This is a genomic window from Amycolatopsis albidoflavus, assembly GCF_039525725.1.
Classification (GTDB): Bacteria; Actinomycetota; Actinomycetes; order Mycobacteriales; family Pseudonocardiaceae; genus Amycolatopsis; species Amycolatopsis albidoflava.
In genome coordinates this window covers 211,855-433,204 of record NZ_BAAAHV010000023.1, presented here as the reverse complement: position 1 = coordinate 433,204, position 221,350 = coordinate 211,855, and the positions used below count along the sequence as shown (strand labels likewise).

Here is a 221,350-nt window from a genome sequence, read left to right as displayed (position 1 = left end):
TAAGCACTACCACACACCACAACCCAACCCCCACCAGCACAAACCACGATGAAACAACCCCATTGGGGCGCTAGCCCAACCACCGCGACCGCAGCCGTTGCACCCAACCATCGGCGCACCCAGCCCCTCCCACCCGCCAATCCGCACCCGGTGCACCCACGATCGAGGCACCCAGCCCCACCCCCGCACCGCTGCACCCGCGATCGAAGCACCCAACCCTCCCCCGCGCCGCTGCACCCAACGTTCGAGGCACCCAGCCCCCAAACCGCACCGATGCACCCGCTATCGAGGCACCCAGCCCCTCCCCCAACCCCGATACGAAGCGTCCCTGCGGTCTGGGGGTGCTTGTCAAGGCATCTTTCCCGCCTTGACAAGCACCCCCAGACCGTCAGCACAATCAACCTTCGGGGTGCCCCACGCAACCACCGCGGCAAGGTCGCCGCCAGGCGACGAGGTAGGGCCACCCCCCGCCCAACCACACGGGCCACCCCCGTACCCCTCACCCCCCAAACCCGGCAAACTCAACCACGTGACCACCCACCCAATACGAAGCCACACCCCAGGTCACCCGCCGGACCCCACCTTCCGCAGCCTCTGGCCCGCCACCCCGCGCCAAGCCCTCCGCGAAACCGCCTGGCTGGCCCTAACCGGCCCCCTCCCCCTCCTCTCAGTAGTCCCCCTCCTAGCCGGAACAGCCATCGGCCTAGCCCTAACCCCAGTACTCGCCGGACTCCTCATCCTCACCGGAGTCCTCCGCGGCGCAAGACTCTTCAGCGGCCTCCACCGCCGCCTTGCCACCAGGCTCCTGGGAATCCCCCTCCCACCCCCGCCAAGAACCGACCTGGCCCCAGGCCTCTGGAACTGGCTCACCGCCCGCCTAGGCGACCGAACAGCCTGGCGATCCGTCGCCTACCTCCTGGTCCGCCTCCCCTTCGGCCTCCTGGCCATGATCGGCGCAGGCGCGCTCGGCTTCTTCGGCCTGGCCTCCTTCACCTACCCGCTCACCTGGCTCCTCGAGACCAGGCCCGGCCACGGCCTGCCGGTCTTCAACATCCGGAGCTTCAGCTGGCTGGGTTCCCTCGGCTGGTGCCTCCTCGGCATCGCCGTCCTAGCCGTCTGGCCGGCCGTAGTGCACCTCCTCACCGGAGTAGACCGCCTCCTCCTCCGCACCCTGGTAGCCGACCCAGGCCTCCGCGAACGAGTCCGCTTCCTCGAAGAAACCCGAGCCACCGCCCTAGACGAAGCAGCGGAACAACTCCGCCGCATCGAACGAGACCTCCACGACGGTGCCCAAGCCCAACTAGTCGCCATGGCGATGAAACTCGGCCTGGCAAAAGAAGAACTAGCCGCCGACACCGTCAACCTCGACCAGATCCGCACCCTGGTCGACACCGCCCACAGCAACGCCAAACAAGCCCTCGTCGAACTCCGCGACCTAGCCCGCGGCATCCACCCCGCGGCACTCGACAAAGGCTTGAGCCTCGCACTGTCCACATTGGCCAGCTCGGCCGACTTCTCCGCGACAGTCTCAGTAGAACTAAGCCGCCGCCCACCCCCGTCACTGGAAACGATCGTCTACTTCGCCGCCGCCGAATTCATGACCAACGCGTCCAAACACGGTGCCGGAAGATGCACAGTCCTGGTCGAAGACCGCGAAGACGTTCTCCGGCTAACCGTCGTCGACCACGGCCCCGGCGGCGCCGCGATCATCCCCGGCGGCGGACTGTCCGGAATCGCCGAACGACTCCGCCCCGCCGACGGCGAGCTCACCGTGTCGAGCCCGAACGGCGGCCCGACCATAGTCACCGCGGCGCTCCCGCTCCACCGCTAAGCTCGGGGAAATGAGGGGGAAACAGTGCGGATCGTGATCGCGGAGGACTCGGCAATCCTGCGCCAGGGCCTGGTCGAACTCCTGGGCCTGCGCGGCCACGAGGTAGCGGCGGCAGTGAAGAACGCCGACGACCTCCGAACCGCCGTCCGCGAACACCAGCCCGACGTGTCCATTGTGGACATCAGAATGCCGCCGACGCACACCGACGAAGGCCTGCGCGCGGCAATAGACCTGCGCGCCGAACGGCCCGGCTGCGCGATCCTCGTCTTCTCGCAGTACGTCGAAACCAACTACGCCAAGCAACTCCTCGCCGGAGAAGCAGGCGCGGTCGGCTACCTGCTGAAGGACCGCGTCGCCGAGGTGTCGGACTTCCTCACCGCGCTGGAACGCGTCGCGGCCGGAGAGACGGTGCTCGATCCGGAAGTCGTCCGCCAGCTGTTCGCGACCACCGGCCAGGCCGGTCCGCTCGCCGAGCTGACGCCGCGCGAACGAGAGATCCTCGGGCTGATGGCGCAAGGCCGGTCGAACTCCGCGATCGCGGCGGAGGCGTTCCTGTCGGCGGGCTCGGTCGAGAAGTACGTGACGAGCATCTTCGGCAAACTGGGGCTGCCGCCGTCGGACGGGCACAACCGGCGCGTCCTCGCCGTGCTCCGCTATCTCGATTCCTGACGCCTACCCTGACGGCATGTACTCCACCGAGATCGAGGTGCACACCGGGAACACCGCCGTCGTGCACAACCTGACCCGGGAGGCCGAGAGGTTCCTGCGCGACGCCGACGCCACCGACGGCCTGCTGCACGTGTGGGTGCCGCACGCGACGGCCGGGCTCGCGGTACTGGAAACCGGCGCGGGCAGCGACGACGACCTCCTCGCCGCGCTCGACGACCTGCTCCCCCGCGACAACCGCTGGCGCCACCAGCACGGCACCGGCGGACACGGCCGCGACCACGTCCTCCCGGCGTTCCTCCCGCCGTACGCGACCGTGCCGGTGCTCGGCGGCGTGCTGCTGCTCGGCACCTGGCAGTCGGTGTGCCTGGTGGACACCAACGTCGACAACCCCGTCCGCCGGGTCCGCTTCAGCTACCTCACCGGCTGATCCCGCCGTAGCATCGCGGACGTGACAGCCATTCGCGCGCACCGGCTGGTGCTCTGGGACATCGACCACACGCTCGTCGACTACACCGGGCTCGGGGTCGGCTGGTACGGCTCGGCGCTGGCCGCGGCGACCGGCGCGGAGTTCCGCACGCACCCGGATTTCGGCGGCCGGACCGAACGCGCGATCACCGCCGACGTGCTGAGCCTGCACGGGATCGAACCGGACGAGGACACCATCCAGCGGATGTGGCGGGAGCTGATCGCGGCCGTCGAACGCGCCCGCGAAACGCTGCCCGAGGAAGGCCGGGCGCTCGACGGAGCGGCGGCCGTGCTCGCCGATCTCGCCAAGACCGACGGCGTGGTGCAGAGTCTCGTCACCGGAAACCTGCCGGAGATCTCGCTGCACAAACTCGCCGCGCTCGGTCTCGACGAGCATCTCGATCTGGAGATCGGCGGCTACGGCTCGCTTTCGCCGCACCGCGCGGATCTCGTCCCGCACGCCGTCAAAGCCGCGGAAACGAAGCACGGCAGGGAATTTCCCGCTGAATCCGTAGTGATTCTCGGAGATACTCCGAATGACATCGACGCGGCGCTCGACTACGGCGCGGTGGCGATCGGCGTTGCCACGGGCCGGTTTTCCGCCGGACAGCTGGCCGAAGCGGGCGCACACCACGTTTTGCCGGACCTCGCCGATCTGCCCGCGGTCCGCGCCGCGGTGCTCGGACTGCCCTGAGGCAAGCGACCGGGATCACCCGTTCGGGCGGCTTTGCCGTCAACCCCTGTTCCGGGTCGGTTACGCCTCTCATTGGCCGAATGTCGGCCTGTTTTCCCTGATCAGCGCGTTGCACTACGTCGAAGGTCAGTCTTGGGACCAGGGTCGGGTCCCCCTGGGGTAGCAGTCCCTTAGGGGGAGAAGTAGGTCCGACGGGCGATGACCGCTTAAGATCGCCGCGCCAAACTTTCCCCATGACGATCGCACAGGGGGGAACCGGCCTCGTGGCCGGAGAGGCACGCGGACGGCTAGCGGTGCTGTGGAACCGGATTCCGTTCACGACGACCGTCGTGCTCGCGATCATGATCGTGGGGGTCGCGACTGGCTCGCTCTGGCACGCCGCCGAGCACCAGCACGCTTTCCACTACTACGCCTACGGCCTCCCGTCGCTGGAGCACGGCCGCTGGTGGACGCTGTTCACCGGGCCGTTCTACGCCCTGCGCCCGTGGTTCTACCTGCCGATGGCGGGAAGTTTCGCGCTGATGGCCGGGTTCGCCGAATGGCACCTCGGCACCCGGCGCGCGATGGCGGTGACCATCGGCGGGCAGCTGGTGTCGACCGTCGTCGCGGTGCAATTCCTCGAACTTTCCCGCAATTCCGGCTGGGCCTGGGCCGACCGGATCTCCGGCACGCTCGACGTCGGTTTCTCCGGCGGCGCGCTCGCCGCGATCGCCATCACCAGCGCGACCCTGCGCACGCCGTGGCGGCTGCGGCTGCGAGCTGGGCTCTGCGTGTACGCCGGAGTCGCGATCGTCTATGTCGGCACGCTCGCCGATCTCGTGCACTTCTTCGCGCTGGTTCTCGCGCTGCCGCTGGGCCGGCGGCTCGCCGGACCTGCCGCACGCAACGCCAACAAGCCGTCGCTGCGCGAATGGCGGCTGCTCGCGTCGGCCGGATTGGTGCTGCTGGTCGTCGCCGAAGTGGTGATGTGGCTGGTCCCCGGCGACGGCCCGTTCGGCTCGTCGGACTCGATCTCGTTGTCCGGCAACGAACTTCTTCCGCTGTGCATCGTCGCGGTGCCGATCCTCAACGGGCTGCGCCGCGGTTCGCGGTTCGCCTGGCGGTGCGCGATCGCGCTGTGCGTGCTCGCCGCGTCGCAGATGGCGGTCCTCGCCGGGCTCGTCGCGATCACGCAGCTGATCCGCGAGGACTACGACCTCAGCAGCCCGCCGCTGTTCATCGTGGACAATCTCTTGTGGACAGTCGAACTGGTGTTGCTGATCTCGGCCAGGCGCGCCTTCCGGGTTCCCTCGCGGCGCAGGCGGCGCAAGATCTTCCGCGGCGGACCGGACCCCGCCTTCGCGCGGCTTCTGCTGGGCCGCAACGGCGGCAGCACCATCTCGTGGATGACGACCTGGCCGCAGAACACCTACTTCGTCGCCTCCGACGGCACGTCGTACCTGGCGTACCAGCGGCACGCCGGCGTCGCGGTGGCGCTCGGCGACCCGGTCGCGCCGGACGGGACGAGCGACCGCACGCTGCGGGAATTCTCCGCGATGTGCGAGAACACCGGGCTCGTGCCGTGCGTGTTCTCGGCGACCGCGGGGACCGTCGCGCAGACCACGAAACTGGGCTGGCAGCACGTCCAGGTCGCCGAGGACACGTTGGTGGACTTGGAAAACCTCGAATTCCGCGGCAAGGCCTGGCAAGACGTGCGGACCGCGCTGAACCGCGCGAAGAAGGACGGGATCGAGTTCCGGCTGGTGCGGCTGGCCGAACAGCCGTGGTCGATCCGGGAACAGGTGCGGGCGCTGTCCGAGGAATGGATCTGCGACAAGGGCCTGCCGGAAATGGGCTTCACGCTCGGCGGCGTGGACCAGGCGATGGACCCGGCGACGCGGGTCGGCCTCGCGGTCGACGCGGACGGCACGGTGCACGGCGTGACGTCGTGGCTGCCAGTGCACACCGGCGACGGCGAGGTCGGCGGCTGGACGCTCGACGTGATGCGCCGCCGCGCGGGCGGATTCCGGCCGGTGATGGAGTTCCTGATCGCCTCGACCTGCCTGGCGTTCCGCGAGGAGGGCGCGAAGTTCGTGTCGCTCTCGGGCGCGCCGCTGGTCCGCAGCAACGACAGCACGCCGCGGCAGATGGTCGACCGGATGCTGGACGCACTGGGCTCGATGATGGAGCCGTACTACGGATTCCGTTCCCTGCACGCGTTCAAGGCGAAGTTCCAGCCGCGGCACGAGCCGCTGTACCTCGCTTACCGCGACGAGGCCGACCTGCCGCGGATCGGGATCGCGCTGGGCCGCGCGTATCTGCCGAACGCCGGGCTGATGGACTTCGCGAAGCTGGCGCTGCGGCGTCAGCGCGTGGTCGGCGGCGGCGTGGTCGTGGACCGGTCCGCGGCCGGAACGCCGCGGTAACTGTGCAGAATCCGGACGAGGTCGTCCCGGGACGCGGAACCCGGGCGGCCTTGTTCGGAGTACGCGACCAGCACGGCCGACTTGTCACCGGCCCCGAGCGCGAGTGCTCCGACAAGCACGCTCTGCGGCTGACACGGCGCGTTGCTCGGGGCCACCTCGGCGACCACGAGCGTGCCCTCACGGCTTTCGTTCTCGATCTTGACTTCGGCCTTCTCCGGCGCACCAGGCGTCACCTTCGCGGCCGGAGCACTTTTGCCGGTGTAGCCGCTGATGCCCAGGTCAGTTACCGCTTTGCGGGCAGCCTCAGCGGCGTCGCCGGTCTTCTCGGTGGTGAACCCCGCGCCGCCGATCTGGCCGACCGCGTCTTCCTTGCAGCTGTGCTGGCCGAGGAACGCGCTGGTGGTCAGGTTGATTCCGGGCGATCCGGCGGCCGGGTCCCAGCCGTGCAGCGTGGTCGGCGCCGGTTCCCAGGACGGGGGCACGTCGTACGCGTAACTGCCGTCTTTGCCCGCCACTGACTGCCATCCCGCGACCACTGGCGGTACGACGACGCGTGGTTCCGGCTGGTAGGTGTACGGGGCGCGCGGAGTGTCGTCCGTGCTGGCGGAGTGGTGGCTCTTGGTGGTGAAGACGTTGTAGCCGAAGATCCCGATCATGATGAGGATCGGGACCGCTTTCACCAGCCGGAGGTTGGTTTTGCGGGGCGTGGACCTCCGGCGCTGTGCCGGGGTGAGGGTCTGCCGCATAGGGTCCCCGCCCTCTTCAGGCGGCGGAGCGCCCTGCGGCTGCGGGGCTGGTTCGGACGGCCGCGGCGCCGTTTTCTCGTACCCGGCGCTCGGGAACTTCGGCGCGTCAGACGGCTGGTACCCGCCGAAGCCGCTCAGCGCGGCGTTGTCCTGGTACCCGCCGTCGTCGCGGCGTTTGCGTCCGAACCAGCCCACGGGCTTCAGCCGCGGACGAGCTTCGCGAGGTGGTCGACGACCGAGTCGACGGCGATCTCCTCGCGTTCGCCGGTGCGCCGGTCCTTGACCTCGACCAGGCCGTTCGCGAGGCCGCGGCCGACGACGAGGATCGTCGGGACGCCGACCAGCTCCGCGTCGGCGAACTTCACGCCAGGGGTGGCCTTGCGGTCGTCGAGGATGATTTCGAGACCGGCGGCGTCGAGTTCGGCGGCGATCTTCTCCGCGCCCTCGCGCACCGTCTCGTCCTTGCCCGCGATGACCACGTGCACGTCGAACGGCGACACCTCGCGCGGCCACACCAGGCCCTGCTCGTCGTGGTTCTGCTCGGCGAGCACGGCGACCAGGCGCGAGACGCCGACGCCGTAGGAGCCCATGGTGATCCGGACCGGCTTGGAGTCCGGGCCGAGCGCGTCGACCTCGAAGGCGTCGGTGTACTTGCGGCCGAGCTGGAAGATGTGCCCGATCTCGATGCCGCGCGCGGCGACGAGCGTGCCCTGTCCGTCCGGCGACGCGTCGCCCTCGCGGACCTCGGCGGCCTCGATGGTGCCGTCCGGCGTGAAGTCGCGGCCGACGACCAGGTCGAGCACGTGGTGGTCGCGCTTGTCAGCGCCGGTCAGCCAGGCGGTGCCCTCGACCACGCGCGGGTCGACGAGGTAGCGGACGCCGTTCTCCTGCAGCCCCTTCGGGCCGATGTAACCCTTGACCAGGAACGGGTTCTTGGCGAAGTCGGCTTCCTCGAGCAGCTCCACCTCGGCGGGCTCGAGCCCCGCTTCGAGACGCTTGAAATCCACCTCGCGGTCGCCCGGGACGCCGATGCCGAGCAGCTCCCACTCCTTCGCGCCCGGCTGGCGCGTCTTGACCAGGACGTTCTTCAGCGTGTCCGCCGCGGTGAACTCGCGGCCGAGCCCGGCGGCGTTGAAGAACGCGACGAGGGTCTCGATGGTCGGCGTGTCCGGGGTGTGGTGGACCTGCGCCTCGGGCAGTCCTTCGAGCGGCCGGGCCGCGGGCGCGGGCGTGACCACGGCCTCGACGTTCGCCGCGTAGCCGGATTCGGTGCTGCGGACGAAGGTGTCCTCGCCGTTCTCCGCGACCGCGAGGAACTCCTCGGACGCCGAGCCGCCCATCGCGCCGGACGTGGCGGCCACGATGACGTACTCGAGGCCGAGGCGGTCGAACAGCTTGATGTAGGCGTCGCGGTGCTTCTGGTACGAGTTCTCCAGGCCCTCGTCGTCGAGGTCGAAGGAGTAGGAGTCCTTCATGACGAACTCGCGGCCGCGCAGGATGCCCGCGCGGGGGCGCGCCTCGTCGCGGTACTTGGTCTGGATTTGGTACAGCGTGACCGGGAAGTCCTTGTAGGAGCTGTACTCCCCCTTCACCGTGAGCGCGAACAGCTCCTCGTGGGTCGGGCCGAGGAGGTAGTCGGCTCCCTTGCGGTCCTTGAGGCGGAAGAGGTTGTCTCCGTACTCGGTCCAGCGGTTGGTGGCCTCGTACGGTTCGCGGGGCAGCAGCGCGGGGAACTGGATCTCCTGCGCGCCGATCGCGTTCATCTCCTCGCGCACGGTCTCCTCGACCCGGCGCAGCACCCGCAGGCCGAGCGGCAGCCACGAGTAACCACCCGGGGCGACCCGGCGGACGTAGCCGGCGCGCACCAGCAGCCGGTGGCTGGGCACTTCGGCGTCCGCCGGATCCTCGCGCAGCGTGCGGAGGAACAACGACGACATCCTGGTGATCACTGGGAACTCCCTGCACTGAGCGGGTCTTAGACGTTTCGCACAGAGTAGTCAACACCCTGGCCGCGACGCATGCGGGTTATCGGCGGGCGCCGTTTTTGTCGGTGGTCACGGTTAGCGTGCGGGCATGGGTTTGGAGATGGGCATGATCACCGTCGACTGCGCCGAGCCGCAGCGCCTGGCGGAGTTCTGGACGGCGGCGCTGGGCGTAGCGGTGGCGGCGGACTACGGCGAGTTCGTGATGCTGGAGGGCCCTGCGTCGGGCGGGCCTCGGCTGGGGTTGCAGCGGGTGCCGGAGCCGCGGAGCGGCAAGAACCGCGTGCACGTCGACTTCGGCGCGGACGACCGGGAGGCCGAGGTCCGGCGGCTGGTCGGGCTGGGCGCGGTGGAGCTGGCGCGGCATCAGGTGCCCGGGCTGGAGTGGACGGTGCTGGAGGATCCGGAGGGGAATGTGTTTTGCGTGTCCGCGAAGGGGGCGCATTGAGGATGAGGTGACGGCGGCTGAACCAGGCGCGCTCGGCTGGAGCGGGGTCGCCATCGGCGGGCGCGGGGGTCACCATCGGCTGGAGCGGGGGGCAGCGATCGGCTGGCTCGGCCGTCCGCGAACGCAGCTGCCAGCGGACGCGGTCAGTCGGCTCGCAGCCGACGCAGTCAGCTGGCTCGCGGCCGACGCGGGCGGCTTGCTCACAGCCGACGCGGTCAGTTGGCTCGGTCCCCGGCGCCCAGTCGCGGACAGGCTCCGCATCGCATGGTGAACGCGGGCCGCAACGGCGGTCGGCGAACGCCCGCGACCGTGCGGGTGCCCGGACGCACTAGCCGGCCGAAGCCACCCTGCGCGGCGACCCGCACCCGACGGTCAGCCGAGCGGCAAAACGTACCCGTAATTCCGCTCAGCCGTCCGATACCCGCACCGCTCGTAGACCGCGAGCGCGCGATGGGTGTTGTCCACGTCCACCGACAGCGACGATTTCTCGAAGCCTGCCGCGCGGCCGGCTTCGAGAGTGTGGGCCAGCAGCGCCGACGCCAGTCCTCGCCCGCGGGCCTCCGCCAGGGTGCCGACGTAGTTGACGTGCAGCTCCCGCACGCCGGTCGCCGCCGCGTCCGCCGCGTAGAACGACGACATCACGAACGCCACGGCCCGGTCGCGGTCCGGGGAAAGGAGGAGGAACGAGAGGTCAGGCTGAAAGTCCTTGTTGCCGCGGAACCGGTGTCGCCACTCGTCCGCGGAGAGCCACGTGCTGCCCCAGTGACCGGCGAATGCGGCGTTGCGCGCGTCGAGCGCCAGTGCGTCGTAGCGCTCCTCGCAGGCGACCAGCGGGAGATCGTCCGGGAGCGGCGGAGCAGGGGGCAGCGCGGTCAGGTCCGCGCGCATCTCGACGAAGGTCCTTTCCTGCTTGAACCCGCCGCGTTCGAGAAGCGAGAGGTACCAATGCTCGTTCTCGTGCGCGCCGGCGTGCAGTTCCAGCTTCGAGTCCGGGAAATGCCGCGCGTGGACACTCCGGGCCGTCCGCACAAGCCACTCCGTCAACGCTGAAGCGACCTCGTCGGTCCGGTACTCCGGGTCGGTCAGCGACGCGACGTGCGGCTGATGCACCGGCTCGGCCGCGTCGCGGGCAATGACCAGCGCGTAGCTCACCAGCCGCGCCCCGTCCCAAGCACCGGCGCTCGCCCCGGCCAGATCGACTGACGGGCCCGACAGTTCCTGGCGCACGTCGCCCTCGTCCCAATGCTCACCAGTGCGGTCGGCTTCCTCCGCGACCGTGCAGAGCCGGGTGACCGCGCCGACGTCGGCCAGCGTGAGCGGGCGCCAGGTGAGTTCCATGCGGGCCAGAGTAGGGAGCGGCACACGGCCGCCGCACCCGGATTACCCGGCGGTTACGCTCCGGGGGTGCTGGTGCTCCTCCCCCCTTCAGAAACCAAGGCCGACGGCGGCAAAGGCGCGCCGCTGGACCTGGACGCGCTGTCGTTCCCCGAACTGAACCCGGTGCGCGCCAAACTGGCCGACGCCCTGGTCGAACTGGCCGCCGACGTCCCCGCGAGCCTCGCCGCGCTGGGCATCTCCGCACGGCAAGCCGACGAGGTCACCCGCAACGCCCAGCTCTGGACCTCCCCGACGATGCCCGCGCTGAGCCGCTACACCGGCGTCCTCTACGACGCGCTGGACGTCAAGAGCTTCACCCGCGCTGGCCTGGCCAAAGCACAACAACGGCTGGCCGTCACGTCCTCCCTGTTCGGCGTCGTAGCAGCCACCGACCCCATCCCCGCCTACCGCCTCTCGGGCGGCAACACAGTGCCCGCACTGGGCACCGTCCGAGGCCTGTGGAAGCCGGTCCTGGAACCAGTGCTGCACGACGTCGAAGGCCTGATCGTGGACCTCCGCTCGGGCACATACGCCGCCTTCGCAAAACTGCGCGCAGACGCAGTAACCGTCCGAGTAGTCACCGAAGACGCCAACGGCAACCGCACCACGGTAAGCCACTTCAACAAGGCCTACAAAGGCAAACTGGCCGCAGTACTGGCCACCTCGCGAAGCGAACCGTCCACTGTGGACCACTTAGTACGCGTAATCACCAAAGCAGGCCTAACCGTAGAACGCACCGGCGACCACGCCCTAGAACTCCTCACCGACTAACCGTCCGCGAGCGCCCCCGCCCCACCCAACCGCCACCGCTGCACCCAACTATCGAGGCACCCAGCCCCCAAACCGCACCGGTGCACCCACGTTCGAGGCACCCAGCCCCTCCCCCGCACCCCGATACGAAGCGTCCCTGCGGTCTGGGGGTGCTTGTCAAGGCATCTTTCCCGCCTTGACAAGCACCCCCAGACCGTCAGCACAATCACGCTTTGGGGTGCCCCACGCAACCCAGGGACGCGATGTCGCCGCCAGGCGACGAGCAGTCACCCACCCCTCCGCCGCCCCAACACCGCCATAGCCGCATTACGCCCAGGAATCCCGCTAACCCCGCCACCCCGAACCGCCCCAGCCCCGCAAAGCAACACCCGCTCGTACCGAGTCTCAACCCCCCAAGACCCCACCGCTTCGCCATCCCCATACGGCCAAGCCAAATCCCGATGGAAAATATGCCCCCGAGGCAACCCCAGCTCCGCCTCCAAATCCACCGGAGTTTTAACCTCAATACAAGGCGCCCCCTCACCATCCACCAGCAAACAATCCACAACCGACTCCGCAAGAACACTGTCCAACGAAGCCAAAGTAGCCCGCAATGCCTCCCCCCGCGCCCCCTCATTATCCACCTCGAACAACCGCGCAGGCATATGCAACCCAAACAACGTCAACGTCTGCACCCCATCCGCCCGTTCCCTCGCCCCGAGAACAGACGGATCAGTCAACGAATGACAGTAAATCTCACAAGGCGGCACCGTCGGAATCCGCCCCGAAGCAGCCTCCCGATAAGCAGTCTCCAACTGAGAAAACGATTCATTAACATGAAACGTCCCCCCGAACGCATCCCGCGGATCAACACCTGAATCACGCAGCCGAGGCAACCGCCGCAACACCATATTCACCTTCAACTGCGCCCCCTCAGGCGACTCCCCGGCCTCCTCGCCAAGCAACCGAGCAAGCACCCGCGGCGCGACATTCGCCAGCACATGCCCCCCGCTCACCACACGCTCCACGTCGCCTTCGCGATAACGAACCTCGCCATCCGGCGCGACAGAGACCACCTCCGCACCAGTAACCAGCACCGCCCCAGCACGACGAGCCGCACCAGCGAGCGCGTCGGTAACCGCACCCATCCCGCCAACCGGAACGTCCCAATCACCAGTGCCATTACCAATCAGGTGATAAAGCAAGCAACGATTCTGCCGAAGCCCCTCATCCTCCGCGGAAGCGAAAGTACCGATCAACCCATCAGTCAGCACAACCCCGCGTACAACGTCATTCTCGAACACCTCACGCAACGTCTCCCCCACCGGACGCTCAAAAAACGTCGCCCAAGCCTCATCGTCACCAATCCGCCGCCGCAACTCATCCCGGGCAGGCAACGGCTCAGTCAATGAATCGAACGTCGCCCCCGCGACCCGCTCCGCCGCCGCGTAAAACCGCCGCCAAGCCGCGTAATCCTTCGCAGACCCGGTAACGGCGCGAAACGACGCTCCGGTCCGCTCGTCATCCCCAGTGTCGACAAGGAGACCCGTGTCGCCGACCGGCGTATACGACGACATCCGCCGCCTACGCAACTGGATGTCCAGCCCCAACTCGGCCACGATCCGCCTCGGCAACAAGCTGACCAGATACGAATACCGCGACAACCGGACATCCACGCCAGGGAAAGCGCGGAACGACACCGCCGCGCCGCCGATCTCCGCACGTCGTTCCAGCACCGCCACCGACCGTCCGGCCCGGGCCAGATAAGCAGCGGCGACGAGCCCGTTGTGCCCGCCGCCCACGATCACCGCGTCGTAGTCCACCGCGGCGAGCCTAATGCTTGACCCGGAGCGCACTCCAGGTCTTAGCGTCGCCGACGACAAGATCCGGCGCAGAAGGAGCGACCATGACCGACGTCCCGACCCGGAACCTCGGCGGACTGACGGTTTCCGCACAGGGCTTGGGCTGCATGGGAATGAGCCACGGCTACGGCGCGACCGACGACGCGCAGTCGATCGAAACGCTGCGCCACGCCCTCGACCTCGGCGCGACTTTCCTTGACACGTCTGACTTTTACGGCTCCGGCCACAACGAACGGCTGATCGGCCGCGCGATCGCCGGCCGCCGCGAAGAGGTAGTGCTGGCCACGAAATTCGGCATCGCGAACCGCCTCGGCGAACCGACCGAAGTCCGCGGCGACGCCGCCTACGTGCGCCAGGCCTGCGAAGCCTCGCTGCAGCGGCTCGGCGTCGACTACATCGACCTGTACTACCTCCACCGAGTCGATCCGGACGTCCCGATCGAGGAAACCGTCGGCGCGATGGCCGAGCTGGTGCAGGCCGGAAAAGTACGGCATCTGGGGCTTTCCGAGGCGGGCGCGCAGACCATCCGGCGCGCGCACGCGGTGCACCCGATCGCCGCGCTGGAGAGCGAATGGTCGCTGTGGACCCGCGACCTCGAAGCCGAGATCGTGCCAACCTGCCGCGAACTCGGCATCGGCCTCGTCCCGTTCTCCCCGCTCGGCCGCGGCTTCCTGACCGGCCGCTACCGCACCACCGAAACCATGGCGGACAACGACGTGCGGCGATACCAGCCCCGGTTCGCCGACGGCAACCTCGACCGGAACCTCGCGATCGTGGCGAAACTCGAAGAGCTGGCCAGCGCGAAGGAGGTCACGACCGGACAGCTGGCGCTGGCGTGGGTGCAGGCGCGTGGCGAGGACGTCGTGCCGATCCCGGGCACGCGGCGAAAGCAGTACCTGGAGGAAAACCTCGCGGCCCTGACGGTTGAGCTGACCGCGGACGACCTCGCCGCGATCGAGGCCGTCGCCGCACCGGAGAACTTCGCGGGCGCGCGCTACGACGCGGCGCACCTCGCGTTCGTCAACCGCTGAACCACCGAGGCGGCGCTGGACAACAGAAGATCCAGCGTCGCCTGGGCTGCGGCATTCCCCGAGGGACAGCTGTTTCTCGTTCGGGCCGGAGCAGATCGCCTTCAGAGATCGAGCCCCTTGACCTCAACCGGAGCCAGTCCGGTCTGCCGCGCTCCGCAGTCGCCCCAGCGAGACCTGGCCGGGCTTCACTCGCTGACCATGCGCTCCACCACGTCGAACGCCTGCGTCAACCGCTCCCGGTGCGACTCCGCCAGCTCGGCCAGGTCCTCCCCCTCCAGCCTGCGCCGGACCGTCGCCACCGCCACCGTCCGGTAGGCCGCCACCACTAACGCAGCCGCCAGCACCGCGTCCCCGGAAAACCGCGTGTCCGCGGCGAGTTCCGCGGCCAGTTCGGCTTCCATCTCGTACCCGAACGCCCGCAGCCGTGCGATCAGCGCGGGCGACTCCGCGACCGTCCGCATCAACGGCTCGACGTCGCCGCCCACGCCGGACAGCACGTGCCCCTCGTCCAGCAGCGTCAGCGCGAGCTGCCGGAGCGCGTCCACCACGCCGCCGGTCCGCGTCCGGACCGCCGACCGCACCAGTTCGATCGCCTCCGGCAAGCGGTCCAGCAGCAGGTCCTCCTTGCGCTCGAAGTGCGAGAACACCGTCACCTTGGACACCCCGGCCGCCGCGGCGACCTCGGCGATCGTGACCTCGTCGAACCCGCGTTCCAGGAACAGCGCGGTCGCGACCTCGGCGATCCGCGCCCGCGTCCTGGCTCCGCCCCGATCGCCGCGATTGGGCATGAGTCCACCCTTCCGTGTTACATTTACCTGGTAAGCTTACTCAGTAAGCACACTTGGTTAAGCCGTCGGGCAAGGATAGAGGGGAGTACGTCATGGAGCGGACCGAGGTGATCGTCGCCGGGGCCGGGCCCACCGGGTTGTTCCTCGCCGGGGAGCTCGCGCTGCGCGGGGTGGGAGTGACCGTGCTGGACCGGCTGGAGGAGCCGGACCAGAACATCAAGGCCGGGTCGGTCAACGTCGCCAGCGCCGAACTGCTCGACCGGCGCGGCCTGCTGCCCGCGGCGGAGGCGGCGCAGCGGCGGTTCCTCGAATCGGTCGGCCGATTCGGGCAGACAGTCGAGGCCGCCAGGCGGGGCGGCCGCCGGTTCCTGGCCGCCGGGCACTTCGCCGGTTTCCTGTTCGACAACGACCTGATCGATCAGAGCGACCCCGTGCTCGCCGCGCACCGGGCGGTGTCGAACGGGCTCGGCGTGCCGCAGCAGGAGGTCGAGCTGATGCTCGCCGAACACTGCGCTCAGCTCGGAGTCGAGGTCCGGCGCGGCGTCGAAGTCCAGGGGGTGCGGGCCGCCGACGACTCCGTGACTGTCGAAACGAGCGCGGGCGAGTTCGCCGCGGGCTGGCTCGTCGCGGCCGACGGCGGGCGGAGCGTCATCCGCAAGCAGCTCGGCGTCGAGTTCGCTGGCACAGACCCGGACATGACCGGCTACCAGGCGATCGCCGACTTCGAGGACGCGAGCGGCCTGCGCCCCGGCTGGACCTGGACGCCGCGCGGGGTCTACGCGTACGGACCGGTCCCCGGCCGGATTTTCCTCAGCCGCTTCCGGAAGCCGCCGCACGACCGCGACGTTCCGGTGTCGGTCGAGGAGCTGCAGGAAGCCGTCCGCGACGTCACCGGGGTCCCGGTCACCATCACCGGAATCCACGGCAGGGCAACGCGGTTCACCGACAACGCGCGTCAAGCGCGGCATTACCGCCAAGGCCGCGTGTTCCTGGCAGGCGACGCCGCGCACGTCCACTCCCCGCTCGGCGGACAGGGCCTGAACCTCGGCCTCGGCGACGCGGCGAACCTCGGCTGGAAGCTCGCCGCGACCATCCAGGGCTGGGCTCCGGCGGGGCTGCTCGACACCTACGAAACCGAACGCCACCCGATCGGCGCGGGGGTGCTCGACTGGACCCGTGCCCAGGTCGCGCTCCTGCGCGGTGACGAACGCACCGAGCAGCTGCGCAAGATCGTCGGCGGCGAACTGCTCAAGGTGCCGGCCGCGATGAACCGCATCGTCGCGCTGTCGTCCGGAATCCTGCAGCACTACGACGTCGCCGACGACGCCGCCGAACCGGTCGGGTCGATTGCCGGGGACGTCGAGCTGACGTCCGGAACCCGCCTCGCCGACCACGCGCACGACGGACGGTTCGTGCTCGTCGACCGCTCCCCCGACGGCCGGTTCGCGGTCTCCGGCTTGGCGGATCGGCTGGCCTGCGTCGCCGATCCGGCCGACGAACCGAGCCTGCTCGTGCGGCCGGACGGAGTGATCGTCTGGGCGAGTTCCGGGAGCGACGACCAGAAGCTTCTCGACGCCGCGCTCGCGCGATGGGCGGGTGCGAAATAAATAAGTTGCGGGAGTTCGAGGCGGACGGCACAGTGAGCGGCGTCCGGCGGGAAGCCGCCGGCTGCCGGAAGAAAGGGAGGTGCGTCGTGGAGATTGTCCGGGCGCTGTCCTGCCCTCTTCCGCCCGCCCGCCTCGGCTAGAGCACGCGCTCGCCCGGTGGGCACCCTGATCTAGGAGAACCCACCAGTGCGCGAGCACGATTTCGACGAATTTTCCGACGCCTCCGACTACACCGACCGCCGGATGCGCCGTCGCCCGAGCTATGACGACGGGCCCGCCCCGGCCCGTCGGGGACGGCTCACCGAAGCCGAGCGAGTCCGTCTCTCCCAGCTTCGGGAAGACGCCTACACCGAAACCGAACTGCCCGACGGCGCCGACCGATGGTCCAACTGGGACGACGCCGACCAAGGGCCGCATCCCCGGCCGGACTGGGTGGTCACGGAACTCGCCGCGGTCGACACCGACCTCGGCGTGCTCAAGACCGGCAAGGAAGCGGATGTCCACCTGCTGCGCCGCAATCTTCCCGGCGAAGACGGCGTTCTGCTTGCGGCCAAGCGATACCGCTCAGACGAGCACAAGCTGTTCCACCGCGACGCGGGCTATCTCGAGGGCAGGCGGATGCGCCGGTCCCGCGAGATGCGCGCGATGGCCGGGCGCACCTCGTTCGGCCGCAACCTGATCGCCGAACAGTGGGCGGTGGCGGAGTTCGCCGTCCTCAGTCGCTTGTGGACGATCGGCGCGCCGGTGCCGTATCCGGTGCAGCGGCACGGCACCGAGATCCTGCTGGAATTCCTCGGCGAATCTGACGGCACCGCAGCGCCCCGGCTGGCGCAACTGCGGCCCGAACCGGACGAGCTGGCCGACCTGTGGGAGCAGGCCGTGTCCGCGCTGGAACTCCTGGCGGGGCAAGGGCTCGCGCACGGCGACCTGTCCGCGTACAACCTCCTGGTGCACGAAGGACACCTGATGGTGATCGACCTTCCCCAGGCGGTCGACGTGATCGCGAACCCCCGCGGCCGGGAATTCCTGGCCCGGGACGTCGCGAACCTCGCCGGCTGGTTCCACGGCCGCGGACTGTCCGAACAGGTCACCGACACCGATGACCTGGTGCGGGAACTGGAAAGCGCGGCCGGTCTCGGCTGAGCGGGCGGGCGGGGCCGCGAGTGTGCGGCAGCGCACACCTGCGACCCCGCCCACAACCGCCCACCTGGGTGCGGGGCAACCGCGATCTCTCAGGTAGAGTGTGTCAAGACCGCAACGGCGGCGTGGATGAGTTGGTGTCCGTCGCCTCCACAGTCCGCAGAAGGACTCGCGGCCATCCGAAGCAATTTCCGTCGGTGTGCCACGCCATGGCTCGGCGCACCGGGTCCGTCCCTGTGAACGCCCATCGCCACACCATCTTGCCCTGCCTGCGCGCGGGCAGCCCGGGCCTCCCTTGCGACGTGCCACGTCCGAGAGGCATTTGTGACAGTCACGTACGAACCCGGCCAGTCTTCCCGCTCCCGCGGGGACCGCCCCGAGCGCAAGCCGCGGCACCGGCCGGCCGGTGGAGACGTTCTCCACAACGACACGGTGGAAACCCCCGCCGTGAAGACCTTCGCCCAGCTGGGCCTGCCCGAGCCGCTGCTGCGGGCGCTCGCCGAGGCGGGCATCGACTCCCCGTTCCCGATCCAGTCCGCGACCATCCCGGACGCGCTGGCCGGCCGCGACGTGCTGGGCCGCGCCCAGACCGGTTCCGGCAAGACGCTGGCCTTCGGCCTGGCCATCCTGGCCCGGCTCGACGGCGGCAAGGCCCGCCCGAAGCGCCCCCGCGCGCTCGTGCTGGTGCCGACCCGCGAACTGGCCATGCAGGTGGCCGACTCGCTGACCCCGCTCGCCAAGTCCCTCGGCCTGTGGTGCCGCACCGCGGTCGGCGGCATGTCCTTCGGCCGCCAGGCGGAGTCGCTCGCCCGCGGCGTCGACCTGCTGATCGCCACCCCGGGCCGGCTGTCGGACCACGTCCGCCAGGGCACCGCCTCGCTCGGCGACTGCAACTTCATCGCGCTCGACGAGGCCGACCAGATGGCCGACATGGGCTTCATGCCGCAGGTCCGCGAGATCATGGACCTCACCCCTCCCGGCGGGCAGCGGCTGCTGTTCTCCGCGACGCTCGACGGCGACGTCGACAAGCTGGTCCGGCAGTACCTGGCCGACCCGGTCACGCACTCGGTCGCGCCGTCGACCGCGAGCGTCACCACCATGGACCACCACCTGTTCCAGGTGTCGCACTCGGACAAGCAGGACATCATCACCCGGATCGGCGCCCGCGAGGGCCGCACGATCATGTTCGTGCGCACCAAGCACCACGTGGACCGGCTCACCGAGCGGCTGCGCGAGAGCGGCGTGCACGCGGTCGCCCTGCACGGCGGCAAGACCCAGGGCCAGCGCAACCGCGTCCTCGCCGACTTCAAGGAAGGCCACGCGGCGGTCCTGGTGGCCACCGACGTCGCCGCGCGCGGCATCCACGTCGACGACATCTCCCTGGTGCTGCACGTCGACCCGGCCGCGGACCACAAGGACTACCTGCACCGCGCGGGCCGCACCGCCCGCGCGGGCGCGTCCGGCATCGTCGTCACCCTGGTGACGCACGACCAGCGGCGCACCGTCCGCCGGATGACCGACCGGGCCGGCGTCCGCGCCGAGACCACGATGATCCGCGCCGAGGACGAGGACCTGTCGCGCATCACCGGCGCCCGCGAGCCGAGCGGCGAGCCGGTGGTGGAGCGTCGCCGGGAGTCCCCGCGCCGCTCCGGCGGCCGAGGTTTCGGCGGCGACCGCGGCGGCTTCCGAGGCCCGCGCGAAGGCGGCGGCTACCGCGGCTCCCGCGAAGGCGGCCGCGGTGGTTACGGCTCGCGTGACGATCGCGGCGGTTACGGCTCCCGCGACGACCGCGGTGGTTACGGTTCGCGTGACGACCGAGGCTCGCGCGACGGCGGCTACAACCGCGGCTCGTACGAAGGCCGCGGCTCCCGCGACGCCGGTTACGCCCGCGAGGGCGGTCGCGAGGGAGGCTACTCGCGCGAAGGCGGTCGCGAGGGAGGCTACGCCCGCGAAGGCGGCTACGGCTCCCGGGAAAACCACGGCGGCGGCGGTTACAGCCGCAGCCGAAAGCAGTCCCGCGCCGGCGGCGGCTTCGGCCGCCCGAGCCGTGGCCCGCGCCGCGGACACGACTCGTGATTGACGCTTGAACACTGAGAACGGCCCCGCTTCGGCGGGGCCGTTCTTCGTTTCCGGCAGGGTTCGGGTGCCGGGCCGGTCGGCCGGGGGGTCTTCGTTCCCGGGCCGGTTCGCGCACCGCGACAGCTGGGCACGGGCTCGCGGCCAGCCAGCGCCAGTCACCGCGCCCCGGCAGTCACGCCCGGCTCAATGGCCGTTGCCACACCGGGCTGCGCCGCCGCAGCGATCGTCGCCGAACTGCATCACGCACAGCGCGACCGTCGCCGCCCAAGAGCATCACGCCCGTCCCACCGGCCGTCGCCGAACAACGTGCCGCCAAGCAAACAGTCGTGGCCGAACAACGCCACGCCCGCCGCGACAGTCGCCGCCGAACAACGCCTCGTCCTGCGGACCACCCACCCGCCAGCCAGCCATGCCACACAGCCGCAGCGGCTACTGCCGAGCACGACCGCACCCAGCGCAACGGCGATCGCCAAACAACACCTCACCCTGCCCACCACGCACCGCCAGCCAGACCCCACAACCGCAGCAGCCACTGCCGAGCACGACCGCACCCAGCACAGCGACGATCGCCAAACAATGCCTCGCCCGTCGCAGCGATCACTACTGAGCACGACCTCGCCCAGCGCAGCCATCACCGCCAAACAGCACCTCGCCCGGCCAACCACACTCCACCAGCCACGCTCCACCGCCACAGCAGCCACTGCCAAACAAAACCTCGCCCAGCGCAGCAGCGGCCGCCAAACAACATCTCGCCGACCACACTCCACCAACCAGCCACGCCCCACCACCACAGCAGCCTGGTTTCCGTTGCCCCGCCCCGCTTCCCGGGCCTCCCAAGGCAGGGGCCGAAGCGGGGGTGGGAAACGCGCCACCCGGCCGGATGCGACACTGCCTCAGTGACTGACACTCCGCCGCTGCCGCCTGAGAACGTCTTCGACTGGCTTGAAACCGAAGGCCAGCGGCGCGCGGAAGCCGGGCTCTCCCGGCGGATGAATCCTCGTCCGGCGCAGCACACCGCGCTCGATCTCGCGGGCGGCGACTACCTCGGGCTCGCCCGGGACAAGCGCGTCGCCGGAGCCGCTGCCGCGGCTGCGTTGCGGTGGGGGGCTGGGGCGACTGGGTCGCGGCTGGTCACCGGGTCCACCGAACTCCACGCGGAGCTCGAACACGAACTCGCCCGGTTCTGCGGAGCCCAAGCGGCGCTGGTGTTCTCCTCCGGATTCACCGCCAACCTCGGCGCGGTCACGGCCCTGTCCGGGGCCGAATCGGCGATCGTCACCGACAAGTACGTCCACGCCTCGCTGGTCGAAGGCTGCCGGCTGTCCCGCGCGGACATCGCGGCTGTCGAGCATTCGGCCCCGTCGGCGATCAAGCACGCGTTGGCCACTCGACGCAAACCGCGCGCGGTCGTGGTTGCCGACTCGGTGTTCTCGGCCGACGGCGAGCTCGCGCCGCTGGGTGAACTCGCCGAAATCTGCCGTGCGCACAGTGCCGCGCTGGTGGTCAACGACGCACACGGCTTCGGCGTCCTCGGCGAAGGCGGCCGGGGCGCGGTGCACGCCGCGGGCCTGTCGTCCGCGCCGGACGTCGTCACCACCCTTACACTCTCGAACGCCCTCGGCTCACAAGGCGGCGCCGTCGTCGGTCCGCGCCGCGTGATCCGGCATCTCGTGGACACCGCGCGCAGCTTCATCTTCGACACCGCCCTCGCCCCGGCGAGCGCCGCCGCCGCGCTGACTGCGTTGCAGGTGCTCAAGTCCGAACCGGACCTGCCGGCGAAGGTCGTCGAGAACGCCGGAAACCTGGCGATGGGGCTGAAAAACGCCGGTCTGCCGGTCGAACTCCCGGAAACCGCCGTGGTCGCGGTGCCGACGCCGTCGCCGCAGGCGGCCACCGCGTGGGCGGAAGCCTGTGCGGAGCAAGGAATCCAGGTCGGCTGCTTCCGCCCGCCCGCCGTACCGGACGGCGTTTCCCGGCTGCGTCTCACCGCCCGCGCGGACCTCTCCGAAGCGGACGTCGACCGCGCGGTGAAGGTGATCGCGGCGACCGCGCCTCGCGGCTGATCCCGGCGGCCTCCCCAAAGAACTCCACGGACCCGCATGAGGCTGCCGCGCATCGAGTGCGAACTCCCGACAGCGCACCGCCATCCGTGCCGGGTGAGGCAGCCCGCCGAAAACCCCGCTATCCCCGGCGGCGCATGGTGATGTGCGGAATCCCGTCCTCGAGGTATTCCTCGCCCTCGGCCACAAACCCGAACCGCGCGTAAAGCTGCTGCGCATAGGTCTGCGCCTCCAGCACGAACTCGCCCGGCGCGCCCTCCACCGCGGCCGCCATCAACTGCGCCGCCAAACCCTGGCCGCGCGCCGATTTCGCCGTCACCACCCGGCCGATCCGCGCGCCGCCGCCGGGTTCGGCCAGCACGCGCAGGCACGCCACCACTTCCGAGCCGGAAGTCAGCCACAGGTGCTGCGTCTCCGGAAGCAGATCGCGCCCGTCGATGTCGGCGTATACGCAGTCTTGTTCCACCACGAACACGTCCGACCGCAGCCGGAGGATCTCGTACAGATCGGCGGCGGCGAGGTCGGGTCCGGCAGCGCGGTGCAGAGTCGTCACACCACCCTGCTTAACACAGCTCAGCCGAAGAGCCGCGCCTGGGATTGCGCCGCGATGTCGTCCGAGAACTGCGAAACCCGCGTGTACACCCCGGGCTTGCCCGGCTTCCCGCATCCGTCGCCGAAGGACACGATGCCGACCAGGGTGTCGCCTTCGACGAGCGGGCCGCCGGAATCTCCCTGGCACGCGTCCTGGCCGCCCTGCGGGTACCCGGCGCACACCATGCTCGCCGGGTCGTAGGTGTCGTAGGCCGTCTTGCAGGTGGAGTCGCTGACGACCGGCACCTGGGCGCTGCGCAGCACATCCGACCGCTCCCCGCCTTCGGAAAGCCGTCCCCAGCCCAGCACGGTCGCCTGCGTGCCTTCCGCGTACAACGACTGGTCGCTCTTGCCCGCGAGCTTCGCCGCGCGGTACGGCAGCCGTCCGCGCACAGTCAGCACCGCGATGTCGTCGCCCTTGGTCGGGTCGCTGTAGTCCGGGTTCACCCAGACCCGCGAGACGCCGAGTTCCACGCCGTCGTCGCCGCGTTTGTCCTGGCGGCCGGCGACCACGTGGACCGACGATTTCGGCAGGGCTTTCGCGCAGTGCGCGGCGGTCGCCACCGCGGACGGGCTCACGATCACCGCGCCGCAGAACTGCGAACCGCTCTGGTCGGTGAGGTACACCGCGTACGGGTGGTCGGCCAGCGAGGCTTCGCTGCCGCCGACGATCCGCGGCTGCGCGTGCGAGCCGGGATCGGAAGGCGTCGACGCCCAGGCCGAGCCGACCGGGACCGCGATCGCGGCGGCGAGCAGCGACCCCGCCGCGAGCAAGACCGGACGACGGAACTTCGCGGGCATGGGCTTTCCCTTCATCGGCACTACGACAGCACAGCCTGGACGCGCACGGGAATCAACCGACTCCGGCGCGTGCACACACGGCCGCGATTACCCTAAACGGGCCAAGCCCAAAACGGTGTCACTGGAACGGGTGGACTCTCTATACACCGAGCGCATTCGATTAAGTGGAGTCATGCGACGGAAAACAGCCGCGACGGCCGGCGCGCTGACAGTCTTCTTGCTGGCCGGATGTGCCACGAGCACTCCCACGGCTCCCCCGCCGAGCCCGTTGGCCGCGCCGTCGGCAGCGCCCAGCCCGACACTTCCGGCAACTCGGACAGCGACGAGCGCTCCCGCCGTCACCTGGCAGGTGGGTGCTCGCCCGCTTCCGCTGCGCCCGGACGGCTTCGGCGAGATCCAGCCGACTCCACCCGAACTGGTGAACCGCTCGCTGCCGACCCAGGATTTCCTCCCGCCGCCGTCGAGCACCACGTACGCCGCGAAGATCGCCGACGTCCCTGACACCGTGCTCAAGCGCAGCACCTGGCAGGCCGCGTGCCCGGTGTCGTCGGCCGACCTCCGCTACGTCACGCTTTCCTTCTGGGGTTTCGACCAGCGCGCGCACACCGGCGAGCTGCTGGTGAACAAGGACGGCGCTTCAGCGGTGGTGAAAGCGTTCAGCGAGCTGTACGCGCAGCAGTTCCCCATCGAGGAAATGCGCATCACCTCCCCCGCCGAGCTCAACGCACCGCCCACCGGCGACGGTAACGACACCAGCGCGTTCGTCTGCCGTCCGATGCGCGGACAGAAGAACTGGTCCGCGCACGCGTACGGGCTCGCGGTGGACGTCAATCCGTTCTGCAATCCCTACACCAAGGACGACCTCGTCGTGCCGGAGCTGGCATCCGCCTACGTCGACCGCGCGAACGTGCGGCCGGGGATGGTCACCGCGGACGGCCCGATCGTGCGCGCGTTCGCCGGAGCGGGCTGGCAGTGGGGCGGGGCGTGGAAGTCGCCGGTCGACCGGATGCATTTCACAGCCAACGGCGAGTGATCCGGGAACACCGGGGCGGGTCGCCGGGGTTGACTAGGCTGGCAGCAGACCGCTTTCGGGAAGGACCGCCGTGCCGCACTACGACCTGGTGATCATCGGGACCGGATCGGGAAACTCGATCCTCGGGCCGGAGTTCGCCGACCTCCGGACGGCCATCGTCGAGAAGGGCGTGTTCGGCGGGACCTGCCTGAACGTCGGCTGCATCCCGACGAAGATGTTCGTCTACGCCGCCGACGTCGCCGCGACGCCCGCTGGCAGCTCGCGCTTCGGCGTGGACGAGGAGCTCACCGCGGTGCGCTGGCCGGACATCCGGGACCGGATCTTCGGCCGGATCGACCCGATCGCCGAGGGCGGCGCGGAGTACCGCGAGAACCACGAGGACAACCGCAACGTCGACGTCTACCGCGGCGAGGGCCGGTTCACCGGGATGAAGGAGCTGCGCGTCAGCTTCCCCGACGGGCGTCCGGACGAGGTCGTCACCGCGGACCGGTTCGTGCTCGCCGCGGGCGGGCGGCCGGTGATCCCGGACGTGCCGGGGCTGGCCGAAACCGGGTACTACACCTCCGACACGATCATGCGCCTCGACGCCCTGCCGGAGCGGATCGTCATCCTCGGCGGCGGCTACATCGCGGCGGAATTCGCGCACGTCTTCGCGTCGTTCGGCGTCGCGGTCACGATGGTGAACCGCTCCGGCGCCCTGCTGCGGCAGGAGGACGCGGACGTCAGCGCCCGGTTCACCGAACTGGCTTCGCAGCGGTTCGACGTCCGGCTGGAGCGCAAGACGGTTCGCGCGCGCCGCACGGACAACGGGGTCGCGCTGGATCTCGAAGGCCCGCAGGGCGCGGAGACCGTCGAGGCCGATCTGATCCTGGTCGCCACCGGCCGCAAGCCGAACTCGGATCTGCTCGACGTGGCCGCCACCGGCGTCGCCACCACCGAGCGCGGGCACGTCGTGGTGGACGACTACCAGCAGACGTCCGTCGAAGGCATCTACGCGCTCGGGGACATCTCGTCGCCGCTGGAGCTGAAGCACGTCGCGAACCACGAAGCCCGCGTGGTGCAACACAATCTGGCGCACCCGGACGACCGCATCAAGGCCGACCACCGCTTCGTGCCGCACGCGGTGTTCACCTCGCCGCAGGTGGCGTCGGTCGGACTGACCGAGGCGCAGGCGACCGAACGCGGACTGTCCTTTGTGGTCTCGAAGCAGGACTACGCGGGCATCGCCTACGGCTGGGCGATGGAGGACACCACCGGTTTCGCGAAGCTGCTCGCCGACCCGGCGACCGGACAGCTGCTGGGCGCGCACATCATCGGCCCGCAGGCGTCGACGGTGATCCAGCCGCTGATCCAGGCGATGAGCTTCGGCCTCGACGCGCGGTCGATGGCGCGCGGGCAGTACTGGATCCACCCGGCGATGCCGGAACTGGTGGAAAACGCGCTGCTGAACCTGCCGCTCGACTGACCCCGGGGATACCCAGAGTTGATCTCGCGCCGAGGCGATTCCCGAATCGGGTAACAAGGATGTCGCGTTGTTACTGTTCCCCGCGGAGGTGCGGGGACTGACATGACCGACATGATCGCCGGGGGAATCGTTGTGGCCGCGAAAGATTTGGCCGCTCGCTGGAGCGAGGTCACGGATCTCGAGCTGATGTTCGCCGTGCGGCGCGCGGAGCTCGGGACGACGGCCGCGACGCAGGCATTGCTGGAAGAGCTTCGGGCGATGCCGTCCGAACAGGCTGTGCAATGTCTCGCGGTCGCGGTGGCCGCGCTCGACGACGTCCGGCGCACCGGCCAGCTTCCCGGGCCGGTGCTGGAAGACGCCGCGCTGGCGAGTTAGGCGGCTGTCCGGCGGCAGTGTCCACAGTGGGCAGACCTCGTCGGGACCAGTGACCAAACGAAGCGGGCGGCCGGTGATCCACCGGCCGCCCGTTTCCTGTCTGGTCAGACGAATCGACGCCGACCGGCGAGACCGCCGAAGATCATCTGCGTCACCATCACCACGAGCAGCACGATCAACGACACCGTCCAACTGCCCGTCGCATCGTGCAGCAGGCCGAACACGAACGGCCCCACCGCGGCCAGCAGGTACCCGAAGCCCTGCGCCATCCCCGACAACCGCGCTGTCTCGGCACCACTGCGGGCGCGCAACGCGATCACCGTCAGCGCCAGCGAGAACACGCTCATCCCGATGCCGAGCAGGACGCTCCACAGCAGCGGCGAGAATCCGGGCGCGATGACCAGACCCAGCATCCCAGCGGCACCGAAGACGCCCATTCCGACGATCCACGGGCTCTGGCTCTTCTGCCGCGCCGCGATCGGCGGGATCACCAGGCTGATCGGCACCGCGATCACCGAGATCAGGCCGAGCAGCAGACCGGCGTCGGCCTTGCTGACTCCCGCGTCGATGAAGACCTGCGGCAGCCAGCCCATCACGACGTAGGCGATGAACGACTGCAGCCCGAAGAAAATCGTGACGATCCACGCCAGCGGGCTGCGCATCAGCGACCGGGCGCGGGCGGCGCCGGCGGCCGGGCGCGGCGGGCGGCCGGCACCGCGCGAAGCGATCAGCCACGCCACCAAAGCGATCGCCGACAGCACGCCCCACGCGCCGAGCGCGGCACGCCAGCCGCCGAAGGCGGATTCCAGCGGCGGGCTCAGTGCGGAACCCGCCGCGCCGCCGCCCTGCAGCGCCGCGGTGTAGACGCCGGTCATGAGCCCGACACGAGCCGGGAACGAATCCTTGATGACCACCGGGATCAGCACGTTGACCAGCGCGATTCCGGCGGTGGCGATGAGCGTGCCGCCGAGCACGACGTACGGTCCGTCGAGCACCCGCACCGCCAGGCCCGCGGTCAGCACCGCCAGCGCGAGACCGATCGCCGGGCCGATGCCCAGGCGGCGCGACAGCACGGGCGCGGCCAGGCCGGCGCCCGCGAAGCACAGGCCGGGCAGGGTCGTGAGGACGCTCGCCCACACCGCGGACGCGCCGAGGCTTCCGCGCATTTCCGCGAGCAGCGGGCCGACGCTCGTGATCGCCGGCCGCAGGTTCATCGCCGTCAGCACCACCGCGACCGCCAGCAGCACGCCGCCGGCCACCACGCCCGGCCGGCGACCGGCGGGCACCTCTTCCTCGAGGCTGCCTTCCAGTTCGAGCTCGAGCCGGTCGGAATAGGTGGCGGTGGACACGGCTGCGGAGTCTCGGGAATCGGCGGACATGTGCGCTACTATCGCATACGTAGGATGATTGGATGAAGGGATCAGGCTGTGCCGTTGGCCACCACCCGCCGCGCCGGACTCGTCGACCAGGTCATCGACCAGCTGCGCGAGGCGGTCACCGCAGGAGAATGGCCGATCGGGCACCGGATCCCGACCGAGCCGGAGCTGTCCGCTCAGCTGGGCGTCGGGCGCAACACGGTCCGCGAGGCCGTGCGCGCGCTGGCGCACACCGGGATCTTGGAAGTCCGCCAGGGCGACGGCACCTACGTGCGCGCGACGAGCGAGGTGTCCGGCGCGATCCGCCGGCTGTGCGGCACGGAACTGCGCGAGGTGCTGCACGTGCGCCGGCTGCTGGAGGTCGAAGGCGCCCGGCTGGCCGCGACCGCGCGCACCGACGAAGACGTGGCCGAGCTGCGCGTCCTGCTCAACCGCCGCGACACCGACTGGGACGAAGGCCGCCTCGACGATTTCGCCCGCAGCGACGCGGAATTCCACCAGGTGGTGGTCCGGTGCGGGCACAACGGGCTGCTGCTGGAGCTCTACCGCGGCCTGATGGAGGCGATCACCGCGAGCGTGGCGTCCACTTCGGACAATCCGGAGCACGCGGAGATGATCCGGCACCGGGAGCTGGTGGACGCGATCGAAGCCCGCGACGCGGATCGGTCGGCCGCCGAAGCCGCGGGATTCTTGGACGTGCTGATCGCGCGGGCGGAAGACCTGTAGCTGTCCGTGAAGGGCTCCTTGAGGGAATCAGATTCCCTCAAGGAGCCCTTCACGGACAGCTCGTATTACGGGAGCGTCAGGATCTCCGCGCCGTCAGCGGTCACGACCAGGGTGTGCTCGAACTGGGCGGTCCACTTCTTGTCCTTCGTGGTGACCGTCCAGTCGTCGCTCCACACGTCGTAGTCGATGGTGCCGAGCGTGATCATCGGCTCGATCGTGAAGGTCATGCCCTCTTCGATCAGCGTCTGCACCGAGGGCTCCTCGTAGTGCAGCACCGTCGGCGCGGTGTGGAACGCCGGGCCGACGCCGTGGCCGGTGAAGTCGCGGACCACGCCGTAGCCGAAGCGCTTCGCGTACGCCTCGATCACGCGGCCGATCACATTCAACTGCCGACCGGGGCGGACTGCCTTGATCGCGCGCGCGGTCGCCTCGCGGGTGCGCTCGACCAGGAGCCGCACCTCCTCGGAGACGTCGCCGGCGAGGAACGTCGCGTTGGTGTCGCCGTGCACGCCGCCGATGAACGCCGTCACGTCGATGTTGCAGATGTCGCCGTCCTCGATCACGGTCGAGTCCGGGATGCCGTGGCAGATCACCTCGTTCAGCGAGGTGCAGCACGACTTCGGGAAGCCGCGGTAGCCGAGCGTCGACGGGTACGCGTGGTGGTCGAGCAGGAATTCGTGCACGACCTTGTCGACGTCGTCGGTGGTCGCGCCCGGCTTGACCGCCTTGCCGCCCTCCTCGAGAGCCTGCGCGGCGATCTTCGACGCGACCCGCATCGCCTCGATGACCTCGGGCGTGCGCACTCCGTTGCCGGTGTCCCGTTTCGGCGCCGGCCGGTCCACGTACTCGGGGCGGGCGATGTCGGCGGGGACGGCACGGCGCGGCGTCTGGACGCCGGGCTTCAACGGGGCGCGAACGGACATGTCCCCAGACTACGACGTCACCCGATCGCGGCGCAGCCAGCTCAGAACAGCACGGTCGCGTACTGCCCGACCTGCTGGAACCCGATCCGCCGATACGCCGCCAGCGCGGGCGCGTTGAATCCGTTCACGTACAGGCTCGCGGTCCGGCCGAGGCCGTGGACCAGGCGGTTCACCACCGCCGCGGTGCCCGCCGTGCCCAAACCGCCGCCGCGGCGGTCCGGATGCACCCAGACGCCCTGGATCTGGCCGACCCGCGCGGACATCGCGCCGATCTCGGCCTTGAACACGACCTCGCCGTCCTCGAACCGGGCGAACGCGCGGCCGGTGGAGATCAGCTCGCTCACCCGGGCGCGGTAGCTGGCCCCGCCGTCGCCGGCGCGCGGGTCGACGCCGACCTCCTCGATGAACATCGCCACCGCCGCGGGCAGGTAGCGGTCCAGTTCGTGCGGGCGGACGGTGCGGACCTGCGGATCGGCGGGCACCAGCGGGTCGCCTTCGAGCGCCATCAGCGGCTGGTCGCCGCGTACCTCGCGGGCCGGCCCCCATTCCGACGACAGCTCGTCCCAGAGCCCGAGCACCTGCGGCGCGGGCCCGACGAGCGAGGAGCAGGTGCGCTGGCGGCGCAGCGCCCGGTCGGCGAACGAACGCAGCGCCGAAGCGTTGCCGCGCAACGGGATCAGGTTCGGTCCGGCGAAGCACAAACCGGTGAGCCGCCCAGCGCGCACCGGACGGGCGTCGGCCGCCCACAGCTCGCCACCAAGACGCCACGGGTCGAGACCGGCCGCCTCGACCCGGGCGCTGACCATGCAGCTGCCCACCGGGTCGGCGGCGAGTGCAGCGCGCACCGCCGGATAGTCCCGATCATCGAGCAGCCGTGCACCTGCAAGCCGCAACACGGGGTCCAGAGTGCCAGATGAACCGGGTGAACGGAACGCGAGCCAGGCGACACGCTGAGATGAATGAACCTCGCACCCGAACGGCGGCGCCCCGGCGGGCTCCGCCACCGACAGTGCCCGAACCCGCCGCACAGCGCTCCGGAGGCACCCCGCCCTGGCGCCTCCGGAGCTGTCCCCCTGGAGTCCGTGAGGGGAACCCTGGGGGAATCAGAGTCCGTGAAGGTGGCCCTCACGGACGGCTCACTCGCAATAGCCCGCCGAGCCAGCCCCGCACCAGAGCGAGGTTGTTGTCCGTGAAGGGCTCCTTGAGGGAATCTGATTCCCTCAAGGAGCCCTTCACGGACGGCTCAGCGAGGCCGCGGAACCAGGTGCAGCAGCCGCGAAGCGTGCGGCGCGAGTGTCGCGGTGAAACTGTCCCGGCTCACCCCCAGGTTCCGATGCGTCCACAGATCCCGCACCGCGGCCGGGCCGCGCAGTCCCAGATCCGGCCAGGACGCGGTCACCGGGGCCTCCGTCGAGCCCAGGTTGAACAGTGCGACCGTCACTCCGCCGTGGCCGTCGGGGCTGAACCACACCTGCTGCTGCGTTGCCTGCGAAACCGGACGCGCCGGTCGGCCGGCCTGGTCGACGGCCAGCACTTCGCGGTTAGTGAGCAGTTTCAGGTCGTCCGGGTCGAGTTTGGTCAGGTCGGTGCCGAGCAGCAGCGGCGAGGATTCGATCGCCCACAGCGTCATCACGCTTTGCCGCTCGTCCGGGGTGATGCCGTTCGCTTCGCCGTTGCCGATCTCGATGGAGTCCAGGTCGTTCCAATGACCGGGGCCCGCGAAGCCAGTCCACTTGGGAGCGTCGGCGAAACGCAGCTTGACCCGCACGTCCCAGTTCGTGAGGCCGACGCAATGCGAGTAGCACTCGATGTCGCCTTCGATCCGCCAGCCGTTGCTGTAGCGCTGCCAGGTCGCAGCCTCGGCGATGCTGAGCGAATTGGACAGTTCCAAGTGGATCGGACGGCCGCTGGCCTGGATCGCCGAATGCCACTGCCGGATGTCCTCGCGGTTGTCCGCGGGGATCTTCCCGCCGCCGGGTCCGACGAAGTCCATTTTGATGTAGTCGACGCCCCACGACGCCAGCTGCCGCGCCTGGGAGCGGACGTACGCGGCCGCGCCGGGCTTGCTGAAGTCGAGCTTCGCGGATTTGTCGTCCGCGGTGTTGCCCGCGCCTGCCGTGACGATGTCGTGCACCCGGTACGGCGTGCCCTCGATCGGCGAGTCTGCCGCAACCGCTTGCGCGGGGACTCCGGGCACCAGGTAGATGCCGAATTTCAGGCCGCGCTGGTGCAGGTACCGGGCCAGCGAGGCAATGCCGTTCGGGAACTTCTTCGGGTCCGGCGCGACGCGGCCGAATTCGTCGACGTGGTCGTTCCAGCCCGCGTCGATGTTGATGTACCGGTAGCCGTAAGCGGCGAGCCGGTCGTGCATGACGTCGGCTTGCGCCTTGATCGTTTCCTCGGTGAACTTCCGGCGCAGCGCGCTCCAACTGCTCCAGCCCATCGGCGGCGTTCTCGCCACCGGCGTCCAGGACTCGATCGACTGACTGTCCGCCGCCGCTGTTCCCGCCAGCGCACCGGCCAGCACCGCCACCGCTGCGGCCAGCACACCGATCCTTCGCTTCATCGCGACCACCTCTCCCGGGGATCGCTTCGTTGTACGCGCGCCGAACCGGGGTCAGCAATGATTCATCGGATCACTGACCGCTAGCCGGGACGGAACCCGCCGACCGGATCAACCCTGTTCACCACCGTGAATGCTCGGAATATCCACCCGGATCCTCTCGACACGATCGCGAATAGATCCTATCTTTCTTGCGGCGCTGACTCGCGTCGTTCACTGGCGAACACGGAGGTCCCGGATGAAGCTCAGACCAGCGCGCGCCAGCGGGAGGCGCGCCCTCGGGCTCGCCGCCGCGGTGCTGACCGCGACCGCGCTGCTGCCCGCGGGTGCGGCGGCCGCGTGGCCGGGCAGCCAGGACGTGTACGTCTCGCCGTGGGGCAACGATTCCGGGTCCGGCGCCGTCTGGTCGCCGGTGCGCACGCTCCCCCGCGCCCAGCAGCTGGTCCGGCAACGCGCCGCGCACCTGAACTCCGACCTGACCGTGCACGTCTCCTCCGGCACCTACCGGCTCGACAAGCCGCTCGAACTCGACGCGGCCGATTCCGGCTCGAACGGCCACCGGATCGTCTGGCAGGGTTCGCCGGGCACCGTGGTCAGCGGCGGCAAGCAGGTCAACGGCTGGCGTCCGGTCGCCGGACGGCCGGGGCTCTACTCCGCGCCCGCGCCAGCCGGGCTGGACAACACCCGCCAGCTGTACGTCGACGGCGTCCGCGCGCAGCGAGCTTCCGGACGGCTTCCGGTGACCGTGAAGGCGACCGACACCGGGTACACCGCGTCCGCGGACACCATGGCGCACTGGCGAAACCCGAGCGACCTCGAGCTGGTTTACACCAGCGGCGAGGAGCTGTGGAACGTCGAGCGCAACGGCCTCGGCCAGTGGACCGAGCCGCGCTGCCCCGTCGCTTCGGCGTCCGGCACGACGATCACCATGGCCCAGCCGTGCTGGGACAACTCGACCCGGCGCGTGATGTTCGCCGACATCCCCGGCCGTTCGGTCAACATGGTCGGCCCGGGCGATCTCACCAACGGACGCCAACCGTCCTATGTGGAGAATGCGTTCGAGCTGCTGGACACTCCTGGCGAGTGGTACCTCGACCGCGCCGCGCACACCGTGTACTACCTGCCGCGCAAGGGCGAAAACCTGCACTGGGCCGACGTCGAGATGCCCGCGCTGGAGAAGCTCGTGGACGGCCGCGGCACCGCTGAGAAGCCGATCCACGACATCTCCTTCCGCGGCATCCAGTTCTCCTACGCGACGTGGCTCGAACCGTCGTCGCCGGAAGGCTTCTCCGAAATCCAGGCCGGCTACCGGATCACCGGCGAACGCGGCTGGGCCACGCAGGGCCTGTGCCAGTTCACGCCCGGCGGTTCCTGCCCGTACGCGGACTGGACGAAGGAACCCGGCAACGTCTCGCTGTCACACGGGCAGCGGATCGAGTTCCGGGACACCGTGTTCGCGCACCTCGGCGCGGCCGGGCTCGACCTCGGCGAGGGTGCGCAGGACAGCAGCGTGTCCGACAGCGTGTTCACCGACATCTCCGGCAACGGCGTCGAAATCGGCGGGGTCAGCAAGCCCACCGCCGCTGGTGCGGACCTGACCGCGCGGGTCAAGGTGACCAACAACCACCTGTACGGAATGCCGCGCGAGTTCACCGGCGGAGTGCCGATCGTCAACGGGTACTCGCAGGACAACGTCGTTTCGCACAATCAGATCGACCACGTCGCGTACTCCGGCATCTCGATGGGCTGGGGCGGCTGGCCGGACAAGATCAAGCAGGCCGCGACGCCGAATGTCTCGCGCAACAACGTGGTGTCCAACAACCTGATCCACGACTACATGCTGTCGCTGGACGACGGCGGCGGCATTTACACCCAGGGGATCACCGGGCCGTCGCAGGCCGAGGGCGAGAAGGTGACCGGGAACGTCATCTACGACCAGTGGGGTCTCGGCAAGTCTGTCTACACCGACAACGGCTGCACCTACGAAACCGTTTCCGGCAACGTGCTTTACCACGCGGCGTACGCCAACGTCGCCTCCACGCACGTGGACTACCGCGACTCGCTCGGCAACAACGACCCGACCGTCATCTCCGGAAACTACTGGGAGCAGGGCGATCCGGACGGCGACAAGAAGGGCGTCATCACGGCGGGCAACCACCTGCTGAACAACCCCGCCGCCGCGCCCAAGTCCATTGTGGACAACGCAGGGATCGAACCGGGCCACCGCTCGGTGCTGAACCGCCGGATCGACGGCGCGTCCGCTCCGCAGGCTCCGACGCGGATCGGCACGTTCTCGGTGTCCGGCCAGCTGTACGCGACCTGGAACCCGACGGTCGCGGAGAACGGCGCGCCGGTGCAGGACTACCTGCTCACCGCTTCCGACGGCAAGCGCAGTGTCACGGCTTCGGTGTCCGCCAAGGACTTCGCACGCACCGGGTACACGGTGATCCCGAAGCTGACTGATGGCCAGACGTACACGGTCACGGTCGCCGCGCAAAACCGGTTCGGGGTCGGCCTGCCGTCGCTGCCGTCGGCACCGGTCACCGCCGGGCAGCCGGGCACCCAGCTCGCGGCTGTTCCGACCGGGGCGAAGGCGCTGCCGAGCGCTGACGCGGCGAGCATCCACTGGACGCCGCCGAAGGAAACCGGGTCGACTCCGGTGATCGGCTACCGGATCACCGTGTCCGACGGCCGCACCATCGAGGTCACCGGACGCGACGCGATCGTCAGCCAGCCCACGCAGAAGGGCCTGACCCGCGTCGTGGACGGGCTGAAGTCCGGGACTGCCTACACCTTCACGATCGCGGCCGTCACCGGAACCGGCGTCGGCCCCGCGGTGACGGTGCAAACCACCACCGCGTAACCCCGGTGATCGGCGCGTACTGGACCTCCCTGCCGGTACGCGCCGATCACCCTATTCGGAAGGCTCTTCGATACGCCCCCGGCGTCGTCCCGACCTGCGCCCGGAACCGACGCCTGAGGTTCACCGCCGACACCAGGCCGACCCGCGCCGCGATCGCGTCCACCGGCAGATCCGTCTCCTCCAGCAACCGCCGCGCCTCCGCCACCCGCCGCGAAAGCAGCCACGCACCCGGGCTTGTGCCGAGCTGATCCGCGAACCGGCGGGCCAGCGTCCGCGGGGAGATCGTCAAGCGGGCAGCCAAATCCTCCACCGACAACGGCGTACCCAAGCGTTCTCCCGCCCAGTCGAGCAGCCCGTCCAACGACGCGTCCGCCGACACCTGCCGCGGCACGTACTGCACCTGCCCGCCCTCGCGATGCGTCGGCATCACCATGTGCCGCGAAATGAGCGCCGCGTGCGCCGCCCCGTGATCGCGCCGGACGAGGTGCAGGCACAGGTCGATGCCCGCTCCCGCGCCCGCGCTCGTGGCGACATCGCCGTGGTCGACGTAAAGCACGTCCGGTTCCACCCGCAGTTTCGGGAAATCCCGCTGCAGCTGGTCGAGCCGCGCCCAGTGCGTCGTCGCCGTTCTTCCGTCCAGCAGGCCGGTCTGGGCCAGCGCGAAAGAACCCGAGCAGATCGTGACCAGCCGCGCGCCGCGTTCGTGCGCGCGCAGCAACGCCCGGCGCACCTTCGGCGAGAGCGGCGTCTCGACGGGCGTCCAGCCAGGGATCAGCACCGTGTCGGCCCTGGAAAGCGCCGAAAGCCCGCTGGACACGTGTATTTCGTAGCCGGCCGTGGTCGGCACCGGCCCGGGATTCTCTGTGCACACCTCGAATTCGTAGTGCTGCGGCACCCCGCCCCGGGTCGTGCCGAACACTTCGACGCCGCAGCCGAGTTCGAACGTCGACTGCACCGGCTGGACGAGAGCCACCACGCGATGCATGGCAAGAAAGTACCCTATGACGTCTTTCCTGACACTGTCCCGCGTGCGCCGGGGAAGCCAAGCTGGGACTCATGCACCCCGAAATCCTTGCCCAGCCGGGCTACACCTCGGTCGCGGTCGACGAAGCCCCGGTGAAGGAGCTGTTCCCCGGCATCCGCCTCCGTCCGCTGTGGACCGGCGAAAACGGCGCGCACGCCAACGTCGTCGAATTCGACCCCGGCAGCACGTGGCCCGAACGTGACGTGCACGAACCCGGTTCCGAAGAAGTCTTCGTCGTCTCCGGCGTCTTCAACGACGGCGCCCGCGACTACCCGGCCGGCACGTTCATCCACGCCCCGGCGGGGTCGTGGCATGTACCCGCGACGGCGACCGGCTGCACGCTGTTCGTCTTCTACCCCGAGGGCTAAGCGCCCCGGTAACTCCCGACCGTCCAAGCATTCCCCTCGGGATCGCGGACGGTGAACGTATGCGAGCCGTAGTCGGTGTCGTGCAGCTCCAGACTGATTTCGGCACCGGCTTCGCGCACGCGGGCGTAGATTTCGTCCACTCGATCCGAGACCACGTACACCGCGCTGGCACCAGGTTTCATCTCGTCGTGCACGCCGTCGGCGGGCCCGCCGCAACTGCCCAACATCACGGCACCGCCTTCGGGCCAACGGAGTTCGGCATGCGCGACGCCGTTCTCGCCGGGGACCACGAGGGTTTCTTCGAAGCCCAGGACGTCGGCGAGGAAACGGATCGCGCCGCTGGCGTCGTTGTAACGGAAAGCTGGCCAGACTGTCGGTTGTGGTGTCATGCCAACAATTCTGCGGCGGCGGGCTTTGTCTCGTCTTGGAGAAACGGGAGCTCCTCCGCCATCCACGTCCGCGGCGAGCACCCCGCCAGCGAGCGCCACTCGTTCGTGAAGTGCGCCTGGTCGTAATACCCAGCCGCATAAGCAATCCCGGCCAGATCACGACGCCCGCTACGCAACAACCGCACCGCCCGCTCGAAACGCAGCACGCGCGCCGCCTGCTTCGGGGCCAGCCCCAGCTCCGCGCGGAACCGCTCCCCCAGATGCCGGCGGCTCCAGCCGACCTCGTCCGCCAGATCGCCGACCCGCAGCAACCCGCCGCTGCGGCGCAATTCGTGCCACGCGCGGTTCAGCTCCGGCGGCGGATCGGCGCGCTCGACCGCCCGAGCGGCCAGCACCTCGTCGAGAATCGCGAATCGGGCACGCCAATCCTCGGCCGAGGCCAGCCGGTCCGGCAGGCGGGCCAGGTCGCCGCCGAAGTCGGTCAGGTCGGTTACCCGGCCGGTCAATTCCGCGGCCGGGACGCCCAGCAGAGTCCGCGCTCCCAGTGGGTCCAGCTCCAGCTGCACGCCTCGCTGCACCTGGCCCTGCGTGATCAGCGCGGGTTCGGTGTGCAGGCCGCCGACGACGCTCTGCAGCGCTCCCGCTCCGGCGAGCCCGGCGTACCGGATCGGCTCTTCGAGGCTGATCACCAGCGTGAGGTGCCGCGAGGGCAGCCCGCGGTGCACCCCGAGGGTGCCGTTCTCTTGGGCGTAACCGACGTAGCGCGTGACCAGGCCCCGCAGCACCGGATGCGGCGGACGGGCGGCCCAGCTGTGACTCACGCGACCAGGCTAGCCCCGGACGCGGGCGAATTCTGCTACCACGGGAGAGCGGTCCCCACGATGAGGAGAAGCCCGATGACGATCCAGGAACAGGCGCAGCAGCTCGAACTGCTGGCCGACCAAGTGCCGACCGGAATCGCCCTCGCCACCAAAGAAGAACTGGAAGCCCTGCAGGCCCAGGTGCTCGGCCTGCTCGGCGAAACCGGCTCCGCGACGGCGATCCAGGGGTCGGTGCAGATCGCGATCCGGCAGATCGACGAGGTCGCGGCCTCGCTGGAGAACGTGCGGCTCCAGATCCGCGAAGCCGCCCGACATCACCTGCGCGGCTGACATGGCCGGGCTATCCGGCGCGCACGCCGGCGAGTTCGCGAAGATCGCGCTGGCCAACGTCGTGCGCGAGTATCCACACTACGAGAGCCACTGGCGCATCGACGACGCTCCCGTTCCGCCTGTCCGCGAGCTGCACCCGTGCTTCTACGGCAGCTTCGACTGGCATTCCTGCGTCGAAATGTTCTGGGTGCTGGCACATCTGCTGCGCCGCTACCCTGCCCTCGTCCCGGCCGACGAGATCCGAGACGTATTGAATGCGCACCTGACCGAGCCCGCGTTGGCCGCCGAAGCCGCCTGCTTCGCGCCGGAGCACCATCGCACGACCCAACGCCCGTACGGCTGGTCGATCCTGCTGGCTCTGACCAGGGAAACCGCGACCTGGGACGACCCTGACGCCGCGCGCTGGTCCGCTGCCCTCCAGCCGTTGAGCAGGCTTTTCGTCTCCCGCTTTCTCGACTGGCTGCCGAAGGTCACCTATCCGATCCGTTACGGCCTGCACGAGAACGGCGCCTTCGGACTCTCTCGCGCGCTGCCGTACGCCGACTACCTGGCATCCCAAGGCGAACCGCGACTGCGAGACGTGATCACCAAGACGGCCTGGCGTTGGTTCGGCTCGGACCGCGACTACCCCGGTGCCTGGGAGCCGTCCGGAGCCGACTTCCTCACTCCGGCGCTGGCCGAGGCTGAGCTGATGAGCCGCCTGATGCCGGCCGCCGATTTCGGGGCCTGGCTGGAAGGTTTCCTGCCCGGAATCGCCGACCGGAACCCGGTGGCGTTGTTCACCCCGGCTGTAGTGACCGATGCTTTCGACGGGTTGATCGCCCATCTCCACGGGCTCAACCTGCACCGCGCCTGGTGCTGGCGGCGGATCGCGGCGGCGTTGCCGAGCGGGGATGGCCGGGTTGCGGCGATCGGGGCGGCCTCGCGAGAGCATGCGGAGGCCTCCTTATCGCAGGTGACCGAGGGACCGTATGCGGTGGAACATTTCTTGGCCTACTACGCGCTTCTCCTCCTGAGCGACGCCGAATAATGTCAGACCCCTGGCTGATCATCGAAGTACTCGACGGAGAAGCCCCGGCGAGCACCTGGCGCCGCACCTACTTCGACGCGCTCCTCAAAGCCGCGATCATCGACCGCGCCGTGCGATGGTCGTGGCGGACGCACGAACGCGGCGTCGTCTTCGAGATCGCCTTCAGGACCGAGGCCATCCGCGACGAATTCTGCGACCAGCCCGCGGTGAAGGCAGCGCTCGAAGCCGTGCCGGATCCGCGCCACGGGCTCACCGTCACCCCCGGCGGAGGCGATTAGCTTTCCGGCAACGGCTCGCGGTGCTCAGCCCGCAGCCCGTCCAGCGAAATCAGCAGCAACCGGTTCCACATGTGCGGCCGGCACTCATCCGTGAACTGCGCCGCATACCCCAGAGAAATCAGCAACAGCACCAAATCTTCCGTGGTGACCCCCGGACGCAGCAACTCCGCCGCCCGCGCCCGCAGCTCCTCCAGCACCGCGCGCAGCTGCGGAATCCCCGTCGGATCGGGATCAGTCCACGTCAGCGCGAAGCTTTCCATGATCGCGCGGTGCCGGGCGCAGCCGGACAACGCCTGCCGGTAGAAGTCAGTGAGCGCCGCCCACGGGTCCTCCGCCTCGATCGCCGCCTGGCGCGCGGCCTCGGCCCATCGGGAGAAGTCCTGGTCCAAAACCGTCCGGACCAGGTCTTCCTTCTTCGGGAAGTGCCGGTACAGCGTGCCCATGCCGACCCCGCTGCGCCGCGCGATCTCGCGGACGTCGACCGCGGCTCCCTGCTCCGCCATGACCTCGGCGGCGGCCTCGACGATCGCCTCCCGGTTGCGGATCGCGTCCGCGCGCAGGGCGCGACGGCGGGCAGGAGTGTGCGGTTCAGCCACGGCCATGCGACGAGCATACTCGCTTACCCGGAGCACATGCTCCTCCTAGTGTGCTAGTTTGCGGAGCAAGTGCTCCGCCTAGCGAAGGAGATGCCGTGCCCACCCTTGACGACTGGAATGTCCGGATCCGAGCCGAATTCCGGGAGAACGCCGGATATGTCGCGTGGAGCAGTCCGGAGGAATCCGCCGCGGGCCGTCCGATACCGCCGCATATGCCGGGGTTTCCGGAAAAGGGAATGCCGCTGATTCTCGTGCACCACGTCGGCGCGAAAACCGGGAAAGCGCGGATCAGCCCGCTGTTCTACCAGCCGGTCGGGGACAACTGGGCCGTTTTCGGGACACACGGCGGCAGTCCGCACGACCCGGCGTGGTACCGCAATCTCATGGCGAATCCGCGGACTGTCATCGAGGCTGGCGCGGGAGAAATCCCGGTTGAGGCACGGCTGACCGCTGGGGAAGAACGCGCCAGAATCTGGGCGCAGCAGATCGCGCTGGTCCCGAAATTCGCCGAGTTCGAGGCCGCTTCCGGGAGACAGGTCCCGGTCGTCCTTCTCGAGCGCGTCTGACCCCGAAAAGCCGTGAAGGGCTCCTTGAGGGAATCAGATTCCCTCAAGGAGCCCTTCACGGACGGAAAACTCAGCCGACGGTGACGCTCGGCGCGCCCTCGCCGATGCTCTCGCCGGATTCCTCGGCGATCCGCATGGCCTCTTCGATCAGGGTCTCCACGATCGCGTGCTCCGGCACGGTCTTGATGACCTCGCCCTTCACGAAGATCTGGCCCTTGCCGTTGCCGGACGCGACGCCGAGGTCGGCCTCGCGCGCCTCGCCGGGGCCGTTCACGACGCAGCCCATCACCGCGACGCGCAGCGGGATCTCCATCCCCTCCAGCCCGGCGGTGACCTGGTCGGCGAGCGTGTACACGTCCACCTGCGCGCGCCCGCACGACGGGCACGACACGATCTCCAGCTTCCGCGGCCGCAGGTTCAGCGACTGCAGGATCTGCGTGCCGACCTTGACCTCTTCGACCGGCGGCGCGGACAGCGACACCCGGATGGTGTCGCCGATGCCCTGGCGCAGCAGCGCGCCGAACGCGACGGCGGACTTGATCGTGCCCTGGAACGCCGGCCCGGCCTCGGTGACGCCGAGGTGCAGCGGGTAGTCGCACTGCTCGGCGAGGATCTCGTAGGCGCGCACCATCACGACCGGGTCGTTGTGCTTGACCGAGATCTTGATGTCGTGGAAATCGTGCTCGGCGAACAGCGACGCCTCCCACATCGCCGATTCGGCGAGCGCTTCCGGGGTGGCCTTGCCGTACTTCTCGAGCAGCCGCTTGTCGAGCGACCCGGCGTTGACGCCGATCCGGATCGGCGTGCCGTGGTCCTTCGCGGCCTGCGCGATTTCCTTGACCTGGTCGTCGAACTTGCGGATGTTGCCCGGGTTCACCCGCACCGCGGCACACCCGGCCTCGATCGCGGCGAACACGTACTTGGGCTGGAAGTGGATGTCGGCGATCACCGGGATCTGCGATTTCTTCGCGATCGCGGGCAGCGCCTCGGCGTCGTCGGCCGACGGGCACGCCACGCGCACGATGTCGCAGCCGGCCGCGGTCAGCTCGGCGATCTGCTGCAGGGTGGCGTTGACGTCGGAGGTCAGCGTCGTGGTCATCGACTGCACCGAGATCGGGTGGTCGCTGCCGACGCCCACCGACCCCACCATCAGCTGGCGGGTCTTGCGACGCTCGGCGAGGACGGGCGGGGGCAGAGCGGGCATACCTAACGCGACGGTCACGCTTCCAGCGTACCCACCCCACCCGGGCGCGTTTCAACGAAGTCAGCCGACGCGGTGAGCAGCGTTACCCCTTCTCGGGCGGCCGGGCACGCACGCGTGACCCGGCCGGTGCGCGCGGTTACTGCAGGCGGATCGGATTGACGATGTCGGCGGTCACCGTGAGCAGCGTGACGCCGCCGCCGATCACCACTAAGACCATCGTGATCGCGGACAGCTTCGTGTAGTCGACCGGGCCGCCCGCGGGTTTGCCGCGCAGTCCGCGCAGCCAGTCGCGGACGCGTTCGTACCAGACGATCGCGATGTGCCCGCCGTCCATCGGCAGCAGCGGCAGCAGGTTGAACACGCCGATGAAGAAGTTCAGGCTGGCCAGCAGCAGCAGGAAGACCTGCCACAGCCCGGCCTCGACCGCCTCGCCGCCGAGCCTGCTCGCGCCGACGACGCTGACCGGGGTGTCCGGGTCGCGCTCGCCGCCGAAGATCGAGTTGAAGACCGCCGGGATGCGCTTCGGGAAGGCCATCAGCCCGTCCCACGTGCGGGCGAACATGTCGCCGGTGAACGACGCCGCGCCGCCGAACGCGCCGCCCACGCCGTACTGGATGCTCCGCGCGACGCCGACGCCGACCGCGCCCACCGATTCGGTGCCGCCGTTCGCGGCCGGGCGGGTCACCTTCGGCACGTCCACGACGAACGTCTCCTGCTTCCCGCCGCGCTCGACGACCACCGGGACCGGCCCGGAGACCGCCTTGACCTGGGTCACCATCGCGTCCCAGGTCGGCGTCGGCTTGCCCGCCACCGAGACCACGACGTCGCCGGGCAGCAGGCCCGCCTTCTTCGCCGGGGCCGGGTCGCCGGGCTGGCAGACCGGGTTGTTGACCTGGTCGACCGTGGTGCCGCCGCGCACGCAGTCGGAGATGGTCGAGACGATCGGCTTCTGGTCCACGTTCGGCAGGCCCATGGTCGCGGCCATGATGAACAGCACGATGAAGCCGAGCAGGAAGTGCGTGATGGAACCGGCCGACATCACGACGGTCCGCTTCCAGGCCTTGAACCGCCACATCGCGCGCGGAGCTTCTTCCGCGGTGACCTCGTCGAGCGCGGTCATGCCCGCGATGTCGCAGAAGCCGCCGAGCGGAATCGCCTTGAGGCCGTATTCGGTCTCGCCGCGCCGGAACGAGAACACCGTCGGCCCGAAGCCGACGAAGTAGCGGCGGACCCGCATCCCGAACATCCGGGCGGTGACCATGTGGCCCGCTTCGTGCAACGCGACCGAAACACAGATCGCGAGCGCGAAGAGCACCACGCCGATCACATAGGCAAGCACGGGCCCTGCACCTCACCCCTCAGCCGCGGCCCGCGATGCGGTGGCGGCAGGTTTCGTCTTCTTCCACGGCTTCAGGCGGTGAGACCACCCGAGAAAGTCACGGGTTCAAGTATCCGCCGCCAGCGTGAAACCAGTGTTGCATCAACCGGCCCGCCTTCGCGCACCGGTCGCGCTCATCCCAGCAGCTCGGCGGCCCGGGCGCGGGCCCACTGCTCGGCGGCGAGCACGTCCGCGACGTCGCGGGGTTCGCGCCGCCATTCGCCCGCGTCGGACACCACCCGCGACACGGTGTCCACAATCGACAGGAACGTGGCCTTGCCCGCCAGGAACGCGGCCACCGATTCCTCGTTCGCCGCGTTGAAAACCGCGGGCAGGCAGCCGCCCGCGGCACCGGCTTCGCGAGCCAGCTCGACGGCCGGGAACGCCTCGTTGTCGACCGGCTCGAACGTCCAGCTCGTCGCGGTGTCCCAGGAGCACGCGGCGGCCGCGCCGGGCACCCGGTGCGGCCAGTTCAGCGCCAGCGCGATCGGCAGCCGCATGTCCGGCGGGCTCGCCTGGGCGATGGTGGAGCCGTCGGCGAAGGTGACCATCGAGTGCACGATCGACTGCGGATGCACCGTCACGTCGATCCGCGCCGGTTCGATGCCGAACAGCAGCGACGCCTCGATCAGCTCCAGGCCCTTGTTGACGAGCGTCGCCGAGTTGATGGTGATCAGCCGGCCCATCGACCAGGTCGGATGCGCCATCGCCTGCTCGACGGTGACCTCGCCGAGGTCCGCGCGCTTTTTCCCGCGGAACGGGCCGCCGGACGCGGTGAGCACGAGCCGCGCGACCTCGTTGTCCTCGCCGGACCGCAGGGCCTGCGCCATCGCCGAATGCTCGGAGTCGACCGGCACCAGCTGTCCCGGCTTCGCCGCGGCGAGGACCAGCGGACCGCCCGCGATGAGGGATTCCTTGTTGGCCAGCGCGAGCGTCGCGCCGGTGGCCAGCGCGCGCAGCGTCGGGTCGAGGCCCTGCGAGCCCGGCACCGCGTTGAGCACGACGTCGACCGGCACCGAATCGATCAGTTCGCCGACCGCGTCAGCGCCCGCGAGAATGCGCGGAAGACGGAACTCGCCCTTCGAGTACCCCCTGCGCTGTGCCTCGGCGTACAGCGCGAGCTGCACGTCCTCGACCGCCGTGGGCTTCGTCACGGCGATGGCCGCTACTTCGTGCGCGATCGCTTGCTCGGCGAGCGCCGCCGGGTCGGAACCGCCGGCGGCGAGGCCGGCGATCGTGAACAAATGCGGATTACGTGCGGCGACGTCGAGCGCCTGGGTCCCGACAGACCCGGTGGAGCCCAGCACGAGGACGCTTCGCGAAGTAGTCATCAGCAAGCATTATGGCCCGGGTCGTGTCCGCGCGGCGGCCAGCGGTGTGGGATCATGCGGAGGCACAACGTCTGGCGGTTTGAAGGAGTGGTCGTGGCAGGCAAGGCGGTCGAGAAGCGCCCCGAGGTCGACCCGCGCGACGAGCCGTCGGCGGAGTGGGGCTGGCACGGCTCGTTCCCGAAGGCCACCCGCATCGCGGGCTGGCTGTCCGCGGTCATCCTGCTGCTGATGATCAAGGGCAACCACGAGAACAACACCGAGAACGTGTGGCTCGTCGGGCTCGCCGCGTTCATCGTCCTGCTCCTGCTGCTCGACCTGCGCAAGAGCCGCACCGCCTGGCGCAAGTAAGCCCTGGCGCCGGCGGCCCCTGATTCGCTAGTTTCCGGGCCCATGAAGCCACGCTGGGCCGCGCTCGCGGCCGCCGTCATCGCCGGTCTTTCCCTGTGCACCGCGGCCCCGGCCAGCGCTGCTCCCTCGGCGAAGCCGCCGGTGGTGAAATGCACCTTCACGCCGACGCCGGAGAACCCGGCGGCGCGTCCCGTGCTGCGCCCGCTGCCGTTCGCGCTCACCCGCGGGACGATCTACGTCACCTTCCACTACAACTACGGCCCGGTCACCGTCCGCCTCAACAGCGGCGGAGCGGCCCCGTGCGCGGTCGCGAACATGGCGAGCCTGGTGCTCCAGCACTTCTACGACCGCTCGCAGTGCTGGCGGCTGACGAACTCCGCACGCCTCGGGGTTCTGCAGTGCGGCGATATTTACGAGGTCGAAAAGGGCGGGCCTGGCTACAAGTTCCCGGACGAGGTGACCGGGGCGGAGACTTACGAGCGCGGCACTGTGGCGATGGGGAACCAGGGGCCGGGGACCAACGGGTCGGAGTTCTTCATCGTGCATTCGTTCGCGCACATTCCGGCGAATTACTCGGTGCTGGGTCGTGTGGTGCGCGGGATGGACGTACTGGACCGGATCGTGGCGGCTGGGATCATCCCCAGCGAACGCGGGCCGCTCGACGGTCTTCCTGCCAAGCCGGTGAAGATCGAACGAGTCAGCTTCGGCTTCTGAGATCCGACGAGATCGCGCGGTTCGGCGCCGGTCATCCGTTCGCACGCCTGGCCAGGACCCTCCGCGCGATCTCGCGGACACGCTCCCTGTCGTCGTCTCGCACCGACTCGATCACCCACCACGCCGCGTCGTCATCGATCGCCAGCAGCACGTCGAGCGCCTTGAACGCCAGGTCGTGGAACTCGTCCCAGTCCTGCCGCCAGTGCAACGCCCGCTCGACCGCGGGCACCGACGAAGGATCCTTGATGTCACGCCGGTGCTCGATGTCACGCAGGTACTCGAGCACGTCCCCCGGATTGACACCCCCGTCACGCAGATCCAACGCCTCGGCGAACACCGGCACATACTGGGCCGAAGGACGTTCTCCGGCCAGAGAAAGATAGGTCTGGAACCAGCGCCAGTCGGAGCGGGCCAGGTTTTCCCGCAGCCCGCGAGCGATCAACTCCTCGACGCGGGGAGTTTCCGCCAGGAAACGTAGGTCGCTCCGGCCACCGGGATCGGTCGCGCGCACGAATTCGTCGAACTTCCTGAAATCCTGGTTCATGGCAGCACGTCCCCATCAGCTTCGGCTGGTAGCCCCCGGCGCGTAAGCGCGCAAGAAAACCCCGACCCCCGACCGGATCACCGTTTCCCAGTCTTCCCCCGGTTCGGCCGCGGCGGCGCTGCCCGCGGTGAGTTGCACGAGGTGTACCGCGGCCAGCGACGGGTCTTCCAGTTCGAAGTGGCCTTCCGCGGCGAGCCTGCGCAGATGTCCGGCCAGTGCCTGCCTTACGCGGGTCGGGCCGCGTTCCTTCCAGGCTGCGACTGTCTCCGGGGCGATGTGGTCGAAGTCGGCTTGGATCTGGCGCACCAGCGCCCAGTGCGGTTCGGTTTCCGGGTCGCGTTTCGCCCACTGGAGGCCGAATTCGACGAGGTCGGCCTCCAGGTTCGCGATCCTGCCCAGCAGTTTGTCGGCGACCGCGATCTGGCGTTCGGCGACGCGGTCCGAGCTGTCCAGGATCACCGCGCGGAAGAGTCCGGCCTTGTCGCCGTAGTGGTTGTAGATCGTCCGCGACGAGACGCCGGCTTCCGCCGCGAGCACGTCGATGCTGGCGCGCGAGTAGCCGTCCCTGGCGAAAACTCGCAGGGCGCCGTCGAGCAGAGCACGTTGTTTGTCCGTCCGCACCGGCTCAGTATGCCGAAGTACAACGATCGTTGCAAAAACTACAACGAGCGTTGTACCTTCGGGGCATGACTTCTCCGCTTCGCATCGCCGTCGTCTCCGGAAGCACCCGCCCCGGCCGCCGGGCGACGCAGGTCGCCGAATGGACCCGCGACCGCGCCGCCGCCTTCCTCGGCGACCGGGCCGAGGTGCGGGTGCTCGACCTCGCCGACATCGATCTGCCGTTCCTGGACGAACCGCTTCCCGCCGCGATCGGCGGCTACCGCAACGACCACACCCAGCGCTGGGCCGAGCTGATCGACGGCTTCGACGGCTTCGTTTTCGTGACCCCCGAGTACAACCACTCCATGCCCGCGGCGCTCAAGAACGCCATCGACTTCCTGTTTTCCGAGTGGGCCGACAAAGCCGCGGGTTTCGTCAGCTACGGAACCAACGGCGGCACGCGCGCGGTGGAGCACCTGCGGCTCACGCTCGCCGAGGTCAAAGTCGCTTGCGTGCGCTCGCAGGTCGCGCTGGGACTGTTCACCGACTTCGTCATCCCGGACCTGGCCGAGCCTGGCACCTTCGCGCCCGCCGACCACCACGAAGGCATCCTGACGCGGATGCTGGGGGAACTTGTCGACTGGTCGACCGCGCTGCGCACCTTGCGAGTCTCGCCGTGACCACCGTCGCCGCCCCCATCGACCGCGCGACGTGGCGGATCTGCTGGATCATCGTGTTCGGCGCGTTCGCCAGCGGACTCGACGCTTCCGTAGTGACGATCGGCCTCGACTCGATCAGCAGCGATTTGGGCGCGGATCTCTCGGTGACGCAATGGATTGCGAGCGGCTACCTGCTCGCACTCGCCCTGTCGCTTCCCTTGACCGGCTGGCTGGCGCGACGCTTCGGCGCGGGCCGGGTGTGGCTTGTCGCCCTCGCCGCGTTCACCGTGGCGTCCGGCTTGTGCGCGGCCGCCCCGGATGTCGTGGCGCTCATCGCTTTCCGGTTCCTGCAAGGGTTGGCCGGGGGCGTTCTGATCCCGGCCGGGCAAACCGTTCTGGGACAACAGGTCGGCGCCGCGCGACTGGGCCGGGTCATGGCGACGCTCGGGATCGCGGTGAGCGTCGCGCCCGCGCTCGGCCCGCTTGCCGGAGGGCTGATCCTGCACGGTCTTTCGTGGCCGTGGCTGTTCCTGATCAATCTGCCGATCGGGGCGGTCGGCCTGGTTCTCGGACTCCGGTATGTGCCGCGCGGCTCTCGGGAGACCACAGGCGGGATCGATGTCGTCGGCCTGGCCCTGATCGCGGCTGGGCTGCCGCTGGTCCTCTACACCATCACCACGTGGGGAGACACCGGACAGCTTGAGTTGCCGATTCTGTTGCCTGGTCTCGCTTTGCTGACGTGGTTCGTGGTGCGGTGTCTTCGGCATCCGCATCCGCTGCTGGACTTTTCCTTGTACCGCAACCGGCTTTACCGGGCGGCGAGTCTGGCCGCTGCTTTCAACGGGGCGTTGATCTTCGGTAGCGGAATCGTGGTCACGCTGTATTTTCAGCTCGGTCGGCACCTGGATTTCGTTGACACCGGCCTGAGTTTGCTCGGCTTCGCCGGTGCCACTGCGGCGATCGCGCCAGTGACCGGGCGGGCGGTGGATCGGTATGGTGCCGCGCCGGTCGCGCTGGTGGGTGCGGTGCTGGCGGTGGTGAGCACGGTGCCGTTCGCGTTCCTGTCGGTGGATGCGCCTAGTGTGGTGGTGCAGGTTTTGCTGGCGGGGTATGGGGCTTCGGTGGCTTTGGTGAGCATGCCGATGGGGATCGCGGCGTACAAGACTGTCGAACCGTCACGACTTCCGGATGCGGCTGCGCAGGTGACGATCCTGCTGCGAGTCGGCGGATCGCTCGGCGGCGCGGTGTTCGCGGTGCTGATCGCCGGACGGCTGCCGGACGCCGATGCCGCGTTCCGCCTGGGATTCGGAGCGATCAGCGTGGGTGCGGCGGGGGCACTGGGGACGGCGTTGCTGGTGGCCCGTGCTTCCCGTGCGAAGCCACTACGCTGACGCGGCTATGGACGAGATCAAGCCGGGGCTTGAACCTTCGGCGAACTCGATCTTCGCCGGACCGACCGGCAAAGCCGAGGCAAGGAGAAGTCTCTCAAGTGGAAGGCTCTCGCGGACTGCGTTAGAGCGCTTGCACTGCCTTCCCGAGGCACCGACCTGCTTTCAGCCTGGCCTGGCAGCAACGATTCCACAGACAACTCGCCAGAGCCGCGAAAGTCCGTAGCGATCTTCGTAGCCACGACGGCGACCAACCTGAAATCATGACCCCATGAGCCAACCCCCGGACGGTCTCCCCGCCTACCGAGTCCTCACCGGACCCGACGACGTTGCCTTCTGCCGCCGGGTCAGCGAGGCCCTCGCGCTCGGCTACCGCCTGCACGAGGGCCCAGCGCTGACCTTCAACGGCGAAAACGTGATCGTCGCCCAGGCCGTGCTCTGGCCGGAAGACGGAAGCCGCTAGCGGTCGCTCCGAGGAGACACCAGCTCGCTAGGCCCGCCACCGGATTCCCCGGCCACCGCGGCCAGTTCCTCCCCCACCGACTCCGACGACTTCTTCGTGTCCTTCGTCAGCAGCGACGCCACCGCACCGATCAGGCACACGACGATCGCGAAGCCGAACGCCACCGCGAGGCCGTCTTGGAACGGGCCTGAGATCAGGTTCGGGAAGAAGCTGCGTCCGGTCAGGAAGTTCGCCTGGTCCGCGGGCAGACTGCCCAATTGGCCGCCCAGCAGCTGCTGGATCGGGTTGTAGCCGAGGAAAGCCGCGAACAGCACCGCGACCGCCGGCAGGTGGGCGACCTGTTGTGCGGCCGCTTCCGGAACCCCGTGCTGGGTCAGGCCCTGCGACATCGCGATCGGCAGGTGGTCCGACAGGCCGGCGATGATCAGGCTGAAGAAGAAGCCGATCGACAGCACCATCGCCGCGTTCTGGAAGGTCGTCATCATGCCCGCGCCGGAACCTCGCGCGTCGGCGGGAAGGCTGTTCATCACCTCGGCGCGGTTGGGCGAGGAGAACATGCCCATGCCGATGCCGTTGAGCAGCAGGATCCCGGCGAACGCCCAGTAGTCGAAGTTCACCGGCAGCAGCGTCAGCAACAAGAAGGTCGCCGCGGTGATGACCAGGCCGCCGGAGGCGAGCGCGCGGCTGCCGATCCGGTCGGACAGGATGCCGGACGTCGGCGCGGCCACCAGGAAGCCGATGGTCAGCGGGAGCATGTAGATCCCGGCCCACAGCGGCGTCTGCTCGAAGGTGAAACCGTGCTGCGGCAACCAGATTCCCTGCAGCCAGATGATCAGCACGAACTGCAGCCCGCCGCGGCCGAGCGACGCGGTCAGGTTCGCCAGGTTGCCCCAGCTGAACGAGCGGATCCGGAGCAGCGACAGCCGGAACAGCGGGTTGGGCACCTTCGTCTCGATCACCATGAAGGCGATCAGCACCGCGACGCCGCCGATCAGGCAGGACAGCACCATCGGGCTGCCCCACCCGGTCTGCGAAGTGCCGTACGGCTGGATTCCGTAGGTGATGCCCACCAGCACCGCGATTAGGCCGACAGCGAAGGTGATGTTGCCCCACCAGTCCATTTTCGCGTGCTGGCGAACGCCGGTGTCGTGCAGTTTGAGGTACGCCCACACCGTGCCGATGACGCCGAACGGCACCGACACCAGGAAGATCAGGTTCCAGTTCACCGGCGCGAGCACGCCGCCGACCACGAGGCCGAGGAACGAGCCCGCGATGGCCGCGACGCCGTTCATGCCGAGCGCGAGCCCGCGCTGGTTGGCCGGGAAGGCGTCGGTGAGGATGGCCGACGAGTTCGCCATCAGGAACGCGCCGCCGACGCCCTGCACGATCCGCCAGCCGATCAGCCACAGCGCGGCCGCGTCGCCGCCGAACCAGGTGATCGCCAGCATGATCGAGGAAACGGTGAACACGGCGAAGCCGAGGTTGTACATCCTCGCCCGGCCGTACATGTCGCCGAGCCTGCCGAACGCCACCACCAGCACCGCGGTGACCACGAGGAATCCCATGATCATCCACAGCAGGTAGCTCGTGTTCGACGGCTCCAGCGGGTTGATGCCGATGCCCTTGAAGATGTCGGGCAGCGCGATCAGCACGATCGACGAGTTGATCGTCGCGATCAGCATCCCGAGCGTCGTGTTGGACAGCGCGATCCACTTGTACCGCGGACCGAGTTCCGCGATCGAATACGTCCTGCGCTCCGCCACCGTCGAAAACCCCTCTCCCAGCCGTTCCCTTAGCTAGGCTAAGCAAGTTGCTTGCGGTAGGCAACCAACAAAAGAAAACGACTGGGAGACAAGGGTCACAAACGGATGACTATCCTTTGTGGACTGTTTACTTTCACTCGGTCGAGTTACCGCTGTGCGGGACCTCCGACGACCTTCCCGGGGTTGAGGATCCCGTGCGGGTCGAGGGCCTTCTTGACCGCGTGGTGCAGGTCGAGAACCGCTGGTCCCAGCTCTTTCGCCAGCCCGGGACGCTTCAGCAGGCCGACGCCGTGCTCGCCGGTCACCGTCCCGCCGAGTTCCAGCGCGTCGGCGACGATGTCGTCGAACGCGGCCTGTGCGCGGCGCTGCGCGTCGTCGTCGCCGGTCGGCGTGATCAGCAGCGGATGCAGATTCCCGTCGCCGATATGCGCGATATTAGCGATTTGCGTGTCATGTCGTTGTGCGGCCAAATCGATCCGGGCGAGCATTTCCGGCACCAAATGCGTCGGCACGCAGACGTCCTCGGTGAGCACCGGGCCGAGCCGTTCGAGTGCCGGGTACGCCAGCCGCCGGGCGGCGAACAGCGCGTCCGCCTCGGCCTCGTCGGTCGACTGCGCGGCCCAGGTCGCCCCTGCCTTTTCGAAGCACTCCACCATCACCGCGGCCTCGTGCCCGCCCGGCACGTCGCTGCGACCGAGCAGCACGACGTTCGCGTCCGCGGACAAGCCCATGTTCTTCCAAGCGTCCACCGCGGCCAGGCAATGCCGGTCCACCAGCTCCAGCGCCGAGGGCACGATCCCGGCCGCGCGGATCGCCGCTGCCGCCTCCCCGGCCGCGACGGTCGAGTCGAAATACCCGGCGACGGTCGCCTCCGGCGCGCGTTTCGCCCGCAGCCGCACGGTGATTTCGGTGATGACGCCGAGCGTCCCCTCCGACCCGACCATCAGCCCGGCGAGGTCGTACCCGGCCACGCCCTTCGCGGTACGGCGGCCCAGCCGGACGAGTTCGCCGGTGCCGGTGACGACCTGCAGGCCGAGCACGTAATCGCGCGTCACGCCGTACTTCACGCAGCACACGCCGCCCGCGTTGGTCGCGACGTTGCCGCCGATGGTCGACCACGGCGAGCTGGCCGGGTCCGGCGGATACCAAAGCCCGTGTTCGGCACAGGCCGCGCGAAGATCGTCGTTGACCACGCCGGGTTCGACCACGGCGAGCCGTTCCACCGGGTCGATCTCCTTGATCGCGGTCATCCGGTCGGTCGCCAGCACGACGCATCCGGCCAGCGCGTTCGCTCCCCCGGACAGCCCGGTTCCCGCGCCCCGCGGCACCACCGGCGTGCCGTGCTTGATGCATTGCCGCACCGTCGCCTGCACCTCGTCCGCGGTGCGCGGACGGACCAGGACCGCCGGTTCGCCGTACGGAGCCCACTCCGCCTCGTCGTGCGCGAAGCTGCGCAGCACGTCGGGGTCCCGCACGATCCGGTCGTCCGGCAGGACGGTGTGCAGGTCGTCGATCAGCATGGGGGCTCCCGCGTTCTTCCGGTCGGCTTTCCCTCGCCAGGTTAGGTCGAAATCCGGGCTGCCCGTTCGACGTATCGGTGAGAGCGCTTCGAGGAGGCCGCCATGACCAGCACCGTCACCACCGTCACCCGCCGCGGGATCTCGATGCTGCGTGCCGTCGCCGCCGGGCGCGGACGGCTGACCTGCAGCTGCGAACCGGATCTGTTCGTGGACGGCCTGCCGTGCAGCGACCAGTTCACCGCGCACGCGCTGGCGCACGCCGGTCTGCTGCGCGCGAGCGAACCGGGGCCGCTCGGGCAGCCGGTGCCCGCCGTGCTGACCCCGGCCGGGGAAGCGCTGCTCGCCGCCGCCTGACCCGGCTACGCTGACCAGCGGGAAAAGGGGAAGGCGGAGCAGATGGCTTCCGGAGCATCCGGAACGGACACGGCGCGGCGCAGGCGGCGCACCACGGTGGCTCTCAAGGAGTCGCTGCGGGAACTGCGCAATCAGCTGTCGCTGCTGAACCACCAGGTCGGCGGACAACTGAAGCTCAAAGACGTCGACCTCGACTGCCTTGAGCTGATCTCGTTCGCCGGACCGCTGAGCCCGAGCGCGCTCGCCCGCCGCGCGGGCCTGCATCCGGCGACCGTGACCGGCATCCTCGACCGGTTGCAGCGCGGCGGATGGATCGTGCGCGAACGGGATCCGGACGCGGCCGACCGGCGCGCGGTCACCGTGCGGGCGGTTCCGGGACGCACGCAGGAGCTGTTTCGGGTGTACGGCGGGATGAACTCGGCGATGGACGACCTGTGCGCCGGCTACACCGAAGACGAGCTCATGCTGATCGCCGGATTCCTGCGCCGCACCGCCGAAGCGGGCCGGGCCGCGACCGACGAGCTCGCCGGGGAATGACAGCAGGGGAATGACAAAGGGCCCCGCCGCTTCGCCCGAGCGCGAAACGACGAGGCCCCGGTATCAGTCGCTCAGCTGTCGAGCGTGCCGTACACGATGATGTTGTCGAGATAGCTCTTCTTTTCGGGGTCGAACGCGCCGCCGCAGGTGATCAGCCGGATCTGCGAGTCGGTGGTGTTGCCGTACACGGCTTCGGTGGGGAACGTCTTCTTCGCGATCTGGTCCACCTTGGTCACCGTGAACGAGGCCTTCGACCCGTCCTTGCGCCCGATCACGACCTTGTCGCCCTGCTTCATCTCGTGCAGCCGCCAGAAAATGCCCTTCTGGTGGTTGCCGTCGATGTGGCCGAGGACGACCGCCGGTCCGACCTGGCCCGGCTTGGGGCCGAAGTGGTACCAGCCTGCCTGCAGCGGCTGGTCGACCGGCGGCACCTGGACGGTCTTGTCGTCGTTGAGGCCGAGCGGCACCAGCGACGAATGCGCGTCGATGCTGGGAACGTCGAGCGAGACCGGGTCCGCGACCTGCTGCGCGGCCGCCGCGGAACTCGCCGGGGCCGCGGCAGGCGGAGTCTCCGCCGAACCGCAGCCCAGCAGGGCGAAGTTCGCGACGAAAGCCAGCAGGAGCGCGAAAAGCCCGAACCGGGAACGCGTCACCGGGCGGTCACCGAAGCCAGGGTGCCGTCGCCGGTCTCCGGCGCGCCGACCGGCACGACGGTCACCTGGCCGGGGCCTTCGGCGGGCGGGGTGCCCGGCTTGCCCGGCTCGGAGGGCTGGGTGGACGACGGCGGGGTGGTCGGGTTGCCCGCGACCTTGGCGCAGGTGGCCGAGGCGAGGACGATGTCGCCCTTGCCGAGCGCGCCGGTGACGTCGCCGCCGAGCAGCTTGATGTGCAGCGCGTTGACGGTGAGGCTGCCGTCGGAGTGCTTGATCTGCTCGTTCACGATCACCTGCAGCACGCCGTCGATGCCGAGCTTCTGGTTCGGCTTGGTCGACACCGGGAGCTTGCCGATCTTGCCGAGGTCGAGACCGGCCAGCTCGGACGAAGCGGTGATGCCGTCCGGAGTGGACTTGCACTCGGAGCTGATCACGCGGGCGGTCGGGGTGGAGCCGGCGAGCGGGGCGAGCACCGGGAGCGCGGCGTCGACGATCGAGGCCTTCGAGTCGACCGGGCCGCTGCTGCCGTCCTGCTTCGCGGAGCTGCTGATGACCTTCGCCGTGACCAGGCCCTTCAGCGGCACGTTCACCACCTGCGCGGACTCCGGGCCCTCCGTCGAGGACGGGGCGATCTTGCCGGTGTCGACCGTGATCCCCTTGTCGCCGAGCACGCCGGGCAGCAGCGAGACCGAAGCGGACGCGCCGTAAGCCGAGCCGGCGGGCGACCCGGCGGCGAGCGCCGGCGGGGCGACGGCGGCGGCGAGCAAAGCCAGCGCGGGAACAGCGACCGCGACGGTCCGTCCGCGCAGCAGGGCAGAACGCATGAATTGTCCTTCCGAACATCAAGAATGGAGCCGCCGCACGGATCCCCGAATCCACGCGTGACCGAGCACAACTGTCGGTCGCTGGCAGAGCGCGACATTATCAAGACGCCCCGGAAACGCAAAGCAAGATCCGTCGCGCAGCGCGCCCGCCCGGCGGTTCCGGTGACCACAATTATCGCAATTTCACCACTAAAGAGTGATGTAACGCGGCCTCGCTGACGGGCTTTTCTCACGCTGAGCTACCGGAACCGAGGCTCCGATGGCGGATTGCCCCTCGCCCCACCCGGAGGGGTGATCCTGCGAAGGGTTCGCTGCGGATACTCATTGTCATGTGACCGCTACCGCTTCCCGGCGGCCATTCCTGGTTCGCCAATTCGTCCCGCGACCGCGGCGGGCATCGGCGGAAAATGTCCACAATGGAATCTGCAAGACCGGAACGAGCGAACAGGGAAAAAGGTACGATTTTCTTGCCCAGGGCGGTGACCAGCGGCAACGCGCGATTGTGGACAGTCCGAAAAGGACTATCGGCGCGTTCTCCGGTTACTCCACAGTGACGGTGACCTGGTAGAAAATCCCGGTCCGATCAGGAAATACCAGCGCGCCCCGTTCGTCGACCATCTTCCACAGGACGTGGCAGACACCGGTGCCGGTCGGCGTCACCGGGACGCTCACTTCGACCAGCTGCCCCGGTTCGGCGTCCGGGACCGGCACGCGCGGCGGGGACGGGCACAGCACCGTGGTGCCGCCCGCGACCTGCAGATAGCGGCTGCGCCACGGTACTGAGCCAGTGTTCTTCAGCCGCCAGATTTTCGTGAATGTCTGGCCGTAGCGGGTTTTCGCGCCGTCGGGGAAGGTGACGTCTCCGGAGAGGCCGTCGCCGCCGAAGCCGGACGAGTCGCCCGGCAGCGGGTAACGCGGGGCGGCGGCTTCCTTGTCGCGGGAGGACGGGGTGGCCAGGACTACGACCGCGGCCACGAGTCCGAGGACGACCAGAACGGTTGCCGCGACGACGATCGAACCCCAGCGGCGGGTCTTCTCCGGTTTCGCGGCCGGAGCGACGGGGTGGCTCTCAACGAGAGAAGGGTCATCGGCTGCCGGTTCTCGGGAATCGGTACCCGCAGAGCCAGCCGGACTCTCCGGAGCAGCCCAAGCCGGGTCCGGCGACTGCCCTTCGACCGCCTCTTCCCAGCGCGCCAGCCACTCGCGCCGCACCGTCTCCTCGTCGCGGCCGAGGCCGGTCACCGCGAGGCTCCGGACGAACTCCCAGGTCGTCGGCCAGGACGGCGCGCTGCGTCCGCGCGTGGCGGCCGACAGCGCCGATTTCGACGCCGCAGCGCCGAGTTCCGTGCGCATCCGGTCGTAGGACGGGTCGCCCGCTTCGCGCTTCAAGTCCAGCAGCGCGCAGGCGAACCGAGAGACCGGACCCGCGCCCGCGTCGGGCACGAGGTGCTTGCGACCTCGGCGGGCCTGGGGCTGCCCGGCCGCGGGCTCGCTCATGCCACCTCCAATGATCGACATCGACCCTTGGAGGTTGCCAGGAGGCCCGGGGCGGCGCAGCCCCGGGCCCGCCCGGCTCGTCAGCGAACGGGGCTCAGAGCTTGCAGCCCTTCTGGATGCGCACGACCGAGTGGTCGAGGCCGATGTGGAACTTCTTCTTGCCCTTGGTGCCGCCGTTGGTGGTCATGCACTGGACGCTCATCGCGCCGTTCGTGTCCTTCAGCACGATGCCCGCGGACACCTTGTGCGAACAGTGGTTGTTGAAGTACACGGTGACGTTCGTGGCGCCGTCGCCCCACGAGTAGTTGGCCTTCTTCCCGGACGGCTTCGTGCACTTGATGCTCGCGGTGTGCTTGCTCTGCGCGCTCACCGGAGCCGCGGTGTCCGCCGACGCGGCGGGCGCGGCGATCCCGGCGAGTGCGATCCCCAGCGCGGAGGCGGCCATCAGCGTCTTGCCGATCTTCATGGGTGTCCCCTCGGACGAAACGGAATGGAGTTACAGCCGGGAAATCCCGGTGCACTCATCCCAGCGCGCCGTCCGTTTTGTCCTCAACCGCTGGCTGTCCACGGTCAATGGCAGGAGTTGTCCACGCAGGTCAGCGAATTGTCCACGGCTCAGTCAGCCGGGCCGCGCAGTGTCAGGACCACGCGTAAGACGTGTTCGACGGCCGACTCGAACATCGCGCCGCGCAGTTCGCCGCGTGTCTCGAGGTTGCGCGCGGCGAGGTCGAGCATCCGGTCCGGTCCGACCCGGCGGACGAGGAGCGCGGCGACCTCCTCGAGGTCGAGGCTCGGGTTGTCGAGCCGGGCGAGGGCGAACTCGATGATGAGCTCTTCGTCGGTCACTCTTTCAGGGTAGCCACGAAACGGGCTTCAGCCATGGCTCTGATAGCGCCCGTAGGGATAAGCCTCGACCAGGGTGACCCGCACGACCGCGCCGCTCGGCACCTCGTACTCCCGCTGTTCCCCCGGCTTGGCGCCGTCCAGCGCGCGCCCGAGCGGCGAGTCCGGCGAGTAGACCTCGAGGTCGGTGCCGCCCTCGTCGCGAGCGGCGAGCAGGAAAGTCTCGACCGCGCCGTCGTCGTAGCGGACGGTCAGGACCATGCCGGGCTCGGCGATTCCGTCGTCTGGCGGGTCTTCGCCGACGACGGCGTTCTGCAGCAGGTCTTGCAACTGCCGGATCCGCGCTTGCCGGTGCTGCCTGCGGTCGAGCCGGTCGTGTTCGCCCGCGCCCTCGCCGAGTTCGGGTTCGCGTTGCAGGTCAGCGAGTTCCGCGGCGAGGCGGGCGTGCGCGTCGGCGGTCAGCCAGGGACGCGAAGAGGTCGTCGACATGAGGGGTGCCTTTCGGATGTCGTCCGTGGGGGCCGGGCTAGCAGGAGGCGTCCAGCCCCCACGGACTTTCGAGGAGTCCCGCGGCGGTCAGCGGGGCTCGGGCTCGGTGCGGCGGTCGAGCACGCCGGCGTCGGCGGCGAACCAGCCTGCGGCTTTCACCAGGATGTCTCTTTCGGTGCGCAGCAAGGCGTTCTCCGCGCGCAGGAACATCAGCTCGGCGTGCTCGTCGCCGGTCAGCGGCGGACCGGCGGGTTCGGCGGACATGCCCAGGTCACCGCAGCGGGTCGAACGGCCGCAGCGCTTCCGGGCACCTGCCGGTGGCGATCTGCTCGGCGAGCAGCTTCCCGGTGACCGCGCCGTGCGAGAGGCCCCACATGCCGTGCCCGCCCGCGACGTACATTCCCGGCGCGCCGGTCTGGCCGATCACCGGCCGCCCGTCGACGCTGACCGGGCGCGAGCCGACCCAGACGTCGGTGCGCTGGTCCCACCGCAGGCCCTTGAGCAGCGGCCGGGCCGAGGCGATGATCGCGTCGACGCGCGCCGGGTACAGCGGGTCGTCCGGCTTGCGGAACTCCATCGTCCCGGCCACCCGCAGCCCGCCCTGGTACGGAGTGCACGCGACCCGGATGTCCGGCAGGTACATCGGGCTCGGCACCGGATCGTCGGTCGGCACGGTGAAGGAGTACCCGCGCCCGGCGCGCACCGGGACGCGCACGCCCCATTTGTGCGCCAGTTCGCCCAGCCACGCGCCGGTGGCGAGTACGACGGCGTTGGCGTTGACCGTCTGGCCGTTCGCCGACAGCACGGTGTAGGCGTACTCGTGCCTGCGGATCGCGGCGACCTCGAACCGGTGCCGGATCGTGCCGCCGCGGCTGACCACCGCGCGGGCGAGCGATTCGACGAACCGGCCGGGGTCGACATACCGCTGGCCGTCGATCCGGATGCCGGCCCCGATCCGGTCGGTGACCTGCGGGAAGTGCTCGCGCAGTTCCGGCCCGGCGAGCTGGGTCCAGGACACCTTCTGCCCGGCGTTGCCGAGCCGGTCCAGCTCCTTGACCAGCGTTTGGGCCTTTGCCGAGGTCTCGAACAGGGCGGTGATCGGCGCGTCGATGGTCGGCGCGTCCACGCCGCTGGCGGTCAGGAGGTCAAACGCTTCAAGGCATTCCTCGTTGAACGGCAGGTTCGCGCGCACTGCCCGGTTCCAGGAACGGTGGGTGCAGTTCGCCGCGAAGCGGGCGAGGAACTGCCACAACCGCGGGTCCGGAGTGGCCGGGACGTGCAGCGGCGCCTGCCGGTCGAGCAGGGTGCGCAGGCCGTAGCGGAGGACGGCGGGTTCGTTGAGCGGGATCGACAACCCCGGCGAGAGCCAGCCCGCGTTGCCCCAGGACGAGCCCGCCGCGATGCCCTCGCGGTCGACGACGGTCACCCGCACGCCGCGTTCCTGCAGGAACCAGGCGGTCGACAGCCCGACGATGCCCGCGCCGACCACGATCGCCGAACGCGGTCCGCCGTCCCTCCGGTCGAGATCGCCCATGTCTTCCTCCGCCACGCCGTGCCGCTGGTTGTGCTGGTGCGGCCAGGATGACCCGGATCCGGCGGGCGGTCTTTGTCGAGTTCGGCCAAACGGAGCAAGCCCGTTTGTCCTGATCGGTCAATCCTGCGGATCGGCGACGGCGAGCTCGATGATCATCGCCAGCCGTTTCGCGGGCAGGTCGAGCCGCAGCGGCGTCACGTCGGCCATCTTCCGCAGCCGGTAGCGGATGGTGTTGGGGTGCACGCCGAGCCGTTCGGCGGCTTCGGTGAGGTCGCCTTGGGTCTCGAGCCACGCGCGCAGGGTCGCGACGTAGCTGGTCGAGTTGGCCGCGTCGTGCCTGGCCAGATCCGCGATCGGACCGCGCGCCGGGGCTCGTCCCGCTGCCGCGGCGGCGCGCAGGCGGAGGACCAGGATGTCGTCCCAGGACTCGTCGTACGCGACGGCCGCGCCGGGTTCCGGGCGAACGTCGTGCAGCGCAAGGCATTCGTCGGATTCCCGCCGGCTGGCCGGAAGCTCCGCGGTGGACGCGGGCGCGCCGATCCCGGCTGCGACCGTGACCTGCGTCGGCAACGCGTCGCGGATCCCGTCGATCCACGCGCGGGCGGTCTCGACGTCTTCGCCGGGCAGAACGGTGTAGACGGTGTTGCTGAACAGCGTGCTCCGGCCCGGCCGCGACCAGCCAAATCCGGTGGTCGCGCGCTCGAAGGCGAGCAGCAGCGCGGCGTGCCGTTCGTCGGCGATGTGCGCCTGGAGCGCGACCACGCGGAACCGGCCGGGCGGCAAACCGAGCCTGCTCAGCACGGCCGCCGCGTCCGGGGTGCCTTCCAGCAGCCGGATCACCAGGTCCGATTCGACCTGCCGTTCGAGGTCGGCGCTCGCCCGCGAGCGCAGCAAATGCAGCCCGACCGTGCGGGAACTGTCGTGCAGGACAGTGCGCCGGACGTCCGACAGCGGCTCCTCGCACTCCACCCAGATCGACCCGAGCGTCTCGCGCCCGGCCCGGACCGCGACGACCATGCGTCCGGTCAGCCCGTGCTCCGGATCTGCCTCGACGAACAACGGCTCGTCCGACTGGACGAGATGCGCGAACACGCCGCGGTGCTCGAACAGCTCGCGCACCTGGTCCGGCACTCGCCGCCCGAGGATCGTCTCCAGCCGCACGCGGTCCGCGCCCTGCTGACGGCTGGAGTACGCGAGCACGCGCGACAGCTGATCCTCGATGGTGACCGCGCTGCCGAGCGCGTCGGCGAGGCTGTCGGCCAGCGCGAACAAGTCGGTCGGGCCGCGACCGGATTCCGTCTCGCGCCCTTCGAGCACCAGGCCGTAGACGACGCCCGCGAGCTGTCCCCACGACACCTCCGGGTCCACGAGCAGCACCGCGACCTGACCGTCCTCCGCTTTCGCGACCTCGTCCGGCCCCGGCGGCGTCGCTCCGCGCACCAACACGACCGACGCCCGCGCTTGAGCGGCCCGTTCGACGGCTTCGAGCACCGATTCGACGCCCACCGCGAGGTAAACGTCGCCGCGCAACCCGCGCGGGTCAGCGGGGTCGTCCATCACCACGTCCCGCAACGCGACCTCGCGCGCGACGGGACAGCAGCACAACCGCGCGCCGTACCCACCGAGGACGTTGACGAGCCGATCCAGCGTGACCATGCCCTGTTCATACCTGACGCGGTGCGCTGGGAGTCGTATCGTGCAGGTCATGCGGGCGCGGGTCGAGGACGTGCACGAGCTGGCGCTGGGGATGCCCCACGTCACGGTGGTGCGCGGCTCGCGGGAGAACCCCGTGTACCAGGTCGGCGGCAAGTCGTTCGTGTTCTTCCGGACCCCGCGGCCGGACGCCTTCGACGCGGAGACCGGCGAACGGTATCCGGACGTGATCGTGTTCTGGGTACCGTCCGAATCGGACAAGCAGGCGCTGGTCCAGGACCCGGACAGCCCGTTTTTCACCACTCCGCACTTCGACGGCCATCTGTCGGTGCTCGTCCGGGCCGCTCACCTCGGCTCGCTGACGCGGCAGGAGCTGACCGAGGTCGTCGAAGACGCTTGGTTGTCCCGAGCGTCACCGCGCCGGCGCGAAGCGTGGCTGGCCGGGCGTCCGGCTCGGTAAGCGATCAGGAATCAAGAAGCGTCGGGGCTGGTGCCGGATTTAGCGTTTACGGCATGACCTCATTCGACTTTGTCACCCTGGACGTTCCCGATGTCGCCGCCGCCGAGCGCTTCTACACCGCCGCGTTCGATCTGGGCGACCGTCTCCGCTTCCGCCAGGCCGCCGCGCCGAGCACCGGCTTCCGCGGATTTACCTTGTCGCTCACCGTTTCCCAGCCTGCCAACGCCGTCGCTTACCTGGACGCTGCGCTTGCGGCAGGTGCTACTTCGCTGAAGCCCGCCGCTAAGTCGCTGTGGGGTTTCGGCGGGGTTGTGCAGGCACCCGACGGCGCGATCTGGAAGGTCGCGACTTCCACGAAGAAGGATTCCGGCGCGGGGGTTCGCGAATACGACCAGATGGTGCTGCTGCTGGGCGCGTCGGATGTGGCGGCGACCAAGCAGTTTTACGTCTCGCACGGGCTCGCGGTGGGCAAGAGCTACGGGCGCAAGTACGTGGAATTCGAGACGAGCCCGATCAAGCTGGCCCTTTACGGCCGGAAGGCGTTGGCGAAGGACGCCGGGGTGCCGGAGGAGGGTTCGGGTTCGCATCTAGTGACCATCGGCGGGAACGCTGGGCGGATCACGGATCCGGACGGATTCGCTTGGGAGACTTCGGTTCTCGCCGGATGACGGACGGGCCTCGTGAGCGCTTATGCCGGTCAGCAGCGACGAAATGCCCGCTTCACGACCCTGCGACTGTGTGCTGACGACTGCGTGCTGACGTCCGTGAGGGGAACCCTGAGGGACTCTGATTCCCTCAGGGTTCCCCTCACGGACCACTGGCCCGCTCAGCGTGCCCCGTCCTCTGGGCAATAGCCCGAACACAGCAACACCATCCGCGAAAACCGCCCGTCCGCGTCATCGTCCACGTACGCCTGCTGTTCCACCGCGAACCACCCCTCCCCCAGCCGCTCCGCACGCACGCGCGCTCGCCAGCGCAAGTGCAACCGCGGGCCGACCCGATCCACCTCGCCCTCGGCGAGCTCGAAATCGGAGACCTCGCCGAACCAATGGGTGAACGCGGCGGTGATCTCGGCCGGACCGTGGAATTCGCGCAATCCCGGCGGCAGCAAGGCCGTCAACCGCACCTCGCTGTCCATTGCGGACGACATCCGCGCGAAGTCCTGTCTGCTCAATGCTTCGATGAAGGCGCCCGCCCTGGAGATGCGGGAGGCCTGGAGTTGTGTTGTCATGCCTCAGGTTTACGGCCCGACGCGCCTCGGGGGATCGGGTAACTGCCCGATCTTTCACCCCGTCAAACCACGGCGCATCGCGACCAGCGCGGCCTGCGTCCGAGTCGTCACGCCGAGTTTCGCGTAAATGTGCTCCAGATGCGTCGAGACCGTCTTGCGGGACACCGTCAGCGCGGCGGCGATCTCCGGGTTCGACAGCCCCCGGGCCAGGTGCAGCAGGACCTCGGTTTCCCGCGCGGTCAACCCGTCCGGAGTGCGGCGAACCCGTTGCCCCGCAGCGGTCAGGACCGCACTCACCGCGTCGGGGTCGAGGCGTCCGGCGCGGGCTTCGGCGGTGAGCGTTCGCGCGGCCGCGTCGGGAGCCAGCGGGGCGCGGTGCGGGCGCGGTTCGCCGAGTGCGTGGTAGACGTCGGCGGCGGAGAGGACTCGCGACGTCATCGGCAGCGCGTCGCCGGAAAGCCCGTGCGGGTAACCGGAACCGTCGAGTCGTTCGTGGTGCTGGGCCGCACAACGGGCGACCGCGGCGAGGCCGGGCATTCCGGCGAGCATCCGTTCGGTCAGGTACGGATGCGTGCGGGCGCGTTCGGCCTGCGCGAGCGACCACGGCCGGGTCTCGTTCCAGATCGCGCTCGGGACGCCGATCATCCCGATGTCGTGCACCCAGCCGGCTCGGCGGACCAATCGGACGTCCGGCGCGGGGAGGCCGAGCTTGGTCGCGCCGTCGGCGGCGAGCGCGGCGACTCCGCGGGAATGCCCTAGCCGCGGCGGTGATTTGAGGTCGGCGAAGTCGGCGAACGCTTGCAGTGCCCGGTCGAGTTCGTCGTCGGACAGCTGGACGCCGAGCCGTGGGTCGAGGGCGATCACCTCGTCCCACGCCTGGATCCGGTCCAGTCCGGCCAAGATGTCGCCGCAGTGGTTCAGGAAGCAGTCGACCAGGGCCGGGTCGAACTGCGTGCCCCGGCGTTCCCGCGCGACGGTGACCGCGCCGTCGACGCCCGCGGTGTCGTGGAAGGCCTCGACGTTGTCGGCGAGCTGGACCAGCCGGATCGCCGGGTCGAGGTCCGCACCGCCGGCGTCGCCGGGGACGCCGCGGCCGTCCCAGCGTTCAAAGGACTGCAGCAGCGGACGGCAGACGTCCTCGCCGAGGTCGAGCCGTCCGGCCAGCTCGCTCGCGCTTTGGCAATGCGCCTGCATGACCTGCTGCACCGACCGGCCCGCAGTGGCGAGGAACCGGCCGACGAGCGCGGCACGGCGGAGTCGCGGAGCGCCGCGACCGAGATGGCGCAGGACGAACATCGCCATCGCGACACCGGCGAGGTCGCCGTCGTGACTGTCGGCGTACAGCTCGGTCTCGTCCCCGAACAACGCGGCCAGCTCGCTGGTGTCGGCCGCGCAACCCACCCAGGTCAGCAGCGACGTGTAGTAAGCCGCCGCGCGCACGCTGTCGTCGGCGCCTGCCGCGTCGGCCAGGCGCAGGGCGATGACGGTCTGCCGCAGCACGCGCTCCATCGGGCGGCCCATGCCGAGATCGGCCACCAGCGACAGGGTGGCGACCAATTCGGACAACCGCACCGGCGCGGCTCTGTTCACCTCGAAAGGTCGCAGGTGAAACGCCGGTTGTTACGCCGGTTGTTACGCCGGACGGGGCAGTCCCGACTCCCAGGCAGAGACCGGAGGTGCGCGATGGCGACCGAAGTCCCGACGTTCTGCCCGCTGTGCGTGTCGAAGTGCGGAGCGACCGCGACGGTCGAGGACGGGCGGCTGCTCGCGCTCCGCCCGCTGCCCGGCCATCCGACCGGCGCCGCGATCTGTGTCAAAGGCAAGGCCGCGCCGGAGATCGTCGCGCATCCGGACCGGCTGCTGCATCCCCTCCGCCGGACCGCTCCGAAGGGCGCGGCCGACCCGGGCTGGGAGCGCGTCGGCTGGGACGAGGCGCTGGCGACGATCGCGTCCCGGCTGACGGCGATCGCCGAGGAATCGGGCCCGGAAGCGGTGGTGTTCGGCACCGCCTCGCCCTCGACGTCGGCGATGTCGGACTCCATCGAGTGGCTGACCCGGCTCCGGCGTGCCTTCGGCAGCCCCAACTTCGCCGTCTACATGGAGCTCTGCGGCTGGGGCCGCCACCTCGGCACGCTCTACACCTGGGGCGAGCCGGTCCCCGGCGCCTACCTGCCCGATCTCGAGAACACGCAGTGCGTCCTCTACTGGGGCTACAACCCGTCCGTCTCCCGGCTCGCGCACGCCACCGCGACCACCGCCGCGCTGCGTCGCGGGGCCAAGCTCGTCGTGGTCGATCCGCGGCGCGCCGGGCTGGCCAGCAAGGCCGACCAATGGCTGCGCGTGCGCCCCGGCACGGACGCCGCGCTGGCATTGTCGCTCACGCACGTGATGATCGAGAACGATTGGTACGACAAGGAATTCGTCGAGCGGTGGACCAATGCTTCGAAGCCGGTTGGCTCGTCCCGCCGGGTCTGGGACCTGATCGGCGAGGAATGCGCGAAGTACCCGCCCGAGGTCGCTGAGGAGATCACCGGCGTGCCCGCCAGCCAGATCGTCGCCACGGCTCGGCTGCTCTGGGAACAACGCCCGGTCGCGTTCTACACCTGGAGCGGTCTGGAGCAGCACAGCAACGCGACCCAGACCGTACGCGCCATCGGCCAGCTCTACGCGCTCACCGGCTGCATCGACGCACCCGGCGGGAACGTGCTGTTCACCCCCGTGCCGGCCAACCCGATCGACGGCCGGGAACTGCTGTCGCCCGAGCAGCGCGCCAAGACCATCGGTGTACAGGAGCGTCCGCTGGGCCCGGCGAGGTTCGAATTCGTCACCGGCGAGGATTTCTACCGCGCCGCGCTGGACGGCGTGCCCTACCGTGCCCGAGCGCTGGTCAACTTCGGCGGCAACCTGGTCATGGCGCACGGCGACAGCGCCCGGGGCCGGGACGCGCTCCGCGCGCTGGACTTCTTTGTCCACACGGATTTGTTCCTGAACCCGACGGCGGAGCAGGCGGACCTCTTACTGCCCGCGACGAGCGCGTGGGAAGCCGAAGCGCTGCGGATCGGTTTCGAGACAAGCCAGGCCGCGCAGTCGACTGTCCAATTGCGACAGCCGTTGGTCGCGGCGCGCGGCGAAGCCCGGTCAGACTTGCGGATCATCTTCGACCTGGCCATCGCCCTCGGGCTCGGCCCGCAGTTCTTCAACGGCGACATCGAAGCGGCCTGGCATCATCAGCTCGTGCCCAGCGGCCTCACCCTCGACCAGCTGCGCGCGGCCCCGGAAGGCATCCGGCTGCCGCTGAACACGATCTACCGCAAGTACGAACGAGGCGGCTTCCGGACACCGTCCGGCCTGGTCGAACTGTACTCGGAACCGTTGCTGGAACACGGATATCCGCCGCTGCCGACCTTCACCGAACCGTCGATCAGCCCGCTGTCCCGACCGGACCTGGCGACGCGTTACCCGCTGATCCTCACCTGCGCGAAATCGCTGTTCTTCTGCGAAACCCAGCATCGGGAAATCGCCAGCCTGCGCAAATCCGCCCCCGAACCCGCGGTCGAACTGCACCCCGAAACCGCCGCGGCCCGCGGGATCGGCGCCGGGGACTGGGTGCGGCTGGAGACACCGTTGGGAAGCATCCGCGCGAAGGCGAAGTTCAATGTCAACCTGCGCCCGAACGTCGTGTGCGGACAGCATGGCTGGTGGCAGCCCGCCGACGCGCTCGGCCAGCCCGGCTATCCGCCCTTCGGCGACGGCAGCGCGAACCTCAATCTCGTGCTGAGCCAAGGCCCGAGCGACCCGATCAGCGGCAGCTCGCCGTTGCGCGCTTCCCTGTGCGAGATCGCCAAAGACGGCTAGCGACTTTGCTCACACCCGTCCGTTCTGCTCGGCGGGCAAGGGATTCCGGGTGGCGAGGCCGACAGCCCGGCCGACTGTATTGCGCAGCGCCAGTCCGTACCGAGTTCGCGGCACGAGCAGCGTGGCGACGAGGCCGACGCGCCGGTGCCTCGGCTCCACGTGCCGCCGGTGCTTCGCCTCGTAGGCCTGAAAGGCTCGTGCATGATCACCGGGATGCGCGGCGAGCGCTTCGGCCAGAGTGTGCGCGCCGGCCATTGCCATGCTCGACCCATCGCCGAGCAGGGCGACTGCGGAGGCCGCGTCGCCGAGCAATGCCACGCGGCCGCGCGACCACTTGTCCATCCGCACGTTGGCGAGCGGGTCGAAGAAGGGCGCGGGGTGGTTCACGTATGCCTCGACCAGCTCCGGGCCTCGCCAGCCGATTCCCGCGTACGCCTCGGCAACCAGGCGCTTGTGGAGCGCGGTGTCGTGACGGTCGTAGCCGGGCACCCGCCCGCCGCGGAAGGTGAACATCGCGAGCGGCTTCCCCCGGGACGGGTGGATGGTGAGCATCCGGCCGGGCGCGGTCAGCATCACCGCCGCCTCCGGGTCATCGAGCGCATCGGGCTCCAGCGGCACCGTCGCGCTGTACATGCCCATGCCGGTCGTGAACTGCTCCGCCGGCCCGAAGACCATGCGGCGCACCGGGGAGTGGACGCCGTCCGCGCCGATGACCAGGTCGAATCGACGGGGCGGCGACCGGCGGAAGGTGGCCTCGACTCCTGATGGGTCCTGCCGGAGGCTGGTGACCGTCTCGTCGAAGAGGAACTCAGCGTCGTCGCGCGCTGCCCGGTGGAGCACCGCGGACAGATCGGAGCGGGTCACTTCGACCGACTGCGGGGACGTCGTCGGGACCCGGAGGAGCTGTCGCCCGTCCGGATCGAGGAGCGAGAGGACGCTCGCGCGCGTGGCGATGTCGCGCAACTGCGGGAGGATGCCCATCCTCTCAGCGACCGTGAGCGCCGGTTCCTTGACGACGACGGCGCTGCCGCCGGATCGCAGTTCTTTGGCCTGCTCGACGACCGTCGGCCGATGCCCGTGCCGGGCCAGCCAGTAAGCGAGCGCGGGACCGGCGATACCGGCACCGTGGATCAGGACACGCGAAGGCGTCATAGCCGCAACCTTTTCGTTGGAGGGAAGCGACGAGCGCGGTTTCAGGTACGAATCTCGTCGTACCTGCAGTCAAGCACGGCCGTAAGGTACGATGCAAGACGTACCTGAAAGAGGTGAGGCGATGTCAGCTCCGCCCGAAGACGATGCCGCCGATCTGGGCACGGTGTTCCGCGCGCTCGCCGACGAGCATCGCCGCACCGTGATCGCGGAACTGGCGGCCGACGGGAGCGATGGCGAGCGCACCTGCAACTCGTTCGACCTCCCAGTGTCCAAGCAGACGCAGACGCACCACTTCCGGGTTTTGCGCGAGGCCGGGCTGATCCACGAGATCAATTACGGGAACCGCAAGGGAATCCGGTTGCGCCGGGCGGAAATCAACCGGCGGCTCCCCGGCCTGCTCGACCTGCTGACCGCGGAGCGCCGCGGCACCTGACTCCAGTTCGGGCCCGCCCTAGTTCCGCGAAAGCGCGCCCAAACTGATGTCGACTATCGTGCGAAGCTGCTTCGGACTCGCTCCCGCCCGGCTCATCACAGCCAACGACTGGTTGACCGCCGCGAAGTGAACGGCGAAGTCATCGGCGTCGGCCAGCTTCGCGGCGCGCAAGGCTTTTCGCAGCCGTGCCTGTTGGAAGCCCAGAGCTTCGGTCGCGCGCGCGGCGATATCCGGGCTCAACACCGGTATCGCCATCGCGGTCTGAGCGACCAGGCATCCGTCCGGCACCTCGGGATCGGCGAGCCGGTTCAGGGTGACGTCGAAGAACTCCCGCACCGCCCGCAGCGGATCCTCGGCCGCCTTCGACAAGGCCTGGTCATACCGGTCACCGTAGCGTGCGGCGTAGCGATCCAGGCAGCGCAGATAGAGCGAATCCTTGTCTCCCCATGAGGAGTAGATGGAACTGCGGTTCAACCCGGTCGCCTTCGAGAGGTCGTCGAGAGAAGTGTCCGCGTACCCGGCCCGCCAGAACTGGACCATCGCCGCGTCGAGCGCGACGTCCACGTCGAACTGCTTCTTTCCGGCCATCCCGCACCCCGTTCTCTCACCGCTGCGCCCAGCCTAGCTCATCTTGAACTGTTCGGTTCAAGATGAGCTACGCTTGAGCCATGACTGCCGCCGCGATTCCCGAATTGCCGCTGTATGACCTGCCGGGCTTCACCCACCGCTGGGTCGACGGCCTCCACGCCGTGGAAGGCGGTCCGCAGACTGGTCCCGCTCTCGTCCTGCTCGCCGGATTCCCGCAGACCTGGTGGGCTTGGTGCAAAGCGATGCCGGGCCTCGCCGAACGCTTCCGCGTCATCGCGATCGATCTGCCCGGGCAAGGCCACTCCGACCGCCCGCACGACAGCTACGACACGCACACCGTCGCCTCGCGGATCCAAGCCGCGCTGACTGCGCTCGGCGTGCCGAAATACTGGCTAGCCGCCCACGACATCGGTGCGTGGGTCGCTTTCTCGCTGGCTTTGAAGCACGAAGACCGCCTGCACGGTCTCGCGCTGCTGGACGCCGGCATCCCCGGAATCACCCTCCCGGACTCCATCCCCACCGACCCCGACCGCGCCTGGAAAACCTGGCACTTCGCGTTCCACCTGGTGCCCGATCTCCCCGAAACCCTCCTCGCCGGTCGCGAGCGCGAATACGTCGACTGGTTCTTGAAGGCCAAAGCGCTGAGCACCTTCGACAGCACCGAGATCGACCACTACGCCGCCGCTCTCGCCGCCGAGGGCGGGCTCCGCGCGTCTCTCGCCTACTACCGCGATGCCGCGGAATCAGCGCGCAAGAATCACGCCGCTCTCGAACGACGGCACCTGACCGTCCCGGTCCTGGGAATCTCCAGCTCCCACGGCTCGATCCCCGACATGGCCGCTTCCCTCAGCCCCTGGGCGGACAACGCGACCGGCGTCGTCATCCCGAATTCCGGACACTTCATTCCGGACGAACAACCCGCCGCGGTCGTGGCGGCGCTGACCGCGTTCATCGAGCGCTAGCGCGACGTCGGATTTTCGCCAGCTGACGCGTCCTCGTGGCGAAAGACTGGCAGGCATGACTAATGTCCTCGGCCGATTTCTGGCTGCCAGCACCGAATTCGACCAGCGCCTGCGGTCCGTCCGCCCCGAACAGTGGACCGCTCCGACGCCCTGCGCGGAATGGAACGTGCGTCAGCTCGTCAACCACATGGTCCGAGGAAATCTCAACTACGTCGACCTGCTCGCCGGCGGCACCCGCGAGAATTTCCTGCGCCTGCGCGACGCCGACGCCTTGGGCAACGACCCACTCGGTGCGTACGCCGCGTCGGTGCGGCTAGTCGCCGACGCCTTCAGCCGCCCCGGCGCGCTCGACCAGGTGCTCGACTATCCGCTGGGCCAGGTGTCCGGGCGTCAAGCGCTGGCCGTGCGCGCCACGGATTCCGCCATCCACGCGTGGGATCTCGCCCGAGCCCTGGACGTCGACGACCGCCTCGACTCTGAGTTGGTCACGTGGATCAGCGACAACCTCGAGACGATCTACGCCGGGCTGGCGGAATCCCCCGTCGCCGCCGACACGACGCACCGGTTCTTCGCCGCTCCGGGGACGCTCGGCGAATCAGCGTCGCGGCAGGACCGGTTGCTGCAGCTGATGGGCCGCAACCCGCGGCAACTCAGCGAGCGGTGAGCCAGGGAGCAAGAAGCTTCTCCCACGTGTCAGCGGGGCAAGGCCGCTCTCGTGGTGCTTACCGAACCGTAAATCTATCCCCGGATCAGCCACCGGGGCGCGCGAGCTGACTACCCTGGGGGTTCGAATCGACCGTTGACGATGGGGCACACGTTGGACCGCGACCCGGAGTGGCCGCCAGAGCGTCCCGCCGAACGGGTCAAGCACCCGCCGTCTGAGCGCCCGCCGAGCCCTGACCAGCAGACCCTCCGCATCCCGCCGGGGGCGAACGGGTATCGCAGGCGGCTCCCGCCGCGCGGCCAGCAGCCGCCGCGCCAGCCGCCTCCCCCGCAGCGGCGGCCGCTGGTCCGGCCGTGGCAGCAGGAGCGCCAGCAGGACAGCATGCCGTTCGGCGCGCCGCCGCTGGCGCCGAACGATCCCGACGCGACGATCTTCATCCCGCGCGTCGGCGGGGTGCCCGCGAGTTCGAGGTGGCCGGTCGCCGACCCGGACGTGCTGCGGCCGTACGACTCGCTCGTCCCCCGGATGCTGCCGCGGCTGCCCCGCGGCGCGCCGGATCCGGATCTCGACGCCACCGTCTACGTGCCGCGCGTCGAGCCGAAGGCGGCGCCGCCCTCGATCGCGAAGTCCAGCGGGAAGATGGCGATCGCCTCGCTGGTCAGCCGTATCACCGGTTTCCTGTGGAAGCTCATGCTCGTGTGGGCGGTCGGCACCGGCGTCGAGAACGACTCGTTCAACATCGCCAACACGCTGCCGAACGTCGTTTTCGAACTGCTGCTCGGCGGTGTGCTCAGCAGTGTCGTGGTGCCGTTGATGGTGCGGTCGCAGGACGATCCCGACGGCGGCGCGGCGTACACGCAGCGAATGCTCACGGTCGGCCTGACGGTACTGGCCGTGGGCACCGTCATCGCGGTGGCGGCGGCACCAGCGCTGACCTCGCTGTACACGGAGCAGGGCGGACACGCCAACTCCGCGCTGACCAACGCGTTCGCCCGGCTGCTGCTGCCCGAGATCTTCTTCTACGGCGTGTTCGCGCTGCTGTCGGCGATCCTCAACGCCAAGCACATCTTCGGCCCGACGGCGTGGGCTCCGGTGATGAACAACGTCGTCGTCATCGCGACCCTGGGTTTGTTCATGCTGATGCCGGGCAAGATCTCGACCGATCCCGTGCGCATGAGCGACCCGAAGCTGCTCGTGCTCGGCATCGGCGTCACGCTGGGCATCGCCGTGCAGGCGGCGCTGCTGGTCCCGCCGTTGCTGCGGACGGGGTTCCGCTTCAAGTGGCGCTGGGGCGTCGACAAGCGGATGAAGGAGTTCGGCGGCCTCGCGCTGTGGATCCTCGGCTACGTCGCGGTCAGCCAAGTCGGCCTCACCGTCAACACCCGGGTGCTGACCAGCGGCGACGCGGGCGGGGTGACCATCTATTCCAACGCCTGGCTGCTGTTCCAGCTGCCCTACGGCGTGATCGGGGTGTCCCTGCTGACCGCGATCATGCCGCGGCTGTCCCGCAACGCCGCGGACGGCGATGTGCGCAAGGTCGTGGCCGATCTTTCCTACGGGTCGCGCATCTCCACCGTGATGCTGGTGCCGATCGCCGCCGTGCTGACGGTGGTGGGCGGGTCGATCGGGGTCGCCTTGTTCAGCGGCGGCGCGAACTCCGCGGCCGAGGCGGGCCGGCTCGGCGAGGCACTGGCGATCTCGTCGTTCGGGCTGCTGCCTTACGCGCTGGTCATGTTGCAGCTGCGGGTCTTCTACGCGATGAAGGACGCGCGCACCCCGACGCTGATCATGGTCGTGATGACCGCGGTGAAGATTCCGCTGCTGTATCTGTGCCCGGTGCTGCTGGACGCGCGCGACATCGTCCTGGGCGCCATGCTGGTGAACTCCCTGACGTTCGTCGTCGGCGCGATCATGGGCCAGGTCTGGTTGTGGGTGCGCCTCGGCAACCTGCGCAGCAAGCGAGTGCTCGGGGTCATCCTGTTCACGGTCGTCGCGAGCGGACTCGGCGTCGCCGCGGCCGTCGCCGCCGGCTGGCTCGTGCCGGACGGCGGGGGCAGGGCAACCGTGTGGGTCAAGCTGATCCTGCAGGGCCTCGTCGGACTCGCGGTGTCGTTCGGCGTGCTCGCGGCGCTGAAGGTCGAGGAACTCGCGCCCGCGACGAAGAGGTTCACCCGCTTGGTGAAAGGCAGGCGACGGCACGCCGAGTGATCGCGAAACCCGAGCCTGGGACGGCCGCTTACCGGATCCTGTTGATCCGGATGATCTGGTTCGGTTCCTCGCCGTGCTCGCGGTTCTGGGGATCGCGGTCGAGGCGATCAAGACCGCAGGCACTGTCGTGGTCGGGACTGGCGGGGCGGCCGCGTTGCTGCGCACCATCATCCGCGGGATCGTGGAGTAGTAAGCACCGGCGGAGGCAGCGATCTTGCTGGTCGATTACCGCCGTTGTTCTCTCGGCTATGTGGCGACGGAACACCTGCTCGGCTACGCCGTTGCCCGTGCGCAACTCACCGCCATGCTCGAAGACGTCCGGGAATCGATGGATCGGCGGTTTCATCCGGCGTCCGTCCACCAAACAAATGACCGTCTGATCAGCGGTTTCGACACGTGACACCACACCCGGCCTGAATAGCGGGGGATCTGCTCGAGAAACGTTCACCAGAGGCGTCGCGGGCAATCGCAGGTGTGCTTCGAGCCGACCGGTATGTGCTACGACCTGGCGGACGGGGAACATGTCTCAGCGTCGCTCGACGAGGATCAGATCCGCGCACTCGAGGTGATTTACTGGCCGGGCGGCGTGTCAGTATCGGTTAACGGTGACTTCGCCGTCTTCGATCAGCAGGGAAACAAGCTTCACGATTTGTGGGGCGGCTGACAGATCGAGCGCCGCGTCGGCCAGCCGAGGACGCACCAGCACACCCTCGACATGGACACGAAGCAGTTCCCGAGCGACCGGCTGAATGATCAGCGGGCGAGCCAGGGAGCGAGCAGCTTCTCCAGATCAGCATCCGACAGCGCTCGCGGACCGCCGTGGAACTCGTGCCACCGCGTGGCGTCGCGTGCGGAGGTGTACTCGACGTCGAAGGCGCGCATCAGGACGTACATGAAGCTTCCCGAATCGAACCGCTCGCCCAGCAGGGCGCGAGCCGCGCGGGCCACGTCCACCGCGGTCTGCGGACCGTTGACGTCAGCCAGCTTCAGTTCCTCAGCCGCCGGATCGAGCAGGCTCGGCGCACACAACAAGACAACTACTCCACTCTGAACTATTCGCTCAACCTTCGGCGGCGAGCTGTCCGCAGGCCGCCGCGATGTCCTGACCGCGCGTGTCCCGCACCGTGCACGCGACACCACCGGCATTCACCAGCCGCACGAATTCGCGCTCCACCGGCTTCGGCGACGCATCCCACTTCGAACCCGGCGTCGGGTTCAGCGGAATCACGTTCACATGCACCAACTGGCCCAAGTGTTTCCGCAGCCGCTTCGCGAGCAGCTCGGCCCGCCACGGCTGATCGTTGATATCGCGGATGAGCGCGTACTCGATCGAGACACGGCGGCCCGACGTGTCCGCGTAATACCGGGCAGCCGAAAGAACCTCGTCCACCGACCACCGGTTGTTCACCGGCACCAACGTGTCCCGCAGCTCATCGTCCGGAGTGTGCAGCGACACCGCCAGCCGCACCTGCATCTTTTCGTCCGCCAGCTTCCGGATCGCCGGGGCCAAACCCACCGTCGACACCGTCACCGAACGCTGACCGATACCGAGACCACCCGGTGCTGGATCAGTGATCCGGCGCACCGCGGCCACCACGCGCTTGTAGTTCGCCAGCGGTTCGCCCATGCCCATGAAGACGATGTTCGACAGCCGGCCCGGGCCGCCCGGCATTGAGCCGTCTCGCATGACTGCGGCGGCGTCTCGGACCTGGTCCACGATCTCCGCGGTCGAGAGGTTGCGGTCGAGGCCGCCCTGGCCGGTCGCGCAGAAGGGGCACGCCATGCCGCAGCCAGCCTGGCTCGAGATGCACAGCGTCGCGCGGTCCGGGTAGCGCATGAGCACGCTCTCCAGCAGCGTCCCGTCGTGCGCGCGCCACAGGGTCTTGCGGGTCGCGCCGCCGTCCGCGGCCAGTGCGCGCACCTCGGTGAGCAGCGGCGGCATCAGGTCGGCCACGAGCTTGTCGCGCGAGGCGGCCGGGATGTCGGTCATCTCCGCCGGGTCGACGGTGAGCCGCGAGAAGTAGTGGTTCGACAACTGCTTGGCGCGGAACGCCTTCTCCCCCAGTTCGACCACGGCCTCGGCTCGCTCGGCCACCGTGAGGTCGGCGAGATGGCGCGGCGGCAGGCCGCGCTTGGGCGCGTCGAAAACAAGAGGGAGGGCAGTCATGACCGATCAAGTGTCTCATACGCGCGAAACCCGCGCCGCTCCCCCTCCGCCGCGGCGGGCGAAGCGGGGCAGCGCGGGGCACTGGCGCGGTCCGGCCGGTCCGGCGGAATGACGTCCGACGAACGACGGCGCCGGATCAACGGAAAAACACCCTACGAAGGTCGGATTGCCGAATGCTTTCCGGGATGAATTCCCCTACAATCGACGCCGGGCCCGCTTTGGAGCGGCACAAACAAATCGACCGGCGTAGAAATATCCGCCGCCGCGAATCGGCGACGGAATACCGCCGTTAGTCGGTAGTGGCCGCGTTCCCGGCGCGCGTACCGTTCTGTGCGCCTCACCCTTCCCCACCGGTCCGGTAATTCCCCGGACCGGCCGGTCTTCCCCTTTGGAGGATCCCGTGAAAGTGCCCTCTTCCATTCTGCGCGGAATCGCGGTGGCCGCGGCGGTCGCCTCGGCCGCGATCGCCGTTCCCGCCGCGGCCGACGCAGGCGAAACGAACATCTCGATGCAGGCCCAGCAGAAAGACCAGTGGTGCTGGGACGCCAGCGGCAACACGATCGCCTCGTTCTGGGGCTATTCCCTGACCCAGACCCGGTTCTGCCAGATCGCGCACAACGAGTCCGGCAGCGACTGCGCCAACAACCAGGGCTACCTCAGCGACCAGCAGAGAGTTTTCAGCTACCTCGGGTTCCGCAACGTCGGCTCCTACAATTCCAACGGCTACCGGCTTTCCTTCTCCGGCATCAAGAACCAGATCGACGCCGGGCAGCCGATCGGCACCCGGATCGGCTGGACCTCCGGCGGCGGCCACATGCACGTCCTCTACGGCTACGACGACTCGAACGGCGGCAGCATCGTCGAATACGGCGATCCGTGGCCGTCGAACAACCGCTACAACTCGATGAACTACAGCTCCTACGTGTCCAACAACCAATTCGACTGGACCCACACCGTCTACGGAATGGTGGGCTGAGACGATGCTGCGAACCATCCTCCGCACCACAGTCCTTTCCGGAGCCGTCGCCGCCGCTGTCTTCGCCGCGAACCCCGCGTTCGCCGCGGAGCCGACCGGGCCGTCCCCTTCGGACACCGCCGCGATCTCCGGGTTGCTGGCCAGCCCTGGCACCTCCGCCCGGCTCGCGCACACGAAGTTCCCCGGCGCGGCACCGGCGGCAGCGCACGCCAGCCGCGCCGCCGCCGATGCCCAGACCCAGATCCCGGTCTACGAACCGACCGCGGCCTTCATCAACGGCGAGTCCGACGTCCCCGCCGCACTCGCCTACGTCGCGTCTCCGGCCCGCCTTGCCGACGGCCGGGAAGCGACCGTCTGGGCACAGCCGAGCAAAGCCGGCTGGCAGGTCATCAACGTCGCCTCCGGCAACGACGAGCAGGCCCACGCGGCGGCCGCGCACGGCGGCTATCTGCTGCACGAACCGCAGGTCAACGCCTGGTACTCGGTCAACGGCAACACCGTGACGGTCCTCGACGGCGCGGTCTCCGGCGTCCCGGCAGGCACCCGGGTCACCCTCGCCGCCTACCGCGCCGAACTGCAGAAGCGCTACGGCGACAAGCTGCCCGGCTCGACCTACGACAAGACCGGCGCGGGCGGCGGCTACGCCGTTCCCGCCCCGAACACCGGCTCGGACGGCAACCCTGCCACCGCACTCGCCATCGGCGGGGCGGCTGTGGCAGCCGCGGGCGGCGCGTTCTTCCTGCGCCGCCGTTCCCAGCACGGCAAGTGATCACCCCGGCAGGGGCGCGCCCGCCGCGCCCCTGCCGCGATCAGTCGTCTTCGAGAGCCTCGGCCCATCGATCCGCCCACGACACGAGCGGCCGCAGCGCCTCGAACGCCTCCCGGCCCAGCGTCGTCAGCACGTAGTGCGATTCGTCGGTCTGCCGCACCAAACCGGCGTCGGCGAGTTCGACCAGGCGTTGCCGCAGAACGCTCGAAGACATCCCGTCGCACCGCTGCTGCAGCGCACGAAAGCCCAGAGCGTCGACCTGCAGTTCCCACACGATCCGCAGGCACCACCGCCGCCCGAAGAGGTCGAGCGCGGCCATCAGCGGACGGCCGGTCGTGGAGCCCCGGACCGGCTGTCCCGGCTTCGGCGTCGCCATCCGAATCTCCTTGTGCTTCGATTTCCGAAACACTAACATCGGCCGCCATGATTCGATTTCCGAAGCAGGTCTGCGCCACGCTCGGCATCGACGTGCCGATCGCGCAGGCCCCGATCGGTTCGGCGGCGACGCCCGCGCTCGCCGCGGCGGTCTCGAACGCGGGCGGCCTCGGAACTCTCGCGCTCACCTGGACCGACCCTGACGAGGCCGTCCGCCGGATCCGCGAGGTGCGCCGCCGCACGGACCGGCCGTTCGCGGTCAACCTCGTGCTCGACGTCCCGATCGACGACGTCCTCGACGCCTGCCTCGCCGAGGACGTCCCGATCATCTCGACCTTCTGGGGCGACCCCGCCAAAATCGCCGCGCGGGTCAAGGACGCGCAGCTGATCCACACCGCGGGTTCCGTCGCCGAAGCCCGGCAAGCGGCTGAGGCAGGCGTCGATGTCGTTGTCGCCCAAGGCTGGGAAGCGGGCGGACACGTGCGCGGCCAAGCCTCGACGCTCGTGCTGGTGCCCGCTGTCGTGGACGCGGTCGCGCCGATTCCCGTACTCGCAGCGGGCGGAATCGCCGATCGCCGCGGGCTCGCCGCAGTGCTGGCCCTCGGCGCGCAAGGCGGCTGGCTGGGCACCCGCTTCCTGACCGCGACCGAAGCCGCGACCCACGATTCCTACCGCGAAGCCGTGCTCGCCGCGGAACTCGAGGACGCCGTCCACACCCGTTGCTTCGACGGCGGCTGGCCCGACGCGCCGCACCGCGTCTTGCGCAATTCGACGCTGACGCAATGGGAAGCGGCAGGCGAACCGCGCACGGAACGCCCCGGCGAGGGCGACGTCGTGGCAACGGATGCGACCGGAAACCCTTGGCGGCGCTACGACGACATGATTCCCGTGCCGGGCATGACCGGAGACCTCGAAGCGCTGGCGCACTACGCCGGGCAAGCCGCGGGATTAGTCCGAAACACAGCCCCGGCGGCGGAAATAATGGCGGACCTGGTCGGCTAGCGTTCCGCGAGCGTCAGGTCGACGTTCGCTCGGGTGGCCTAAGCCTGTTCCACCGCCGCCGGAAGCTCGATCGGCTGCCGCAGCGCGTCGAGCACCGCGTTCACTGCCGCCCGCCGTGGCGAACCGCGCCGGGTGACCGCGACGATCGTGCGCGTCACCGGCGTCGCCAGCGGTTTCGTCGCGACCCGGTACCGCGGATCCACCGCCAGCCCGGGCAGCAACGCGATCGACAGCCCGGCCTCGACGTGCTGCAGCGTCATCAGGTAGTTGCTGAACCGGCACACCGCGCGCGGCTCGAACCCCGATTCGCGACAGAGCCGCAGCGTCAGATTCGCCATGTAGGACGGGGGAATGTCGAGCGCCCACGGTTCGCCGGCGTAGTCCGCGAGCACCGCGGGCCCAGGCGGCTCCGGCCGGTCGAGCGCGGTGACCAGCACGATCGGGTCGGTCGCCAGCCGGATGATCTCGAGGTCGGGGCCGAGCGGCAGGTCGGCGAAATCGGTGGTGGTGATGACGACGTCGCTGTCGCCCGCCCGGAGCGCGGGGACGCTTTCGTGCGGTTCCCGTTCCGCCACCTCGGTTTCCAGCCGCGGATAGGTCTGCGCGAGCCGGGTCGCGGCGGGCACGGCGAAGGTGTGGATCGCGCTCTGGAACGCACCGATCCGCACCAGCCCGGCCGGTTCGTCGCCGCGCAGTTCGGCCTCGACCGCGTCGAGATGGTCGAGGATCGCGCGTGCCTGCCGGGCCAGTTTCTCCCCGGCGGGCGTCAGCCGGACGCGACGGCCGGTGCGTTCCAGCAGCCGGGTGCGGGTTTCGGTCTCCAGCACCGCGAGCTGATGCGACACCGTGGAGGCGCTGAGATTCACGTCCTGCGCGACCGCGCGAACAGTGCCGAGCACGGCAAGGCGGCTCAGGAGACGCAGCCGCCACGGGTTCAACATGACCCCATCGTTGTTCGATGCCATCGCACAGGCAAGCGGAAACTGTGAGATGGACGCGGCGCTCGGCACGGCTCTACCGTCGAAGCCATGGGCACCGACACCTTCTGGTCCGACGTCGACCGGCATCTCGTCCGCTACGCCGGCCCCGGCTCGTTCACCGGCGAGATCATCGACCGCGCCGAGGGCAGCTTCGTCTTCACCGAGGGCGGGCGGAAGATCCTCGACTTCACGTCCGGGCAGATGAGCGCGATCCTCGGGCACGCGCATCCGGAGATCGTCGAGACCGTCCGGAAGCAGGCCGCCAAGCTCGACCACCTGTTCAGCGGGATGCTGAGCCGCCCGGTCGTCGACCTCGCGCGGCGGCTCGCCGAGACGCTGCCGGACCCGCTGGAGAAGGCGCTGCTGCTCACCACCGGAGCCGAGTCCAACGAGGCCGCGCTGCGGATGGCCAAGCTGGTGACCGGCAAGCACGAGGTCGTCTCGTTCGCCCGGTCCTGGCACGGCATGACGCAGGCCGCGGCGAGCGCCACCTACAGCGCGGGCCGCAAGGGCTACGGCCCCGGAGCGCCCGGCAACTTCGCCATCCCGGTTCCCGGCGCGGACTGGGAGCGCCAGCTGGACCTCGCGTTCGACCTGATCGACGCGCAGTCGGTCGGCAGTCTCGCCGCGTGCCTGGTGGAGCCGATCCTCAGCTCCGGCGGGATCCTGGTGCCGCCGCCGGGGTATTTCCAGGCGCTGCACCGGAAATGCCGGGAACGCGGCATGCTGCTGATCCTCGACGAAGCACAGACCGGGTTGTGCCGCACCGGAACCTGGTACGCCTTCGAGCACGACGGCGTCGTCCCGGACATCCTCACGGTGTCCAAAACGCTCGGTGCCGGTCTGCCGCTCGCCGCCGTGCTGACGAGCGCGGAAATCGAGCAGGAAGCCCACGAACGCGGGTACCTGTTCTTCACCACGCACGTCTCGGACCCGCTTCCCGCCGCAGTCGGGAACACCGTGCTGGACGTGCTGATCCGCGACCGCCTCGACGAACGCGCCCGCCGGCTCGGCGACCGGCTGCGCGCCGGCCTGGACGAAATCGCGGCGCGGCACGAGTCGGTCGACGAGGTCCGCGGCCGGGGACTGCTCGCCGGACTGGAGCTGAGCGGCGGCGGCCCGGACGCGGACAAACTCGGCGCCCGCGTGACGCAGCGATGCCTCGAACTCGGGCTGCACATGAACATCGTGCAGCTGCCCGGGATGGGCGGGGTGTTCCGGATCGCGCCCCCGCTGACCGCCTCCGACAACGAAATCGACCTCGGACTGTCCATCCTGGACGAAGCGATCGGAGACGTCTCGTAGCTCAGCGCGGAATGCGGCCCGCGATGGCCGTCGCCGCCTTCTTGGCAACGTCGCAGGTGTCCCCCGAGCCTTTGTCCTGCACGGCGGCAAAGACCAGCTCGTTGGTCGTCACGGCGAGAATGACGGCGCAGCTGTTCTGCCAAGAGCCGCGGGTGTCCATAGTGCCCGCCTTGTACCCGGCGATGTCGGAGATCGGCTTGACCATCGAGCCCTCGAACTGGACGGCATAGCCGTCGGCATCGACCTCCGAGATGGTGACGCTGTAGCCGGGGCCCTCGCACCGGCGGCCGTCGGCCTTGGGCGCGGCACTGCTGTCCTGGCTGCTGAGCTCGGGCACGTCAGCGGGCTTGAGCAGGCTGCACGGATCAGTGTTCGCGAGCGGGGTGCCAGTCTTGGCGTCCGGTAAGGCGCTGCTTTCAGCGGTCACGACATTCTTGTCGCCGCCCTCGGTGCTGCTGCCGCAGGCCGCCAGCCCCAGCCCACCGGCCAGAACCGCAGCAGTCGTCGCCACCACACGTCGCATCGCATCCCCCACGGGTTCGGTCTGAGCCGGGACAGTACTGAAGAAGCTCCCTAGCGGCACCTTGGACGACCGCTCACGGCGTCCGGTTCCCCCTACTCGTCCCGGTTCAGGGGTGGGTCCCCGCGACCGCCGCGATTAGCGTGCGCGGGGTCAATGCTGCTGCCGGGGGTGGGGAAATGCGGTCCAAAGCTACCGTCCTGATACTCGTTCTGACGTTGCTCGGCACCACCCCAGCCTCCGCGAGCCCCGCCATCGCTCTCGACGGCCTCTCCCGCCCGGTCGACCTGCTCGTCGACAAATGGGGCGTCCCGCACATCTACGCCGCCAACACCTCGGACCTGTTCTACGCGCAGGGATTCACCGTCGCCCGCGACCGGCTCTTCCAGCTCGACACCTGGCGCCGCCGGGGGCTCGGGTTGCTCAGCGAGGTCCTCGGCGAGTCCTATGTGGACCAGGACCGCGCGGCCCGGCTCTTCCTCTACCGCGGCGACATGAAAAAGGAATGGGCCGCCTACGGTCCCGAAGCCAAGCTCGCCGCCACCCGGTTCGCCGAGGGGATCAATTCCTACGTCGACTGGCTCGCCAAGCATCCGGAAGCGGCCCCGCCGGAGTTCGGCAAGCTCGGCTACCAGCCGTCGCGTTGGCAGCCCGAGGACGTCGTCCGGATCCGGACACACGCGATCGGCGAGAACCTGATGTGGGAGGTCGCCCGCGCGCAGATGGTGTGCCAGGCCGGGCCGAACGCGAGCAAGTACCTCCGCGGCCTGCACCCCGATCACGAGGCCGCGGTGCCGGAAGGTCTCGATCCCTGTTCAGTCCCCGGCGACGTGCTTTCCGTGTACAACAAGGCAACCGCGGCCGTCACGTTCCCGAAGGGCGTCGCCGGGCCGAAGGACATCGCCGACGCCACCAGCGGCAGCAACTCGTGGGCGATCGGCCCGGACCGCACCGCCACCGGACGGCCGATCCTCGCCAACGACCCGCACCGAGGCGCCGACGCGTTGCCGTCCGGTCGTTATGTCGCCCAGCTTTCCGCCCCCGGCCTGAATCTCACCGGAGCCGGCGAGCCGTGGAACCCGGGCATCGCCATCGGGCACAACGATTCCGTCGCGTTCGGACTGACGAACCTGCCGGTCGACCAGACCGACCTCTACGTCTACGAACTCGACCCCGCCGACCACAGCCGGTACCGCTACCGCGACGGCTGGGAGCCGATCACCAAGGTCACCGAAACCATTCCGGTGCTGGGCGGCCGGCCGGTCACCCGCGAGCTGTCGTTCACCCGGCACGGCCCGATCGTGAAGGTCGACGAAGCGGCGAACCGGGCGTTCGCCGTCCGCACCGCGTGGACTGAGCCGGGCAGTGCGGCCTACCTCGGCAGCCTGAACTACCAGCGGGCTCGCGACTTCACCGAGTTCACCGCCGGGATGCGCAACTGGGGCGCGCCCGGATCCAACCTCGTCTACGCCGACGTCCACGGCGACATCGGCTACGTCCCCGGCGCGCTGACCCCGCGCCGCACCGGGGCCGGATACGACGGCCTCCTGCCCGTCCCCGGAGACGGCCGCTACGAATGGAACGGCTTCCACGCCAACTCCGAACTCCCGTGGCAGCACAACCCGCCGGCCGGATTCTTCGCCTCCGCCAACGATTACAACCTTCCGCCCGGCTTCCCGGTGGTGTCCAACTACGAGTGGCAGCTGCCGTACCGCAAGGAGCGGATCGACGAGCTGATCAAGTCCACGCCGCGCGCCCGCGTCGCCGATTCGCTCGCCATCCAACGCGACGAAAAGTCCTTGCTGGCCACGCGGCTCGCCCCGTTCCTGCGCAACCTGTCGTCCACCGATCCGGACACCGCGAAGGCACTCGAACTCCTGCGCGGTTTCGACGGCGTCGCCTCGGTGGATTCCGCCCCGGCCGCGCTGTACGAAACGTGGCTGCTGAAGTACCTCCACGGCGGCTGGGCGCACACGATGCTCCCGCAAGCCGCCGCGGACGTCCTGTCCCGCACCATCAATCCGGACTTCAGCCTCGTGCTCGCGTCCTTCGCCGACCCCGACGCGTGGTTCGGCCCGGGCGGCGCGGCCAAGCGTGACAAGCTGATCCTCGACACGCTCCCGCTCGCTTTCCGCGACGTCGCCGGAAAACTCGGCGGCGACCCGGCGAAATGGCGCTGGGGCTCGCTGCAGTACCAGGAGTTCGCGCATCCGGCGGGCGGCCCGAACGTCGGCCCGACCCCGGTCGGCGGCGACTACCAGACCGTCCACCCGTCGTTCTTCCATCCGCTCACCTACCAGCAGATCATCGGCGCGACCTTCAAGATGGCGCTCGACGTCGGCGACTGGGACGCGTCGCGGGCGATCAACGCGCCCGGCCAGTCCGGCGATCCGCGCAGCCCGCACTACCGCGACCTGAACGACCTGTGGGCGTCCGGCGGCTCGTTCCCCCTGCTGTCGAGCCGCGCGGCGGTCGAACGGAACCTCGACACCCGGATCCGGCTGGTCCCGAGGTTCACTTCGGGAAGCTAGCGCGCAGCCGGACAAGCGGGACCGCCGCGCAGGCGAGCAGCACGGCGCAGGCTGTCTGCAGCAGCAGGAACCAGAACGGGCACGCGCCCGGGATCAGGTCGACGCCGACGAGAGCGACCGGAGCGACGATCGAGACGAGCCGCGCCCGCTGATAAGCCCGGTTCGACCCCTTCGCCGCGAGCGAGACCAGCCAGTACACGATCACGGCGCTGACCGGCACCAGGGCGGACCGCGTCCACATGAAGCTGGTCGCCGTGCCGGTGGAGGCCGCCAGGGCGACGATCGTCCCGAAGACGGCGGCGCCCGCCACTCCGTAAGCCACGACGAACCCCTTCACGAGGCCGAACGGACGCTGGGCGGCGGCGGGGCGTTCGATGGTCTGCATTGCTGTTCTCCCTTGTGGTTTCCCGTTGTGCCAGCAACGCTAGAAAGCCGCGGCCCGGCCCGGTATGGGCCTGGCCGCACAAGGGGGTGGGCCTGGACCCACTCCTGTCCCGCGACGGCGGGAATCCGGCGTTTCGTGGTGCACAGTGGACCCCGAAGCCGGATGGACAGGGGGAAGAAACGATGCGACAGCTACGGTCCTGGATGCGCGACTGCGGGGTGGGATTCGTCCGCGCCGCCCAAGCCGCGGGCGTGGCCCTGCTGATACCGGTGGTGTGGGCGGCCGCGGTGGGCCTGTGGCAGCTGTGGGGCGGCAGCGCGTGGTCGTGGATCGCGCCGTTCGTCTGGGCGGCGATCGGGACGCTGCTGCTGGCGAAGCCGGTGTGCCGGATGACCCGGACCATGGTCGCGAACTGGACCGGGATCGTGCTCCCGCCCGGATACCGCGAACTGCCGCCGATCACCCAGCTCTCGACCGGTTACTGGTGGAACGGCCACTCCTACTCCCGCTCCCGGGAGGACGCCCGGCGCGAGCAGCGGATGAAGAACTGGCGCTACGACCCGGCGACCTGGCGGGACCTGCGGTTCGCCCTCCTCGCGCCGGTCTCGTTCGGCCTGGTCGCGCTCGTGCCGCTGCTCGGCGTCGTCGCGGCGGTCCTGGCGCTGACGGCCCTTCCCACCGGATACCTGTCCGGTCTGCTGGTCACGATCGCGACCGCGCCGTACGCGTGGCGAAGCGTCATCCCGGTCGCGACGCGGTTCCTGGGCGCGTCCGCGACGATGGAGCTAGCCGACCGCGTCGACACTCTCACCGCCTTGCGCGCGGACACGACCATCGCGCAAGCCGCGGAAATCCGCCGCATCGAACGGGATCTGCACGACGGCGCGCAAGCCCGGCTGGTCGCGCTCGGCCTCGCGCTGGCGACCGCGGAGAAGCTGATGGAGACCAATCCGGAGCAAGCCAAGGAATTGCTGCGCGACGCCCGGGCCGGCGCGGCCACGTCGCTCACGGAATTGCGCGAGCTGGTCCGCGGCATCAGCCCGCCGGTGCTGAACGAACGCGGCCTCGCCGACGCTGTCCGCGCGATGGCGATGGACCTGCCGCTCGACGTAGCGGTCGAGACCGATCTGCCGCAGCCGCTCGACCCGCCGATCGAATCCGCGCTGTACTTCGGGATCGCCGAACTGCTCGCCAACGCGGTGAAGCACTCAGCCGCGTCGCACGTCCAGGTTTCCCTTCTGCAGGAAGGGAATCAGCTGCGCGCGGAGGTCGAGGACGACGGCCGCGGCGGGGCCGAAATCCACCCGGAAGGCGGGCTCGGCGGGCTGCGCCGCCGGCTCGCGGTCTTCGACGGCACGCTGGAGATCACCAGCCCCGAAGGCGGGCCGACCCGAGCGTGGATGATGGTGCCATGCGCATCGTCGTAGCCGAGGACCTCTACCTGCTGCGGGACGGATTGGTCCGGCTTCTGCAGGCCTACGGCCACGAGGTGGTGGCGACCGCGACGACCGGTCCGGAAACCGTCGCCGTGCTGCGGGAACACCGGCCGGACGTGGCCGTGGTCGACGTCCGGATGCCGCCGACGCAAACCGACGAAGGCCTGCGCGCGGTGCTCGCCGCGCGACGCGAGACGCCCGGGTTGCCGGTGCTGATCCTGTCGCAGCACGTCGAGCAGCTCTACGCCCGCGAACTCCTGGTCGGCGGGGCCAGCGGCGTCGGATACCTGTTGAAGGACAGCGTTTTCGAGGCCGAACAATTCATCGACGCCCTCGAACGCGTCGCGGCCGGCGGCACCGCGATGGACCCGGCGGTGATCTCGAAGCTGCTCACCAGCGGATCACCGGATCAGCGGCTCGGCACGCTGACCGACCGCGAGCGTTCGGTGCTGGAACTGATGGCGGAAGGGCTGTCGAACACCGCGATCGCCGGGCGGCTGTTCCTGAGCGAAAGCGCGATCAGCAAGTACACGACGTCGCTGTTCGGCAAGCTCGGCATCACCGACGACGAGACCGGCAACCGTCGTGTCCTGGCCGTGCTGACGTACCTCAACTCGTGAGTGCTGATCACGGTGAGAACCGCGATCAGCACTCACGACGGGGTCAGTTGACCAGATTCCCGAAGCGGCGCAACGTTTCCTCCGCGCCCAGCGCCTGCGTGATCGAGTGCAGATCCGGGCTGCGCGTGGACCCGGTGATCGCGATCCGGATGATCTGCGACGCCTCGCGGATCGACCCCGGGTACGCGTCCGGGTCCTTCTTGAGCTCCTTGGCGTTCTTGGCGAAGCCGTGCTTCGCCGCGACGTCGCGGATCTGCTGGAACCACTCCTGGCCGTCGTCGAGCTGCTGGTACGCCGACACGAAGTCCGACGCCACCGCGCGCACGACGTCCGCCGGAACGCCCAGCGCCGCGATCCGCTCGTCCTCGGGACCGGTCGCCGCCTGGTGCAGCTGCGGGAAGAAGAACCCGTAGACGGCGCGGAACTCGCTCCACTTCTTCAGGTCCTTGCGCGGGTTCTCGACGCCTTCGCGCTCCACCGCCAGCGCGCGCAGCGCCAGCTCCCGCGAGGACTCCAGGACCGCCTTCAGCTCCGGGTCGAAGCGCTCGGCCCACTCCAGCACCGACGCGAGGATCTCCTCGCCGGACAGCGTCGCGACGTAGTCGGCGGCGAGGTCGTCCAGCTTCACCAGGTCCACGAGCGGACCCGCGACGCCGCACTCGTCGAGGTTGATCGGCGCGTCGAGCGCTTCGGCGAGCGGCATCTCGGCGAGCCGTCCGTTCGCCAGGCCGCGCAGGTAGTACAGCACCGCCGGAACCGGGTAGCCGGCTTCGAGGTAGAAGTCGACGGAGGCTTCCGGGTCCTTGCGCTTGGACAGCTTCCGCTTGCTGCCGCCCTCCTGCTTCATCAGCGGCGCGATGTGCGCGTACTGGATCGGCTCGAACCCGAGCGCGTCGAAAAGCTGCTGGTGCGTCGGCACCGACGAGATCCACTCGTCGCCGCGGATCACCAGGTTGACGCGCATCAGGTGGTCGTCGACCGCGTGCGCGAAGTGGTAGGTCGGCAGCCGCGGGCTCTGGTCGGAGCTCTTGAGGATCACCACGTCGTTGCGGTTGGCCTCGGCCTCGATGGTGCCGCGGATCGCGTCGGTGAAGCGCACGCGCTGCCCGGTGTCGTCCGGCGCGCGGAAGCGGACCACCCACGGCTCGCCCGCGTCGAGCTTCGCCTGTACGTCGGCCGCGTCGGCGTCGCGCCAGATCGCCCACGAGCCGTAGTAGCCCGTCGGGAGCTTCGTGGCCTGCTGCCGTGCGGTGATGGACGCCAGTTCGTCCTTCGTCGCGAAGTCGATGTACGCGCGGCCTTCGCGCAGAAGGTGCCGTACGTAGGTGAGGTAGATCTGCTCACGCTCGGACTGCCGGTACGGGCCGTACTCGCCACCGCGCACCGCGTCCTCGTCGGCCTGCAGCCCGAAGTACGCGAAGCCGCGCTCGAACTGCTCCAGCGCGCCCTCGACTTCGCGCGACTGGTCGGTGTCCTCGACGCGCACGAGGTAGCGGCCCTCGGAACGGCGCGCGACGTCCTGGTCGATCGTCGCGACGTAGATGCCGCCGATGTGCACGAAGCCGGTCGGCGACGGGCCGAACCGGGTCACCTTCGCGCCGTCGGGCAGCTGCCGGGCCGGATAGCGCTGTTCCCAGTGCTCAGGCTCGGGCAGATCCGCGGGGAACAGGGCGTCGATGACCGCACGGTCCAGCATCGGAGGTCGGGTCTCCCAGGTCGTTCGGGTGTTTTCGCTAGTGCTTCGAGTATCGCCGACCGCCGTCTCCGCCGGTCGCTCAGGTCCCCGGGTTGCCGGTCCGGTTGTCGGCACGGTTGCCAACCGACCGTTTCCGATATATCGTGAACGTGTCGCAACAGTTCGAGAAAGGAAAACAAGACCATGAACCGACGACGACACCCGTTCCCCGGCGGACGCTCCTTCCCCGGCGGACATCACGAACACGGAGAACACGAAGAGCACGGACGGTCCTCTTTCGGCCCCTGGGGCCGGGAATTCGGCGAGTTCGCCTTCGGGCCCGGCGGGCGCGGACGACGCGGCCACGGTCCGGGCGGCGGACGCCGGGGCTCCCGGCGCGGCCGGCGCGGCGACGTGCGGGCGGCGATCCTCACTCTGCTCGCGGAGCAGCCGCGGCACGGGTACGAGATCATCCGCGAGATCGGCGAGCGCAGCGGCGGGCTCTGGAAGCCCAGCCCCGGCTCGATCTACCCGACCCTGCAGATGCTGGCCGACGAAGGCCTGGTCGTGAGCCGCGACGAGAGCGGGAAGAAGCTCTTCGAGCTCACCGACGAGGGCCGCACCACCGCCGAGCAGCAGACCGGCACGCCGCCGTGGGAACACTTCACCGACGACGTCGAACCGGTCGAGCACGACCTGCGCAAGGCAGGCGCGACGCTCGCCGCGGCTGTCGTGCAGGTGATGCGCGCGGGCAGCGAGAACCAGCAGGCCCGCGCGGTGGACGTACTCAACGAGGCACGCCGGTCGATCTACTCGATCCTCGGCGAGGTCGAAGACTCGGATGATTCGGCCGAGTCCGGAGAGGCAGCCGAGTGACCGGGCAGGACGAGGCCGGTGGGCTTGACGCGGCAATGCACGCGATAGCCCACCGGCAGCGTCACTTCGCCCGGCCCCGGGTTCAGCTGCCGCGTGTCGGCGATCGCCCGCTGCGCGACCTTCGCGCTGAACTCGATCTTCAGTACTGATTCCGCCGCGGCGAAGTCCGCGAAGCGCCAACGCGTGCGTACGCGCCGGCAGTTGAAGCCGTGCGCGGCGAAGAAGCGTTCCACCGCAGGCGGGTCGTAGTGCGGCAGATCTGCTCGCATCCACCCGCCGTACGGCTCACTGGTCACGTCGAGGTCGACGATCACGATCGATCCTCCGGGCCGCAGCACCCGTTCCGCTTCGCGCAACCCGGGTTCGCAGCCAGGGCCGAAGAAATACGCGGTGCGCGCGTGCACGACGTCCACACTGGCGTCGTCCGCCGGCAACCGCTGCGCCCGTCCCACGCGAACCCGCACGTTCTCCAGATCCCGCACCCGTCGCTCCGCGTCCCGCGCGAGCGGCGGGTGCGGTTCGATTCCGAGCACCGAACGCGCGTCGGCGGCGAAGACCGGCAAGTGGTATCCGTCACCGCAGCCGAGATCGAGAACGTCGCGGCCGGTCCAATCGGACTCTTCGCGCAGTACGCGCCAGATCTCGCCGTCCGCGTCCTGCGCCCGGTTTTCGACGTCGTAGACGTCCTGGTAGTACCAAATGTTCGGGCTGGGAACGACTTCTCCGGACGCCGCCGGACCGCGGAAGAACCAGCGCACAACACTCCTCTCCGGTCACGGGACGCCGTCGGCTTTCCCGCTCAGAGCGTAGAACCCCGCCCCGCCGAATACACTTCTCCCTCATCGGGGAGGAGACACGCAATGTCGATCGGCTGGCCAGGCGCCCGGACGATCCCGGCAGGATTGCCCTGCTGGGTCGAGGTGGCGTGCCACGACGAAGCCCGCACCCAAGACTTCTACTCCCGCCTTTTCGGCTGGGAATACGAAACCCGGCGCGATCCCGCGTCGCCGACCGGCCGGTACTCCATCGCCTCGTGCGACGGGGTCGCCGCCGGTGGTCTATACCAAGCAGGCGCCCGCAGCGCGCCCGGCTGGACGATGCAGCTCGCGGTGCCGCACACGGCGAGCGCGGCCGAATGGGTCGAGCACCTCGGCGGACAGGTGACGCTGGGACCGGTCGCGATTCCCGACCGCGGCAGCATCGTGCACGCGATCGACGCGTGCGGCGCGCCGGTGGTGTTCTGGGAAGCCCCGCCGGACTGGCAGTTCGCGGGCGGCGTGCCCAACACGTTCAGCGGCGCGGACCTCAACACGCACGACGGCGTGGCCGCGGACCACTTCTACACCAAGCTGTTCAACTACTCGAGCCGTCAGGTCGGCGACGGGGAAAGCGTTGACTATGCCGAATATTCCATTGAGCACACGGCGGTGCTGTACCGCTACGTGATGGGTCCCGAATACCGCCGGGACACTCCCCCGCACTGGCTCGTGTACTTCGAAATCGACCCCGCGCGCGGAGCGGACGCGACGGCAGGCGAGGCGCTGATGCTGGGCGGTTCGGTGGTGATCGAGCCGTACGACACGCCGTTCGGCCGCACCGCGATCCTCGCCGATCCGGACGGCGCGGTGTTCGCGGTGATCGACCACTCGCGGGTGCTGGAAGACGTGGGCCGCGCCGAGGTCGACGACCCGTACGACGACTGAGGATCAGGCCGGAACGAAGGCCGACAGCAGCAGCCACGACACGACGGCCGAGGGCAGCAGCGAGTCGAGGCGGTCCATGATGCCGCCGTGGCCGGGCAGCAGCGTGCCCATGTCCTTGATGCCGAGGTCGCGTTTGATGAGCGATTCGACGAGATCGCCGAGCGTCGCGGTGAGCACGATGGCAGCGCCGAAGATGACGCCCTGCCAGGCGTGGCCGTCCAGCATCAGGCTGATCGTGAGCACGCCCGCGGCGATGCCCGCGATCATCGAACCGGCGAAGCCCTCCCAGGACTTCTTCGGGCTGATCGTGGGCGCCATCGGGTGTTTGCCGCCGAGCACGCCGGCGATGTAGCCGCCGGTGTCGGAAGCGACCACGCCGATCAGGAAGGTGAGAACCCGGCCGACACCGTCGTGCGGCGGCACGAGCATGGCCGCGAACGCGCCGAACAACGGCAGGTACGCGGCGGCGAAAACGGAAGCGCCGACGTCGCGCACGTAGCCCTTGGCGCCGCCGGGCAAGCGCCACAGCAGACAGGCGAGAACGGTGAGCACGAACGCGGTGAGCGCGCCTTCCCGGCCGAACGGCCAGGCCAGCCAGATCATCGCCTGCCCGCCGACGAGCACCGGGATCAGCGCGACCTTGGTGTCCGCGACGCGGCGTAGCACGCCGGAGAACTCGAACGTGCCGACCGCGATCGCGGCGGCGATGACCCCGATGAAGAGGAACCGGACGGTGACCAGGGAAACGATGATCGCGGCCCCGAGCAGCAGCCCGACGCCGATCGCCGCGGGAAGGTTGCGCCCGGCCCGGGACGCCTTCTTCTCCGGCTCGGCTTTCGCGTCGTCCGCGGGTTCGCCCCCGTCCGGAACAGGCTCGCCGTTCAGGCCCTTCGCCGACGCACCCTTGTGCGCGGCTTTCGCCTTCTTGGCCGGCCCGTCCGCGGGAACGCCTTTCGCACCCTTCACCGACGCGTCTCCGGTTTCCGCCTGCTTCCCCGACGCGGCACCGGATTCCGCGCGCGAAGCCGCCGCGGAGTCCGTTTTCCGCCGCACGGCAGGGTTTTCCGGAGCCGGTTCCGGCCGCGACACCGGGTCCGGCTCGGCGGCCGGGTCCGGTGGCGGGATGTCGCTCACCCGCTCGTCGCGTTCCTCGCTCACCTGGCTCATCAGACCTCGAGCAGCTCGGCTTCCTTGTGTTTCACCAGCTCGTCGACCTGGTGCACGTAGGTGTCGGTGAGGTTCTGCAGCTCCTTCTCAGCGCGCGCGACCTCGTCCTCGCCCGCTTCGCCGTCCTTGGCGATGCGGTCGAGTTCTTCCTTGGCCTTGCGGCGGATGCTGCGGATCGAGACGCGGGCGTCCTCGCCCTTGCCCTTCGCGACCTTCACCATCTCCTTGCGCCGCTCCTCGGTGAGCTGCGGGATGACGATGCGGATGACGTTGCCGTCGTTGCTCGGGTTGACGCCGAGGTCGGACTCGCGGATCGCCTTCTCGATGGCGTTCAGCTGCGTCTGGTCGTAAGGCTTGATCAACGCCATCCGGGCTTCCGGCACGTTGACGCTGGCCAGCTGGTTCAGCGGGGTCGGCGCACCGTAGTACTCGACGACGATGCGGGAGAACATCGACGGGTTGGCCCGCCCGGTGCGCACCGACGTGAGGTCTTCCTTCGCGACGGACACCGCTTTTTCCATCTTCTCCTCGGCGTCGAGGAGGGTCTCGTCGATCACGGCTACTCCCGGTGTTGTGTTGTCGGACCTGAGCTTGATCCCAGCAGGTCTAGGCGGACGCCTCGTCGGCGGGGGTGGAGACCAGCGTGCCGATCCTCTCACCGCCCACCGCGCGGGCGATGTTGCCCTCGGTGAGCAGGTTGAACACGATGATCGGCATCCGGTTGTCCATGCAGAGGCTGAACGCGGTGGCGTCGGCGACCTTGAGGCCGCGCTCGAGCACCTCGCGGTGGGTGATGTCGGTGAACATCTTCGCGTCCGGGTCGGTCTTCGGGTCCGCGGTGTAGACGCCGTCCACGGCCTTCGCCATCAGCACGGCTTCGCAGCCGAGTTCGAGCGCGCGCTGCGCGGCGGCGGTGTCGGTGGAGAAGTACGGCATGCCGACGCCGGCGCCGAAGATCACGACGCGGCCCTTCTCGAGATGCCGTTCCGCGCGGCGCGGGATGTAGGGCTCGGCGACCTGGCCCATCGTGATCGCGGTCTGCACGCGTGTCGGGAGGCCTTCCTTTTCCAGGAAGTCCTGCAGCGCCAGGCAGTTCATCACGGTGCCGAGCATCGCCATGTAGTCGGCGCGGTCGCGGTCCATGCCGCGCTGGGAGAGCTCCGCGCCGCGGAAATAGTTGCCGCCGCCGATCACCACCGCGATCTGCACTCCCGTGCGCGCGACGTCGGCGATCTGCTGGGCGACGGAGTGCACGACGTCGGGGTCGACGCCCACCGCGCCGCCGCCGAACATCTCGCCGCCCAGTTTCAGCAGCACCCGGCGGTACCCGCCCTCGACCCGGTCCTCACCCATGTCTGTCGCCTCCTGCCCCTCGGTAGACCCGACTGTGCCCCGTCCCCGATGCGCGGAGACGGGGCACAGTGCCAGAACCTAGTCCCAGTGCCTCGCTCAGGCCTGGCCGACCTCGAACCGGGCGAACCGGGTCAGGGTCACGCCCGCCTCGTCGAGCAGGGCCTTGACGGTCTTCTTGTTGTCCTTGACCGACGGCTGCTCGAGCAGCACGTTGTCCTTGTAGTACGCGTTGACCTTGCCCTCGATGATCTTCGGCAGCGCCTGCTCGGGCTTGCCTTCCTCGCGGGCGGTCTGCTCGGCGATGCGGCGCTCGTTCTCGATGATCTCGGCCGGCACCTCCTCGCGGGTCAGGTACTTCGCGCGCAGCGCGGCGACCTGCATGGCGGCGCCGCGGGCGGCGTCGGTGTCGTCGCCGGTGAACTCGACCAGCACGCCGACGGCCGGCGGGAGGTCGGAGCCGCGGCGGTGCAGGTAGGTCGCGGTCTTGCCCTCGAACGACACCACGCGGCGCAGCTCGAGCTTCTCGCCGATGCGGGCCGACAGCTCCTGCACGACCTCGTTGACCGGCTTGCCGTCCAGGTCGGCGGCCTTGAGGGCCTCGACGTCGCTGGACTTCAGCGCCTTCGCGGCCTCGACGATCTTCGCCGCGAGCTGCTGGAACTCGTCGTTCTTGGCGACGAAGTCGGTCTCCGAGTCGAGTTCGATCATGACGCCGCCGTCGCCGGCGACCAGGCCCTCGGCGGTGGCGCGCTCGGCGCGCTTGCCGACGTCCTTGGCGCCCTTGATGCGCAGGAACTCGACAGCCTTCTCGAAGTCGCCGTCGTTCTCCTCGAGGGCCTTCTTGCAGTCCATCATGCCCGCGCCGGTCATCTCGCGCAGGCGCTTCACGTCAGCGGCGGTGTAGTTCGCCATCGTGTTGAATCCGTCCGTTTCAGGTACGTGTGCGGTGAGCGCCGTCCGGGCGGCCCTGCGCGGACCGCCCGGACGGGGTGGATCAGGAGTTGGCCGGAGCCTGCTCGCCGTTCGCTTCCGCGGTCTCGGCGGCCGCGGGGGCCTCCGCCGCGGCAGCCGTCTCGGTCGCGGCGGCGGCCTCGGTCGCGTCGGCGGCGGCGGTCTCCGAGCCCGCGAGAAGCTCCTTCTCCCACTCGGCCAGCGGCTCGTCCGAAGCACCGGTCTCCGGCTTCGCGTCGGCCGAGGCGCCGTTGCGGCCGGAGCGGGCCATCAGGCCCGCGGCGGCGGCCTCGGCGACGACCTTCGTCAGCAGCGCGGCGGAACGGATCGCGTCGTCGTTGCCCGGGATCGGGTAGTCGACCTCGTCCGGGTCGCAGTTGGTGTCGAGGATCGCGACGACCGGGATGTTGAGCTTGCGAGCCTCGCCGACGGCGATGTGCTCCTTCTTGGTGTCGACGATCCACACCGCGGACGGCACCTTGGCCATGTCCCGGATGCCGCCCAGGGTCTTCTCGAGCTTGTCCTTCTCGCGGGTCAGCGTGAGGATTTCGCGCTTGGTCAGTCCGGTGAAACCGCCGGTCTGCTCCTGGGCCTCGAGCTCCTTCAGGCGGAGAAGGCGCTTGTGGACGGTCTGGAAGTTGGTCAGCATGCCGCCGAGCCAGCGCTGGTTCACGTAGGGCATGCCCACGCGCGCGGCCTCGTTGGCGATCGCTTCCTGCGCCTGCTTCTTCGTGCCGACGAACATGATGGTGCCGCCGTGCGCGACGGTTTCCTTGATGAACTCGAACGCACGGTCGATGTACGTCAGCGTCTGCTGCAGGTCGATGATGTAGATGCCGTTGCGCTCGGTGAAGATGTAGCGCTTCATCTTCGGGTTCCACCGACGGGTCTGGTGCCCGAAGTGCACGCCGCTGTCGAGCAGCTGCTTCATGGTGACGACGGCCATTGCCGGAATCACACCTTCTCTGTACTCGCGCGCTCCCGCTGTCGGTCTTTCGATCCGCCCGCGGAGGCGCTGTTCCGGTTAGTCACCCGCGACCGGGAGGTCGTGGGCCCTGGTGCCGTAGCCGATGCCCGGACCCGCGGGTTCGGCAACGCGAAACCCCAGGGACCGCCGGACACCGTGCGCCCCTCCGTCCGGGTTCCCGCCGAAGCGGCCCGTCCGGGGACGCGCGCACGTGCACGCGAAGTCAGCCCAGCGAGTGGGCTGCGGGATTGATTCTACTCCCCGCCACCAGGCCCGCCCCTGCGGGCAGCCTTCGCCCGGCCCGGGGTTGTCCACAACTGTGTCCGCCTGTGGACAACTGCCACCGAAAGGCCGGTTCCCGTCGGCCGGTGGATGACCATGGAGGCATGACCACTACGCGACCATTCTCCGCCGTTGCCGCTTCTGCCCGACCTGCCGATTCTCGCGCCAACCGGAGTGCTCCCGGCTCGGCACCCTCGCCTTTTCCCCGCCCGGACCGGGAAGCGAGCAGCCAGTCCGGTTCGCGGCTCAGTTCGTCGCCGCTCAGTCCGTCCCCGCTCAATCCCTCCCCGCTAAGTCCGTCCCCGCTCAGTTCGCCGCAGCTCAGTTCGCCCTCGTCGTCACTGCAGCGGTCAGTGCCGTCGCCGTCCCCATCGCCGTCGCCGTCCCCATCGCCGTCCCTGTCTCCGTCCCCGTCCCCGTCCTCGGCGTCGGAGTCGGCGTCGGCGTCGGCGGTGTATCCGTCCTCGTCCTCGGCGTCGGAGTCGGAGTCGGAGTCGTCGGCGGCCGAGATGCCGCACCCAGTAGTCCTGGCAACGACCGCCCTGCTCGCCCAGCACCCACCCGCGGCAGCCGCGCTGCTGAGCCCGGACGACACAGTCCCGCCCGCCACCTCAGCGCATCCACTCCCCCGGAGCGGCCGTCACCGCAGAACACCCGCCAGACCGCGGAGAATCCGCCGTGCTTGGGCTCGCGCGAAGTCCGCCGCAGGCACAGTCACCCGCTACGCCCTGTTCTCCTCCCGCAGGCTCCTCCGCCCACCCCGCCCCCGAACCGCACCCACGCTCCTGCCGAGGATCCGAATCTCCCTGCCCTGCGATTTCAGCTGGGGCCACCCACCGCTGCGCCTGGCTGGAGCCGTCAGCGAAGTCCCGCTGTTCGCCCCGCGCAGCCACCGAAACACCACCCGTACGTGGCTAATCGTGGCCACAGTCTTGACCTTGTCCACAGGCTCAGCAGCCCTGCTCAACAACCGAGCCGACGCCCAGCCCATTCAGCCCGCCCCAGAACAACCCGGCCGCCTGGCCTGGCCCCTGACGCCCCGCCCCCACGTCACCCGCAACTTCGAACCACCCGCGACCCCGTTCGGCCCAGGCCACCGAGGCGTAGACCTGGAAGCCGCAGCCGGACAACAAGTACTAGCCGCGGACAAGGGCGTAGTGGTGTTCGCCGGTCAGGTAGCAGGCCAGGGAGTAGTCGCCCTGGACCACGACGGCGGCCTGCACACGACGTACCTCCCCATCACCCCGACAGTCGCCCCCGGAGACCAGATCTACCGCGGCCAGCCCCTAGGAACCGCGACACCAGGCCACCCCGGCTGCCCAACAGCCGTCTGCCTGCACTGGGGTGCCCGCCGCGGCACGGAATACATCGACCCGCTCGCCTTGGTCGGCACTCCCAGCCAAGTCCGGCTCAAGCCATGGGCAGAAGGCCCGTGACACCACTTCGCCCCGCCCTCGCCCGGAATCGGCGCGACAGCAGAAATCCAGCGCCAGAAACGAGCTGATTCAACGCGCCAACCCTGGCGATTCGCAGCGAGCAGCTCCAGCCCGACTACCGCAAACCGCTCGTCGCGAGGGCTCACGAGTCCGCGTACTCGATCACCGCCCGACCCGAAGGAGGCCAACAGACCACTACGCCACCCGCTACCGCCCACCTCGACCGCGACAGGCGCCCTCGGAGGCAACCCACCGACCAAGTTTCCCGGCCTGGCAACCCATTCCGCCCACAAGGCGCGACCCGAAGGAGGCCAACAGCCCAAACCACCACCGCTACCGACCTCACTCGCCCGGCAGCAGGCACGTCGCGGCCACGGCACGGGGTGGCGCCGGCATGCCATGGCGGCATGGCAAACCTGACCACGGCACGGCGTGGCCACGGCAAACCATGGCGCAGGCAAGCCGTGGCGGCAGCAAGCCGGGCCAGAGGCAAACCGGGGCTGCCCAGCAGCCAGGCCGTTGCCGTCCGCCGCTCCGCGGCCAAGGGGCCGGGGTCAGCCGCTGGGCTGTTCCATCAGCTTGGCGCGCAGCCGCATCACCGCGCGGGTGTGGAGCTGGCTCACGCGGGACTCCGTGACGCCCAGGACCTTGCCGATTTCCGCCAGGGTCAGGCTTTCGAAGTAGTAGAGGCTGACCACGATCTTGTCCCGGTCGGTGAGCTGCGCGATGGCTTCCGCGAGCTGGCGGCGGTTGTCCTGGTCCACCAGGACGGCCACCGGGTCCACCGCGCCGTCGTCGGGGAGGGTGTCGACCAGCGAGCCGGCGTCTTTGCCCGCCGCGACGAGATCTTCCAGTGCCACCACGCTGGTCAGGCGGAGCTGGCCGTAGAAATCGCGCAGGTCGTCGAGGCTGATGCCCATTTCGCCGGCGAGTTCGGCGTCGGTCGGGGTTCGGTGCAGGCGGGCGCCGAGGCGTTCCAGGGCGCGGGCGGTTTCCTTCGCCTTGCTGCGCACCGCGCGCGGAACCCAGTCCTGGGACCGCAGGTCGTCCAGGATCGCGCCGCGGATGCGTTGCATCGCATACGTCTCGAAGCGCAGCCCGCGTTCCGGGTCGAACTTCTCGATCGCGTCGACCAATCCGAATATTCCAGACTGCACGAGGTCGCCGACGTCTACGTGCGTCGGCAGGCCGGTGCCGACCCGGCCCGCGACGTACTTCACCAGCGGCGCGTAGTGCAGCACCAGCCGGTCGCGCGACGTCTGGTCCGGTTTGTCGGCGAACTGCTGCCACAGCGCCTGGATCCCCGCGTCGACGTCCTGACCAGGACGACCGTCCCCGTTGACGGCGTCCTGCACGCCGGGACGATCCGTCCCGGCCTCCGTGACCTGCGACGTGGAAGTCATCGCACGATCGTTCTCGGCGTGCTGCTCAGTGTGGTCTCCGTGCTCGTGCGGATGCGCGTGCGCCGGCGGTCCGGCCCTGCCGTCCCCGGCCGAGCCACCGCCGGCCTCTTCAGGCCCGCGGGTGTGCTCGGTCATGGATCGCCTTCAGCCGATCGACGGTCACATGAGTGTAGAGCTGGGTCGTGGCCAGCGTAGCGTGACCAAGCAGTTCCTGAACGCTCCTGAGATCGGCACCTCCTTCGAGCAGATGCGTCGCGGCGGAATGCCTTAGGCCGTGCGGCCCCATGTCCGTTGCACCCGGCACCGCGGCCACCGCCTCGTGCACCACTCGGCGCGCCGCGCGCGGGTCCAGGCGCTTGCCGCGAACGCCCAGGAAAAGCGCCGGCCCCGGCGTTTCCCCAGCCAGCGCGGGCCGTCCGTCCTCCAGCCACGCGGTCAGCGCCTCCGCCGCCGGGACGCCGAACGGCACCGTCCGCTCCTTGTCTCCCTTGCCCACCACCGAAACCACGCGGCGGGAAAAGTCCACGCTGCCGACGTCCAGTCCGCACAGCTCCGACACCCGAATGCCGGTTGCGTACAACAACTCGACCAATGCGCGGTCACGCAGAGCGACCGGATCCCGTTCGGCTGCCCCTTTCGCGGAGGCGTCCATGAGCGCGTCGGCCTGTTCGGCGCGGAGCACGCCGGGCAGGGTCCGGTGCGCGCGCGGCGCGGCCAGCCGACCGCCCGGGTCCGACTTCAGCAATTCGGTGCGGTGCGCCCAAGCGGTGAACGTGCGCGCGGCCGCGGCGCGGCGCGCGAGGGTGGTGCGCCCGGCGCCGTCCGAGCGCTGCCCCGCGAGCCACGCGCGCAGCTGCGTGACGTCCAAGTCCTCAAAGCGCCGCGCGGGACGGTCTCCCTCCCCCACGGTCACGAACGCCAACAGCGAAACGACGTCGCCGACGTACGCGCGCACGGTGTGCGGCGACAGCCCACGCTCCAACGACAGATGCCGTTCGTAACCGGCCACCACCGACTCGGCTGACTCCGGCAATTCGGCGCGAAGAGCACGAAGATCGGGTCGTGGCGGGTGTTTCCGGTGTCCACCGGGACGCGGGACCGCGTCCTTGCGTGCACTCGCTGAGGGCATGCCGATTACGCTGCGCGAACCATCGCCATTGGTCAAGCATCGCCACGCCCATCATCGGTTGGCCGTTCGGACGATCTGCCGCCAGCCGGTGTCGCCGCGCACCGCGAAGCCGTCGATTTCAAGTTCCGGCAACAAGGCGCGAACTCGGGAAACCGGCACTCCGGCGCTTTCCGCGACCTCCTCCGGAGCCCGCCCGGCGCGCGGAAGCAGCGCGTCGTAAACCCGCGACGCCTCCGGGCCGAGATTGTCGGTAGGCCGTCGACTCGACTCGGCCGCGGGAGCCGTTGTGCCGAACCTGCCGACGGTTTCGAGCACCTCGTCGACCGAGGTGACCAACGTGGCCTTGCAGTCCCGGATCAGCGCATGGCACCCGGCCGAACTGCCCGAATGCACTGATCCCGGCAACGCCATCACGACCTTGCCGAGCGCGCCCGCGATGGTGGCGGTGTTGCGTGCGCCGCTGCGGATTCCGGCTTCCACAACGACTGTGCCGTCGGTGAGACCTGCGATAAGGCGGTTGCGCACCAGAAATCGATGGCGCGCGGGCGGTGTCTTCGGCGCGTACTCGCTGACGAGCGCGCCGCCGTCGGCGATGCGGTCCAACAGGGCGACGTTGCCTGCGGGATAGGAATAGTCGACTGCACATCCGAGCAGCGCGACCGTGACTCCGCCACCGCTGAGCGCACCGCGATGGGCGGCGGCGTCGATGCCCAGGGCTGCGCCGGAGAAGACCGGTACTTGTCGAGTTGCCAACGCGTGGCCGATCTCGAGCGCGTTGTGCACGCCGTAGTCCGTAGCCATCCGGGCGCCGACAACCGCCACTGCCCGGTCGGCAGCTTCGGCCAAGCTCGCGCTGCCACGGACCCACAGCCCGAGCGGCGCGGCTACGTGCTTCACGCCGTTTCCGGTCGCTACAGCTAGCGAGAGCAGTGGCCACGCTGGCCATTCGTGGTCTTCGGGAACCACGAGCCGGGCACCGGCTTTGGCTGCCGCCTCGAGATCTTGTTCCGCGATCGTGGATTCCCGCCGTGCGGCCGTTTCGCGGAGAACCTGCTCGGGACAGTCTCCGGCCTGGACCCGCTCGGCTGCCACGACCGGGCCGTGTTCGCCGACGAACTCCAGCAAGTGGGGTGCCGGCGGTTCGGCGACGCCGAGCAGATACGCGCGGGCGAGCCGTTCGGAATCGGTCGCCGCAGTCTGGTCCTCGACCGCGACGCTCACGCCGCACCTCTTCGGCAGCCAGGGTTCTCGGAGCGGACGACGGCGAGGTGGCGATGCAGCGCCAACCGTTCTCGCACCCGGACCGGGTCGTGCTCGGGGCGGACTTCCCTGCGCCGCACGGGGTGCAGATGCCGGACGATCTTGTGCTGTGGCGTCTTCGGCCTGCGGTGCCGGGCGCGCGGGGTGGCGGACGGGATGGCTCGGTTGGACATGGGTGGTTCCTTTCGTCGAAGGTTCGGACGGGCGGGTTTGCCTGTCCGGGGTGGGACATCCGGCCGGGCTACGGCGAGCGGGCGGCGGACCGGTCGGGAGCTGTCGCACGCGGCCCGGTCAGCGTCGATCGCCGACCCGGATCGAGCTGCGAGATGGCGTCCGGCCAGGGCCCGATCGCTATGCGCAGCAGGACGGACGGGTTTGACTATCCGAGGTGAGACATCCGGCCAGGCTTTGGCGAGCGGGCGGCGGACCGGTCGGGAGCTGTCACGCGCGGTCCGGTGAGCGTCGGCCGCCGGCCAGGATCGAGCGGCGAGATGCCATCCGGTCAGTGCCCGATCGCCATGCGCAGGAGCACGGGCGCTTGCCCGGGGGCCGAGCCTTTCGCGAGATCGGATCGTCGTGCGGGATGGCTTCCGACCTGGGCTAGCCGGCTTTGCGTTCTCGGAAGTCCAGGGCCGCGGTGACGTGGTCGGTGTCTGGTTGGGGCAGGGCGGCCAGGTCGGCCAGGGTCCAGGCGATGCGCAGGCATCTGTCGGCTCCTCTCGCGGTCAGGAGGCCTCGGTCCAGGGCTCGGTCCAGGACCGCGGTGGCGGGCGGGGGCAGGGCGAAATCTCGGCGCAGGACGGGGCCTGGCACCTCCGTGTTGGAGTGCCAGCCGTGTTCGTGCCAGCGGTGTTGTGCGCGGTCTCGGGCGGCCAGGACTCGGGCTCGGACTGTCGAGGACGGTTCGGGGGTGGCGGATTGGTGGGCGGAGATCGCGGTGAGCGGGCGCAGGCGGACGCGGAGGTCTACTCGGTCCAGGAGGGGGCCGGAAAGTCTGGAGAGGTAGCGGCGGCGGGTGGTTGCCGAGCAGGTGCAGTCGGTTTCTCTCGGCGGGGCGCAGGGGCAGGGGTTCGTGGCAAGGACCAGCTGGAACCGGGCGGGATAGCGGACGACGCCTTTGGCTCGGGCGATGCGGACTTCGCCTTCTTCCAGGACGGTGCGGAGCGAGTCGAGGCGTTGGTTGCCGAATTCGCAGGCCTCGTCCAGGAAAAGCACGCCTCGGTGGGCTCGGCTGATGGCGCCGGGGGCGGCCAGGCCGGTGCCGCCGCCGATGAGGGCGGGTGGGCTGATCGAGTGGTGCGGGGCGACGAAGGGCGGGACGGTGACGAGGGGCGAGGACTTGGACAGGGAGCCGTCTACTGAGTGGATGGCGGTTACTTCCAGGGACTCGCCCGGCGACAGATCCGGGAGCAGGCCGGGGAGGCGTCTGGCCAGCATGCTTTTGCCGACTCCGGGCGGGCCGGTGAGCAGGAGGTGGTGGCCGCCCGCTGCCGCGACTTCCAGTGCCCATCGGGCTTCCGGTTGGCCTACTACGTCGGCCAGATCGGGGATTGCCGCGGGGGCGGCGGCGACCGGGGCGGCGGGTGGTTGCAAGTCGCCTTCGTCTTTCAGCCAGGCGATGAGTTCGGCCAGGCGGGTTACGCCGGAGACTTCCAGGCCGTCTACCAGGGCCGCTTCTACCAGGGATTCCATCGGTACCACGGCGCGTTCGTGGCCGGCGGCTTTGGCTGCCAGAAGGCCGGGGAGGACGCCGCGTACGGGGCGGATTCTGCCGTCCAGGGCCAGTTCTCCCAGGAGGATGGTGTGCAGGAGTTTCCGGGCGGGGACGGCGCCGATCGCGGCGAGGACCGCGGCGGCGATGCCCAGGTCGTAGCCGGAGCCCATTTTGGGCAGGTTGGCGGGAGACAGGGCCAGCGTGATTTTGCCGTCTGGCCAGGACTGGCCGGAGTTGCGGACCGCGGAGCGGACTCGGTCTTTTGCCTCGCGCAGGCCGGCGTCGGGCAGGCCGACCAGCGTGACTCGGCTCAGGCCGCCGCCCAGGTCGGCTTCGATTTCCACTACTCGGCCTTCGATGCCCAGCAACGCGACGGACCAGGTTTTGGCGTGGGGCATCAGAAAGCTCCCGCCAAGTGGCGTACGACCGGCTCTTCGCCGTCCGGGGCGTAGACGGTCACCACGTCGTACCGGATGCGGCACCAGCCGACTCGGTGTTCCTTCAGCCAGCGCATGGCGGCTCGGTGGACCCGGTCAATCTTCTCCGGCGTCACCGACTCGGCGGGGGTGCCGTATTCGGTGCTGGAGCGGGTTTTGACCTCGCAGAAGATCACCCGGTCGCCTTCGGACAGGACCAGATCGAGCTCGCCTTCCCGGCAGTGCCAGTTCCGGCTGAGCAGGACCATGCCGGCGGCCTGCAGGTGCCGGGCGGCGAGGTCCTCGCCCCAGCGGCCGAACGTCCGGCGCCACTGCGCGCCGGGGTGCGGGCCGTCGTTCATGGTGTCCCCCTCGGACAGCGTGAGCACCGTCGGTCACGGTGCGTGTGCTTTCACCATCGCAACGTGACCGGAAGCCGCGCCAGGGGGATTTCCCTCGGCTGTGGATAACCGGGGGGTTGTGGATCAAAGCCGGTCCGAGAGCCCGAAGCCAGAGCGAATTGTCGGGGCGGTGTGCAGGGGGGCGGAGACGACGAAGGCCACCCGGGCGGTGCCGGGTGGCCTCGTGGCGAAGCGAGCGGGGGTCAGCCCGAGAACGGGCCGTCCTCGGGGAGCCGCAGGTCGGGTTTGTCGAGTTCCTCGACGTTGACGTCCTTGAAGGTGATGACCCGGACGTGCTTCACGAACCGGGCGGGGCGGTACATGTCCCACACCCAGGCGTCCGACATGCGCACCTCGAAGTACACCTCGCCGCCGCCGTCGCGCACCTGCACGTCCACTGCGTTGGCCAGGTAGAACCGCCGCTCGGTCTCCACCACGTACGAGAACTGGCCCACTATGTCGCGGTACTCGCGGTACAGCGAGAGCTCCATCTCGGTCTCGTACTTCTCGAGATCCTCTGCGCTCATGAAATCCGCGCCCCTCCTCGCGTTCGTCCTGCTCCGGCGGCGGAGCGTTCATTCTTACCCACCGAGCGGCCCGGGGCACGGACCGGCCCGCCCGCTTTTTCCAGGGCATTCTCCAGTGCAGCGTAGGTGAGCACGACCGGATGCGGGGCAGTGAGTCCGTGCGCGAGGGCAACGGTGGCGACATTCGTGTAGGACCAGCGGTGCACCGGGCTCGGGCCGTGCTCACTCAGCGCAGCCAGATGGTCCGAGGTGCTGTAGCCCTTGTGCACGTCGAAGCCGTACGCCGGCAACTCTTCGTGCAGGCCGGCCATGATCCGGTCCCTCGTCACCTTCGCCAGAACCGACGCCGCCGCGATGCTCGCGACGCTGCGGTCTCCCTTGATCACCGCGACATTCGGCGCGGGGATGCCGGGAATCGGGAAGCCGTCGGTGAGGACGTACCCGGGATGGGTGCGCAGGCCGGCGACGGCGCGGCGCATGCCTTCCAGGTTCATCACCCGGATGCCGAGCAGGTCCACCTGCTCGGAGGGGATGACGATCACCGAGTAGTCGAGAGCGCGCTGCAGGACCCGGTCGTACACCCGGTCCCGGGCCTTCGCGGTGAGCATCTTCGAATCGGTCAGCTCGGGCAGTCGCGCGCCGTCGCCAGGACGGAGCACGCAGGAAGCCACCACGAGCGGGCCCGCGCAGGCTCCGGCGCCAGCCTCGTCGACACCGGCGACCGGGCCGAGGCCGCGTCGTTCGAGAGCGCCTTGCAGACCCCAGAACAGCTCGCCGCGCACCACAGCGCGCGGCGGACGCAGCGGTTCCGCCGGAGTGCGGGGAGGAGGGAGAGTCACCGAAGCACCACCCGGAAGTCGCGGACGGAGCGCACCGCTTACCGTCTCCGGCCGGCCGCCTTGCGGAGGCCTGCCTTCAACCGGCGTCCGACGAAGAGCGTCGGCACCGCGGTGGCGAAGCCGATGCCGAGCGGCAGCCCTTGCTGCCACGCGGTCGCGCCGAGCGCGACCGGCTGGGCGTTCTGCTGCGGATTGTGGTCCGAGATGCCGCCCCAGCGGCTCGGCGGCAGCACGATGACGCGGGCCTTGCCGATGACGTCATCCACGGGAACAGCACCGTTGGGCCCGCCGCCGCCTTGGTAGCGCGAATCGGCGGAGTCGTTGCGGTTGTCGCCCATCACCCAGAGCGCGCCCTGCGGGACCTTCACCGGGGCGAACGACTCCTGCACGCGGTGGTGGTCGTCTGCCCAGTGGATGTAGGGCTCGTCGAGGGCCTTGCCGTCGACGATCACCCGGTTGCGGTCGTCGCAGCACTGGACGGTCTGGCCGCCGGTGGCGATGACGCGCTTGACGAAGTCCCGCTCGTCCGGCGGCGCGAAGCCGACCAGCGAACCGAGGCCGCGCAGCGCGCGCACGACGATGTTGCTCGACTCCTGCGGCGCGATCTCGTTCTCGGTCCACGCGGGCGGGCCCTTGAACACGATCACATCCCCCGGGGAGGGGTCGGTGAAGTCGTAGGTGACGCGGTCGACCAGGATCCGGTCGCCGGTGCAGCCGGGGCAGCCGTGCAGCGTGGCCTCCATCGATCCCGAGGGGATCATGTAGACCTTCGCCAGGAACGCCTGGATCACGATCGTGAGCACCAGGGCGATCACGATCAGGATCGGCAGTTCCTTCCAGAACGACCGCTTTTTCGAGGACTTGCCTCGCCGGTGCGACCCCCGACGCCCGCCGGACCGTTCCTGGTCCTCCTCCGGGCGTTCGGGGCCGTCCTCATCGGCGTTCCGCGACACAGGTTCGACCACGTCGCCAGGCTACCGGTAACCGACTCGCCACTCAGCGGGCAGAGGTGGTCTCGCGGTTCTCGCGGCGCTCCTTGATCTTGGCCTTCTTGCCGCGCAGCTCGCGCAGGTAGTACAGCTTCGCCCGGCGCACGTCGCCGCGCTTGAAGACCTCGATCTCGGCCACGTTCGGCGAGTGCACCGGGAAGGTGCGCTCGACGCCGACGCCGAACGAGACCTTGCGGACGGTGAAGGTCTCCCGGACGCCGCCGCCGTGCCGGCGGATCACGACGCCCTGGAAGACCTGGTTGCGCTCGCGGTTGCCCTCGATGACGCGGACGTGCACCTTGAGCGTGTCGCCGGGGCGGAAGGCCGGGATGTCGGAACGCAGTGACTGCGCGTCCAGCGCGTCCAGGGTGTTCATCGGTGGTCCGTCCTCGTATTCGTGTGGCTTACGTACAGCTTGAGCGCGCAGTGGAGTTCACTGCGACTAGCCCGGGGCTGATGGCATTCACGGCTGGCATCGCGTCTTTACATCTGCTCTGGGCACATGTAAAGCACCACGCGTCACGCCAACCAATCCATTATGGCAGAGGCCCCCGGAGACCTCGCACGGGGCCTATCCGGGCTGGTCGCCCAGCCCGTCGAGCACCTGCCGGTCCCGCTTGTCCAGGCTGCCCTCGGGCAGCTGGGCGAGCAGATCCGGCCGCCGCAGCGCGGTGCGTTCGAGCGCCTGGTCGCGCCGCCAGCGGTCGATGAGCGCGTGGTTGCCCGAGCGCAGCACGTCCGGCACCGCCAGGTCGCGCCACACCTCCGGGCGGGTGTAGCTGGGGCCTTCGAGCAGGCCGTCGGAGAACGAGTCCTCGGCCGCCGAGCGCGCGTTGCCGAGCACGCCCGGCAGCAGCCGGACCACGGCCTCGACGATCACCAGCACCGCGGCCTCGCCGCCGACCAGCACGTAGTCGCCGATCGAGACCTCGTCGACCGGCATCCGGCGGGCCGCGTCGTCCACCACCCGCTGGTCGATGCCCTCGTAGCGGCCGCAGGCGAACACCAGGTGCTTTTCCTCGGCGTAGGCGTGCGCCAGCTCCTGGGTGAATGGCTTGCCCGCCGGGGTCGGGACCACGAGCCGGGTCCCTTCGCCGCACACGTCGTCCAGGGCCGGGCCCCAGATCTGCGGCTTCATGACCATGCCGGGACCGCCGCCGTACGGGGCGTCGTCGACCGCGCGGTGGACGTCGTGGGTCCAGTCGCGCAGGTCGTGCACGCCGACCTCGATGAGGCCGCGGTCGATCGCCCGGCCCAGCAGCGCGGCGCGCAGCGGGTCCAGGTACTCGGGGAAAATGGTGACGACGTCGATGCGCAAGCGGTTACCAGTTCCAGTACTCGGTGGCCTCGGCGTGCCACGGGCTCGGGACGTCCTGGTCGATCGCGAAGGCCATGCCGAGCCCCTGCGCGATCTTGATGCTGCGGTGCAGGGTCTGGCGGATCGGCGACCCGGCGGGCAGCCCGTTGTCGTCCGACCACGTCTCGGTCTGCGTGACGCAGGTGCGCGCCCCGAAGCGGGCGTTCGAGCACTGAGCGGGCGCGCCCCAGGTCTGCAGATGTTCGAAGTGGACGACCTTGCCCGAGCTCTGCTCGGTGATCGTGCCGCGCGCGACGAGCCGGTAATCGGTGGACGGCACGGTCCAGCGCACGTAGTGCTGGCGGCCGCCGTCGGACGGGATCGGCGTGCACGTGGCGCCGTCGCACGCCGACTCTTCGGTGACCCGCTGCGAGTAGTACGTGCCGTTGCCGTCCCAGCCGTCGAGCAGCACCCAGTCGCCTGAGCGGACGAAGTGCTCAGCGGTCGCCGGCGGCCACGTGACCGGGTCGCCCCAGGTGATCTGCGATTCGGTGGCCGACTGCGGCGACCACGCCCACTGGAACGCCTTCTCCCCCGGCGGGGCGTACTGGCCGGCGCTGCGCTGGAACATCAGCGAAAAGTCGCCGTACACCGGCGAAGCGGCCTGCGCGGGCGGCGCGGCGAAAGCGGTGGCCAGAACGGCTGCGAAAACAGCCTTCGTCCAGAACTTCACGAACTCCCCCTCAGTCAGCGTCGAGGAGGCCTTCGGGCGGATCGAGCACGACCCGGCCCCCCGCGACATCCACCACCGGAACGATGGCGCGGACGAAAGGTACCAACACCGAGCGCCCGTCGTGATCGAGTTCGAGCAGTTCGCCGGCCGGAGAATGGACCACCTCGACGACCTTGCCGACGACTGTCCCGTCGGCCAGTTCGGCGCTCAGGCCAGCCAGCTCGTGGTCGTAGAACTCGTCCGGGTCGCCGGTGGGCGGCAGGGTGTCGGTGTCCGCCAGGAGCAGGGCCCCGCGCAGGGTTTCCGCGACATCGCGGGTGAGCACCTGCTCGAAACGCACCAGCAGCCGCCCGCTGTGTTCGCGGGCGGCTGCGATGGTGAGTTCTCTCGTGCTGCCGTCGCGCAGCTTCGTCGTGACGACCGCACCGATCGCGAACCGCTGCTGCGGCGAATCGGTGCGCACGTCGACCGCGAGCTCGCCGCGGATGCCGTGCGCCTTCGCGATACGGCCGACTACGACGTCCATACCTGACCGTTTCCGAGGATCCGGGTCAGCGATCGGTGTCGACGACGTCCACACGGACGCCGCGGCCGCCGATGCCGCCCATCACGGTGCGCAGAGCGGTCGCGGTGCGCCCGCCCCGGCCGATCACCTTGCCGAGATCGTCGGGGTGGACGTGCACCTCGAGCGTGCGGCCACGACGCGTGGTCAGCAGCTCGACCCGGACCTCGTCCGGGTTGTCGACGATCCCGCGCACCAGGTGCTCGAGGGAGTCGGCGAGGAAGCTCACTCGGACTTCTCGCCCTCAGCCGCTTCGCCGGCCTCGGCCTTGTCGGCCTTCTTCGGGGCCGACTTCTTCTTCGGCGTGGTGGCCTCGGTGGAGGGCTCCTCGCCCGCCGCGGCCAGCGCCGCGTTGAACAGGTCCTGCTTGGACGGCTTCGGCTCGGCCACCTTCAGGGTGCCCTCGGCGCCCGGCAGGCCCTTGAACTTCTGCCAGTCGCCGGTGATCTCGAGGATGCGCTGGACCGGCTCGGTCGGCTGCGCGCCGACGCCCAGCCAGTACTGCGCCCGCTCGGTGTCGACCTCGATGAAGCTCGGCTCTTCCTTCGGGTGGTACTTGCCGATCGTCTCGATGGCCTTGCCGTCCCGGCGGGTGCGCGCGTCGGCGATGATGATGCGGTAGTACGGCGCACGGATCTTGCCGAGGCGCTGCAGCTTGATCTTGACGGCCACGGGTGTGGGTACTCCTCAGTGCTGTGTGGTGCAGGGCGCGCGCGGAACCCGTGGGGACAGGCTCGCGGCGCCCGGAGGTCAGGAGCTTCCACACGGCGAGAGGGTCCGGCGGAAGCGGGCAAGCGAACATTCTGCCAGATGCCCGTCGCCGAGCCCGCACAAGGCCCCGGTTACGCGTGCGCGACCAGCGTCAGAACGACGCGAGCCCGAGCGCGCCCAGCAGGATCGCGACCGCGGGCAGGAAGTTGTTGACCGCGTGCGCGACGATGCTGCCGGCCAGCCTTCCGGTGGACAGCCGGGCCAGCCCGATCGGGATCGAGATCACCAGCAGCAGCGTGGTGCGCAGCGGTTCCAGGTGGCTGGCCGCGAAAACGGCGGTGGACAGCAGGAACGCGGCGAAGCGCCCCCACCGCTCGCTGCGCCACTGCAGCCGCTCCACCGCGCCCCAGAGCAGGCCGCGGTAGATGATCTCCTCGCAGATCGGCCCGAGCAGCCACAGGTAGCCGAACATCACCGCGGCGGCGGGCACGGACATCTTGCGGTCGTCGACCAGCGCGCTGATCGCCGAGGTCGCGTCCGCCGAGCCGACCAACTCGGTCCACACGTAGGCGCTCAGCGAGGTGAGCACGAGGCCGAGCATGCCGAATTTGAGCCCGGTCCAGACGTCCGCCCAGCGCCATTCGAGCCGCAGGTCGAGCTTCGGGCCGTTGCCGCGGACGACGGTGACCAGCACCGCGACGCCGGCGGCGATCATGGTGGGCAGCATCGTGCCGAGCAGCACCGTGCTGATCGGCAGCGGCCTGCCCGGGGCCGTCGGCCCGGCGAGCGCGCCGATGAACGCGGCCGAGGCCAGCAGAACGGCCTCGACCAGCAGGAACGCCCCGAATCCCCAGCGATGCGCCGGGAACGCGGTCGGTTCGGCCACGAAGTCCTCCGGGGAGAGCGCACTGGAGAGGGGTTCACGGGGCTGTGATGTGGTCACGCCCGCCTCCCCGTGCTCGCTCTGCTCACCGGTCGAGCCTAGCGGCCGAAATGGTTTCGCACAGTACTCGACCGGTCACCGGTTCACTCCAGGTCCGCCCGCGCTCAGTGCCCGGTGAAGAGCAGGACGGCGGGCGGCAGGTTGTTGGCCGCGTGCGCGAGCACGCTCGCCGAGGTCCGGCCGGAGTAATGCCGCGCCAGCCCGAGGACGAGGCCCTGGCCGAACAGCGCGATCGTGCGCGTGGTCTCGCCGTGCAGCAGCGCGAACACCAGCGAGGTGAGCACAAGCACCACCCACGGCGGGATCTTGTAGTGCGCCAGTGCGTTCCAGAGCGCCCCGCGCAGCAGCAGCTCCTCGGTGAGCGGGACGGCGATCACCAGCACGAGCGCGGTGGTGACGAGCCAGACCGGGCTGCCGCCGGACACGTCGGGCAGGTCGGTGAGCGGGCTGTCGGACACCTCGTCGCCGCCGAAGACGGCGATTTCGGCGGCGTTCAGCACGAAGCCGACGACGAGCGCGAGCAGGCCGCAGGCGAGGCCGATGCGGAGGTCGCGGCCGCGCGTGCGGAGCCCGAAGTCGCGTTCGAGGCCGGAGCCGTAGCGCAGGGAGGCGATCGCCGGGCCGAGGCCGAGGACCAGGTTCGGCAGGAAGGCCAGCAGCAGCAACGGTCCCGCGTACGCCTCGACCGGGTCGTCGTCGCCGACGTGGCGGTTGAATGCGGCGGCGGTGAGGAGGGTGACGAGGTAGTAGCCGGCGACTCCGAAGAAGAACGCGGCAAAGGCCCAATGGGCGCCCAGAATTCGCTTTCCCCCACCGTCTTCGGCCACGGGTTCACGCTATGTGCCTGTGCTGTGGCGCATCGAGGCGGGGTCGCGTCGCACTCGCTCGTAGCCGTTGCTCGCTGCTCGTTGCTCGCGTCCGTGAGGGGAACCCTGAGGGACTCTGATTCCCGCAGGGTTCCCTTCACGGACTTCAACCGCGCTGGACCTCGGCATCGCGTGCCGGGTCTGTCGGGAGGGAAGAGAACCCGCGCGCTGCGGGGAAAACCCCAATGTGGCATTGGGTGCGTGCGACGCACCGAACGCCACATTGGGTGCGTCTGACGCACCCAATGTGGCATTGGGGCGATCAGTGGAAGACCGTGCCGCCCAAGACGATGTGGGTCGGGTGGTGCAGTGCGGCGAGATCCTCGCGCGGGTCGTCGGCGTAGACGATCAGGTCCGCCGGGGCGCCGTGCTCGATGCCGGGGTGGCCGAGCCATTCGCGCGCTTCCCAGGACGCGCTCGCGAGCGCCTGCGTACGCGACATTCCCGCGCGGTGGAGCGCTTCGACCTCGTCGGCGATACGGCCGTGGTCGACCATGCCGCCCGCGTCCGTGCCCGCGAAGACGCGTACGCCCGCTTCAACCGCCGAGGACACCATCTCGCCGACGCCTGCGTGCAGCGCGCGCATGTGGGCCGCGTACGTCGGGTACTTGCCTGCCTTGTCCGCGATGCCGGGGAAGTTCTCGATGTTGATGAGCGTGGGCACCAACGCGACGTCGCGGCGCGCGAGTTCGGCTAGCTGGTCTGGCGACAGCGCGGTGCCGTGTTCCAGACAGTCGATGCCCGCGCCGATCAGGCCTGGCAACGCAGCTTCGCCGAACACGTGCGCGGTGACGCGTGCGCCGAGGTCGTGGGCGATGCGGATGGCTTCGGCGAGCACGTCGTCCGGCCACAGCGGCGCGAGGTCGCCTTCGCCGCGGTCGATCCAGTCGCCGACGAGCTTGACCCAGCCGTCGCCGTCGCGGGCCTGTTCGGCGACCGCTTCGGGCAGCAGCGCCGGGTCGTCCAGCTCGATCGCGAACCCGGGGATGTACCGCTTGGGCAGCGCCAGATGCCGTCCGCAGCGGATGATCGTGGGCAGGTCGGCGCGCGATTGCAGCGGCCGGACGTCGAGCGGCAGGCCGCAGTCGCGGATTAGCAGGGTGCCCGCGTCGCGGTCGGTCGCGGCTTGCTCCGCCGCTTCCTCCACCGACAGCCCGCCGCTCGGGCCGAGGCCCGGGTGGCAATGCGCGTCGACGAGCCCGGGGACCACGAATCCGCCGGCGGACAGCGTTTCCGCGCCGGGAACCGGCTCGAACGACAGCTTTCCGTCCTGGATCCAGAGGTCACGCGGTTCGCCGTCGGGCAGGACGGTGCCGGAAAGGCGCAGCGGGCTCAATTGTTCTTCGGGTCCTTCGGCAGCTTGAACTTGGACGGGTCGAAGCCGGGCACGTCGTTCATGCCGCCGAGCTGGGACAGGTCCGGCATCCCGCCGGGCATGCCGCCGCCGGGGGGAAGCATCGGCATGCCGCCGGGCATCCCGCCGCGCATCTTCGGCTGCGTGGGGCCGCGCCCCTTGCCCTTCTTCCCCTTCTTGCCCTTGCGGTTCTTGCTTCCGCCGCCTCCGCCGCCGCCGAAGCCGAACCGGCCGGCCATCTGCGCCATCATCTTGCGCGCCTCGAAGAAGCGGTTGACCAGGTCGTTGACCTCGCGGACGGTCACGCCGGAGCCGTTCGCGATGCGCAGCCTGCGCGAGCCGTTGATGATCTTCGGGTCGGCGCGCTCGGCGGGCGTCATGCCGCGGATGATCGCCTGCAACCGGTCGAGCTGCTTGTCGTCGACCGACGCGAGCTGGTCTTTCATCTGGCCCGCGCCGGGCAGCATGCCGAGCAGGTTGCCGATCGGGCCCATCTTGCGCACGGCGAGCATCTGCTCGAGGAAGTCCTCCAGCGTGAGCTGCCCGCTGGTGAGCTTCTGCGCGGCCTGTTCGGCCTGCTCCTGGTCGAAGTGCTGTTCGGCCTGCTCGATCAGGGTCAGCACGTCGCCCATGCCCAGGATGCGCGAGGCCATCCGGTCCGGGTGGAACGTGTCGAAGTCCTCGAGCTTCTCGCCGTTGGACGCGAAGAGGATCGGCTGGCCGGTGACCTCGCGCACGGACAGCGCGGCACCACCGCGGGCGTCGCCGTCGAGCTTCGTGAGCACCACGCCGGTGAAGCCGACGCCGTCGCGGAACGCCTCGGCGGTGGTGACCGCGTCCTGACCGATCATCGCGTCGACCACGAACAGGACTTCGTCCGGCTGCACGGCCTCGCGGATATCCGCGGCCTGCTTCATCAGCTCTTCGTCGACACCCAGCCGGCCCGCGGTGTCGACCACGACGATGTCGTACTGCGCGTGCTTGGCCTCTTCGATCGCGCGGCGGGCGACGTCGACCGGGTCGCCGACGCCGTTGCCCGGCTCCGGCGCGAACGTGGTGACGCCCGCGCGCTCGCCGACGATCTGCAGCTGGTTGACCGCGTTCGGCCGCTGGAGGTCGCAGGCGACCAGCATCGGCGCGTGGCCCTGCTTCTTCAGCCACATCGCCAGCTTGCCCGCCAGCGTCGTCTTACCAGCACCCTGGAGACCAGCGAGCATGATCACCGACGGCGGGTTCTTCGCCAGGTTCAGCCGCCGCGTCTCGCCGCCGAGGATGCCGACGAGCTCCTCGTTGACGATCTTGACGACCTGCTGCGCCGGGTTCAGCGCCTGGGAGACCTCGGCGCCCTTCGCCCGGTCCTTGATCTTCGCGATGAACGCCTTGACCACCGGGAGCGCGACGTCCGCTTCCAGCAGCGCGATGCGGATCTCGCGCGCGGTCGCGTCGATGTCGGCGTCGGACAGCCTGCCCTTGCGCGAGAGCGACTGCAGGGCCGAGGTGAGCCGATCGGAGAGGGTGTCGAACACGGGGGTGCACGCTCCAGCTGGGTCGAAAGTTCGCGTGCCGGGCGGTGCTCGGCACCCCCGGCATCTTCCGAGGGTAGCCGCCCCGGCCGCCCGGCCTTCACGGGTACGGGAAGGGTACTACGCGTGCGCGTATTAACCGACGACGTGGCAACAGCTCAACCATGCGAAAAACGCTCGCACCGGCTCGGAAATTAAGTAAACATAGGCGTATGACATCAGCTACTGCCCGGCGTCCGACGCTCGCCGAACCGGCAGGAGACGAGGAAGAACAGGCGCCGTTCCGCCGCATCGCCGGCCTGTTCCGGCCGCACCGGCGGGCGCTGGCCGGGCTGTGCGTGCTGCTGGTCGTGCAGGCCGGGCTGGGCGTCGCCTCGCCGTTCCTGCTGCGGGAGATGCTGGACACCGCGCTGCCGCACCGCGACGCCCTGCTGGTGAGCCTGCTGGCGACGGGGATGATCGCCGCCGCGCTCGGGTCCGCGGCGCTGAGCGTGCGGACCACCGGGCTGTCCAACACCATCGGCCAGCGGGTGATGAACGAGCTGCGGGTGTCCGTGTACAGCCATCTGCAGCGGATGTCGCTGGGCTTCTACACCCGGACCAAGACCGGCGAGGTGCTGTCGCGGGTCTTCAACGACATCGGCGGCGTGGACAACGTCGTGACCGGGACCGCCGCGTCGATCGTGCAGAACGGCACCACGGCGCTGGCGATCGCGGTGGCGATTCTGGTCATGGACTGGCAGCTGGCGCTGTTGTCGCTGGTCGTCGTGCCGTTGTTCCTGCTGTTCACGCTGCGGCTCGGCGGCAAGCAGCGGAAGCTCGCCCGCGGCCGGACCCGGCGGATGGCCCGGCTGACCACGATCGTCGAGGAATCACTGTCGGTCACCGGCGTGCTGCTGGCGAAGACGATGGGCAACGCGAAGCTGATGCGCGACCGGTTCGCCGAGGAATCGCGCGAGGTCGCGGCGCTGGAGCGCAATGCCGCGCTGGCCGGACGGTGGCAGCGGGCGGCGCGGTCGATGAGCCTGACGATCGTCCCGGCGCTGGTCTACTGGGCTGCCGGGCTGGAGCTCGCGGGTGGTGCGGCACCGATCTCGCTGGGCACTGTCGTCGCGTTCACCAGCATGTTGAACCGGCTGCTCGCGCCTGCGACGGCGATGCAGACCGTGGGACAGAACGTCGCGTCGGCGAAGGCGTTGTTCGGGCGGATCTTCGAGGTGCTCGATCTGCCGGTGGAGATCGGCGACCGGCCGGGCGCGCGTGAGCTGGTCCTTCGCGGCGGAGCGGTTTCGATGCGCGGGGTGTCGTTCCGCTACGACGACGAGGGTCCGTGGACATTGCGCGACATCGATCTCGACGTGCCTGCGGGGACCACGACGGCGTTGGTCGGGTCGACGGGTTCCGGGAAGACGACGCTCGCCTATCTGGTCGCTCGGTTGTACGAGGTGACCGAGGGAAAGGTGTGCGTGGACGGGACGGATGTGCGGGACGTGACGCTCGCGTCGCTGGCCGCTGGGGTCGGGCTGGTTTCGCAGGAGACGTATCTGTTCCACGCGTCGGTGCGGGAGAACCTGCGGTTCGCGAAGCCGGACGCGACCGACGAGGAGCTGGAGACCGCGGCGAAGGCCGCGCACATTCACGACACGCTGGCCGCGCTGCCGGAGGGGTACGACACCGTTGTCGGGGAACGCGGGTACCGGTTTTCCGGCGGGGAGAAGCAGCGGATGGCGATCGCGCGGATTCTCTTGCGCAATCCGCCCGTGCTGATCCTGGACGAGGCGACGAGTTCGCTGGACAACCGCACGGAGCGGGCGGTGCAGGCGGAACTGGACCGGCTCGCCGCCGGGCGCACGACGATCGCCATCGCGCATCGGCTGTCCACTGTGGAGCATGCGGACCAGATCGCGGTTCTGGACGCGGGGAGGATCGTCGAACGGGGGACGCACGCGGAACTGCTGGCGGCGGACGGGAGGTATGCCGCGTTGGTGCGAGGGGAAACCGCCTAATCTGGGCCTATGGAGACCGAACCCGACGCGGACCGGGCCGATGAGCTGGCGACGCTGGCCCGGACGGTGCGCGAGGGCGTCGGACGGCTGAACTGGCGGATGCGCTTCGAGGCGGGGGCGCCCGCTCCGGGACCGGCCGTGCTGGCGGTGCTTTCGCGGCTGTACCGGGGCGGCACGCACACGCCGGGCGAGCTGGCCGAGGCCGAGCGGATCCATCCGCAGTCGCTGACGCGGATCCTGGCCTCGCTGGCCGAACGCGAGCTGATCACGCGCACTCCGGATCCGGCGGACGGGCGGCGGTCGCTGATCGACCTCACCCCGGCCGGACTGCGGGAGCTGCGCCAGTACTCGATCGCGCGGGAAACGTGGCTGGCCGCGGCCCTCGAACGGACGCTGAGCCCCACCGAACAGGAACTGCTCCGGCTCGCGGCCGGGCTGCTGGCGCGGATCGCGGATTCCTGAGCCCGGGGAGTTCCGGGGCGGCCGCTCCCCACGGCCGTCCCCGGAACTGTGGCGGAAGAGCTCACCTCCCCAGGAGGCCTTCCGCCGCGGGCACGCGGAGCGGTTCCCCCTCGACCGCCCGGCGTTGAGGAGAAGTCTGCCGTCCGGGGGCGGGCGCGCGGCAGCGTGAAGTCCCTCAATCCGGGCTGAGTAGTCCTACTCAAACGCGGGTGTCGGGTCCCGCGGAGTCGCTGGTGAACTCGAAAAGCGGTTCGGCGTCGGCGAGTTCCTCGGCCGAGCAGCTCACGGCGCAGGCGGCGGCTTGGAGGACTTCGGTGAGGACTTCCACTTCGGACGGCGAGACTGTCGCCAGCGCGGGGTTGCGGACGTCCATGCGGCCGGCGAGACCTGCCAAGGCGTGGGAGAGGGCGTGTTGGCCTGCGACCAGCTGGGTGACCACTTCGGATAGTTCGCTGAGGGTGGCGGCTGATCCGTCGCCTCGCAGGAGGGCGGAGAGTTCTTCGGCGCAGGTGCGGAGGTGTCCGGCGACGACTGTCGGAGGCAGCGAAAGCTCGGGCAGGTTCTCGTGACCTCGCACCGCGTTCACCTCGCCCCCTCGGTCGGACCTGCCATCCTGCCACCGGAATCGGCTTTGTCGCTTCCGACACCCCGGATGGGTGAGCCCGGATGGCGCAATCCGGCCAGGTCTGCATGCCCTGGCCAGCTGTCCGTGAAGGGCTCCTTGAGGGAATCTGATTCCTTCAAGGAGCCCTTCACGGACGGTCAGGAGACGGCGGTCAGGACGGCGTCGGTGATGGTGGTTCGCCACTGTGGAGTGACGTGGCCGGAGCGTGGCGAGAGGGCGAAGGAGTCGACTACCGCGCCGCCCAGGGTTGCGGCTTTTGCCCAGTGGACGTCGGCTTCGGCGCGGCGCAGGGCACTGGCTACGCGGAACAGGAGGCCGATGCGGTCGGCGGCGCGTAGTTCCAGCACGACTGCGTCGGGGCCGCTTGTTTCGTCGTCGAACCATCGGACTACTGGCTTGACCACGGCTGGTGACGAAGTGGCGTAGTCCCGTTCCTTCGCGGCCAGGCGCTGGGTTAACGGCATCGTTCCGGCTACTGCGCGGGCGAACTGTTCGCGCAGCAGTGCGGGGTCTGGCAGGGAGCCGAACTTCGGCGACGCCGTGAAGACGCCTGCTCGGCCGCGGCCGGAATGTTCGCGCAGGACGGCAGAGTGGACCTCCAACGAGTTCAGGGCCAGGACTCCGGCTGCGGGAGCCAGCAGTTCGCGGTCCGCGGGTACGGCCAGCAGGACGGTGACGACCTTGCCGTGTGCGGAGATCCGGATTTGGCCAGTGCCTGTGCGGGCGGCCTCGGCGACTAGGTCGCGTTGGTCGTCGTCCAACGGCTCGGGCGGGGTGAAACCCTTGCCGTGCACCGCTTCCTCGCAGCCGCTGACCAGTTCGGCCAGGAGGCGGTCCTTCCAGTCGGTCCAGACGCCGGGGCCGGTGGCCAGCGAATCGGCGCGGGTCAGGGCGTGCAGGAGTTCCAGCAGGACGACGTCGCCGTCCAGGGTTTTCACCACGCGCGAGATGGTCGCGGGATCGCCGATGTCGCGTCTGGTCGCGGTGTGCGGGAGCAGCAGGTGGTGGCGGACCATGGCGGAGACGGTCGCGACATCCGCGGGCGGCAGGCCCAGTCGTCGCGCTACCGAGGCGGAGATTTTCGCGCCCAGTTCCGAATGGTCGGCCTCTCGGCCCTTGCCGATGTCGTGCAGGAGCGCGCCGATCAGCAGCAGGTCCGGCCTCGACACGGTGGTGGTGAGTTTCGCTGCTTCGACGCATGCCTGGACTAGGTGCCGGTCGACTGTCCACTGGTGTACCGGGGAGCGCGGCGGCAGGTCGCGTACGGCACCCCATTCGGGGAACAGCCGGGACCACAAGCCGGTGCGGTCTAGGGCTTCGACTGCGTCGACCAGGCCCTCCCCCGCGCCCAGCAGTTCGACGAGTGCGTTGCGGGCGTCGTCCGGCCAGGGTTCGCGGAGTTCGGGTGCGGATTCGGCGAGGGTGCGCAGAGTGCCTGGCGAGATGGGTTTTCGGGTGCGGGCGGAGGCGGCGGCGGCGCGAAGCAGGAGGGCCGGGTCTCGGGCCGGGAGCGCGTCTCGGGCCAGTGCGACCTCGTCGCCGTGCAGGACGACACCCTCGGCCAGCGGGCGGCGGACGGGGCGTCTGCCGAAGCGTGGGCGTGGTTGCTCCACAGTGGACCGAAGGGCGACGTCGACGGCGTAGGCGATGGTCCGTCCCGCGCCGGAAAGCTTGCGGGCCAGGGTGAATCGGTCGCCGAGTTCCAGTTCGTGCGCGACGACGTCGGCGTCGGCGGCACCGAGGATGTCTCGTTCGCGACGTGACTCGCGGCGCAGTTCGGTGCGGACGTCCAGCAGGAGTTGCTTGGCTGCCAACAGTTCCTCGCCCGGGCGTGCGGTGAGCTGGCCCGCGGCGAGGGCTTCCAGTACGCCGAAATCGCGGAGGCCGCCGCGGCCGTGTTTGAGGTCTGGTTCGGCGGATTGGGCGATCTCGCCGCTGCGCCGCCACCGGGTGTGGACGGATTCAGCGAGCTCCGGCAGGCGTTTGCGGGCGGTGCGCCGCCACTGGTCGCGGGCGGCGGACGCAAGGCGTTCGCTGAGGGCTGGGTCGCCAGCCAGGTGCCGGGCGTCGAGGAGACCTAGCGCGGTGCGAAGGTCCTCCGCGGCGACTTTCAGGGCCTCGCCAGGGGTTCGGACTGAATGATCCAGGCCGACTCGCGCGTCCCACAGCGGGTACCACAGGGCGTCGGCGATCTTTCCGATCTCACCGTTTCCGTTGTGCAGCAACACTAGATCGAGATCCGAGTACGGCACCAGTTCGCGCCGTCCCAGCCCCCCTACGGCGACCAGCGCGACACCTGGGTCCGCGGTGTCGACGCCGGCCGCCGTCGCTCCTTTCCCGAGCCAGAACTCGTAGAGATCGACCAGGGACGCCCGCAGTGCGGGTGCTCCGTGCCGTCCTTCGAGAAGCAGCGCAGTGGCTCGGGCGAGTTCTCCCCCGTCGGTCATCGGCTACAGCGCGTCCGTGCCGCGTTCACCGGTGCGGACGCGGATCACCGTCTCCACCGGCGTCACCCAGACCTTCCCGTCGCCGATTTTCCCGGTGTGCGCGGCGGTGGTGACCGCGTCGAGGACCTTCTCGACGACGACGTCGTCCACCACGACCTCGATCTTCAGCTTGGCCACGAAATCCACCGAGTACTCGGCCCCCCGGTAGACCTCGGTGTGGCCCTTCTGCCTGCCGTAGCCCTGGACCTCGCTCACCGTCATCCCGAGCACGCCCAGCTGCTCCAGCGAGGAGCGGACGTCGTCGAGCGTGAACGGCTTGACGATCGCGGTGATGAGCTTCATGCCTTGGTCTCCTCGAGTTTCGTGACGGGCTTGACCGGGAACGTCGCCGAGTGGCCGAGGCCGCCCATGCCGGTGAAGTCGTAGGCGCTCTCCGCGTGCTGGCCCTCGTCGATGCCGCTGACCTCGTGCTCGGTGCTGACGCGGAATCCGCCCGCCTTCTTGATCGCGAAGCCGATGATCAAGGTCATGATGAACGAGTAGCCCAGTACCGCAAGCGCGGCGACGACCTGGATGCCCAGCTGCTTGAAGCCGCCGCCGTAGAACAGGCCGTCCGCGCCCGCCGAGTTCACGCTCTTGGTGGCGAAGAACCCGATCAGGATGGTGCCGACGAGACCGCCGACGAGGTGCACGCCGACGACGTCGAGGGAGTCGTCGAAGCCGAAGCGGAACTTCAGCGAGATGGCCAGCGCGCACAGCACCCCGGCGATCAGGCCGATCGCGATCGAGCCGAGCGGGCTCACGAAACCGCAGGCGGGCGTGATGGCGACCAGACCGGCGACCGCGCCGGAAGCCGCGCCGAGAGTGGTCGGCTTGCCGAACTTCAGCTGTTCCACGACCAGCCAGCCGAGCACCGCGGCCGCGGTCGCGACCGTGGTGTTGGTGAACGCGACGCCCGCGAGGTCGTTCGCGCCGAGGGCCGAACCGGCGTTGAAGCCGTACCAGCCGAACCACAGCAGCGACGCGCCGAGCAGCACGAACGGGACGTTGTGCGGACGGCCGGTGTCCTTCGGCCAGCCCTTGCGCTTGCCGAGCACCAGCGCGAGGGCGAGACCCGCGGCGCCGGCGTTGATGTGCACCGCCGTGCCGCCCGCGAAGTCGAGCGCCTTGAGCTGGTTGGCGATCCAGCCGCCCACCGCGTCCTTGCCGGTGAATCCGTCGAACGAGAACACCCAGTGCGCGACCGGGAAATACACGACAATCACCCAGATTGTCACGAAAAGCGTCCAGCCCCAGAACTTCGCGCGATCCGCGATAGCGCCGGAAATCAGCGCCGGGGTGATGATCGCGAACATCAATTGGAACATGCAGAACGCGAGCAACGGCAACGCGTCGGGACCCGGCCACGGAACCGCGGGCGGCCCTTCGCTCGCCAGGCCGACGAGCTTGCCGAACGCGTCCGACAGGCCGGCGTAGTCGAAGTTCCCGACCAGGCCGCCGAAAGCGTCGTTGCCGAAGGACAGCGAGAACCCGAAGAGCACCCACAGCACCCCGACTATGGCGAGTGCGATGAAGTTCATCATCAACATGTTCAAAACGCTCTTCGCGCGGACCATGCCGCCGTAAAAGAACGCGAGGCCCGGGGTCATGAGCATGACCAGCGCGGCGCTGATCAGCACCCAGGCGGTGTCTCCGGCGTTCAGCACAATCGTCCTCCCGTGCCGTGGGCAACTGCTGAGGAAGTGTTGGCCCCGGGTGTTTCGCGGGGCTTCGATTCACGTTTCCCGCTCGTGAACTCCGGCGTGGTGGTTGTTACGGGGACGTTTCCGGGGAGCGGGGGCGAAGTGTCCGGTTAGGCAACGTCATGGTCGAATTACGCTATGTCATTACCTAACCGGGTGATCGAAGCGCTGCGCTGTTCGGTGTGCGCGGAGCCGGTCGCGCTGGACGGCCGGACGCTGCGCTGCGAGCGGCGGCATTCGTTCGATCTGGCCCGGCAGGGTTACGTCAACCTCCTGCACGCGCGCATCCCGGCGGGGACCGCCGACACCACCCCGATGGTGGACGCGCGGGCGGCGTTCTTGTCATCCGGGGCGTACGCGCCGCTGGCCGAAGCGGTCGCTGCCGCCGGTTCTGCTCCTGGATTGATCATCGACGCCGGCGCCGGGCCTGGCTATTACCTCTCGCGGGTGCTGGACTCCGCGCCGGACGCGGTCGGCCTCGCACTGGACGTCTCGGCGATGGCGTTGCGGCGGGCCGCGCGGGCGCACGCGCGGCTGGGCGCGGCGGTGTGGAACCTGTGGGAGCCGTGGCCGGTGGGCGACGGGGTGGCGTCGGTGGTGCTGGACGTGTTCTCGCCGCGGAACGCCGCCGAGTTCCACCGGGTGCTCGCGCCGGGCGGGAAGCTCGTGGTGGCGTCGCCGTTGCCGGGACATCTCGTGGAGCTGGGCGATCTGGTGCTCGCGGTCGACTCGCGGAAGGAAGAACGACTCGAAGCCGCACTGGGCGGGTTGTTCGTGCGGGAGTCCGGGGTTGAGGTGGTGCGGACTCAGCCGTTCAGTGCGGCGCAGGTGCGGGATGTCGTGGCGATGGGGCCCGCGGGCTTCCATCTGGACCGGGACGGGCGACGGGAGCGGCTCGACGCTGCGACGGGCCGAGAGGTGACGCTGGCGGTTTCGGTGAGCACTTGGCGGAAGCGAGACGACGTGCAGTGACCCGAGTACGCCTGGCCGAACCGGGCGCGTCGTCGGCGTCGGACAGTGCGGGTCGGACCACGTCGTCTACAAGCTCTACCTGGACCCGGAGCACCGCGGCCGCGGGGTGGGCCCACGACTCCTCGACGCCCTCGCCGGCCACCTGCCGGAGGGCGTCGACCAACTGCGCATCGAACACTTCGCCGCCAACGAGCGGGCCGCGGCGTTCTACGAACGGGAAGGTTTCGCAGTCGAGCGGATCGAGCCGGACCCCGCCGGTGATCCGGCACTCGCGGTGGTCTGGCGCGCCCGCCCGATCACACTCCGGGAGGAATAGCCGCCAGCGGCGGAGCTGGGTTAGCGTGGCGGTCGATGAGCGAACGTACCTGGGGCTTCCGCACCCGCGCCCTGCACGCCGGCGGCACTCCCGACCCCGCCACCGGGGCCCGTGCGGTGCCGATTTACCAGACGACCAGCTTCGTGTTCGAGGACGCGGCCGACGCGGCCAACCTGTTCGCGCTGCAGAAGTACGGGAACGTCTACAGCCGGATCGGCAACCCGACCGTCGCGGCGTTCGAGGAGCGCATTGCGAGTCTCGAGGGGGCCATCGGCGGGGTCGCGACGGCCAGCGGGCAGGCGGCGGAGTTCCTCACCTTCTCGGCGCTCGCGGAGTCCGGCGACCACATCGTGTCGGCAGCCGGGCTGTACGGCGGGACGGTCACGCAGCTCACCGGGACGCTCGCGCGGTTCGGCGTCGAGACGACGTTCGTGCACGGCGACACCGAGGAGTACGCCAAAGCGGTCACCGACCGCACGAAGCTGATCTACACCGAGGTGATCGGCAACCCGAGCGGCGCGATCGCGGACCTCGCCGGGCTGGCTGATCTCGCGCATTCGCACGACATCCCGCTGGTGGTCGACGCGACTCTCGCCACGCCGTACCTCTGCCGCCCGATCGAGCACGGCGCGGACATCGTCCTGCACTCGGCCACCAAGTTCCTCGGCGGACACGGCACGACGCTCGGCGGGGTCGTCGTCGAAGCCGGGACTTTCAACTGGGGCAACGGAAACTTCCCCCGGATGACCGAGACCGTCGACAGTTACGGCGGGCTCAAGTACTGGGAGAACTTCGGCGAGTACGCGTTTTGCACGCGGCTGCGCGCGGAGCAGTTGCGCGACATCGGCGCGGTGCTGTCGCCGCATTCGGCGTTTTTGCTGCTGCAGGGCGTGGAAACGTTGCCGCAGCGGATGGACGCGCACGTCGTCAACGCGCGGGCGATCGCCGAGTACTTGAACGCCGACCCGCGGGTCGCGTGGGTGTCCTACGCGGGGCTGCCGGATCATCCGGATCACGAGCGGGCCGCGCGGTATCTGCCGCAGGGGCCGGGCGCGGTGTTTTCGTTCGGGGTGAAGGGCGGGCGCGCGGCGGGCGAGAAATTCGTGGAGTCGGTGGAGCTGTTGTCGCACTTGGCGAACGTCGGCGACGCGCGGACCTTGGTGATCCATCCCGCGTCGACGACGCACGCGCAACTGTCCGAGGACCAGCTCGCCGCGGCGGGCGTGGGCGCGGACTTGATCCGGCTGTCGGTCGGGCTGGAGGACGTCGAGGACCTGCTGTGGGATCTCGACCAGGCCCTCGACAAGGCGGTGAACGCATGAGTTACGACGTCGGCGCGGTCGAACGGCGGCGTCTTCTCGGGCGCACGAAATCGGTGACGGTCGTGGGCGCGTCGGCGAATCCGGCGCGGCCTAGCTACTTCGTGGCGACGTATCTGCTGTCTTCGACGCGGTACGAGGTCAACTTCGTGAACCCGCGGCTCGACACGTTGCTGGGGCGGCCGGTGTATCCGTCGCTGGCGGACGTGCCCGGCGAGCTGGACCTGGTGAGTGTGTTTCGCAAGCACGATGACCTCCCCGGGGTGGCCGAGGAGGTCATCGACGCCGGAGCGCGGACGTTGTGGCTGCAGCTGGGGTTGTGGCACGAACCGGCGGCGGACCGCGCCCGAGAGGCGGGGCTGGACGTGGTGATGAACCGTTGCGTGAAGATCGAGCACGCGCGGTTCGCGGGCGGGTTGCATCTGGCCGGGTTCAACACCGGGGTGATCAGTTCCCGGCGGCAAACGGCACCGTAAACCGGGTGCTGTTCTTCACAGTGCGCGTCCAGCCACCTGGCCTCGACGCCCGGCTGGAGGGCGTCGACAACTTCGTGACCGGACGCGGCCTCCCCCGATTCCTCGACAACCTCGACTTCCGCGGCTGGGAAGGCGAGCGACGCTGGGTCAACGCCGACCGGGACCTGCTCGTCTCCGCGACCTACCACTCCGGCGGCCGCGTCGAGCTGGCGTGGACGATCCGGCCGTGGCGGCACTCCGTCTACGGCGAATGGGAAGCCACGGTCACGACCTCGATGGAGGCTGGCGCGGAGAAGGACGATCTGGCCGCCCAGCTGCACGCTTTCCTTACCGCCGAAGGGTTTCCGGTCGAGTACAGCGAACCCGAGTTCAGCTGACCGTCGCCACCAGGAACTCCTCCCCCGCCGTCTCCAGCCCGTCCGACCGACCGGACAGATATCGCTTGTTCAGCTCGACCGCGCTGACGTGCTGGACCTCCGCAAAACCGCACTCCCGCGCGAGATCCAGCATCTCGTCCGGCGCGAAGAAGCTCACGAACGGCGTCCCGGCGGCCTTCGCGCCCTTCATCGCCGCTGCTCGCGCCGCGCGGTCGGGTCCGTCCAGGTACTCCTCCGGCATCTGGAACGTCATCGCCACCACGGTGCCCGGCGCGAACCCGGCGAGCGCGCGCAACGTCGCGGCGTTCGCCTCTCGGGTCAGGTACATGCTGACGCCCGTCGACGCCACCACGGCAGGCTTCGCCAGCTCGAAACCGTTGGCGGCCAAGCGTTCCGGCCATTGATCGCCGGATTCGAAATCGACCGGCACGAACCGGTGCGGCGCGGGCAGGCCCAGCGCGGCCAGCCGTTCCCGCTTCCACTCCTGCGTGCCCGGCTGGTCGATCTCGAACACCCGCACGCCCAGCTCCGGCTCCCGCTGCGCGAACGTGTCCAGCCCGGCGCCGAGCAGGACGTACTGCGAGACCCCGCGTTCGCGCACCAGATCCTCGACGAACCGGCTGCGCAGCGCGATTCCCGCGCGGAACCGCTGGGTGAAATCGAGGTCCATGTCCGGCCGGGACCGCCAGTCCGGGCCGGGATCCGCCAGCCGGAGGCCGATCTCGTCGACCAGCGCGTGCGGCGGCGGATCGGCGAGCACGTGCAGCGCGCGCCACAACGCGACGCGCACCGCTGTGTGGTCCGGTTCGCTCACTTCGGGGCCCGCAGGATCCAGGCTCGGCCGTCCGGGTCTCGCACGGTCATCTCGCGCGTGCCGTAGTGGGTGTCCTCGAAGGGGGTGACGACGTCGAGCCCCGCGTCGACCGACTCGTCCGGCACCGCCACCACCACGCTCGTGCGCGTCTCCTGGCTTTCGGGGACCTCGGCGACGAACACCGGCACGCCGTCGCCGTTCGACAGCTGGCCCGAGTTGTGGTCGGTCTCGAAATCGAGGCTGAAACCCACGCGCTGCAGGAACTTCGCGGTCTTGCCCCAGTTGTGCGTCTCCATGAAAAGCATGGTGATGCCGTCGCTCACGTCAGCCGTCCTCTCGTTGCTCGGCCGGGGTGTCGAGATAAGCCCGCAAAGCCGCGGTGACCAGCGCGGACAGCGACTGCTCGTTCTCGATCGCCCGGTACTTCACCTGCTTGATCAGCTCGACCGGCAGGTAGACGTTGAATTGTTTGACCTCTTCACCGGCCATTCTAGAATGCTAGCAACCTAGCCAGCGGCGGGCAAGCCCCGCCCGCCGCCGCCATGAGAAGGTGGAGGCATGGCGAAACCCTCCGGGCTGCAGATCAGGAACATCATCGCCGCCGTCCTGATGGCCGCCGCGTTCGTGTTCAACCTGGTGACCGGCGGCCCGTGGTGGGTCACCGCGATCGTCGGCGTCGCGGCTCTGCTGTCGTCCTTCTCCGCCTACCTGAACCGGCCGAGCGCGCGGGGCTGACCCTCCGGGCAATCCGGCCCGGACGCTCGGGCAGGAAGCTCTCTCGTTCAACCTTCGTCCGCACGGACGTCGCCTGCGGTTCAGCCGCCGCTGCTCTACTCGGCGCGGCGCGATCGCGGCAGGCGAAGGAGTGTTGGTGGCAGGGAACGGCTTCACCGTCCACACGGACGAGTTGCACAAATTCAGCGAGTACATGGACAAGACCACCGTGCCCACGGTGACCGACTCCGCGAAGGCGGTCGACGACGCCAACGGCGGGGACATCGACGCGTTCGGCGTCGTGCTGGCACAGGTGCTCGCCATTCCCGCGCGGATCGCGTTGAAGGTCGTCTCCGACAATCTGCACGGCGTCGCGAAAGACGTGACCGACAGCGCGGACAAGACGCGCCAGGCCAGCGAGCAGTACAGCAAGGGCGACCAGGACCTCGCGAAGGCGTTCGACAAGTTCAAGCCGGAGCAGGTGAAATGACCGGCGTCGAACCCATCACCGACAAGAACAGCACCACCGGCGCGGGCGTCGCGGACAGCTGGCACAGCGTCGTCTCGTCGATCCAGGAGATCCAGAACCTGCACGGCGGCGACGCGGCCGCGGTCGGCGTCGAGATCGGCGTGTCGATCGTCGGCGCGATCGCGGACACCGCGGCGTTCGTCATGGACCCGTTCGGCAAGCTGATCGCCGCCGGGCTCGGCTGGCTGATCGAGCACATCTCGTTCCTCAAAGAGGGCCTCGACAAGCTCGCCGGCAAGCCCGAGGCGATCAACAAGATGGCCGAGGAACTGCACAAGACCGCAGAGAATCTGCGCAACGCGGCGAAGGACCTGGACACCACGCTGCAGAAGACGGTCGCCAACTGGCAGGGCGACGGCGCCGAGGCGTTCAAGAAGAACATCGGCGACCGGCGCGGCCAGATCGACAGCGCCGGGCACGCGGTCGACGCCGCGGGCTACGTGGTCAAGACGACGATGGCCCTGGTCTCCGTGGTGCGCTCGCTGATCCGCGACCTGATCACGACGTTCCTCGGCGACGTCATCGCGACCATGCTGATCGCGCTCGCCATGGCGGCGTTCACGTTCGGCGCGTCGATCGTGGTCGGGGTGGGCAACGTGATCCGGTCGGGGATCTCGCTGGCGCTGACGATGGCGTCCAAGATCGCGCGGGTGGTCGGCCTGGGCGGGCGGACCGCGAGCAGGCTGGCCCAGCTGGCCGAGAAGGTCAAGCCCTCGCGCGGCGGCGGCGGGACGCACGGCGGCGGCAACAACCACGAGATGACCGACCTCAACCCCGGCGGTTCCGGGGGCCACGGCGGCGGGGGCGGCGGTGGGCAGGGCGGCCACGGCGGGAACAACACGCCGCACGAGGACACGCCCGGTGGCAATAACCACCACGAAGACACTCCTGGTGGGAACAACCACCACGAAGACCCGCCGGGCAACAACAACCCGCACGAGGACACTCCTGGTGGCAACAACCACCACGAGGATCAGCCGGGCGGGAACAATCATCACGAGGACACTCCCGGCGGGAACAACACCCCGCACGACGACGCCCCCGGCGGCAACAACCACCACGAAGACAACCCGGGTGGAAACAACCACCACGAAGACGCGCCGGGCGGGAACAACCATCACGAAGACGCGCCGGGCGGGAACAACAACCCGCACGAGGAGCGGCCGAACAACCAGCCGCACGAGGACGATCCGTTCGACACCTGGCTCGCCGCGGACCAGCACTTCAACCCGCCGCCCAACCGCCCGCACGACACCCCGGGCGGCAATGGCCATCACGAGGACGCCCCAGGCGGCGGGGGCAGCCACGACAACACGCCCGGCGGGAACAACCACCACGAGGACACCCCCGGTGGGAGCGGCAACCACGAGAACACGCCGGGCAACACCGGCCACGACAACACCCCGGGTGGCAACAACCACCACGAGGACACTCCCGGCGGCAACAACACCCCGCACGAAGACACGCCTGGCGGCAACAACCATCACGACGACCAGCCGGGCAACAACACGAACCACGAGGACAACGCGGGCGGCGGCAACCACGACAACACCGGTGGCAACCACCACGACGACAACGCTGGCGGCAACAACCACCAAGAAGGCAACCAGGGCGGCGGCGAGCACGGGAACGCTCAGGGCAACGAAGGCGGGACCGGGCGGCCCTCCGGACCGCAGTCGCCGTTCAAGGTGCACGACTTCGGCTGGATGAAGAAGCACGAGGGCTGGCTGGAGAACCTGTGCAACCGTCCCGAGGTCCAGAAGTACACCGGGGGCAAGAACGTCTGGAAGGACATCGTCAAGGGCCCGGACGAGTACTTCAAGACGCACCCGAACCTGTACCCCTTCATGAAGGGGCTGGCCGACGCGAAGAGCAGCAAGAACTTCGTCGGCTGGATGGGCAAGGACGCGGTCAACTTCGACAAGGCGATCACCGACATCCACATGCAGGCCGAGGAATCCTGGAAGGCCTCTGACGAGGAGTGGCGCAAGGAGCATCCGGACCCCGCCGCTGAAGGAAGCAACGCGGAGTAACCCCGGCCAAAAGCCGTGAAGGGCCCCTTGAGGGAATCAGATTCCCTCAAGGGGCCCTTCACGGACCGAAACTCAGTCGGACGTCTCGGCGAACCTCGCGGTCACGGCTTCGCGGCCGCGTTTGCTCAGTTCGCCGAAGAGGCGCAGCCGGGCGAGGCCGCCGTCGGGATAGATGTCCAGCCGGACTTCGGTTACCTCGGGGCCGTCGTCAGCCAGGGCGAAGCGGTGGCGGGTGTCGGGCTGCAACCTGGTGCGCGGCAACAACTCCACCCACTCGCCCTCGTCCACGCGGCCGCTCACCGCGGCCCAGCCGGGCGCGTTTCCCTTGAGGTTGCTGGTGTCCAGTTCCACGAACCGGACCAAGCCCGCGCCCGCCAGCCGCACCGTTGCCCAGTCGTTGCCGTCGTCGCGGCGGCGGGCGGTTTCCCAGCCTTCCGCCTGGTGTGCGGCGAGGCCCGGCGACAGCATGTTGTTCGGCGACGAATAGAACATGTCGCTGCATCCGGTGACGACCGCGCCGTTTTCCAAGGCCGCCAGGTCCAGCGAGCGCGGGTCCAGCAACGAAGGGTCGGGGACCGGCGAACCGTGCACTCGCAGTCGCGCGACACCGCCGTCGGGGTGCTGGGTGAGGCGTACGTGGGTGTAGCGACGCGGGGACGTCACCTTGTAGTAGTTCTCCGAGTCGCCGACCGCCGGTTCGTGGTCGACCAGGACGTCCCAATCGGCGTCCTGCAGTTCAGCCGCGCTCGGGTAGCCGGGGACGGAAGTCGCCGCGACGGAAACGAACGGCGGGTAGTTGCCCTTGAAGAACGCCGTGTCCACCACCACGCCGGACACCACGCCGCCGAGGCCGAGGCGGACCAGGGCGTGGTCGTCGCCGGGTTCGCGGTGCCGCCGGGTCTCCCAGCCGTCGTACACCTGGCCCTTCGGGCCGAACGTTTCGGCGCGGTGCGCCGGCCGCCACGGGTTGACCAGGTTTTCCTTTTCGGCGAACAGTTCGTCGCTTGCCCACATCACGGTGCCCCCGAACAGGCGCGAGGCCAGATCGGGCTGGGTAGTCCACTCCGGACGGTCGGACACGTGCTCCTCCATCTCTTCAGCAATTGCCCCGGGTCAGCAAAGTCCCCCTCGGCTCGTCGCCGGTCACCGGCTCGCCGCGCAGCCAGGTGCCGCGCACGACGCCGGCCAGCGGACGCTGGTCGTACGCGCTCACCGGGTTGCGGTGCGCGAGCTTCGCGACGTCCACGACGAAGGCCTCATCAGGCGCGAAGACGCAGAAATCGGCGTCCCCGCCCACTTCCAGCTTGCCCTTGCGCGTCATCCCCACCTGCGCGGCCGGACGCTCGGCCATCCACCGCACCACGTCGACGAGACTGAAGCCGCGCTGGCGGGCCTGCGTCCAGATCGCGGGCAGGCCGAGCTGCAGGCTGGAGATTCCGCCCCAGGCGAGTCCGAAATCGCCGGTGTCAAAGCGTTTCAGCTCCGGCGTGCACGGTGAATGGTCGCTGACGATCGTGTCGATCGTGCCGTCGGCCAAACCCTGCCACAGCAATTCCCGGTTCGCAGCCTCGCGAATCGGCGGGCAGCACTTGAATTGCGTTGCCCCGTCCCGGATTTCCTCCGCGACGAAAGACAGGTAGTGCGGGCAAGTTTCCACCGAGAGCGCGACACCCTCACGGCGCGCGCTGGCGATCAGCGGCAAAGCGTCCGAAGAGGACAGATGCAGGACGTGCGCGCGAGCGCCGGTGCGCCGGGCCGCTTCGATCACGTGCGTGATGGCCAGGTTTTCCGCGCCGCGCGGGCGGGAACCGAGGAAGTCGTGGTACTTCTCGCCGTGCGGATCGGGAGCCGCGTCGATCGCTTCGGAATCCTCCGCGTGCACGATCATCTGCGCGTCGAAGGACTTCAGCTCGCGCAGCGCGGATTCCAGACCGGCGGCGTCCAGCGGAGGAAACTCGTCGACGCCGGAGTGCAGCAGGAAGCATTTGAATCCGAAGACGCCCTCGTCGTGCAGACCGCGCAGATCGCCTTCGTTGCCGGGAATCGCGCCGCCCCAGAAGCCGACGTCCACGTGCACCCGGCCGCTCGCCGCCTTGCGCTTGACCTCCAGCGCGGCCACGTCGACCGTCGGCGGCAGGCTGTTGAGCGGCATGTCCACGATCGTCGTGACGCCACCGGCCGCCGCCGCGCGCGTCGCGGTCTCGAAGCCCTCCCACTCGGCCCGGCCGGGGTCGTTGACGTGCACGTGGGTGTCCACGAGTCCGGGCAGCAGCACCTCGTCTTCGCCCAGGTCAACGACCCGCGCACCGGCCATCTCGACGACACCGGGTTCGACCGCGGCGATCCGGCCGTCCCGCACACCGATCGTCGCCGGCCCGAGACCGGCGGGGGTCACCGCACGCGCGGCCCGCACCACGAGGTCCATCGACGGCACCCTCCAGTTCCACGTTACGGAAAGAGTCTTTCGCTCACCGAGATTAGACACGTCCTTCCCGGCTCGTCAACGCCGTCCCTCCCACGTTACGGTCACCGGGTGGAGTTGGAAGCCGAGTTCACCAGCGAGCCGTTCCGCGGCGAGGGCGCGCCGCCGGAGCACGCCGTCCGCGCCCGCGACGCCGCCGACGCGGCCGGGCTCGACACCGACTTCGGCCCGCTCGGCACCCTGGCCCGCGGGTCCGCCGACGAACTGTTCGCCGCCTTGCCGTCCATCGCCCGCGCCGCCCTCGAAGGCGGGGCCACCCGGGTGACGCTGCAACTGCGCCGGACCGACGATTCCGACACCGTTCCGGCGGTCGAACTCAACAGCGCGCTGTCGCGATTGATCGCCGACGTGGAACGCGAACTCGGTTCGAAACTCCGCGAACTCGACCGCCCGGAAAAGCAGCGCGCGGTGCGCCTGCTGCGCGAGCGAGGGGCCTTCAACCTGCGGAAATCGGTTTCGGCGGTCGCTGAGGAACTGGGCGTCACGCGGTTCACGGTCTACAACTACCTCAACCGGGAAGCCGACTGAAAGAGCCGCGAGCCGCGATTCAACAAAGTGTTGACGCACGCTCGACCCGGCCGTACGGTCAGCGGAACACCACCTCCCCGGAGGAGATTCCGTTGCCGCTCGCACTCGCCGAGTTCAACTCCGCATCCGCCGCCGAACTCCGGCCGACGCTCACCGCCTGCCTGGCCGTGCCGCGTTGGGTCGACACGGTGCTCGACGGCCGCCCGTACGCCGATTTCGCCGCGCTGAGCAAGAGCGCGGGCAGGGCGACCCCGTTGCGGCGCAACGAGATCCGCGACGCGATCGCCGCGCACCCGAGAATCGGGGAACGCCCCACCAGCAAGGGCAGCGACGCCGATTGGTCGCGTTCGGAGCAGTCCGGAGTGGACAATGCGGACGAATTCGCCGCCGCCAACGCCGAGTACGAAGAACGTTTCGGCCATGTGTTCCTGGTGTGCGCCAGCGGCCGCAGCGGCGAGGAACTGCTCGCGAACCTGCGGTCCCGGCTCGGCAACGACCCGGACACCGAACTCGACGTCGCCGGCGCGGAGCTGGCCAAGATCGCGCAACTGCGCCTGGCGAAAGCGGTAACAGCATGAGCGCCGCTTGCAAGCGAATCATGGATATTCATGCCGTCGCCTCCCAGACAGACAGCGTGAAACTCGTCAAGGAGGCGACGGCATGAGCCTGGTAACGACGCACGTCCTCGACACCGCCACGGGGAAGCCCGCCGCCGGGATCGCCGTGCGCTTCGAGCGCCAGGACGGCTCGCTGCTCGCCGAAGGCGCGACCGACGACGACGGCCGCATCCGCGACCTCGGCCCGGACACGCTCGCCCCCGGGGTGTACCGGCTGATCTTCGACACCGGGAGCTACCTCGGCCCGGAGGCGTTCTTCCCCGACGTCACGATCGCTTTCCGGATCGTCGACGGCACGTCGCACCACCACGTGCCGGTGTTGCTGAGCCCGTTCGCCTATTCCACCTATCGCGGGAGCTGACATGGGAATCTCGTTGGGCCCCAACCAGTACGGCAAGGCGGAGGTCCGCCTCGTCACCGTCCGGCGCACCGGCGGCGTGCACCACCTGCGCGACCTCACGGTGTCCTCGGCACTGCGCGGCGACCTGTCGGCCACGCACCTCACCGGCGACAACTCCGCCGTGCTGGCCACCGACACGCAGAAGAACACGATGTACGCCTTCGCCAAGCAGCAGGACGTCGGCGAGATCGAAGACTTCGCCCTCCGGCTCGGCAGGCGGTTCGTGGACACGCAGGAGAAGATCACCGGCGCGCGGGTCTCCGTCGAAGAGCAGGAGTGGGACCGCATCACGGTGGACGGCGCGCCGCACGACCACTCGTTCAGCAGCTCCGGCGGCGAACGCCGCACCACCACCGTCACCGTGCACGCCGACCGCGCCTGGGTCGTGTCCGGAGTGGACGGTCTCGTGGTGCTCAAGTCCACCGGGTCCGAATTCCACGGTTACCCGAAAGACGAATACACCACGCTCGTCGAAACCGACGACCGCATTCTCGCCACCGCCGTCACCGCGCGCTGGCGTTACGAGGGATTCACCGGGATCGACTGGGCCAAGAGCCATCGGGAGATCCGGCAGACGCTCCTGGAGACGTTCGCCACCAAGCACAGTCTTTCGCTGCAGCAGACCCTGTACGCGATGGGCGAAGCCGTGCTGCGGGCACGGCCGGAAGTAGCCGAGATCCGGTTCTCTCTGCCCAACAAGCACCATTTCCTCGTCGATCTAAGCCCCTTCGGCCTCGAGAACCACAACGAGGTGTTCTACGCCGCCGACCGACCGTACGGCCTCATCGAAGGCACGGTGGTCCGCGACGAAGCCGAAGAGCCCGGCCCGGCCTGGACCGACGCCGTGCTCTAGCCCCGAGTCCCCTCCGGGAGAGCGCATGTCAGTTACACAGGAACGACCTTCTCGGCACCCCGTGGACGTGCGGCCTCCGTTGCCGCAACTGATCCTCGGAGGAATCCAGCACGTCGCGGCCATGTACGCCGGAGTGGTGGCGCCACCGCTCGTCATCGGCGCGGCCGTCGGCCTCTCCCCCGGCCAGCTCACGCTGTTGATCAGCGCGGCGCTGTTCACCGCGGGGCTGGCCACCCTGTTGCAGACCCTCGGCTTCTGGCGCTTCGGCGCCAGACTGCCGCTGGTCAACGGCGTCACCTTCGCCGCCGTAGCGCCAATTCTGTCCATCGCGGCACAGCATCGCGACGGCAACGCGTTGGGCGTCGTGTACGGCGCCACGCTCGCCGGCGGCGTGTTCGTAGTGCTCGCCGCACCGTTTTTCTCCAAGCTGACGCGGTTTTTCCCGCCGGTGGTGACGGGGACGGTCATCACGCTCATCGGGATCTCCCTGCTGCCGGTCGCCGTGCAGTGGATCGCCGCGCAGCACAAGTCGGCCAAGCCCAGCGGGCTCGTGCTGGCCGGGATCACGCTGGTCGCGGTGCTCGTCTTCACCCGGTTCCTGACCGGGTTCTGGAGCCGGATCGCGCTGCTGCTCGGCCTGGTGGCGGGCACCGCCGTGGCGTGGCCGCTCGGCCAAGTCGACACGTCGACGCTCCGGCAGGCCCCGGTGTTCGGCATCGTGACGCCGTTCCACTTCGGCACGCCGACGTTCGACGTCGCGGCGATCGTCTCGATGCTCATCGTGATGCTCGTGGTGATGGCGGAAAGCACCGCCGACCTGCTGGCGCTCGGCGAGATCGTGGACCGGCCGACCACCAGCCGGGTACTGGCCGACGGCCTGCGCGCGGACGGGCTTTCCACCGCCGTCGGCACGATCTTCGGCGGGTTCGCCTGCACGGCGTTCGCGCAGAACATCGGGCTCGTGTCGCTCACCCGCATGGTGAGCCGGTACGTGGTCGCGGCCAGCGGCGTGGTGCTCGTGCTGCTGGGCGTGTTCCCGATGACCGGCGGGATCGTCGCGCTGGTGCCGCAGCCGGTGCTCGGCGGGGCCGGGCTGGTGCTGTTCGGCAGCGTCGCGGTGAGCGGCATCCGGACGCTCGCGAAGGCGTCGTTCGAGCATCCGATCAACGTCGCGATCGTCGCCGCGTCGCTCGGCGTCGGCCTGATCCCGATCGTGATGCCGGACTTCTACTCCGGGTTCCCGGCGGCGCTGCAGGTCGTGCTCAACTCCGGGATCAGCGCGGGCTGCGTGACCGCGGTGGTGCTCAACCTGGTGCTCCGGCCGCGCTTGATAGAACGCTCTACTGTCAAGGAGCTATCCTCGGTGGCGTGACAGGCACCAAGGACCGCATCCTCGCCGCCGGGGCGGAGCTGTTCCGGCAAGGCGGGTACGCAGGCACCGGCATGAAGCAGATTGTCGAGAAGGCCGGCGCGCCCTTCGGGTCGGTGTACCACTTCTTCCCCGGCGGCAAGGAGCAGCTGGGCGAAGAAGTGGTACGCACCTCGGGGATGCAATACGCGCAGCTGTTCGAGGTCTTCATCGCCCCAGCGCCGGATCTGATCACCGGCCTCGAATCCTTCTTCGCGGGAGCAGTCACCACACTGCTCGACACCGATTACGTCGAGGGCTGCCCGATCGCGACCGTCGCGCTCGAAGTGGCGACCACGAACGAACCCCTGCGCAAGGCCACCGCGGACGTGTTCGAAGCGTGGACCAAAGCGGGAACCAAGGGTTTCTCCGCCTTCGGCCTTCCCGAGGAGCACGCCCGCACGCTCACGCTCGCCTTGGTGACCAGCCTGGAGGGCGCGTTCGTGTTGTGCCGCTCCATGCGCACGACTGAACCGATGGCGGTCGCGGGCGCGGCGGTGGTCGACGTAGCGCGACGGCTGCTGACCGAACTGGGTGACGACGGGAAACGCCGCACCGGGGACGGCTAAGCTGGAGTCAACATCCGGGTCCGCGGGAGGTGGCCGGTGTTCGGTCTCAGCATCGACCACATCGTGATTCTGTTGCTCGCCGGGTTGTTCATCCTCGGCCCGGAACGGCTGCCCGAGGCCGCGCGCTGGGTCGCGCAGACCGTGAAACGGGCCCGCGGGTTCGCCGCGGGCACCAAGGCCCAGCTGGAATCCGAGCTCGGCCCGGAGTACCAGGAGCTGCGGAAACCGTTGCAGGAACTGCAGTCTCTGCGGATCGGCAATCCCCGGGCCGCCGTGACGAGGTATTTGCTCGACGACACTCCCCCGGCCGCCAGCCCGGCGCCCCCGCCCGCTCCGGTGGCGGTTCCGTTGCGGGCGAACGAGCGGCCGCCGGTCGATCCCGACGCCACCTGATCATTCCGCCGCGCGCCACGCCCATCCGGCCAGCACGAGCAGTTCGACCAGTTCCAGCACCGCCATCAGCCGTTCCACGAGCCCGGTGGCGACAGTCGGCAGATGCTGCCCGAATGCGACATTAGCCGCGAACGGAATGAGAAACGGCAGAAAGAACGGCACGGCGGTCAGCGCCAAAATGCGCGACCAGCGCGCGTAACCCCGCCATTGCGGCGAATTCCGGTGCGCCCAGCCGAGCAGCCAGCCGGCTAACGGCAAACTCACACAACTGATCCCGGTCGCGCCCAGATGCACTTTGCCGACCCAGGTCACCGCATTTCCCTGCGGGTCCTTCGTGAACAACGCCACCGCCGCGAGCCCGGCGCACCAGGCGACCACCGCGACGACCGTCAGCGGCCCGCGCAGCAGCCCCCGGCGGCGCAGGACCAGCGCCACCACCACCGAACCGGCCGACGTCAGCAGCATCGCCGCCGCCCACATCCACCAGCCGGGAGTCCAGGCGTAGTCGCTGAGCATCGCGCTGACCGGGTCGATCGGCCCCCAGTAGCGGTCGACGTGCAGCACCACCAGGAACGCGGCCGCGGCCAGCACCGCGGCCACCGCCGCGCCGAGCGCGAGTTTCGTTCCTGTCGCCGACGGGGCTGGCGCCGGAGCCTGGATCGGCACCGGGGTCAGTTCTGTCGCCACTGCTGGTTCTCCGCTCGCCCGTCCGCTTTACCGCAGCATATCCTGGCCGCGCGCTCGTCACTTTCGGACAGTCCGACCGAATTGCCGCGCATTCTCAGCGTCCTGCCAGAAATCGTGACTACCCTCGCGGCCGTTCACTGCTTGCTAAAGACGGGAAATTCATGCCTGCCGCGCGCGGTACGGAATTGCGGCTGCTTCTGCTCGCGGTGGCGATCGTCTGGTTCGCGTTCCTGCTCGTGGACGCGAACGCCTTGGGGCAGATCACCTTCTCGATCGTCGGCTACGGCGCGTCGTTCACCGCGGTCGCGGCGGTGGCGCACCTCGCGGTGCGGCGCTGGGCCCCGTACGCGGACCCGCTGATCCTGCCGTGCACCGTGCTGCTGAACGGCCTTGGCCTGGTGGTGATCCACCGGATCGACCTCGGGCTCGCCGAACAGGCGGTGCAGCGCGGCAAGGTGTACTCGGCCGTCGCCGGACAGCAGGTGCTCTGGACGGTCGTGGCGCTGGTGCTGTTCCTGGCCGTGCTCGGGTTCGTGCGCGACCACCGCGTGCTGACCCGGTACGGCTATCTCGCCGGGCTGGCCGGGATCGTCGCGGTGCTGCTGCCCGCGCTGCTGCCGGCGTCGCTGTCGGAAGCGGGCGGCGCGAAGGTGTGGATCAGGATCGGTCCGCTGTCGCTCCAGCCGGGCGAATTCGCGAAGCTGCTGCTGATCGTCTTCGCCGCGACCACCCTGGTGGCGAAACGGGAGCTGTTCCGCGTGGCCGGGCGGAAGGTGCTCGGCGTCGAACTGCCGCGGGCGCGCGACCTCGGGCCGATCATCCTCGCCGCGCTCGGCTGTGTGGCGGTGCTGGCGTTCGAGAAGGAACTCGGCGCCTCGCTGCTGTTCTTCGGGATCGTGCTGGTGATGATCTACCTCGCGACCGAGCGGGTGATCTGGGTGTACGCCGGGCTGACGGTGTTCGCCGGCGGGTGCGTGCTGGCGTACTTCCTGTTCAACCACGTGCGGCAGCGGGTCGCGAACTGGATGGACCCGCTCGCCACCTACGACCAGGCCGGCGGCGGGTACCAGGTCGCGCAAGGATTGTTCGGCCTCGGCACCGGCGGCATGGGCGGAACCGGCCTCGGCGCGGGCAGGCCGGACATCGTGCCGGAGGCGAACACCGACTTCATCACCGCCAGCATCGGCGAGGAGCTGGGCTTTCTCGGACTGGCCGCGGTGCTGATGCTGTACCTGCTGATCGCGCTGCGCGGGATGCGGCACGCGCTGGCCGTCCGCGACAGCTTCGGCAAACTCCTCGGCGGCGGGCTCGCGTTCACCGTGGTGATGCAGATTTTCGTGGTCGTGGGCGGGGTGACGAAGCTGATCCCGGAAACCGGGATCACCGCGCCGTTCCTGTCGAAGGGCGGCTCGTCGCTGCTCGCGAACTACATCCTGGTCGCGCTGCTGCTGCGGATCTCGGACGCGGCGCGCAAGCCGAGCGCGACCGATCCGGTGCAAGCGGTGCGGGCGCCGCTGGCTGAGGCGGGAACAGTGCTGGTCAGACGGCCGCAGTAAGCCAGATGACGGGACGGGGACGACTTGGGGACGCCGCCCGACAGCGTCTCTCCCGTCCGGTCATCGACTGCGAAAGGACTGACATGTCATCGAGGGGAATGCTGCGGCTCGCCGGAGCCGGCGCGGCCGCGGCAATGCTGACTGCCGCCTTGTCCGGAACCGCCACCGCGGGGGAACAATCCGTCACCGCCATCGCGAACTTCTACATCCAGCGCGCGGGAACCAGCGTCTGCCTGGACAGCAACACCAAGGGGGATGTCTACACGCTCAAGTGCAACGAGGGGCGGAACCAGGTGTGGACCAACTTCGCCCCGGGCAAGTTCCGGAACCTGGAGACCAACGCCTGCCTCGCCGCGAGCAGAACGGCCGTGTTCACCACGACCTGCTCGTCCAACACCACTGACTGGACGACCTCGTCCACCACGAACAAGTACGTCAAGAACGTGCAGACCGGGCTCTGCCTGAACAACAGCGGCGGCAGCCCTGAAGCCGTCGGGGTGCGGATCTGCCACGCGCCGACCGCGCTGTGGACCGTGGCACCAGCCTGACGCTGGAACCGGTGGGTCGCCCGGGAGGGCGGCCTACCGGTCTTCGCGCAGCCGAGCGCTCGCCTTCGCCAGTTCTGCCGCGATCGCCGACTCGTCAGCCGTCCTGAGCTGTCCGCGGTCCACCACCGCTTTCCCGCCCACGAAAAGCTTCCGCAGCGGCGGCGTCGCGGCCAACACCAACGCCGCGACCGGATCGTCGATCCCCGCATAGTTCAGGCCGTTCAGATCCCACACCGCCAGATCCGCGAGCTTCCCGACCTCCACCGAGCCCATCTCGCGCTCCCGGCCGAGGCAGCGCGCGCCGCCCATCGTGCCGAGCCATAACGCTTCTCGCGTGGTCAGCCCCGTCGGCCCGCCGCGTTGCCGGGCCTGCAGCAACGCCTGATGCAATTCCTCCGCCAAGCCGCCGGATTCGCTCGAAGCCGCGCCGTCAACGCCCAATCCGACCGGAGCACCGGCGTCGAGCAAGTCCCGCACGGGAGCGATTCCGGTGCCCAGACGGCCGTTCGAGGTCGGGCAATGCGCGGAACCGGTTGACGTCGCGCCGAAACGGCGGATCGCGTCCGGCGCGAGGTGGACGGTGTGCGCGAGCCAGACGTCCGGTGCCAGCCAGCCCAGTTTGTCCGCGTATTCAGCGGGGGTGAGACCGGTTTCGGCGAGGCATTGCTGTTCCTCGTCCTGGGTTTCGGCCAGATGCGTGTGCAGCCGGACGCCCTTGCGGCGGGCCAGTTCGGCCGACTCGGCCATCAGCCGCTCGGTGACGCTGAACGGCGAGCACGGGCCCGCCGCGATCTGCAGGTGCGCGCCCGGCGAGGCGTCGTGGTAGCGGTCGATCGCGGCTTCGGTGCCGAGGAGGGCGGCTTCGGCGGTCTCGACCAGGCTGTCCGGCGGCAGCCCGCCGTCCGATTCGCCGCGGTCCATCGAGCCGCGGACCAGGTGCAGCCGCAGGCCGATCCGCTCCCGCGCGGCGGCGAGCGCGGCTACCTGATCGCCGCCGTCGCGCGGGAAAACGTAGTGGTGATCGGCGACCGTGGTGCAGCCGGTCAGGGCGAGCCGCGCCATTCCGGCGGAGCCCGCGGCGTGCGTGATCTCCGCGTCCAGCTTGGCCCACACCGGATACAGCGCGACCAGCCACTCGAACAGCGTGTGGTCGGCGGCGAGGCCCCGGGTGGCCCATTGGTAAAGATGATGGTGCGTGTTCACGAGGCCCGGCGTGACGAGGCAGCCGGCGGCGTCGACGCGTTCGTCGGCCTCGCCGGTAAACGCTCCGTCGCCGACGGCCGCGATGCGATCGTCCTCGATCACGACGTGTCCGTCGCGGTACTCGGGACCGCTGACCGTCGCGACCGCGGCGTTCTCGACGACTGTCCTCATGCGACACTCACCTCCGGAAGGGTTCGTGAGTGGCTACCCCGAAACCGGTGCAGCCACTCACGAATCCCGTCACAACGCCTTGGCCGCGCGATCCGCCACCAGGTTCAGGAACCGGCTCGGGTCCTTCAGCTCCCCGCCCTCGGCGAGCAGCGCCATGCCGTGCAGCAGCTCCGCCGTCTCGGCCAGCGACGTGTCCTCCGGGTGCTCGGCGAACGCCTTGCGCAGGCCGGTCACCAGCGCGTGCTCCGGGTTCAGCTCCAGGACCCGCTTCACCGGCGGCAGTTCCTGCCCCATCGCGCGGTACATCTTCTCCAGCGTCGGCGTCAGATCGCCCGCGTCGCCGACGATGCAGGACGGCGACGTCGTGAGCCGCGAGGACAGCCGGACCTCCTTGACGGTGTCGGTCAGCGTCGCCGACATCCACTTCAGCAGGTCCTCATACTCGGCCTTCTTCTCCTCGGATGTCTCGTCGCCGAGGTCGACCTCGCCCTTCGCCACCGACTGGAACGTCTTGCCGTCGAAGCCGCTCGCCGACTCGGTCCACATCTCGTCCACCGGGTCGGTGAGGATGAGCACCTCGTACCCCTTGGCGCGGAACGCTTCCAGGTGCGGCGAGTTCTCGATGACGGTGCGCGAATCGCCGGTCAGGTAGTAGATGTGCTCCTGGCCGTCCTTCATCCGCGACACGTAGTCGCGCAGCGAGGTCGGCTTGTCCGCGTGGTTGGTCGAGTCGAACGACGAGATCTCGAGGATCTGCTCCCGGTTCTCCGGGTCGTCGATCAGGCCTTCCTTGACCGCGCGGCCGAACTCCTGCCAGAACGTCGCGTACTTCTCGGCCTCCTCGGTCATCATCGTCTTGACCGTCGAGAGGATCTTTTTCTCCAGCCGCCGCCGGATCGCGCGGATCTGCCGGTCCTGCTGCAGGATTTCGCGCGACACGTTCAGCGACAGATCCGCCGCGTCGACGACGCCCTTCACGAAGCGCAGGTAGTTCGGCATCAGCGCTTCGCAGTCGTCCATGATGAACACGCGCTTGACGTACAGCTGCACGCCGCGCTTCGCGTCCCGCATGAACAGATCCACCGGCGCGCGCGAGGGCAGGAACAGCAGCGCCTGGTACTCGAAGGTGCCCTCGGCCTGCATCCGGACCGTCTCGAGCGGATCGGTCCAGTCGTGGCTGATGTGCTTGTAGAACTCGTGGTACTCCTCGTCGGAGACCTCGTCCTTCGAACGCGCCCAGAGCGCCTTCATCGAGTTGACGGTCTCGAGACCGCCCTCTTCGTCTTCCTTCGTTTCTTTGGCCATCTGCACCGGCCAGGTGATGAAGTCCGAGTAGCGCTTGACGATCTCGCGCACCTTCCACGGCGACGTGTAGTCGTAGAGGTGGTCCTCGTCGTCGGCGGGCTTGAGGTGCAGCGTGACCGAGGTGCCCTGCGGGGCGTCGGAGAGGGATTCGATCGTGTAGGTGCCCTCGCCGGTGGACTCCCAGCGGACGCCCTCGTCGGAGCCCGCGCGCCGGGTCACCAGGGTGACCTTGTCCGCGACCATGAAGCTGGAGTAGAAGCCGACACCGAACTGCCCGATCAGGTCCTGGCCGGCGGACTCTTTCGACTCCTTCAGCTTGCGCAGGAAGTCGGCGGTGCCGGATTTCGCGATGGTGCCGATCAGGTTGACGACGTCGTCCCGGCTCATGCCGATGCCGTTGTCGCGCACGGTGAGGGTGCGCGCGTCGGAGTCGAGAAGGATCTCGATGTGCAGGTTGTCGGTCTCGGCCCGCAGGTCCTTGTCGCGATACGTCTCCAGCCGCAGCTTGTCCAGCGCGTCGGAGGCGTTGGAGACCAGCTCGCGCAGGAAGATGTCCTTGTTCGAATAGATCGAGTGGATCATCAGCTGCAGCAGCTGGCGCGCCTCGGACTGGAACTCCAGCGTCTCGACCGTCCCGGTTTCCTCAGCCATGGCTTTCGTGTTTCCTTTCCCGCCCTCAAAAGACCGGGTTGAAGTCTACCGAGCGCGTACGACAAAACGTGCGGAGACCGTGAAGTCCGATTGCCGCCAGCGGAGCCGTCGGAGCCCGGCCAGGCTGGCGGCCGTGACTGATCCCGCTGCCGTGCTCAACGGCATGTACCGAGCCGAAGCCGAGTATTTCGCCGCGGGCGGCCCCGGTTCGGCCTCTTTTGCTCCGCTGGCCCCGTATTTCGCCGAGGATGTCGTACTGCACCAGGCCGGCGGACTGCCGTTCGGCGGCGACTGGCACGGCCACACCGGGCTGGAGAAGTTCTTCCTCGAGATGAGCCGGATCTGGAAGTCGTTCGAGATCGGCGAGCAGGAGTTCCTCGCCCTGGGCGCGACGTCGGTGGTGCTCACCCAGGTCCGGGCCCGGGCGCGGGCGACCGGACGGGAGCTGGAGTTCCCGATCCTGCAGGCGCTCCGGATCGAGGACGGGCGGATCGCCGAGGTGCGGCCGTTTTACTGGGACACCGCGGCGATCGCGAGTGCCTGCGCCGAGTAGCGCAGGCACTCGCGATCGTTCAGGCTTGCCGCCGCGCGTACGCGTCCAGCCGCGCCGGTTCGAACGACAGCTCCGACTCCGCCAGCGCGCCGCAGTTGTAACCGCCGAGCAGATACCGGGCCAACGCCTCCGCCGTCGCGGGTTCGTCCAGCACTCCCCCGGCCGTCTTCGACGCGTAGTCCTGCAACCGCTTGGCCGCCGCCGGGGCGCCCTCGCGGTAGAAGGCGTACGTCGCCGCGTACCGGGTCGGCAACTGGTGCGGATGCAGGTCCCAGCCCTGGTAGAAGCCGTTCTCCAGCGACCGCCGCACCAGGCGCAGGTGCTCGGCCCACGCGCCCGGCAGGTCGTCGCCCACCGGGAGCCGGTTGGTCGAACCGTCGGACAGCCGCACGCCCGTTCCGGCAGCCGCGACCTGCATCAACTGCTTCGCGAAGTCGGCCGCGGGGTGCGCCATGCTCTGGTACGCCGCGCTGATGCCGAGACCCGCGCTGTAGTCGTAGGTCCCGTAATGCAGCCCGGAGCACCGGCCGTCCGCGGCCTGGATGATCTGCGCCACCGCGACCGTGCCATCGGTCGAAAGGATCGACTGCGCGGTCTCGATCTGCACCTCGAAGCGCAGCGCGCGGTCCGCCAGTCCGTACGCGGTTTCCAGTCGCCCCAACACTTCCGCGGCGACTGCGACCTGCTCGACCGCGGTGACCTTCGGCAGCGTCACCACGAATCCGTCCGGCAGCGATCCCTCGGACAGCAAGCCGGACAGGAACAAATCGAGCGTCCGGATGCCCCGTCGTCGCGTCGCGGCTTCGAAGCTCTTGAACCGGATTCCGACGAACGGAGTACCGCCGGTGGTCGCGAGCGTCCGCCCGGCGGCTTCCGCGGCCGCGTCCTCCGCTTCGTCGCCGGGATGGCCGTAGCCGTCCTCGAAGTCGATGCGAAGGTCCTCGATCGGCTCGGTGAGGAGCTTCTCGCGGACGCGCTCGGCCACCGCCGGGTCGAGGTTCAGCAGGTCGCCGTGTTCGACGAAGACCCGCATCGCCTGTTTGCCCCAATCGGCGACCAGGCGCGTGCGGTACTGCGACGCCGGCACGTACACCGTGTGCACCGGACGACGGCCCGGAGACTCGCCGGGATACCGCGCCGCCACGCGCGCGTCGGCCTCGGCCAACCGCGCGTCGGCGGCGGTGTAGACGTCCTCGGCGAGCCGTCCGCCGCCCATTACTGGATGTACTCGTACGCCGGCAGGGTCAGGAAGTCCGGGAACTCGTCGGCCAGCGCGACCTGCTCGAACAGCTCGACCGCGGGCTTCAGCAGATCGTCGGAGACCTCGGCCGACAGCTCGCCCCGGACGTCGGCCACGACGCCGCGCACCAGCTCCGCGGTGACCGTCTCGCCGTTGTCCAGCTGCGTGCCGTTCTTGACCCACTGCCACACCTGCGACCGCGAAATCTCGGCAGTGGCGGCGTCCTCCATCAGGTTGTGGATCGCCGCCGCGCCGTTGCCGCCCAGCCACGAGGCCAGGTAGCGGATGCCGACGTCGACCGCCGCGCGCAGACCGGCCGCGGTGGCGCTGCCCGGCGTCGAGGCGACGTCCAGCAGCTGGTCGGCGGTCACGCTCACCTCGTCGCGGGTGCGCTCGAGCTGGTTCGGGTTGTCGCCGAGGACCTTGTCGAACTCTTCCTTGCAGAGTGCGACCATGCCCGGGTGCGCGACCCACGAACCGTCGAAGCCGTCCCCGGCCTCCCGCGACTTGTCGGCGTGCACCTTGTCGAAGGCGCCCTTGTTGGCTTCCGGGTCCTTGCTCGGGATGAACGCGGCCATGCCGCCGATCGCGAACGCGCCGCGCTTGTGGCAGGTGCGCACCAGCAGCTCGGTGTAGGCGCGCATGAACGGCGCGGTCATGGTGACCGAGTTGCGGTCCGGCAGCACGAACTTCTCGCCCGCGTCGCGGAAGTACTTGATGACGCTGAACAGGTAGTCCCAGCGCCCCGCGTTGAGGCCCGAGGCGTGCTCGCGCAGTTCGTAGAGGATCTCTTCCATCTCGAACGCGGCCGGGATGGTCTCGATCAGCACGGTCGCGCGGACGGTGCCGTGCGGGATGCCGAGCGCCTTCTCCGCGTGCGTGAACACGTCGTTCCACAGCCGCGCTTCGAGGTGGCTTTCCATCTTCGGCAGGTAGAAGTACGGGCCCTTGCCGCGGTTGAGCAGCTCTTGCGCGTTGTGGAAGAAGTACAGGCCGAAGTCGACCAGCGCGCCGACGCCCTTGCGGCCGCCGAAGGTCAGGTTCCGCTCGTCGAGGTGCCAGCCGCGCGGGCGGACCACGATGGTGGCGTGCTCGACGTCCGGCTTCAGCTCGTAGTGCTTGCCGTTCTGGTCGAGCGTGATCGTGCCGCGGATCGCGTCGGACAGGTTGACCTGGCCGCCCACGACGTTCGCCCAGTGCGGCGTGTTGGCGTCCTCGAAGTCGGCGAGCCACACCTTGGCGCCGGAGTTGAGGGCGTTGATGGTCATCTTGCGATCGGTCGGACCGGTGATCTCCACGCGGCGGTCGCGCAGCGCGGCCGGGGCGCCGGCCACCTGCCAGTCGCTCTCGCGGACCTGCTTGGTCTCGGCGAGGAAATCGAGGCGGCCGGTGGTGCGGGCCTCCTCGCGCCGCTTGCCCCGCGCGACGAGGAGTTCGTCGCGCCGCGCGGCGTACTCGTCGTGCAAGCCCGCTACGAAAGCGAGGGCTTCCGGCGTCAGAATCTCGTCCCCACGCTCGACGGACCCGCCGAGAACCTGGACCTCAGACATGCGCAACACCCCGAGTAGTGCTTTGGATAACGTCCCTACGGTTTTTACCTGACGGACTATAGTTTCTGCATAGCGGAACATCAATCGGGTCTGTGAGGAGGACCACTGGTGGCGGCTGAGAAGAGCGGACGAGACGGCGGCGTCCAGTCCCTGCAGCGCGCGTTCGAGCTGCTGGAGCACCTGGCGGACACCGGCGGCGAGGCCAGTCTGTCGGAGCTGGCGACCCTGTCCGGGCTGCCGATGCCGACGATCCACCGGCTGATCCGCACGCTGGTGTCGCTGGGCTACGTCCGGCAGAACACCAACCGGCACTACGCGCTCGGCGCCCGGCTGATCCGGCTGGGCGAGAACGCGAGCATGCAGTTCGGCGCGTGGGCGCGGCCGCTGCTGGTGGAGCTGGTCGAGGAGGTCGGCGAAACGGCGAACCTGGCGGTGCTGGAACGCGACGAGGTGGTGTATGTCGCACAGGTGCCCTCGAAGCACTCGATGCGCATGTTCACCGAGGTCGGCCGGCGTTTGCTGCCGCACGGCACCGGCGTGGGCAAGGCGATGCTGGCGGAACTGCCCGCCGACGAGGTCACGTCGCTGCTGGAACGCACCGGCATGCCCGCGTACACCGAGCACACGTTCACGGACGCGGACGCGCTGGCGGTGGAGCTGAAGAAGATCGCCGGACAGGGTTACGCGCTGGACGAGGCGGAACAGGAGCTCGGGGTGCGCTGCATCGCCGTCGCGATCCCCGGCGCACCGGTGCCCGCGGCGGTGTCGGTCTCCGGCCCGTCGGGACGCCTGACGGCGGACGCGGTGAGCCACATCGCGCCAGTGGTGCAGAAGATCGCGGACCGGCTTTCGCAGCAGCTGCCGGTTACCTGAGTTCGCCCTTGAGGAGGTCCAGCAACAGCCCGTCGTGCCAGGTCCCGTCGGGTCCCTGCTCGTAATCGCGGAGGATCCCGACTCGCCGGAAACCGAGCTTCTCGTACACGTGAATCGCGCGGACGTTGGCCGCCGCCGGATCGATGGTGAGCCGGTGGTGGCCCTGGTCGAACAGCCGCTGGGCGAGGATCCGGATCGCCTCCGCGCCGAGCCCGAGCCCGTAGTGGTCCGGGTGCACGGCAAGATCGATTCCGGCGTGCCGGTAGCGGTGATCGAGCTCTTCCCAGCTCTGGATCACGCCGACGGTCTGGCCTTCGTACTCGATGGCGTAGGCGTGTTGGTCGCCCTCTTTCGAGAGCAGGCCGTCGGTTTCCTCGTCGGCTTCGCCCCACCACTGCGCTACTTCGGGCGTGGAGAGGATCTCGTGGACCCTGGTTCGGTCTGCTTCGCCGAGCAGGCGGAGCGTGACGCGGGTCAATTCATCGGTTTCTGATCGACCTGGACGTTGTACTTCACATCGGTGCCGTTCACCGCACTGATTTTGGCCGTGAGCCCGACTTTCTGTCCACCGGCGGTGAGGACGCAGCGCATCGACTCCCCCTCGACGGCCTTGATCGGCCCCGGGCAGGCGACGGTGTCCGGCCGCTTGCCGATGGACTGCTGCAGCGCGTCGGAGATGCCTTTTTCGAAGTTCTCCTTCGAGACCTGCTTGTCCCCGCCCACGCCCACGCTCACGGAACAACCGGTGAGGACGAGCGCACAGGCGGCGAGAAAAATCGGGCGGTACATGGGTTTTCTCCTAGTGCCAGACGGAATTCGGGATGCGGTCGAGAAGGTCGCAGCGCAGGTCGAGGGCGGGCAGCAGAAACCGCGGATCCCGGTGATCGCTGACCTGGTCGAAGAAGTCGAGCTTCCCGCCCACCAGCGTGAACCCTCGAAACTTGCGCGGATCGGTTTTGAGGAACGCCGTGACGACCGGATTCAGCACGGCGCGGGCGAAATCAGCGCTCCCGCTGCGCACTTCGTACCGAAGGTCGAACTCGGCGTCGCCGGTCTGCACGTCGCCCTGCCCGAGGTGCGCGTTGACCCGGCTGGACAACTCGGCGACCCGGCTGATCTGCAAGGCAGGGCCGGTTCCCGGGCCTCGCACCCAGATCACGCCCAGCGTGTAGTTCTCGCCTTGCAACGGCGTACGCGCCCGGAAAGTCCCGGCGAGGAACGGCCTGCCGCGATGAGTCCCGGTGACGATCTGGCGAGCCTCGTAGATTTCCCGCCGGTTCAAGTACGGGCCGAGCGGGTTCATCACCTGCTCCACCGCGTTCCGCTCGATGTAGCGATCGCCCTCGTCGAAATAGGCGCAGTAGGCGTCGTTGCGCTCCTCGTACCGCCACCCGCGCCGCTGGATCTCCTCCCGCAGCCGGGCCATGGCCTGTTCCTGGTCGCGCTTGAAAGAACGGCTGTTCCAGACCAGGAACCAGACGAGCGCCCCGGCCATGAGCAACGTCCCGCCGATGACGATCACCAAGATCAGCGCGACGCTCATTCCACCCCTCACAGCTGTGCCTGCGCCTACCGTGGCAGGCCGCGCTGCGAGAGATGTCCGCTTTAACCCTTATTCACCCGGCCAGGGGAATCAGCCCAGCAAAGCGTCCACGAACGCACCAGGCTCGAACGGTGCCAAGTCGTCCGGTCCTTCACCCAATCCGACCAGCTTCACCGGCACCCCCAGCTCTCGCTGGACCTGGAACACGATCCCGCCCTTCGCGGTGCCGTCGAGCTTCGTCAGGACGATCCCCGTCACGTCGATGACCTCGCCGAACACCCGCGCCTGCGCGAGGCCGTTCTGTCCGGTCGTGGCGTCCAGTACGAGCAGCACCTCGTCCACCCGCGCCTGCTTCTCGACGACCCGCTTCACCTTGCCGAGTTCGTCCATCAGGCCGGTCTTCGTGTGCAGGCGGCCCGCGGTGTCGATCAGGACCGTGTCCACGCCCTCGCTGATGCCCTGCTTGACCGCGTCGAACGCGACCGCCGCCGGGTCTGCGCCTTCCTTGCCTCGGACGACGGACGCGCCAACCCGTTCGCCCCACGTCTGGAGCTGGTCGGCGGCTGCGGCGCGGAAGGTGTCGGCCGCGCCGAGGACGACGGTTCCGCCTTGGGCCACCAGGACTCGCGCGAGTTTGCCGGTCGTCGTGGTCTTGCCGGTGCCGTTCACGCCGGCCACGAGGACCACCGCGGGCTGCTTCTTGCCGTCTACCTCGTGCGGCAGCGCGCGGACCGCTCGCTCGGCGTCCGTCGACAGCGCCGCGGTCAGCACCTCGTGCAGCAGTTCGCGCGCCTCGTCCGACGTGCGCACCGCGCGGCGGTTCAGTTCGTCGCGCAGGCGGTCCACGATCTGGGTCGTCGTGGCGGCACCGAGGTCTGCCAGCAGCAGCGTGTCCTCTACGTCCTGCCAGGAGTCTTCGTCCAAGTCACCGCCGCCGAGGAGGCCCAGCAGGCTCTGCCCGAACACCGAGCGGGACTTCGCCAGACGGCCGCGCAGGCGCTCGAGGCGACCGGCCGGAGACTCGATCTCCTCGATCGGCTCGACCGTTCCCGGCACGACGGCCTCGGGGGCCTCTTCTTCGACCGGCTCGGGGAGCTTGACGTCGCGCACCGTGCGCTGGTCGGAGTCTCGCGGGACCGCGGCGTCGTCGCCGACCGCGGGCTGGCCGTCGACCTCCGGGCGGTCCTCCACCGGGTGCTCGACCACCGGCTCCGGCGAAGGAGCAGGCTCCGGCGAAGGCTCGGGTTTGGCCTCGACGGCCGTCCCGCCGGAAGCGAAGGAGATCCCGCCGCTCGCGGCATACCCGCCGCCCTTCGGCTTCTCCTCGACCTCGCGCCGCTCGGCCATGCTGATCCGCCGCTTGCGCGCGATGAGCAGCCCGGACACCAGAACGGCGACCAGGACGACGACGGCGACGACAACGATCCAGAACCAGGTGCTCGACACGCCACCATCCTGTCATCCGCGTGCACAAGCCACGGGACACCCCACCTGGAGGCCAACGAGTAACGCGAACGGTTCCGATTCGGCCAAGACTCCACGAAGCGTCTTGCGCCACCCCTTCGGCGTTGACTAGACCACATCGGATGACCACCCCCGCCGGCCACTGTTTCCGCGTCCTCGGGCTGCTGTCGGGCACGTCCGTGGACGGGATCGACGTCGCGGTCGCCGAAATCCGCGACGACAACGGGACAGTCGTCCTCACCCCGCTCGGCGAGCTCGACGTGCCTTATCCCCCCGGCCTCCGCACAGATCTCCTCGACGCGCTCCCGCCGCGGCCGAGCAGCGCGCGGCAGCTGACCGTCCTCGACACCCGGGTCGGCCAGGCGTTCGCGGACGCGGCGGCGCGCGGGATCGCCGCGTACGGACCGGTGGACGTGATCGCCTCGCTCGGCCAGACCGTCTACCACTGGGTCGAAAACGGCGTCGCCCTCGGCACGTTCCAGCTCGGCCAGCCGGCGTGGATCGCCGAACGCACCGGAGTGCCGGTGATCGCCGACCTCCGCATCCGCGACATCACCGCGGGCGGCCAGGGCGCGCCGCTGGCGAGCACGCTCGACGCGATGTGGCTGCGCGGCCTCGCCGAAGAAACCGGACGTCCGGTGGCCGCGCTCAACCTCGGCGGAATCGCGAACATCACCGTTGTCACGCAGTCCGACAAGGTGCTCGCGTACGACACCGGCCCGGCCAACGCGTTGCTCGATCTCGCCGCCGCGCACGTCAGCGACGGCAAGCTGTCCGCCGACATCGACGGACGGCTCGCGCTCGCCGGTTCAGTCCGGGAAGACCTGCTCGACCGGCTGCTGGCCGACCCCTATTTCGCCGCCGCTCCCCCGAAATCCACTGGCAAGGAGCACTTCCACGGTGGATACCTTGACGCGGCCCTGTCCGGACTGCCGCCGTTGTCCCCGGAGGATCTGCTGGCCACGCTCACCGAACTGACCGCCGCGACGGTCGCCGCGGAATGCCGGCGGCACGGCGTCGCGACCGTCGTCGCGTCCGGCGGCGGCGTCGCGAACCCCGCCACGATGGCCGCGCTCGCCCGGCTCCTGCCCGACGGCGCGCTCCGCACCAGCGACGACCTCGGCCTCCCCGGCTCCGGCAAAGAGGCTTATCTGACCGCGTTGCTCGGCTGGCTGAGCTGGTGCGGCGTCCCGGCGACGCTGCCCTCGGCCACCGGCGCGAGCGGTCCCCGCCTGCTCGGCGCGCTGACGCCGGGTGCGGCTCCCCTGAATCTCCCCGCCCCGCTGGGGGGCGCCGCGACCCGGCTCCGGGTCGCGGAATCCGGGCAATCACGGTAGGAGAACCCCATGAATCCAGTCGATCTGGTGATCGTCATCGTGTACCTCGCGGCGATGCCGGTCATCGGCGTGCTGATCGGGCGCAGACAGAAGTCCGCGAACGACTACTTCGTCGGCGAGCGCAGCATGCCGTGGTGGGCGGTCACGCTCTCGGTGGTGGCCACCGAGACGTCCACGCTCACCGTGATCTCCACGCCCGGGCTCGTGTTCGGCAGCGCCTTCCTGTTCCTGGAAGTGGCTTTCGGCTACATCATCGGCCGCGTGATCGCCGCGTTCGTGCTCCTGCCGCGCTATTTCCGCGGCAACTACGTGAGCGCGTACGAATTCCTCGGCCGCCGCTTCGGGCGCGGCCTTCAAGGCACCGCGTCGGTCACCTTCGTGGTGACCCGGCTGCTCGCCGAGGGGCTGCGGCTGTTCGCCGGGGCGATCCCGATCAAGGCGATCCTCGGCCACTACGGCATCCACACCGAGTACTGGCACATCGTCGTCCTGCTGACCTTGCTCACCGTGATCTACGCGTTCGTCGGCGGCATCAAGTCGGTGATCTGGGTCGACGTCATCCAGTGGTCGCTCTACATCCTCGGCGCGATCGGCGCGGTGATCTTCCTGTCCACGAAGCTGCCGTCCGGCTGGACGCAGATCGCTTCGAGCCAGGGCCGGTTCCAGCTCACCGACTTCGCGTCGAACCTGCTCACCAACCCGTACGCGTTCCTCTGCGCGGTGGTCGGCGGCGCGTTCCTGTCGATGGCTTCGCACGGCGCGGACCAGCTGATCGTCGGGCGGCTGCTGTCGTGCCGGAATCTGCGCGACGGCCAGCGCGCGCTGATCGGCTCGTCCATCGTGGTGTTCATCCAGTTCGCGCTGTTCCTGCTCGTCGGCGCGATGCTGTGGGTCTACACCGGCGGCAAGACCGGCTCGACGGCCACCGCGGTCGCGGCCGGGAAGATGTCCGGCGACGACGTGTTCTCCAACTTCATCGTCAACGACCTGCCGGTCGGCCTGGCCGGGCTGCTGATCGCCGGCATCCTCGCCTCGACCATGGGCGCGCTCGCGTCCGCGCTCAACGCGCTGTCCACCTCCACCATCGCCGACCTCTACCAGCGGTTCACGCACAAGTCGATCGAGGACGCGAAGCTGCTCCGGCACGGTCGCATGTGGACACTCATCTGGGCGGCGGTGTTCGCCGTGTTCGCCTCGATGTTCACGAACTCGAAGGACCCGGTGATCCAGCAGGGCCTCGGGATCGTCGGCTACACCTACGGCGCGCTGCTCGGCTCGTTCTTCCTCGGGCTGCTGGTGCGCAAGGCCCGCCAGTCCGACGCGGTGATCGCGTTCGCCTGCTCGGTGGTCGGGATGGCGTTCCTGATCCTGTTCGTGAAATTCGACAAGGCGACGACCGAGGTGCACATCCACTTCGGCGCGGCGACGAAGACGCTCGTGCCGCTGGCGACCTACTGGTACACCTTCGCCGGCGTGCTGATCACGCTCATCGTGGGCGGCCTGCTGTCGCTGCGGCGGCGCGGCGTGGACCCGAATGTCGAGAAGGTCGAAGAACCCGCAGAAACCCCCGCGTAGCAAGCGCTTTTCTCTCGCCGGGTTCCCGAGGGGACCCGGCGAGAGTGCGCTTACGGCTGGGTATAGAAGACCAGGCCGTCCTTGTCGCAGCCGATCCGCCCGCTGCCCTGCGCGCCGGTGTCGGCCATGCACCGCCAGCCGCTCACGTTCAGCACGTGCGCGGTGCCCTCGGCTTTCTTGGGCGCGTCCTGGAAATACTGGGTGATCACGTCGATCGCTTCAGTGCAGCCAGGACGACCCGCCTTGGTCTCGGTGGCGATCAGGCCCACCTTGCCATTCGGTGCGTCGATCGGGCCGCAGTCGACCGGCGGGCCGACCGTTTCGCCGGTGTCCGGACCGCTGCTCGCGGACTTGCCGGGGCTGGAGGTCTTGCCCGGGGACGCGGCCGGAGCGCTCGACTGCGCGGACGTGACCGTGAGCGGGACCGACGGCGGGGAGGAGACGGCACCGGCCGGGTCAGCGCTCCCGTCGCACGCCGAGACCAGCACGCCCAGCGAGAGAATCGACGCCGCGGCAACCATCTTGCGCGTGAACCGCATGAACACCGTCCTCCCGGATGCAGCCGCCGATCGGCCAAGATCACCCTAATCGGTGACACCCGGGACGGCAGTGTGGCGGCGAATGTCAGCGAAACGGCCCGGTTTCCGCAGGGAAGCCGGGCCGTCGCGAGAAATCCGTCAGTGGATGACGACCTGCCGCACGTGCACGAAGTTCAGGTCGGCGCCCTGCCAGTGGCCGAGACTGGCCTGGCCACCGTCCCAGTACAGGGTGACCGAGTTGTTGCCGGAGTCGACCCGGGCGACGCCGCCCAGATCCACGTACACCGCGCCGGAATTGGCGAAGCAGGCGACATCGCTGCCGTCCCACGGGTTTCCGCCCGCGAGGCGCAGCTGGACGAAGTCGGTGCGGCCGTTGCAGGCGACCCGGTCGGTGGCGAACGCCTGACCGGCCGGAACGGTGACTGCCAGCGCGAGCGCCGCGGCGCCGCCGATCGCGAGTCTCTTGACGAGTGAAGGCATGATCGCTGTGGAACCTTTCTCCCAGTGCTGCCTTGAAGGTGAGCCCGGCGCGCGGGGCAACCGCGCCGCCGGACGAGATCGACCGTGCCAGCAGCGGGCCTCGCCCGGACACCCGTCGCGTCCGCTTCTACCCTTTCGTACCCGGGGCGCGAGAGAAACGGACCTCGCTCAGACGGCCTTGCCGTGGAACGAAAGACCCTTGCTGCCGCAGAAAATCTGCTTGCTGCCGCCGTTTCCGCCGTCGTAGCCGCAGTTCCAGCCGTCGACGTCGAGGAAGCGGCCGGTGCCCTGTGCCTTGGTCGGGGCCTGGGCGAGGTAGTCGGACATCACGTCGATCGCCTCGGTGCAGCCGACGGTTCCGGCCGGCATCGCCTCGGTCACCACGTCGACCTTGCCGCCGGGGCCGTCGATCGGCCCGCAGTCCGCGCCGTTGCCGAGTTCGCCCTTGCCCGGCAGGCGGTCGCTGGGCTGCTGCGTGGCCGGGGTCGGGTGCGGCTTGGGCTTGCTCGCGTGCGTCGGGGCCTGCGCCTGAGTGGACGGCGAGGGCGTGGCCGAGGAACTCGGTGCTGCCACCGACGAAGCGGTCGGCGCGGCGGAGAGCGAACTCTGCACCGCCGCGGCCTGTCCGGTCTGCGAACCGCCGCCGCACGCGGCGACTGCCAGCGCAACGCCGAGCATCGAACCGGAAATCAGGGTACGGGCCACCATGGTGCGCATTGTCGAATCCCCTCCAGGATGTGGTGCTTTCGAACACCCCTGAAGACGTGCGGGCACGGCGGCAGTTGGCCGTTCGGACGACTGTCCGGTCAGGCCTGCCCGTTCGGGCAGGATCGCCCCGGACGGCGCAACCCCGCTCAGGAAGCCGGGACCGGTTCCTCGTCCGCGGCGCGCAGCCGCTGCGAGATCACCTTGGTGATGCCGTCGCCCTGCATGCTCACGCCGTACAGCGCGTCGGCGATCTCCATGGTCGGCTTCTGGTGCGTGATGATGATCAGCTGCGACGAATCGCGCAGCTGCTCCAGCAGGCCGATCAGCCGGCGCATGTTGGTGTCGTCCAACGCGGCCTCGACCTCGTCCATCACGTAGAAGGGCGAAGGGCGGGCGCGGAAGATCGCGACCAGCATGCCGACCGCCACCAGCGACTTCTCGCCGCCGGACAGCAGCGACAGCCGCTTGACCTTCTTGCCCGGCGGGCGCGCCTCGACGTCCACGCCGGTGGCGAGCAGGTCGTTCGGCTCGGTGAGCACCATCCGGCCCTCGCCGCCGGGGAACAGCACGCCGAAGACGGTCTCGAACTCGCGCGCCACGTCGGCGTAGGCCGAGGCGAAGACCTCCAGGATCTTCTCGTCGACCTGCTTGATGACGGCCTCGAGGTCCTTGCGGGTGTCCTTGAGGTCTTCCAGCTGGGTGGAGAGGAACTTGTACCGCTCCTCCAGCGCCGCGAATTCCTCCAGCGCCAGCGGGTTCACCTTGCCCAGCAGGGTCAGGTCCTTCTCCGCGCGCTTGGCGCGGCGGGCCTGGGTGTCGCGGTCGAACGGCATCGGCGGCGGCGGCGTGACGTCCTCGCCGCGTTCCTTGGCCGCCTCGTACTCGGCCATCTCGCCCGCGCTCGGCGGAACCGGCACGTTCGGGCCGTACTCCTCGACCAGGTCCGCGAGCCCGATGCCGAAGTCCTCGGCGATCTTGGCTTCCAGCGTTTCCAGCCGCAGCTTCTGCTCGGCGCGCAGCACCTCGTCGCGATGCACGGCGTCGGTCAGCTTCTCCAGCTCGCCGGACAGCTCGCGCACCTTCGCGCGCACCGCGGTGAGCGCGGTTTCGCGGCTTTGGCGCTGTGCCTGGGCTTCGTCGCGTTCGGCGGCCGCGCGCTGCACCGAGATCTCGATGCGCTCCAAGGCGAACTCGCCGGCGTTGACGACCGCGTTCGCGATTTCCGCGCCCCGCTCGCGCGCTTCCCTAGCTTTGGCCGCGCGCTCGCGGGCCTGCTGCTCCGCGTAAGCCGCACGGCGCAACGATTCCGCTCGCCCGGCGATGCTGCGCGCGCGTTCCTCGGCGGTGCGCTGCGCGAGCCGTGCTTCGACTTCTTCCTGCCGTACCACGGCGAGCTGCTCGGCGGCCTCGTCGCGCTCGGCGGTGTCCGGGTCGTCCTCGACCGGCTGCTCGGCGACCGCGGCGAGCCGTTCTTCCAACTCCGCCAGCTGTTCCAGCGCCTGCTCGCGGCTCTGCTCGACCTTCGCGCGCTGCTGAGTGAGCCGTTCGACCTCGGCCTGCGCGGAGCGGGCCGCCTGCTGCAACCGGTTGAGCCGCTCGGACGAACGCGCCTTGCGCACCTTGGCTTCGCCGAGCGCGTCCTTCGCCTGGCCGACCTCTTCGCGGCGCGACTGCTGCTCGGCGCGCGCGCCTTCCAGCTCGGCGGAGTACTGCTCCAGCGCGCGTTCGGCCGTGCGCAAGCGTTCCTGCGCCTCGTCGACCGCCGCCTGGACCTCGATCACACTCTCGCGGGCGGCGGAACCACCGGCGATCCAGTCGGCCCCGAAGACATCGCCCTCAGCGGTGACCGCGCGCACCTGCGGGTGCTGGGCCACGAGCTGCCGCGCGGCGTCCAGATCCGGCACCAGCGCGAGCCGGTCCAGCGCCTTCTCGACCGCGGGCCGCAGCTGCTCCGGCGCGTTGACGACCTCGCGGGCCCAGCGCGCGCCGTAGGGCAGCGTCGGCCACGAGCTGGTGTCCACAGTGGACCCGGCGCTGACCGGCACGATCCCGGCGCGGCCGGAATCGGTGTCCTTCAAGTACTTCAGCGCGGACAGCGCGTTCTCGCCGCCGGACACCGCGACCGCGTCGGCCACCGGCCCGAGCGCGGCGGCCAGCGCGACCTCGTGGCCCGGCTGCACGGTGAGCAACGCGGCGACCGAACCGAGCAGGCCCGGCAATTCCGCCGACGCACCGAGAAGCGCACCCGCGCCGTCCTTGCGCTTGAGCCCCATCGACAGCGCCTCGACGCGTGCCTTCTCCGACGCGATCTCCCGCTCGGAACCGCGCTCGGCCTTCACCAGCTCTTCGACGCGGGCCTTGGCGGCGTTGTTCGCCTCCACCGCGCGGTCGTGGCGCTGCTGCAGCTCGGCGTCGTCGGATTCCTCCGTGCCGCCAACGGCTTTGGCTTCTTCCAGCTCCTCGACCGCGATCTCGGCGCGCTCGGCGGCCTCCTGCAGACCGACCGTCAACCGGTCGACTTCTTCCGCGGTCGCGCCGTTCTTGCTGCGCAGCGCTTCGACCTGACCGGTCAGCTTCGCCATGCCCTCACGGCGGTCGGCGATCGCCCGCACCGCGGCCCAGTGCGCGCGCTCCGCGGCCTGCACTCGCTGTTCGAGATCTTCCCGGCGCAGCACGGTTTCCGCGAGAAGTTCGCGGGCTTCCATGACCGCCTCGGTCAGCTCCTGCTCGCGCTCCGCAGCCTGCTCGGCCTCGGCGAGCAGTTCCTCCGGGTCCCGGCCGCCAGTCGGCGCTGAGACGTCCGAAGAAAGGTGCCGCTGACGCTCCACCGCCAGCCGCACGGTGCCGCGCAGCCGTTCGGTGAGCGCCGACAGCTTGTACCAAGTCTCCTGCGCGATCTGCAGTCGCGGCGCGTCCTCGGCGAGCGACGCTTCCAGCTCGGTTTCCTCAGCGGACACGATTTCCAGCGCCTGCTCGACTTCCGCACGGCGCTGCCGGGCAGTGCGTTCGTCGGCCTCGTCGCGCTGGATGGATTCGCGCTGGGTGACCAGGTCGTCGGCGAACAGCCGCAGCCGGGCGTCGCGCAGGTCGGACTGCACCGACTGGGCCTTGCGCGCGATCTCGGCCTGCTTGCCCAGCGGTTTCAGCTGGCGGCGCAGCTCGGTGGTGAGGTCGGTGAGCCGGTCGAGGTTGCCCTGCATGTTGTTGAGCTTGCGCAGGGTCTGCTCTTTGCGCTTGCGGTGCTTGAGGACGCCGGCGGCCTCCTCGATGAACGCGCGCCGCTCCTCGGGCTTCGATTCCAGGATCGCCGAGAGCTGGCCCTGGCCGACGATGACGTGCATCTCGCGGCCGATGCCGGAGTCCGACAGCAGTTCCTGGACGTCCATCAGGCGGCAGCGGTCGCCGTTGATCTCGTATTCGCTCGCGCCGTCGCGGAACATCCGGCGGGTGATGGAGACCTCGGCGTACTCGATCGGCAGCGCGCCGTCGGCGTTGTCGATGGTGAGCGTGACCTCGGCGCGGCCGAGCGGCGCGCGGCCCGCGGTGCCGGCGAAGATGACGTCTTCCATCTTGCCGCCGCGCAGGTCCTTCGCGCCCTGGGTGCCCATGACCCAGCGCAGCGCGTCGAGGACGTTCGACTTTCCGGAGCCGTTCGGGCCGACCACGCAGGTGATGCCGGGTTCGAAGCGCAGCGTGGTCGCCGAGGCGAAGGACTTGAAGCCCTTGAGCGTCAGGCTTTTCAGGTGCACGTGCTGCCGACCCCTCTTGGCCACGGGTACTGGATGGCTACCGGTTCCCCCGGTTCGGGACAGGCTACCCGGGGGTCGTCGGGCGCAGTGGGAGGCCAGGCCGCCCGGGCGCGCCTAGCACAGGTCCGATCGCCCCGGCAACCCCAAGCACCCCATCAGCCGCAGCCGCCCCGCCCGGCTCAGCGTTCGAGGAATCCTTCGAGCCCGCCCTTCGCAGCGGTCCAGCGTTCAACTACCTGATCCACTCGTCCGGGTGAGGTTCCGGAGCGCAACGCCGCAAGCAGTTGCCCACAGTTGTTCTGGCTACCCTCCGCGACCACCTCGACACGGCCGTCGGGAAGGTTCCTGGCGAATCCGGTCAGCCCGAGTTCGAGCGCCCGGCTCCGGGTCCACCAGCGAAAACCGACGCCTTGCACCTGCCCGTGCACCCAGGCGGCCAGCCGGACGGGCGATTCCTGCTCGTTCACCGGCCCCATCCTGCCGCACGCCCCCGGCTGCGGACCGTGACGGCCCTGTCCCTCGGTCGCGCGAACGGGTCCTGAGCAGTGATAACCTCCCGCCTGGCATCCGGGGCCGGAGCCCCGCTCCCCCGTGCCGCCCCCCGACTTGAGCGTTGACCCTTCTAAGGAGCCTGCATGTCCCGTCCCGACGGGCCTGAACCAAGCTCAGCGTCGCCCGAGATCGCGGTGAGCGCTGCCCCCACCGCTCCGCCGAAGGGCGCGAGCGGGAGGCTGAGCCGCTCCGGCTACGCCATCCTGGGCGTCAGCGGACTCGTGGTGGCGACCGCCTTCGCCGCGGTCGCCGAACTGGCCGGCCCCGGCTCGGTCACCGACACCGCGACGAACAGCACCGGCGGTGGCCAAGGCGGGCTGCAGGGCAGCTCGCAGGTCGTCGTCCCGGGCAACGCCGTCCCCGGCGGCCCGATGACCGTCCCCGGCTCGCCGACGCCCGGCCAGACCGCCCCGCCGACGCCGACCACGGTGGTCGCCGTGGGTCCGGACGGGAAGCCGACGACGAGCGTGATCACTCCTCCGCCGAACGCCGGCCAGCCCGGCGGGCAACCGGGCGGCGGGCAGGTTCCGCCTCCGGGCACGACTTCGGATCGCAGCGACACTCCGACACACCCGGGCGGAGGAACCACCACGTCGCCCTCGCACACGGTGAGCCCGCCGCCGACGTCGACTACATCCGACCCTGTGACGACCCCGCCGTCCGACACTTCGACGCCGAAGCCTCCCCCGGGCAGCAGCTCCACCGGCGGCCAGCCGTCGTCGTCCTCGTCGCCGAGCGCGTCCACTTCGGACTCCAACCCGACTAGTTCGACCACCCGCTGAAGTCCGTGAAGGGCTCCTTGAGGGAATCAGATTCCCTCAAGGAGCCCTTCACGGCTTTTCGGCCAAGTCAGGCCTCGAAGCGGTAACCCATGCCGGGTTCCGTCAAGAGATGCCGCGGCCGAGAAGGCTCCGGCTCCAGCTTCCGCCGCAGCTGCGCCAGATACACCCGCAGATAATGGGATTCCGTCTCATACGACGGTCCCCACACCTCGTGCAGCAGCTGCTTCTGCGCCACCAACCGGCCCCGGTTGCGGACCAGCAGTTCCAGCACTCCCCATTCCGTCTTCGTCAGGTGCACCTCGCGGCCCTCGCGCAGCACCTTCTTCGCCGCCAAATCGATCGTGAACGATCCGGTGTCCACCACGGCTTCCGCGCCGTCCGTGCCCACCACTGACGAACGTCGCACCGCGGCCCGCAATCGCGCCAGCAGTTCGTCCATTCCGAACGGTTTGGTCACGTAATCGTCGGCACCCGCGTCGAGCGCCTGCACCTTGTCCGCCGAATCGCCGCGTGCGGACAGCACGATGATCGGCACCGTGGTCCAGCCGCGCAGGCCCGCGATCACCTCGGTGCCGTCGAGATCAGGCAGGCCGAGGTCGAGCACCACCACGTCGGGCTTCGTCTCGGCGACCGCTTTCAGCGCGGCGGTGCCGTCGTGTGCGGTGATCACCTTGTACCCGCGCGCGTTGAGGTTGATCCGCAGCGCCCGCACGATCTGCGGTTCATCGTCGACGACCAGCACCGTCGCCGTTGGGTCGGCAGTCATCGCGCCACGCCCTCCTCAGCCGATTCAGCATCCACCAATTCCCGGCCGGTACAGGCCGGCAGCGAGATCACCACCGTCAACCCTCCGCCTGGAGTGTCCTCGGCGCGAACCGTACCGCCCATCGCCTCGGTGAACCCCTTCGCGACGGACAACCCCAGACCCACGCCGGGCGTCGAGTCGCGGTCTCCGCCCAGTCGCTGGAACGGCGCGAACGCGGATTCCGCGGCACCCTTCCGCAGGCCTTTGCCGTGGTCGACGATCCGCAGCTCCACGAACTCCGAATGCGCGCTCGCCCGGGCCGAAACGTCGCCGCCGCCGTGCCGCAGCGCGTTGTCCAGGACGTTCGCGATCACCCGTTCCAGCAAGCCCGGATCCGCTTGCACAGAAGGCAATCGGGCGTCCACGAATACCTGGACGCCTTGCGTGTTGTCCACATTGGACAATGCGTGTGCGACCACCTCGTCGTAGCCGACCGGCCGCAGGTGCGGGGTGACCGCGCCGGTGGCCAGCCGGGAGGAGTCGAGCAGGTTGTCGATCAGCCCGGCGAGCCGGTCCGCCGAAAGTTCCACGGCTTCCATCAGTTCCTCAGTGTCCTCATCGGACAGCGACAGATCCGGCGCGCGCAGGCTGCCGATCGCGGCCTTGATGGACGTGAGCGGCGTCCGCAGGTCATGGCCGACCGCGGACAGCAGCGTCGTGCGCAGTTCGGTCGCCTCGGCTTTGCGTTCGGCGGCTGCTGCGGCTGCGGCCATCCGCTGTTGTCGCAAGGCGAGCAAAGCTTGTCCTGCAACAGCTTCCAGTACGCGACGGTCTGCCGCGGGCAAGGCGCGACCGCGCAGCGTCAGGTGCACATCCGCGGTCACCGCAATGTCCACATCGGCCTCATCCGGATCAGCACAAGGCTCGCCACCGGACAAAGCGACCTTGTCCCACTTGCCGTTGCGTTTCTCCAGCAGGGTCACGGAAGTGAGACCGAAGTTCTCCCGCACCTTCTCCAGCAACCGCTCGATCGGATTCGGATTGGTCAGCACGGTCCGCGCATACGAAGCCAGCAGCGACGCCTCCGTCCGCGCCCGAGCCGCCGCGACACCCCGCCGGGCGGCGGAAGCGACGACCAGAGCCACCATCACCGCCACCACGATCATCGCGATCAGCGTCACGACGTTCTGCGGACTGTGCACATCCAGCGTGTACAGCGGCGGCGTGAAGAAGAAATTCAGCAGCCCAGCACCGAAAATCGACGCCACCAGAGCCGGGCCGAGCCCGCCCACCAAAGCGACGATGACCGTCGACAGCACGAAGAGGATCACGTCGGTGGAAAACTCGACCGCGTCGCGCAGCAGCACACCGAGACCGGTGGCGACGACCGGCAGCAGGATGCTCAGCACCCAGCCCATCACGAGCCGCGAGGGTGCCAGCGGGCTCGTGCCCAGCCGCGCCCGCAGCCGTCCGCCGGCGTAGGAGTGCGTGACCATGTGCACGTCGATCGGCCCGGACTGCTGGATCACCGTCGCGCCGATGCCCTCGTCGAAAAGCCGCGCGACCCGAGAACGCCGCGACGTGCCGATCACGAGCTGAGTCGCGTTGACCCCGCGCGCGAAGTCGAGCAACGCTGTCGGCACGTCGTCGCCGACCACCGCATGGAAGGTCGCGCCGACCTCCTCGGCCAAAGTGCGGCAGCGGGCCATCGCGGTCGGCCCGAGCCCGGCGAGACCGTCGCCGCGCAGGATGTGCACGACCTGCAGCTCCGCGCCCGCCCGGTTGGCGATCCGGCTGGCTCGCCGGATCAGCGTTTCGCTTTCCGGACCGCCGGTGATCGAGACGACCACCCGTTCGCGCGTCTCCCACGTGTCGGTGATCTTCTGCTCAGCGCGGTACCGCTGCAGCGCGACGTCGACCTGGTCGGCCACCCACAGCAGCGCCAGCTCACGCAATGCGGTGAGGTTGCCAGGCCGGAAGTAGTTGCCCAGCGCGGCGTCGATGCGCTCGGCCGGGTAGACGTTGCCGTGCGCGAGCCGCCGCCGCAGCGCCTCCGGCGTGATGTCCACGAGCTCCAGCTGCTCCGCGCGCCGCACGACCTCGTCCGGCACGGTTTCCTGCTGGGTGACGCCGGTGATCCGCTCGACGACGTCGTTGAGGCTCTGCAGGTGCTGGACGTTGACCGTGGACAGCACGTCGATGCCCGCTTCGAGCAGCTCGTCGATGTCCTGCCAGCGTTTCTCGTGCCGTCCGCCGGGCACGTTCGTGTGCGCCAGCTCGTCCACGACGACGACCTCGGGCGCGCGGGCGAGCACCGCGTCGAGGTCCATTTCGGCGAACTCATGCCCGCGGTGGCTGACCGTGCGCCGCGGCACGACGTCCAGCCCGTCGAGCAGGTCGGCGGTCTTCTTGCGGCCGTGCGTCTCGACCAGGCCGACGACCACGTCGGTGCCGCGGTCGAGGCGGCGGCGCGCTTCGCCGAGCATGGCGAAGGTCTTGCCGACGCCCGGAGCCGCACCGAGGTAGATCCGCAGTTCGCCTCGGCGCGGCTTCGGGGGTGTGTCAGAGGTGCTCACAGTGTTCAGTGTGCGCCAGGAGCGGCCGAATGCACGGCAAGGTTGAGCCGGAGCACATTCACGCCCGGCACGCCGATCCCGTTGCCGGTGGTGTTGTCCGCGACCATCTGCCGCACCTTCTCCTCGCTCAGCCCGGTGTTGCGGGCCACGCGAAGCACCTGCAGATCGGCGTACGCGACGCTGATCGCCGGGTCGAGCCCCGAGCCCGAGGCGGTCACCGCGTCCGCGGGCACCTCCGCCGGGGTGACGCCCTCGCGCTGGGCGATCAGTGCCCGCCGCTGCGCGATGGCCTTGGTCAGATCCTCGTTGTACGGCCCCTTGTTGGACGGCCCCGACGTCGACGGGTCTCCCGGCCCGAGCACGTCCTTCGAGCCGGCGGAGGGCCGGTTGTGGAACCACGGGTCGTGCGCGGCGTCGGCGGGCACCGGGTCGATGCCGATCAGCGACGAGCCGACAGCCTGGCCGTTCTGCGTCACCACCGAGCCCTCGGCGTGCCCCTGGAGGCCAGGAATGCGGGACACCGCCCACACGCCCAGCGGGTAGACGATGCCGAGCAGCACGGTCATCGCGAGGAGCAGGCGCAGGCCCGCCCAGGTCTGCTTGAGCAAAACGTTCATGTCAGCCAATCCCTGGAATGTGGCGCACGATCAGGTCGATCACCCAGATCCCGAGGAACGGGCTCACGATCCCGCCGAGGCCGTAGACGAGCAGGTTGCGGCGCAGCAGCGCGGACGCCGACGACGGCCGGTACCGGACGCCGCGCAGGGCGAGCGGGATCAGCGCGACGATGATCAACGCGTTGAAGACGACCGCGGACAGGATCGCCGACTTCGGCGTCGCCAGGTGCATGATGTTCAGCGCGCCGAGCTGGGCGAAGATGCCGGTGAACATCGCCGGCAGGATGGCGAAGTACTTCGCCAGGTCGTTCGCCACGCTGAACGTGGTGAGCGCGCCGCGGGTGATCAGCAGCTGCTTGCCGATCCCGACGATCTCGATCAGCTTGGTCGGGTTCGAGTCGAGGTCGACCATGTTGCCGGCCTCCTTGGCCGCCATGGTCCCGGTGTTCATCGCCACGCCGACGTCGGACTGCGCGAGCGCGGGCGCGTCGTTCGTGCCGTCGCCGGTCATCGCGACGAGCCGCCCGCCCTCCTGCTCCTTCTTGATGAGCGCCATCTTGTCCTCGGGCTTGGCCTCGGCGAGATAGTCGTCGACGCCCGCGTCCTCGGCGATCGCGCGCGCAGTGAGCGGGTTGTCGCCGGTGATCATCACCGTTTTGATGCCCATCGAGCGCAGTTCCTCGAAGCGCTCCTTCATGCCCGGCTTCACCACGTCGGACAGCCGGATCACGCCGCACACGTTCGCCGTCCCGCCCGCGGCTTCCGCGACCACCAGCGGGGTTCCGCCCTGCTGGCTGATCTCGTCGACGACGCGTTCGGTCTCGTCCGGGACGTCGCCACCGCGTTCGCGGACCCACTGGCGCACCGCCGAAGTCGCGCCCTTGCGGACCTCACGGCCGTCGAGGTCGACGCCGCTCATCCGGGTCTGCGCGGTGAACGGCACGAACTCGGCGAGCTTCTCGCTTTCGTCCGCCGCTCCGGGAAGGCCGTGCTGCTCGGCGATCAGCTCGACGATGCTGCGGCCTTCCGGCGTTCCGTCGGCGAGGCTGGACAGCCGGGCCGCGCGCGCCAGGTCGTCCACAGTGGAGCTACCGACCGGGATCAGTTCGGTCGCGCGCCGGTTGCCAAAGGTGATCGTGCCGGTCTTGTCGAGCAGCAGCGTCGAGACGTCTCCGGCTGCTTCGACCGCACGGCCGGAAGTCGCGAGGACGTTGCGCTGCACCAGCCGGTCCATCCCGGCGATGCCGATCGCGCTCAGCAGCGCGCCGATCGTCGTGGGGATCAGGCAGACCAGCAGCGCGGTCAGCACGATCACCGACTGCTCGCTGCCGGAGTAGACCGCCATCGGCTGCAGCGCCACGACGGCTAGCAGGAAGATGATGGTCAGCGTGGACAGCAGGATGGTCAGCGCGATCTCGTTCGGCGTCTTCTGCCGGGAAGCGCCTTCCACCAACGCGATCATCCGGTCCACAAAGGACTCGCCGGGCTTGGTGCTGATCCGCACGACGATCCGGTCGCTCAGCACCGTGGTGCCCCCGGTGACCGCCGACCGGTCGCCGCCGGACTCCCGGATCACCGGAGCCGACTCGCCGGTGATGGCCGATTCGTCCACCGTGGCAATGCCTTCGACGACGTCGCCGTCGCCGGGGATCACCTCCCCGGCCTCGACCACCACCCGATCGCCGACACGCAGGTCCACGCCGGGCACCTGCTCCTCGGAGCCGTCCTCGGTGAGCCGCCGCGCGACGGTCTCCTTTTTGGTCCGCCGCAACGATTCCGCCTGCGCCTTGCCGCGTCCCTCGGCGACGGCTTCGGCCAGGTTCGCGAACACGACGGTGAACCAGAGCCACACCGCGATGAGGATCGTGAACACGCTTGGGTCGGTGACCGCGAAGACGGTGGTCAGGACCGAACCGGCCCACACCACGAACATCACCGGGTTCTTGAGCTGATGCTTCGGGTGCAGCTTGCGCAATGCGTCCGGCATGGACGACCACAGCTGCTTCGGGCTGAAGACACCGGCTCCGACTCGTCCGGCATTTTCGACGTGGTGCTGCGTCTCCTCTTCCGGAGTCCGCTCCTGGGTGATGGTCATGCCAGTGCCTCTGCAATCGGCCCCAGCGCGAGCGCCGGGATGAACGTGAGAGCCGCGACGAGGACGACGGTGCCGGTCAGCAGCGTCCCGAACAGCGGCCCGGTGGTGGGCAGCGTGCCCGCGGTTTCGGGAACCTTCTTCTGCGAGGCAAGCGAACCGGCCAGGCAAAGCACCGCGACGATGGGCACGAACCGGCCGATCAGCATCGCCACCGAAAGCGACGCCTGAAACCAGTCGCTGGTCGCGGTGAGACCGCCGAACGCGCTGCCGTTGTTGTTGCCCGCGGACGTGTAGCCGTAAAGGACTTCCGACAGCCCGTGCGGGCCCGAGTTGCCGAGCGCGTCTCGCGTGGCCGGGATCATCAGCGCGATGCCGGACCCGAGCAGCACCACGACGGGCATCGCCAGCATCGAGATCGCCGCGCAGGTGACCTCGCGTTTGCCGAGCTTCTTGCCCAGGTACTCCGGTGTGCGCCCGACCATCAGCCCGGCTAGGAACATCGCGATCACGGCCATGACGAGAATCCCGTACAGCCCGGTGCCGACGCCGCCCGGCGAAACCTCGCCGAAGAGCATGTTCAGCATCGTGCCCCCGCCGCCGAGGCCGGACAGGCTGTCGTGCGCGCCGTTGACCGCGCCGGTCGACGTGCCGGTGGTGGTGTCGGCGAACAACGACGTGCCGCCGATCCCGAACCGCTGTTCCTTGCCTTCGAGATTCGCCCCCGCGGCCAGCGCCGACGGGCTGTTCGTGCGCGCCTCGGACGTCCAGATCACCGCGAGCATCGCCGTCCACAGACCGGCCATCACCGACAGCAGGACGTAGCCCTGCTTGCGGTTGCCGACCAACTGCCCGAACGCGCGGGTGAGGCAGACCGGGATCACGAGGATCAGGAACATCTCGACGACGTTGGTCCAGACGTTCGGGTTCTCGAACGGATGCGCGGAGTTGGCGTTGAAGATGCCGCCGCCGTTCGTGCCGAGTTCCTTGATCACTTCCTGGCTCGCCGCCGGAGCCAGCGCGATGGTGCTGTTGCTGCCGTCCGGGTTCGTCACCGCGACTCCGGAACGCAGGCTCTGCACCACGCCGAGCGCGACGAGGACGAGCGCGAACACGAACGCCATCGGCAGCAGCACGCGGATCGTGCCGCGCGTGAGGTCCACCCAGAAGTTGCCGAGCCGGTCCGTGCGCGAGCGGATGAACCCGCGCGTCACCGCGATCGCCACGGCCAAGCCGACGCCCGCGGACAGGAAGTTCTGCACGGTGAGCCCGGCCATCTGGACGAAGTGGCCCATGGTCGTCTCGGGCGTGTAGGACTGCCAGTTCGTGTTGGTCACGAAGGAAACCGCGGTGTTGAACGCGACGGCGGGCGACACCGGGCCGCGGCCGAAGTTCCACGGCAGGATCGATTGCAGGCGCTGCAACAGGTACAGCAGGATCACCGAGACGAACGAGAAGCCGAGCACGCCCGAGGCGTAGGTCTTCCAATGCTGTTCGGTGTCCGGATCGACCCGCACGATCTTGTACAGGGTTTTCTCGACCCGCAGGTGCTTCTCGGTGGAGAAGACGCGGGCGAGGTAGTCGCCGAGGGGTTTGTAGACCACCGCGAGGGCGACCAGGAGCACGCCGGCTTGCAGGAAGCCGGCCGCGACGTCACTCATCTCAGAATTTCTCCGGCCTCACGAGGGCGACGAACAGGTAGCCGAGAAGGCCGAGCGCCAGCAGTCCGCCGACGATGTTGGCCACGGTGCCCGCGCCGCTCACAGCTTCTCCAGCCCGCGCAGGACACCGGCGAGCACCGCGAAAACGCCGATGAGCAATAGGGCGTACAGCAAATCCGCCACGAGGCACCTCTCAGAAAGGGTCACCCGGCCCGGGTGACCGTCGGTCGAGTGCCACTGTGCGGTCGTCGCGGAGGGTGAGCACCCGCGTCTGACGCCTCCTTGACGCGGTGACCTGGGGGCGTTTACGCGATCTTGACGGCCGGTGACCCGCGCCACTACGTCAAGCGCCATTCGGGTCAGCGGGGGTGGATAACTGTCCGTAGTTGGTGGGTGACTTGCGGCACAGCTGGTAGTGGATCAAGGACAGAGAGTGCAATTCGGGCAGACAAAGATCGGGGGTCCGTGTTACACCTGAGTAACCAATAGTTGTATCAACTAACTAACTAAACTCCGGGAGGTCTCGTATGTGCGGAATCGCGGGCTGGGTTTCCTACGACACCGATCTCACGCAGCAGCAGGAGATCGCGGACGCGATGACCGAGACCATGGCCTGCCGAGGACCCGACGACCGGGGGACGTGGGTCCGCCGTTCGGTCGCGCTGGGTCATCGCCGGCTCGCGATCATCGACCTGCCGGGCGGCCGGCAGCCGATGAGCGTCAAGACGCCGAACGGCGAGGTCGCGATGGTCTACAGCGGCGAGGCGTACAACTTCTCCGAACTTCGTGAAGAACTCACCAAACTGGGCCACCGCTGGGAGACCGACAGCGACACCGAGGTCGTGCTGCACGGGTACCTGCAGTGGGGCGCCGAGGTCGTGGACCACCTCAACGGCATGTACGCGTTCGCGATCTGGGACGAGCGCGACCAGAAGCTCGTGATGATCCGCGACCGGATGGGCATCAAGCCGTTCTACTACTACCCCACCCGCGACGGCGTCCTGTTCGGCTCCGAGCCGAAGGCGATCCTGGCGAACCCGTTGGCGCGCAAGGTGGTCGACAGCGACGGCCTGCGCGAGCTGATGGGCTTCACCAAGCGGCCGGGCTGGTCGCTGTGGAAGGGCATGTACGAGGTCGACCCGGCCACCGTCGTGACCGTGACCCGCGAGGGCATCAACACCCGCACCTACTGGAAGCTTGACGCGAAGCAGCACACGGACGACCAGGAGACGACGGTCGAGCGCGTGCGCGAGCTGATGACCGACATCGTCCACCGGCAGCTGGTCGCCGACGTCCCGCGCTGCGTGCTGCTGTCGGGCGGCCTCGACTCGAGCGCGGTCACCGGCCTCGCCGCCGCCCGGCTGGCCGAGCAAGGCGAGCAGCTGCGCACGTTCTCGGTCGACTTTTTCGGGCAGGAGGAGAACTTCCAGCCCGACGAGATGCGCGACACTCCCGACTCGCCGTATATCCGCGACGTCGCCAAGCTCGTCGGTTCCGCGCACCAGGACGTGATGCTGAACCCGGCCGACCTGAGCGACCCCGAGGTCCGCCGCAAGGTGCTGCGCGCCCGCGACATCCCGTCCGGGCTCGGCGACATGGACACGTCGTTGTACTTGCTGTTCAAGGCGATCCGCGGCGAATCGACGGTCGCGCTGTCCGGCGAATCGGCCGACGAGGTGTTCGGCGGGTACCGCTGGTTCCACGACGAGGCCGCGGTCAAGGCCGACACCTTCCCGTGGCTGGCGTTCCGCAACAGCCTGATGGACGAGCGGGGTTCGCTGCTCGAACCGGGTCTCGCCAAGAAGCTCGACTTGGATTCCTACATCGCCGACCAGTACCGGACCGCGGTGTCCGAAGTGGACCTTCTGGACGGCGAATCCGAGCGGGAGTCCCGGATGCGGGTCATCTGCCACCTGCACCTGACCCGTTTCGTGCGGCAGCTGCTCGACCGCAAGGACCGGATGTCGATGGCGGTCGGCCTGGAAGTGCGCGTGCCGTTCTGCGACCACCGGCTCGTGGAATACGTCTACAACACGCCGTGGTCGCTGAAGACCTACGACGGCCGGGAAAAGAGCCTGCTGCGGCACGCGACGAAGCACGTGCTGCCCGCGTCGGTGCGGAACCGGGTGAAGAGCCCGTATCCGTCCACTCAGGACCCGGGGTACGCCATCGCGCTGCAGCAGCAGATCAAGGAAGCCTTGGCGCAGAAGGACAACCCGGTGTTCCAGATGGTCGGCCGGGAGTGGCTGCAGAAGTCGGCGGAAACGGATCCGGCGGCGATCAGCCAGGCGCAGCGCGTCGGCATGGACCGGGCGCTGGACCTGCACCACTGGTTCGACATGTACTCGCCGGAACTGGAACTCGACTGACCCGCTCGCCCCGATGCCACGTTGGGTGCATCTGACGCACCCAACGTGGCATTGGTTGCGTGCCACGCACCCAATGCGGCGTTCGGTGCGTCCTGCGCACCCAATGCCGCATTGGGGTTCTTTCAGCAGCGGGTTCCGGGTCGGCGACGCCGAGGTTCCCGGCCGATGCACCTGATCCGGCGCTGCGGAGATCCGTGAGGGGAACCCTGAGGGACTCTGAGTCCCTCAGGGTTCCCCTCACAGACGTCAGTTGGGGTGCGGGCGGTGCCGGGCGAGCGGTCAGAAGTCGAGGTGTGCGTCGATCTCCGTGCCGCGGACGTCCAGTTCCGCGCCGGCCCCGCTCAGCAGCCGCTGGGCCGCCGCGTTGTCCACAGTGGTCGTCGCGACGAACTTCGCCGCGCCGCCGTCGCGGGCCGCGTCCAGGAGCACCGCGGTCACCTTGCGGCCGATCCCGCGTCCGCGCGCCGAACGGCCGAGCCACACCCCGGCTTCGACCTCCAGCGCCGACCGCCCGGACACCGGCCGCAGCCGGGCCGCCCCGCAGACCCGGCCGTCGACCTCCACGACCCACGTCGTCTCGATCGCGGTGTCCGGATTGAGGGATCGTCGGCGGTGAAACGCGAGAAACGCTTCGCGGCGGGCTTCGGTCCAGCCGGCGGGACCTTCCACCGGCGGCATGACCTCGGTCGGTTCGGCGTCGGCCACCGCGGCTTCCAGAAGCCGCTCGAGCCCCGGCTCGTCGAGCGGGATCAGCACGATCTCGGATTCTCCGGATCCAGGCACGCCCCGCAGCTTGGCACGCGAAGCCGCCGTGCGCTACCCGATCGGCCCAGTCGTTACCAGGGAACCGGCTTGCCGAACCGGTCGAGGAACTGCAGCCCCGGCTCGCCTGCCTGCGCTTCCAGGACGTCGACGACCGCGGGAACACTTTCCTCAGGCAGCAACGGCGCGTCCGGCCCGCCGAGCCGCGTCCGGTTGTGGCCGGGGTCGATGAGCAGTTTGGTGTGCCCGTCGCCCTCGTGGCGAGTCGCGTAGCTGCGCATGAGCTGGTTCAGCGCGGCCTTGCTCGCCTTGTACAGCTCGTACCCGGGTTCGACGTTCATCGAGATGCTGCCCTGCTCGGACGACATCACCGCGACCGTGCCGCCCGGCGCGACCAGATCGTGCAGTCCTTCGAGGACTCTCAACGGGCTCAATGCGTTGGTGATCATGACTTCGGCGAACATCTCGGTCGGCACTTCGCTGATCGGCAGATTCCCTTGGTTGATCGCCGCGTTCACGAAGAGCAGATCGAGCGGACCGTCCACTCTGTCGCGCAGCGCGGCGATCTGTGCGTCGTCGGTCATCTCCAACCGCTCGGTCCGCATCCCCTCGCGCGGCGCGGCACCGTCGCGAGTGGTCGCGATGACCGCCCACCCGCGCCGGTCCAATTCGGTGACCAGCACCAATCCCAGCCCCCGCGAAGCTCCGACCACCAATGCCCGGCGTCCGGCCATGGCCCCTCCTTTGTCTAGACGAGACGTCACGTCTAGACAGTAGCACGGTAAGGTGTCCGGTATGCCCGCAGTGAATTCCCAGCCCCGCAGGGCACGCTCTGGCAACCGGCGGGACGAGGCCGCCCGCCTCGCCGTCCTGCACGCCGCCGACGACCTGCTGGTCGAGCACGGCTTCGGCGCGCTGACCGTGGAAGCGATCGCGCGCCGCGCCGGCGTCGCGAAGCAGACGATCTACCGCTGGTGGCCGTCCAAGGTCGAAATCCTGCTGGACACGCTGATCGAGGACAGCGCGAAACGCCTGCCGGTGCCGACGGAGCTCCCTACCGCGGGGAGCATCCGTGCGTACCTGCGTGATTTCGCGGATTTCCTGACCGAGGACCCGGCGGGGAAATGCCTTCTCACCCTCCTGGCCGAGGCGCAGCACGATGTCGGGACGGCGGCTCGGTTTCACGAGCGTTACTTGGAACCGCGCCAGATCGCCGAACGCGAAATGCTGACGCTGGCGGCTGAGTCAGGCGAGATTTCCCTGGTATTGGATCCGGAGGCCACAATGGACGCTCTGCTGGGGCCGATTGTCTACTGTGCACTGACGGGAGCGGCGGTGCCGGGGGATTTGGTGGATACGTTGGTGGAGACGCTGCTTCGTCCGCGAGCTTGACCTACCGCCGCACCTCGGCAACCCGTACCGGGCGGTTCTCCCGCCTCGAGACCTCGCACGCCTCCGCGATGTAGAACGCCTCCAGCGCATCCCCCGCCCCCGCAGGCGACGGAATGCGCCCAGCCGCCACGTCCAGGAAGGCGTGCAGTTCAGCGGCGTAAGCCGTCCGGAATCGTTCCATGAAGCCGGGATACGCCGGTCCCGGCAACGGCCCGAAGCCCGGTTCCACCGATCGCAGCGGAGCCTGGTCGTCCAAGCCCACCACGGCATTCCCCAAAGAGCCAAGGGCTTCGAAGCGCACGTCGTATCCCGCGCCGTTGTAGCGCGTCAGGGAGACCGTCGCGAGGGTTCCGTCGTCGAGCGTCATCGCGACCGCCGCCGTGTCGACGTCTCCGGCGTCGGCGAAGAACTGCTCGCCTTTGTTGCGCCCCAAGGCGAATACTTCCTCGACCTCCCGCCCGGTCACCCAGCGGAGGATGTCGAAGTCGTGCACCCCGCAGTCCCGGAACAGGCCGCCGGAATGCGCGATGTAGGCCGCGGGCGGCGGCGCTGGGTCCAAAGTGGTCGCCCGGACACTGTGCAGCCAGCCCAGTTCCCCGCTCTCCACCGCGACCCGCGCGGCCTGGTAGCCCGCGTCGAACCGGCGCTGGAAGCCGATCTGCACCGGTACGTCGGAGTCCGCGATCCGGTCGATCACCGCCAGCGTGCCGGGGATGTCCGCGGCGACTGGCTTTTCGCAGAACACCGGTACTCGTGCGTCGACCGCCTGGATGATCAGCTCCGGGTGCGCGTCCGTGGCCGCCGCGATGACCAGGCCGTCCAGGCCGGCCTGGAACAGCGAGTCGATTCCCGCGACCGCCTCGACGCCGAGCCGAGCGGCGACCGACTGCGCTCGCTCAGGATCCACATCCGCGACGACCACCGACGTCACCTCGTCGAAGCCCGCGAGCGTTTCCGCGTGCGCGGCACCGATCCGCCCCGCGCCTGCCAGTCCCAACCTCATCGCTGTGCCTCCCCTGAGTTCGGCCCCGTGGTCTCCCGAACGACCAGGGACGGATGAAGCAGATGCCGCACCGGTTCAGTGCGTTCACCCCGTACCCGTTCCAATAACGCGTCAAAGGCCAGCCGGGCCATTTCCGCGCGCGGCTGGTCCACTGTGGTCAGTGAGATGTGCCGGAGGGAAGCCAGCGACGTGTTGTCGTAGCCGACCACCGAAACGTCGTCCGGCACCCGCAAGCCGTGTTCCTCGAGTGCCGAGATCGCACCGACAGCGTTGAAGTCATTGCCCGCCAGAAGCGCGGTCGGCCTCGGCGAATACAAGGACAGCAGCTCCTGCACGGCCTTCTCGCCCGCGGTGTCGGTGTGTTCGCTGCGCACCACGATCGGCTCCAGCCCGTGCGACCGCATCGCCTGCCGGAAACCTCGCCGTCGCGCGGCGGCACCGGCCGCTCCCCCGCCGTCGAGGTGCGCGATCCGGCGATGCCCCAGCTGTACCAGATGTTCGACGGCCAACGCCGCGCCAGCTTCACCGTCGTCGTTCACAGTATCCACAGTGGACAGACGAGAAGTCCGTGATACCAGCACTACTGGACACTGCCGTGCCGCCGCTTCGATCGCAGCGGCCGGGACCACCGGCGACAACAGCACCACGCCGGCGGGGCGGAACGACAGAAGACTCCGCAGCGCCGCGCCTTCCCGCGAAGGCATCCGCCCGCCGGTGTTGAGGATCAAGTCGAATCCGGCCGATTGAGCAGCCGCGTCCAGACCCTCCACGACGTCGGCGAAGAACGCGTTGCGCAGGTCGTTCACCATCACGCCGAGCACCGTCGACGTCCGGCTGGCCAGCGACCGCGCCATCACGTGCGGCGAATAGCCCAGCTCCTCGGCCGCTTTCACCACGGCCGCGCGCCGCCGCGCCGAAACGTTCGGCGCGTTGCGCATCACGAGCGACACCAGCGCACGGGAGACACCGGCACGCGCGGCGACGTCCTCCATGGTGGGCTTCCCCATCTGAAACCTCCCCGGAGAAGCGCTTGACGCGACGGTCCGGACGCTACAAGCTTAGAGCGCTCTAATCAAGGAGTGTCCCCCGACCGGAGAGGGATCCATGACCGCGAAGATCCGCGTCGCCGCCGCCCCGATCTCGTGGGGAGTCTGCGAGGTGCCCGGTTGGGGCCGGGTGCTCGACGCCGCGCACGTACTCGGCGAAATGACCGAACTGGGCGTCACCGCAACGGAATTGGGCCCGCCCGGCTATCTTCCGCGCGAACCGGCCGCACTGAAAGCGCTCCTGGAAAGCCACCGGCTCGAACTCGTCGGCGGCTTCCTTGCCGTGCCGCTGCACGAAAATCCGGACGCGGCCGTCGCCGAATCGGAAGACTCGGCCGCGCTCTTCGCTGCCTGCGGCGGCGGAATGCTCGTGCTGGCCGCGGCGACCGGCCTCGACGGTTACGACGAACGGCCCGCGCTCACCGCCGCCGAATGGTCCACTTTGGTCAGCACAGCGGGCAAGATCCGTGACGTGGCCGCGAAACACGGACTCCGAACGGTCTTGCACCCGCACGTCGGCACGCACGTGGAAACCGAGGCGGAGGTCGAACGCTTCCTCGCGGACTCGGATCTTCAGCTCTGCCTGGACACCGGGCACCTGCTGATCGGCGGCGCCGACCCGGTCGCGCTCGCGCAACGGCATCCGCGGCGGATCGGGCACCTGCACCTCAAGGACGTCCGCGGCGAGCTGGCCGAAGCCGTCCGAGCGGGCAAGCTGCCGTACACCGAAGCGGTCGGCAAGGGTCTCTACGTGCCGCTCGGCAAGGGCGACGTGGACATCGAAGCCATGGTCCGCTCCGTCGCCGAGGCGGGCTACGACGGCTGGTACGTGCTGGAACAGGACACCGCGCTGAGCGAAGACAGCCCGATCGACCGTCCCGGCCAGGACGTCGCGGCCAGCCTCTCGTACCTGCGGAAAATCACCGGTTGACCAAGCGAGGAGAGACAACGATGTCCCATCGCTGGAAGCGCGCGGGCCGCTCCGGCCGCGCGGTGGCGAGCCTGCTGGCCGCGGGCTTGCTGCTGACTGCGTGCACTGGTCCGGCCGCCGAGCCGAAGACGACCGCGCCCGCCGCCGCGCCGACGCCGTCCGGGCCGCTGAAGGTTTCGGTCATCACGCACGGCACCGCGGGCGACGCGTTCTGGAACGTCGTGAAAAACGGTGCCGAACAAGCGGGCAAAGACCTTGGCGTGCAAGTGGAATACACCTCGGACGGCGATCCGGGCGCGCAGGCGAAGCTGATCGACAACGCGGTCGCGCAGCAGACCGGCGGGCTCGTGGTGTCGATGGCGAATCCGGAGGCGCTGCGCCCGTCCATCGAGGCCGCGGTGCGCGCCGGGATCCCGGTGATCACCATCAACTCCGGCGAGGACAAGAGCGCGGCGTACGGCGCGCTCACGCACGTCGGGCAGAACGAGTCGATCGCCGGTCAGGAAGCCGGGAAGAAGTTCAAGGACCTCGGCAAGCACAAGCTGTTGTGCGTGATCCACGAGGCCGGGAACGTCGGGCAGGCGCAGCGTTGCGACGGCGCGAAGACCGGATTCGCCGGCACCGTCCAAACCCTGCAGGTGGACATCTCCAACCCGACCGACGCCGAGTCGCGCATCCGCGGCGCGGTGCAGACCGACTCGTCGATCGACGCGGTGCTGACGCTGAACTCGCAGGTCGCCGCCCGTGCGGTGAGCGCGGTCAAGTCGGTGAACTCGAAGGCGCAGGTCGCCACGTTCGACCTCAACTCCGACCTCGTGGCCGCGATCAAGGCGGGCGACGTGCTCTTCGCGGTCGACCAGCAGCAGTACGAACAGGGCTATCTCCCGGTGCAGTTCCTGAAGCTGTACCGGGACAACGCGAACGTCGTCGGCGGCGGCAAACCGGTGCTCACCGGGCCCGACCTGGTCGACAAATCCACAGTGGACAAGGTCGGCCAGTACGTGCAAAGGGGCACCCGATGACGACCCTCGACGAACGGCTGGCGAAGCCGCGGCTGACCGACCGGCTGGTGGTGCGCCCGGAGATCGGCGCCCTGCTCGGCGCGGTCGTGGTGTTCGGCTTCTTCACCTTCGCGACCGACAAGTTCTTCAGCGCCAGCGGAGCCGCGACCTGGCTGGACGACGCGGCGACGCTGGGCATCATGGCGGTGGCCGTGTCACTCCTGATGGTCGGCGGCGAATTTGACCTGTCCGCAGGCGTGATGACCGCGTCGACGTCTTTGGTCACCGCGATCCTCGCCACCCAAGCAGGCTGGAACGTCTGGCTCGCACTGCTCGTCTCGCTGGTGTTCGCGCTGACAGTCGGCGCGTTCAACGGCTGGCTCGTGATGAAAACCGGCCTGCCGAGCTTCATCGTCACCCTCGGCACTTTCCTTGCCCTGCAAGGCTTGAACCTCGGCGTGACGCGACTGGTCACCGGCACCGTCCAGGTCTCCGGCATGCGTTCCACCGACGGCTACGCGTCCGCCGGGTTCGTCTTCGCCTCCACAGTGGACATCGGCGGGACACCGTTCCAGATCTCCATCGTCTGGTGGCTCGGCGCGATCGCGGTGGCGGCGTGGCTGCTTCTCCGGACGCGATTCGGCAACTGGATCTTCGCGGTCGGCGGTTCGGCCGCGAGCGCCCGTTCGGTCGGCGTTCCGGTGGTGCGCACCAAAATCCTGCTGTTCATGGGCACCGCGCTGGCCGGCTGGCTGGTCGGTTCGATCAACATCCTGCGGTTCGCGAGCGTCCAGGCGAATCAGGGCATCGGGCTGGAATTCCAGTACATCATCGCGGCGGTGATCGGCGGCTGCCTGCTGACCGGCGGGTTCGGCTCGGCCGTGGGCGCGGCGATCGGCGCGCTGATCTTCGGCATGGCGCGCCAGGGCATCGTGTTCGCCGGATGGGACAACGACTGGTTCATGCTGTTCCTCGGGATCATGCTGCTGGCGGCGGTCCTGGTCAACAACGCATTGCGGCGGCGCGCGGAAAGGGTCCGGCGATGAACGCTCTCCTCGAGGTCAAGGACGTCGGCAAGCGTTATGGCACCGTGGTCGCGCTGCGCGAAGTGTCCACAGTGGTCAACGCGGGCGAAGTCACCTGCGTGCTGGGCGACAACGGCGCGGGAAAGTCCACTTTGATCAAGATTCTCGCTGGCGTGCACCAGCACGACGAAGGCGAGTTTCTCGTCGAAGGCTCCCCGGTGCGGTTCTCCTCGCCCCGCGAAGCGCTGGATCGCGGAATCGCCACGGTGTATCAGGATCTCGCGGTGGTGCCGCTGATGAGCGTGTGGCGCAACTTCTTCCTCGGCTCGGAACCGACCGTCGGTTTCGGCCCGTTCCGCGCCCTCGACCGGCGCAAAGGCCGCGAACTGACGAAGAAAGCCCTCGCTGACCTCGGTATTGACCTGCGCGACGTCGAACAGCCAGTCGGCACGCTCTCCGGCGGCGAACGGCAGTGCGTGGCGATCGCCCGGGCCATCCACTTCGGCGCGAAGGTGCTGATCCTGGACGAGCCGACGGCCGCGTTGGGCGTGAAGCAGGCCGGCGTCGTGCTGAAGTACGTGGCCCAGGCCCGCGACCGGGGCCTGGGCGTCGTCCTGATCACGCATAATCCGCACCACGCGTACCCAGTGGCCGACCGTTTCCTGCTCCTCAAGCGCGGCGCGGCGCTCGGGTCCTACGAGAAGTCGGAGATCGACCTAGCCGAGCTGACCCGGCAGATGGCGGGCGGCGCGGAGCTGGAGGCGCTGGAACACGAGCTGCGGCAAGCCGAATAGCTACACGACTTTCTCCAGCCAAGGCCGCACCAAAGGCACCACGGCAGCCGCCTGCATCGCGCTCATGTGGTCCAGCCCGTCAAGCACCTCGACGGTCCACCCACGCGCCTCCAGCTCAGCTCGCTCGCGCAGCAACGGCCCAGCGATGTCGACGGTCACCCCGCCCCACCGCCCGCTGTACACAATCCGATCCTCCGACCCCGCGAAACACAACCGCGGGCACGACAGCTCGACTGCCCGATCGTCGAAGTCCTGCAACGCCTCGTACAACGTCACGAACTGCTTCGTCTGCCCCGTCGACAACGTGACATCCACCGAATCCCAATCCCCCGGCTCACCTTTAGCCTCGGCCGAGGGGCCAGCAAGCGCCATCTCGTGCGTCGCCCGAGTCACCGCCAGCATCGCCGCATACGGCCCGTCCAGCGGCGGATACCCGCCCATCACCAACGCGTCCAGCCGATCCGTGCGCAACGCCAGCTGCAGCCCGGACAACGCCAGCCACGAGTAGCCGTAATACGAGAACCGATCCGCCCCGGCCGAGTCCGCCACCGCCAGGAAATCGGCCGCGACCACCTCCGGCGCGAGGTCGGCCGGATGCGCCATCCGGTGCCCCTGGTAGTCGAAGGCCACCACCCGGAACCCGGCGAATCCCTCGATCAGCGATCGGCCCAGCTCCGGATCGGCACCCCACTGCCGGGCCGCCTCAGCCTCCGGTCCTTCGGCGGGCCGGGGATCGACCGGGAGCAGCAGCACCGGCCCGTCCCCGTGCACCTGAACTTCGATCCGTGTTCCGTCATGCAGAGCAGCTTCAGCCATCTCATCTCTTTACGTCGTAAAGTATCGTCGGACGCGAGGGTACTATACGGCGTAAAGAGATGTCGAATCAGCTGGTGACGGCAGGCGAGGCGGCTTCGTCCACCAGCTTGCGCGGGGCTCCGGAGCCGTCCGCGGGCACCGACCACACGGCGTTCTCCAGGCCGTAGAGGATCGTGTGATCGTCCTGCCAGAGTGCCTGGTCGTCCACGCTGCGGGTCTCGGCGAGCGCGGTCTCGCGCATCGTCTTGAGGTCGAGCACGGACAGCCGCCAGACGCCTTCGCCGACCTTCTTCTTGAACGCGATCCGCGTTTCGTCCGGCGACAACGACGGGCATTCCACATTCTCCCGCAGCGCTTTGCCGCGGTAGGTGTCGTAGTCGCCTTCGATCAGGTATGTCTTGCCCTTGGAGCCCAGCGTCGAGAAGAACCGCTTGCCGTCCTTGGCGAACGTGATGCCCCAGTAATTGACGTCTGAGGAGAAGTACCGCTTCCCGTCGACCAGGACCGGCAGTTCCTCGATCGTCTTCTCCAGCTCGCCGTTGTCCAGCTGGTAAACGCCGGCGCGCGTCGAAAACCCAGTGGCGGCATAGGAATCGCCAGTGACGAACAGCGTCCAGTACACCCGTTTCCCGTCCGGCGAAACGCGCGCTCGGCTCGGCGTGCCCGGCAGATAGTCCTTGTGCGTGGTGTTGAGATTCCGATCCAGGACACTGAAGTCACTGACCGCAGGCAAGGTGCCGGGACGCACCGCGAGACACATCCCAGTCGTGCCCGACACCGCGAACCGGTCGCACTTCAGATCGCTGAACTTCGGCGCGGCACCAGGATTCGCCAGCGGAACAACGCCGACGTTGCCCGTCTTGGTGCTGCGAAAGAACAACTGCCCAGGCGCGAGCGAAAGATGTTCCACCTTCGCGGGTTCGGCCGGACTGGGCCGCGCGGCAACGGTGTAAACCAACGCGGCGGCCGCGAGCACCACAGTGCCGACTACAGCGAGAAGGACCTTTTTCATTTGCGCACCGGCCTTGCGAAAGCGGCGCCGAGCGCCACGACAGCGAGCGCTCCGGCCGCCGCGAGGACCGCGGGCTGGAGATCCCACAACGTCCAGGCGAGTCCGAAGAGGACAGACGAAAGCATCCGAGCGGCGGCCTGTCCGGTTTGGACCACCGCGAGACCGGTCGCCCGGAGATCAGCGGGCACCAACGGTCCGGCGGCGGCCATCAGCACCCCGTCGGTAGCCGCGTAGAACACGCCGTGCAGCCCCAAAGCCAGCGCCGCGAGCCAGAATCCGGACACCGGCCCGCACAGCGCGATCAGCGCGGCGACGAGAGCGACGTGCCCGCCGAGGAACACCGGCCAGCGCCCGATCCGGTCAGCCAGCTTGCCCAGCGGAACGGCCAGCACCAGATAGATCCCCGCGGTGCCGAGCGGCAGCAACGGAAAGAACGTCGCCGCGACATCCCAGCGCCGCTGAAGCACCAGGTACACAAAGGAATCGCCGAGAGTCACGAACCCGAGCAGCGCCGCCCACACCGCCACGCGACGGAAACCTCGGTCCCGCAACAGCCCGAACGCCGCCCGCACGGACACCGCGGCCCGGTCGGCGATGTCCTGTTTGTGGTCCCGGACGAACAACACCAGCAGCATGACCGCGATCGCCGCGATGCAGAAGCTGGTGAAGAACACCGACGTGTAGCTGCCGAGGCTCAGCGCGAGCACGGCCATCGCGACGAGCGGCCCGAGGAACGCGCCGACGGTGTCCATCGCACGGTGCACGCCGAACGACCGGCCGAGCGTGTCGGGCTCGCTGCTGAGCGAGATCAACGCGTCGCGCGGGGCCGTGCGCAGCCCCTTGCCGGTGCGGTCGGCGGCGAGCACCACGCCGATCGCCGCGACCGAAGAACCGGCCGCGACCAGGCCGAGCTTGCACACCGCGGACAAGCCGTAGCCGAACCCGGCGACCGCCTTGAGCCTTCTCCACCGGTCGGCCAGATGCCCGCCGAGCACGCGGACCACAGCGGTGGCTCCCGCGTAAAGCCCGTCGAGCAGGCCGAACTGCAGCGGGTTCAGCCCGAGGCCGAGCACCAGATACAGCGGGAGCACCGCGGTCACCATCTCCGAGGAGATGTCGGTGACCAGGCTGACCGCGCCGAGTGCGACGACGTTCGCCGACACCCGGCGCAGGCCGGCCTTCCGCTCGGTGCCCGCCGCGACGTCCGAACTACGGCTTGTCGCGATGTACACGGCCGGCCCCTAGTTGTGGCAGGTGTAGGTCGGGCTGCTGTCCTGGACCTTGCCGTCGAGACCGATCAGCTGCTCGGAGAAGGTGTTGTCGGTCATCGTCAGCTTCAGCACGCCGAAGGTGTCCTTCAGCAGCTTCGCCGTGGTCGGGTGCGCGGAGTGGACCGGGTACGGGTTCGCGCCGCCCATGCCGCCGATGATCTCGACCGGGCCGGCCGGGTCCGCCTTGCCGCTCGCGTCCTGCTGGTTGAACCGCTCGTAGTGGTGGTCGTGGCCGTTGAGGACCAGGTCGACCTTGTTCTGCGCGAACAGGTCCCACAGCTGCTTGGAACCGCGCTGGTCGCCGTGGTCGCCGGAGCTCCACCGCGGGTGGTGGTAGTACGCCGCGACGCAGCCCTTGGTGTTCTTCGCCAGGTCCTGCTTGATCCAGTTCATCTGGTCGGTGTCCTGGAGCTCGCCGCCGTCCTTGTCGTCGACGAAGCCGTTGGAGTCGATCGCGATGAAGTGCCAGTTGCCCATTTCCCAGCTGTAGTACCGCTTTCCGTTCGGCGTGGCGATCTTGCCGAAGTACTGCTGGTAGGCCTCGAACGGCTTGTTGTCGTCGTAGGTCTCGTGGTTGCCCGGGATCGGGTGCGTGATGCTCTTGAACTTGCCCCAGGTCTTGTCGTAGTAGTCCTTGAAGTTCTGCAGGGTGAGGCCGGTGTCCTCGGCGTCGTACTGGTTGTCGCCCATGGTGATCACCGCGGCGGGATTCATCCCCTGGACCAGCTTCGCGGTCTTCGGGTGCACGCAACTGGAGCTGCTGGCGGTGCACTGCTCGGCGATGTCGCCGGCCGCGGCGAGGACGAAGGTGTTGCCCGCGGTCCCCGGCTTCGTGTGCACCTTGACCGAGGTGCTGGCCGGCGAGGTGTTGCCGGCGGCGTCCTTCGCGCGGACGGTGTAGGTGTAGTCGGTGTCCGGCGAGAGGCCGTTGTCGGTGTAGGACGTGGACGTGCTGGTGGCGACGGACTTGCCGTCCCGGAGCACGTCGTACCCGCTGACGCCGACGTTGTCCGTCGCGGCGGCCCAGGTCAGCGCGACGCTGTTGGAGCCGATGTCGCCCGCGGCGAGGTTCGACGGAGTGGTGGGCGCTTGGGTGTCGCCGGACGAATCCGGAGTGCCGTATGCCTGAAGCTCCCAGAGGGAGTAGCCGTACTTCGTGGCGCGCTCGGTGCCGACGAAGCGCAGGAAGCGGCCGTGCCCGGACAATCCGGTGAGGTCGTCGGTGCCGCCGTCGCCGTTGGTGATCGTCGCGATCGGCTTGAAGTTCTCGCCGTCGTCGGAGATCTCGACGCGGTACTTCTTGGCGTAGGCCGCTTCCCAGTTCAGCTTGACCCGGTGGATCGTGGCGGCCTGGCCGAGGTCGACGCGCAGCCACTGGGCGTCGGCGCTGACCGCGCTGGCCCAGCGCGTCTTGAGATTCCCGTCGACGGCGTTGTCGCCGCCGAGCGTGGACGTCTCAAGCGTCGAGGTGCTGACCGGTTTCCCTTGGGACAGCAGCACATCGGCGGCAGCGGCATGGGCGTCGCGCGCGGGCGAGACCGCCGCCGGCAGCAACACCACCGCGGCGGCCGGCAAGGCGAACCGGGCGAGACTTCGGACACGGGACGAGGACACGTCGCACTCCTTCGGGCCGGACGGGAACAGGGCGGCGGCGTTACGGTTCTGCGGCGTCTCGTTGCGATTATTGCGTTAAGAAAGTTTCCTAACTAAAACGGCAGAGTAGCGGGCCCGGTTTCTCCCGACAAGCCCGGAACGGACGTGAAACGATCAAGACCGCCCGATCAGCGGAACGCCCTGCTCGCGCCCGCGAAAGTGCCGTGAAGGGAACCCTGAGGGACTCTGAATCCGTGAAGGTGGCCCTCACGGACTTGCGCGAGTCCGTGAGGGCCACCTTCACGGACCTCAGCTCTGCAGCAGCCGCCGAACTTCCTGTACCGCCGCGCGCCCGGCCCGGTTCGCGCCCACGGTGCTCGCCGACGGCCCGTACCCGACCAGATGCAGCCGCGGCTCCGCCACAACGCGTGTCCCGTCCATCCGGATCCCGCCGCCGGACGTCCGCAGATGCAGCGGCGCCAGGTGATCGATCGAGGCCCGGAACCCGGTCGCCCACAGGATCATGTCCGCGGGCTCGAAACTGCCGTCTTCCCAGACAACCCCGTCGGGAACCAGCCGCGAGAACATCGGCCGCCGCTCCAGATATCCCGCCGCCCGACCGGCGAGCACCTGCGGCGTCACCGGCAGGTCCGTCACGCTCACGACGCTCTCCGGCGGCAGCCCGGCCCGCACCCGCTCGTCGACCTTCGCCACCGCCATCCGTCCCCAGTCCTCGCTGAACTCCTCCTCGCGCCACACCGGCGGACGCCGCGTCACCCACACCGTCGAACGGGCAACAGGACCGATCTCCAGCAGCAACTGCACCGCGGACGTCCCGCCGCCCACGACCACCACGCGCTGGCCACGAAACTCCTCAGCACCGCGGTAGTCCGCCGTGTGCAGCTGCCGTCCGGCGAAACTGCCCGGATAGCGCGGCCAGAACGGCCGATCCCACGTCCCCGTCGCGCTGATCACCGCGCGCGCCGCCCACGTCTCCGCGGGCGATTCGACCACCAGCCGCTCCCCCGCGCGCCGCACCGCGGTCACGTCGACCGGACGGTGCACCGGCAAGTCATACGTCTTCTCGAATCGCCCGAAGTACTCCGACACCGCCTCGCTCGCCGGCCGCGTCGGATCCGGAGTCCCGAACGCCATCCCCGGCAGGTCGTGGATCCCGTGCACCTTCCCGACCACCAGCGACGGCCACCGGTACTGCCACGCGCCGCCTGCGCGTTTGCCATGGTCGAGCACGACAAACCCGCGTTCGTTGGCGAACCCGGCCCGGCGCAGGTGATACGCCGCCGACAGCCCGGCCTGCCCGGCCCCGATCACCACGACGTCGGTCTCGTGATTCGCAGTGCTCATACAACGTTCAACAATTGCCCGCGCCCGGTATTTCCGGCTCAGACCGCGACGCGGTTCCGGCCGCCGTCTTTCGCCCGGTACAGCGCGGCATCGGCCGAGCGCAGCACTTCGTCGAGCGTGGCACCCGCCTGCGGGTAGCACGCGACGCCGACGGACACGGAGAGTCCGCTGATCCGCAGCGGACCTCCCACCGCGACCGTCAGCTCCCCCACCGCGATCCGCACCCGTTCGGCGATCCCGAGCACGTCCGTGTCCCCGGTCGCGGGCAGCAGGACCACGAATTCCTCGCCGCCGAACCGGCCGACGGTGTCGCTTTGCCGCACCGAAGCCTCGATCGCGACGGCAACCGCGGCCAGCACCTCGTCGCCGGTGAGGTGACCGTACGTGTCGTTGATGCGCTTGAAGTGGTCGAGATCGATCATCAATACGGCGAACCCGCTGCCGGTCCCTCGTCGGCGGGCGCGGGTGAACTCGCGGGTCGCCAGTTCGTGCCAGCCCGCGGTGTTGAGCAGCCCGGTCTTCTCGTCGGTCACGACCGCCACCTGCAACTGCTGTTTCAGCAGGAGATAGCGGTGCAGCAACAACAACGGCGGCAGCACGAACACCACCAGCACCGGTTGATGAACGAACGCCAGCGCCGCGAGCCCGCCGAGACAGAGCGTCGCGATCTCGAAGGCGTTGTCCTCCCAGGTGCCGATGAGGTCCGCGGGAGAGCGGCTGTTCGTGTACAGGTAGATGCCCGTCGCTACGAGCACGACGTTTACCAGTTCAAAGGCGACTGCCGCCAGCACGAGCGCGAGGACGCCGTACGCAGTGTCGAGCCCCGCTTGATCCAGACCGCCGATGGTCAACACCGCGGACGCCGCGAAGCACGACAGCATTGCCCACGCCGTACTCGCCGCGAAGCGATGCGCGGGCCGCGTACGCACGTGTCGCCACACTCGCAGCCACAGATGCAGGTACAACACCAACGCCAGCAACGCGACCCACGCCGGCGGAAGCAGGAACGCGCCGGCGAGGTACCAGACGGAGGTGACGTTGATGTGCGTCTGGCCGCTCATCCACCGTCGCAGGCGTTCGATCCGCCGCGACATTTCAGCCTGCGCGATGCCGAGCCCGACGAGCACACCGAACGAACTGAACTGCACTGGGCCGCCGAAGCCGGTCGCGAGACCCGTCACCGTGACCGCCACGGCGACGGCCTCGCACGCCATCGCGTAGCCGATCCAGCGCCGCCGCGCGACCGCCCACATCGTCCAGCGCGGCGGCCAGCCGCGCCAGCCCGTCACCGCGCCGCGCACCCCGATGGGGACAGGTGCCTGCGTCACGGGCGCCCCCACGCGAAATTCGGCCTACGGAAGTTGCCCAGGGTAGCGGGTCAGCTCCGGATCTAGCCGAACCGAGGGAAAAACCACCCCGTTCACTGCCCACTGGGCACGCTCTGAGTAGAGCGAGCGGGCAACCTCCCGGCCGGTCAGCGGCGGCGCAGCTTCCGCACGATCGCCAGCACGATCAGCAGCACGACCGCGCCCGCGGCCACCGGGGCGAGCCGCTTCGCGACGGACTGCCCGGCGTAGTCGAGCAGGTCGATCGCCTCGGTCTCGCCGGTCGAACCGCCCGCCGGGACGCTCCGCAGATGCGGCTTCTCGTCGGCGACCGGCTTCTCCTCGGCGGACTTGGCCGTCTCGGCAGGCTTCTCTTCGGCCTTCGCCGCCGGAGCCTCCTCGGCCGGAGTCTTCAGCGAGGCCGCGAGATTCCCCGCGAAGGTGTCCAGGATCTTGCCGCCCACCTCGGAGATCAGCCCGCGCCCGAACTGCGCCGGACGGCCGGTGATCGCCAGGTCGGTGGCGACCGCGCCGTGCGTGCCGCCGTCGCGTTCGGTGAGCGTGAGGGTGACCGTCGCGGCCGCGGTGCCGCCGCCGCGCGAGTCCTTGCCGGACGCCTTGATGACGACCTTGCGGGCCGCCTCGTCCTTCTCCAGGAACTCGCCGGTTCCCTTGTACAGCAGCGAAATCGGCCCCAGCTTGACCTTCACCGTGCCCGCGAAGGTGTCGCCCTCCACCTTGGTGAGCGAGGCGCCCGGCATGCACGGGGCGACCCGCTCCGGGTCGATGACGGCCTGCCAGACCTCCCCGATCGGGGCGGGGACGGTGAATTCGTGGTCGAGCCGCACGGGCCGACCTCCTCTCCTGCGCACTGCGTCGAGCCGTTGCCGTCCACCTTACGGCCGTCTCCCGGTCACCGTTGTCGTGAAGGACTCCTTGGGGGACTCAGATTCCCCCAAGGAGTCCTTCACGGCCGGTCGACTAGGCGCCCACCGCCGCCGCGACGGCACGCCCCGTCAGCACTCGCGCGAGGTGCTGCCGGTATTCGACGTCGGAATTGCCGTCCGCGACCGGGTTGGTGCCCTCGGCCGCGTGCGCGGCGGCCGCCCGGATCGTGTCCGCGTTGGCCTGCGCGCCGAGCAACGCCTGCTCGACGGCAGTCGCGCGGACCGGCGTCGCGCCCATGTTCGTCAAAGCCACCCGGGCTTCCTCGATCACGCCGCCCTCGGTGCGCACGGTGGCCGCCACCGCGCACATCGACCAGGCCTGGGCGACCCGGTTGAACTTCTCGTAGTGCGCCCGCCAGCCGGTGTGCTTGGGCAGCCGCACCTCGACGAGCAGCTCGTCCGGAGCCAGCGCGGTGGTGAAGTAGTCCTGGAAGAACTCCGCCGCGGACACCGTGCGCCGCCCGTTCGGACCGGCCAGCACCAGCTCGCCGTCCAGCGCGAGCACCGGTGCCAGCAGGTCGCCCGCCGGGTCCGCGTGCGCGATCGCGCCGCCGAACGTGCCGCGGTGGCGCACCTGCGGATCCGCGACAGTGTCGGTCGCCTCCTTCACCAACGCGGCGTGCTCGGCGATCAACGCGTCGCGCTGGACCTCGTAATGCGTCGTCATCGCACCGACCACGAGCGCGTCGCCGTCCTCGCGCACTCCGCGCATTTCGGCGATCTTCCCGAGGTCGACCAGCGTGGTCGGCGCGGCAAGGCGCATCCGCAGCACCGGCAGCAGGCTTTGCCCGCCCGCCAGCACCTTGGCGTCCTCGCCCGCCGCGGCGAGCGCCTGCACGGCTTCGTCCACCGTGGACGGAGCGACGTAGTCGAACGGAGCCGGGATCACTGGGCACCTCCGGAGGCGTCGATCGAACCGAGACCGCCGCCGGCCTCGCCGCCGGGTCCGCCGGCATTGCTGGCGCCGCCCCGCACCGCGTTCCACACGCGCATCGGAGTGAGCGGCATTTCGATGTCGTTCACCCCGAACTGGCGCACCGCGTCAACCACCGCGTTGACCACCGCGGGCGTCGAGGCGATCGTGCCCGCCTCGCCGACTCCCTTGGCTCCCAACGGATTCGTGGTCGACGGCGTTTCCGTGCGGTCCGTGGTGAAGGACGGCAGGTCGGCCGCCGAGGGCAGCAGATAATCGGCGAACGTGCCGGTGGTGAGCGTGCCGCTCTCGTCGTGCACGGCCTCCTCGAACAACGCCTGTGCGATGCCCTGGGCGAGCCCGCCGTGCACCTGGCCTTCCACGATCAGCGGGTTGACCACCTTGCCGACGTCGTCCACACAGACGTACGAACGCAGTTTCACCTGGCCCGTTTCAGTGTCCACTTCGGCCGCGCACAGGTGGGTGCCGTGCGGGAAGGAGAAGTTCTCCGGGTCGAAGGTGGCGTCGGAATCGAGCGACGGTTCGACGCCGTCCGGCAGGTTGTGCGCGGCGAACACCGCGAGCGCGATGTCCTGGATGGTCGTCGACGAATCCGTGCCCTTCACGGTGAACTTGCCGCCGGAGTACTCGAGGTCGTCCTCCGAACACTCCAGAAGATGCGCCGCGATCGGCTTCGCCTTCGCGACCACCTTCTCGGCGGCCTTGACGATCGCGATACCGCCGACGACCAGCGAACGCGAACCGTACGTGTCGAGGCCCTTGTGCGAGGACTGCGTGTCGCCGTGCAGCACTTCGACGTCCTCAAACGACACACCCAGCTGGTCGGCGACGATCTGGCTCCACGCCGTCTCGTGCCCCTGGCCGTGCGCGGACGCACCCGTCGTGACCTCGACCTTGCCGGTCGGCAACATCCGCAGCGACGCGTATTCCCAGCCGCCAGCGCCGTAATCGAGCGACCCCAGCACCCGCGACGGCGCGAGCCCGCACATCTCGGTGAACGTCGAAATCCCGATGCCGAGCTGCACCGGATCGTTCGCCTCGCGGCGTTCCTTCTGCTCGCGGCGCAGCGCGTCGTAGCCGAAGAGCTCCTTCGCCTTCTCGGTCGCGGCCTCGTAGTTGCCGGAGTCGTAGGTGAGCCCGCAAACCGTGGTGAACGGGAATTCCTCGTGCTTGATCCAGTTCTTTTCGCGCAGCTCCACCGGGTCCATGCCCAGCTCGTCGGCCAGCTCGTCCATGATCCGCTCGATCGCGAACGTCGCCTCCGGACGGCCCGCGCCGCGGTAGGCGTCGGTGAGCGTGGTCGTGGTGAACACGTTGGTGCAGGCGAAGTGGTAGGCCGGGATCTTGTAGATCGCGTTGAACATGAACGCGCCGAGGATCGGCACGCCCGGCCCGACCAGGCCGTTGTACGCGCCGAGGTTGGCGAGCAGTTCGACCTTGAGTCCGGTGACCGTGCCGTCGGCCTTCGCCGAGATCGTGATGTCCTGGATCTGGTCGCGGCCGTGGTGCGCGGCGAGCATCGTCTCGGACCGGGATTCGTTCCACTTCACCGGTTTGCCGAGCTTGTTCGCGACCAGCACGGACATCATTTCCTCGGGCAGCACGCCGATCTTGCCGCCGAACCCGCCGCCGACGTCCGGGGCGATCACGCGCAGCTTGTGCTCGGGGATGCCCAGCGTCAGCGCGGACATGACGCGCAGAATGTGCGGCACCTGGGTGGCCGACCACATGGTCAGCTGCGCGCCGGTCGGGTCGACCACGCACGCGCGCGGCTCCATGAACGCGGGCACCAGGCGCTGCTGACGGAATCGCCGCTTCAGCACGACCTCCGAAGAGGACAGTGCTTCCTCGACATTGCCGCCGGTGCCCGCCTCGGCCGAATCGAAGACCCAGAACGCGTTCTTGTTGCTGCCCAGCTCCTCGTGCACGAGCGGCGCGTCTTCCGCGAGCGCGGCTTCCAGGTCGAGGACCGGCGGCAGGTCCTCGTACTCGACCTCGATCGCCTCGAGCGCGTCATGCGCCTCCGCGGACGACCGCGCGACCACCACGGCCACGCCCTCGCCAGCGAAATTCACCCGATCCGAGGCCAGCACCGGACGCCGCGGCGCGGCCATGTCCGGCGTGATCGGCCACGCGCACGGCATGCCGATCGCACCCTCGGGGTCGAGGTCCGCGGCGGTGTAAACGGCAACGACACCAGCAGCTTCCTTGGCCGCCGACGTGTCGATCGAAACGATCTTCGCGTGCGCCAGCGGACTGCGCAGCACCGCGAGATGCAGCATCCCCGGCAACGCGATGTTGTCCGTCCACCGGGTGCGCCCGGTGATCAGCCGCTCGTCTTCCTTGCGGCGCCGGGATTTTCCTACCTCGGGCTCGATCGTGGCAGTCATCATTCACCACCCACGCCGACGTGGTTGGGCTGATCGATCTTCTCGGCTTCCGGCCCCGCACCAGGACTCATGTGCTTCGCCGCGTCGCGAACCGCCTTCACGATGTTCTGGTAACCCGTGCAGCGGCAAAGATTGCCCTCAAGCCCCTCGCGAACGGCCTGCTCGTCCGGGTCCGGGTTGTCGGCCAGCAGGTCGATGGACTGCATGATCATGCCCGGCGTGCAGAACCCGCACTGCAGCGCGTGATTGTCGTGGAACGCCTGCTGGACCGGGTGCAGCTGGCCGTCGCGGGCCAGCCCCTCGATGGTGGTGACCTCGCATCCGTCGGCCTGCACGGCGAGGACGGAACAGGATTTCACGCTGTGCCCGTCGAGATGGACGGTGCACGCGCCGCAGTTGCTGGTGTCGCACCCGACGACGGTGCCCACCTTCCCGACGCGTTCCCGTAAGTGGTGGACGAGCAGGGTGCGCGGCTCGACGTCATCGGTGTATTTCGTGCCGTCGACAGTGACGGTGATGCGCATCAAAGGCCTCCAAGTGCAAATGCCCGCCAGCCCCGGCGGAGGCGGCGGGCCGGTTCGGGAACGGCCAAGGCGCGATCGTGATCGGCCTCACAGGGGAGCGTGCTACGCCTGTCGCGCGTGGACAAGTCCTGATGTCGCAGGTCGCCTCGGTGATTCCGCAGATGCGGTGATTTCGATGGCTTTGATGCGCAAATGCGTGAAGCCGGACGGGTGATTTTTCGGCTGCCGTGGGCGGTGGGCGGATCTTCCCGACGGGGCGGGGTTTCGGGTCGGGGGTTCACCGGGTTTCGTTGCTGGAAGGGGTTTTCCCGGCGGATTGCGTCGCTGATGTGTGTCGTGCTGGTTGCCCGGCGGGGTTGCCTGATATCTCGGCCTGGGCCGGTTCGAGGTGGTGCCTTCCTAGCGGCTGCGGGGGATGCGCTGTTCCCGCTTGCGCTTGCCGAGCAGGTTCCCAAACCCGGCCCAAACGGGCTCACCCTGGCACCGCACTTCCTGCCAGCAGCGACTCCCGCAGGGCACTGGTCCTCGCAGCACCCGCCGCGTCGCCCGGTTTCCAGCTCAACTCCGTGTCTGGCCAGCCCGCCCGGCACCCACCAGCCACCGAATCCGGTCCGCGCCGCCCGCGAGCCACCGGAATGCCCAGCCGCGCCCCGGCTCGCCCAGCGCAGCTCCAGCTGCCGCACCCCGGCCCGGTCAGCGCCCGCGAAATCGCCCGGTCAGCTGTGAATCCGCCCGGTCAACGCCGCCAGCCGCCGCCCGGTGCCGCTCCAGCGCAGCGCGATGATCTCCGCCGCGATCGACACGGCCGTCTCCTCCGGCGTGCGCGCACCGAGGTCGAGCCCGATCGGCGACGACAAACGTTCCAGCTCGCCCTCGGTGATCCCCGCCTCGCGGAGCCGGGAGAACCGGTCGTCGTGCGTCTTGCGCGAGCCCATCGCGCCGACGTACCCGACGTCGAGCCGCAACGCGACCTCCAGCAGCGGCACGTCGAACTTCGGATCGTGCGTCAGGACCGCGATCGCCGTCCGCGCGTCGATCCGGCCCGCGTCGGCCTCGGCTTTCAGGTAGCGGTGCGGCCAGTCGACGACCACGTCGTGCGCCTCCGGGAACCGGCTGCTGGTCGCGAACACCGGACGCGCGTCGCAGACCGTCACCTGATACCCGAGATAAGCACCCATCCGTGCCATCGCGGCAGCGAAGTCGATGGCACCGAACACAAGCAGTCGCGGCGGCGGTTCGAAGGAGTTCACGAAAACCGCCATGCCCTCGCCGCGACGCTGCCCGTCCGGTCCGTAATGGAGCGTCCCGGTGCGTCCAGCGGCGAGCAGCCCGCGCGCGTCGTCGGCGACGGCATCGTCCATCCGGGACGAGCCAAGGGACCCCTCGACCCGATCCGGCCACACGATCATGTGCTCGCCGACCAGTCCGGGCGTCTCGTGCTCCACGATCGTGACGACCGCGACCGGCTCGCCGCTGCGCACCGACTCGACGACGCGCTCCAGCTCCGGCATCGAAGCGCGGTCCACCGGCTCGACGTAAATGTCGATGATCCCGCCGCAGGTCAGCCCGACCGCGAAGGCGTCGTCGTCGCTGACGCCGTAGCGCTGCAAAACCGGCTTCCGCTCGGCGACGACGTCGTTGGCCAGCTCGTAGACCGCGCCCTCGACGCAGCCGCCGGACACGCTCCCGACGACCGTGCCGTCCGGCGCGACCATCATCGACGCGCCCGGAGCCCGCGGCGCCGACGAAAACGTGGCCACCACCGTGCCGAGCCCGACCGTTTCGCCCGCCTGCCAGCGGCGGTACACGTCGTCCAGTACGTCACGCATCGGCAATCTCCCCGAGGAGTCGTTCCAACGTCGCCAGGCTGTGCCCGGCCAGCAACCGGTCGATGTGCGGCAGGGCGGCCACGATGCCGGATTGGACCGGAGCATAACCCTCGCGCCCTGCGTGCGGATTCACCCAGAATACGGCGTGCGCGAGACGGCGCAGCCGGCCAAGCTGTTCGGCGAGCAAGCTGACGTCGCCGCGCTCCCACCCGTCGGAGAACACGGTGACTACCGCGCGTCGCGCGAACCCGCGCTGCCCCCACCGGTCGAGAAACACCCGGAGCGTCTCCCCAAGCCGCGTCCCACCAGCGAAATCAGGCACCGCGGTGCCAGCGGCGAGCATGGCCTGCTCCGGATCGCGCTGCCTGAGCTGACGAGACACCCGCGTCATCCGAGTACCCAGCGTAAACACCTCGACCGACACCGGCGCCGCCCGCGCGACAACGTGCGCGAACCGCAGCAACGCGTCTGCGTACGGACTCATCGAGCCGGAAACGTCGATCAGCAACACGACTTTCCGCGCCCGCGTCCCCCGGCGATGATGCGCCAGCCGAACAGGCTCGCCCCCGGACGCGAGCATGGCTCGGAGCGTCCTCGCCGGATCGAGCGCACCGCGATGCGCTGGCGTCCGCCGCGCCGCCCGCCGCCGCGGCAAGACTGGTCGCAGTGTCGCGAGCAACTCCCGCAAATGCGCCCGCTCGGCTTTGGTGAGCTCGGCGAGATCCCGATGCCGGAGAACCTCATGATCGCTGGCCGCGACCCGGAGCGTGTCGTGAGATTCCTGGGTGCCGTCCCCGTCGCCGCCGGCCGCGATGAGCGGAGCGATCCGAGCCTGCTTCCGCACCGGAGTCCCCGCGGTCGTCCTAGGGCTGTCGTCGCCTTCAAACCACCGCGCGAAGGCTTCCTCGTAGCGAGGCAAGTCGTCGGGATCGGAGCACAGGGTCAACCGCCCGACCCAGTAGAGCTGCGTCGGCCGAGCAACATCGACCTTCGCCACCGCGGACAGATAAGCCTGCACCCGCCGCGCGTCACAGGCGACGCCCGACTCGCGCAACGCCGCCGCGAACCCCGCGTAACCAGCGAGCGGGTCAGCGACTTCGGTGTTCATGTCCCCCATTGTGACCCCAATGCCGAAACCCGCGCCGCGACAGCCGTTCCAGCCCTGCTCCGCTTGTGCCGGTGTCCAGCACATGCGCTGACCGCTCCTGATTCGGCCGCGCGCGGTCGATCAGCTGGCCCGGATCGCGATTCAGCACACTGGGGTTGCGGTTCAGTTCCCCCGCTTCGCGGCTGGTGCGGCTTCACTCCCCCACACCGCGTCTGGTGCGGCTCAGCAACCGTGAGTCGCGGTTGTTCAGCCGCGGGCCGCCGGTTGTCGGCACTGATCTTGGTGCGCAGAGGTTTTTGGTCGCGCGGAAGTTCTTGGCCAGGCCAAGTTTTTTGAGCGGGCCAAGGTTCTTGGGCGGGCCAAGGTTCTTGGGCGGGCCAAGGTTCTTGGGCAAGCCAAGCTTTTCGGACGCGCGACGGTTCCAGCTTGAGCTGCTCCAACTCGCCAGTGTTCCTCCGCACCGCCATTTCAGTGTGAACCGCGTCGGCCCCGCAGATGTTCCGGCGCGCGCCGTTCTTGTTCCAGACCGCCGCTTCGCAAGACAACAGCCCCGCGCTCCCAAGCCATCCAGCCCTGCCCCATCCCGACGGCACCGTCAGCGCACCCGCCACGCAACTCTCCGCGACGAACGCCGCCACCCGGCCTGAGTTGCCTGGGATCGGCAATGTCGCGCACCACCAGGCCATCCAGGCAGCTTCGGCCCGACGCCACGCGACCTCGCCGGGATTCGACGGCACCAGCCGAGCGCCGCTCCCGTCAGACGTCACGACTCGCGGAGCACCCCGGCCGACACCAGGCAGCCACCGGCAGCGCCAAAGCCCGCAGGCATCACGCGCCACTAGGCCAAGTCTCCGTCGCACAGTCCAAGCCGCCGCGGTGCGAACCTCCCCTGGCCGTCTCTGCTCGGCCAGCCCTGCATCACGCCCGCACGGCCTTCCCGAGCCACTTCAGCCCAGCATCACGCCCACACGACCTTCCCGAGCCACTTCAGCCCAGCACCACTACGCACCAAACCCCCGAAGGCCCCACCACGCGCCAACCACGGCCCCGACGAAGGGCGGCCGCGCACGCCGTCCCGCCTCCGGGACAGCGTGCGCGGACCGTGGTTGCGCGCAGCGGCCAGCCCCGGTAGCACAGGGCGGGCGCGCGGAACCTTCAGGAAAGAACGGAACTCAGCGGACGGCCGGGAGGGCAGTCCGGACGAAGTCGGTCACGAGCCCTCCTTCCGGCACAAGCACAGTCACAGTCACAAAAAATCAGCGAAGTCGGCGAAGTCATTCAGTGATGCTTCAAGCATGCCCGATCCCGCACTACGCCGCAACGGAATTATCTGATCGTCCACAGTGGACTAACCTCAAGAGAACAGCGTGTCCAGCTTCGCCCGCACCCGGTCGAGATCCTCGCTGTACTTCAGCACCGCACCGAGGGTGCGCGCGGCCGTCGCGGCGTCCAGTTCGTCTCGCTGGAGCGCGAGCAAAGCCCTCGCCCAGTCAAGGGATTCGGCGACGCCCGGCGGTTTGAGAAGGTCCATCGCCCGCAGCCGGTGCACCGCGTCGGCGATCTGCCGGGCGAGCGTCTCTCCGATCCCCGGCAACCGGCGGCGCAGGATGCTGATCTCCCGAGCAAGATCAGGATGCTCGAGCCAGTGGTAAAGGCACCGGCGCTTGAGCGCGTCGTGCACCTCGCGAGTCCGGTTGGACGTCAGCACAACCAGCGGCGGCTGCTCCGCGCGCACCTCGCCGTACTCCGGAATCGTGACGGTGTATTCGTCCAGCAACTGCAGGAGAAACGCCTCGAACTCATCGTCAGCACGGTCGATCTCGTCCACAAGCAGCACACACGGCGTCGTGGTGAGCGCCTGCAGCAACGGCCTCGCGAGCAAGAACCGCTCCGTATACAGCGAACGCTCGGCAGTTTCCGCGTCGAGCCGTCCGCCGTCGGCCGCTTCGAGGGCGCGCAGGTGCAGCAGCTGACGCGGGAAGTCCCATTCGTAGAGCGCCTGCGCGGCGTCGATGCCCTCGTGGCACTGAAGCCGCACCAACGGCCACTGCAACGCCTCGGCCAACGCGAGCGCCAACGACGTCTTCCCGGTGCCCGGCTCGCCCTCGCAGAACAGCGGACGCTGCATCTGCGTCGCGAGGAATCCCGCGGTGGCCAGCCCCTCGTCGGCGAGGTAACCGGTGGTGTCGAGGGCGGCCGCGAGCGCGTCGGGCGAGGCGAGGGACTCTGTCACATCCCCGATCGTAGATCTGCGACCGCCAGGTTCGCCGTTCGCCGCCGCCCGGGCTGCGAAGAGGCACTGCTCAGCCGCAAGCTGTCAGCCGGTTCGCCTCAGATCCAGAGCCGCGCCCAGACCGACCCAATCCCGCCGTCGCCGAGCCCTGCGTCGACACCGTCCCGGCGAGACAAACCGCCAACCCAAAGAACCCCAGCCGAACGTCGCCCGCGAACTCAGCCATGCACCTTCATCGCCGCTCCGCCCCAGGCCCAGCCAGGTCCCCAGGCCGATCGACATCGCTGCCGCTGCCGAGATCACCGCACTCGACAAGCCGCACGTCAGACCGTCCGCGCAACCAATCCCGCGCTCCATGGTCACCGTGCGCCGAACCCGCGATCTCGCCCCACCAACGCCGCCCGAACAACACCGGATGCCCAGGAATCCCCTGGTAAGCAGCCCGCACGACCGCGTCCTCGGAAGCCTCCCCGACGATCCGCGCGAGCGCCGCCGCCGGCACCCACGGCAGATCGACCAGGTGCACGAGCACCGCCACCGCCGGCTCCTCCGTCAGCGATTCGAGCCCGGCTCTCAGCGACTCCCCCATCCCGTCCTGCCACCGCGCGGCAAGCACCGGAGCGACGTCCGACGGCAGCAGCTCCCGAACCTCCTCAGCCGACGCACCGACCACGACTCGAACAGAGGCGCACCCAGCCTCGGCCAGGTTCCGGACCGCCCGCTGAACCAGCGGTTCCCCGTCGTACTCGACCAGCGCTTTGGGCCCGCCGAACCGCCGCCCCGCCCCGGCGGCGAGCAGCAGTCCGGCAACCGGTTCCGGCATCCCCGCTCCTCAGCCCCGAACCGCTCGCCCGGGCGCGACCGTGGCGAGATCTGCCGAAATGGCAGTCGCGGTCTCGATCAACGGCGGAACGAACTGAGTCCGGACGACGTCCACCGGCGTCCGGCTCGCGTGCGTCGAGATGTTCACCGCGGCGACCGCGCGTCCCTTCCGGTTGCGGATCGGCGCGGCGACCGAGCGCAGGCCTTCTTCGAGTTCCTGGTCGACCATCGCCCAGCCCTGCTCCCGGACTTTGGCCAGCTCGGCCTCGAGCGCGGTGCGGTGCGTGAGCGTGTGCGGGGTCAACCGGTCGAGGTCGGCGACGACGAAGTAGGCGTTGAGTTCGGTCCGGTCCATGTCGGCGAGCAGCACGTGCCCCATCGACGTGGCGTGTGCGGGGAACCGCGTGCCGACGCTGATGCTCACCGTCATGATCCGCGACACCGCGACGCGCGCGACGTACACGATGTCGGCGATCTCCAGCACCGACACGGAACTCGACTCGTGCACCTGCGCCGACAGCCGCTCCAGGTGCGGTTGCGAGATCTCGGCCAGGCTGAGGCTGGACAGATAGGCGTAGCCGAGTTCCAGCACGCGCGCGGTAAGCGAGAAGTACTTGCCGTCGGTGCGGACGTAGCCGAGGTCTACGAGCGTCAGCAGAAACCGGCGAGCAGCCGCGCGGGTCAGTCCGGTGACGCGCGCGACGTCGCTGAGCGTCGGGTGCGGTGCCTCGGCGCTGAACGCCTTGATCACCGCCAGCCCGCGTTCCAGCGACTGCACGTGGTGCGCGCCGCGTTCCGCCTGGTCGTCGGATTCCATGCGGCGAACCTTATCCGGCCGGTGGCTGGGCGGTGGGTTCTCCCAGCTCGGCGAGGACGCGCTGGGCGATCCCGATCGCCGTGTTCGCCGCAGGCACCCCCGCGTAGACGCCGGTGTGCAGCAGGACTTCGCGGATCTCGTCCGCGGTGAGCCCGTTCCGCACCGCCGCGCGGACGTGCATCGCCAGCTCGTCGTGGCAGTGCAGCGCGGCGAGCGCGGCCAGCGTGATGCAGCTGCGCGTCCGCCGGTCGAGGCCGTCGCGCGTCCAGACCGAACCCCACGCCGCTTCGGTGATGTACTCCTGGAACGGCTTGCTGAACTCGGTGGTCCGCGCGACCGCCCGGTCGACATGCTCGTCGCCGAGCACCTCGCGGCGCACCCGCATGCCCTCCTCGTAGCGGTCTTCGGTCACTGTTCCTCCGTGATCCGCTCGAGGATCAGCCGGGTGAATTCGTCCGGCTGTTCGTAGCTGCCCAGATGCGCGGCGGAGGCGACGACCTCGAGCCGGGCACCGGGGATTCCGTCCGCGATGACCCGCCCGTGCGGCTCGGCCGGCGTCGATGGGTCGTCGGCGCCGGCGATCACCAGCGTCGGGACGGAGATCTTCGGCAGGTCTCCGGTGAGGTCCATCCGCTCGATCACCTCGCAACATCCGGCGTACCCCTCGTCGGGTTGAGCCTCGACCATCTCGCGCAGGTACACGACCTGGTCCGGATGCGCCTGCGCGTACCCCGGCGTGACCCAGCGCCCGACGCTGGCTTCCGCGACCGCCCCGGTGCCCTCGGCCCGCACGAGGCGCGCGCGGTCCGCCCACATCTCGGGCGGCCCGAGCAGCGCTGACGTGCAGCAGAGCGTGAGGCTCGCGAACCGCTCCGCGGCGTGCGCGCCGAGCCACATCCCGGTCATCCCGCCGAGCGACAGGCCGACGAAGTGCGCACGCTCGACGCCGAGGTCGTCGAGCAGGCCCAGCACGTCGCCGCCCAAATCAGCCAGGTCGTACGGCCCCGGCGGCACCGGCGACGACCCGTGGCCGCGCGTGTCGTACCGGACCACGCGGAATCCGCGTTCGGTCAGCGGCGCGACCTGCGGCTCCCACATCCGGTGGTCGCTGCCGATCGAGTTGGAGAACACCACCACCGGACCCGTCGCCGGGCCTTCGACGACCCGGTGCACCCGGACACTGCTCACGCTTGAACCTCCACAATGGACACGGCCGGTCAGACCGCGAAGAAGACCGTCTCGCCTTCGCCTTGCAAACGCACGTCGAACCGGTAATCGGCGCCGTCTTTCTTGGCCAGCAACGTGTCCCGGCGTTCCTCGGGAACGCTGGCCAGCACGGCGTCGCCGGTGTTGTCCTGGTCCTCGAAGTAAATGCGCGTGACGACCCGGTTCAGCAGTCCGCGAGCGAACACCGACACGTCGATGTGCCGCGCCTGCGAAGCCCCGGACGCGTCCGGCACGATTCCGGGCAGCAGGGTGAGAATCCGGTATTGGCCGTCGACGTCGGTGGGACACCGGCCGAACCCGCGGAAGGATGAGCCGGGCTTGCCCCGCGGATCGTCGGGGTGGTCGAACCCGCCGTCCGGATCCGCCTGCCACGTCTCGATCATCGCGTCCGGAATCGGGTTGCCCGCGCCGTCGTACACCCCGCCGCGGATCCACACCGCGCCTTCGGTGCCTTCCGGGACCACGAACGGCCCGTCGTCCCAGGGCAGTCCGATGGACAGGTACGGCCCGACGGTCTGCGAGGGCGTGCCTTCGAGCCTCACTCGTCTTCCTCCTCGTCCTCGAACACCGACTGTTCGCGCCCGCGCACCACGATGTCGAACTGGAACGCCAGCGCCCACTCCTCCTCGGTGCGGTCGAGGTCGAACCGGGAGACCATCCGCTGCCGCGCCTTCTCGTCCGGAATGGAGTTGAAGATCGGGTCCTGCGAGAACAGCGGGTCGTCCGGAAAGTACATCTGGGTGACCAGCCGCTGGGTGAACGCCGAGCCGAACACCGAGAAGTGGATGTGCGCGGGACGCCACGCGTTGTCGTGGTTCTTCCACGGGTACGCGCCGGGCTTGATGGTGGTGAACTCGTAGCGCCCGTCGCCGTCGGTCAGCGTGCGGCCGAGCCCGTCGAAGTTCGGGTCGAGCGGGGACGGCCAGCGGTCGCCGGTGTGCCGGTAGCGCCCGCCCGCGTTGGCCTGCCAGATCTCCACGAGCGAGTCGCGGATCGGCCGCCCGTCGCCGTCGAGAAGCCTGCCGGTGACGATGATCCGCTGGCCCTGCGGCTCGCCCGCGTGCTGGCGGGTGAGGTCGTTGTCGGATTCGCCGAGCCGCCCCGGGCCGAGCAGCGGACCGGTGACCTCGGTGAGCATCTGCGGCAGCAGGACCAGCGGCTGCGTCGGATGCCGCAGCGCGGTGGAACGGTACGGCGCGTAGTCGAGCGGCGGGTGGGTGCCGTCCGGATCTGGCCGGTACTGCGGCAGGCGCCGGTCGGTCGGTGTGGCCACGATGCCTCCCCTTTCTCAGCGATTCTCGAGCACGACTGCGAGACCCTGGCCGACGCCGATGCAGATCGCCGCGAGGCCCCAGCGACCGCCGGTGCGGCGGAGCTGATGCGCCAGCGCGCCGATGATCCGGCCGCCGGACGCCCCGAGCGGATGCCCGATCGCGATGGCCCCGCCGTTGACGTTGACTATCTCCGGGTCGAGCTTCGACCATTCTTTCAGGCAGGCCAGCGACTGCGCCGCGAACGCCTCGTTGAGTTCCACCGCGGCGACGTCGCTCCAGCCGATGCCCGCCCGTTCGAGCGCGATCTCCGCCGCGCGCACCGGGCCGATGCCGAACACGTCCGGGTCGACTCCCGCGGCGCCGCGGCCGGCGATCCGGGCCAGCGGCGTCTTGCCAAGCCGCTCGGCCGCCGCCGCGTCACCGAGCAGCAACGCGGACGCACCGTCGTTCAGCGGCGACGCGTTGCCCGCCGTGACGGTGCCGTTTTCCTTGCGGAACACCGTTTTCAGCTTCGCGAGCTTCTCGGGCGTGGAGTCCGGCCGGATGCCCTCGTCCCGGGTGAGTTCGACGCCCTCCACCGGAACCACGTGGTCGTCGTAGAAGCCCTCGTCCCACGCCCGCGCGGCGTTCACGTGACTGCGCGCGGCGAACGCGTCCTGCTCGTCTCGGCTGATGCCGTAACGCTCGGCGAGAAGTTCGGTGGACTCGCCAAGGGAAACGGTCCACTGCGACGGCATCGCCGGGTTGACCATCCGCCAGCCGAGCGCCGTGTTGTACAGCGTCTGGTTGCCGGCCGGGAAAGCCTTGTCCGGCTTCGGCATCACCAGCGGCGAACGGCTCATCGACTCGACGCCGCCGGCGACCACGAGCGAAGCGTCGCCGACCTGGATCGCTCGGCTCGCCTGCATGGTCGCCTCGACGCCGGATCCGCACAGCCGGTTCACCGTCGCACCGGGAACCGACGTCGGCCAGCCCGCGAGGAGCGCAGCCATCCGCGCCACGTTCCGGTTGTCCTCGCCCGCGCCGTTGGCGTCGCCGAGCAGCACTTCGTCCACAGTGGACGGGTCGAGCCCGTTGCGCTCGGCCAGCGCGCGCAGGACGCTCGCGGCCAGGTCGTCAGGGCGCACCCCGGAGAGAGCGCCGCCGTAGCGCCCGAAGGGAGTGCGGATCGCGTCGAGTACGTAAGCGTCGCTCATTCGCCGGCCTTCTTCAGTTCACGGAGCAGGGTCAGTTCGCGTTCAGTGGGCGCGGGAGTGGTCTTGAGATCCGCGGCCGCCTTCAGTGTCCACCCCGTCGCTTCCACGACCTGTTCCAGCTCGATCCCGGGGTGCAGTTCGGTGAGCGTGAGCTCCGCGGTTTCCGGATCGGGCCGCATCAAACCGAGGTCGGTGACCACGAGCGTCGGCCCGGCGCCGCGCAGGCCGAGCCGTTCCCGGTCGCCGCGCCCGGTGCCGTGGCCGAACGACGTCACGAAGTCGACCTTGTCCACAAAGGTGCGCTTGCTCTGCCGAAGCACGACGAACACTTCCTTGCAGGACGCGGCGATCTCCGGCGCCCCGCCCGCTCCGGGCAGGCGCACCTTCGGATCGTGGTAGTCGGATCCGATGACCGTGGTGTTGATGTTGCCGAACTTGTCCAGCTGCGCCGCGCCGAGGAACCCGACGTCGATCCGGCCGGGCTGCAGCCAATAGTTGAACACCTCGGGCACGCTGACGACCGCGTCGGCCGTATCGGCCAGTTCGCCGTCGCCGATCGACAGCGGCAGCCTGCTGGGTTTCGCGCCGAGACAACCGGATTCGTAGATCAGCGTGAGGTTCGGGGCGTGCGTGCGGCGGGCCAGGTTGGCCGCCGTGCTCGGCAATCCGATCCCGACGAAGCACGACATGCCCTCGCCGAGCGCGCGCGCCGCGGCGATGCTCATCATCTCGTCAGCGGTGTACTCGCTCATGCCTTCACCCCGGTCACGTCGTTCAGCCACTTGGCGAATTCCTCGCGGTCCCGGCCGATCTCGTCCCACGCCTGGTACGCCGCGTTGTCCCGCTCGTAGTACCCAGCGGCGTACGAGGGCGCCGCGCCGCGCGGCACCTCCGCCACCGCGGTGACCGCCCAGGACGGAAGAACGAGCGCGCCCGGACGGGGCTCCAGCTCGTCGACGACCTCTTCGACGGTGACCAGCGACCGCTTCGCCGCCAGCACCGCTTCCTTCTGCACGCCCGCGATGCCCCACAGCTGGACGTTGCCCGCCCGGTCGGCGCGTTGCGCGTGCACGATCGTGACGTCCGGGTTCAGCGCGGGCACCGCGGTGAGCTGTTCGCCGGTGAACGGGCAGGTGATCGGCTTGATCGTGTCCGTCTGCGCGGGCAGATCGGTGCCGGTGTAGCCGCGCAGCACGGCGAACGGCAGCCCGGAAGCGCCTGCGACATAACGGTTCGCCATGCCCGCGTGGCTGTGTTCCTCGATCTCCAGCGGCGCCGGCCACGAGTGCTGCACCGCGTCGCGGAACCGGTGCAGCGAGCCGACCCCGGGGTTGCCGCCCCACGAGAAGATCAGCTTGCTCGCGCAGCCCGCGCCGATGAGCTGGTCGTAGACGATGTCCGGCGTCATCCGCACGAGCGTGAGGTTCCGCCTGCCCTGACGGATGATCTCGTGCCCGGCCGCCACGGGGATGAGGTGCGTGAAGCCCTCGAGAGCGACGGTGTCTCCGTCGTGCACCAGCTCGGCGATCGCCTCGCCGAGCGACAGCACCCTTGCCATCACGAGCCCTTCCGTCTGGATCTTCCTGCTTCCGCCGTTCCGTGCTAGCGTGTTCGCATAGCGCACAGAAGTTCTACATATGAACATAGCACGGTCCGGCCGCCCGCGGGAGTGCCAAAGGGTGAAGCGGACGTCCGGACAGACGGCACAAGACAACGCAAGGTTTGCGGGCTTCGAAAGGGAAAAGGTGATGCGATAAGACAACACGGTGCGCTAGGAGTCGGCGAACGGGTTTCGCGGCGACGCAGAGCGGCGCAGTCGGCGGCAGACCGGAATTTCGTTGCGTGGTACCGCAATGCGGAATTCGGGCGCTGTCCGCCTCGGCGGCGTTCTGTCGCGGTTGGACGCTCCGTCGCAGCTCAGGCGGGTGTCCGGCGGTGAGCGCGCCGCGAACCTCGCCTGGGCGCCGCGGTCGGCATTAGGCTGCTCGGCATGCCGAAGATCGCTGTCACCCGCTGGATCCCGGACGAGGCCGTGCAGGTGCTCGGCGAGGCAGGCGAAGTCGAAATCTCGCCGGAGGACCGGCCGCTCACGCCCGAGGAACTGAGGAAGTTCGTCGCCGGATCGGCCGCGGTGGTGTCGATGCTGCACGACCGGATCGACGGCTCAGTCGCGGACGCGGCGGGCCCCGAGCTGAAGGTCGTCGCCAACGTCGCGGTGGGCTACGACAACGTGGACGTCAGTGCACTGGCGGACCGCGGGGTCGTGGTCGCCAACACGCCGGGCGTGCTCACCGACGCCACCGCGGATCTCGCGTTCGGACTGCTGCTGGCCGTCTCGCGGCGACTCGGAGAAGGCGAACGTTTGCTGCGCGCACGGCAGCCGTGGTCGTTCCACCTCGGTTTCCTGCTCGGGTCCGGTTTGCAGGGCAAGACGCTCGGCATCGTCGGGCTCGGGCAGATCGGCCGCGCGGTGGCGAAGCGGGCGGCGGCGTTCGGGATGCGGGTCGTCTACTCCGGACGGTCGGCGAAGCCGGACTTCGACGGCGAGTTCGTGTCCTTCGACGAACTGCTGCGGCGTTCCGACTTCGTGTCGCTGCACTGTCCGCTGACTCCCGAGACCCGGCACCTCGTCGACGCGAACGCGTTGCGGGCGATGAAACCGAGTGCGTACCTCGTGAACACCACGCGCGGTCCGGTGGTCGACGAGTCGGCGCTGGCCGACGCGCTCGAAGCCGGCGAGATCGCGGGCGCGGCGCTGGACGTGTTCGAGAAGGAGCCGGACGTCGAGCCACGGCTGCTGGAGCGCGACGACGTGGTGCTGACGCCGCACCTCGGATCGGCGACGGTGGAAACGCGCACGGCGATGGCGGTGCTGGCCGCGCGCAACGTCGTCTCGGTGCTCGCCGGCGCCGAGCCGCTGACGGAGGTGGGCCGATGACCCGGGTCGTGATCGCACCGGACAAGTTCAAAGGAAGCCTGACCGCGGTCGAGGTGACGGAAGCGATCGCGCACGGCGTGCGCGACGCGTTGCCGGACGCCGAGATCTCCGCGTGCCCGGTCGCCGACGGCGGCGAAGGAACGCTGGAGGTGCTCGAGAACGCGGGCGGCTCGATGGTGCGGCTGCCGGTGCGAGGCCCGCTCGACGAACCAGTCGAGGCGCGGTACGTGCTGCTCGACGGCACGGCCTATATCGAATCGGCGCGCGCGTGCGGCATCGAGTTCGTGACGCCGAGCCGGGAAGTCGCGCTCGCCGCGCACACGTGGGGCGTCGGCGAGTTGCTGAACGACGCCCTGGCCCGCGGAGCGCGGCGGCTCGTGCTGACTGTCGGCGGCACCGCGAGCACCGACGGCGGTGCCGGGATGCTGGCCGCGCTGGGCGCCGAGGTCGTCGACGCGTCCGGCGCGCCAGTCGGACTCGGCGGCGGGTCGCTGACTCAGGTCGCGCGCGTCGACCTGAGTCCGGTGCGGGAACGGCTGGGCGGTGTGCCGGTCGCGGTCGCGACAGATGTGACGAATCCGCTGCTTGGCGCAAACGGTGCGGCGGCCGTATTCGGCCCGCAAAAGGGTGCCTCGCCGGAGGACGTCCAAGCGCTCGACGAAGCCCTGTCGCACTGGGCGAAGGCGCTTGTGCACGCTGGCACGCCCGACGTGTCCGACCTCCCCGGAGCCGGGGCCGGCGGAGGCGTCGCGGCGGGAGCGATCGCCGGGTTCGGCGCGACGGTCGAGTCCGGCTTCGACCTGATCGCCGCGTTGACCGGCGTTGATGCCGCACTGACCGGTGCCGACCTGGTGATCACCGGCGAGGGCTCGCTGGACGAACAATCACTGTCCGGCAAGGCTCCGGCGGGCATCGCGGCTCGCGCCGGGCGGACGGGCATCCCGCTGCTGGTGCTCGCCGGAAGGATCCAGCTGGACGCGGACGCGCTGGCCGGCTTGGGCGTCGTGGGCAGCAGCGCGCTGATCGACCACGCGCCGTCGCTGGACTACGCCCGCTCCCACGCCGCGGAGCTGCTGCGCGAACGGGCGGCGGTGCTGGTGCGGGGCTGGCTGCGCGCTAAGTAGCAGAAACGCTCCCGCGATTACCCGCAGGAGCGCTTCTGCTCAACAACGAAGCCGTCTTGGACAACCCGTGTCTTGGACGGCGGTGCCACCCAGGGATCGGCCATGGATCAACTCGCCGGGTCCGGACGTCGCGAGACCTTCGGCAGTACCGGCGAACGGCACACGGGATCAGCCGGCGAACACCGCCGCGCGAACCCCGTGGCCGGGCGCTTGTGCAGCCGTCAGGCGGACTGCTGCTGGGGCAGGACGGCGAAGGCGACATCGCCGGTGTCGTCCTGCTGAACGTCGAGGACCTTGTCGTCGAGCAACGCGGCTGCCTGCGGCTCGAGGAAGACCTTCGCCCCGCCGTCGGCACCGACGATGCGGTCGCCGTCCTCCGGGGCCGGGGCGACCGACAGCGCCAGTTGGGCGCCGTCGCCTTCCATGCTCTGCAGCGCGAAGCGCAGGCCGCTTTCTTCGGAGCCAGTGCCTTGTTCAGCGGTCAGCGCGGTGATCGCCTCGGCGGCGGCTTCGGTAACGGTCAGCATCTTTCGGCCTTCCCTTCGTCGCAGTCGGATGCGCACGGTCGGTTGCAGGGTGGTTTTTCACGCTAAAGGCGGCACGACGGTCGCGCAGTGTGAGCGCGAGACCGCTGCCGCGACGGTGGAACCTGTCACAAATACGTTTGAGATCAGGATCTTCGGGCCATAGCCGACCGGATCGCGTCAGCGACCGTGCAGCCCCCGTGGTCGACCCGCTCGCCCGGCCTGGGATCCGCGGGCCAGCCAGCCCCGGCCGAGTCGAACGGCCTCGACCCGGCTTCGCCCGCGCTGCCCGGCTCGCCGGTGTTGGCCGGTTCCTCGCCCGGTCCGCCGGACACCGGCGGCCGAACCTCCGGCGGCTCCCCCGCACGCTGGCTTTCCCGGACCTCGCCAGGACCTCTTTCAGTACGCATCGCCGCTCTGGGCGCGGGCGCACGGAACGGGTCGACGCGGGAACTGTCCGCGCTGGGTGCTTCACTCTCGCGGAGAGCGTCGTCACCGGAACCGCTCACGGGCACCTCCCGGAAGTCCGGATTGTTCGTGGTGAGCTACCCGAGGCGCCTTCCGGTGAAACGGGCCAAACGGCTGTCGCCGGAATCACAGTGGTTCCTGCGGTCTGCCAGGGCGTCAGCGGGCTGAGCGGAGCTAGCGTCAGAACTATGACCACCACCAGGTGGATGCCGCGCGGCCGGATCGGACTCCGCCCCCGGCGCAAACCCGGCCCGGACGCCGCCGGCAAGGACCCGCTCGGCGACGTCGCGATCGACGCCATGCCGGAATACCGCGCGCTCGACGAGCCTTCGGGCCGCTCCTCGATCCTCGATGAAGCCGCCGAGCAGCTCTACCCAGCCGCACTCGACGATCACCGCGCCGCACCGGACTCCGACGTCGACCGCCGCGGGGAAAACGCCCGTCGCCACTCAACGGCCAACGCTCTCCGCGAAGCGACAAACGCTACCGACGAACCACGACACCCGGTCGCCACCTGGCAACCCACCAGTCGCCACCCAGCGGCTAATCCGAACGGCACTCACCACCAGGCGGCAACTGGCGACGCCGACCCGCGTCCGCCAGAACCCGCTAGCGACATCTCCGCTGTAGCTAGCCGTCCACCACGGCCCACAGCGGATCTAGCAACCGAAGCTAACGCGGACCGACCGCACCCGAATTCGGGCGCCGTCTCCACAGCGCATTCCGCGCCTCCGGCCGTCGCCGATAATCGGCCAAACCGCTCCGCCGACCGCACCGCCCGTCGCCGTGAGATCGGTGGCCATGCTGCTTGGTATCTGGCCGCCGGTGTCGTCACCACCGGGCTGCAGGCCGTTCTCTTCCTCGCATTCCGCCTGGAAATCGGCGCGCAATGGGCGAATCTCGCCGCGCTCGCGATCACGACAGTCGGCAACACCGAGTTCCACCGACGCGTCACGTTCGCCGAACGGAGCAGCCGCGCGGGCAAGCGGCACCTTCAGGATCTCGTCACTTTCGCCTTCTACGCCGGCTACGGATCGGCCGTTCTCGCGGCCCTCGACGCCGTCGTCGCGCAGCCCTCCGCCGGGCAGCAAACGGCCGCGCTTCTCGCGGCCAGTTTCGTCGGCGGGGTCGTCCGGTTCGCGGTTCTGCGCTGGTGGGTTTTCGCCAGGACACGGCGAACGGACGCGCCACAAGATCACCAACGGTAGTGGAACCCGTTCTACCCGCAGTGCGACCACTCTCTGTTGCGCTACCCGGCTATCACTCTTCGTGACGCATCAAATCGGACATCCGCACATGCTGCGAGGCCGGATTCGTACTGTGCGTCGGCTGGTCTCGTTTGTGTCAAGACCACTGCTGCTAACGGGGTATTCGTAGTTGAAATGTGGACGGTCGGCCTCCGGCCGCTTAAGGTTACGGAGCGTCGCAACGATCGCAGTGCTCCCCCCGTTCGATTGGAGTACTTGCGACCGCAACATCACAGAGTGTTGACCCCAAGACAGCGACGGTCGCAGGGTTGCCGGGGAGACGACCATGACAGCACCGTCGAAGACGTCCCGTACTGCGGTGTCCGGCGTCGCGGGCTACGTGAGCCCTGCGACGCTGCCCCGGTCCGGTGGACGCCTGACCAAGGAAGACCTCGACCCGCTCGTACGCGCCGCGGGTCAGGGCGATCAAGCCGCGATCGCCGATTTGCTGCACGTGCTCCGCCCTGTCGTCGCCCGTTACTGCCGGGCCCGGATGGGCGGCCGCGACCTCTCTTACCTCGCCGCCGACGACGTCGCGCAGGACGTCTGCATGGCCGTTCTCAAGGCCCTTCCCGATTATCAGGACCGCGGCGGCTCGTTCCTTTACCTCGTGCACGCGATCGCGGCCAACAAGGTCGCGGACGCCTACCGGGCCGTCGCGCGCGACCGTTCCGAGCCGGTTCCCGAACTGCCCGAACACCCGCTCGCCGGCGGCAACGAGCCGGAATCGCACGCGCTGCGCCTCGACCTCGGCAGCCGTCTGCAGGAGCTGCTCACCCGCCTCGCCCCGCTGCAGCAGGAGATCCTGGCGCTGCGCATCGTCGTCGGCCTGAGCGCGAACGAGACCGCTGAGACGCTGGGCATTTCGGCCGGCAACGTCCGCGTGACGCAGCACCGCGCGCTGTCCAAGCTCCGCGAGATGGTGCAGGGCCAGGACTTCTGAGCCGGTTTCGTCACTCGAACGGCTGGAACACCGGCGCGGGCCGCTGAATAGGTCGACAGGCTCTGCTCCGCGCGGCACTCTGGATTTAGCCCGCCGCATCTCTCAGCTCAATTCATAAACGCGTGCCGCCGTGTGCTCGAAGACGTCCAGCCGTTCTGGGTCGCTCAGCATTCCGGTCAGCGACACTGCCGCGTCCAGTACGACTTCGTACGCTGCGGCCAGTTCGCACACTGGCCAGTCGGAGCCGAACATGACCCGGTTCGCGCCGAACGACTCGAAAACGTGGTCTGCGTAGCGGCGCAGGTGGCCAACCTGCCATTCGTGCCAGTCGGCTTCTGTCACCAAGCCGGACAGCTTGCAGTGCACGTTCTCGTGCGCGGCCAGCGATGCGACGCCGTCTGCCCACGGCTGCCATTCGCCGGCTGCGATGCCCGGTTTCGCGGCGTGGTCGAGGACCAGTCGCAGATCCGGCAAGCGTTCGGCGACCTGCCGGGCGGCGGCGAGCTGCGCCGGTGCCACGAGCAGGTCGTAGACCAGGCCAGCGGCGCCGACCGCGGTCAGGCCGCGCAGGATTTCCGGACGCAGCAGCCAATCCGGGTCCGGTTCGTCCTCGACCTGGTGCCGGATGCCGACCAGCGGGCCCAGTTCGCGCAGCCGGGCGAGCCGGTCGGACACGTCCGGGGCGGCGAGGTCGACCCAGCCGACCACGCCTGCCACCAGCGGCTCGGCCGCGGCCGTGGCGAGGAACTCCTCGGTTTCCGCCTCGTCCGAAACGGTCTGCACCAGCACAGTGGCGTGGACGCCGGCCGCCGTGGTCACTGCGCGCAGGTCGTCGACTGTGTACGGCTTGCGGATCGGAGCCAGCGCTTCGCCGGACATCCACGGGCACTCGCGGCGCGCCGGATCCCACAGGTGGTGGTGCGAATCGATCACTGGGCTCCTCCGGACGCGACGGGGCGGGCGGCCGACCGCAACAAGCCAGCGTCGGCGAGGTCGTCCCACAGTACGGCCGGGATATTCGCCGCTGCGCGGCGAACGTTCAGCGACACCTGCTCGGCATCGTGCGCGCCGACGACCACCGACACCACCGCAGGGTGCGTGCGCGGCAATGCGAGCGCGGCCTCCGGCAGCGAAACACCGTGCCGTGCGCAGATTTCCGCAATTTTCTGCGCTTTCTCAACGAGATCCGCAGGCGCGGCCGTGTAATCGTAAATGGTGCCGGGTTGTTCGGTGGCGAGAATTCCGCCATTGAACACTCCGCCGGCCACAACGCCGACGCCGCGTTCGACGCACAGCGGCAACAACTCATCCAACGCCGGCTGGTTCAGGAGGGTGTAGCGACCGGCCATCAGAACATGGTCGAGATCGAACCGGCGCACGAATTCCGCCAGCATCGGCGCCTGGTTCATCCCGGCCCCGATCGCACCCACGACTCCCTGCTCCCGTAGCTCCAGCAATGCCGGGAACGCACCAGAAACCGCTTCCTCGAAATGATCGTCCGGATCGTGCACGTACACCAGATCGATGCGGTCGAGACCCAGTCGTTCCAGGCTCGACTCCAGCGAACGCAACACCCCGTCGCGACTGAAATCCCAGCGGCGGCGGTAAGTCCCGGGGACGTCGAAGCCCTGGTCGTCGCGTTCGCCGGGGGCCACCGCGCGCGGCTCCAGCACCCGTCCCACTTTCGTGGACAGGACGTACTCGGCGCGCGGATACGCCGCCAGCACAGCGCCGAGCCGGCGTTCGGACAGTCCGAGCCCGTAGTGCGGCGCAGTGTCGAAGTAGCGAATCCCCTCGTCCCACGCCCGCCGCACGCTCGCCGCGGCGGTTTCGTCCGGTACCGCGTGGTAGAGGTTGCCCAGCTGCGCGCCGCCGAGTCCCAGCGGGGGAAGGTCCACGGTCACCCCTCCGCCGGGAGTTGCCACACCAGCCCGAGGCTGTGCGCGACGTCGGAATGGTCGAGGTCGAGGAGCTGGTTGATCCGCTTCTGCCACGCGATGTCGGCCGGGTCGTCGGCGAGTTTCGCACGCATCTGCTCGAAATCGTCCACCTCGACGAAGTGGAACAGGTCGAGCCCGTCGCGCCAGATCCGCCACGAGCGCACCCCGGCGCGGCGCAACGCGGCGTCCAGATCCTGCGGGATCACCGCGTGCACCTCCTCGTAGGTTTTCTCCATTCCGGGCTTGAGCCGGGTGCGCAATGCGACCGTTTGCGGCGCCGGGCCGTGGGTCATCGTTCCTCCTGACGGGAGTCGTGGCACGCTGTAGGGGGTAAACATCCGAGGTCTCTGCAGGGAGGGCGGTCCCGATGCCCGTCACCGATGTCGCGATCGACAAGATCAAGGACATGATCATTTCGGGCGAGCTGGCCCCGGGCGACCGGCTCCCCAAGGAGGCCGAGCTGGCGCAGCGGCTGGGGCTGTCCCGCAGTTCGCTGCGGGAAGCGGTGAAGGCGCTGTGCCTGATCCGGGTGCTGGACGTGCGCCAGGGCGACGGCACGTACGTCACCAGCCTGGAGCCGAACCTGCTGCTCGACGCGATGACCTTCGTCGTCGATTTCCACCGCGACGACACCGTGCTCGATTTCCTTGCCGTGCGGCGGATTCTGGAGCCCGCGGCGACGGCGATGGCGGCGCTGCACATGCGCGACGAGGACGTCGCCGAGCTCGGCGCGCTGCTCGGCGAACTGGAGGACTCGCCGACCGTCGAGGCGCTGGTGGCCAACGATCTGCAGTTCCACCGCAAAATCGCGGACGGCTCGGGCAACCCGGTGCTGTGCTCGCTGCTCGAAAGCCTCTCCGGCCCGACAGCGCGAGCCCGCATCTGGCGCGGCCTCACCCAGGAAGGCGCGGTGGCCCGGACCCGAGAACAACACGCCGCGATCTACGACGCGATCGCCGCCCGCGAACCAGAACTGGCCCGCTCGTGGGCGACGGTGCACGTGGCCGGAGTGGAGCAGTGGCTGCGCAGCACCCTGGTCGAGGACGCCGCGGCCGGCGATGACGCCGAGCCCGCCGCTTCCTGACCAGACAGGCAGCGCGGCAGTTCCCGACCGAACAGCCACGGCGTCGGTTCCTGACCGAACAGGCACAGATTCGGATCCTCGCCAGACCGCAAGGGCGCTGGTTCTTGACCGAACGGAACCGGCGGCGGCTTCTACGCGGCGCGTTGTGGTGACGGGTCCCTTCGCTCCTTGTCGATGGGAGAGAGGGGGCACTTCGCTCGCGTTTGGTTGGAGTGAAGGGGACTTTCGCTCCTGCACGACAGGAGTGACGGGACCCTTCACACCATAACGGGCGAAGCGGATGGACCCACCACGCACGCCCGGCCGGTGCGACGCGGACTTTCGCGCATGGTGCAGGACGGGGATCGTCTGGCACCAAACCGGGAAGCGCGAACGGACCCATCGCGCGCGCTCGGCTGACGCAGTGGGGCCTCGTTCACTGACCGGCGGGACGAGGGGTCCCTTCATCGGCTCCGACCCTTGTGCGGTGAAGTGCCCCTTCACGGATCGCCTCGATGAGCCAGCCGTCGGGTCGCCTACAGCATCTGCCAACCGGCCGCTCGCCGGACCGCTCCACGGGCTGCCGATCGGACAACCCGCCCGGTTGCCGCCCCACAAGCCGCCAGCCCGGCCAGCGACCAAACCGCCCACCAAGCCACCCGCCAGGCCAACCACCACACCGCCCACCAAGCCGCCAGCCCGGCCAGCCACCACACCACCCACCAAGCCAGCCACCACACCACCCACCAAGCCACCCGCCAGGCCAACCACCACGCCGCCCACCAAGCCACCCGCCAGGCCGACAAGCCGAGAAGGTCGGATGATCACCGAACCTCCGCCGATCAGGTCTGGGGCTTTCCGCCGGCATACCGGCTGATGATCAACGCGATCAGGATGATCCCGCCGTAAATCGCCTTCAGCCATTCCGCCGGGACCTGGGCGATGCGCAGCAGACTGTCCACCGACTGCAGCAACAGCACGCCGGTCAGCGCCCCGACCAAGGTCCCTCGGCCGCCGTCCAGGGAGACACCGCCGATTACCGCGGCGGCGAACACCTGCAGGATCAGGCCGTCACCCTGGTCGGCGCCGAGAGCGCCGACGTAGCCCGTGTACGCGAGGCCGCCGATGGCCGCCAGCACGCCTGCTACCACGAACACCGCCCACGAGATCCGGTCCACCCGGATGCCCGCGGCCCGTGCCGCTTCCCGGTTGCCGCCGATTGCGTACAGTGAGCGGCCGACTCGGTGGTAGCGCAGGCCCAGCCCGAAGACCACGAACAGCACCGCCGCGAGCCACACCGACATGGGCAGTCCGGCGAACGTCGTCGTCGCCAAGGCGGTGAAGGCGTCCAGCTGGTCGAAAAGCGTCTTGCCGTTCGTCGTGCCGATCTGGGTTCCGCGCAGGACAGTCAGCATCGCCAGCGTCACGATGAACGCGTTCAGCTTCAGCTTCACGATCAGGAAGCCGTTCACGAAACCGATCAACGCGCCCACCACGGGGATCGCCACCAGGCCGAGCACCGAGGGCCATTCGGTGCCGAAGCCGGAGGACGCCGCCGGGATGACCAGCATCGCGCCGATCGCGGGAGCGATGCCCATCGTGGATTCCAGCGACAGGTCGAACTTGCCGGTCAGCAGCACCAGCGACTCGCCCAGCACGACCAGCGACAGCGCGGCCGCCGCGGAGAGGATGCTGATGATGTTGTCGAAGGTGAAGAACGTGTCGCTGATCAGCCCGCCGATCACGAACACCACCACGAGCGCGGGCAGCAGCGCCAGTTCTCGCAGCCACGCCGACTTCCGGCGCTTCGCGCGCACCGCGGGCAGCGCCGTCTGCGGGTCGCTCATCAGGTCAGTCATGGAGCCCGACTCCTTCGATATCCGCCACCAGATCCCCGTCGGACCAGCCGGCCTGATGGACGGCGGCCACCCCGCCGGCGCGCAGCACCAGCACCCGGTCGGCCAGGCGCAGATCGTCCAGCTCGTCGCTCACGAGCAGCACCGCCTTCCCCTCGGCCCGCACCCGGTCCACGACCGCGAGCAGGGCCTCCTTCGACTTCACATCCACTCCCGCGGTGGGATTGATCAGCACCACCACGCGCGGGTCGCTCTCCAGTGCCCTGGCGAGCACTACTTTTTGCTGATTTCCGCCGGACAGGTCCGAAACTGGCTGGTCCGGACTGGCGGCCACGATGTCGTAATCGCTCAAAGCGCGTGCTCCGCGTTCGCGGCGGACCTTCGGGGACGCCAGGCCGCCGCGGCCCATCCGGTCGAGCACGGACAGGGTCGCGTTGTCCATAATGGAATGTTCCAGCACGAGACCTTCGTGATGCCGATCCCTTGGAACACAGCCGATTCCTGCGCGCAGGGCAGCGGGGATATCACCGGCTGGCAAGCGTTTTCCGTCTACCGCAATAGTTCCTGAAGTGGGTGCACGCAGGCCGTAGACCGTCTCGGCGACCTGGTGTTTGCCGCTCGCGTTGCTGCCAGCGAGGCCGACCACCTCGCCGCGATGGACCCGAAGCGAGACGTCATGGAAACCGTCGCCGGACAGATCATCGACGGTGAGCACCTCTTCGGCGTCCACCGCCAGCGGGTCGCGGGTGGCAGCGTCGCGCACGGCGAGGCCGCCTTGCTCCCCCGTCATCGCGTCGACCAGCGCCGCGCGGCTGACCTCTGAGACGGGCGCGGTGAGCACGTGCCGGGCGTCGCGCAGGACGGTAACCGCTTGGCACACCTCGTAAACCTCGTGCAGGTGATGCGAGATGAACAGGAAGGTGACGCCGTTCTCCTGCATTTGCCGCATGCGGTCGAAAAGCCGCTCGATGGCTTGGCTGTCCAGCTGCGCGGTCGGTTCGTCCAGCACGATGAACCGAGCGCCGTAACTCAACGCACGAGCGATTTCGACGAACTGACGGTCCTCAACGGACAGATCGCCAGCCGGAGTGTCCACATCGACCCGGACGTCCCAGGAGTCCAGCAGCTCTCGCGCCTGACGACGCAGCTTCTTCCAGCCGATCGAGAATCCGCCCTGCGCCTGCCGGTTCAGGAAAAGATTCTCCGCGACCGTCAGCTGCGGCACCACCATCGCGTGCTGATACACGCACGCCACGTGCGCCTTCCAGTCGTCCTGTTTGGACAGCGAAGGAGCACGGACGCCGCCGAAGGAAACACTGCCGGTGTCCGTTTCGGACAGTCCAGTGAGGATGGACACCAGGGTGGACTTGCCCGCCCCGTTGCGGCCGACGAGTGCGTGTGACTCGCCGGGCCGCACGGTGAGGCTGACGTCGTGCAGCGCCACGGTTGGCCCGTACCGCTTCCCGACGCCGTCCGCCTGCACTACCGGCGCGCTCACAGGTTGTTACCCCACAACGCTTTGTCGTCCACGTTGTCCTTGGTCACGACCGGCGCGGGCAGCTGGTCTTCCAGGATGCCGGGGCTGATCTCGACGATCGTGGAGTCGTGGTCGGTCGGGCCTGGCTTGAACGTCTCGCCCGCCATCGCCTTCTTCAGCCAGTACATGCCGTACTTGGCGTAGGCGTCCGCAGGCTGCGAAACGGTCGCGTCGAGTTCGCCGTTGCGGATCGCGGTGAGTTCCTGCGGGATGCCGTCGTTGCTCACCAGCACCACGTGCTTCGGATCGCCGACCGGGAAGAACAGGTTCTTGCGCTTGAGCGCCTGCTCGGTCGGCGCGAGGTAAACGCCGCCCGCCTGCATGTAGACGCCCTTGATGTCCGGGTTCGCGGTCAGCAGACTGTCCAAACCGGACGAAGCCTTGTCCGCCTTCCATTCGGCAGCGACCTCGAGCACCTTGACGTCCGGGTACTTCTGCTTCATGCACTCGCGGAACGCCGCCGACCGGTCGCGGCCGTTGACCGACGCCAGGTCGCCCATCACCTGAACGACCTTGCCGCTCTTCACGCGCTTGCCGATTTCGTCGCACGCCTTGGTTCCGTACGCCTTGTTGTCCGCGCGGACCACCATCGCGACCTTGCCGCTCTCCGGCGCGACGTCCACCGCGACCACCGGGACGCCCTTGTTTTCCGCCTGCTTCAACCCGGCGACGACGGCGGCCGAGTCGAGCGGCGTGACGACGAGCCCCTTGACACCCTGGTTGAGCAGCGTGCCGATGTCGGTGATGAGCTTCGCCGGATCGCTGTCGGCGTTCACCGTGGGCAGCGCGTCGAGCCCTTGCTCTTTCGCCATCTGCGGCACGTATTTGTTGTAGGCCTGCCAGAACGGCGAGGTCAGCAGGGGCAGCGTCGCCCCGACCTTGCCGGTGCCGCCGCCGCCCGCCGCGGCCGCCGGTTTGTCCTTAGTGGACCCGCACGCACCGAGCACCAAACCGCAGGCGGCCACCGCGGCGGCCAGCCGGATCACCTTCGTACGCACCGCATCCTCCTTGATGACAGGCCTTCTTGGCTGAGCAGATCAGTTCTGCACGGGTCCGCGCGGGCGCAGGCCGTACATGCCGCCGTCCACCGCGAGCGCGGTGCCGGTAGTCGATGCCGAAAGCGGGCTGGCCAGGTACGCGATCGCGTTCGCGACCTCGTCCGCGGTCACCAGCCGCCCCATCGGCTGGCGGGCGGCGAGCGCCTCCCGCTCGGCCGACGGGTCCGCGGCGGTGTCGAGCAGCCTGCCGACCCACGGGGTGTCCGCGGTGCCGGGGCACACGCAGTTGACGCGGATCCGGTCCGGCAGGTGGTCGGTGGCCATCGCGAGGGTCAGCGACAGCACCGCGCCTTTCGTGGCCGAGTACAGGGCCCGCGCGGGCAATCCGGCCCACGCGGCGATCGAGCAGGTGTTCACGACCGCCGCCGCAGGCGAGTTTTTCAAATGCGGCAAGGCAGCCCGGGCCGTGCGCACCATGCCGACCACGTTCACGTCGTACGCGCGGTGCCATTCATTGTCGTCGTTCGCGGTGACATCGCCCTGCGCGCCGATTCCCGCGTTGTTGATCAGGATGTCGAGCCGGCCGAAGCGTTCGACCACCGCGTCGACAGCGGCGCGAACCTCGGCGTCGGACGTCACGTCGCAGCGGAATCCGGTCAGCGGCTCGGGAACCTCGTCGGTCTTGAGGTCGAGCACCGCCACCTGCGCGCCGCGCTGGGCCAGCAGGTTCGCCGTGGCCAGGCCGATTCCCGACGCGCCGCCGGTGACCGCGGCGACCAGGCCGTCGAATTCGCTCACTGCGCGTTCTCCGTCCATTCAGGACCGTCCGGGAAGCTGAACCGGCGCAGCGTAGCGTCGTGCATGCGCGCGGAAAAGCCCGGCAAGGTCGGGGCGAGGTAGCGGCCGTCGCGCACGACGGCCGGATCGGTGAAGTGGTCGTGCAGGTGGTCGACCCATTCGATGCTGCGGTCTTCGTCCGAACCGGACACTGCCACGAAGTCGAACATGGACAGATGCCGCACCAGCTCGCACAGCCCGACACCACCGGCGTGCGGACACACCGGAACACCGAATTTCGCTGCCAGCAACAGGATCGCAAGATTCTCGTTCACTCCGCCGACGCGCGCGGCGTCCAACTGGAGCACGTCGATCGCACCAGCCTGCAGCAATTGCTTGAACACCACGCGGTTTTGGACATGCTCACCGGTGGCGACCTTGATGGGTGCGAGCGCCTTCGCGATGGCCGCGTGGCCGAGGACGTCGTCCGGCGAGGTCGGTTCTTCAATCCAATATGGATCGAACGGTGCCAGAGCGGTCATCCACGACACTGCTGTCGCGACATCCCAGCGCTGGTTCGCGTCGACGGCGATCCGGATGTCCGCCCCGACGGTCTCGCGGGCCAGTTTCATCCGCCGGACATCGTCCTCGAGATTCCCGCCGACCTTCAGTTTGATCATCTCAAACCCGTCGGCGACAGCTTGTTCGGCCAGCCGCACCAGTTTCGCGTCGGAGTAGCCGAGCCAGCCCGCCGACGTGCTGTACGCGCGATAGCCGTCAGCCTCCAGCTTGGCGATCCGTTCGGCTTTCCCGGATTCAGCAGCGCGCAAAATGTCGAGCGCTTCTTGTTCGGTGAGCGCGTCCGAGAGATACCGGAAGTCCACAAGGGACACCAGCTCTTCCGGCGTCATCCGCGACGCGAACTTCCACAACGGCAGTCCGGCACGGCGTGCGGCGAGGTCCCACGCGGCGTTGACGATCGCGCCGATCGCCATGTGCGCGACGCCTTTTTCCGGCCCCAGCCAACGAAATTGCGAGTCGCCGACCAAATCCCGCGACAGCGCGCCGAGCGCTTCCGCGTCCTCCGGCACGTCGCGACCGACCACATGCGGTGCGAGCGCGCGGATCGCGGCGGCCTGCACGTCGTTGCCGCGGCCGATGGTGAACGCGAGACCGTAGCCGTCCGGTCCGGCGTCGGTGTGCAATTCGACGTAAGCCGCCGAATAGTCGGGATCCGGGTTCATCGCGTCCGAACCGTCGAGGTCGCGCGACGTCGGGAACCGGACGTCCCGGACCTCCATGGCCACGATTTTCGCCATGTCAGGCCTGCCCGAAGGTCTGGCGCTGCTTGCCGAGGCCGTCGATTTCCAACTCGACGACGTCGCCCGCGCGCAGGTACGGCTTCGGCTCGGGCTGCCCGAGCGCGACGCCTTCGGGGGTGCCGGTGTTGATCAGGTCGCCGGGGCGCAGCACCATGAACTGGCTCAGGTAATGGATGATCTCGGCGACGCCGAACACCATGTCCTTTGTGGACGAATCCTGCACCTTCTCGCCGTTGACCCAGGTGCGCAGGCCGAGCGCCTGCGGGTCGGGGATCTCGTCGGCGGTGACCAGCTCCGGGCCGAGCGGGTTGAAGGTCTCGCAGTTCTTGCCCTTGTCCCACTGGCCGCCGCGGTTCAGCTGGAAATCGCGCTCGGAGACGTCGTTGGACACGACATATCCGGCGACGTGCGCCAGCGCCTCGTCCGCACTTTCCAGATAGCGCGCGGTTTTCCCGATGACGACGCCGAGTTCGACCTCCCAGTCGGTAGCCGTGGAACCGCGCGGGACGAGCACCTCGTCGAACGGTCCGACCATCACGTCGGGAGCCTTCATGAACAGCACCGGTTCGGTCGGCACGGCCGCGCCGGTTTCCTCGGCGTGACGGCGGTAATTCATGCCGATGCAGACGATCTTGCCCGGCGCGGCGATCGGCGCGCCGACCCGCAGCCCGGCCCCGTCGACGACCGGCAGTTCCCCGGCCGCGAGCGCCCGCGAGGCCTTCGCCGGCCCATTGCCGGCGAGGAACGCGCCGTCGATGTCCGGCGTGACCCCGGAGAGGTCGTGGAGGGTGCCGTCACCGGCACGGACGAACGGACGCTCAGCCCCCGCTGCCCCGAGACGCACAAACCGCACGGACGAACCCCTCTCTCGACACCCGCTTCGCGATACATCCGATGTATAGCGCATGGGTGGGCGGCAGATCTAGAGGGAAGCGGGATTTGGTCGGGAAATTGATCCGATCACCGGGCTGCCAGGTGGATAACGGACACTCGTCCTGGCGGGGACGTCCCGCCAGGACGAGGAAGACGGTGCGGCGCGGATGGAACCGGATGACGCGACTGGACCGCGGCGGCGGACGGCTGGGGGTTCGGCTTCTCACGGCGGAGGGGAAGGCGGCGAGTTGAGGGCGGGCAGCGGCGGATCTGGGGAAGCGGAGGGGCGCGGTTCCCGAGACAGCTCCGACGCGGCGGGTGGGCGGGGCGTCGGTGGCGAGAACGGGGTGCGCGGGACCGGCAGCGAAAACCCGCCCGGGCGCCGAGACCGCCCCGGCCCGGCGGGTCGGCAGGGCATCGGCTACAAGGACGAGATGCGCGAGACCGGCAGCGAAAAACCGCTCGGGCACGGAGACAGCCCCGACCCGGCGGGCGGGCGGGGCGTCGGCGATGAGAGCGGGGTGCAAGAGACCGGCGGCGAAAAGCCGCGCGGGCATCGAAACCTCCTCGACGCACCGGGTCGGCAGGGCATCAGCGACAAGGACGAGGCGCACAAGACCGGCGACGAGACTCGGCGAGATCGCCGGGACAGTCCCGGCGCGGTTGGCGCCCCGGAGATCAGCGCGGACGACGAGTGGTGTGCCGCTGAGCGGGCAGTGCCGTTGCCGGACGGCGCGTGGCTGCTCGCGACGAAGAGTTCCGCTGCGGATTATTCGGCGGCCAAACAGGCAGCTCTTGATCATTCCGCGGCGGATCACTCCGCAGCGGATCACTCTGCGCCTGAACACTCCGCGCCCGATCACCCTGCGGCGGATCACTCCACCGCAAGCCGCACCACGCCGGAGCATTCCGCAGCCGATCACTCCACCGCGGCCCGGCCCAGCACGGAGCACGTCGAACACACCGCCACCCTCCCCGAGCACCCCGGTCAAGGCAAGATCCGACGTCTCCTCATCCTCGGCGGCCTCTCCGCCTTCGGACCCCTCTCCATCGACATGTACCTCCCCGCCCTCCCCCGGATGGCGGGCGATTTCCAGGCCTCCGACACCACCGTCCAGTTGACGCTCACCGCGTTCGTCGTCGGGCTCGCGGTAGGGCAGATCATCGCCGGGCCGTTGTCGGATTCCTTCGGGCGGCGGCCGCCGTTGCTGGTCGGGCTCGGGCTGTACATCGCCGGGTCGGTCGCGGCGGCGGCGAGTCCGGGCGTGGAATTGCTGATCGCCGCGCGGAGCGTTCAGGCGCTCGGCGCGGCGGCGGGGATCGTGATCGCCCGCGCGGCCGTTCGCGATCTCTACACCGGCACCGCGATGACGAAGTTCTTCTCGCTGCTCCTGCTCGTCAACGGGCTCGCGCCGATTCTCGCTCCGGTGCTCGGCGGGCAGTTGCTCACGTTCACGTCCTGGCGCGGCGTGTTCGTCGTCCTCACCGGGTTCGGTGCGCTGCTGCTCGGCGCGGTCGCGTTCGCGCTTCCGGAACCACTGCCGGTCGAGCGTCGGCATCCGGCGCGGCTGGGCGGGGTGCTTCGCACGTACGGACGGCTCCTCACCGACCGCACGTTTCTCGGCTACGCGCTCACCGCGGGGCTGAATTTCGCCGCGCTGTTCGCGTACATCTCGGGTTCGTCGTTCGCGCTGCAGGACGTTTACCGCCTGAGCCCGCAGGAGTACAGCGTCGTGTTCGGGCTCAACGGCGTCGGCATCGTGCTCGCCGGGCAGCTCAACGGGTGGCTCGTCGGACGGCTCCCGGAGCGGACGCTGCTGCGCGCGGGGCTGACCGTGTCGACGATTTCCGGCCTCATCACCCTCGCGGCAGCCGTTCTGCGGCTCCCGTTGCCAGCGTTGCTGATTCCGTTGCTGCTCATGGTGTCCTGCATCGGAATCATCAGTCCGAACGCCAGCTCGCTCGCCCTCGCCGGGCACGCGCGCACGGCGGGTTCGGCGTCCGCGCTGCTGGGCGTGCTGCAGTTCGCGATCGGCGGGATCGCGACGCCGCTGGTCGGGCTCGGCGGTTCTGGCACGGCGGTGCCGATGACCGCCACGATGGCCGGTTTCGGGGTGCTCGCCTTGCTGTCGTTCGCGACGCTGACGGTCAGCCCAAGTCGGCGAGATTCCCGCTCCGCAGCTGGTCGTCGGTGACCGCGATGCGTTCGTCGACCAGTTTCTGCAGCGCGTCGCCGTCGTCCCACTGGTTCACGTTCATCGCGGCCGAAACCTCGCCGCCCGGCGTCACCCAGAACGCGGTGAAGTCGTAAGCCTCGAGGTCGCCGCGCACGACGACGCGGTCCCGGTCCAAGACGGGCAGGCCGCGGTACTCGCAGCCGATCGCGGGGCCGCCGCGGTCCGGGTCGTATTGGTCGGAGAAGAAGTACGGGCTGTTCAAGTACGGCTCGTTCGCGCCAAAGAGGTTCGCCGCCACGTGCTCGCCCTGCGTACGCGCTGTCGCCCAGTGCTCGACGCGTACGCGGCGGCCGTAGCGCGGATGGAACTCTGAGGCGATGTCGCCGATCGCGTAGACGTCAGGTGCCGCTGTACGCAGGCCCGCATCGACGTCGACGCCGCCGTCGTCTGCCAGCTCCAGTCCGGCGGCGTGCGCCAGCTCGACGCGAGGGGCGGCACCGACCGCGATAAGCACAACGTCGGCGTACAGCTCTTCGCCGTTCGACAGCCGGACGCCGGTCGCTGCCGTGTCACCGGTGATCCCTGCGACGCCTTCGCCGAGACGCCACTGCACGCCGTGTTCTTCGTGCAGACGGTAGAACGCCCGGGCAACTTCGTCGCCGAGGACATTGGCGAGCGGCAGATTCTCCGGAGCGACCACAGTCACCTCGGCACCGTGCGTACGCGCGGCAGCGGCGGCTTCGGTGCCGATCCAGCCCGCTCCGACGATCAGTACTCGCTTCGCTGCTTCGAAGGCCGCGCGCAGCCTCAGTGCGTCATCGAGAGTGCGAAGCGTGTAGAGGCCCGGCAGGTCGCCTCCGGGCACCTTCAATGTCCGCGGGCGCGAGCCGGTCGCTAGGACAAGACGGTCGTAGCGGTGTTCGTCGCCAGCGTCGTCTAGGACCAGACGTGCGCCCAGTTCGACTCGGGTCGCGGTGGTGCCGGAGAGCAGCCGGATGTCGTGCTCGTCCCAGTAGCCCTCGTCGCGCACCCAGTCTGGTTCGTCGGCGTTGCCGAGCAGGACGGCTTTCGACAGCGGCGGCAGCTCGTACGGCCGGTGCGTGTCCGCTCCGAGCAGCAGGACGTCGCCGTCGAAACCGCGTTCTCGGACTGTCGCGGCCGCGGTGGCCCCGGCCAGTCCGGATCCGACGACGACGATTTTCCGAGGTTCCGACATCCGTCCTCCTGAGTGCCCGCGGCGTGCGGTGGCCGACGCTACTCCGGTATCCGGCCGGTCACACCCCGTGGAAAACCGGCCAGTAGGCAATTCGGGTGAACCGGCGTAAGCCGCCCCCGAGGGCCCGGTCACACCCCCGCACGAAGGACACGGGTGCTACGTGATCGGAGGGCGAGGGTCGTGACAGCGCGGGACGACAGTGCGGTGCGGAACGAGTGGACGGTCGGCTGCCGGGACCTGGCGGGCAGGCGCCGGGACGTGACGGTGTTCGTGAGCAGTGACGACAAGGTCGTGCTGGTCGCGCCGCCGGGAGAGGCGGCGGTGCTGGGGCCGCTGGAGGTCGGGCGGCTGCGCGCGGCCCTGCGCGACGCCGTGGTGGCCACCGCGACGTCGGCGCGACGCACCGGAACCGACTGACAACTACCGTTCCTACTCATGAGTAGGTAGAGTCGGCACCCGCAGACCCCGAAAGGTGCCGGCCATGACCACCTACTTCGTCACGGGCGCGACGGGCTTCCTCGGGAAGCGCCTGGTCGCCCGGTTGCTCGCACGGCGGGACACGACCGCCGTCCACGTGCTCGTCCGCAACACCTCGCGCGACCGCCTCGCCGAGATAGCGCGGGACTGGCCGCATGCCGACCGCCTGGTCCCCGCCGTCGGCGACCTCACCGAACCGCTGCTCGGCCTCGACCCGGCCGGCTACGACGGGGCCGGCGGGATCGATCACGTCGTCCACCTCGGCGCGATCTACGACTTCACCGCCGACGACGCGGCCAACCGGGCCGCGAACGTCGAGGGCACCCGGAACCTGATCGCCTTCGCCGCAGCCGCCGGAGCGGGACTGCTGCACCACGTTTCGTCCATCGCCGTCGCGGGCGATCACGCCGGCCGGTTCACCGAAGCCGACTTCGACCTCGGCCAGTCCTTCAGTTCTCCGTACCACGCCACGAAGTTCGAGGCCGAGAAGCTGGTCCGCGAACAGTCCGACGTGCCGTTCCGCGTCTACCGGCCCTCGGCGGTCGTCGGCGATTCGCGCACCGGCGAGATGGACAAGATCGACGGTCCGTACTACTTCCTGCCCGCCATCTCGCGTCTCGCTGCGCTGCCGAAGCAGCTTCCGCTCGTCGCGCCCGACTTCGGGGCTACCAACCTCGTCCCGGTCGACTATGTCGTCGCCGCGATGGAAAGCCTCATGCACCGCGAAGCGCCTTCAGGCAGTACGTATCACCTCGCTTCGCCGCGACCGCAGAAGCTGCACAAGGTCTACAACGCCTTCGCCCGTGTCGCCGGAGCGCCACGCGTACGCAGGACTGTGCCGTCTGGTCTGCTTCGCACAACAGCGTCCCGTCTCGCGACCGCTGTGGACCGCCTGCCGACTGGACGTGCGACGCGCGCAGCAGTGTTGACCGAGCTGGGAATTCCGCTCGAAGTACTCCCCCACCTGAACATGGAGGTGGAGTTCGACACCTCGCGCACTACTTCGGAGCTGTACGGCAGCGGTGTCCACCTTCCCGAGCTTCGCGACTACGCCGAACCGCTGTACCGGTACTGGCGCGCGCACCTCGACCCAGACCACGCTCGCCGTCCAGGGCTCGAAGGACGCGTTGTCCTCATTACCGGAGCTTCGTCCGGCATCGGCCGTGCTTCAGCGCTTGCTGTCGCGCGTCGCGGGGCGAAGGTGCTTCTCGTCGCGCGGCGCGTCGAAGAACTCGAAGACGTGCGTAGCGAAATCACCGCGGCTGGCGGCGAAGCATCGACGTACCCATGCGACCTCACCGACGGCGACGCGGTTGACGGTCTCGTGAAGGCCGTCCTCGCCGACCACGGCGCGGTCGACGTCTTGGTGAACAACGCCGGACGGTCCATCCGACGCTCGGTGCAACTGTCGACGGAGCGGTTCCACGACTACGAACGCACCATGGCCATCAACTACTTCGGCCCGGTGCGGCTGATCCTCGGCCTGCTGCCGTCGATGACCGAACGCCGGTACGGCCACGTCGTGAACGTCACCACGCAGGGCCTGCAGACCGACACCCCGCGCTTTTCCGCTTATCTGGCTTCAAAAGCGGCGCTCGAGGAGTTCAGCCTGACCGCCGGCCGCGAGACGCTGTCCGACGGCGTGACGTTCTCGTCGGTCCGGATGCCGTTGGTGCGCACGGACATGATCGCGCCGACCGGGTCGTACCGCGGGCTGCCCGCGAGTTCGCCGGAGCGCGCCGCGGCGCTGGTGGTGAAGGCGATCGAGCGGCGGCCGCAGATCCTGAGCCTGCCCGAGGGCCGGGCCGCGGAACTGGCCTCGCTGGCGACGCCGGACCTCGCGCGGTTCGCGGCGCATCTCGTGTACCGAGTGATGCCGGAATCCGCGCCAGAAGCCAAGAAACGGCCACGGCAGCCTGCTCCGGCGGCAGTGGCGGGGACGCTCACGCGGCTGATCTGGCGGCGGAAGGCTTAGCGGCGT

At 69.2% G+C, this 221,350-nt stretch carries 219 protein-coding genes and 1 pseudogene; 85 read left to right on the top strand and 135 right to left on the bottom strand.

All coding sequences use genetic code 11. The features are described from left to right. Positions 1 to 409 precede the first annotated feature (409 nt). From ABD156_RS39305 to ABD156_RS39285, 5 genes are all read left to right on the top strand, one after another. A complete protein-coding gene (locus tag ABD156_RS39305; protein ID WP_344286099.1) occupies positions 410 to 1,831 on the top strand; it encodes a sensor histidine kinase in 1,422 nt (473 codons plus the stop codon). Positions 1,832 to 1,855: 24 nt separating this feature from the next. Further along, on the top strand, positions 1,856 to 2,500 hold the full coding sequence (locus ABD156_RS39300) for a response regulator transcription factor (protein WP_237598574.1): 645 nt from the start codon (positions 1,856 to 1,858) through the stop codon (positions 2,498 to 2,500). Positions 2,501 to 2,516: 16 nt separating this feature from the next. Next, positions 2,517 to 2,927: a YjbQ family protein gene (locus tag ABD156_RS39295; protein ID WP_037820381.1), complete on the top strand. Its 411-nt coding sequence runs from the start codon at positions 2,517 to 2,519 to the stop codon at positions 2,925 to 2,927. A 30-nt stretch (positions 2,928 to 2,957) separates the two neighbouring features. Further along, a complete protein-coding gene (locus tag ABD156_RS39290; RefSeq protein ID WP_344286116.1) occupies positions 2,958 to 3,659 on the top strand; it encodes a haloacid dehalogenase-like hydrolase in 702 nt (233 codons plus the stop codon). A gap of 233 nt (positions 3,660 to 3,892) precedes the next feature. Beyond that, complete coding sequence (locus ABD156_RS39285) at positions 3,893 to 6,064, top strand: bifunctional lysylphosphatidylglycerol flippase/synthetase MprF (RefSeq protein ID WP_344286098.1); 2,172 nt, start codon at positions 3,893 to 3,895, stop codon at positions 6,062 to 6,064. On the opposite strand, the gene ABD156_RS39280 is transcribed toward ABD156_RS39285, so the two are convergent. Then, on the bottom strand, positions 6,004 to 7,005 hold the full coding sequence (locus ABD156_RS39280) for a DUF8017 domain-containing protein (protein WP_344286097.1): 1,002 nt from the start codon (positions 7,003 to 7,005) through the stop codon (positions 6,004 to 6,006). The genes ABD156_RS39285 and ABD156_RS39280 overlap by 61 nt on opposite strands. 5 nt (positions 7,006 to 7,010) lie before the next feature. After that, positions 7,011 to 8,759 carry a proline--tRNA ligase gene (locus ABD156_RS39275; protein ID WP_344286096.1) on the bottom strand — a complete coding sequence of 583 codons (1,749 nt, stop codon included), beginning with the start codon at positions 8,757 to 8,759 and terminating at the stop codon, positions 7,011 to 7,013. 124 nt (positions 8,760 to 8,883) lie between these two features. Between ABD156_RS39275 and ABD156_RS39270 the strand changes: the two genes are divergently transcribed. Next, positions 8,884 to 9,240, top strand: a complete 357-nt coding sequence (locus ABD156_RS39270; protein WP_344286095.1) for a VOC family protein — start codon at positions 8,884 to 8,886, stop codon at positions 9,238 to 9,240. Positions 9,241 to 9,612: 372 nt separating this feature from the next. On the opposite strand, the gene ABD156_RS39265 is transcribed toward ABD156_RS39270, so the two are convergent. After that, on the bottom strand, positions 9,613 to 10,578 hold the full coding sequence (locus tag ABD156_RS39265; protein WP_344286094.1) for a GNAT family N-acetyltransferase: 966 nt from the start codon (positions 10,576 to 10,578) through the stop codon (positions 9,613 to 9,615). Between the two features lie 66 nt (positions 10,579 to 10,644). Here ABD156_RS39265 and yaaA point away from each other — a divergent pair, with 66 nt between their 5' ends. Next, complete coding sequence (gene yaaA, locus ABD156_RS39260) at positions 10,645 to 11,388, top strand: peroxide stress protein YaaA (RefSeq protein ID WP_344286093.1); 744 nt, start codon at positions 10,645 to 10,647, stop codon at positions 11,386 to 11,388. A 266-nt stretch (positions 11,389 to 11,654) separates the two neighbouring features. On the opposite strand, the gene ABD156_RS39255 is transcribed toward yaaA, so the two are convergent. Further along, positions 11,655 to 13,190 (bottom strand): phytoene desaturase family protein, encoded by a 1,536-nt coding sequence (locus ABD156_RS39255; protein ID WP_344286092.1) that lies wholly within the window; start codon positions 13,188 to 13,190, stop codon positions 11,655 to 11,657. Between the two features lie 83 nt (positions 13,191 to 13,273). Between ABD156_RS39255 and ABD156_RS39250 the strand changes: the two genes are divergently transcribed. Beyond that, entirely contained in the window at positions 13,274 to 14,260 is a 987-nt protein-coding gene (locus ABD156_RS39250; protein WP_344286091.1) for an aldo/keto reductase, read from the top strand. Positions 14,261 to 14,445: 185 nt separating this feature from the next. Here the strand turns inward: ABD156_RS39250 and ABD156_RS39245 are convergent, their stop codons facing one another. Continuing rightward, positions 14,446 to 15,048 (bottom strand): TetR/AcrR family transcriptional regulator, encoded by a 603-nt coding sequence (locus ABD156_RS39245; protein WP_344286090.1) that lies wholly within the window; start codon positions 15,046 to 15,048, stop codon positions 14,446 to 14,448. Between the two features lie 92 nt (positions 15,049 to 15,140). Here ABD156_RS39245 and ABD156_RS39240 point away from each other — a divergent pair, with 92 nt between their 5' ends. The 4 genes from ABD156_RS39240 to ABD156_RS39225 all read left to right on the top strand — a co-directional run bounded on the left by ABD156_RS39240 (position 15,141) and on the right by ABD156_RS39225 (position 21,937). Beyond that, positions 15,141 to 16,655 carry an FAD-dependent oxidoreductase gene (locus ABD156_RS39240; RefSeq protein ID WP_344286089.1) on the top strand — a complete coding sequence of 505 codons (1,515 nt, stop codon included), beginning with the start codon at positions 15,141 to 15,143 and terminating at the stop codon, positions 16,653 to 16,655. A 186-nt stretch (positions 16,656 to 16,841) separates the two neighbouring features. Then, the gene (locus ABD156_RS39235; protein ID WP_344286088.1) at positions 16,842 to 17,798 is read left to right on the top strand and encodes a serine protein kinase RIO; all 957 of its coding nucleotides are present in this window, start codon (positions 16,842 to 16,844) and stop codon (positions 17,796 to 17,798) included. Positions 17,799 to 18,119: 321 nt separating this feature from the next. Continuing rightward, the gene (locus ABD156_RS39230; protein WP_344286087.1) at positions 18,120 to 19,871 is read left to right on the top strand and encodes a DEAD/DEAH box helicase; all 1,752 of its coding nucleotides are present in this window, start codon (positions 18,120 to 18,122) and stop codon (positions 19,869 to 19,871) included. Between the two features lie 899 nt (positions 19,872 to 20,770). After that, complete coding sequence (locus tag ABD156_RS39225; RefSeq protein WP_344286086.1) at positions 20,771 to 21,937, top strand: 8-amino-7-oxononanoate synthase; 1,167 nt, start codon at positions 20,771 to 20,773, stop codon at positions 21,935 to 21,937. 118 nt (positions 21,938 to 22,055) lie between these two features. Here ABD156_RS39225 and ABD156_RS39220 read toward each other — a convergent pair whose 3' ends face one another. Further along, the gene (locus ABD156_RS39220) at positions 22,056 to 22,487 is read right to left on the bottom strand and encodes a GNAT family N-acetyltransferase (RefSeq protein ID WP_344286085.1); all 432 of its coding nucleotides are present in this window, start codon (positions 22,485 to 22,487) and stop codon (positions 22,056 to 22,058) included. 20 nt (positions 22,488 to 22,507) lie between these two features. Then, positions 22,508 to 23,326: a S1 family peptidase gene (locus tag ABD156_RS39215; protein WP_344286084.1), complete on the bottom strand. Its 819-nt coding sequence runs from the start codon at positions 23,324 to 23,326 to the stop codon at positions 22,508 to 22,510. A gap of 172 nt (positions 23,327 to 23,498) precedes the next feature. Between ABD156_RS39215 and ABD156_RS39210 the strand changes: the two genes are divergently transcribed. The 3 genes from ABD156_RS39210 (at position 23,499) to ABD156_RS39200 (ending at position 26,199) form a co-directional block, all read left to right on the top strand. Further along, a complete protein-coding gene (locus ABD156_RS39210) occupies positions 23,499 to 24,359 on the top strand; it encodes a M15 family metallopeptidase (RefSeq protein ID WP_344286083.1) in 861 nt (286 codons plus the stop codon). Positions 24,360 to 24,429: 70 nt separating this feature from the next. Further along, positions 24,430 to 25,824, top strand: coding sequence for a mycothione reductase (locus ABD156_RS39205; protein WP_344286082.1), 1,395 nt, complete (start codon positions 24,430 to 24,432; stop codon positions 25,822 to 25,824). Between the two features lie 102 nt (positions 25,825 to 25,926). Continuing rightward, positions 25,927 to 26,199 carry a hypothetical protein gene (locus ABD156_RS39200; protein WP_344286081.1) on the top strand — a complete coding sequence of 91 codons (273 nt, stop codon included), beginning with the start codon at positions 25,927 to 25,929 and terminating at the stop codon, positions 26,197 to 26,199. A 104-nt stretch (positions 26,200 to 26,303) separates the two neighbouring features. On the opposite strand, the gene ABD156_RS39195 is transcribed toward ABD156_RS39200, so the two are convergent. Beyond that, positions 26,304 to 27,578, bottom strand: coding sequence for a CynX/NimT family MFS transporter (locus ABD156_RS39195; protein WP_344286080.1), 1,275 nt, complete (start codon positions 27,576 to 27,578; stop codon positions 26,304 to 26,306). A 48-nt stretch (positions 27,579 to 27,626) separates the two neighbouring features. Here ABD156_RS39195 and ABD156_RS39190 point away from each other — a divergent pair, with 48 nt between their 5' ends. Continuing rightward, positions 27,627 to 28,301: a FadR/GntR family transcriptional regulator gene (locus ABD156_RS39190; protein WP_344286079.1), complete on the top strand. Its 675-nt coding sequence runs from the start codon at positions 27,627 to 27,629 to the stop codon at positions 28,299 to 28,301. A 65-nt stretch (positions 28,302 to 28,366) separates the two neighbouring features. Here the strand turns inward: ABD156_RS39190 and map are convergent, their stop codons facing one another. From map to ABD156_RS39175, 3 genes are all read right to left on the bottom strand, one after another. Then, a complete protein-coding gene (gene map, locus ABD156_RS39185; protein ID WP_344286078.1) occupies positions 28,367 to 29,224 on the bottom strand; it encodes a type I methionyl aminopeptidase in 858 nt (285 codons plus the stop codon). 41 nt (positions 29,225 to 29,265) lie between these two features. Then, positions 29,266 to 30,120: a GNAT family N-acetyltransferase gene (locus ABD156_RS39180; RefSeq protein ID WP_037820337.1), complete on the bottom strand. Its 855-nt coding sequence runs from the start codon at positions 30,118 to 30,120 to the stop codon at positions 29,266 to 29,268. Positions 30,121 to 30,467: 347 nt separating this feature from the next. Next, positions 30,468 to 31,790 (bottom strand): glycoside hydrolase family 27 protein, encoded by a 1,323-nt coding sequence (locus ABD156_RS39175; protein WP_344286077.1) that lies wholly within the window; start codon positions 31,788 to 31,790, stop codon positions 30,468 to 30,470. A 235-nt stretch (positions 31,791 to 32,025) separates the two neighbouring features. On the opposite strand from ABD156_RS39175, the gene ABD156_RS39170 reads away from it, so the two are divergent. Then, positions 32,026 to 34,650 (top strand): fibronectin type III domain-containing protein, encoded by a 2,625-nt coding sequence (locus ABD156_RS39170; RefSeq protein WP_344286076.1) that lies wholly within the window; start codon positions 32,026 to 32,028, stop codon positions 34,648 to 34,650. A 46-nt stretch (positions 34,651 to 34,696) separates the two neighbouring features. Here ABD156_RS39170 and ABD156_RS39165 read toward each other — a convergent pair whose 3' ends face one another. Continuing rightward, positions 34,697 to 35,635, bottom strand: a complete 939-nt coding sequence (locus tag ABD156_RS39165) for a GlxA family transcriptional regulator (protein WP_344286075.1) — start codon at positions 35,633 to 35,635, stop codon at positions 34,697 to 34,699. 71 nt (positions 35,636 to 35,706) lie between these two features. Between ABD156_RS39165 and ABD156_RS39160 the strand changes: the two genes are divergently transcribed. Then, on the top strand, positions 35,707 to 36,042 hold the full coding sequence (locus ABD156_RS39160) for a cupin domain-containing protein (RefSeq protein ID WP_344286074.1): 336 nt from the start codon (positions 35,707 to 35,709) through the stop codon (positions 36,040 to 36,042). Here ABD156_RS39160 and ABD156_RS39155 read toward each other — a convergent pair. After that, complete coding sequence (locus ABD156_RS39155; RefSeq protein WP_344286073.1) at positions 36,039 to 36,431, bottom strand: VOC family protein; 393 nt, start codon at positions 36,429 to 36,431, stop codon at positions 36,039 to 36,041. The two genes, ABD156_RS39160 and ABD156_RS39155, sit on opposite strands and share 4 nt — an antisense overlap. Next, a complete protein-coding gene (locus ABD156_RS39150) occupies positions 36,428 to 37,252 on the bottom strand; it encodes a helix-turn-helix domain-containing protein (protein ID WP_344286072.1) in 825 nt (274 codons plus the stop codon). Before ABD156_RS39150 ends, ABD156_RS39155 begins: the two co-directional genes overlap by 4 nt. Before the next feature lie 75 nt (positions 37,253 to 37,327). Between ABD156_RS39150 and ABD156_RS39145 the strand changes: the two genes are divergently transcribed. From ABD156_RS39145 to ABD156_RS39135, 3 genes are read left to right on the top strand one after another with little or no spacing between them, the layout of a single operon-like run. Beyond that, positions 37,328 to 37,582, top strand: a complete 255-nt coding sequence (locus tag ABD156_RS39145; protein ID WP_344286071.1) for a hypothetical protein — start codon at positions 37,328 to 37,330, stop codon at positions 37,580 to 37,582. Between the two features lies 1 nt (position 37,583). Further along, positions 37,584 to 38,612, top strand: coding sequence for a DUF2891 domain-containing protein (locus ABD156_RS39140; RefSeq protein WP_344286070.1), 1,029 nt, complete (start codon positions 37,584 to 37,586; stop codon positions 38,610 to 38,612). Then, on the top strand, positions 38,612 to 38,890 hold the full coding sequence (locus tag ABD156_RS39135; RefSeq protein ID WP_344286069.1) for a hypothetical protein: 279 nt from the start codon (positions 38,612 to 38,614) through the stop codon (positions 38,888 to 38,890). The genes ABD156_RS39140 and ABD156_RS39135 overlap by 1 nt, the downstream gene beginning before the upstream one ends. Here ABD156_RS39135 and ABD156_RS39130 read toward each other — a convergent pair. Continuing rightward, the gene (locus ABD156_RS39130) at positions 38,887 to 39,492 is read right to left on the bottom strand and encodes a TetR/AcrR family transcriptional regulator (protein WP_344286068.1); all 606 of its coding nucleotides are present in this window, start codon (positions 39,490 to 39,492) and stop codon (positions 38,887 to 38,889) included. The two genes, ABD156_RS39135 and ABD156_RS39130, sit on opposite strands and share 4 nt — an antisense overlap. An 89-nt stretch (positions 39,493 to 39,581) precedes the next feature. On the opposite strand from ABD156_RS39130, the gene ABD156_RS39125 reads away from it, so the two are divergent. Beyond that, a complete protein-coding gene (locus ABD156_RS39125) occupies positions 39,582 to 40,052 on the top strand; it encodes a nitroreductase/quinone reductase family protein (protein ID WP_344286067.1) in 471 nt (156 codons plus the stop codon). Between the two features lie 70 nt (positions 40,053 to 40,122). Here the strand turns inward: ABD156_RS39125 and ispG are convergent, their stop codons facing one another. The 3 genes from ispG to dxr all read right to left on the bottom strand — a co-directional run bounded on the left by ispG (position 40,123) and on the right by dxr (position 43,965). Beyond that, positions 40,123 to 41,274, bottom strand: coding sequence for a flavodoxin-dependent (E)-4-hydroxy-3-methylbut-2-enyl-diphosphate synthase (gene ispG / locus ABD156_RS39120; RefSeq protein ID WP_337822568.1), 1,152 nt, complete (start codon positions 41,272 to 41,274; stop codon positions 40,123 to 40,125). Between the two features lie 118 nt (positions 41,275 to 41,392). Continuing rightward, complete coding sequence (locus tag ABD156_RS39115; protein WP_344286066.1) at positions 41,393 to 42,595, bottom strand: M50 family metallopeptidase; 1,203 nt, start codon at positions 42,593 to 42,595, stop codon at positions 41,393 to 41,395. 173 nt (positions 42,596 to 42,768) lie between these two features. After that, on the bottom strand, positions 42,769 to 43,965 hold the full coding sequence (gene dxr, locus ABD156_RS39110) for a 1-deoxy-D-xylulose-5-phosphate reductoisomerase (RefSeq protein WP_344286065.1): 1,197 nt from the start codon (positions 43,963 to 43,965) through the stop codon (positions 42,769 to 42,771). A gap of 93 nt (positions 43,966 to 44,058) precedes the next feature. Here dxr and ABD156_RS39105 point away from each other — a divergent pair, with 93 nt between their 5' ends. Both ABD156_RS39105 and ABD156_RS39100 read left to right on the top strand, forming a co-directional pair. Further along, positions 44,059 to 44,313 (top strand): DUF2631 domain-containing protein, encoded by a 255-nt coding sequence (locus tag ABD156_RS39105; RefSeq protein ID WP_067591018.1) that lies wholly within the window; start codon positions 44,059 to 44,061, stop codon positions 44,311 to 44,313. A 42-nt stretch (positions 44,314 to 44,355) separates the two neighbouring features. Then, on the top strand, positions 44,356 to 45,027 hold the full coding sequence (locus ABD156_RS39100) for a peptidylprolyl isomerase (RefSeq protein ID WP_344286064.1): 672 nt from the start codon (positions 44,356 to 44,358) through the stop codon (positions 45,025 to 45,027). Between the two features lie 31 nt (positions 45,028 to 45,058). Here the strand turns inward: ABD156_RS39100 and ABD156_RS39095 are convergent, their stop codons facing one another. Both ABD156_RS39095 and ABD156_RS39090 read right to left on the bottom strand, forming a co-directional pair. Further along, entirely contained in the window at positions 45,059 to 45,571 is a 513-nt protein-coding gene (locus ABD156_RS39095; RefSeq protein WP_344286063.1) for a hypothetical protein, read from the bottom strand. Positions 45,572 to 45,586: 15 nt separating this feature from the next. Next, a complete protein-coding gene (locus ABD156_RS39090; protein ID WP_344286062.1) occupies positions 45,587 to 46,192 on the bottom strand; it encodes a TetR/AcrR family transcriptional regulator in 606 nt (201 codons plus the stop codon). A gap of 65 nt (positions 46,193 to 46,257) precedes the next feature. Between ABD156_RS39090 and ABD156_RS39085 the strand changes: the two genes are divergently transcribed. The 3 genes from ABD156_RS39085 to ABD156_RS39075 all read left to right on the top strand — a co-directional run bounded on the left by ABD156_RS39085 (position 46,258) and on the right by ABD156_RS39075 (position 48,681). Then, the gene (locus ABD156_RS39085; RefSeq protein ID WP_344286061.1) at positions 46,258 to 46,851 is read left to right on the top strand and encodes an NADPH-dependent FMN reductase; all 594 of its coding nucleotides are present in this window, start codon (positions 46,258 to 46,260) and stop codon (positions 46,849 to 46,851) included. Further along, on the top strand, positions 46,848 to 48,221 hold the full coding sequence (locus ABD156_RS39080; protein WP_344286060.1) for a DHA2 family efflux MFS transporter permease subunit: 1,374 nt from the start codon (positions 46,848 to 46,850) through the stop codon (positions 48,219 to 48,221). The genes ABD156_RS39085 and ABD156_RS39080 overlap by 4 nt, the downstream gene beginning before the upstream one ends. A gap of 268 nt (positions 48,222 to 48,489) precedes the next feature. Continuing rightward, positions 48,490 to 48,681 carry a DUF1737 domain-containing protein gene (locus ABD156_RS39075; RefSeq protein ID WP_344286059.1) on the top strand — a complete coding sequence of 64 codons (192 nt, stop codon included), beginning with the start codon at positions 48,490 to 48,492 and terminating at the stop codon, positions 48,679 to 48,681. Here ABD156_RS39075 and ABD156_RS39070 read toward each other — a convergent pair. Both ABD156_RS39070 and ABD156_RS39065 read right to left on the bottom strand, forming a co-directional pair. Then, positions 48,678 to 50,444, bottom strand: a complete 1,767-nt coding sequence (locus tag ABD156_RS39070; protein ID WP_344286058.1) for an MFS transporter — start codon at positions 50,442 to 50,444, stop codon at positions 48,678 to 48,680. The two genes, ABD156_RS39075 and ABD156_RS39070, sit on opposite strands and share 4 nt — an antisense overlap. Before the next feature lie 146 nt (positions 50,445 to 50,590). Then, the gene (locus ABD156_RS39065) at positions 50,591 to 51,964 is read right to left on the bottom strand and encodes an FAD-binding oxidoreductase (RefSeq protein WP_344286057.1); all 1,374 of its coding nucleotides are present in this window, start codon (positions 51,962 to 51,964) and stop codon (positions 50,591 to 50,593) included. 102 nt (positions 51,965 to 52,066) lie between these two features. Between ABD156_RS39065 and ABD156_RS39060 the strand changes: the two genes are divergently transcribed. Both ABD156_RS39060 and ABD156_RS39055 read left to right on the top strand, forming a co-directional pair. Next, entirely contained in the window at positions 52,067 to 52,318 is a 252-nt protein-coding gene (locus ABD156_RS39060) for a hypothetical protein (protein ID WP_344286056.1), read from the top strand. A gap of 42 nt (positions 52,319 to 52,360) precedes the next feature. Further along, positions 52,361 to 52,855, top strand: a complete 495-nt coding sequence (locus tag ABD156_RS39055; protein WP_344286055.1) for a MarR family transcriptional regulator — start codon at positions 52,361 to 52,363, stop codon at positions 52,853 to 52,855. 71 nt (positions 52,856 to 52,926) lie between these two features. On the opposite strand, the gene ABD156_RS39050 is transcribed toward ABD156_RS39055, so the two are convergent. The 9 genes from ABD156_RS39050 to ABD156_RS39010 all read right to left on the bottom strand — a co-directional run bounded on the left by ABD156_RS39050 (position 52,927) and on the right by ABD156_RS39010 (position 60,351). Continuing rightward, on the bottom strand, positions 52,927 to 53,508 hold the full coding sequence (locus tag ABD156_RS39050; protein ID WP_344286054.1) for a class F sortase: 582 nt from the start codon (positions 53,506 to 53,508) through the stop codon (positions 52,927 to 52,929). After that, on the bottom strand, positions 53,505 to 54,332 hold the full coding sequence (locus ABD156_RS39045; RefSeq protein WP_344286053.1) for a choice-of-anchor P family protein: 828 nt from the start codon (positions 54,330 to 54,332) through the stop codon (positions 53,505 to 53,507). The genes ABD156_RS39050 and ABD156_RS39045 overlap by 4 nt, the downstream gene beginning before the upstream one ends. A 540-nt stretch (positions 54,333 to 54,872) precedes the next feature. Then, positions 54,873 to 55,829 (bottom strand): NBR1-Ig-like domain-containing protein, encoded by a 957-nt coding sequence (locus tag ABD156_RS39040; RefSeq protein ID WP_344286052.1) that lies wholly within the window; start codon positions 55,827 to 55,829, stop codon positions 54,873 to 54,875. Between the two features lie 94 nt (positions 55,830 to 55,923). After that, positions 55,924 to 56,295, bottom strand: a complete 372-nt coding sequence (locus ABD156_RS39035) for a hypothetical protein (protein WP_344286051.1) — start codon at positions 56,293 to 56,295, stop codon at positions 55,924 to 55,926. Positions 56,296 to 56,444: 149 nt separating this feature from the next. Beyond that, positions 56,445 to 56,675 carry a hypothetical protein gene (locus ABD156_RS39030; protein WP_116200055.1) on the bottom strand — a complete coding sequence of 77 codons (231 nt, stop codon included), beginning with the start codon at positions 56,673 to 56,675 and terminating at the stop codon, positions 56,445 to 56,447. A 27-nt stretch (positions 56,676 to 56,702) separates the two neighbouring features. Next, positions 56,703 to 57,161, bottom strand: coding sequence for a GreA/GreB family elongation factor (locus tag ABD156_RS39025; protein ID WP_344286050.1), 459 nt, complete (start codon positions 57,159 to 57,161; stop codon positions 56,703 to 56,705). 87 nt (positions 57,162 to 57,248) lie between these two features. Next, entirely contained in the window at positions 57,249 to 57,425 is a 177-nt protein-coding gene (locus ABD156_RS39020; protein ID WP_344286049.1) for a hypothetical protein, read from the bottom strand. Positions 57,426 to 57,432: 7 nt separating this feature from the next. Further along, positions 57,433 to 58,695, bottom strand: coding sequence for an NAD(P)/FAD-dependent oxidoreductase (locus ABD156_RS39015; RefSeq protein ID WP_344286048.1), 1,263 nt, complete (start codon positions 58,693 to 58,695; stop codon positions 57,433 to 57,435). A 117-nt stretch (positions 58,696 to 58,812) separates the two neighbouring features. Continuing rightward, positions 58,813 to 60,351 (bottom strand): PucR family transcriptional regulator, encoded by a 1,539-nt coding sequence (locus tag ABD156_RS39010; protein WP_344286047.1) that lies wholly within the window; start codon positions 60,349 to 60,351, stop codon positions 58,813 to 58,815. Between the two features lie 49 nt (positions 60,352 to 60,400). Here ABD156_RS39010 and ABD156_RS39005 point away from each other — a divergent pair, with 49 nt between their 5' ends. Next, positions 60,401 to 60,808: an MmcQ/YjbR family DNA-binding protein gene (locus ABD156_RS39005; RefSeq protein ID WP_344286046.1), complete on the top strand. Its 408-nt coding sequence runs from the start codon at positions 60,401 to 60,403 to the stop codon at positions 60,806 to 60,808. Positions 60,809 to 60,861: 53 nt separating this feature from the next. After that, the gene (locus ABD156_RS39000) at positions 60,862 to 61,476 is read left to right on the top strand and encodes a glyoxalase (RefSeq protein ID WP_344286045.1); all 615 of its coding nucleotides are present in this window, start codon (positions 60,862 to 60,864) and stop codon (positions 61,474 to 61,476) included. Positions 61,477 to 61,634: 158 nt separating this feature from the next. Here the strand turns inward: ABD156_RS39000 and ABD156_RS38995 are convergent, their stop codons facing one another. Further along, positions 61,635 to 62,039, bottom strand: coding sequence for a nuclear transport factor 2 family protein (locus tag ABD156_RS38995; protein WP_344286044.1), 405 nt, complete (start codon positions 62,037 to 62,039; stop codon positions 61,635 to 61,637). A 54-nt stretch (positions 62,040 to 62,093) separates the two neighbouring features. Then, positions 62,094 to 63,629, bottom strand: a complete 1,536-nt coding sequence (locus ABD156_RS38990) for an HD domain-containing phosphohydrolase (RefSeq protein WP_344286043.1) — start codon at positions 63,627 to 63,629, stop codon at positions 62,094 to 62,096. Between the two features lie 93 nt (positions 63,630 to 63,722). Between ABD156_RS38990 and ABD156_RS38985 the strand changes: the two genes are divergently transcribed. Then, positions 63,723 to 65,894, top strand: coding sequence for a molybdopterin-containing oxidoreductase family protein (locus ABD156_RS38985; RefSeq protein ID WP_344286042.1), 2,172 nt, complete (start codon positions 63,723 to 63,725; stop codon positions 65,892 to 65,894). A gap of 9 nt (positions 65,895 to 65,903) precedes the next feature. Here the strand turns inward: ABD156_RS38985 and ABD156_RS38980 are convergent, their stop codons facing one another. Then, entirely contained in the window at positions 65,904 to 67,046 is a 1,143-nt protein-coding gene (locus tag ABD156_RS38980) for an FAD-dependent monooxygenase (protein WP_344286041.1), read from the bottom strand. A gap of 121 nt (positions 67,047 to 67,167) precedes the next feature. Between ABD156_RS38980 and ABD156_RS38975 the strand changes: the two genes are divergently transcribed. Beyond that, positions 67,168 to 67,479, top strand: coding sequence for an ArsR/SmtB family transcription factor (locus ABD156_RS38975; protein ID WP_344286040.1), 312 nt, complete (start codon positions 67,168 to 67,170; stop codon positions 67,477 to 67,479). Between the two features lie 18 nt (positions 67,480 to 67,497). On the opposite strand, the gene ABD156_RS38970 is transcribed toward ABD156_RS38975, so the two are convergent. After that, entirely contained in the window at positions 67,498 to 68,067 is a 570-nt protein-coding gene (locus ABD156_RS38970; RefSeq protein ID WP_344286039.1) for a TetR/AcrR family transcriptional regulator, read from the bottom strand. An 80-nt stretch (positions 68,068 to 68,147) separates the two neighbouring features. On the opposite strand from ABD156_RS38970, the gene ABD156_RS38965 reads away from it, so the two are divergent. From ABD156_RS38965 to ABD156_RS38945, 5 genes are all read left to right on the top strand, one after another. After that, positions 68,148 to 69,029, top strand: a complete 882-nt coding sequence (locus ABD156_RS38965; RefSeq protein ID WP_344286038.1) for an alpha/beta fold hydrolase — start codon at positions 68,148 to 68,150, stop codon at positions 69,027 to 69,029. Positions 69,030 to 69,084: 55 nt separating this feature from the next. Continuing rightward, positions 69,085 to 69,693 carry a TIGR03086 family metal-binding protein gene (locus ABD156_RS38960; RefSeq protein WP_344286037.1) on the top strand — a complete coding sequence of 203 codons (609 nt, stop codon included), beginning with the start codon at positions 69,085 to 69,087 and terminating at the stop codon, positions 69,691 to 69,693. A 381-nt stretch (positions 69,694 to 70,074) separates the two neighbouring features. After that, complete coding sequence (murJ, locus tag ABD156_RS38955) at positions 70,075 to 71,901, top strand: murein biosynthesis integral membrane protein MurJ (RefSeq protein WP_344286115.1); 1,827 nt, start codon at positions 70,075 to 70,077, stop codon at positions 71,899 to 71,901. A gap of 214 nt (positions 71,902 to 72,115) precedes the next feature. Beyond that, positions 72,116 to 72,301 (top strand): hypothetical protein, encoded by a 186-nt coding sequence (locus tag ABD156_RS38950; RefSeq protein ID WP_344286036.1) that lies wholly within the window; start codon positions 72,116 to 72,118, stop codon positions 72,299 to 72,301. Between the two features lie 93 nt (positions 72,302 to 72,394). Further along, complete coding sequence (locus tag ABD156_RS38945; protein ID WP_344286035.1) at positions 72,395 to 72,565, top strand: hypothetical protein; 171 nt, start codon at positions 72,395 to 72,397, stop codon at positions 72,563 to 72,565. A gap of 89 nt (positions 72,566 to 72,654) precedes the next feature. Here the strand turns inward: ABD156_RS38945 and ABD156_RS38940 are convergent, their stop codons facing one another. Both ABD156_RS38940 and rlmN read right to left on the bottom strand, forming a co-directional pair. Further along, complete coding sequence (locus ABD156_RS38940) at positions 72,655 to 72,933, bottom strand: hypothetical protein (protein WP_344286034.1); 279 nt, start codon at positions 72,931 to 72,933, stop codon at positions 72,655 to 72,657. Positions 72,934 to 72,961: 28 nt separating this feature from the next. Next, positions 72,962 to 74,068 (bottom strand): dual-specificity RNA methyltransferase RlmN, encoded by a 1,107-nt coding sequence (rlmN, locus tag ABD156_RS38935; RefSeq protein WP_116200044.1) that lies wholly within the window; start codon positions 74,066 to 74,068, stop codon positions 72,962 to 72,964. Between the two features lie 400 nt (positions 74,069 to 74,468). Between rlmN and ABD156_RS38930 the strand changes: the two genes are divergently transcribed. Both ABD156_RS38930 and ABD156_RS38925 read left to right on the top strand, forming a co-directional pair. Next, a complete protein-coding gene (locus tag ABD156_RS38930; RefSeq protein ID WP_377926119.1) occupies positions 74,469 to 75,044 on the top strand; it encodes a papain-like cysteine protease family protein in 576 nt (191 codons plus the stop codon). Between the two features lie 4 nt (positions 75,045 to 75,048). Beyond that, on the top strand, positions 75,049 to 75,813 hold the full coding sequence (locus tag ABD156_RS38925) for an LPXTG cell wall anchor domain-containing protein (RefSeq protein ID WP_344286033.1): 765 nt from the start codon (positions 75,049 to 75,051) through the stop codon (positions 75,811 to 75,813). A 40-nt stretch (positions 75,814 to 75,853) separates the two neighbouring features. On the opposite strand, the gene ABD156_RS38920 is transcribed toward ABD156_RS38925, so the two are convergent. After that, the gene (locus ABD156_RS38920; protein WP_344286032.1) at positions 75,854 to 76,189 is read right to left on the bottom strand and encodes a winged helix-turn-helix transcriptional regulator; all 336 of its coding nucleotides are present in this window, start codon (positions 76,187 to 76,189) and stop codon (positions 75,854 to 75,856) included. 47 nt (positions 76,190 to 76,236) lie between these two features. On the opposite strand from ABD156_RS38920, the gene ABD156_RS38915 reads away from it, so the two are divergent. Beyond that, on the top strand, positions 76,237 to 77,190 hold the full coding sequence (locus ABD156_RS38915; protein ID WP_344286031.1) for an NAD(P)H-dependent flavin oxidoreductase: 954 nt from the start codon (positions 76,237 to 76,239) through the stop codon (positions 77,188 to 77,190). Positions 77,191 to 77,228: 38 nt separating this feature from the next. Here ABD156_RS38915 and ABD156_RS38910 read toward each other — a convergent pair whose 3' ends face one another. Then, on the bottom strand, positions 77,229 to 78,131 hold the full coding sequence (locus tag ABD156_RS38910) for a LysR family transcriptional regulator (protein WP_344286030.1): 903 nt from the start codon (positions 78,129 to 78,131) through the stop codon (positions 77,229 to 77,231). Between the two features lie 87 nt (positions 78,132 to 78,218). Here ABD156_RS38910 and ABD156_RS38905 point away from each other — a divergent pair, with 87 nt between their 5' ends. Beyond that, a complete protein-coding gene (locus ABD156_RS38905) occupies positions 78,219 to 79,475 on the top strand; it encodes an aspartate aminotransferase family protein (RefSeq protein WP_344286029.1) in 1,257 nt (418 codons plus the stop codon). Between the two features lies 1 nt (position 79,476). On the opposite strand, the gene ABD156_RS38900 is transcribed toward ABD156_RS38905, so the two are convergent. Next, positions 79,477 to 79,998 carry a DUF3558 family protein gene (locus ABD156_RS38900; RefSeq protein ID WP_344286028.1) on the bottom strand — a complete coding sequence of 174 codons (522 nt, stop codon included), beginning with the start codon at positions 79,996 to 79,998 and terminating at the stop codon, positions 79,477 to 79,479. A 176-nt stretch (positions 79,999 to 80,174) separates the two neighbouring features. Between ABD156_RS38900 and ABD156_RS38895 the strand changes: the two genes are divergently transcribed. Continuing rightward, positions 80,175 to 82,526, top strand: a complete 2,352-nt coding sequence (locus tag ABD156_RS38895) for a penicillin acylase family protein (RefSeq protein ID WP_344286027.1) — start codon at positions 80,175 to 80,177, stop codon at positions 82,524 to 82,526. On the opposite strand, the gene ABD156_RS38890 is transcribed toward ABD156_RS38895, so the two are convergent. Continuing rightward, positions 82,510 to 82,911, bottom strand: a complete 402-nt coding sequence (locus ABD156_RS38890; protein WP_344286026.1) for a hypothetical protein — start codon at positions 82,909 to 82,911, stop codon at positions 82,510 to 82,512. The two genes, ABD156_RS38895 and ABD156_RS38890, sit on opposite strands and share 17 nt — an antisense overlap. A 182-nt stretch (positions 82,912 to 83,093) precedes the next feature. On the opposite strand from ABD156_RS38890, the gene ABD156_RS38885 reads away from it, so the two are divergent. Both ABD156_RS38885 and ABD156_RS38880 read left to right on the top strand, forming a co-directional pair. Continuing rightward, positions 83,094 to 84,338, top strand: a complete 1,245-nt coding sequence (locus ABD156_RS38885; RefSeq protein ID WP_344286025.1) for a sensor histidine kinase — start codon at positions 83,094 to 83,096, stop codon at positions 84,336 to 84,338. After that, the gene (locus ABD156_RS38880; RefSeq protein WP_344286024.1) at positions 84,323 to 84,967 is read left to right on the top strand and encodes a response regulator transcription factor; all 645 of its coding nucleotides are present in this window, start codon (positions 84,323 to 84,325) and stop codon (positions 84,965 to 84,967) included. Before ABD156_RS38885 ends, ABD156_RS38880 begins: the two co-directional genes overlap by 16 nt. Before the next feature lie 43 nt (positions 84,968 to 85,010). Here the strand turns inward: ABD156_RS38880 and ABD156_RS38875 are convergent, their stop codons facing one another. Beyond that, positions 85,011 to 86,663 carry a glutamate--tRNA ligase gene (locus ABD156_RS38875; RefSeq protein WP_344286023.1) on the bottom strand — a complete coding sequence of 551 codons (1,653 nt, stop codon included), beginning with the start codon at positions 86,661 to 86,663 and terminating at the stop codon, positions 85,011 to 85,013. A 183-nt stretch (positions 86,664 to 86,846) separates the two neighbouring features. Here ABD156_RS38875 and ABD156_RS38870 point away from each other — a divergent pair, with 183 nt between their 5' ends. Beyond that, on the top strand, positions 86,847 to 87,518 hold the full coding sequence (locus ABD156_RS38870) for a PadR family transcriptional regulator (RefSeq protein ID WP_344286022.1): 672 nt from the start codon (positions 86,847 to 86,849) through the stop codon (positions 87,516 to 87,518). Here ABD156_RS38870 and ABD156_RS38865 read toward each other — a convergent pair. After that, positions 87,452 to 88,276 carry a class I SAM-dependent methyltransferase gene (locus tag ABD156_RS38865; protein ID WP_344286021.1) on the bottom strand — a complete coding sequence of 275 codons (825 nt, stop codon included), beginning with the start codon at positions 88,274 to 88,276 and terminating at the stop codon, positions 87,452 to 87,454. The two genes, ABD156_RS38870 and ABD156_RS38865, sit on opposite strands and share 67 nt — an antisense overlap. 102 nt (positions 88,277 to 88,378) lie before the next feature. Here ABD156_RS38865 and ABD156_RS38860 point away from each other — a divergent pair, with 102 nt between their 5' ends. Continuing rightward, positions 88,379 to 89,221: a VOC family protein gene (locus ABD156_RS38860; RefSeq protein ID WP_344286020.1), complete on the top strand. Its 843-nt coding sequence runs from the start codon at positions 88,379 to 88,381 to the stop codon at positions 89,219 to 89,221. A 3-nt stretch (positions 89,222 to 89,224) separates the two neighbouring features. Here the strand turns inward: ABD156_RS38860 and ABD156_RS38855 are convergent, their stop codons facing one another. The 5 genes from ABD156_RS38855 to rpsB all read right to left on the bottom strand — a co-directional run bounded on the left by ABD156_RS38855 (position 89,225) and on the right by rpsB (position 93,638). Next, positions 89,225 to 90,106 carry a phosphatidate cytidylyltransferase gene (locus ABD156_RS38855; RefSeq protein ID WP_344286113.1) on the bottom strand — a complete coding sequence of 294 codons (882 nt, stop codon included), beginning with the start codon at positions 90,104 to 90,106 and terminating at the stop codon, positions 89,225 to 89,227. A gap of 281 nt (positions 90,107 to 90,387) precedes the next feature. Then, a complete protein-coding gene (gene frr / locus ABD156_RS38850) occupies positions 90,388 to 90,945 on the bottom strand; it encodes a ribosome recycling factor (RefSeq protein ID WP_344286019.1) in 558 nt (185 codons plus the stop codon). Positions 90,946 to 90,994: 49 nt separating this feature from the next. Next, a complete protein-coding gene (gene pyrH, locus ABD156_RS38845; RefSeq protein ID WP_344286018.1) occupies positions 90,995 to 91,741 on the bottom strand; it encodes a UMP kinase in 747 nt (248 codons plus the stop codon). Between the two features lie 96 nt (positions 91,742 to 91,837). Then, entirely contained in the window at positions 91,838 to 92,653 is an 816-nt protein-coding gene (gene tsf, locus ABD156_RS38840) for a translation elongation factor Ts (RefSeq protein WP_344286017.1), read from the bottom strand. Between the two features lie 82 nt (positions 92,654 to 92,735). Further along, positions 92,736 to 93,638 (bottom strand): 30S ribosomal protein S2, encoded by a 903-nt coding sequence (rpsB, locus tag ABD156_RS38835; RefSeq protein WP_344286016.1) that lies wholly within the window; start codon positions 93,636 to 93,638, stop codon positions 92,736 to 92,738. A gap of 1,262 nt (positions 93,639 to 94,900) precedes the next feature. Here rpsB and ABD156_RS38830 point away from each other — a divergent pair. Continuing rightward, complete coding sequence (locus ABD156_RS38830; protein ID WP_377926240.1) at positions 94,901 to 95,377, top strand: murein hydrolase activator EnvC family protein; 477 nt, start codon at positions 94,901 to 94,903, stop codon at positions 95,375 to 95,377. Positions 95,378 to 95,931: 554 nt separating this feature from the next. Here ABD156_RS38830 and ABD156_RS38825 read toward each other — a convergent pair. The 19 genes from ABD156_RS38825 to ffh all read right to left on the bottom strand — a co-directional run bounded on the left by ABD156_RS38825 (position 95,932) and on the right by ffh (position 112,047). Next, complete coding sequence (locus tag ABD156_RS38825; RefSeq protein WP_377926111.1) at positions 95,932 to 96,780, bottom strand: FliA/WhiG family RNA polymerase sigma factor; 849 nt, start codon at positions 96,778 to 96,780, stop codon at positions 95,932 to 95,934. Positions 96,781 to 96,889: 109 nt separating this feature from the next. Next, complete coding sequence (locus tag ABD156_RS38820; RefSeq protein WP_377926109.1) at positions 96,890 to 97,909, bottom strand: tyrosine recombinase XerC; 1,020 nt, start codon at positions 97,907 to 97,909, stop codon at positions 96,890 to 96,892. Positions 97,910 to 97,960: 51 nt separating this feature from the next. Beyond that, positions 97,961 to 99,130 (bottom strand): DNA-processing protein DprA, encoded by a 1,170-nt coding sequence (dprA, locus tag ABD156_RS38815; protein ID WP_344286014.1) that lies wholly within the window; start codon positions 99,128 to 99,130, stop codon positions 97,961 to 97,963. Continuing rightward, positions 99,127 to 99,342: a hypothetical protein gene (locus ABD156_RS38810; protein ID WP_344286013.1), complete on the bottom strand. Its 216-nt coding sequence runs from the start codon at positions 99,340 to 99,342 to the stop codon at positions 99,127 to 99,129. The genes dprA and ABD156_RS38810 overlap by 4 nt, the downstream gene beginning before the upstream one ends. Positions 99,343 to 99,769: 427 nt before the next feature. Next, complete coding sequence (locus ABD156_RS38805; protein WP_344286012.1) at positions 99,770 to 101,281, bottom strand: YifB family Mg chelatase-like AAA ATPase; 1,512 nt, start codon at positions 101,279 to 101,281, stop codon at positions 99,770 to 99,772. After that, entirely contained in the window at positions 101,281 to 101,661 is a 381-nt protein-coding gene (locus tag ABD156_RS38800; protein WP_344286110.1) for a YraN family protein, read from the bottom strand. The genes ABD156_RS38805 and ABD156_RS38800 overlap by 1 nt, the downstream gene beginning before the upstream one ends. Before the next feature lie 242 nt (positions 101,662 to 101,903). Further along, entirely contained in the window at positions 101,904 to 102,227 is a 324-nt protein-coding gene (locus ABD156_RS38795) for a DUF2469 domain-containing protein (protein WP_003096226.1), read from the bottom strand. Further along, on the bottom strand, positions 102,224 to 103,012 hold the full coding sequence (locus ABD156_RS38790; protein WP_344286109.1) for a ribonuclease HII: 789 nt from the start codon (positions 103,010 to 103,012) through the stop codon (positions 102,224 to 102,226). The genes ABD156_RS38795 and ABD156_RS38790 overlap by 4 nt, the downstream gene beginning before the upstream one ends. A 92-nt stretch (positions 103,013 to 103,104) precedes the next feature. Further along, on the bottom strand, positions 103,105 to 104,031 hold the full coding sequence (gene lepB / locus ABD156_RS38785) for a signal peptidase I (RefSeq protein WP_344286011.1): 927 nt from the start codon (positions 104,029 to 104,031) through the stop codon (positions 103,105 to 103,107). A gap of 31 nt (positions 104,032 to 104,062) precedes the next feature. Next, positions 104,063 to 104,431 (bottom strand): 50S ribosomal protein L19, encoded by a 369-nt coding sequence (gene rplS / locus ABD156_RS38780; RefSeq protein WP_067589193.1) that lies wholly within the window; start codon positions 104,429 to 104,431, stop codon positions 104,063 to 104,065. Between the two features lie 195 nt (positions 104,432 to 104,626). After that, positions 104,627 to 105,373, bottom strand: coding sequence for a tRNA (guanosine(37)-N1)-methyltransferase TrmD (gene trmD / locus ABD156_RS38775; protein WP_344286010.1), 747 nt, complete (start codon positions 105,371 to 105,373; stop codon positions 104,627 to 104,629). 4 nt (positions 105,374 to 105,377) lie between these two features. Beyond that, complete coding sequence (locus ABD156_RS38770) at positions 105,378 to 106,085, bottom strand: hypothetical protein (RefSeq protein ID WP_344286009.1); 708 nt, start codon at positions 106,083 to 106,085, stop codon at positions 105,378 to 105,380. A gap of 10 nt (positions 106,086 to 106,095) precedes the next feature. Continuing rightward, positions 106,096 to 106,611, bottom strand: coding sequence for a ribosome maturation factor RimM (gene rimM, locus ABD156_RS38765; protein ID WP_344286008.1), 516 nt, complete (start codon positions 106,609 to 106,611; stop codon positions 106,096 to 106,098). Between the two features lie 25 nt (positions 106,612 to 106,636). After that, positions 106,637 to 106,876 carry an RNA-binding protein gene (locus ABD156_RS38760; protein ID WP_003103110.1) on the bottom strand — a complete coding sequence of 80 codons (240 nt, stop codon included), beginning with the start codon at positions 106,874 to 106,876 and terminating at the stop codon, positions 106,637 to 106,639. Continuing rightward, the gene (gene rpsP, locus ABD156_RS38755; protein WP_344286007.1) at positions 106,873 to 107,319 is read right to left on the bottom strand and encodes a 30S ribosomal protein S16; all 447 of its coding nucleotides are present in this window, start codon (positions 107,317 to 107,319) and stop codon (positions 106,873 to 106,875) included. Before rpsP ends, ABD156_RS38760 begins: the two co-directional genes overlap by 4 nt. Before the next feature lie 190 nt (positions 107,320 to 107,509). After that, positions 107,510 to 108,301: a CPBP family intramembrane glutamic endopeptidase gene (locus ABD156_RS38750; RefSeq protein ID WP_344286006.1), complete on the bottom strand. Its 792-nt coding sequence runs from the start codon at positions 108,299 to 108,301 to the stop codon at positions 107,510 to 107,512. 104 nt (positions 108,302 to 108,405) lie between these two features. After that, positions 108,406 to 109,128 (bottom strand): CPBP family intramembrane glutamic endopeptidase, encoded by a 723-nt coding sequence (locus ABD156_RS38745; RefSeq protein ID WP_344286005.1) that lies wholly within the window; start codon positions 109,126 to 109,128, stop codon positions 108,406 to 108,408. Positions 109,129 to 109,429: 301 nt separating this feature from the next. Further along, the gene (locus tag ABD156_RS38740; protein WP_425546125.1) at positions 109,430 to 110,494 is read right to left on the bottom strand and encodes an amidohydrolase family protein; all 1,065 of its coding nucleotides are present in this window, start codon (positions 110,492 to 110,494) and stop codon (positions 109,430 to 109,432) included. A 5-nt stretch (positions 110,495 to 110,499) separates the two neighbouring features. Next, positions 110,500 to 112,047 (bottom strand): signal recognition particle protein, encoded by a 1,548-nt coding sequence (gene ffh, locus ABD156_RS38735; protein WP_344286003.1) that lies wholly within the window; start codon positions 112,045 to 112,047, stop codon positions 110,500 to 110,502. Positions 112,048 to 112,256: 209 nt separating this feature from the next. Between ffh and ABD156_RS38730 the strand changes: the two genes are divergently transcribed. Both ABD156_RS38730 and ABD156_RS38725 read left to right on the top strand, forming a co-directional pair. Then, a complete protein-coding gene (locus ABD156_RS38730) occupies positions 112,257 to 114,050 on the top strand; it encodes an ABC transporter ATP-binding protein (RefSeq protein ID WP_344286002.1) in 1,794 nt (597 codons plus the stop codon). Between the two features lie 9 nt (positions 114,051 to 114,059). Continuing rightward, positions 114,060 to 114,512 (top strand): MarR family winged helix-turn-helix transcriptional regulator, encoded by a 453-nt coding sequence (locus ABD156_RS38725; protein WP_344286001.1) that lies wholly within the window; start codon positions 114,060 to 114,062, stop codon positions 114,510 to 114,512. 199 nt (positions 114,513 to 114,711) lie between these two features. Here the strand turns inward: ABD156_RS38725 and ABD156_RS38720 are convergent, their stop codons facing one another. The 4 genes from ABD156_RS38720 to ABD156_RS38705 form a co-directional block, all read right to left on the bottom strand. Then, on the bottom strand, positions 114,712 to 115,089 hold the full coding sequence (locus ABD156_RS38720) for a hypothetical protein (RefSeq protein WP_344286000.1): 378 nt from the start codon (positions 115,087 to 115,089) through the stop codon (positions 114,712 to 114,714). A 185-nt stretch (positions 115,090 to 115,274) separates the two neighbouring features. Beyond that, positions 115,275 to 117,584, bottom strand: a complete 2,310-nt coding sequence (locus ABD156_RS38715) for a [protein-PII] uridylyltransferase (protein ID WP_344285999.1) — start codon at positions 117,582 to 117,584, stop codon at positions 115,275 to 115,277. Between the two features lie 3 nt (positions 117,585 to 117,587). Next, positions 117,588 to 117,926: a P-II family nitrogen regulator gene (locus ABD156_RS38710; RefSeq protein ID WP_043827775.1), complete on the bottom strand. Its 339-nt coding sequence runs from the start codon at positions 117,924 to 117,926 to the stop codon at positions 117,588 to 117,590. Next, positions 117,923 to 119,290, bottom strand: coding sequence for an ammonium transporter (locus ABD156_RS38705; RefSeq protein WP_344285998.1), 1,368 nt, complete (start codon positions 119,288 to 119,290; stop codon positions 117,923 to 117,925). Before ABD156_RS38705 ends, ABD156_RS38710 begins: the two co-directional genes overlap by 4 nt. 174 nt (positions 119,291 to 119,464) lie before the next feature. Here ABD156_RS38705 and ABD156_RS38700 point away from each other — a divergent pair, with 174 nt between their 5' ends. The 5 genes and pseudogenes from ABD156_RS38700 to ABD156_RS38680 all read left to right on the top strand — a co-directional run bounded on the left by ABD156_RS38700 (position 119,465) and on the right by ABD156_RS38680 (position 122,786). Continuing rightward, complete coding sequence (locus tag ABD156_RS38700) at positions 119,465 to 120,298, top strand: putative RNA methyltransferase (protein ID WP_344285997.1); 834 nt, start codon at positions 119,465 to 119,467, stop codon at positions 120,296 to 120,298. 31 nt (positions 120,299 to 120,329) lie between these two features. Continuing rightward, positions 120,330 to 120,614, top strand: a pseudogene (locus ABD156_RS38695) (GNAT family N-acetyltransferase); the annotation flags it as partial. Positions 120,615 to 120,649: 35 nt separating this feature from the next. Next, positions 120,650 to 121,936 (top strand): O-acetylhomoserine aminocarboxypropyltransferase/cysteine synthase family protein, encoded by a 1,287-nt coding sequence (locus ABD156_RS38690; RefSeq protein ID WP_344285996.1) that lies wholly within the window; start codon positions 120,650 to 120,652, stop codon positions 121,934 to 121,936. Beyond that, entirely contained in the window at positions 121,933 to 122,409 is a 477-nt protein-coding gene (locus ABD156_RS38685) for a CoA-binding protein (protein WP_344285995.1), read from the top strand. The genes ABD156_RS38690 and ABD156_RS38685 overlap by 4 nt, the downstream gene beginning before the upstream one ends. Before the next feature lie 5 nt (positions 122,410 to 122,414). Next, positions 122,415 to 122,786, top strand: coding sequence for a DUF6228 family protein (locus ABD156_RS38680; protein ID WP_344285994.1), 372 nt, complete (start codon positions 122,415 to 122,417; stop codon positions 122,784 to 122,786). Here the strand turns inward: ABD156_RS38680 and ABD156_RS38675 are convergent. From ABD156_RS38675 to ABD156_RS38665, 3 genes are read right to left on the bottom strand one after another with little or no spacing between them, the layout of a single operon-like run. After that, a complete protein-coding gene (locus ABD156_RS38675; protein WP_344285993.1) occupies positions 122,779 to 123,600 on the bottom strand; it encodes a class I SAM-dependent methyltransferase in 822 nt (273 codons plus the stop codon). The genes ABD156_RS38680 and ABD156_RS38675 overlap by 8 nt on opposite strands. Next, entirely contained in the window at positions 123,597 to 123,923 is a 327-nt protein-coding gene (locus tag ABD156_RS38670; protein WP_344285992.1) for a VOC family protein, read from the bottom strand. Before ABD156_RS38670 ends, ABD156_RS38675 begins: the two co-directional genes overlap by 4 nt. Position 123,924: 1 nt before the next feature. Further along, a complete protein-coding gene (locus tag ABD156_RS38665) occupies positions 123,925 to 124,089 on the bottom strand; it encodes a ribbon-helix-helix protein, CopG family (RefSeq protein WP_344285991.1) in 165 nt (54 codons plus the stop codon). Positions 124,090 to 124,158: 69 nt separating this feature from the next. On the opposite strand from ABD156_RS38665, the gene ABD156_RS38660 reads away from it, so the two are divergent. The 3 genes from ABD156_RS38660 to ABD156_RS38650 all read left to right on the top strand — a co-directional run bounded on the left by ABD156_RS38660 (position 124,159) and on the right by ABD156_RS38650 (position 126,876). After that, entirely contained in the window at positions 124,159 to 124,335 is a 177-nt protein-coding gene (locus ABD156_RS38660; RefSeq protein WP_167441866.1) for a hypothetical protein, read from the top strand. Positions 124,336 to 124,471: 136 nt separating this feature from the next. Continuing rightward, a complete protein-coding gene (locus ABD156_RS38655) occupies positions 124,472 to 124,804 on the top strand; it encodes a type VII secretion target (RefSeq protein ID WP_344285990.1) in 333 nt (110 codons plus the stop codon). Then, complete coding sequence (locus ABD156_RS38650) at positions 124,801 to 126,876, top strand: hypothetical protein (RefSeq protein ID WP_344285989.1); 2,076 nt, start codon at positions 124,801 to 124,803, stop codon at positions 126,874 to 126,876. Before ABD156_RS38655 ends, ABD156_RS38650 begins: the two co-directional genes overlap by 4 nt. Before the next feature lie 72 nt (positions 126,877 to 126,948). Here ABD156_RS38650 and alc read toward each other — a convergent pair whose 3' ends face one another. Both alc and allB read right to left on the bottom strand, forming a co-directional pair. Beyond that, entirely contained in the window at positions 126,949 to 127,968 is a 1,020-nt protein-coding gene (alc, locus tag ABD156_RS38645; protein WP_344285988.1) for an allantoicase, read from the bottom strand. 4 nt (positions 127,969 to 127,972) lie between these two features. After that, positions 127,973 to 129,301 carry an allantoinase AllB gene (gene allB / locus ABD156_RS38640; RefSeq protein ID WP_344285987.1) on the bottom strand — a complete coding sequence of 443 codons (1,329 nt, stop codon included), beginning with the start codon at positions 129,299 to 129,301 and terminating at the stop codon, positions 127,973 to 127,975. Between the two features lie 108 nt (positions 129,302 to 129,409). Here allB and ABD156_RS38635 point away from each other — a divergent pair, with 108 nt between their 5' ends. The 7 genes from ABD156_RS38635 (at position 129,410) to tatB (ending at position 134,126) form a co-directional block, all read left to right on the top strand. Next, positions 129,410 to 129,886 (top strand): helix-turn-helix domain-containing protein, encoded by a 477-nt coding sequence (locus ABD156_RS38635; protein WP_344285986.1) that lies wholly within the window; start codon positions 129,410 to 129,412, stop codon positions 129,884 to 129,886. Positions 129,887 to 129,978: 92 nt separating this feature from the next. Then, entirely contained in the window at positions 129,979 to 130,464 is a 486-nt protein-coding gene (gene uraD, locus ABD156_RS38630) for a 2-oxo-4-hydroxy-4-carboxy-5-ureidoimidazoline decarboxylase (protein WP_344285985.1), read from the top strand. 82 nt (positions 130,465 to 130,546) lie between these two features. Next, positions 130,547 to 130,864, top strand: coding sequence for a hydroxyisourate hydrolase (gene uraH / locus ABD156_RS38625; RefSeq protein WP_116204020.1), 318 nt, complete (start codon positions 130,547 to 130,549; stop codon positions 130,862 to 130,864). 1 nt (position 130,865) lies between these two features. Further along, positions 130,866 to 131,756 carry a factor-independent urate hydroxylase gene (gene pucL / locus ABD156_RS38620; protein WP_344285984.1) on the top strand — a complete coding sequence of 297 codons (891 nt, stop codon included), beginning with the start codon at positions 130,866 to 130,868 and terminating at the stop codon, positions 131,754 to 131,756. Between the two features lie 25 nt (positions 131,757 to 131,781). After that, positions 131,782 to 133,128: a nucleobase:cation symporter-2 family protein gene (locus ABD156_RS38615; RefSeq protein ID WP_344285983.1), complete on the top strand. Its 1,347-nt coding sequence runs from the start codon at positions 131,782 to 131,784 to the stop codon at positions 133,126 to 133,128. After that, entirely contained in the window at positions 133,125 to 133,733 is a 609-nt protein-coding gene (locus ABD156_RS38610; protein ID WP_344285982.1) for a TetR/AcrR family transcriptional regulator, read from the top strand. The genes ABD156_RS38615 and ABD156_RS38610 overlap by 4 nt, the downstream gene beginning before the upstream one ends. 36 nt (positions 133,734 to 133,769) lie before the next feature. Further along, positions 133,770 to 134,126: a Sec-independent protein translocase protein TatB gene (gene tatB, locus ABD156_RS38605; RefSeq protein WP_344285981.1), complete on the top strand. Its 357-nt coding sequence runs from the start codon at positions 133,770 to 133,772 to the stop codon at positions 134,124 to 134,126. Here the strand turns inward: tatB and ABD156_RS38600 are convergent, their stop codons facing one another. After that, positions 134,127 to 134,813, bottom strand: a complete 687-nt coding sequence (locus tag ABD156_RS38600) for a DUF998 domain-containing protein (protein WP_344285980.1) — start codon at positions 134,811 to 134,813, stop codon at positions 134,127 to 134,129. A 161-nt stretch (positions 134,814 to 134,974) separates the two neighbouring features. Between ABD156_RS38600 and ABD156_RS38595 the strand changes: the two genes are divergently transcribed. Together ABD156_RS38595 and ABD156_RS38590 are read left to right on the top strand one after the other, a co-directional pair. Next, positions 134,975 to 136,369 (top strand): FtsW/RodA/SpoVE family cell cycle protein, encoded by a 1,395-nt coding sequence (locus ABD156_RS38595; RefSeq protein ID WP_344285979.1) that lies wholly within the window; start codon positions 134,975 to 134,977, stop codon positions 136,367 to 136,369. 83 nt (positions 136,370 to 136,452) lie between these two features. Then, on the top strand, positions 136,453 to 136,917 hold the full coding sequence (locus ABD156_RS38590; protein WP_344285978.1) for an RICIN domain-containing protein: 465 nt from the start codon (positions 136,453 to 136,455) through the stop codon (positions 136,915 to 136,917). Between the two features lie 33 nt (positions 136,918 to 136,950). Here ABD156_RS38590 and ABD156_RS38585 read toward each other — a convergent pair whose 3' ends face one another. Both ABD156_RS38585 and htpG read right to left on the bottom strand, forming a co-directional pair. Beyond that, positions 136,951 to 138,291: an 8-oxoguanine deaminase gene (locus ABD156_RS38585; protein ID WP_344285977.1), complete on the bottom strand. Its 1,341-nt coding sequence runs from the start codon at positions 138,289 to 138,291 to the stop codon at positions 136,951 to 136,953. 69 nt (positions 138,292 to 138,360) lie between these two features. Then, a complete protein-coding gene (gene htpG, locus ABD156_RS38580) occupies positions 138,361 to 140,247 on the bottom strand; it encodes a molecular chaperone HtpG (RefSeq protein WP_344285976.1) in 1,887 nt (628 codons plus the stop codon). A 133-nt stretch (positions 140,248 to 140,380) separates the two neighbouring features. Between htpG and ABD156_RS38575 the strand changes: the two genes are divergently transcribed. After that, on the top strand, positions 140,381 to 140,800 hold the full coding sequence (locus ABD156_RS38575) for a nuclear transport factor 2 family protein (protein ID WP_344285975.1): 420 nt from the start codon (positions 140,381 to 140,383) through the stop codon (positions 140,798 to 140,800). Positions 140,801 to 140,819: 19 nt separating this feature from the next. Here the strand turns inward: ABD156_RS38575 and ABD156_RS38570 are convergent, their stop codons facing one another. Beyond that, on the bottom strand, positions 140,820 to 142,016 hold the full coding sequence (locus tag ABD156_RS38570; RefSeq protein WP_344285974.1) for a DUF6986 family protein: 1,197 nt from the start codon (positions 142,014 to 142,016) through the stop codon (positions 140,820 to 140,822). Then, positions 142,016 to 143,590: a malate synthase A gene (gene aceB, locus ABD156_RS38565; protein ID WP_344285973.1), complete on the bottom strand. Its 1,575-nt coding sequence runs from the start codon at positions 143,588 to 143,590 to the stop codon at positions 142,016 to 142,018. Before aceB ends, ABD156_RS38570 begins: the two co-directional genes overlap by 1 nt. Before the next feature lie 108 nt (positions 143,591 to 143,698). Here aceB and ABD156_RS38560 point away from each other — a divergent pair, with 108 nt between their 5' ends. Then, on the top strand, positions 143,699 to 144,463 hold the full coding sequence (locus ABD156_RS38560) for an IclR family transcriptional regulator (RefSeq protein WP_344285972.1): 765 nt from the start codon (positions 143,699 to 143,701) through the stop codon (positions 144,461 to 144,463). Here the strand turns inward: ABD156_RS38560 and ABD156_RS38555 are convergent. The 4 genes from ABD156_RS38555 to ftsY form a co-directional block, all read right to left on the bottom strand. Next, the gene (locus tag ABD156_RS38555) at positions 144,456 to 144,941 is read right to left on the bottom strand and encodes a GNAT family N-acetyltransferase (protein ID WP_344285971.1); all 486 of its coding nucleotides are present in this window, start codon (positions 144,939 to 144,941) and stop codon (positions 144,456 to 144,458) included. The two genes, ABD156_RS38560 and ABD156_RS38555, sit on opposite strands and share 8 nt — an antisense overlap. Then, positions 144,938 to 145,252 (bottom strand): DUF4333 domain-containing protein, encoded by a 315-nt coding sequence (locus ABD156_RS38550; RefSeq protein WP_344285970.1) that lies wholly within the window; start codon positions 145,250 to 145,252, stop codon positions 144,938 to 144,940. Before ABD156_RS38550 ends, ABD156_RS38555 begins: the two co-directional genes overlap by 4 nt. Positions 145,253 to 145,262: 10 nt before the next feature. After that, a complete protein-coding gene (locus ABD156_RS38545; RefSeq protein ID WP_344285969.1) occupies positions 145,263 to 146,006 on the bottom strand; it encodes a hypothetical protein in 744 nt (247 codons plus the stop codon). Between the two features lie 90 nt (positions 146,007 to 146,096). Next, positions 146,097 to 147,452, bottom strand: coding sequence for a signal recognition particle-docking protein FtsY (gene ftsY / locus ABD156_RS38540; protein ID WP_344285968.1), 1,356 nt, complete (start codon positions 147,450 to 147,452; stop codon positions 146,097 to 146,099). 140 nt (positions 147,453 to 147,592) lie between these two features. On the opposite strand from ftsY, the gene ABD156_RS38535 reads away from it, so the two are divergent. Together ABD156_RS38535 and ABD156_RS38530 are read left to right on the top strand one after the other, a co-directional pair. Then, a complete protein-coding gene (locus tag ABD156_RS38535; RefSeq protein WP_344285967.1) occupies positions 147,593 to 148,807 on the top strand; it encodes an anhydro-N-acetylmuramic acid kinase in 1,215 nt (404 codons plus the stop codon). A 9-nt stretch (positions 148,808 to 148,816) separates the two neighbouring features. Then, the gene (locus tag ABD156_RS38530) at positions 148,817 to 150,382 is read left to right on the top strand and encodes a sodium:solute symporter (protein WP_344285966.1); all 1,566 of its coding nucleotides are present in this window, start codon (positions 148,817 to 148,819) and stop codon (positions 150,380 to 150,382) included. Between the two features lie 50 nt (positions 150,383 to 150,432). Here the strand turns inward: ABD156_RS38530 and ABD156_RS38525 are convergent, their stop codons facing one another. From ABD156_RS38525 to kdpF, 12 genes are all read right to left on the bottom strand, one after another. Next, positions 150,433 to 150,921: a hypothetical protein gene (locus tag ABD156_RS38525; protein ID WP_344285965.1), complete on the bottom strand. Its 489-nt coding sequence runs from the start codon at positions 150,919 to 150,921 to the stop codon at positions 150,433 to 150,435. Positions 150,922 to 151,059: 138 nt separating this feature from the next. Then, complete coding sequence (locus tag ABD156_RS38520) at positions 151,060 to 151,401, bottom strand: beta/gamma crystallin domain-containing protein (RefSeq protein WP_344285964.1); 342 nt, start codon at positions 151,399 to 151,401, stop codon at positions 151,060 to 151,062. A 168-nt stretch (positions 151,402 to 151,569) separates the two neighbouring features. Then, positions 151,570 to 152,109 (bottom strand): hypothetical protein, encoded by a 540-nt coding sequence (locus tag ABD156_RS38515; protein WP_344285963.1) that lies wholly within the window; start codon positions 152,107 to 152,109, stop codon positions 151,570 to 151,572. Between the two features lie 146 nt (positions 152,110 to 152,255). After that, entirely contained in the window at positions 152,256 to 155,858 is a 3,603-nt protein-coding gene (gene smc / locus ABD156_RS38510) for a chromosome segregation protein SMC (protein ID WP_344286108.1), read from the bottom strand. Between the two features lie 179 nt (positions 155,859 to 156,037). Next, positions 156,038 to 156,334 carry an acylphosphatase gene (locus tag ABD156_RS38505; RefSeq protein WP_344285962.1) on the bottom strand — a complete coding sequence of 99 codons (297 nt, stop codon included), beginning with the start codon at positions 156,332 to 156,334 and terminating at the stop codon, positions 156,038 to 156,040. A gap of 269 nt (positions 156,335 to 156,603) precedes the next feature. Continuing rightward, positions 156,604 to 157,185, bottom strand: coding sequence for a hypothetical protein (locus ABD156_RS38500; RefSeq protein ID WP_344285961.1), 582 nt, complete (start codon positions 157,183 to 157,185; stop codon positions 156,604 to 156,606). Positions 157,186 to 157,259: 74 nt separating this feature from the next. Beyond that, positions 157,260 to 157,958 carry a response regulator gene (locus ABD156_RS38495; protein ID WP_344285960.1) on the bottom strand — a complete coding sequence of 233 codons (699 nt, stop codon included), beginning with the start codon at positions 157,956 to 157,958 and terminating at the stop codon, positions 157,260 to 157,262. Next, positions 157,955 to 160,513, bottom strand: coding sequence for a DUF4118 domain-containing protein (locus ABD156_RS38490; protein WP_344285959.1), 2,559 nt, complete (start codon positions 160,511 to 160,513; stop codon positions 157,955 to 157,957). Before ABD156_RS38490 ends, ABD156_RS38495 begins: the two co-directional genes overlap by 4 nt. A gap of 5 nt (positions 160,514 to 160,518) precedes the next feature. Further along, on the bottom strand, positions 160,519 to 161,130 hold the full coding sequence (locus tag ABD156_RS38485) for a potassium-transporting ATPase subunit C (protein WP_344285958.1): 612 nt from the start codon (positions 161,128 to 161,130) through the stop codon (positions 160,519 to 160,521). A 1-nt stretch (position 161,131) separates the two neighbouring features. Next, positions 161,132 to 163,225 (bottom strand): potassium-transporting ATPase subunit KdpB, encoded by a 2,094-nt coding sequence (kdpB, locus tag ABD156_RS38480; RefSeq protein ID WP_344285957.1) that lies wholly within the window; start codon positions 163,223 to 163,225, stop codon positions 161,132 to 161,134. Then, positions 163,222 to 164,883, bottom strand: a complete 1,662-nt coding sequence (kdpA, locus tag ABD156_RS38475; RefSeq protein WP_344285956.1) for a potassium-transporting ATPase subunit KdpA — start codon at positions 164,881 to 164,883, stop codon at positions 163,222 to 163,224. Before kdpA ends, kdpB begins: the two co-directional genes overlap by 4 nt. Position 164,884: 1 nt before the next feature. Beyond that, entirely contained in the window at positions 164,885 to 164,986 is a 102-nt protein-coding gene (gene kdpF / locus ABD156_RS38470; RefSeq protein WP_037358287.1) for a K(+)-transporting ATPase subunit F, read from the bottom strand. 424 nt (positions 164,987 to 165,410) lie between these two features. Between kdpF and asnB the strand changes: the two genes are divergently transcribed. Then, a complete protein-coding gene (gene asnB / locus ABD156_RS38465) occupies positions 165,411 to 167,252 on the top strand; it encodes an asparagine synthase (glutamine-hydrolyzing) (RefSeq protein WP_344285955.1) in 1,842 nt (613 codons plus the stop codon). A 279-nt stretch (positions 167,253 to 167,531) separates the two neighbouring features. On the opposite strand, the gene ABD156_RS38460 is transcribed toward asnB, so the two are convergent. Further along, positions 167,532 to 168,035 (bottom strand): GNAT family N-acetyltransferase, encoded by a 504-nt coding sequence (locus ABD156_RS38460; protein ID WP_344285954.1) that lies wholly within the window; start codon positions 168,033 to 168,035, stop codon positions 167,532 to 167,534. Between the two features lie 53 nt (positions 168,036 to 168,088). Next, positions 168,089 to 168,748: an SDR family NAD(P)-dependent oxidoreductase gene (locus ABD156_RS38455; RefSeq protein ID WP_344285953.1), complete on the bottom strand. Its 660-nt coding sequence runs from the start codon at positions 168,746 to 168,748 to the stop codon at positions 168,089 to 168,091. Between the two features lie 61 nt (positions 168,749 to 168,809). Between ABD156_RS38455 and ABD156_RS38450 the strand changes: the two genes are divergently transcribed. Next, a complete protein-coding gene (locus ABD156_RS38450; RefSeq protein WP_344285952.1) occupies positions 168,810 to 169,406 on the top strand; it encodes a TetR/AcrR family transcriptional regulator in 597 nt (198 codons plus the stop codon). 1 nt (position 169,407) lies between these two features. Here the strand turns inward: ABD156_RS38450 and ABD156_RS38445 are convergent, their stop codons facing one another. Then, on the bottom strand, positions 169,408 to 170,409 hold the full coding sequence (locus ABD156_RS38445; RefSeq protein ID WP_344285951.1) for a Gfo/Idh/MocA family protein: 1,002 nt from the start codon (positions 170,407 to 170,409) through the stop codon (positions 169,408 to 169,410). Continuing rightward, positions 170,406 to 171,416: a LacI family DNA-binding transcriptional regulator gene (locus ABD156_RS38440; protein ID WP_344285950.1), complete on the bottom strand. Its 1,011-nt coding sequence runs from the start codon at positions 171,414 to 171,416 to the stop codon at positions 170,406 to 170,408. Before ABD156_RS38440 ends, ABD156_RS38445 begins: the two co-directional genes overlap by 4 nt. A gap of 97 nt (positions 171,417 to 171,513) precedes the next feature. Between ABD156_RS38440 and ABD156_RS38435 the strand changes: the two genes are divergently transcribed. Genes ABD156_RS38435 through ABD156_RS38420 form a run of 4 tightly spaced genes read left to right on the top strand, consistent with a single transcriptional unit; the run spans position 171,514 to position 175,206 of the window. Beyond that, the gene (locus ABD156_RS38435; protein WP_344285949.1) at positions 171,514 to 172,386 is read left to right on the top strand and encodes a sugar phosphate isomerase/epimerase family protein; all 873 of its coding nucleotides are present in this window, start codon (positions 171,514 to 171,516) and stop codon (positions 172,384 to 172,386) included. A gap of 20 nt (positions 172,387 to 172,406) precedes the next feature. Next, positions 172,407 to 173,408 (top strand): sugar ABC transporter substrate-binding protein, encoded by a 1,002-nt coding sequence (locus ABD156_RS38430; protein ID WP_344285948.1) that lies wholly within the window; start codon positions 172,407 to 172,409, stop codon positions 173,406 to 173,408. After that, positions 173,405 to 174,433, top strand: a complete 1,029-nt coding sequence (locus tag ABD156_RS38425) for an ABC transporter permease (RefSeq protein ID WP_344285947.1) — start codon at positions 173,405 to 173,407, stop codon at positions 174,431 to 174,433. Before ABD156_RS38430 ends, ABD156_RS38425 begins: the two co-directional genes overlap by 4 nt. After that, a complete protein-coding gene (locus ABD156_RS38420; RefSeq protein WP_344285946.1) occupies positions 174,430 to 175,206 on the top strand; it encodes an ATP-binding cassette domain-containing protein in 777 nt (258 codons plus the stop codon). The genes ABD156_RS38425 and ABD156_RS38420 overlap by 4 nt, the downstream gene beginning before the upstream one ends. Here the strand turns inward: ABD156_RS38420 and ABD156_RS38415 are convergent, their stop codons facing one another. The 22 genes from ABD156_RS38415 to ABD156_RS38310 all read right to left on the bottom strand — a co-directional run bounded on the left by ABD156_RS38415 (position 175,207) and on the right by ABD156_RS38310 (position 199,447). After that, positions 175,207 to 176,022, bottom strand: coding sequence for an alpha/beta fold hydrolase (locus tag ABD156_RS38415; protein WP_344285945.1), 816 nt, complete (start codon positions 176,020 to 176,022; stop codon positions 175,207 to 175,209). A 67-nt stretch (positions 176,023 to 176,089) separates the two neighbouring features. Further along, entirely contained in the window at positions 176,090 to 177,034 is a 945-nt protein-coding gene (locus tag ABD156_RS38410) for a TolB-like translocation protein (RefSeq protein ID WP_344285944.1), read from the bottom strand. Continuing rightward, positions 177,031 to 178,266 (bottom strand): MFS transporter, encoded by a 1,236-nt coding sequence (locus ABD156_RS38405; RefSeq protein WP_344285943.1) that lies wholly within the window; start codon positions 178,264 to 178,266, stop codon positions 177,031 to 177,033. Before ABD156_RS38405 ends, ABD156_RS38410 begins: the two co-directional genes overlap by 4 nt. A gap of 9 nt (positions 178,267 to 178,275) precedes the next feature. Beyond that, entirely contained in the window at positions 178,276 to 179,919 is a 1,644-nt protein-coding gene (locus ABD156_RS38400; RefSeq protein WP_344285942.1) for a discoidin domain-containing protein, read from the bottom strand. Between the two features lie 288 nt (positions 179,920 to 180,207). Continuing rightward, positions 180,208 to 181,263: an NAD(P)-binding domain-containing protein gene (locus tag ABD156_RS38395; protein ID WP_344285941.1), complete on the bottom strand. Its 1,056-nt coding sequence runs from the start codon at positions 181,261 to 181,263 to the stop codon at positions 180,208 to 180,210. A 38-nt stretch (positions 181,264 to 181,301) separates the two neighbouring features. Then, positions 181,302 to 182,516, bottom strand: a complete 1,215-nt coding sequence (locus tag ABD156_RS38390; protein WP_344286107.1) for a GGDEF domain-containing protein — start codon at positions 182,514 to 182,516, stop codon at positions 181,302 to 181,304. Positions 182,517 to 182,737: 221 nt separating this feature from the next. Beyond that, complete coding sequence (locus ABD156_RS38385; protein ID WP_344285940.1) at positions 182,738 to 183,436, bottom strand: SRPBCC family protein; 699 nt, start codon at positions 183,434 to 183,436, stop codon at positions 182,738 to 182,740. A gap of 133 nt (positions 183,437 to 183,569) precedes the next feature. After that, positions 183,570 to 184,424 carry an FAD binding domain-containing protein gene (locus ABD156_RS38380; RefSeq protein ID WP_344285939.1) on the bottom strand — a complete coding sequence of 285 codons (855 nt, stop codon included), beginning with the start codon at positions 184,422 to 184,424 and terminating at the stop codon, positions 183,570 to 183,572. Beyond that, a complete protein-coding gene (locus tag ABD156_RS38375; RefSeq protein WP_344285938.1) occupies positions 184,421 to 186,859 on the bottom strand; it encodes a xanthine dehydrogenase family protein molybdopterin-binding subunit in 2,439 nt (812 codons plus the stop codon). Before ABD156_RS38375 ends, ABD156_RS38380 begins: the two co-directional genes overlap by 4 nt. Then, positions 186,859 to 187,383: a (2Fe-2S)-binding protein gene (locus ABD156_RS38370; RefSeq protein ID WP_344285937.1), complete on the bottom strand. Its 525-nt coding sequence runs from the start codon at positions 187,381 to 187,383 to the stop codon at positions 186,859 to 186,861. The genes ABD156_RS38375 and ABD156_RS38370 overlap by 1 nt, the downstream gene beginning before the upstream one ends. 716 nt (positions 187,384 to 188,099) lie before the next feature. Then, on the bottom strand, positions 188,100 to 189,212 hold the full coding sequence (locus tag ABD156_RS38365) for an XdhC family protein (RefSeq protein WP_116204382.1): 1,113 nt from the start codon (positions 189,210 to 189,212) through the stop codon (positions 188,100 to 188,102). Further along, positions 189,205 to 190,320: a vWA domain-containing protein gene (locus tag ABD156_RS38360; protein ID WP_344285936.1), complete on the bottom strand. Its 1,116-nt coding sequence runs from the start codon at positions 190,318 to 190,320 to the stop codon at positions 189,205 to 189,207. The genes ABD156_RS38365 and ABD156_RS38360 overlap by 8 nt, the downstream gene beginning before the upstream one ends. Before the next feature lie 1,354 nt (positions 190,321 to 191,674). Beyond that, positions 191,675 to 192,553: an AAA family ATPase gene (locus tag ABD156_RS38355; RefSeq protein WP_344285935.1), complete on the bottom strand. Its 879-nt coding sequence runs from the start codon at positions 192,551 to 192,553 to the stop codon at positions 191,675 to 191,677. A 232-nt stretch (positions 192,554 to 192,785) separates the two neighbouring features. After that, positions 192,786 to 193,376, bottom strand: coding sequence for a nucleotidyltransferase family protein (locus ABD156_RS38350; protein WP_344285934.1), 591 nt, complete (start codon positions 193,374 to 193,376; stop codon positions 192,786 to 192,788). 9 nt (positions 193,377 to 193,385) lie between these two features. After that, positions 193,386 to 194,192 (bottom strand): IclR family transcriptional regulator domain-containing protein, encoded by an 807-nt coding sequence (locus ABD156_RS38345; RefSeq protein WP_344285933.1) that lies wholly within the window; start codon positions 194,190 to 194,192, stop codon positions 193,386 to 193,388. Positions 194,193 to 194,202: 10 nt separating this feature from the next. Beyond that, complete coding sequence (pcaC, locus tag ABD156_RS38340; protein WP_344285932.1) at positions 194,203 to 194,604, bottom strand: 4-carboxymuconolactone decarboxylase; 402 nt, start codon at positions 194,602 to 194,604, stop codon at positions 194,203 to 194,205. Beyond that, positions 194,601 to 195,380 carry a 3-oxoadipate enol-lactonase gene (gene pcaD, locus ABD156_RS38335; protein ID WP_344285931.1) on the bottom strand — a complete coding sequence of 260 codons (780 nt, stop codon included), beginning with the start codon at positions 195,378 to 195,380 and terminating at the stop codon, positions 194,601 to 194,603. Before pcaD ends, pcaC begins: the two co-directional genes overlap by 4 nt. A 29-nt stretch (positions 195,381 to 195,409) precedes the next feature. Continuing rightward, positions 195,410 to 195,961 (bottom strand): protocatechuate 3,4-dioxygenase subunit alpha, encoded by a 552-nt coding sequence (pcaG, locus tag ABD156_RS38330; RefSeq protein WP_344285930.1) that lies wholly within the window; start codon positions 195,959 to 195,961, stop codon positions 195,410 to 195,412. Further along, positions 195,958 to 196,692 (bottom strand): protocatechuate 3,4-dioxygenase subunit beta, encoded by a 735-nt coding sequence (gene pcaH / locus ABD156_RS38325; RefSeq protein WP_344285929.1) that lies wholly within the window; start codon positions 196,690 to 196,692, stop codon positions 195,958 to 195,960. The genes pcaG and pcaH overlap by 4 nt, the downstream gene beginning before the upstream one ends. A 15-nt stretch (positions 196,693 to 196,707) precedes the next feature. Continuing rightward, entirely contained in the window at positions 196,708 to 197,889 is a 1,182-nt protein-coding gene (locus ABD156_RS38320) for a thiolase family protein (RefSeq protein WP_344285928.1), read from the bottom strand. Further along, positions 197,886 to 198,641, bottom strand: coding sequence for a CoA-transferase subunit beta (locus tag ABD156_RS38315; RefSeq protein WP_344285927.1), 756 nt, complete (start codon positions 198,639 to 198,641; stop codon positions 197,886 to 197,888). The genes ABD156_RS38320 and ABD156_RS38315 overlap by 4 nt, the downstream gene beginning before the upstream one ends. Further along, on the bottom strand, positions 198,638 to 199,447 hold the full coding sequence (locus ABD156_RS38310; protein WP_344285926.1) for a CoA transferase subunit A: 810 nt from the start codon (positions 199,445 to 199,447) through the stop codon (positions 198,638 to 198,640). Before ABD156_RS38310 ends, ABD156_RS38315 begins: the two co-directional genes overlap by 4 nt. 432 nt (positions 199,448 to 199,879) lie before the next feature. Here ABD156_RS38310 and ABD156_RS38305 point away from each other — a divergent pair, with 432 nt between their 5' ends. Then, complete coding sequence (locus ABD156_RS38305; RefSeq protein WP_344285925.1) at positions 199,880 to 200,827, top strand: 2-hydroxyacid dehydrogenase; 948 nt, start codon at positions 199,880 to 199,882, stop codon at positions 200,825 to 200,827. Then, positions 200,824 to 201,951 (top strand): glycerate kinase, encoded by a 1,128-nt coding sequence (locus tag ABD156_RS38300; RefSeq protein WP_344285924.1) that lies wholly within the window; start codon positions 200,824 to 200,826, stop codon positions 201,949 to 201,951. Before ABD156_RS38305 ends, ABD156_RS38300 begins: the two co-directional genes overlap by 4 nt. Positions 201,952 to 202,172: 221 nt before the next feature. Here the strand turns inward: ABD156_RS38300 and ABD156_RS38295 are convergent, their stop codons facing one another. Together ABD156_RS38295 and ABD156_RS38290 are read right to left on the bottom strand one after the other, a co-directional pair. Beyond that, positions 202,173 to 202,478 carry an iron-sulfur cluster biosynthesis protein gene (locus ABD156_RS38295; protein ID WP_344285923.1) on the bottom strand — a complete coding sequence of 102 codons (306 nt, stop codon included), beginning with the start codon at positions 202,476 to 202,478 and terminating at the stop codon, positions 202,173 to 202,175. A gap of 143 nt (positions 202,479 to 202,621) precedes the next feature. Further along, a complete protein-coding gene (locus ABD156_RS38290) occupies positions 202,622 to 202,885 on the bottom strand; it encodes a hypothetical protein (protein ID WP_344285922.1) in 264 nt (87 codons plus the stop codon). Between the two features lie 849 nt (positions 202,886 to 203,734). Between ABD156_RS38290 and ABD156_RS38285 the strand changes: the two genes are divergently transcribed. Further along, positions 203,735 to 204,151 carry a GtrA family protein gene (locus ABD156_RS38285; RefSeq protein ID WP_344286106.1) on the top strand — a complete coding sequence of 139 codons (417 nt, stop codon included), beginning with the start codon at positions 203,735 to 203,737 and terminating at the stop codon, positions 204,149 to 204,151. Between the two features lie 325 nt (positions 204,152 to 204,476). Beyond that, complete coding sequence (gene shbA, locus ABD156_RS38280; RefSeq protein ID WP_344285921.1) at positions 204,477 to 205,133, top strand: RNA polymerase sigma factor ShbA; 657 nt, start codon at positions 204,477 to 204,479, stop codon at positions 205,131 to 205,133. Between the two features lie 102 nt (positions 205,134 to 205,235). Here shbA and ABD156_RS38275 read toward each other — a convergent pair whose 3' ends face one another. From ABD156_RS38275 to ABD156_RS38265, 3 genes are read right to left on the bottom strand one after another with little or no spacing between them, the layout of a single operon-like run. Next, positions 205,236 to 206,066 carry an amidohydrolase family protein gene (locus ABD156_RS38275; protein ID WP_344285920.1) on the bottom strand — a complete coding sequence of 277 codons (831 nt, stop codon included), beginning with the start codon at positions 206,064 to 206,066 and terminating at the stop codon, positions 205,236 to 205,238. After that, complete coding sequence (locus tag ABD156_RS38270) at positions 206,063 to 207,037, bottom strand: aldo/keto reductase (protein WP_344285919.1); 975 nt, start codon at positions 207,035 to 207,037, stop codon at positions 206,063 to 206,065. Before ABD156_RS38270 ends, ABD156_RS38275 begins: the two co-directional genes overlap by 4 nt. Next, positions 207,034 to 207,366, bottom strand: coding sequence for an L-rhamnose mutarotase (locus ABD156_RS38265; RefSeq protein WP_344285918.1), 333 nt, complete (start codon positions 207,364 to 207,366; stop codon positions 207,034 to 207,036). Before ABD156_RS38265 ends, ABD156_RS38270 begins: the two co-directional genes overlap by 4 nt. Positions 207,367 to 207,440: 74 nt before the next feature. On the opposite strand from ABD156_RS38265, the gene ABD156_RS38260 reads away from it, so the two are divergent. Next, on the top strand, positions 207,441 to 208,157 hold the full coding sequence (locus ABD156_RS38260) for a FadR/GntR family transcriptional regulator (RefSeq protein WP_344285917.1): 717 nt from the start codon (positions 207,441 to 207,443) through the stop codon (positions 208,155 to 208,157). Positions 208,158 to 208,978: 821 nt separating this feature from the next. Here the strand turns inward: ABD156_RS38260 and ABD156_RS38255 are convergent. From ABD156_RS38255 to ABD156_RS38230, 6 genes are read right to left on the bottom strand one after another with little or no spacing between them, the layout of a single operon-like run. Beyond that, a complete protein-coding gene (locus ABD156_RS38255) occupies positions 208,979 to 209,995 on the bottom strand; it encodes an ABC transporter permease (RefSeq protein WP_344285916.1) in 1,017 nt (338 codons plus the stop codon). Beyond that, entirely contained in the window at positions 209,988 to 211,490 is a 1,503-nt protein-coding gene (locus ABD156_RS38250) for a sugar ABC transporter ATP-binding protein (RefSeq protein WP_344285915.1), read from the bottom strand. The genes ABD156_RS38255 and ABD156_RS38250 overlap by 8 nt, the downstream gene beginning before the upstream one ends. After that, complete coding sequence (locus ABD156_RS38245) at positions 211,487 to 212,527, bottom strand: sugar ABC transporter substrate-binding protein (RefSeq protein WP_377926069.1); 1,041 nt, start codon at positions 212,525 to 212,527, stop codon at positions 211,487 to 211,489. Before ABD156_RS38245 ends, ABD156_RS38250 begins: the two co-directional genes overlap by 4 nt. Before the next feature lie 39 nt (positions 212,528 to 212,566). Next, positions 212,567 to 213,325 carry an SDR family NAD(P)-dependent oxidoreductase gene (locus ABD156_RS38240; RefSeq protein WP_344285914.1) on the bottom strand — a complete coding sequence of 253 codons (759 nt, stop codon included), beginning with the start codon at positions 213,323 to 213,325 and terminating at the stop codon, positions 212,567 to 212,569. After that, a complete protein-coding gene (locus ABD156_RS38235) occupies positions 213,322 to 214,623 on the bottom strand; it encodes an enolase C-terminal domain-like protein (RefSeq protein WP_344285913.1) in 1,302 nt (433 codons plus the stop codon). The genes ABD156_RS38240 and ABD156_RS38235 overlap by 4 nt, the downstream gene beginning before the upstream one ends. A 1-nt stretch (position 214,624) precedes the next feature. Then, positions 214,625 to 215,479 carry a fumarylacetoacetate hydrolase family protein gene (locus ABD156_RS38230; RefSeq protein WP_344285911.1) on the bottom strand — a complete coding sequence of 285 codons (855 nt, stop codon included), beginning with the start codon at positions 215,477 to 215,479 and terminating at the stop codon, positions 214,625 to 214,627. 1,018 nt (positions 215,480 to 216,497) lie between these two features. On the opposite strand from ABD156_RS38230, the gene ABD156_RS38225 reads away from it, so the two are divergent. Then, the gene (locus ABD156_RS38225; RefSeq protein ID WP_344286104.1) at positions 216,498 to 217,694 is read left to right on the top strand and encodes a Bcr/CflA family multidrug efflux MFS transporter; all 1,197 of its coding nucleotides are present in this window, start codon (positions 216,498 to 216,500) and stop codon (positions 217,692 to 217,694) included. Here ABD156_RS38225 and ABD156_RS38220 read toward each other — a convergent pair. Beyond that, complete coding sequence (locus ABD156_RS38220; protein WP_344285909.1) at positions 217,648 to 218,892, bottom strand: NAD(P)/FAD-dependent oxidoreductase; 1,245 nt, start codon at positions 218,890 to 218,892, stop codon at positions 217,648 to 217,650. The two genes, ABD156_RS38225 and ABD156_RS38220, sit on opposite strands and share 47 nt — an antisense overlap. A 180-nt stretch (positions 218,893 to 219,072) precedes the next feature. On the opposite strand from ABD156_RS38220, the gene ABD156_RS38215 reads away from it, so the two are divergent. Both ABD156_RS38215 and ABD156_RS38210 read left to right on the top strand, forming a co-directional pair. Further along, positions 219,073 to 219,309, top strand: a complete 237-nt coding sequence (locus tag ABD156_RS38215) for a hypothetical protein (protein WP_037810157.1) — start codon at positions 219,073 to 219,075, stop codon at positions 219,307 to 219,309. 64 nt (positions 219,310 to 219,373) lie between these two features. Beyond that, entirely contained in the window at positions 219,374 to 221,344 is a 1,971-nt protein-coding gene (locus tag ABD156_RS38210; protein ID WP_344285906.1) for an SDR family oxidoreductase, read from the top strand. The last annotated feature ends 6 nt before the right edge of the window (positions 221,345 to 221,350 follow it).

Bases quoted from the DNA above. Each gene is read 5' to 3' on its own strand.
- pyrH (WP_344286018.1), bottom strand. From the start codon at position 91,741: ATGGGTGAGGACCGGGTCGAGGGCGGGTACCGCCGGGTGCTGCTGAAA.
- ABD156_RS39170 (WP_344286076.1), top strand. From the start codon at position 32,026: ATGAAGCTCAGACCAGCGCGCGCCAGCGGGAGGCGCGCCCTCGGGCTC.
- ABD156_RS38390 (WP_344286107.1), bottom strand. From the start codon at position 182,516: ATGTGGGCGGTCGCGCGGCGGCGCTGGATCGGCTACGCGATGGCGTGC.
- ABD156_RS39200 (WP_344286081.1), top strand. From the start codon at position 25,927: ATGACCGACATGATCGCCGGGGGAATCGTTGTGGCCGCGAAAGATTTG.
- ABD156_RS38425 (WP_344285947.1), top strand. From the start codon at position 173,405: ATGACGACCCTCGACGAACGGCTGGCGAAGCCGCGGCTGACCGACCGG.
- ABD156_RS38860 (WP_344286020.1), top strand. From the start codon at position 88,379: ATGTCGATCGGCTGGCCAGGCGCCCGGACGATCCCGGCAGGATTGCCC.
- ABD156_RS38255 (WP_344285916.1), bottom strand. From the start codon at position 209,995: ATGACTGACCTGATGAGCGACCCGCAGACGGCGCTGCCCGCGGTGCGC.
- ABD156_RS38310 (WP_344285926.1), bottom strand. From the start codon at position 199,447: ATGGCAAGGGTGCTGTCGCTCGGCGAGGCGATCGCCGAGCTGGTGCAC.
- ABD156_RS38880 (WP_344286024.1), top strand. From the start codon at position 84,323: ATGCGCATCGTCGTAGCCGAGGACCTCTACCTGCTGCGGGACGGATTG.
- ABD156_RS39215 (WP_344286084.1), bottom strand. From the start codon at position 23,326: ATGCCCGCGAAGTTCCGTCGTCCGGTCTTGCTCGCGGCGGGGTCGCTG.
- uraH (WP_116204020.1), top strand. From the start codon at position 130,547: ATGAGCCTGGTAACGACGCACGTCCTCGACACCGCCACGGGGAAGCCC.
- ABD156_RS38455 (WP_344285953.1), bottom strand. From the start codon at position 168,748: ATGGCCGGACGCCGGGCATTGGTGGTCGGAGCTTCGCGGGGGCTGGGA.
- ABD156_RS38925 (WP_344286033.1), top strand. From the start codon at position 75,049: ATGCTGCGAACCATCCTCCGCACCACAGTCCTTTCCGGAGCCGTCGCC.
- ABD156_RS39145 (WP_344286071.1), top strand. From the start codon at position 37,328: ATGACGATCCAGGAACAGGCGCAGCAGCTCGAACTGCTGGCCGACCAA.
- ABD156_RS38505 (WP_344285962.1), bottom strand. From the start codon at position 156,334: ATGGGGCCGGTGAACGAGCAGGAATCGCCCGTCCGGCTGGCCGCCTGG.
- ABD156_RS38870 (WP_344286022.1), top strand. From the start codon at position 86,847: ATGAACCGACGACGACACCCGTTCCCCGGCGGACGCTCCTTCCCCGGC.
- dxr (WP_344286065.1), bottom strand. From the start codon at position 43,965: ATGACTACTTCGCGAAGCGTCCTCGTGCTGGGCTCCACCGGGTCTGTC.
- ABD156_RS39175 (WP_344286077.1), bottom strand. From the start codon at position 31,790: ATGAAGCGAAGGATCGGTGTGCTGGCCGCAGCGGTGGCGGTGCTGGCC.
- ABD156_RS38220 (WP_344285909.1), bottom strand. From the start codon at position 218,892: ATGTCGGAACCTCGGAAAATCGTCGTCGTCGGATCCGGACTGGCCGGG.
- ABD156_RS38320 (WP_344285928.1), bottom strand. From the start codon at position 197,889: ATGAGCGACGCTTACGTACTCGACGCGATCCGCACTCCCTTCGGGCGC.
- ABD156_RS38915 (WP_344286031.1), top strand. From the start codon at position 76,237: ATGATTCGATTTCCGAAGCAGGTCTGCGCCACGCTCGGCATCGACGTG.
- ABD156_RS39000 (WP_344286045.1), top strand. From the start codon at position 60,862: ATGACCTCATTCGACTTTGTCACCCTGGACGTTCCCGATGTCGCCGCC.
- ABD156_RS39140 (WP_344286070.1), top strand. From the start codon at position 37,584: ATGGCCGGGCTATCCGGCGCGCACGCCGGCGAGTTCGCGAAGATCGCG.
- ABD156_RS38810 (WP_344286013.1), bottom strand. From the start codon at position 99,342: ATGTCCAACCGAGCCATCCCGTCCGCCACCCCGCGCGCCCGGCACCGC.
- ABD156_RS38435 (WP_344285949.1), top strand. From the start codon at position 171,514: ATGACCGCGAAGATCCGCGTCGCCGCCGCCCCGATCTCGTGGGGAGTC.
- ABD156_RS38535 (WP_344285967.1), top strand. From the start codon at position 147,593: ATGACCACCCCCGCCGGCCACTGTTTCCGCGTCCTCGGGCTGCTGTCG.
- ABD156_RS38305 (WP_344285925.1), top strand. From the start codon at position 199,880: ATGCCGAAGATCGCTGTCACCCGCTGGATCCCGGACGAGGCCGTGCAG.
- ABD156_RS38485 (WP_344285958.1), bottom strand. From the start codon at position 161,130: ATGAACGTTTTGCTCAAGCAGACCTGGGCGGGCCTGCGCCTGCTCCTC.
- ABD156_RS38375 (WP_344285938.1), bottom strand. From the start codon at position 186,859: ATGACTGCCACGATCGAGCCCGAGGTAGGAAAATCCCGGCGCCGCAAG.
- ABD156_RS38650 (WP_344285989.1), top strand. From the start codon at position 124,801: ATGACCGGCGTCGAACCCATCACCGACAAGAACAGCACCACCGGCGCG.
- ABD156_RS38525 (WP_344285965.1), bottom strand. From the start codon at position 150,921: ATGCGGTTCACGCGCAAGATGGTTGCCGCGGCGTCGATTCTCTCGCTG.
- ABD156_RS38895 (WP_344286027.1), top strand. From the start codon at position 80,175: ATGCGGTCCAAAGCTACCGTCCTGATACTCGTTCTGACGTTGCTCGGC.
- ABD156_RS38805 (WP_344286012.1), bottom strand. From the start codon at position 101,281: ATGCCCCACGCCAAAACCTGGTCCGTCGCGTTGCTGGGCATCGAAGGC.
- ABD156_RS38450 (WP_344285952.1), top strand. From the start codon at position 168,810: ATGCCCGCAGTGAATTCCCAGCCCCGCAGGGCACGCTCTGGCAACCGG.
- ABD156_RS38875 (WP_344286023.1), bottom strand. From the start codon at position 86,663: ATGCTGGACCGTGCGGTCATCGACGCCCTGTTCCCCGCGGATCTGCCC.
- ABD156_RS39010 (WP_344286047.1), bottom strand. From the start codon at position 60,351: ATGGTCACGCTGGATCGGCTCGTCAACGTCCTCGGTGGGTACGGCGCG.
- ABD156_RS38360 (WP_344285936.1), bottom strand. From the start codon at position 190,320: ATGAACACCGAAGTCGCTGACCCGCTCGCTGGTTACGCGGGGTTCGCG.
- ABD156_RS38700 (WP_344285997.1), top strand. From the start codon at position 119,465: ATGTCATTACCTAACCGGGTGATCGAAGCGCTGCGCTGTTCGGTGTGC.
- kdpA (WP_344285956.1), bottom strand. From the start codon at position 164,883: ATGAGTGACGTCGCGGCCGGCTTCCTGCAAGCCGGCGTGCTCCTGGTC.
- ABD156_RS38520 (WP_344285964.1), bottom strand. From the start codon at position 151,401: ATGCCTTCACTCGTCAAGAGACTCGCGATCGGCGGCGCCGCGGCGCTC.
- ABD156_RS38300 (WP_344285924.1), top strand. From the start codon at position 200,824: ATGACCCGGGTCGTGATCGCACCGGACAAGTTCAAAGGAAGCCTGACC.
- ABD156_RS38570 (WP_344285974.1), bottom strand. From the start codon at position 142,016: ATGGGCGGCGGACGGCTCGCCGAGGACGTCTACACCGCCGCCGACGCG.
- ABD156_RS38590 (WP_344285978.1), top strand. From the start codon at position 136,453: ATGTCATCGAGGGGAATGCTGCGGCTCGCCGGAGCCGGCGCGGCCGCG.
- ABD156_RS38395 (WP_344285941.1), bottom strand. From the start codon at position 181,263: ATGAGCACTGCGAATCACGAGACCGACGTCGTGGTGATCGGGGCCGGG.
- ABD156_RS39285 (WP_344286098.1), top strand. From the start codon at position 3,893: ATGACGATCGCACAGGGGGGAACCGGCCTCGTGGCCGGAGAGGCACGC.
- asnB (WP_344285955.1), top strand. From the start codon at position 165,411: ATGTGCGGAATCGCGGGCTGGGTTTCCTACGACACCGATCTCACGCAG.
- allB (WP_344285987.1), bottom strand. From the start codon at position 129,301: ATGGACCTCGTGGTGCGGGCCGCGCGTGCGGTGACCCCCGCCGGTCTC.
- ABD156_RS38725 (WP_344286001.1), top strand. From the start codon at position 114,060: ATGGAGACCGAACCCGACGCGGACCGGGCCGATGAGCTGGCGACGCTG.
- ABD156_RS38960 (WP_344286037.1), top strand. From the start codon at position 69,085: ATGACTAATGTCCTCGGCCGATTTCTGGCTGCCAGCACCGAATTCGAC.
- ABD156_RS38210 (WP_344285906.1), top strand. From the start codon at position 219,374: ATGACCACCTACTTCGTCACGGGCGCGACGGGCTTCCTCGGGAAGCGC.
- ABD156_RS39040 (WP_344286052.1), bottom strand. From the start codon at position 55,829: ATGAGCGAGCCCGCGGCCGGGCAGCCCCAGGCCCGCCGAGGTCGCAAG.
- kdpB (WP_344285957.1), bottom strand. From the start codon at position 163,225: ATGACCATCACCCAGGAGCGGACTCCGGAAGAGGAGACGCAGCACCAC.
- ABD156_RS39270 (WP_344286095.1), top strand. From the start codon at position 8,884: ATGGGTTTGGAGATGGGCATGATCACCGTCGACTGCGCCGAGCCGCAG.
- ABD156_RS38890 (WP_344286026.1), bottom strand. From the start codon at position 82,911: ATGCAGACCATCGAACGCCCCGCCGCCGCCCAGCGTCCGTTCGGCCTC.
- ABD156_RS38795 (WP_003096226.1), bottom strand. From the start codon at position 102,227: ATGAGCGCAGAGGATCTCGAGAAGTACGAGACCGAGATGGAGCTCTCG.
- ABD156_RS38370 (WP_344285937.1), bottom strand. From the start codon at position 187,383: ATGCGCATCACCGTCACTGTCGACGGCACGAAATACACCGATGACGTC.
- ABD156_RS38905 (WP_344286029.1), top strand. From the start codon at position 78,219: ATGGGCACCGACACCTTCTGGTCCGACGTCGACCGGCATCTCGTCCGC.
- ABD156_RS39160 (WP_344286074.1), top strand. From the start codon at position 35,707: ATGCACCCCGAAATCCTTGCCCAGCCGGGCTACACCTCGGTCGCGGTC.
- ABD156_RS39020 (WP_344286049.1), bottom strand. From the start codon at position 57,425: ATGTCCGCCGAACCCGCCGGTCCGCCGCTGACCGGCGACGAGCACGCC.
- ABD156_RS39165 (WP_344286075.1), bottom strand. From the start codon at position 35,635: ATGCATCGCGTGGTGGCTCTCGTCCAGCCGGTGCAGTCGACGTTCGAA.
- ABD156_RS38585 (WP_344285977.1), bottom strand. From the start codon at position 138,291: ATGAGGACAGTCGTCGAGAACGCCGCGGTCGCGACGGTCAGCGGTCCC.
- ABD156_RS38495 (WP_344285960.1), bottom strand. From the start codon at position 157,958: ATGACTGCCGACCCAACGGCGACGGTGCTGGTCGTCGACGATGAACCG.
- ABD156_RS39025 (WP_344286050.1), bottom strand. From the start codon at position 57,161: ATGTCGACGACCTCTTCGCGTCCCTGGCTGACCGCCGACGCGCACGCC.
- tsf (WP_344286017.1), bottom strand. From the start codon at position 92,653: ATGGCGAACTACACCGCCGCTGACGTGAAGCGCCTGCGCGAGATGACC.
- ABD156_RS38710 (WP_043827775.1), bottom strand. From the start codon at position 117,926: ATGAAGCTCATCACCGCGATCGTCAAGCCGTTCACGCTCGACGACGTC.
- ABD156_RS39265 (WP_344286094.1), bottom strand. From the start codon at position 10,578: ATGGAACTCACCTGGCGCCCGCTCACGCTGGCCGACGTCGGCGCGGTC.
- ABD156_RS38545 (WP_344285969.1), bottom strand. From the start codon at position 146,006: ATGAGCGTCGCGCTGATCTTGGTGATCGTCATCGGCGGGACGTTGCTC.
- shbA (WP_344285921.1), top strand. From the start codon at position 204,477: ATGACAGCACCGTCGAAGACGTCCCGTACTGCGGTGTCCGGCGTCGCG.
- ABD156_RS38985 (WP_344286042.1), top strand. From the start codon at position 63,723: ATGGCGACCGAAGTCCCGACGTTCTGCCCGCTGTGCGTGTCGAAGTGC.
- ABD156_RS38415 (WP_344285945.1), bottom strand. From the start codon at position 176,022: ATGGCTGAAGCTGCTCTGCATGACGGAACACGGATCGAAGTTCAGGTG.
- aceB (WP_344285973.1), bottom strand. From the start codon at position 143,590: ATGTCTGAGGTCCAGGTTCTCGGCGGGTCCGTCGAGCGTGGGGACGAG.
- ABD156_RS38820 (WP_377926109.1), bottom strand. From the start codon at position 97,909: ATGCCCTCAGCGAGTGCACGCAAGGACGCGGTCCCGCGTCCCGGTGGA.
- ABD156_RS38260 (WP_344285917.1), top strand. From the start codon at position 207,441: ATGCCCGTCACCGATGTCGCGATCGACAAGATCAAGGACATGATCATT.
- ABD156_RS38365 (WP_116204382.1), bottom strand. From the start codon at position 189,212: ATGCGTGACGTACTGGACGACGTGTACCGCCGCTGGCAGGCGGGCGAA.
- ABD156_RS38295 (WP_344285923.1), bottom strand. From the start codon at position 202,478: ATGCTGACCGTTACCGAAGCCGCCGCCGAGGCGATCACCGCGCTGACC.
- ABD156_RS39075 (WP_344286059.1), top strand. From the start codon at position 48,490: ATGAGCCAACCCCCGGACGGTCTCCCCGCCTACCGAGTCCTCACCGGA.
- htpG (WP_344285976.1), bottom strand. From the start codon at position 140,247: ATGGCTGAGGAAACCGGGACGGTCGAGACGCTGGAGTTCCAGTCCGAG.
- ABD156_RS38945 (WP_344286035.1), top strand. From the start codon at position 72,395: ATGTGCTACGACCTGGCGGACGGGGAACATGTCTCAGCGTCGCTCGAC.
- ABD156_RS39195 (WP_344286080.1), bottom strand. From the start codon at position 27,578: ATGTCCGCCGATTCCCGAGACTCCGCAGCCGTGTCCACCGCCACCTAT.
- ABD156_RS38595 (WP_344285979.1), top strand. From the start codon at position 134,975: ATGCCTGCCGCGCGCGGTACGGAATTGCGGCTGCTTCTGCTCGCGGTG.
- ABD156_RS38685 (WP_344285995.1), top strand. From the start codon at position 121,933: ATGAGTTACGACGTCGGCGCGGTCGAACGGCGGCGTCTTCTCGGGCGC.
- ABD156_RS39005 (WP_344286046.1), top strand. From the start codon at position 60,401: ATGCGGGCGCGGGTCGAGGACGTGCACGAGCTGGCGCTGGGGATGCCC.
- ABD156_RS39035 (WP_344286051.1), bottom strand. From the start codon at position 56,295: ATGAAGATCGGCAAGACGCTGATGGCCGCCTCCGCGCTGGGGATCGCA.
- ABD156_RS38885 (WP_344286025.1), top strand. From the start codon at position 83,094: ATGCGACAGCTACGGTCCTGGATGCGCGACTGCGGGGTGGGATTCGTC.
- ABD156_RS38825 (WP_377926111.1), bottom strand. From the start codon at position 96,780: ATGACTTCCACGTCGCAGGTCACGGAGGCCGGGACGGATCGTCCCGGC.
- ABD156_RS38445 (WP_344285951.1), bottom strand. From the start codon at position 170,409: ATGAGGTTGGGACTGGCAGGCGCGGGGCGGATCGGTGCCGCGCACGCG.
- ABD156_RS38900 (WP_344286028.1), bottom strand. From the start codon at position 79,998: ATGCGACGTGTGGTGGCGACGACTGCTGCGGTTCTGGCCGGTGGGCTG.
- ABD156_RS39060 (WP_344286056.1), top strand. From the start codon at position 52,067: ATGACCAGCACCGTCACCACCGTCACCCGCCGCGGGATCTCGATGCTG.
- ABD156_RS38235 (WP_344285913.1), bottom strand. From the start codon at position 214,623: ATGGCGAAAATCGTGGCCATGGAGGTCCGGGACGTCCGGTTCCCGACG.
- ABD156_RS38665 (WP_344285991.1), bottom strand. From the start codon at position 124,089: ATGGCCGGTGAAGAGGTCAAACAATTCAACGTCTACCTGCCGGTCGAG.
- ABD156_RS38975 (WP_344286040.1), top strand. From the start codon at position 67,168: ATGTCAGCTCCGCCCGAAGACGATGCCGCCGATCTGGGCACGGTGTTC.
- ABD156_RS38410 (WP_344285944.1), bottom strand. From the start codon at position 177,034: ATGAAAAAGGTCCTTCTCGCTGTAGTCGGCACTGTGGTGCTCGCGGCC.
- ABD156_RS38920 (WP_344286032.1), bottom strand. From the start codon at position 76,189: ATGGCGACGCCGAAGCCGGGACAGCCGGTCCGGGGCTCCACGACCGGC.
- ABD156_RS38715 (WP_344285999.1), bottom strand. From the start codon at position 117,584: ATGACCGACGGGGGAGAACTCGCCCGAGCCACTGCGCTGCTTCTCGAA.
- ABD156_RS39245 (WP_344286090.1), bottom strand. From the start codon at position 15,048: ATGCCCAATCGCGGCGATCGGGGCGGAGCCAGGACGCGGGCGCGGATC.
- ABD156_RS38800 (WP_344286110.1), bottom strand. From the start codon at position 101,661: ATGAACGACGGCCCGCACCCCGGCGCGCAGTGGCGCCGGACGTTCGGC.
- ABD156_RS38690 (WP_344285996.1), top strand. From the start codon at position 120,650: ATGAGCGAACGTACCTGGGGCTTCCGCACCCGCGCCCTGCACGCCGGC.
- ABD156_RS39055 (WP_344286055.1), top strand. From the start codon at position 52,361: ATGGCTTCCGGAGCATCCGGAACGGACACGGCGCGGCGCAGGCGGCGC.
- rpsB (WP_344286016.1), bottom strand. From the start codon at position 93,638: ATGGCCGTCGTCACCATGAAGCAGCTGCTCGACAGCGGCGTGCACTTC.
- ABD156_RS38345 (WP_344285933.1), bottom strand. From the start codon at position 194,192: ATGGAATCCGACGACCAGGCGGAACGCGGCGCGCACCACGTGCAGTCG.
- ABD156_RS39095 (WP_344286063.1), bottom strand. From the start codon at position 45,571: ATGAACCAGGATTTCAGGAAGTTCGACGAATTCGTGCGCGCGACCGAT.
- ABD156_RS39100 (WP_344286064.1), top strand. From the start codon at position 44,356: ATGAAGCCACGCTGGGCCGCGCTCGCGGCCGCCGTCATCGCCGGTCTT.
- alc (WP_344285988.1), bottom strand. From the start codon at position 127,968: ATGGAGGAGCACGTGTCCGACCGTCCGGAGTGGACTACCCAGCCCGAT.
- ABD156_RS38420 (WP_344285946.1), top strand. From the start codon at position 174,430: ATGAACGCTCTCCTCGAGGTCAAGGACGTCGGCAAGCGTTATGGCACC.
- ABD156_RS38265 (WP_344285918.1), bottom strand. From the start codon at position 207,366: ATGACCCACGGCCCGGCGCCGCAAACGGTCGCATTGCGCACCCGGCTC.
- ABD156_RS39065 (WP_344286057.1), bottom strand. From the start codon at position 51,964: ATGCTGATCGACGACCTGCACACCGTCCTGCCGGACGACCGGATCGTG.
- ABD156_RS39045 (WP_344286053.1), bottom strand. From the start codon at position 54,332: ATGCGTTCTGCCCTGCTGCGCGGACGGACCGTCGCGGTCGCTGTTCCC.
- ABD156_RS38970 (WP_344286039.1), bottom strand. From the start codon at position 68,067: ATGGCCGGAAAGAAGCAGTTCGACGTGGACGTCGCGCTCGACGCGGCG.
- ABD156_RS38440 (WP_344285950.1), bottom strand. From the start codon at position 171,416: ATGGGGAAGCCCACCATGGAGGACGTCGCCGCGCGTGCCGGTGTCTCC.
- ABD156_RS39015 (WP_344286048.1), bottom strand. From the start codon at position 58,695: ATGGGCGATCTCGACCGGAGGGACGGCGGACCGCGTTCGGCGATCGTG.
- ABD156_RS38980 (WP_344286041.1), bottom strand. From the start codon at position 67,046: ATGACGCCTTCGCGTGTCCTGATCCACGGTGCCGGTATCGCCGGTCCC.
- ABD156_RS39240 (WP_344286089.1), top strand. From the start codon at position 15,141: ATGGAGCGGACCGAGGTGATCGTCGCCGGGGCCGGGCCCACCGGGTTG.
- ABD156_RS39155 (WP_344286073.1), bottom strand. From the start codon at position 36,431: ATGACACCACAACCGACAGTCTGGCCAGCTTTCCGTTACAACGACGCC.
- rplS (WP_067589193.1), bottom strand. From the start codon at position 104,431: ATGAACACCCTGGACGCGCTGGACGCGCAGTCACTGCGTTCCGACATC.
- ABD156_RS39130 (WP_344286068.1), bottom strand. From the start codon at position 39,492: ATGGCCGTGGCTGAACCGCACACTCCTGCCCGCCGTCGCGCCCTGCGC.
- map (WP_344286078.1), bottom strand. From the start codon at position 29,224: ATGTCCGTTCGCGCCCCGTTGAAGCCCGGCGTCCAGACGCCGCGCCGT.
- ABD156_RS38430 (WP_344285948.1), top strand. From the start codon at position 172,407: ATGTCCCATCGCTGGAAGCGCGCGGGCCGCTCCGGCCGCGCGGTGGCG.
- ABD156_RS39135 (WP_344286069.1), top strand. From the start codon at position 38,612: ATGTCAGACCCCTGGCTGATCATCGAAGTACTCGACGGAGAAGCCCCG.
- ABD156_RS38350 (WP_344285934.1), bottom strand. From the start codon at position 193,376: ATGCCGGAACCGGTTGCCGGACTGCTGCTCGCCGCCGGGGCGGGGCGG.
- ABD156_RS38290 (WP_344285922.1), bottom strand. From the start codon at position 202,885: ATGCGTACTGAAAGAGGTCCTGGCGAGGTCCGGGAAAGCCAGCGTGCG.
- ABD156_RS38615 (WP_344285983.1), top strand. From the start codon at position 131,782: ATGTCAGTTACACAGGAACGACCTTCTCGGCACCCCGTGGACGTGCGG.
- ABD156_RS39295 (WP_037820381.1), top strand. From the start codon at position 2,517: ATGTACTCCACCGAGATCGAGGTGCACACCGGGAACACCGCCGTCGTG.
- ABD156_RS38515 (WP_344285963.1), bottom strand. From the start codon at position 152,109: ATGGTGGCCCGTACCCTGATTTCCGGTTCGATGCTCGGCGTTGCGCTG.
- ABD156_RS38530 (WP_344285966.1), top strand. From the start codon at position 148,817: ATGAATCCAGTCGATCTGGTGATCGTCATCGTGTACCTCGCGGCGATG.
- rimM (WP_344286008.1), bottom strand. From the start codon at position 106,611: ATGGACGTCGTAGTCGGCCGTATCGCGAAGGCGCACGGCATCCGCGGC.
- pucL (WP_344285984.1), top strand. From the start codon at position 130,866: ATGGGAATCTCGTTGGGCCCCAACCAGTACGGCAAGGCGGAGGTCCGC.
- ABD156_RS38995 (WP_344286044.1), bottom strand. From the start codon at position 62,039: ATGACAACACAACTCCAGGCCTCCCGCATCTCCAGGGCGGGCGCCTTC.
- murJ (WP_344286115.1), top strand. From the start codon at position 70,075: ATGCCGTTCGGCGCGCCGCCGCTGGCGCCGAACGATCCCGACGCGACG.
- ABD156_RS39210 (WP_344286083.1), top strand. From the start codon at position 23,499: ATGCGACGGAAAACAGCCGCGACGGCCGGCGCGCTGACAGTCTTCTTG.
- ABD156_RS39250 (WP_344286091.1), top strand. From the start codon at position 13,274: ATGACCGACGTCCCGACCCGGAACCTCGGCGGACTGACGGTTTCCGCA.
- ABD156_RS38550 (WP_344285970.1), bottom strand. From the start codon at position 145,252: ATGTACCGCCCGATTTTTCTCGCCGCCTGTGCGCTCGTCCTCACCGGT.
- ABD156_RS38660 (WP_167441866.1), top strand. From the start codon at position 124,159: ATGGCGAAACCCTCCGGGCTGCAGATCAGGAACATCATCGCCGCCGTC.
- ABD156_RS39085 (WP_344286061.1), top strand. From the start codon at position 46,258: ATGACTTCTCCGCTTCGCATCGCCGTCGTCTCCGGAAGCACCCGCCCC.
- ABD156_RS38965 (WP_344286038.1), top strand. From the start codon at position 68,148: ATGACTGCCGCCGCGATTCCCGAATTGCCGCTGTATGACCTGCCGGGC.
- ABD156_RS38730 (WP_344286002.1), top strand. From the start codon at position 112,257: ATGACATCAGCTACTGCCCGGCGTCCGACGCTCGCCGAACCGGCAGGA.
- rlmN (WP_116200044.1), bottom strand. From the start codon at position 74,068: ATGACTGCCCTCCCTCTTGTTTTCGACGCGCCCAAGCGCGGCCTGCCG.
- ABD156_RS38910 (WP_344286030.1), bottom strand. From the start codon at position 78,131: ATGTTGAACCCGTGGCGGCTGCGTCTCCTGAGCCGCCTTGCCGTGCTC.
- ABD156_RS38315 (WP_344285927.1), bottom strand. From the start codon at position 198,641: ATGAGCGAGTACACCGCTGACGAGATGATGAGCATCGCCGCGGCGCGC.